This window comes from Aquabacterium sp., from assembly GCF_041909175.1.
GTDB lineage: Bacteria > Pseudomonadota > Gammaproteobacteria > Burkholderiales > Burkholderiaceae_C > Aquabacterium.
In genome coordinates this window covers 1-170,781 of record NZ_JAYRDZ010000009.1, presented here as the reverse complement: position 1 = coordinate 170,781, position 170,781 = coordinate 1, and the positions used below count along the sequence as shown (strand labels likewise).

At 62.7% G+C, this 170,781-nt stretch carries 141 protein-coding genes, 4 tRNA genes, 1 CRISPR repeat array and 2 riboswitches; of the genes, 105 read left to right on the top strand and 40 right to left on the bottom strand.

The features are described 5' to 3' along the window. The first annotated feature begins 321 nt into the window (after nucleotides 1-321). Nucleotides 322-417: riboswitch (cyclic di-GMP riboswitch) on the top strand. A gap of 72 nt (nucleotides 418-489) precedes the next feature. The 6 genes from ACE3PH_RS13825 to ACE3PH_RS13800 all read left to right on the top strand — a co-directional run bounded on the left by ACE3PH_RS13825 (nucleotide 490) and on the right by ACE3PH_RS13800 (nucleotide 8,715). After that, entirely contained in the window at nucleotides 490-2,403 is a 1,914-nt protein-coding gene (locus ACE3PH_RS13825) for a reprolysin-like metallopeptidase (protein WP_374320031.1), read from the top strand. A 175-nt stretch (nucleotides 2,404-2,578) separates the two neighbouring features. Then, nucleotides 2,579-3,154 carry an alkyl hydroperoxide reductase subunit C gene (ahpC, locus tag ACE3PH_RS13820; protein WP_374320028.1) on the top strand — a complete coding sequence of 192 codons (576 nt, stop codon included), beginning with the start codon at nucleotides 2,579-2,581 and terminating at the stop codon, nucleotides 3,152-3,154. A gap of 183 nt (nucleotides 3,155-3,337) precedes the next feature. Next, nucleotides 3,338-4,897: an alkyl hydroperoxide reductase subunit F gene (gene ahpF, locus ACE3PH_RS13815; RefSeq protein WP_374320026.1), complete on the top strand. Its 1,560-nt coding sequence runs from the start codon at nucleotides 3,338-3,340 to the stop codon at nucleotides 4,895-4,897. Nucleotides 4,898-5,029: 132 nt separating this feature from the next. Beyond that, entirely contained in the window at nucleotides 5,030-5,890 is an 861-nt protein-coding gene (locus tag ACE3PH_RS13810; RefSeq protein WP_374320023.1) for a phosphate/phosphite/phosphonate ABC transporter substrate-binding protein, read from the top strand. Further along, a complete protein-coding gene (locus tag ACE3PH_RS13805; RefSeq protein ID WP_374320021.1) occupies nucleotides 5,887-7,752 on the top strand; it encodes a sensor histidine kinase in 1,866 nt (621 codons plus the stop codon). Before ACE3PH_RS13810 ends, ACE3PH_RS13805 begins: the two co-directional genes overlap by 4 nt. 54 nt (nucleotides 7,753-7,806) lie before the next feature. After that, on the top strand, nucleotides 7,807-8,715 hold the full coding sequence (locus ACE3PH_RS13800; RefSeq protein ID WP_374320018.1) for an MBL fold metallo-hydrolase: 909 nt from the start codon (nucleotides 7,807-7,809) through the stop codon (nucleotides 8,713-8,715). A 29-nt stretch (nucleotides 8,716-8,744) separates the two neighbouring features. Here the strand turns inward: ACE3PH_RS13800 and ACE3PH_RS13795 are convergent, their stop codons facing one another. The 5 genes from ACE3PH_RS13795 to ACE3PH_RS13775 are packed head-to-tail and all read right to left on the bottom strand — an operon-like array spanning nucleotide 8,745 to nucleotide 13,198. After that, complete coding sequence (locus ACE3PH_RS13795; RefSeq protein WP_374320016.1) at nucleotides 8,745-9,650, bottom strand: hypothetical protein; 906 nt, start codon at nucleotides 9,648-9,650, stop codon at nucleotides 8,745-8,747. 40 nt (nucleotides 9,651-9,690) lie between these two features. Continuing rightward, entirely contained in the window at nucleotides 9,691-10,131 is a 441-nt protein-coding gene (locus ACE3PH_RS13790; RefSeq protein WP_374320014.1) for a DUF2147 domain-containing protein, read from the bottom strand. Nucleotides 10,132-10,159: 28 nt separating this feature from the next. Beyond that, on the bottom strand, nucleotides 10,160-11,440 hold the full coding sequence (locus ACE3PH_RS13785; RefSeq protein WP_374320012.1) for a DSD1 family PLP-dependent enzyme: 1,281 nt from the start codon (nucleotides 11,438-11,440) through the stop codon (nucleotides 10,160-10,162). 2 nt (nucleotides 11,441-11,442) lie between these two features. Beyond that, complete coding sequence (locus tag ACE3PH_RS13780) at nucleotides 11,443-12,837, bottom strand: D-arabinono-1,4-lactone oxidase (protein WP_374320010.1); 1,395 nt, start codon at nucleotides 12,835-12,837, stop codon at nucleotides 11,443-11,445. Then, nucleotides 12,827-13,198, bottom strand: coding sequence for a cytochrome c5 family protein (locus ACE3PH_RS13775; protein ID WP_374320009.1), 372 nt, complete (start codon nucleotides 13,196-13,198; stop codon nucleotides 12,827-12,829). Before ACE3PH_RS13775 ends, ACE3PH_RS13780 begins: the two co-directional genes overlap by 11 nt. A 135-nt stretch (nucleotides 13,199-13,333) precedes the next feature. Between ACE3PH_RS13775 and ACE3PH_RS13770 the strand changes: the two genes are divergently transcribed. The 8 genes from ACE3PH_RS13770 to ACE3PH_RS13735 all read left to right on the top strand — a co-directional run bounded on the left by ACE3PH_RS13770 (nucleotide 13,334) and on the right by ACE3PH_RS13735 (nucleotide 21,206). Continuing rightward, on the top strand, nucleotides 13,334-13,990 hold the full coding sequence (locus tag ACE3PH_RS13770) for a TetR/AcrR family transcriptional regulator (RefSeq protein WP_374320005.1): 657 nt from the start codon (nucleotides 13,334-13,336) through the stop codon (nucleotides 13,988-13,990). 108 nt (nucleotides 13,991-14,098) lie between these two features. Then, nucleotides 14,099-14,199: riboswitch (guanidine-I (ykkC/yxkD leader) on the top strand. A gap of 52 nt (nucleotides 14,200-14,251) precedes the next feature. Then, on the top strand, nucleotides 14,252-15,349 hold the full coding sequence (locus tag ACE3PH_RS13765; protein ID WP_374320002.1) for an ABC transporter substrate-binding protein: 1,098 nt from the start codon (nucleotides 14,252-14,254) through the stop codon (nucleotides 15,347-15,349). 4 nt (nucleotides 15,350-15,353) lie between these two features. Then, complete coding sequence (locus ACE3PH_RS13760) at nucleotides 15,354-16,373, top strand: fatty acid desaturase (RefSeq protein WP_374320000.1); 1,020 nt, start codon at nucleotides 15,354-15,356, stop codon at nucleotides 16,371-16,373. A gap of 7 nt (nucleotides 16,374-16,380) precedes the next feature. Further along, a complete protein-coding gene (locus ACE3PH_RS13755) occupies nucleotides 16,381-17,043 on the top strand; it encodes a cysteine hydrolase family protein (RefSeq protein ID WP_374319997.1) in 663 nt (220 codons plus the stop codon). Next, on the top strand, nucleotides 17,040-17,843 hold the full coding sequence (locus ACE3PH_RS13750) for an N-acyl homoserine lactonase family protein (protein ID WP_374319995.1): 804 nt from the start codon (nucleotides 17,040-17,042) through the stop codon (nucleotides 17,841-17,843). Before ACE3PH_RS13755 ends, ACE3PH_RS13750 begins: the two co-directional genes overlap by 4 nt. An 11-nt stretch (nucleotides 17,844-17,854) precedes the next feature. Beyond that, nucleotides 17,855-18,625 carry a hypothetical protein gene (locus tag ACE3PH_RS13745; RefSeq protein WP_374319992.1) on the top strand — a complete coding sequence of 257 codons (771 nt, stop codon included), beginning with the start codon at nucleotides 17,855-17,857 and terminating at the stop codon, nucleotides 18,623-18,625. Nucleotides 18,626-18,652: 27 nt separating this feature from the next. Further along, nucleotides 18,653-19,171, top strand: coding sequence for an SET domain-containing protein (locus ACE3PH_RS13740; RefSeq protein ID WP_374319990.1), 519 nt, complete (start codon nucleotides 18,653-18,655; stop codon nucleotides 19,169-19,171). A gap of 145 nt (nucleotides 19,172-19,316) precedes the next feature. Then, nucleotides 19,317-21,206 (top strand): ATP-binding protein, encoded by a 1,890-nt coding sequence (locus tag ACE3PH_RS13735; protein WP_374319987.1) that lies wholly within the window; start codon nucleotides 19,317-19,319, stop codon nucleotides 21,204-21,206. Between the two features lie 81 nt (nucleotides 21,207-21,287). Here the strand turns inward: ACE3PH_RS13735 and ACE3PH_RS13730 are convergent, their stop codons facing one another. Then, the gene (locus ACE3PH_RS13730) at nucleotides 21,288-21,500 is read right to left on the bottom strand and encodes a hypothetical protein (RefSeq protein ID WP_374319984.1); all 213 of its coding nucleotides are present in this window, start codon (nucleotides 21,498-21,500) and stop codon (nucleotides 21,288-21,290) included. A gap of 936 nt (nucleotides 21,501-22,436) precedes the next feature. Here ACE3PH_RS13730 and priA point away from each other — a divergent pair. After that, a complete protein-coding gene (gene priA, locus ACE3PH_RS13725; RefSeq protein WP_374320040.1) occupies nucleotides 22,437-24,578 on the top strand; it encodes a primosomal protein N' in 2,142 nt (713 codons plus the stop codon). 6 nt (nucleotides 24,579-24,584) lie between these two features. Here priA and ACE3PH_RS13720 read toward each other — a convergent pair whose 3' ends face one another. Next, nucleotides 24,585-25,412 (bottom strand): HDOD domain-containing protein, encoded by an 828-nt coding sequence (locus ACE3PH_RS13720; RefSeq protein WP_374319982.1) that lies wholly within the window; start codon nucleotides 25,410-25,412, stop codon nucleotides 24,585-24,587. Nucleotides 25,413-25,604: 192 nt separating this feature from the next. Here ACE3PH_RS13720 and ACE3PH_RS13715 point away from each other — a divergent pair, with 192 nt between their 5' ends. Both ACE3PH_RS13715 and ACE3PH_RS13710 read left to right on the top strand, forming a co-directional pair. Further along, complete coding sequence (locus tag ACE3PH_RS13715; RefSeq protein WP_374319980.1) at nucleotides 25,605-26,207, top strand: hypothetical protein; 603 nt, start codon at nucleotides 25,605-25,607, stop codon at nucleotides 26,205-26,207. Nucleotides 26,208-26,271: 64 nt separating this feature from the next. Further along, nucleotides 26,272-27,216: an alpha/beta hydrolase gene (locus tag ACE3PH_RS13710; protein ID WP_374319977.1), complete on the top strand. Its 945-nt coding sequence runs from the start codon at nucleotides 26,272-26,274 to the stop codon at nucleotides 27,214-27,216. 14 nt (nucleotides 27,217-27,230) lie between these two features. Here the strand turns inward: ACE3PH_RS13710 and ACE3PH_RS13705 are convergent, their stop codons facing one another. The 5 genes from ACE3PH_RS13705 to apaG all read right to left on the bottom strand — a co-directional run bounded on the left by ACE3PH_RS13705 (nucleotide 27,231) and on the right by apaG (nucleotide 35,091). Continuing rightward, nucleotides 27,231-28,256, bottom strand: coding sequence for a two-component system response regulator (locus ACE3PH_RS13705; RefSeq protein ID WP_374319975.1), 1,026 nt, complete (start codon nucleotides 28,254-28,256; stop codon nucleotides 27,231-27,233). Next, nucleotides 28,243-31,302: an MHYT domain-containing protein gene (locus ACE3PH_RS13700; protein ID WP_374319973.1), complete on the bottom strand. Its 3,060-nt coding sequence runs from the start codon at nucleotides 31,300-31,302 to the stop codon at nucleotides 28,243-28,245. Before ACE3PH_RS13700 ends, ACE3PH_RS13705 begins: the two co-directional genes overlap by 14 nt. Before the next feature lie 102 nt (nucleotides 31,303-31,404). Then, nucleotides 31,405-32,670 (bottom strand): murein transglycosylase A, encoded by a 1,266-nt coding sequence (locus ACE3PH_RS13695; RefSeq protein WP_374319970.1) that lies wholly within the window; start codon nucleotides 32,668-32,670, stop codon nucleotides 31,405-31,407. Between the two features lie 30 nt (nucleotides 32,671-32,700). Then, nucleotides 32,701-34,704, bottom strand: a complete 2,004-nt coding sequence (locus ACE3PH_RS13690; protein WP_374319967.1) for a site-specific recombinase — start codon at nucleotides 34,702-34,704, stop codon at nucleotides 32,701-32,703. A 12-nt stretch (nucleotides 34,705-34,716) separates the two neighbouring features. After that, nucleotides 34,717-35,091 carry a Co2+/Mg2+ efflux protein ApaG gene (apaG, locus tag ACE3PH_RS13685; RefSeq protein ID WP_374319965.1) on the bottom strand — a complete coding sequence of 125 codons (375 nt, stop codon included), beginning with the start codon at nucleotides 35,089-35,091 and terminating at the stop codon, nucleotides 34,717-34,719. A gap of 128 nt (nucleotides 35,092-35,219) precedes the next feature. Here apaG and rpe point away from each other — a divergent pair, with 128 nt between their 5' ends. From rpe to cas2, 8 genes are all read left to right on the top strand, one after another. Next, nucleotides 35,220-35,903, top strand: a complete 684-nt coding sequence (rpe, locus tag ACE3PH_RS13680; RefSeq protein WP_374319963.1) for a ribulose-phosphate 3-epimerase — start codon at nucleotides 35,220-35,222, stop codon at nucleotides 35,901-35,903. 132 nt (nucleotides 35,904-36,035) lie between these two features. Continuing rightward, on the top strand, nucleotides 36,036-38,291 hold the full coding sequence (locus ACE3PH_RS13675; protein ID WP_374319961.1) for a CRISPR-associated endonuclease Cas3'': 2,256 nt from the start codon (nucleotides 36,036-36,038) through the stop codon (nucleotides 38,289-38,291). 48 nt (nucleotides 38,292-38,339) lie between these two features. Then, complete coding sequence (gene cas5c / locus ACE3PH_RS13670) at nucleotides 38,340-39,014, top strand: type I-C CRISPR-associated protein Cas5c (protein WP_374319958.1); 675 nt, start codon at nucleotides 38,340-38,342, stop codon at nucleotides 39,012-39,014. Further along, a complete protein-coding gene (gene cas8c, locus ACE3PH_RS13665) occupies nucleotides 39,011-40,843 on the top strand; it encodes a type I-C CRISPR-associated protein Cas8c/Csd1 (RefSeq protein WP_374319955.1) in 1,833 nt (610 codons plus the stop codon). Before cas5c ends, cas8c begins: the two co-directional genes overlap by 4 nt. Then, nucleotides 40,840-41,733, top strand: coding sequence for a type I-C CRISPR-associated protein Cas7/Csd2 (gene cas7c, locus ACE3PH_RS13660; RefSeq protein WP_374319953.1), 894 nt, complete (start codon nucleotides 40,840-40,842; stop codon nucleotides 41,731-41,733). Before cas8c ends, cas7c begins: the two co-directional genes overlap by 4 nt. Before the next feature lie 27 nt (nucleotides 41,734-41,760). Continuing rightward, the gene (gene cas4 / locus ACE3PH_RS13655) at nucleotides 41,761-42,399 is read left to right on the top strand and encodes a CRISPR-associated protein Cas4 (RefSeq protein ID WP_374319950.1); all 639 of its coding nucleotides are present in this window, start codon (nucleotides 41,761-41,763) and stop codon (nucleotides 42,397-42,399) included. Between the two features lie 3 nt (nucleotides 42,400-42,402). Beyond that, nucleotides 42,403-43,443: a type I-C CRISPR-associated endonuclease Cas1c gene (gene cas1c / locus ACE3PH_RS13650; RefSeq protein ID WP_374319947.1), complete on the top strand. Its 1,041-nt coding sequence runs from the start codon at nucleotides 42,403-42,405 to the stop codon at nucleotides 43,441-43,443. A gap of 10 nt (nucleotides 43,444-43,453) precedes the next feature. After that, on the top strand, nucleotides 43,454-43,744 hold the full coding sequence (gene cas2 / locus ACE3PH_RS13645) for a CRISPR-associated endonuclease Cas2 (RefSeq protein WP_374319943.1): 291 nt from the start codon (nucleotides 43,454-43,456) through the stop codon (nucleotides 43,742-43,744). 184 nt (nucleotides 43,745-43,928) lie between these two features. Continuing rightward, a CRISPR array of direct repeats spans nucleotides 43,929-46,877; the repeat unit is 32 nt; unit sequence GTCGCGCCCATCACGGGCGCGTGGGTTGAAAC. A gap of 174 nt (nucleotides 46,878-47,051) precedes the next feature. On the opposite strand, the gene ACE3PH_RS13640 is transcribed toward cas2, so the two are convergent. Next, nucleotides 47,052-48,278 carry a hypothetical protein gene (locus ACE3PH_RS13640; RefSeq protein ID WP_374319940.1) on the bottom strand — a complete coding sequence of 409 codons (1,227 nt, stop codon included), beginning with the start codon at nucleotides 48,276-48,278 and terminating at the stop codon, nucleotides 47,052-47,054. 160 nt (nucleotides 48,279-48,438) lie between these two features. On the opposite strand from ACE3PH_RS13640, the gene ACE3PH_RS13635 reads away from it, so the two are divergent. Continuing rightward, on the top strand, nucleotides 48,439-49,596 hold the full coding sequence (locus ACE3PH_RS13635; RefSeq protein ID WP_374319937.1) for a pyridoxal phosphate-dependent aminotransferase: 1,158 nt from the start codon (nucleotides 48,439-48,441) through the stop codon (nucleotides 49,594-49,596). An 83-nt stretch (nucleotides 49,597-49,679) separates the two neighbouring features. Next, entirely contained in the window at nucleotides 49,680-50,390 is a 711-nt protein-coding gene (locus ACE3PH_RS13630) for a ProQ/FINO family protein (RefSeq protein WP_374319934.1), read from the top strand. 18 nt (nucleotides 50,391-50,408) lie between these two features. On the opposite strand, the gene ACE3PH_RS13625 is transcribed toward ACE3PH_RS13630, so the two are convergent. Beyond that, complete coding sequence (locus ACE3PH_RS13625) at nucleotides 50,409-51,737, bottom strand: Hsp70 family protein (RefSeq protein WP_374319931.1); 1,329 nt, start codon at nucleotides 51,735-51,737, stop codon at nucleotides 50,409-50,411. Nucleotides 51,738-51,867: 130 nt separating this feature from the next. On the opposite strand from ACE3PH_RS13625, the gene ACE3PH_RS13620 reads away from it, so the two are divergent. The 6 genes from ACE3PH_RS13620 to ACE3PH_RS13595 all read left to right on the top strand — a co-directional run bounded on the left by ACE3PH_RS13620 (nucleotide 51,868) and on the right by ACE3PH_RS13595 (nucleotide 58,443). Then, nucleotides 51,868-52,773, top strand: coding sequence for a LysR family transcriptional regulator (locus tag ACE3PH_RS13620; protein ID WP_374319928.1), 906 nt, complete (start codon nucleotides 51,868-51,870; stop codon nucleotides 52,771-52,773). A 271-nt stretch (nucleotides 52,774-53,044) separates the two neighbouring features. Then, nucleotides 53,045-54,202, top strand: coding sequence for an ABC transporter substrate-binding protein (locus ACE3PH_RS13615; protein WP_374319925.1), 1,158 nt, complete (start codon nucleotides 53,045-53,047; stop codon nucleotides 54,200-54,202). Between the two features lie 31 nt (nucleotides 54,203-54,233). After that, complete coding sequence (locus ACE3PH_RS13610; RefSeq protein ID WP_374319922.1) at nucleotides 54,234-55,247, top strand: ABC transporter ATP-binding protein; 1,014 nt, start codon at nucleotides 54,234-54,236, stop codon at nucleotides 55,245-55,247. Between the two features lie 6 nt (nucleotides 55,248-55,253). After that, nucleotides 55,254-56,189: an ABC transporter permease gene (locus ACE3PH_RS13605; RefSeq protein WP_374319919.1), complete on the top strand. Its 936-nt coding sequence runs from the start codon at nucleotides 55,254-55,256 to the stop codon at nucleotides 56,187-56,189. Beyond that, nucleotides 56,179-56,991: an ABC transporter permease gene (locus ACE3PH_RS13600; RefSeq protein WP_374319916.1), complete on the top strand. Its 813-nt coding sequence runs from the start codon at nucleotides 56,179-56,181 to the stop codon at nucleotides 56,989-56,991. The genes ACE3PH_RS13605 and ACE3PH_RS13600 overlap by 11 nt, the downstream gene beginning before the upstream one ends. A gap of 39 nt (nucleotides 56,992-57,030) precedes the next feature. After that, the gene (locus ACE3PH_RS13595; protein ID WP_374320037.1) at nucleotides 57,031-58,443 is read left to right on the top strand and encodes a gamma-aminobutyraldehyde dehydrogenase; all 1,413 of its coding nucleotides are present in this window, start codon (nucleotides 57,031-57,033) and stop codon (nucleotides 58,441-58,443) included. Here ACE3PH_RS13595 and ACE3PH_RS13590 read toward each other — a convergent pair. After that, nucleotides 58,433-59,443, bottom strand: a complete 1,011-nt coding sequence (locus ACE3PH_RS13590) for an AraC family transcriptional regulator (protein WP_374319914.1) — start codon at nucleotides 59,441-59,443, stop codon at nucleotides 58,433-58,435. The genes ACE3PH_RS13595 and ACE3PH_RS13590 overlap by 11 nt on opposite strands. Before the next feature lie 134 nt (nucleotides 59,444-59,577). On the opposite strand from ACE3PH_RS13590, the gene ACE3PH_RS13585 reads away from it, so the two are divergent. The 5 genes from ACE3PH_RS13585 (at nucleotide 59,578) to ACE3PH_RS13565 (ending at nucleotide 65,105) form a co-directional block, all read left to right on the top strand. Next, nucleotides 59,578-61,110, top strand: coding sequence for a flavin-containing monooxygenase (locus tag ACE3PH_RS13585; RefSeq protein WP_374319911.1), 1,533 nt, complete (start codon nucleotides 59,578-59,580; stop codon nucleotides 61,108-61,110). An 84-nt stretch (nucleotides 61,111-61,194) separates the two neighbouring features. Next, nucleotides 61,195-61,971, top strand: coding sequence for a septum site-determining protein MinC (minC, locus tag ACE3PH_RS13580; protein ID WP_374319908.1), 777 nt, complete (start codon nucleotides 61,195-61,197; stop codon nucleotides 61,969-61,971). Nucleotides 61,972-62,002: 31 nt separating this feature from the next. Continuing rightward, nucleotides 62,003-62,818, top strand: coding sequence for a septum site-determining protein MinD (gene minD, locus ACE3PH_RS13575; RefSeq protein WP_374319906.1), 816 nt, complete (start codon nucleotides 62,003-62,005; stop codon nucleotides 62,816-62,818). 3 nt (nucleotides 62,819-62,821) lie between these two features. After that, nucleotides 62,822-63,079 (top strand): cell division topological specificity factor MinE, encoded by a 258-nt coding sequence (minE, locus tag ACE3PH_RS13570; protein ID WP_374319903.1) that lies wholly within the window; start codon nucleotides 62,822-62,824, stop codon nucleotides 63,077-63,079. A gap of 115 nt (nucleotides 63,080-63,194) precedes the next feature. Beyond that, nucleotides 63,195-65,105 carry a GspE/PulE family protein gene (locus ACE3PH_RS13565; protein ID WP_374319901.1) on the top strand — a complete coding sequence of 637 codons (1,911 nt, stop codon included), beginning with the start codon at nucleotides 63,195-63,197 and terminating at the stop codon, nucleotides 65,103-65,105. 6 nt (nucleotides 65,106-65,111) lie between these two features. Here the strand turns inward: ACE3PH_RS13565 and ACE3PH_RS13560 are convergent, their stop codons facing one another. Next, nucleotides 65,112-65,924 carry a DUF1571 domain-containing protein gene (locus ACE3PH_RS13560; RefSeq protein WP_374319899.1) on the bottom strand — a complete coding sequence of 271 codons (813 nt, stop codon included), beginning with the start codon at nucleotides 65,922-65,924 and terminating at the stop codon, nucleotides 65,112-65,114. Nucleotides 65,925-66,170: 246 nt separating this feature from the next. Between ACE3PH_RS13560 and ACE3PH_RS13555 the strand changes: the two genes are divergently transcribed. Further along, a complete protein-coding gene (locus ACE3PH_RS13555) occupies nucleotides 66,171-67,094 on the top strand; it encodes a histone deacetylase family protein (RefSeq protein ID WP_374319896.1) in 924 nt (307 codons plus the stop codon). A 16-nt stretch (nucleotides 67,095-67,110) separates the two neighbouring features. Next, nucleotides 67,111-69,801 (top strand): GNAT family N-acetyltransferase, encoded by a 2,691-nt coding sequence (locus ACE3PH_RS13550; RefSeq protein ID WP_374319894.1) that lies wholly within the window; start codon nucleotides 67,111-67,113, stop codon nucleotides 69,799-69,801. 8 nt (nucleotides 69,802-69,809) lie between these two features. On the opposite strand, the gene ACE3PH_RS13545 is transcribed toward ACE3PH_RS13550, so the two are convergent. Beyond that, on the bottom strand, nucleotides 69,810-70,982 hold the full coding sequence (locus tag ACE3PH_RS13545; RefSeq protein ID WP_374319891.1) for a methyltransferase: 1,173 nt from the start codon (nucleotides 70,980-70,982) through the stop codon (nucleotides 69,810-69,812). Nucleotides 70,983-71,285: 303 nt separating this feature from the next. On the opposite strand from ACE3PH_RS13545, the gene ACE3PH_RS13540 reads away from it, so the two are divergent. The 6 genes from ACE3PH_RS13540 to ACE3PH_RS13515 all read left to right on the top strand — a co-directional run bounded on the left by ACE3PH_RS13540 (nucleotide 71,286) and on the right by ACE3PH_RS13515 (nucleotide 79,797). Further along, complete coding sequence (locus ACE3PH_RS13540; RefSeq protein WP_374319888.1) at nucleotides 71,286-72,278, top strand: isopenicillin N synthase family dioxygenase; 993 nt, start codon at nucleotides 71,286-71,288, stop codon at nucleotides 72,276-72,278. 582 nt (nucleotides 72,279-72,860) lie between these two features. Further along, nucleotides 72,861-73,781 carry a DUF4007 family protein gene (locus ACE3PH_RS13535; protein WP_374319886.1) on the top strand — a complete coding sequence of 307 codons (921 nt, stop codon included), beginning with the start codon at nucleotides 72,861-72,863 and terminating at the stop codon, nucleotides 73,779-73,781. Next, entirely contained in the window at nucleotides 73,774-77,109 is a 3,336-nt protein-coding gene (locus ACE3PH_RS13530) for an ATP-binding protein (protein WP_374319883.1), read from the top strand. Before ACE3PH_RS13535 ends, ACE3PH_RS13530 begins: the two co-directional genes overlap by 8 nt. Next, entirely contained in the window at nucleotides 77,102-77,944 is an 843-nt protein-coding gene (locus ACE3PH_RS13525) for a phosphoadenosine phosphosulfate reductase family protein (protein WP_374319880.1), read from the top strand. The genes ACE3PH_RS13530 and ACE3PH_RS13525 overlap by 8 nt, the downstream gene beginning before the upstream one ends. 102 nt (nucleotides 77,945-78,046) lie before the next feature. Beyond that, nucleotides 78,047-78,541 carry a hypothetical protein gene (locus ACE3PH_RS13520; RefSeq protein ID WP_374319877.1) on the top strand — a complete coding sequence of 165 codons (495 nt, stop codon included), beginning with the start codon at nucleotides 78,047-78,049 and terminating at the stop codon, nucleotides 78,539-78,541. Then, the gene (locus tag ACE3PH_RS13515) at nucleotides 78,538-79,797 is read left to right on the top strand and encodes a DGQHR domain-containing protein (RefSeq protein WP_374319875.1); all 1,260 of its coding nucleotides are present in this window, start codon (nucleotides 78,538-78,540) and stop codon (nucleotides 79,795-79,797) included. Before ACE3PH_RS13520 ends, ACE3PH_RS13515 begins: the two co-directional genes overlap by 4 nt. 17 nt (nucleotides 79,798-79,814) lie before the next feature. On the opposite strand, the gene ACE3PH_RS13510 is transcribed toward ACE3PH_RS13515, so the two are convergent. Genes ACE3PH_RS13510 through ACE3PH_RS13500 form a run of 3 tightly spaced genes read right to left on the bottom strand, consistent with a single transcriptional unit; the run spans nucleotide 79,815 to nucleotide 88,572 of the window. After that, on the bottom strand, nucleotides 79,815-85,220 hold the full coding sequence (locus tag ACE3PH_RS13510) for an FtsK/SpoIIIE domain-containing protein (RefSeq protein ID WP_374319873.1): 5,406 nt from the start codon (nucleotides 85,218-85,220) through the stop codon (nucleotides 79,815-79,817). Further along, nucleotides 85,214-86,773, bottom strand: coding sequence for a hypothetical protein (locus tag ACE3PH_RS13505; RefSeq protein ID WP_374319870.1), 1,560 nt, complete (start codon nucleotides 86,771-86,773; stop codon nucleotides 85,214-85,216). Before ACE3PH_RS13505 ends, ACE3PH_RS13510 begins: the two co-directional genes overlap by 7 nt. Further along, nucleotides 86,770-88,572 (bottom strand): hypothetical protein, encoded by a 1,803-nt coding sequence (locus ACE3PH_RS13500; RefSeq protein ID WP_374319867.1) that lies wholly within the window; start codon nucleotides 88,570-88,572, stop codon nucleotides 86,770-86,772. The genes ACE3PH_RS13505 and ACE3PH_RS13500 overlap by 4 nt, the downstream gene beginning before the upstream one ends. Before the next feature lie 426 nt (nucleotides 88,573-88,998). Here ACE3PH_RS13500 and ACE3PH_RS13495 point away from each other — a divergent pair, with 426 nt between their 5' ends. After that, the gene (locus ACE3PH_RS13495) at nucleotides 88,999-89,727 is read left to right on the top strand and encodes an HAD-IA family hydrolase (RefSeq protein ID WP_374319864.1); all 729 of its coding nucleotides are present in this window, start codon (nucleotides 88,999-89,001) and stop codon (nucleotides 89,725-89,727) included. 9 nt (nucleotides 89,728-89,736) lie between these two features. Here ACE3PH_RS13495 and ACE3PH_RS13490 read toward each other — a convergent pair whose 3' ends face one another. Further along, entirely contained in the window at nucleotides 89,737-90,378 is a 642-nt protein-coding gene (locus tag ACE3PH_RS13490) for a chalcone isomerase family protein (RefSeq protein WP_374319862.1), read from the bottom strand. 356 nt (nucleotides 90,379-90,734) lie between these two features. On the opposite strand from ACE3PH_RS13490, the gene trpE reads away from it, so the two are divergent. The 19 genes from trpE (at nucleotide 90,735) to ACE3PH_RS13395 (ending at nucleotide 110,884) form a co-directional block, all read left to right on the top strand. After that, nucleotides 90,735-92,210: an anthranilate synthase component I gene (gene trpE / locus ACE3PH_RS13485; RefSeq protein ID WP_374319859.1), complete on the top strand. Its 1,476-nt coding sequence runs from the start codon at nucleotides 90,735-90,737 to the stop codon at nucleotides 92,208-92,210. Nucleotides 92,211-92,237: 27 nt separating this feature from the next. Continuing rightward, nucleotides 92,238-92,822 carry an aminodeoxychorismate/anthranilate synthase component II gene (locus ACE3PH_RS13480; RefSeq protein WP_374319856.1) on the top strand — a complete coding sequence of 195 codons (585 nt, stop codon included), beginning with the start codon at nucleotides 92,238-92,240 and terminating at the stop codon, nucleotides 92,820-92,822. 1 nt (nucleotide 92,823) lies between these two features. Then, nucleotides 92,824-93,882, top strand: a complete 1,059-nt coding sequence (gene trpD / locus ACE3PH_RS13475; protein ID WP_374319853.1) for an anthranilate phosphoribosyltransferase — start codon at nucleotides 92,824-92,826, stop codon at nucleotides 93,880-93,882. A 20-nt stretch (nucleotides 93,883-93,902) separates the two neighbouring features. Then, the gene (gene trpC / locus ACE3PH_RS13470; protein WP_374319850.1) at nucleotides 93,903-94,703 is read left to right on the top strand and encodes an indole-3-glycerol phosphate synthase TrpC; all 801 of its coding nucleotides are present in this window, start codon (nucleotides 93,903-93,905) and stop codon (nucleotides 94,701-94,703) included. Nucleotides 94,704-94,707: 4 nt separating this feature from the next. Further along, nucleotides 94,708-95,457 carry a uracil-DNA glycosylase gene (locus tag ACE3PH_RS13465; RefSeq protein ID WP_374319848.1) on the top strand — a complete coding sequence of 250 codons (750 nt, stop codon included), beginning with the start codon at nucleotides 94,708-94,710 and terminating at the stop codon, nucleotides 95,455-95,457. 129 nt (nucleotides 95,458-95,586) lie between these two features. Then, nucleotides 95,587-95,672 (top strand) — tRNA-Tyr (locus ACE3PH_RS13460). Between the two features lie 27 nt (nucleotides 95,673-95,699). Beyond that, nucleotides 95,700-95,773 (top strand) — tRNA-Gly (locus ACE3PH_RS13455). 115 nt (nucleotides 95,774-95,888) lie between these two features. Continuing rightward, nucleotides 95,889-95,963: transfer RNA gene (locus tag ACE3PH_RS13450), tRNA-Thr, on the top strand. A gap of 57 nt (nucleotides 95,964-96,020) precedes the next feature. Continuing rightward, entirely contained in the window at nucleotides 96,021-97,211 is a 1,191-nt protein-coding gene (gene tuf, locus ACE3PH_RS13445; protein WP_374319811.1) for an elongation factor Tu, read from the top strand. Between the two features lie 14 nt (nucleotides 97,212-97,225). Then, nucleotides 97,226-97,301, top strand: a tRNA-Trp gene (locus ACE3PH_RS13440). Between the two features lie 98 nt (nucleotides 97,302-97,399). Then, nucleotides 97,400-97,783, top strand: coding sequence for a preprotein translocase subunit SecE (gene secE / locus ACE3PH_RS13435; protein ID WP_374319846.1), 384 nt, complete (start codon nucleotides 97,400-97,402; stop codon nucleotides 97,781-97,783). Between the two features lie 26 nt (nucleotides 97,784-97,809). Beyond that, a complete protein-coding gene (gene nusG / locus ACE3PH_RS13430) occupies nucleotides 97,810-98,379 on the top strand; it encodes a transcription termination/antitermination protein NusG (protein WP_374319844.1) in 570 nt (189 codons plus the stop codon). Between the two features lie 186 nt (nucleotides 98,380-98,565). Next, a complete protein-coding gene (gene rplK / locus ACE3PH_RS13425; RefSeq protein WP_374319841.1) occupies nucleotides 98,566-98,997 on the top strand; it encodes a 50S ribosomal protein L11 in 432 nt (143 codons plus the stop codon). 1 nt (nucleotide 98,998) lies between these two features. Next, the gene (rplA, locus tag ACE3PH_RS13420) at nucleotides 98,999-99,694 is read left to right on the top strand and encodes a 50S ribosomal protein L1 (RefSeq protein ID WP_374319838.1); all 696 of its coding nucleotides are present in this window, start codon (nucleotides 98,999-99,001) and stop codon (nucleotides 99,692-99,694) included. A 317-nt stretch (nucleotides 99,695-100,011) separates the two neighbouring features. Further along, complete coding sequence (rplJ, locus tag ACE3PH_RS13415; protein WP_374319835.1) at nucleotides 100,012-100,542, top strand: 50S ribosomal protein L10; 531 nt, start codon at nucleotides 100,012-100,014, stop codon at nucleotides 100,540-100,542. 60 nt (nucleotides 100,543-100,602) lie between these two features. Then, nucleotides 100,603-100,983 carry a 50S ribosomal protein L7/L12 gene (gene rplL, locus ACE3PH_RS13410; protein ID WP_374319833.1) on the top strand — a complete coding sequence of 127 codons (381 nt, stop codon included), beginning with the start codon at nucleotides 100,603-100,605 and terminating at the stop codon, nucleotides 100,981-100,983. 364 nt (nucleotides 100,984-101,347) lie between these two features. Further along, nucleotides 101,348-105,475 (top strand): DNA-directed RNA polymerase subunit beta, encoded by a 4,128-nt coding sequence (rpoB, locus tag ACE3PH_RS13405; RefSeq protein WP_374319830.1) that lies wholly within the window; start codon nucleotides 101,348-101,350, stop codon nucleotides 105,473-105,475. Nucleotides 105,476-105,495: 20 nt separating this feature from the next. Further along, nucleotides 105,496-109,743 carry a DNA-directed RNA polymerase subunit beta' gene (rpoC, locus tag ACE3PH_RS13400; protein WP_374319827.1) on the top strand — a complete coding sequence of 1,416 codons (4,248 nt, stop codon included), beginning with the start codon at nucleotides 105,496-105,498 and terminating at the stop codon, nucleotides 109,741-109,743. 115 nt (nucleotides 109,744-109,858) lie between these two features. Further along, the gene (locus tag ACE3PH_RS13395) at nucleotides 109,859-110,884 is read left to right on the top strand and encodes an RNA methyltransferase (protein WP_374320035.1); all 1,026 of its coding nucleotides are present in this window, start codon (nucleotides 109,859-109,861) and stop codon (nucleotides 110,882-110,884) included. Nucleotides 110,885-110,904: 20 nt separating this feature from the next. Here ACE3PH_RS13395 and ACE3PH_RS13390 read toward each other — a convergent pair whose 3' ends face one another. Next, nucleotides 110,905-112,356: an aminoacyl-histidine dipeptidase gene (locus ACE3PH_RS13390; RefSeq protein ID WP_374319825.1), complete on the bottom strand. Its 1,452-nt coding sequence runs from the start codon at nucleotides 112,354-112,356 to the stop codon at nucleotides 110,905-110,907. Further along, nucleotides 112,353-112,742, bottom strand: a complete 390-nt coding sequence (locus ACE3PH_RS13385) for a hypothetical protein (RefSeq protein ID WP_374319823.1) — start codon at nucleotides 112,740-112,742, stop codon at nucleotides 112,353-112,355. Before ACE3PH_RS13385 ends, ACE3PH_RS13390 begins: the two co-directional genes overlap by 4 nt. On the opposite strand from ACE3PH_RS13385, the gene ACE3PH_RS13380 reads away from it, so the two are divergent. Beyond that, entirely contained in the window at nucleotides 112,741-115,254 is a 2,514-nt protein-coding gene (locus ACE3PH_RS13380) for a DEAD/DEAH box helicase (protein ID WP_374319821.1), read from the top strand. The two genes, ACE3PH_RS13385 and ACE3PH_RS13380, sit on opposite strands and share 2 nt — an antisense overlap. 25 nt (nucleotides 115,255-115,279) lie before the next feature. Here the strand turns inward: ACE3PH_RS13380 and ACE3PH_RS13375 are convergent, their stop codons facing one another. After that, complete coding sequence (locus ACE3PH_RS13375) at nucleotides 115,280-115,909, bottom strand: MYXO-CTERM sorting domain-containing protein (protein ID WP_374319818.1); 630 nt, start codon at nucleotides 115,907-115,909, stop codon at nucleotides 115,280-115,282. 370 nt (nucleotides 115,910-116,279) lie between these two features. Here ACE3PH_RS13375 and rpsL point away from each other — a divergent pair, with 370 nt between their 5' ends. The 21 genes from rpsL (at nucleotide 116,280) to ACE3PH_RS13270 (ending at nucleotide 133,760) form a co-directional block, all read left to right on the top strand. Then, a complete protein-coding gene (gene rpsL / locus ACE3PH_RS13370) occupies nucleotides 116,280-116,657 on the top strand; it encodes a 30S ribosomal protein S12 (protein WP_058088974.1) in 378 nt (125 codons plus the stop codon). A 198-nt stretch (nucleotides 116,658-116,855) separates the two neighbouring features. Further along, nucleotides 116,856-117,326 (top strand): 30S ribosomal protein S7, encoded by a 471-nt coding sequence (rpsG, locus tag ACE3PH_RS13365; protein WP_374319816.1) that lies wholly within the window; start codon nucleotides 116,856-116,858, stop codon nucleotides 117,324-117,326. A 96-nt stretch (nucleotides 117,327-117,422) separates the two neighbouring features. Further along, entirely contained in the window at nucleotides 117,423-119,528 is a 2,106-nt protein-coding gene (fusA, locus tag ACE3PH_RS13360; protein WP_374319814.1) for an elongation factor G, read from the top strand. A gap of 153 nt (nucleotides 119,529-119,681) precedes the next feature. Then, on the top strand, nucleotides 119,682-120,872 hold the full coding sequence (gene tuf / locus ACE3PH_RS13355; protein ID WP_374319811.1) for an elongation factor Tu: 1,191 nt from the start codon (nucleotides 119,682-119,684) through the stop codon (nucleotides 120,870-120,872). A gap of 71 nt (nucleotides 120,873-120,943) precedes the next feature. Next, nucleotides 120,944-121,255, top strand: coding sequence for a 30S ribosomal protein S10 (gene rpsJ / locus ACE3PH_RS13350; protein ID WP_374319808.1), 312 nt, complete (start codon nucleotides 120,944-120,946; stop codon nucleotides 121,253-121,255). Nucleotides 121,256-121,554: 299 nt separating this feature from the next. Beyond that, the gene (gene rplC / locus ACE3PH_RS13345; RefSeq protein ID WP_374319806.1) at nucleotides 121,555-122,229 is read left to right on the top strand and encodes a 50S ribosomal protein L3; all 675 of its coding nucleotides are present in this window, start codon (nucleotides 121,555-121,557) and stop codon (nucleotides 122,227-122,229) included. Next, on the top strand, nucleotides 122,229-122,852 hold the full coding sequence (gene rplD / locus ACE3PH_RS13340; protein WP_374319804.1) for a 50S ribosomal protein L4: 624 nt from the start codon (nucleotides 122,229-122,231) through the stop codon (nucleotides 122,850-122,852). The genes rplC and rplD overlap by 1 nt, the downstream gene beginning before the upstream one ends. After that, nucleotides 122,849-123,163 carry a 50S ribosomal protein L23 gene (rplW, locus tag ACE3PH_RS13335; RefSeq protein WP_374319802.1) on the top strand — a complete coding sequence of 105 codons (315 nt, stop codon included), beginning with the start codon at nucleotides 122,849-122,851 and terminating at the stop codon, nucleotides 123,161-123,163. Before rplD ends, rplW begins: the two co-directional genes overlap by 4 nt. A gap of 3 nt (nucleotides 123,164-123,166) precedes the next feature. Next, the gene (gene rplB, locus ACE3PH_RS13330; protein ID WP_374319799.1) at nucleotides 123,167-123,991 is read left to right on the top strand and encodes a 50S ribosomal protein L2; all 825 of its coding nucleotides are present in this window, start codon (nucleotides 123,167-123,169) and stop codon (nucleotides 123,989-123,991) included. Nucleotides 123,992-124,004: 13 nt separating this feature from the next. Beyond that, entirely contained in the window at nucleotides 124,005-124,280 is a 276-nt protein-coding gene (gene rpsS, locus ACE3PH_RS13325) for a 30S ribosomal protein S19 (protein ID WP_290728966.1), read from the top strand. 12 nt (nucleotides 124,281-124,292) lie between these two features. Further along, entirely contained in the window at nucleotides 124,293-124,622 is a 330-nt protein-coding gene (rplV, locus tag ACE3PH_RS13320) for a 50S ribosomal protein L22 (RefSeq protein ID WP_374319797.1), read from the top strand. 11 nt (nucleotides 124,623-124,633) lie between these two features. After that, nucleotides 124,634-125,482, top strand: coding sequence for a 30S ribosomal protein S3 (gene rpsC / locus ACE3PH_RS13315; protein ID WP_374319794.1), 849 nt, complete (start codon nucleotides 124,634-124,636; stop codon nucleotides 125,480-125,482). 2 nt (nucleotides 125,483-125,484) lie between these two features. Then, on the top strand, nucleotides 125,485-125,901 hold the full coding sequence (gene rplP / locus ACE3PH_RS13310; RefSeq protein ID WP_374319791.1) for a 50S ribosomal protein L16: 417 nt from the start codon (nucleotides 125,485-125,487) through the stop codon (nucleotides 125,899-125,901). Nucleotides 125,902-125,923: 22 nt separating this feature from the next. Further along, nucleotides 125,924-126,124, top strand: a complete 201-nt coding sequence (gene rpmC, locus ACE3PH_RS13305) for a 50S ribosomal protein L29 (protein ID WP_374319788.1) — start codon at nucleotides 125,924-125,926, stop codon at nucleotides 126,122-126,124. Next, nucleotides 126,121-126,390 (top strand): 30S ribosomal protein S17, encoded by a 270-nt coding sequence (rpsQ, locus tag ACE3PH_RS13300; protein ID WP_374319784.1) that lies wholly within the window; start codon nucleotides 126,121-126,123, stop codon nucleotides 126,388-126,390. The genes rpmC and rpsQ overlap by 4 nt, the downstream gene beginning before the upstream one ends. A 119-nt stretch (nucleotides 126,391-126,509) precedes the next feature. Beyond that, nucleotides 126,510-127,019 (top strand): peroxiredoxin, encoded by a 510-nt coding sequence (locus ACE3PH_RS13295; RefSeq protein ID WP_374319781.1) that lies wholly within the window; start codon nucleotides 126,510-126,512, stop codon nucleotides 127,017-127,019. Between the two features lie 216 nt (nucleotides 127,020-127,235). Then, on the top strand, nucleotides 127,236-128,591 hold the full coding sequence (locus ACE3PH_RS13290) for an NAD(P)-dependent oxidoreductase (protein WP_374319779.1): 1,356 nt from the start codon (nucleotides 127,236-127,238) through the stop codon (nucleotides 128,589-128,591). A gap of 59 nt (nucleotides 128,592-128,650) precedes the next feature. Further along, nucleotides 128,651-129,955 carry an NAD-dependent dihydropyrimidine dehydrogenase subunit PreA gene (preA, locus tag ACE3PH_RS13285; protein WP_374319777.1) on the top strand — a complete coding sequence of 435 codons (1,305 nt, stop codon included), beginning with the start codon at nucleotides 128,651-128,653 and terminating at the stop codon, nucleotides 129,953-129,955. 41 nt (nucleotides 129,956-129,996) lie between these two features. Then, nucleotides 129,997-131,439 (top strand): dihydropyrimidinase, encoded by a 1,443-nt coding sequence (gene hydA, locus ACE3PH_RS13280; protein ID WP_374319774.1) that lies wholly within the window; start codon nucleotides 129,997-129,999, stop codon nucleotides 131,437-131,439. 35 nt (nucleotides 131,440-131,474) lie between these two features. Further along, the gene (locus ACE3PH_RS13275) at nucleotides 131,475-132,719 is read left to right on the top strand and encodes a Zn-dependent hydrolase (RefSeq protein WP_374319772.1); all 1,245 of its coding nucleotides are present in this window, start codon (nucleotides 131,475-131,477) and stop codon (nucleotides 132,717-132,719) included. A gap of 147 nt (nucleotides 132,720-132,866) precedes the next feature. Next, on the top strand, nucleotides 132,867-133,760 hold the full coding sequence (locus ACE3PH_RS13270) for a GGDEF domain-containing protein (protein WP_374319770.1): 894 nt from the start codon (nucleotides 132,867-132,869) through the stop codon (nucleotides 133,758-133,760). On the opposite strand, the gene ACE3PH_RS13265 is transcribed toward ACE3PH_RS13270, so the two are convergent. Then, complete coding sequence (locus ACE3PH_RS13265; protein ID WP_374319769.1) at nucleotides 133,752-134,027, bottom strand: DUF4148 domain-containing protein; 276 nt, start codon at nucleotides 134,025-134,027, stop codon at nucleotides 133,752-133,754. The two genes, ACE3PH_RS13270 and ACE3PH_RS13265, sit on opposite strands and share 9 nt — an antisense overlap. A gap of 134 nt (nucleotides 134,028-134,161) precedes the next feature. Here ACE3PH_RS13265 and ACE3PH_RS13260 point away from each other — a divergent pair, with 134 nt between their 5' ends. Further along, nucleotides 134,162-135,121 (top strand): LysR family transcriptional regulator, encoded by a 960-nt coding sequence (locus ACE3PH_RS13260; RefSeq protein WP_374319766.1) that lies wholly within the window; start codon nucleotides 134,162-134,164, stop codon nucleotides 135,119-135,121. 4 nt (nucleotides 135,122-135,125) lie between these two features. Here ACE3PH_RS13260 and ACE3PH_RS13255 read toward each other — a convergent pair whose 3' ends face one another. The 6 genes from ACE3PH_RS13255 to ACE3PH_RS13230 form a co-directional block, all read right to left on the bottom strand. Continuing rightward, nucleotides 135,126-135,782 carry a TetR/AcrR family transcriptional regulator gene (locus tag ACE3PH_RS13255; RefSeq protein ID WP_374319762.1) on the bottom strand — a complete coding sequence of 219 codons (657 nt, stop codon included), beginning with the start codon at nucleotides 135,780-135,782 and terminating at the stop codon, nucleotides 135,126-135,128. A gap of 40 nt (nucleotides 135,783-135,822) precedes the next feature. After that, nucleotides 135,823-136,833: an ABC transporter substrate-binding protein gene (locus ACE3PH_RS13250; protein ID WP_374319759.1), complete on the bottom strand. Its 1,011-nt coding sequence runs from the start codon at nucleotides 136,831-136,833 to the stop codon at nucleotides 135,823-135,825. A gap of 46 nt (nucleotides 136,834-136,879) precedes the next feature. Beyond that, the gene (locus ACE3PH_RS13245) at nucleotides 136,880-138,010 is read right to left on the bottom strand and encodes an ABC transporter permease (protein ID WP_374319756.1); all 1,131 of its coding nucleotides are present in this window, start codon (nucleotides 138,008-138,010) and stop codon (nucleotides 136,880-136,882) included. Next, nucleotides 138,007-138,891: an ABC transporter permease gene (locus ACE3PH_RS13240; RefSeq protein ID WP_374319753.1), complete on the bottom strand. Its 885-nt coding sequence runs from the start codon at nucleotides 138,889-138,891 to the stop codon at nucleotides 138,007-138,009. Before ACE3PH_RS13240 ends, ACE3PH_RS13245 begins: the two co-directional genes overlap by 4 nt. Then, complete coding sequence (locus tag ACE3PH_RS13235) at nucleotides 138,875-139,699, bottom strand: ABC transporter ATP-binding protein (RefSeq protein ID WP_374319750.1); 825 nt, start codon at nucleotides 139,697-139,699, stop codon at nucleotides 138,875-138,877. Before ACE3PH_RS13235 ends, ACE3PH_RS13240 begins: the two co-directional genes overlap by 17 nt. A gap of 168 nt (nucleotides 139,700-139,867) precedes the next feature. Beyond that, nucleotides 139,868-141,394, bottom strand: a complete 1,527-nt coding sequence (locus ACE3PH_RS13230) for a PLP-dependent aminotransferase family protein (protein ID WP_374319748.1) — start codon at nucleotides 141,392-141,394, stop codon at nucleotides 139,868-139,870. A 173-nt stretch (nucleotides 141,395-141,567) separates the two neighbouring features. Between ACE3PH_RS13230 and ACE3PH_RS13225 the strand changes: the two genes are divergently transcribed. From ACE3PH_RS13225 to ACE3PH_RS13205, 5 genes are all read left to right on the top strand, one after another. Continuing rightward, a complete protein-coding gene (locus ACE3PH_RS13225) occupies nucleotides 141,568-142,929 on the top strand; it encodes an aspartate aminotransferase family protein (protein WP_374319746.1) in 1,362 nt (453 codons plus the stop codon). A 26-nt stretch (nucleotides 142,930-142,955) separates the two neighbouring features. Then, complete coding sequence (locus ACE3PH_RS13220) at nucleotides 142,956-144,458, top strand: CoA-acylating methylmalonate-semialdehyde dehydrogenase (RefSeq protein WP_374319743.1); 1,503 nt, start codon at nucleotides 142,956-142,958, stop codon at nucleotides 144,456-144,458. Nucleotides 144,459-144,672: 214 nt separating this feature from the next. Beyond that, nucleotides 144,673-145,794, top strand: coding sequence for a 3-deoxy-7-phosphoheptulonate synthase (locus ACE3PH_RS13215; RefSeq protein WP_374319741.1), 1,122 nt, complete (start codon nucleotides 144,673-144,675; stop codon nucleotides 145,792-145,794). A gap of 103 nt (nucleotides 145,795-145,897) precedes the next feature. Further along, nucleotides 145,898-146,560 carry a response regulator gene (locus ACE3PH_RS13210; protein ID WP_374319738.1) on the top strand — a complete coding sequence of 221 codons (663 nt, stop codon included), beginning with the start codon at nucleotides 145,898-145,900 and terminating at the stop codon, nucleotides 146,558-146,560. Further along, entirely contained in the window at nucleotides 146,557-148,410 is a 1,854-nt protein-coding gene (locus tag ACE3PH_RS13205) for a hybrid sensor histidine kinase/response regulator (RefSeq protein ID WP_374319736.1), read from the top strand. The genes ACE3PH_RS13210 and ACE3PH_RS13205 overlap by 4 nt, the downstream gene beginning before the upstream one ends. Here the strand turns inward: ACE3PH_RS13205 and ACE3PH_RS13200 are convergent. After that, on the bottom strand, nucleotides 148,386-149,540 hold the full coding sequence (locus tag ACE3PH_RS13200; protein WP_374319734.1) for an MFS transporter: 1,155 nt from the start codon (nucleotides 149,538-149,540) through the stop codon (nucleotides 148,386-148,388). The two genes, ACE3PH_RS13205 and ACE3PH_RS13200, sit on opposite strands and share 25 nt — an antisense overlap. An 11-nt stretch (nucleotides 149,541-149,551) precedes the next feature. Further along, entirely contained in the window at nucleotides 149,552-150,511 is a 960-nt protein-coding gene (corA, locus tag ACE3PH_RS13195; protein WP_374319731.1) for a magnesium/cobalt transporter CorA, read from the bottom strand. Nucleotides 150,512-150,912: 401 nt separating this feature from the next. Between corA and ACE3PH_RS13190 the strand changes: the two genes are divergently transcribed. Both ACE3PH_RS13190 and ACE3PH_RS13185 read left to right on the top strand, forming a co-directional pair. After that, on the top strand, nucleotides 150,913-152,142 hold the full coding sequence (locus ACE3PH_RS13190) for an acyl-CoA dehydrogenase family protein (RefSeq protein ID WP_374319729.1): 1,230 nt from the start codon (nucleotides 150,913-150,915) through the stop codon (nucleotides 152,140-152,142). A gap of 12 nt (nucleotides 152,143-152,154) precedes the next feature. Then, the gene (locus ACE3PH_RS13185; protein WP_374319726.1) at nucleotides 152,155-152,847 is read left to right on the top strand and encodes a histidine phosphatase family protein; all 693 of its coding nucleotides are present in this window, start codon (nucleotides 152,155-152,157) and stop codon (nucleotides 152,845-152,847) included. A 6-nt stretch (nucleotides 152,848-152,853) separates the two neighbouring features. On the opposite strand, the gene ACE3PH_RS13180 is transcribed toward ACE3PH_RS13185, so the two are convergent. The 4 genes from ACE3PH_RS13180 to ACE3PH_RS13165 all read right to left on the bottom strand — a co-directional run bounded on the left by ACE3PH_RS13180 (nucleotide 152,854) and on the right by ACE3PH_RS13165 (nucleotide 158,567). Further along, nucleotides 152,854-154,104, bottom strand: coding sequence for an NnrS family protein (locus ACE3PH_RS13180; RefSeq protein WP_374319724.1), 1,251 nt, complete (start codon nucleotides 154,102-154,104; stop codon nucleotides 152,854-152,856). Nucleotides 154,105-154,116: 12 nt separating this feature from the next. Further along, nucleotides 154,117-155,343, bottom strand: a complete 1,227-nt coding sequence (locus ACE3PH_RS13175) for a DUF5666 domain-containing protein (RefSeq protein ID WP_374319721.1) — start codon at nucleotides 155,341-155,343, stop codon at nucleotides 154,117-154,119. Between the two features lie 20 nt (nucleotides 155,344-155,363). Then, the gene (locus tag ACE3PH_RS13170) at nucleotides 155,364-156,266 is read right to left on the bottom strand and encodes a DUF6502 family protein (RefSeq protein ID WP_374319718.1); all 903 of its coding nucleotides are present in this window, start codon (nucleotides 156,264-156,266) and stop codon (nucleotides 155,364-155,366) included. 105 nt (nucleotides 156,267-156,371) lie between these two features. Further along, entirely contained in the window at nucleotides 156,372-158,567 is a 2,196-nt protein-coding gene (locus ACE3PH_RS13165; protein WP_374319715.1) for a malate synthase G, read from the bottom strand. Nucleotides 158,568-158,747: 180 nt separating this feature from the next. Between ACE3PH_RS13165 and ACE3PH_RS13160 the strand changes: the two genes are divergently transcribed. Both ACE3PH_RS13160 and ACE3PH_RS13155 read left to right on the top strand, forming a co-directional pair. Continuing rightward, complete coding sequence (locus tag ACE3PH_RS13160; RefSeq protein WP_374319712.1) at nucleotides 158,748-159,656, top strand: LysR family transcriptional regulator; 909 nt, start codon at nucleotides 158,748-158,750, stop codon at nucleotides 159,654-159,656. 32 nt (nucleotides 159,657-159,688) lie between these two features. Continuing rightward, nucleotides 159,689-160,144, top strand: coding sequence for a DUF2214 family protein (locus tag ACE3PH_RS13155; protein ID WP_374319709.1), 456 nt, complete (start codon nucleotides 159,689-159,691; stop codon nucleotides 160,142-160,144). Nucleotides 160,145-160,225: 81 nt separating this feature from the next. Here the strand turns inward: ACE3PH_RS13155 and ACE3PH_RS13150 are convergent, their stop codons facing one another. Continuing rightward, a complete protein-coding gene (locus tag ACE3PH_RS13150) occupies nucleotides 160,226-160,513 on the bottom strand; it encodes a hypothetical protein (protein ID WP_374319707.1) in 288 nt (95 codons plus the stop codon). A 114-nt stretch (nucleotides 160,514-160,627) separates the two neighbouring features. Continuing rightward, nucleotides 160,628-161,965: a serine/threonine-protein kinase gene (locus ACE3PH_RS13145; protein ID WP_374319705.1), complete on the bottom strand. Its 1,338-nt coding sequence runs from the start codon at nucleotides 161,963-161,965 to the stop codon at nucleotides 160,628-160,630. Nucleotides 161,966-162,097: 132 nt separating this feature from the next. On the opposite strand from ACE3PH_RS13145, the gene argS reads away from it, so the two are divergent. The 7 genes from argS to ACE3PH_RS13110 all read left to right on the top strand — a co-directional run bounded on the left by argS (nucleotide 162,098) and on the right by ACE3PH_RS13110 (nucleotide 169,689). Beyond that, nucleotides 162,098-163,789: an arginine--tRNA ligase gene (argS, locus tag ACE3PH_RS13140; RefSeq protein ID WP_374319703.1), complete on the top strand. Its 1,692-nt coding sequence runs from the start codon at nucleotides 162,098-162,100 to the stop codon at nucleotides 163,787-163,789. Between the two features lie 24 nt (nucleotides 163,790-163,813). Further along, a complete protein-coding gene (locus ACE3PH_RS13135) occupies nucleotides 163,814-164,482 on the top strand; it encodes an SPOR domain-containing protein (protein WP_374319701.1) in 669 nt (222 codons plus the stop codon). Between the two features lie 39 nt (nucleotides 164,483-164,521). Continuing rightward, the gene (locus ACE3PH_RS13130) at nucleotides 164,522-165,175 is read left to right on the top strand and encodes a thiol:disulfide interchange protein DsbA/DsbL (protein WP_374319699.1); all 654 of its coding nucleotides are present in this window, start codon (nucleotides 164,522-164,524) and stop codon (nucleotides 165,173-165,175) included. A 204-nt stretch (nucleotides 165,176-165,379) separates the two neighbouring features. Continuing rightward, complete coding sequence (lptA, locus tag ACE3PH_RS13125) at nucleotides 165,380-165,907, top strand: lipopolysaccharide transport periplasmic protein LptA (RefSeq protein ID WP_374319696.1); 528 nt, start codon at nucleotides 165,380-165,382, stop codon at nucleotides 165,905-165,907. Next, nucleotides 165,907-166,707, top strand: a complete 801-nt coding sequence (gene lptB / locus ACE3PH_RS13120) for an LPS export ABC transporter ATP-binding protein (protein ID WP_374319694.1) — start codon at nucleotides 165,907-165,909, stop codon at nucleotides 166,705-166,707. The genes lptA and lptB overlap by 1 nt, the downstream gene beginning before the upstream one ends. An 18-nt stretch (nucleotides 166,708-166,725) precedes the next feature. Next, complete coding sequence (locus ACE3PH_RS13115; RefSeq protein ID WP_374319692.1) at nucleotides 166,726-168,264, top strand: RNA polymerase factor sigma-54; 1,539 nt, start codon at nucleotides 166,726-166,728, stop codon at nucleotides 168,262-168,264. A 168-nt stretch (nucleotides 168,265-168,432) separates the two neighbouring features. Further along, nucleotides 168,433-169,689, top strand: coding sequence for a class I SAM-dependent RNA methyltransferase (locus ACE3PH_RS13110; RefSeq protein WP_374320033.1), 1,257 nt, complete (start codon nucleotides 168,433-168,435; stop codon nucleotides 169,687-169,689). Here ACE3PH_RS13110 and ACE3PH_RS13105 read toward each other — a convergent pair. After that, nucleotides 169,674-170,462, bottom strand: a complete 789-nt coding sequence (locus ACE3PH_RS13105) for a 16S rRNA (uracil(1498)-N(3))-methyltransferase (protein ID WP_374319690.1) — start codon at nucleotides 170,460-170,462, stop codon at nucleotides 169,674-169,676. The two genes, ACE3PH_RS13110 and ACE3PH_RS13105, sit on opposite strands and share 16 nt — an antisense overlap. Between the last annotated feature and the right edge of the window lie 319 nt (nucleotides 170,463-170,781).

The following is a 170,781-nucleotide window of genomic DNA, read 5'->3' as shown; positions in this document are numbered from 1 at the left end:
ATCAGGTAGGACAGGTTGACTTCGCGGATTTCGGAGAGGATCTGGTCGGCGTTCATGGCGGGGCTCCTGAATCAAGTCGTTGTGGCGTTGTCGATGGATTCATTGTGCAAACACCGGCCAGATTTCTTGATAGGCAACCGTCTGTAAGAAAGGTCGGCTGCCGGCTACAAGTTGTGTAGGAAGTTGTCTGACAAAGCATTTTTGGGTGGGCAAAAAGGGGGGCATGGCACAGCCTAAAAACAGGGCGGAGAACGCCGTTCTTTTCATCGCAAGCGTCAGATATGCACGCCCATGGCGACACGCTTTCCGCTAGATTCCACCCATCAACAAGGGCAACCGGTTCGAAAGGGCCGAGACGCAAAGCCACGGAGCTACAGACTGTGTTGCCGCACAGTCCATGCTGGCCGGGCCGCCTCGGCAGCCATGCCGGGTACGAGGGGCTTTCCCCTTTTGGCGTCGTTGCCCGATACAACCTGAATTCGGGAAGCCATGCGCCACACGTCCACCCATGTTCTGCTTGCTTCGCTGCTCGGGGCCAGCTTGCTCGGAATCGCCTCGCCTGGCGCAGCTGCGAGCAGCCCGGCTGTGTCCATGAGCAACGAAGGGGTGCGGTTTGCTGCCCCCATGGCCCTGGACCAGGCCCGTTTGATGGCGATGAAGCCCGGCGACGTGGTCGAGGTGCCTTTCCCGGTGATCGGTACCCGCAAGGTGGTGTTCGAAGGCATCGTGCAAGGCGCCGATGGGGTGCGTTACTGGCAGGGCAGCCTGGCGGGCAGCCCCCTGGACCGTGTCGTGCTCAAGCAGCAGGGCAAGGGGTTTGTCGGCATGATCCGCTACGGCAAGACCCAGTTGGCATTCCGTGCGCAGGACCACAAACTGGTGCCGGCGTCGGTCGCCTCCCTCGCACCCACTTCAGGCCGGGTCTACAGCCTGGTGCCGACCACGGGTGCCAAGTCAGGCTACACCGCCATCCAGATGAACACGGCCGCGCTGGCTCAGACGCCGGTGGGCGGCGAGCTGTCCTTGCCCTTGCCGAACGGGCAGACCGAGGTGGCCATCGTCACGCAGTCAGGGGTGGACGAGGACGGTTTCTACCAGGTTCAGGCGGTGAGCCGCTTGAATGGTCGGGCCTATCCGTCGGTTCTGACCGTGAGTACCGAAGCTGTTTTCGGGACGGTCGTGACCCCTGAGGGCGAGTACCAGATCATCACCCGTGACGGCAAGACACAGGTGTTTGACGCCAGGAGCGCAGGGCTGAGCGAGCCGCGTGGCCAGGACCATGTGCCGGTTTCCGCTGCAGCCCTGCTGAGCAAGACCACGACGGTGGCGGCGGCCACCAGCACCACGGGCACCACCACCAGCTCGCTGACACCATTGGCAGCCGGAACCGTCGACACCACGATCACGCTGCTCATGACCTACAGCAGCAGTTTTGTGACGCTGTGGGGCACCGAAACCACCGCGCGTACCCGCTTGTCGAACCTGGTTCAGGTGGCCAACAGCGCCTACAGCAACAGCGGCACCGGTGTGCAGTTCAAGGTGGTCGGCTGGAAATTGCTGGGGCAGGCGGACACCACCCCACAAAACAACCTCACACAAATGTATGGCGCCAAAGGCGTCTTCAGTGTGATTCCAACGTTGAAGAAGAGCACGGGTGCGGCGATTGCGGTTTTCTATGCGCCGTTCAACACGGCCACGTCCAGCACGTCGACCTGTGGCGTGGCCTACGTGCCGGCCTCTGGCTCCGGGGGGCTGTCGGTGTACGCCAAACAGGTTGCGTCGCTGGGGCTGGCGGCGCTCAATGATGGGCAGATGGCCAACGGCTACTACTGCTCGCCACTGAGCTTCCCGCATGAGCTCGGCCACACGCTGGGGGCCATGCATGACGTGGCCAACTCCAGCACAACGGGCGTCTTCTCCTACAGCTTCGGCAAGGGCATCTCGGGCCAGTTTGGCACGGTGATGTCCTATATCTCGCCTCGTGTGGCCTTGTTCTCGTCGCCGCAGCTCACCTGCACCAGCAGCGGCACGGCCTGCGGGTCTTCGACTGAAAACGTGGTGGCGACGGTCCTGCAGACCAAGAGCTACATGGCGGCCACGGGCAACACGGCGGCCGCGTCGGTGGCGTCCAGCAGTGCGGTGAGCGCGTCTGGGTGGATCCTCAACAGCAATGGCACGGCTTTCACCGGTTCAGCCACCGTCAAGGCGCAGACCTCAGGGGTCACCTGCACCTTCGGCAAGACGGGTTTGTATGTTTGCACGGTGCCCGCCAGCACGGCCTCGGTGTCGGTTCAACCCACGGTGACCAACAAGGTGATCACACCGACCGTGGGCACCTTCAGCATGAGCACCCTGTCGAGCACCCCGGTGATCGGCACCACCTTCTACGTCAAGTCAAAGTAAGTACTCGCTTTCTGTGCTCTGCCCGCCAGTGTGCCTCCGCTGGCGGGCATCTTTTTGTCTGTTTGATGACGGCCGATAGGTAAATCTAATCATAAGTATTTGATCAATCAATTCGCCAAATGGCTTTACCTGGCCTAAGATTCATCCCGTCAACCAACCCAAACAGGAAAAAGTCATGAGCCTGATCAACACCCAAGTGCAACCGTTCAAGACCCAAGCTTTCGTCAACCGCGGCGGCAAGGGCGAGTTCATCGAAGTCACTGAAGAAAGCCTGAAGGGCAAGTGGTCCGTGCTGATCTTCATGCCGGCCGCCTTCACCTTCAACTGCCCGACCGAAATCGAAGACGCTGCCAACAACTACGAAGAATTCCAGAAGGCTGGTGCCGAGGTCTACATCGCGACCACCGACACCCACTTCTCGCACAAGGTGTGGCACGAAACTTCCGACGCTGTCGGCAAGGCCAAGTTCCCCCTGATCGGCGACCCGACCCACGTGCTGACCAACGCTTTCGGCGTGCACATCCCTGAAGAAGGCCTGGCTCTGCGCGGCACCTTCATCATCAACCCCGAAGGCACCATCAAGACGATGGAAGTGCACTCGAACGAAATCGCCCGTGACGTGTCGGAAACCCTGCGCAAGCTGAAGGCTGCCCAGTACACCGCCGCTCACCCCGGTGAAGTCTGCCCCGCCAAGTGGAAGGAAGGCGCCAAGACCCTGACGCCGTCCCTGGACCTGGTCGGCAAGATCTAAGCCCACCCCCACTGTTGTTTGACCTGTGTTGAGGACAGCCCTCACCACACTGTTGACACGCTCTACCGAGCAGGCCCACAAGGCCTGCCGGTGGATGACTCTGGCCGCCTCGGCGCATTGACATACAAGAGGAGGCCGGTTCCCGAAGTCGCTTACTGCAATAACTCATAAAGGATGCCCACCATGCTCGACGACACCCTCAAGGCCCAACTTGGCGCTTACCTGGAGCGCGTGCAACACCCTTTCGAGATCGAGGCATCCCTGAGTGACTCCGAGAACTCGCGCGAGATGCTCGAGTTGCTGCAGACCATCCAGGGTCTGCGCGCCGACAAGATCACCCTGAAGACCGACGGCAACGATGCCCGCAAGCCGTCGTTCACGCTGCGCCGTGCCGGTGCTGCCACCTCCCTGCGCTTCGCAGGCTTGCCGCTGGGCCACGAGTTCACCTCGCTGGTGCTGGCCCTGCTGTGGACCGGCGGCCATCCGCCCAAGGTCGAACCGGAAACGCTCGACAACATCCAGGCGCTCGATGGCGACTTCGATTTCGAGGTCTACATGTCCCTGAGCTGCCACAACTGCCCGGATGTGGTGCAGGCCCTCTCGCTGATGGCCATCTACAACCCGAAGATCAAGACCACGGTCATCGAAGGCGGCGCCTTCCAGGAAGAAGTGGAAAAGCGCGAGATCATGGCTGTGCCGATGGTCTTCCTCAATGGCCAGGTGTTCGCTTCGGGCCGCATGTCGGTTGAAGAGATCGTGGCCAAGCTCGACACCAATTCGGCAGCCCGTGAAGCCGCCAAGCTGGATGCCAAGGACGTCTACGACGTGCTGATCGTCGGCGGTGGCCCGGCCGGCGCTGCAGCGGGTGTGTATGCAGCCCGCAAGGGCATCCGCACGGGCATTGCCGCCGAGCGTTTCGGCGGTCAGGTGAACGACACCCTGGCCATCGAGAACTACATCTCGGTGCCTGAAACCACCGGCCCGAAGCTGGCCGCCGCACTGGAAGAGCACGCCAAGGCCTACGAGGTCGACATCATGAACATGCAGCGTGCAGCTCAGCTGATCCCGGCCGAGCAGCCCGGCGGCCTGATTCAGGTGAAGATGGAAAACGGCGGCACGCTCAAGGCCAAGACCGTGATCCTGTCGACCGGCGCCCGGTGGCGCAACGTGAATGTGCCCGGCGAAGCCGAGTACAAGAACAAGGGCGTGGCCTACTGTCCGCACTGTGATGGCCCCTTGTTCAAGGGCAAGCGCACCGCGGTGATCGGCGGCGGCAACTCGGGTGTCGAGGCTGCGATCGACCTGGCCGGCATCGTCGAGCATGTCTCGCTCATCGAGTTCTCCGACCAGCTCAAGGCGGATGCCGTGCTGGTGACCAAGCTGCGCAGCCTGCCCAACGTCACCATCCACACCAACGCGCAGACCACCGAGATCACGGGTGCCGATGGCAAGGTCAATGGCCTGAAGTACAAGGACCGTGCGACCGGTGAGGAACACCTGGTGCCGCTGGAGGGGGTGTTTGTGCAGATCGGCCTGGTGCCCAATACGGAGTTCTTGCGTGGCACGGTCGAGCTGAGCAAGTTCGGCGAGATCATCATCGATGCCAAGGGCCACACCAATGTACCGGGTGTGTTTGCTGCGGGTGACTGCACCACGGTGCCGTACAAGCAGATCATCATCGCCGCAGGCGCTGGCGCCACGGCTGCATTGAGCGCGTTCGATCACCTGATCCGCCACAACTGATCTGATGGTGGAAACCCGGGAAGGCGCGCATTAGTTCGCGCAGTCTTCCGGGATATCAGGACAAAGCCTCATCCAGTCTTGATCCGGTGCTGCCGACAATGGTGTCACCGGATCGTTTCATAGGAGAGGCGCATGGCTCGCTTCCTGGTAGTGACATTCTGGCGAGATGTCCTGCAGATCTTCCTCGCAGGGCTGGTGGGCTTGACCATGCCGTGGGCGGCCTACAGCCAGACCGCGCGTCCGGCCTACACCGTCGCCGTGGTGCCGCAGTTTCAGGCTGTTGAAATCCAGCGTGTATGGGCCCCCATCCTGGCGAAGGCAGGCGACATCGCCGGGGTCACTCTGACCCTGCAGCCGGCGAAAGACATCCCGACGTTTGAAGATGAGGTGATGGCGGGCCGCCCCGACTTCGCCTATATGAACCCGTACCACGCGGTGATGGCGAAGAAGGCGGCAGGCTACGCGCCCCTGGTGCGCGACAGCAAGTTGCTCACGGGCATCCTGGTGGTGCGCCAGGACGATCCGATCCAGTCGGTCAGGCAGCTCGAAGGCAAGGCAGTGGCTTTTCCGGCGCCCAATGCCTTTGGTGCTTCCCTGTTGATCCGCGCTCAGCTGGCTGAAGTCGACAAGGTGCACATCCAGCCGATGTACGCCAAGACCCACACCAATGCCTACCGACAGACCATCCTGGGGATGACGGCGGCATCAGGGGGCGTGCGCGCCACGCTGGAGAAAGAGTCGGACGAGGTGCGGGCCACATTGCGTGTGCTGATGGAAACGCCCGGTGCCCCACCCCACCCCTTGTGTGTGCACCCGCGTGTGCCTGTGAAGGTGCAGCGCGCGGTCACGGCGGCGCTGTTGCAACTGGCCGGTGACGCCAGCTTGCAGCCGCTGTTCAAGGACATCCCGATGTCGCAGCCGGTGAAAGCAGACTACCGGCGCGATTACCAGCCGCTTGAAAAACTCCAGCTCGAACGCTACGTCGAACAATGACTTGGTCAGACCGGCTCGGCCAGCTCTGGCCACAGCGACTGCATCACCAGCTGGTGCTGATGATGTCGGGCCTGCTGTTGGTCGCCCTGGGTTTGCTGGGCGGCTACACCGCCCATGAGCAGACCGAGGTCACCCGGCGTGCGGCAGAAAGCCAGGCCGCCACGCTGGCGCGCCATGTGGCGATTGGCAGCGTGAACCTCATCCTCACCGGCAGCCTTGATGGGCTGGAGGAACTGGTGCGCCATTCGGCTGACTTCGACGAGCTCGATGACCTGCGGGTCTACACCCGCGACGGCCAGACCCTCAGCCACGTGCGCAAAGGCAGGGGGCGGGCGCCCCAGGTTGTGTATGACACGCCCACCGAGCGTGCGGTGGTGCCGGGTGACACGGGACAGGCCAGCCTGATCAGCACGGCGGACGGCCGGCATCTGATTGCCTGGCATCCGGTCCGTGTCGACAAGCTGATTGCCTGGGTACGGGTGGATTACGACGCCTCTGCCCTGGTGGAGACAAGCCACCGCATCTGGCGCAACACGCTGGTGGTGTCGATTCTGGCTGTGTCCTTTTGCGCCACCTTGTTGGCGCTGTACCTGCGCCGGCCCATGGGGGCACTGGAGCACGCACGCCGCTTTGCCTTTGATCTGATCGAACACCAGGGTCAGCAGATGCCGGCTGAGGCCGGGCCGGCCGAGATCCGTGACCTGCGGGATGCGCTGAACCAGGCCTCCATGATGCTGCGGCAACAGATGCTGCTGCTGGAAGACAGCATGAGCCAGATGCTCCAGCACGAGGCCCAGTTGTCGGAGCAGAACGACCAGCTGGGTGCCATTTTCGCGATGAGCCCGGATGGGCTGGTCACCTTCAACCGGCAGGGCCAGGTGCAGTTTGCCAACCAGGCCTTTTTGTTGCTGAGCGGTCTGATGCCGGAGACGGTCATCGGGGCCACTGAAGCCGAGCTGGAAAGCGCCTTGCGGCAACGGCAGCTGGATGAGGACGAGGCACTGGTGTTGGCCACCTGCTTTGGCGAGCCGGGCGGCGCGGGCCCGCTGGTGCGCACAATCAAGCTCAAGGGTACGCGCTTGCGGGTGCTCACGGTGACAGGGCAGCAAAGCGAGTCGGGTACGGTCAGCAAGGTGCTGTACGTGTGCGATGTGACCCAGCAGTACACGCTGGATCAGATGAAGTCGGAGTTCCTCTCCATGGCCGCACACGAGCTGCGCACCCCCATGGTCAGCATCTTCGGCTTCACCGAACTGATGCTCAAGCGCGAGATGAGCCTCGAGCAGCGTCAGGACCTGCTGGGGCGGGTGTACCGCCACAGCCAGTCCATGGTGTCCATCCTCAATGAGCTGCTGGACCTGGCGCGCATCGAATCGCGCCGAGGGCAGGACTTCAAGATTGAATCGATCGACCTGGGCGAGCTGGTGCGGCAGGTTGTGGGCGACTTCAAGCCGCCAGAAGGGCGCGACGCGCCGGAGCTGGCCGTGCCGGATGAAGTCATGTCGGTGATGGTGGACCGCAGCAAGATGCAACAGGCTTTGCTCAATGTGCTGTCCAACGCCTACAAATACTCGCCGGATGGCGGGCCGGTGCGTGTACGTCTGTGCAGCGAGCCCGGGGTGGGCGATGGCGCCAGGGTGCGCTTCGCCTTGCAGGTGTCGGACGAGGGCATGGGCCTGTCGCCGGAGCACCTGGACCGGCTGCGGGCGGGCGAGCGCTTCTTCCGGGCAGACAAGTCGGGCAACATCCCGGGTACGGGCCTGGGGGTCAGCATCGTCAAGGAATTGCTGGAGCTGATGGGTGGGGGCATGGCGATCGACAGCACCCTGGGCCAGGGAACGACCGTGACCTTGTGGTTGTGAGCCTGGGGAAACCGGGGGTGTCGGGCCGGCTGAAGCTGCCTAAGATCGTTCACCATGAAGTGGACTGATCGCATCCGGGTCATCGAGCGTGGCTGGCTGTCTTCCAACAACGTCATGCTGTTCGACGACGACGGCGTGTCGGTGGTGGATACCGGCTATGTCACACATGGTGAGACGACGCTGCGCCTGATCGACGAGGCGCGTGCAGGCCGCCCCTTGAGGCGGGTCATCAACACGCACATCCACTCCGACCACGCAGGGGGCAATGCCCTGCTCAAAAGCCACCATGATTGCCAGATCTGGATCCCGCCGGGAGACAGCACGCTGGTTGACCGCTGGGATGAGGCGGCCCTGAGCTACCAGCGCACCGGTCAGCAATGCCCCCGGTTTGCTTACGATGCGCTCATCCACCCTGGTGAGACCTTGCTGTTGGGCGGCGAGGACTGGCTGGTGCTGCCGGCGGGCGGGCACGACCATGCCATGGTGATGCTGTGGTGCGAGCGACTCGGTGTGCTGATGTCGGCTGATGCGCTCTGGCAAAAGAGCTTTGGCGTCATCTTTCCCGAGCTGGCCGGCGTGCCCGGCTTCGAAGCGCAGCGCGCTACCCTGGCCTGCATCGCCGAGCTGTCACCTCAGGTGGTCATACCCGGACATGGCGCGCCTTTCACGGAAGTGGAGGCGGCCCTGCAGGCTGCTCGCTCACGCATCGATTGGCTGATGGCCGAGCCGCGTCGCAACAGCGACAACGCGCTCAAGGTCTTGCTGGCCTTCAAGCTGCTGGAGGCGCGCCAGATGGGGCGTGCCGACGTGACGGCTTTGCTGCAAGCCTGTTTTCAGGGCAACCCGACCCTGCGTTCGCATTACCCCGATGACCCGGAGGGGGTGGCCGTGGCCCTGATGGCACAGCTGGTGCGCAGTGGTGCGGCGCAGGCCGATGGCGAGGCCATCCGGGCACCCGCTTGAGCGGTGTGCCCGGCGTGAGCCGAAGCCGATCAGAACTTCTTCGCGACGCTGACGATCAACCCCATCCTGTCGATCTGCTTGATGTCGCCGCTGCTGTTGAGCGTCTTGGCGTAATAGCGGTCGCGCATGATGCCGCCCACCACATCGGCTTCAAACTCGAAGCCCCAGCGGTTGTGGATGACGCCGAACTTGTAGTCCAGCGTGTTCAGGAAAGAGAAGTTCTGCACCGCGGTGTAGCCCAGGTGGGTCAGGATCTTGGTATCGCTGCGGACCGGGATGCGGGCCTCCACCTGCAGCAACTGTGAGCCGCGGCTGTTGTGATAGCCGCGGCCGTAGCATTCGACGGCCTTTGAATAGGTGACGTCGCCTTCGGCCTCGGCCGTCATGGCGGCACTGCCGCAGACCACGGCCGTGTTGTTGCCGCGGAAGTCCTTGCTGGCCACGAGCAGGTAGCGGGCCTCGATGATGCCGTAGCCGAATTCGAAGACCCCGAAGGTGGTGTCAAACCGGGTGTTGACCGTGTCGGTCGGGTCGACAAAGGGGTTGCGGGGGGCATCGTTCACCTTGGCGCCGGGAAACATTTCCTGGGCCAGGCCGACGCCGAAGTGCCAGCCGCTCGGGTTGCCCCAGCGGTAACCCACGGCAGCGACCGCGGTGGCTCCGCCATCCGGAAAGCTTTCCTTGGCCACGTTGCCGAGCTGCAGGTACGCGATCAGGCCGCTTTCATGCGCATAGTTGAAGGTCAGTTCGGCGCCGGGGCCAATGTAGGTGTCCGACAGGCCATTGGTGCGGCGGTCGCTCAGCACCTTGGCTTCGATGTCGAGTGCATAGGAGGCCATCTCGGGTTCCGGGGGTTGTTCGGCTGCATGGGCCGGAGCCCAGACGGTCAGCGAGGCCAGGGTGGCTGCGGCGGCAATCAGGCGGGGACGGTTCATGAAAGGCTCCTGGTGATATGGGTCTTGTCGAACGAAAGCATCAGCGGGCCTTGCAGCCCGCGGGCACACTGGCCACCTTGGTCATCTCTTCGGTTTCTCCGAGGATCTCGACGCCGATGAAGGCCCGCAGCATCAGGCTGTCCTTCTCGGTGCGCAGGCTGGCCTTGTAGTACTTCTTGGTGCGCGGGTCGTAGGCCCAGCCATCGCGCCATGCTTCGCCGTCGAAGCGCTTGAGCTTGGCGATGGTGGTGCCGCAGGCGTCAGCCGGTGTGCCGGCATCCTTGTCCCAGACGATGACGCCGCACAGGCTGCCGGCGGCATCCGGGCAGTCCTTGAACTCGATGACGGCGGCCTTGTCGCCACTGAGCCAGAAGCCCTTGGCCGTGTCGCCCTGGCTGGCGTGGGCATGCAGCCCGAGGGTGGCCAGGATGGTCACGCAGGCCAGGCGCATGAGGGGAAGCGAAGGGGTGTGACGAGACATGGGACAGCTCCTGATCTGGGGCCTGTGTTCAGGCCATGGCGGGGAAGACGGGCCAGCGGGCGACGAGTCGCCCCTGTTCGAACACGGCGATGTCGCCGAACTGCTGCAGGACCGCCTCGCTCTGGGTCGGGCGGAAGAACACGAAGTCATCCGGGTGGAGACCCTGGCGCCCTGATCCCAGCAGGATCTGCTGGTTGGACGAATGGCCGATCAGGCCACTCAGGGCCAGGCCTTCCGGGGCCACCGGTGTGGCCAGCCAGTTGCCGCCATAGGTGAACAGCGAGGTGCGCTGGTTGGGGTCCCAACTGCCGAGCAGCTGACTGGCCCATTCGGCGCCGTAGGGGGCGGTGAAGTGGTCCGATACCTTGAGCGCCGGCGTGGCAATGAACACGGCGGGCTGCATGGCGGAGAGCAGGTCGGTGTCGAAGTCCGAGGGCTTGACCATGGCCGACCCGACAGCCACCTCGTTGGCCGCTCCGCGCCCGTCGTGCAGGCGGAAGGTGGGTGAGCCGGCGGTGTTCAGGGTGAGCGGGGTGACCTGGCGCGGCATGGCGACCGCTTTCATGGTGTCCGCACAGTGCTGGTAGACCGCCAGGGCATGGGCCCGGCTGCGTGCGCGGTTGCCGGCGATGTCGGGGATCTTCTCGGTGTGTGCGTCATAGCCCATCAGCCCGCTCCACTGCAGCAGCGGGTCGCTGGCGAGGGTGCGGGCCATGGCCTGCAGCGTGTCCTGGCTGTGGACGCCACCGCGGTGCAGGCCGACATCGATCTCGATGTTGACCCGCATCGGCACCTGCAGGCTGTGCGCCAGTTGCCGGTATTGCGCCAGCCGCTCGGGCGTGTCGATCAGCCATTGCAACTGCCGGCTGGGGTCGAAACCGGACGGCCGGTGTTCGCGGTAGAAAGTGGCCGCTGCAGCCACCGGCATGGGCTTGCCCATCAGGATGTCCAGCCCGGGGCGCTCGCGTGCAGCGAGTTGCAGGTAGGGCAGGCTGAAGACCATTTGCCGCTGCGTGCCGCAGAGACGACCCAGCTCGTCGAGCAGGCTCAGACAGGGCAGCGACTTGTTGACCAGACGCAGCGCGAGCTTGCCCCGGGTATGGTCCAGCACCTGTTCGGCGTTGGCCCGCACGCGGTCGAGGTCGAGCACCAGGGTTGGGGTGCCGATGCCCTGGGCTTTCAGGGCCCGGTTGAGTTGTGCAAAGTAAGGCTGATAGGGGGCACCGTGGTCCGACGGGCGCAACAGGGTGCCCGCGGCCACGGTGGCCAGGCCGGCGCCAACGAGGAAGGTTCTGCGCTGCATCGCCATGATCAGGCCTTCACGAAGAGTTTGCGCAGGTGCGTGTTGAGCATGCGGCCTTGCGGGTCGAACTGCTGGCGCACCCGCTGGAAGTCCGCCCAGCGTGGGTACATGCTCGACAGCTCGGCTGCGCCCATCAGGTGCAACTTGCCCCAGTGGGGGCGCCCCTGGCGCGCACGGAACAGCGGGTTGATCTCGTCCAGCAGGTACTGGTAGGGCTCATCGGCCGAGGCGTGCACGGCGATCGAGCAGGTTTCGCGCTGGTAGAAAGGGCTGAGCCAGGCGTCATCGGCCTTGATGAAGCGGAACTCCATCGGGAAATAGACCTCGTTGCGCCGCTCGATGGTGCGGATCACCTCGCGCAGGCAGGCGATGCCCTGCTCGCGCGGCAGGTGCCATTCCGACTCGTTGAATTTCATGGGCCGCACGGTCGACAGCAGCTTCCAGGAACGCTGGCGCGCCACCTCGACGGTATTGGGGTCGATGAGCTTTTGGGCCACCCATTGACGCAAGGCCGGGAAGCGCCCCAGCCAGTCGCGCAGGTGTCGCAGATCCGCCAGGGTCGAGTCGTCCAGCGCCGGGGGCACGACGAAGTCGCTGCCATCGTAGAGGTCGTGCGTGATGCCCACGCCATAGCCCGTGAAGGGCAGGTAGTACATCTCGAAGTTGCGATGCTGGCGGGCCAGTTCGGGCGCCTTCTCCAGCAGCGCATCGATGGGCTGTACCCACACCCGCTTGGCCAGGTTGTAGGCGGGCAGCACGCGCATCGTCACCTGCGAGATGACCCCCAGGCTGCCAAGCGACACGCGGGCAGCGGCCAGCAGGTCGCGATCTTTCTCCGTGATGCTGACGACCTCCCCGCCCGGTTTGACGATGCGCAGGCCGACCACATCGGCGTGGATGGGCGGCAGGGTGATGCCGGTGCCATGGGTGGCGGTGGAGATGGCGCCAGCAATGGTCTGCACATCGATATCGGGCAGGTTGCGCAGGCCCAGCCCGAGTTTGTCCAGTTCGCGTGACAGCACACCCAGCCGGGTGCCGCCGTGGACCGTGGCGGTCATCGCGGCCTTGTCGACGGCGATGACACCCGAGAGACGGTCCAGCGAGACGATGGCGCCAGAGGTCGGCACCAGCGCGGTGAACGAGTGGCCTGAGCCGACCGCGCGGATCTCGCCCTGCGTGGTGCGCATCAGTTGCACCAGTTCGGCCTCATTGGCGGGGGTCGGCAAGGCCGCTGGCGTGGCCTGCTGCACCCCCGACCAGTTGTGCCAGCGCAAGCCGCTGGCTGTGGTGGCCGGGTTGCTGCCTTGAGATTGGGCCGCTGGTGCAAACAGGCCCAAGGCCTGGCCGACGGCCAGGGCGGAGCCACTTTGCAGCAGGTGTCGGCGGGTGAGGTCAGTGCGCATGGGTTTGGCTCATGAACTGGATGAGGGCACGCAGGTCGTCATCGGTGCAGTCACTGCACAGACCTTTGGCGGGCATGCCGTTGAAGCCCTCGCGAGCGTGGGTCAGCAAGGTGTCCATGCCCTGGTCTAGGCGCTTGCGCCAGGCGGCCTGGAAGCCGGCCAGCGGCGCGGCACTGCGCACGCCGTGACAGGTCACGCAGGAGCGGTCGTAGATGCTGGCCAGCCGGGTGTCGGCGGGGCGCAGCTGCTCCGCCCGCTGCAGATCTGCAGCAGCGGGCTCGGCCGGCTGATCCTGGCAGGCGGCCAGCAGCAGCACCATGAAACAGGATGCAATCCGCGGCAGGAAGGAGGCACTAGACATCTGGTAACTTGGATACTGAAAAAAACAGTGTTATCATAATATTCTGCGCATCCACGCGGGTTTATTCAGATAAACCCCAGCACATGCAACGCGCATCCTGTGTCAAAAAATGGGGTGCACCGAGGAGATCCGTTCGTGACTTTGACTGCCCGAGAGGCGCGCAAGCAACGCGAAGCTGAACAACGTCGCAAGGCCATCATCAAGATCGTGCGCAAGCTGATCCGCAAAGGCGGCATGGGCGAAATCTCCCTGCGCAAGGTGGCCGAGATGGCCGGCTACTCGACCACGGTGGTCTATTCGCTCTTCGACGACAAGGCCATGCTGATCACGCAGGCCATGGACGAAGACCTGCTGGAACTCACCCGCATCCTGGGTGAGGCGGCGCAAAGCCAGAGCGAGCCGCTGGCCCGCATCCGCACCGTAGCGCGTGCCTATGTCGATTTCGGCCTGAGCCATCCTGACGAATACGAGTTCGTCTTCATGCAGCGCCGGCCACACGCCAGCACCGATCAGGCCCGTGTCGAACACGGCAACCCCGGAGAGGACCCCTACGCTTTTGCGCGGGCGCTGTTTCTGGACCTGGCTCAGACCGGTGCCGTGTCATCGCGGCAAGACGACCTCGAGTTGATGACCCAGATCTTCTGGGAGGGGCTGCATGGTCTGACATCGCGCCACCTTGTGATGGGCCACGACGATGCCTGGTTCCCGGAGACCCCGATGGATCGCCACATCGAGTTGATGCTCGATGTGTTGCTGACCGGCGTGCTGACCCATTTCAAGCCCCGTACGTGAACGCCTGACCTGCCTCTTTTTGGGGCAGATTTCCTGGCACATGTTATGCATACACCAGCATTGCAGGTAGATCGGTGTGCGCGGGGTCACCCCCGCTGTCAGACGTCTACTGAGGGGCACTAGGGTTCCGGCTGGCTTGCCAGTGTCTGGTCCGAGAGTGAACCGGCCTCGTTCGCGAGGCTCCACGGAGGGATAAAAGCCCGGGAGAGCGACGACCATCGTCTCTTCCTGCGCCTATTCACCACCAGCTGGAGTTCGTGTATGAGCCGTTTTCGCCCCGTGTTCCGTCTGAACCCTGCCGCTCGCTCTGCAGCCGGCGCCTCGCCTTCTCTTTCGCCATCAGCCGGTCGCCGCGGTGTCGTGCGGCAGGCGGGGCGCCTGCTTGTTCTCGGTGCAGCCCTGGCCATGGGCAGCTTGTCTGCCAATGTCGCCACGGCAGCCACCACCAGTGTCAAGATCGGCACGGTCGTGTGGATCGGCTATGCGCCCTTCTATGTGGCCGAAGCCCTGGACCTCTTCAAAAAGTACAACCTGAAGGTCAGCCTGCAGGTCTTCAGTGACCCCGCCCTGATTCCGACCGCGATCGAAAGCGGTGCGCTCGATGGCGGCATGCTGACCTATGACCAGGTGATCGGTCGTGATGCCCTGGGCAAGAGCCTCAAGGTGGTGATGCCCATCGACTACTCGAACGGTGGCGATGCGATCCTGGCCACCAAGGCCATCACCAAGGTGAGCGACTTCAAGGGCAAGAAGGTGGGCTACAACCCGCTGTCGCCTTCCGACTTCCTGCTGGCCTACGCCCTGAAAAAGCACGGCCTGAGCGACAAGGACATCTCTTCTGTGAGCCTCACGCCGGAAGCCGTGCCGGCTGCGATGGCATCGGGCCAAATGCCCATTGGCGTGACCTACGAGCCAAGCGTGTCGCAGATCCTCAGCCAAGGCGGCGGCAAGAAATTCCATGTGGTCTTTTCTTCGAAGGATGCCCCGGGCTTGATCGCCGACGTGCTGGTCTATGACGACAAGGTCATCAAGGCCAAGCCGGACCAGATCAAGGGCGTGATCCAGGGCTATCTGGATGGCATGGCCTATATCAAGGCCAAGCCCGATGAGGCCGCTGCCATCGTCGGCAAGGTCATGGGCATCAGTGCCAAGGAAGTCAAGGAGCAGATGAGCGGCGTCTACAACATCCCGCTGGCGGAGATGGGCAAGGCCTTCGAAAAAGGCAAGGACACCACCTCCTACTACGTGAGTGGCGACATCATCAGCACCCTGCTGAAGGCCAAGGGCCAGATCAGCACCGTGCCGCCGACCGAAGCCACCGTTGCGCCGCAATTCGTCAAGGCTCTGAGCGGGAAGTAAGACCATGGCGTCGACCAGAATCTTTCGCTACCCCGATGGGGTCTGGCCCAACATCGCTGCGCTGGGCGTGACGCTGCTGGGCTGGCCGGCCGGCATCGCCATGCTGGTGGCGCCGGCCTGGTGGATCAACGTGGCCGGTGTGCTGCTGGTCACGTTGAGCCTGATCTGGTCGGCGTACTACATCCACGAGTTTGCGCACCAGGCCATCTTCAGCAACCCCCGCGCCAATGAGCGCTGGGGCACCTTGATGAGCTGGCTCAACGGCAGCTGCTATGCCAGCTTCGACGACATGCGGCGCAAGCACATGCGTCACCACGTCGAGCGGGCCGATGTCATCACCTTTGACATGCAGGGCTTCCTGCGCCGCTCGCCGGCGTGGTTTCGCCAGAGCGTGCTGGCGCTCGAGTGGGCCTACATCCCGGCGGTCGAACTCATCATGCACGGCTTCGTGATGGTGCTGCCATTTCGGGACCCCGAACGCCGCGACCAACGCCTGCGCATCGCCCTGATCTTTCTGGTGCGCACCGCCTTCTGGCTGGCGCTGGCCTGGCTGTCGGTCAAGGCCGTGTTGCTGTATGCGCTGTCCTATATGGTGTTCATCACCGTGCTGCGTTTTGCCGACTGTTTCCAGCACACCTATGACGCCTACCCGATCGCCAACAACGCACCCATTCCGGATGACAAGGTGCGCGATCGCGTCTACGAGCAGCAGCACACCTTCAGCAATGTGGTGGGGCTGGACAGCTTCTGGCTCAACCTGATCTGGTTGAACTTCGGCTACCACAATGCCCACCACGAGCGGCCCATCGTGCCCTGGCACCAGCTGCCGGCCTTGCACCGCAAGCTGTTTGCAGAGACCGACCCGCAGGTGATTCCGGTGCGCCAGTTGCTGCGCAGCTTCCATCGCAACCGAGTGAGCCGTGTGCTGGCCAAGGACTACGGCGAGGTGCTGCCCCCCGGCGTGCCGGGGCGGGCCGATGGCTTCCTCGGTGCCGTCGGGGTGTCCTTCCTGACGGCGGTGTGAGGTCAGCATGCGAACCCCACTGGCTGACATTGACCTGAGCCGCACGGCGCTGCTGGTCATCGACATGCAGCGCGATTTTTGCGAACCCGGTGGCTACGCCGATTCGGCTGGGCTGGATGTCGCCCGCTTGGCCGTGCCCATGGGCCATGTGAAGGCCTTGCTGGACGCTGCCCGTCAGGCGCATCTGCTGATCGTGCACACGCGCGAGGGTCACCGACCGGATCTGTCGGACTGTCCACCGGCGAAGTTGATGCGCAGCATGGAGGCCGGCGCCCCCATTGGTTCGCAGGGCCCCCTGGGGCGCCTGCTGATCCGGGGCGAGGCCGGGCACGATTTCGTGCCCATGCTGCAGCCCATGCCGGGCGAGGTGGTGATCGACAAGCCCGGCTACGGCGCATTCCACCAGACCGACCTGGCCCAGGTGCTGGCCAACCGTGACATCCGCCACCTGCTGATCTGTGGCGTGACCACCGAGGTGTGTGTGCACTCGACCTTGCGTGAGGCGGTCGATCTGGGCTTCAACTGCTTCACGGTGGGCGATGCCTGTGCCGCCAGCAACCCCGATCTGCAAGCCCCGGCGCTGGCCATGATCGCGGTCGAAGGCGGCATCTTCGGCTGGCTGGTCGAGACGGCCGAGGTGGTGGCCCGTTTGCTGAGGAGCCCGGCATGACCCAGGTGCGCAAGGTGTGGCCCCTGCTGACGGCCCTGCACCGCTATGACAAGTCCATCTCGACCTACCAGCGCGGCATGGGGCAGATGATCGATGCCCCCATCCTGGCCTATCTGATCGAGACCGCCAACGGCCGCATCCTGTACGACGTGGGCTGCGACCACGCCAAGATCCATGATCCGGTGCTGCGCGCCCGCTATTACCCGGAAGGCGCCGGCTTCGGTGCCCCGGACATGCGCGAAGAGCACCGCATCCCGAACCACCTGGCGAGGCTGGGTTTGACCCCGGCCGATGTCGACGTGATCTTCATCGGGCACCTGCATTTCGACCACGCGGGTGGGCTCAAGGAGCTGCGCCGCTGTGGCTGTGGTGCCGAATTGCACCTGCAGCACGACGAGTGGACGGCTGCCTGCACCGGCGAAGACAGTGCCTTCTTTGAAGACGATGTGCACGACGACGCGGGGGCTCCGTTGCAGTTCCGCATGCAGCGCGGTGAGTACACCGTGGTGCCCGGTGTGCAGGCTGTGGCCACGCCCGGGCACACGGCAGGCCACATGTCGATGTGGATCGAGTTGCCGAAAGGCCCACCTATCCTGTTGGCTGGTGATGCGGCCGACCTGCAGGAAAACCTCGATGACGAAGTCGCGCCCGGTGGCCTGTGGCAGGGCCGTGAAGACCTGGCGCTGGCCAGCATCCGCAAGCTCAAGGCCCTGGCGTCCGAAACTGGCGCCTGGATCTGGCCGAACCACGACCTGAATTTCTACCGTGGGCTGGAACCCTTTCCGACGCCCTATATCTGAACCCTTTGCGCATGGATCTCAGCAGTTCCTTTCCCCCGGTTCCACCTCATTACCGCGGCGTGTGGTGCCGCCGTCAGTTGCGTGTCGGCCCGATGACCCGAGCCGAACCCATCGTGGACGACAGCACCTGGGTGCACTGGCTGCAGACCAGTGTCTGGCATGCCGATCTGCGGGTGCCGGCTGGATCTTCCCTGTCGCGTGACCGCTGTGCCCAGCAGGGTTTCGCGGGGGTCACACAGGTCGAGGCGACCCCGCAAGGCGAGCGCTGTACCTGGCACCGTCGCTTCGATTTCCAGCCTCCGGGTGAGCACGCCGACGTAGGCTGGATGCGATTCGAGACGCCGGATCGTCTGATCGAAGTGGGTGCGCTGCAGGACTACGACGAGATCTGGGAGCGCCTGCCTGACTCGACCGGTGCCTACCGCGTGCTGGCCGAATATGGTGCGGACGGGCGCAGCGTGGCGGGCATGTGGTTGCTCGCCGGGTGCTGGCTCATGCATGTGCAGCCAACGCACAGCCCCTGGCCCGATGACCTGCAGCGCGGTGAAGACCTGGCTGCGCTGGCGCGACGCCACCCGCATCAGGCCGATACCTGGCTGTCGACCGAGATCAGCTTCGGCCGCTGGCAGGATGGCCTGTGGACGATCGAGCGTTCCACGCAAGGCGCCCTTGAGGGCCAGCAGTTCATCTGCGCCATGCGCCGTGATGGCCCCGACGAGGCTGCCATCGCGCTGGCAGGCACCTGGCGCCACGCCCGCGTGCTGGAGTGGACCGAGCCCTGAACGGCTGGCAGCAGGCATACTGCGCGCATGCCGACCTTGCGCACGCTCGCTCCTGCCGTTTCATCTGACCCTGCCCCAGCACCTCAGGCTGAGCCGGAGGTGACGGTGCGGCCGAAGGGCCAGCCCGCCAATCCGCAGAAATATGCCGTCGAGGTGCGGCCCAGTCAGATCGATGGCCTGGGTGCCTTTGCGGCAGAGCCCATCCCGGCCCGCCGCAAGATCGGTGAGATCACGGGTGAAGCGGTCAGCACCGCGGAGGCCTTCCGCCGCACGCGTGAAGCAGCCCGCACGGGCGGGCGCATCTTCATGGTGGCGGTCTCCGAGGGGCGGGCCATCGATGCCTCCTTGTCCAGTGATCCCATGCGTTATGCCAACCACGCCTGTGTGCCCAATATGGTGATGAAGGTGCAGCAAGGGCGGGTGGCGTTTTACGCCTTGCGCGACATCGAGGCGGGTGAGGAGCTGACCGCCTCTTATGGTGCGACCCACCACGCCGGGCGGCTGCGCTGCCGGTGTGGTGCACCCGGCTGCAAAGGGCGTCTCTAAGGGCTCACCCTGCTGTCGGCGACACGGCAGGGCTCGATTTCTTCACGAAACAGCTGTTCGACCCGGGCTGACCCGGGCCTTTCCCTGATGGCGTCGGACTTGAACGGGATTCGATACTGGGTTCAACGAGGATCAGTCAGCACCGATGAACCCGAAGCAGGACCCTGTTTACCAGCAAGCCCACCGTGCACGCATCCGCATGCTGTTCAGCCATGTGCCGGTCGGTGCCACCATCGCCGCCGCATTTGCGGTGCTGGTTGGCGTGTTGTTGCTGCCCAATATGCCGGGCCAGGACAAGTGGGCCTGGTTGTGGCTGAAATGCCTGTGGGAGTTGCCCATCATCGCGCTGGCCTGCTGGCATGCCCGCAGCGACGAGGCGCGGCAGATGCGGCTGTATCGCCTCTATCTGGCGCTGATCGTGCTGGATGGCACCATCTGGGGGAGCATTGGCTGGTGGCTGGTTCCCGGTGACCGGGTCGATCTGGCCGCTGTGGCCGTGGCCTGCATGCTGGGCGTCGCCTCGATGGGCACCTTCATGCTGAACCTGGACGCCAAGGCCGCCCGCCTGTTCATGCTGCCGATGCTGTTGCCCAACGCGCTCATGCTGCTGACCCATTACGGGCCGATGGGGCTGTTCGGTGGCGTATCGCTGTTCGCCTTCATCGCGATCCTGTTCAAGGAGACATCACGAGCCGAAAGCCGCATCGACGAGTTGCTCACATTGCGCTTTCTCACCGAGCGGGTCTCACAGGAGCGCGCCGAGGCGCTGGAGCTGGTGCAGCATCACAGTGAAGCCAAGAGCCGCTTCCTGGCCACCATGAGCCACGAGATGCGCACACCCTTGCACGGCATGCTGGGCCTGGCGCGCCTGTTGCGTGACGACGAGGCCCGACCTGAGGCCCAGCAGCGCCTCCATTTGATCGAGCGCTCCGGCGAGCACCTGCTGTCCGTCATCAACGATGTGCTGGATACCTCCCGCATCGAGTCGGACCGCGTGCACATCGACAACCAGCCCTTTGATCTGATGGCCGTGATCGAGGATGTGGCAGGTGTGACGCGTGTGCCCGCCGAGGCCAAGGGCTTGCAGCTGGACATCGAGACGACGCTGCAGGGGCCCCTCCACGTGATGGGCGATGCGGCCCGTGTGCGGCAAGTGCTGCACAACCTGCTGGGCAATGCTGTGAAGTTCACCGACCGTGGACGCATCTGCCTGCGTGTTGTGCGGCCGGTGGGCAGCGCGTTGCTGGCGGTGTCGGTTGAGGACTCCGGTATCGGCATCCCGCCAGAAGAGCTGCCGCATATCTTTGAGGCCTTCCATCAGGTTGAAAACACGGCGGAGCGGCGTCATGGCGGGACCGGGCTGGGACTGATGATCTCGCAAAAGCTCTGCCGTGCCATGGGGGGCGACCTGGTGTGCGAAAGCGTGCCGGGACAAGGGTCCACGTTCACGGCTTTGCTGGCCTTGTCCGAAGTGCCTGCGGCGGCGCCGTGGCGCGATGCGGCCGCGGACGAGCCGGCCATGAGCGATGGCGCGGCGGTGCCAGAAGGCAGCCTGGCCCGGGTGCTGCTGGTCGATGACAACCCGGTCAATGCCATGGTGGCCGAGGCCTCCTTGCGGCAGTTTGGTGCGGACGTGAGCGTGGTGGGCGATGGCCTGGCTGCGCTGGCCTGGTTGCAGCATCATGAGGCCGATCTGGTGCTGCTGGACTGCCAGATGCCGGGCCTGGATGGCTTCGAGGTGACGCGGCGATTACGGGCCCTGGAGGCCACCACAGGCCGGCCCCGTTTGCCCGTGGTGGCGCTGACGGCGGAAGCGGGGCCCGAGGCCCGAGCCCGTTGTCTGGCTGCCGGCATGGACGACCACCTGGCCAAACCCTTTCACCGCCACGAACTGGCGCAACTGTTGCGCCGTCATCTGGGCCGACACGCCTGGGCGCAGGGCGAGCACGCCCCTGCAGAGCACGGTGACGACGGGGGGCTGCCAGATGAAGGTGCCAGGGACTTTGTCAATGGCCTGTTGCGTCACGCCCTGTAAGGGGGCCTGAAATGACAAAGGCCCGCGCGGGGCGCAGGCCTTCGGCAGGGCGCCGGCATCACACCGGCGCAGTCAGCTGGATCAGCCCAGAGCAGCCAGTTCAGCGTTGACCTTTTCCAGCATCTCTTCGGTGATCAGACCGCCAGAGAACTTGGCCACCATGGCCAGAGCGAAACCCTTGCCCATGCCGATTTGCGGATGGGTAGAGATGCCAGGCATGTGCTTTTCCAGAATGGCCTTGGTGGCTTCGTTGTCCAGCAGGTCGCCGAGTTTGGAGTCGATCGAGAAGCTCATTGGTTGTCTCGCAGTAGTGAGGTGGGTATGAAACCATAAGCATACAGTGTTCAAACGCGTGTTTGCACCCCTTTTACGGGTTTTCGAGGGGCCTGGATGCTGAAACGTGGGCCTGTGGACAGCACGGTGCCATAACACAAAAAACGCGTCAATCAGGCGCGTGACCTGCGCCGAATCTGTGCTATGTCAACTCACTTATCCCCACAAAACGCGCACCGAGAAGGGGCTCGCCCCCTGAAGTGACGCCTCGCCCGCATCGCTCGGGCATGTGTCATAAGTCATTGATTTAATTAGGTATCTTGTCTTTGCTCCATCTTTGGGCAAGCTAGTGGAAAGCCCGGACTGACAAGGGGTTAGGGTGTCTTTGCAAAGGTTACCCCCAAAGTTATCCACAGGTTTGGTGGACAAGCATGAGTCCACGGCAAATCAAGCACTTAGCGATGTCAGTTCGCAGTGAACTTTGAGAATCTGGAGCAAACGGTCAGGTTTGGTCTGTCGAATCGCCATGGTAAGCAGACAAATTCCGTAATGCAAAATTATGGCGAGCGGTGTCGGCAGGCTGCCCGCCATTCGGATGACAAGCTGTGTCAGACTTTTGCCTAGCGGTGGAATCCCTAGTTCTGGGTGTTGGCTACCACACTTATCCCCACTGCAGCGCGAGCGACCGCACTAGGCTGGGGCGGTGGTGTCCCGTGCTCCCCGCTTTGGGGTATCGTTGCTAAGTGCTTGATTCATATAAGTTTGGTTCATTTGCCTCATCTTGAAGCAAACGGTGTCAAATGCTGGTGTGACAAGCAGTTAGCGTCTGTGTGCATAGCTTTCCCACAAAGTTATCCACAGGTGTCGTGGATAAGAAAAGCCCATTGCCAATCAAGCACTTGCGTGTGAAATCTCACGGCGCATAGGAAGTTAGGAGACAAGACCGCCGTGACCTCTTTGCCCTTGGACCTGCCTTCAGCCGAAGGGGTTGACCCCTGCCGTATCGCCGACGGGGTGCGTGTGGCCGTGGTGGTCGAGGCACCCCAGCACAGTGGCCTGTGGGGGCCGCTCGACTACCGACACACCGAAGACCTGCCAGCCGGCGCCCTGGTGCGGGTGCCCCTGGGGCGCCGTACCGTGACGGGGGTGGTCTGGGATGCGAGTGAGCAGCCGCCGATGGCTGGCTATGAGTTGCCGGCGCTCAAGCCCGTGGCCGAGGTGCTGCCGGACCTGCCCGCCTTGCCGTCTGCCTGGCGGCAACTGGTCGGCTTCGCGGCGAACTACTACCAGCGCAGCCTGGGTGAAATGGCCCTGATGGTGTTGCCGCCCGAGTTGCGTCAGCTGGACGCGACCCAGTGGGCCAGACGACGCAAGCGCGCCGACAAGGCCCTGGGCCTGGCGGTGCCGGGGCCTGCAGGCGAGATCGTGCTGCCGGCGCTGACCCCTCAGCAGGAAGCGGCGCTGGACGCGCTGGCCACCCACCAGGCTGGTCAGCCCTATCTGCTGTGGGGCAACACGGGCAGTGGCAAGACCGAGGTGTACCTGCGTCAGGCGCAGCGCACGCTGAACGCGGGTCGTCAGGTGCTGATGATGGTGCCGGAGATCAACCTCACCCCGCAACTGGAAGCCCGTGTGGCGGAACGCTTCGCGGGGCGGCGCATCGTGTCCCTGCACAGTGGGCTCACTCCGGCACAACGTCTGCGCAACTGGCTGCTGGCGCACCTGGGCGAGGCCGACATCGTGCTGGGCACGCGCCTGTCGGTGTTCACCCCCATGCCGCGTCTGGGCTTGTTGGTGGTCGACGAAGAACATGACCCCAGCTACAAGCAGCAAGACGGTGCGCGCTATTCCGCGCGCGACCTCGCGGTCTACCGGGCCCGGCTGGAGGGGGTGCCGGTGATCCTGGGTTCGGCCACGCCCAGCCTGGAGACCTGGCACAACGCCCTGCCGACCGGCGAAGGGGGCACTGGCCGCTACGTGCGCCTGAGCATGCCCGCGCGCGTTGGCGATGGGCGCATGCCGAAGGTGCGGGTGCTGGACCTGTCGCGATCGCCCAAGCCCACCATGGGGCAGGAGCCGCCACCGCTGGCGCTGGAGTTGCTCGACGCCATCACCCAGCGGGTCGAGCGCGGCGAACAGAGCCTCATCTTGCTCAACCGCCGAGGCTATGCCCCTGTGCTGCATTGCAGCGAGTGCGGCTGGAAAAGCGGCTGCCCCCACTGCAGTGCGTGGCGGGTCTTTCACAAGCAGGACCGCACCTTGCGGTGCCACCATTGCGGCTTTTCAGAGCGGGTGCCGCGTGCCTGTCCCGACTGCGGCAATACCGACATCCAGCCGGTGGGGCGTGGCACCGAACGACTGGAAGAGCAACTCGCCGAGGCCTTGCCAGGAGCCCGCATCGGTCGCATTGACGCGGACGTGACCCGCCACAAAGGCGCGCTGGAGGCGCAGTTGGCCAGCGTGCACGCCGGTGACGTCGATGTGCTGGTGGGCACGCAAATGGTGGCCAAGGGCCATGACTTCCGGCGCATGACCCTGGTGGCCGCGGTCAACCCCGACGCGGCGCTGTTTGCCAGCGACTTCCGTGCGGCCGAGCGGCAGTTTGCGCTGCTCCTGCAGGCGGCGGGGCGGGCAGGGCGTGATGCCGATGTGGCTGGCCACAGCGAGATGTGGCTGCAAACCTGGCATCCGCTGCACCCCTTGTACGAGGCGCTGCGCCGCTACGACTACCCGGCCTTTGCTGCGCGTCAGCTTGAAGAGCGGCAGATCGCGGGCATGCCGCCATTCGCCAGCCTGGCCATGCTGCGCGCCGAAGCGAAAACGCAGGAGGCGGCCCAGGCCTTCCTGCAGCAAGCAGCCGACATGGCCCAGCCCTGGGCCGACGCACTGGGCTGTGTGACGCTGTACCCGGCGGTGCCGACACCGGTGCAGCGGGTCGCCAACATCGAGCGGGCGCAGATGATGATCGAGTCATCCAGCCGGCCAGCCCTGCAGCGCTTCCTGACCGATACCCGCGAGATGTGGCTCGATCTGGCACAAAAAAACCGCCGCAGCGGACTGGTCCGCTGGGCGGTAGATGTTGATCCGCTGGCGATCTGAGGGGCGTCAGCCCAGCAGGGCCTCGAGCCCTTCACACAATTCGTTCAGGGGCGGCATCTCGCTCATCAAGGTGTCGGCGTTGAGGCCGAGCTTGGCGCACACGGCTGCCGGGATGGTGGCGGCCATTTCATCGGCGTTGAGGTCGTTGTGCTCGGCGCGGGCCCGCCAGGCCGCAATGTGGATGACGCCGGCCACGCCATCAAACGGCTCGTGGTTGAGCGGTGTGGGGAAATGCTTGATGGCATCGCTGAAGGGTGCCGGGAATTTCCACTGGCGGGCCAGTTCGGCACCGACATCGGCAAAGGTGTAGCCAAAGGACGTGCGTTCCATGTCCAGCCGACGCGAATCCAGCGGTGAAGCCAGCCGATCAAGGTGGAGCATGGGCTCGGGCATGCCGGCATGCATGACCAGTTGACCGATGGCGTGCATCAGACCGACCGTGAAGCACAGGTCGATGTTCTGATGAGAGGCCTTGGCCAGCCAGCGTGCGGTGCCGGCCGTGTGCAGGCTGTAGCGCCAGAACCGGCCCAAGTCCATGCCGGGCATGGACTTGTAGCCACCGGTCAGGCCGGAGCTGATCACCAGGGTGCGCACGGTGACGAAGCCGAGCATCGCCACCGCATCGCTGACGGTGCCGATGCTGCGCGAGACGTGGTAGTAGGCCGAGTTGCCCAATCGCAGCAGCCGCGCGGACAGCACCGGGTCGGCAGCGATCTTGCGTGCCACCTCGTCGATCGACACCTCTTCATTGTTGAAGCTGTCGATCAGCTCGTGCACGATCTTGGGAACGGCCGGCAAGGCCTGCGGGTGTTTGAACAATTCTTCGAGCTGCATAGCCCAGCCTCCATCACGTCTCGGTTGACCACGTTGAACAGCGCCCATGTGCCGAGGGGCGATTCATGTTGCATATCGACCTGGCGGTCGCGTGACTTGAGGATCGCGCAGGCAGAAATTTTCGGAACGTGGAAATAGCAGGGTGAATACCGACAGTTGTCAGCGCCCTGATGACAGGCGATGATCGGCTTCATGAAGCAACACATGGTGAGACGAGCCTGGCGTGTGGCGATCCTGGGTCTGCTGGGGGCGATGGCCGCTACCCTGGCCTGTGCGCAAGCCCTGCCGCAGCGCAATCTCCTGGTCGAATGGCGCTATACCGATGCACCGATCAGCACACCGCGACCAGGCCAGTACGCCAGCCAGGACGCGGCCACCAAGGCGCCCGTGCAGTCTCTGCAGGTGCTCAATGGCCATGAGGCCCGGCTGCGTCTGATGCGCAGCGTGCCGGTGACACAGTGGCAACTGGGTGCCCACGCCGACACGGCCAGCCTGACGACCACCTGGGTCGACCTGGGGCAGGGCGTGGTGGTGCAGCCTCGCTGGCCGGGTGGCCGGCAGCCCGTGACCCTGGAGGTGCGCGCAAGGGACACACAGCCGGGCGCAGACGGTCCGCAGGGCCCCATCGAGCAGACCGAGGTGAGCACCACCCTGCGCCTGCCCCTGGGCCAGTGGACCACGATTGGACGCCAGGCCCCCATGCCGGCCAGCCGGGTGAAAGGCAGCTGGGGCAGCGCCGATGCGGCCGACGAGCGTGAACCCATGCGGCTGGAAGTGCGGATCACCGCCCCCTGAGTCAGCGTACAGGCGGATCAGTGACAATGGAACGCATCTGTACGACATCACAGGAGACGCCCGCATGAATGACCCGACCCGTCTGCTCAGCGACATGACCAAGGCCATGATGGACCGTGTGCTGCGTGCCGGCATGCCGCCGCTGTACCAGCAGACCGTCGATCAGGCTCGTCGCTCCTACAGCGCTGGCGTGGGGGCCATGTGTGGCGAGCTGGTTGATCTGCCACGCATCGACTCATTCGTCATCCCCGGCCCGGCCGGAGACATCCCTGCGCGCCTGTGGGCCCCTACGGATGCACCGTGTCTGCCTGTGCTGCTGTATCTGCATGGCGGCGGCTTCGTTGTCGGTGGCATCGACACCTGCGAAGCCATGTGCCGGCGCATTGCCAGCCAGAGCGGCGCGGCGGTGGTGGCCATTGACTACCGGCTGGCACCGGAGCACCGCTTCCCGGCTGCGCTGGACGACAGCTTTGCGGCCCTGCAATGGCTGGCCCAGCACGGCGCCAGCATGGGGCTGGACCCGACGCGCATGGCAGTCGGCGGCGACAGTGCCGGTGGCACGCTGGCGGCCACGGTGGCGCTGATGGCACGTGACCATGGCATCACCCTGGCCTTGCAGGTGCTCTTCTATCCTTCTGTTCACCCCTCATCGGTCAGCGAGTCCTTCAAGCAGTTCTCGAAGGGGGTGATGCTGGACGCCGAACTGATGCGCTGGTTCGAGTCCCATGCGCGGGGGAAAGGCTTCCAATCCGACTGGCGGCGCGAGCCTTTCAAGGCTGCCAGCCATGAAGGTGTGGCGCCGGCCTGGATCGGCCTGGCCCAGGTCGACCCCCTGGTCGACGAAGGCGGCATGTACGCCGAGCTCTTGCGTCAGGCGGGGGTGCCGGTGACGTTGAAGGTGTGGCCCGGCGTCATCCATGATTTCATCAACATGGGCCGCTTCATCCCTGAAGCCTACGAAGCCCATGCGGCCGTGGCCCAGGCTCTCAAGCAGGCCTTCGAGCACTGAGGTCGCGCCTCAGCTCAGATCAGCACGGCCGGATCGGGCGGCGTGTCTTCCTTCCAGCGCTCCCGGATGGCCAGGATCTCGGGCAGGCAGTCGATGAACAGGGGCACCAGCACCGGGTCGAAGTGCTTGCCGGCGCCGTCCTGGAGGACCTCGATGGCGGCCTCGACGGTCCAGGCTTTCTTGTAGGGGCGTGCGGTCGTCAGCGCATCGAACACATCGGCAATGGCCACGATGCGCGCCTCCAGCGGAATTGCCTCGCCGGCCAGCCCGTGCGGGTAGCCCGTGCCGTCCCACTTCTCGTGGTGCCCCAGGGCAATGTGACGCGCCAGGCGCAGCAGCGAGGAGTGGTGTTCCCCGATGATCTCGGCGCCGATCTGCGGGTGCCGCTTCATCACCACCCATTCTTCCGGAGTCAGGGGGCCGGGCTTGAGCATGATGTGATCGGGCACGCCGATCTTGCCAATGTCGTGCATCGGCGCCGCAGCGAGCAGGTCGTCTGCGGCCGCGTCGCTCCAGCCGGCTGCACGGGCCAGCACGCGTGAGTAGTGGCTCATGCGCAGCACATGCAGGCCGGTTTCGTTGTCCTTGAACTCGGCCGCGCGGCCCAGCCGCTGGATGATCTGCAGGCGCGTTTCGAGCAACTCGTCCATGCGCACCAGCGAGAGGTGGTTGCGCACCCGTGCCTTCACGATCGGGGGGCTCACCGGTTTGGAGATGTAGTCGACCGCACCGAGTTCGAAGCCCAGTGCCTCATCCGCCGGGTCGGACAGCGCGGTCACGAAGATCACCGGAATCGACGCAGTTCCCGGGTCTGACTTGAGAACGCGGCACGTGTCGTGTCCGGTGAGGCCGGGCATCATCACATCCAGCAAGATGAGCTGAGGGTGCTCGCTGCGGGTGAGCTCCAGCGCCTTCTGACCATCGCGGGCGAACATCAGGCGGTAGTCATCCTGCAGGATCTGCCTCAGCACCTGGAGGTTGGTGGGCTCATCGTCGACGATGAGGATGGCGGGGCGCAGTTCGCGATCAGAGCGGGGCATGGCTGTTCTCCGAAGAGGGCAGTTCATGAAGGACGGACGACAGGCAGGTCAGGGCCTGGTCGAAGTCGAATTCATCGACGGCGTTTTCAAGCTGGGTCAGGCTGTCGGCTGCGACGAAGGGGCGAACGTGTTCGCAGAAATCGGTGAACGCGGGCTCAGGGCGCTCGCTGCGCTGGAAGCCCTGGTGCAGCACACGCGACAGGCTTTGAACGGTGTCCGACAGCGCCGCATCCCAGACGGCAGGTGCGGTGTCTGCCGTGTGGTCGCCCTGCTGTGCTTGCAGGATCTGTGCGCAGCGCGCAGCTTCAGAGAGTGTGAGCTGGGCCACCCGTACCAGGGCAGCCCACCCTTCGGCAGCGGCCTCGGGCGAGTGGTTCAGGTTGACCAGACGCTCGGCCTTGTGTGCGGCCTGCTCCAGCCGGTGCAAGCCCAGATTGGCGGCCAGGCCCTTGATGCGGTGTGCCTCAGCCCGCGCAGCCGCCAGGTCCTCACGCCATGACGACCGTGGACCATCGTCCAGACACCAGGCCTCTTCCTGTACAAACCGGGTGAGCGCGCGGGCATAGGCGCGCATGTCGCTCCAGACCGCCCACCCTTTGGCCAGATCGACCAGTTCCTTGTCATGTGGAGGCAGGGGTGAGTCGGGGGCTGGAGCTGGCCCGGCGGGGGGCGGCATCAGCGGCTGCTCGGCGACATCCTGGCCCAGCACGCGTGCCATCTCGGTCAGCAAGGCAGGCATGTCCACCGGCTTCGATGCAAACCCGTTCATGCCGGCGGCCAGAGCCGCCTGCCGGTCTGCCTGCTGCACGCTGGCCGACAAGCCGATCACCGGCAGCTTGGCGATCACGTCATCATCGTCCTTGGCATGGGCCCGGATGGCGCGGGTGGCCGTCAGGCCATCCATTACCGGCATCTGCACGTCCATCAGCACCACGTCGACGGCGGCGTGCGCGAGGTAGTCCAGCACCTGTTGCCCGTTGTGCACCACATGCACGTCGTGGCCGAGGCGCCCCAGCAAGATCGTGAGCAACTCGGTGTTCTGTTCCACATCGTCGGCCACCAGGATGCGCAGGGGCGGCAGCTGCAGGCCCACCACGGGTTTGCTGGCACTGGCCTCGTGGGCCGCACTGACCGGCAGGCGCAACTCGACATGGAAGGTGGACCCTTGCCCCAGCTCGCTTTCCACCCAGATACGGCCCTGCATCAGCTCGACCAGTTGCTTGCTGATGGTCGTGCCCAATCCAGTGCCGCCGTAACGGCGGCTCATCGAGGCGTCGGCCTGGGTGAAGGCATCAAAGATCACGGGCAGGCGCTCCGGGGCAATGCCGATGCCCGTATCGCGGACGGCAAAGTGCACGAGATCACCGTGGCGGGTGGCCATGATCGAGACCTCACCCTGATTCGTGAATTTGATGGCGTTGCCCAGCAGGTTGAGCAGGATCTGGCGCAAGCGATGGGGGTCCCCATCGACGATGGGGCCGATGTCGGGCGCGACATCGCTGCGCAGCATCAGGTGCTTGTGTCCAGCCTGGATGGACTGCTCCGCGCACAGTTGCTGAATCAGGTCGGGCAAGGAGAAGGCCAGCGTCTCCAGTTGCAGGGCACCCCGGTCCAGCTTCGAGGAGTCAAGGATGTCGTTGAGCAGATGCAGCAGCGAGCGTGCCGAGCGCTGCACGGTTTCCAGGTGCTTGCGCTGGTCGGGCTTGAGTTCGCCATGGAGCACCACATCCGTGAAGCCCAGGATGGCATTCATGGGCGTGCGGATTTCGTGGCTCATGTTGGCCAGGAAGGCGCTGCGAGCCTGGGCAGCCTGCTCGGCGCGCAGCTTGGCTTCACGCAGGGCTTCTTCCATCAGGCGGCGCTCGGTGATGTCCAGCAGCACGCCATCTACCCATTCGATGCGCCCTTCGCTGTTGCTCACCGCGCTGCCACTGCCCCAGATCCAGCGTGTGCTGCCATCCTTGTGACGCATCTGGAATTCCATCACGAAGGGCCGGCTTTCCTGGATGGCTGCCTTGATCAGGCCGTTGATGCGCTCGACATCTTCTAGGCGAACCAGATCGGCAAAACGCACGGCCGGGTGCAGGCCCAGAAAGGCCGTGGGCTTGTAGCCGGTGATGAGGGTGACGGCGTCACTGGCGAACACCACCGGCCAGCCCTGAGCAAAGCGACAACGGTAGGAGATGCCGGGGATGTTGCGAATGAGTGTGCGGAACTGGTCTTCACTGGCTTTGACGCGGGACTCCTTGGCGCGCAGCTCCTGCACCAGCTCGCGATAGCGGCTGGCTGCGGTGGTGGCCACCACCAGGATGGAGGCCACCACGGTGATCAAGGTGATCAACAGCGACAGCGAGGTGGCTTCGTGTGCGCTGACCGGGTACTGCAGGTCCGCTGCCCCGACCAGCTTGGCCGCCGCCATGCCCGTGTAGTGCATGCCGGCAATGGCCAGGCCCATCACGGCGCCGCTCATGGCGGTCTGGAACAGCTCGGAGCGTCCGGGGTAGAGCGAGGCCAGCCCGAAGCGCACCCACAGCGCCAGGATGGCCAGACCCACCGCCACCACAATGGACAGCGCAAACATGAACGGGTCATAGCGCAGCGCCGGGGCCATGGACATGGCGGCCATGCCGGTGTAGTGCATGGTGCCAATGCCGGCACCAACCAGGCACCCGCCAATCAGCAGTTCCTTGCGCGTGATCGTGGTCTGGCTGACCAGGCCCAGCGCGACCCACGCTGCAGCAGCGCCGGGCAAGAACGACAAGGCGGTGATGCCTGGGTTGTAATCGACATAGGTGCACAGCTCGAACGAGAGCATGCCGATGAAGTGCATGGCCCATACGCCGCCACCCAGCGCCAGACTGCCAGCCAGCCGTGTGGCCAACCGCAGGCCGGGTTGCCCGATGCGCCGGGCGCTGAAGGCAGCCTGCAGGCCCATGGTGGACGAAAACATCGCCACGAAGATGGACAGCGCTACCAGCCAGGGGTTGTAGCGCCCATAGAGGAGGAGGCCGGGGTCGATCGCCCAGACAAAGAAATTCGACAGCACCGGGGCCGCCCTCACACAGTTTCAGAGGCTTCCACTGTGAAGGAGTTGGCCCGATTGCAGTTGATCAAGCAGCGGCCAAATACGGCCTTATTTAACGGCAGCTCAGCGGGGCTTCCCGCTGACAGGCCAGAGCACCCAGGCGGACAGCGGTTGCTTGGTGCGCCCAGCCTGTGCCAGGGCCTCGTCGCCCCACCCCCAGAAATAATCCGCCCGCACGGCGCCCTGGATGGCGCCACCCGTGTCTTGTGCCATGACCAGGCGCTGCAAGGGCTGGGGCACGCCAGGCGTCAGGCTCCAGGGCTGAGGCTGGGTGCTGTCGATCCACATCGCTGCGCCAAGTGGCACGGCATCCTTGTCCACGGCCACCGAGCGCCCAGGGGTCAGGGGGACACCTTGTGCACCGTTGGGGCCCAGTCCGGCATCGGTCAGGTTGTCTTCGCGGAAGAAGACCACCCGCGGGTTGGCGCGCACCAGTTCAGGTACACGCTGTGGGTTCTGGCTGGCCCAGGTGCGCACCGATTGCCACGAGGCCTGGTCCATCGAGAAGGCACCTTGATCGACCAGCCAGCGCGCGACCGACTGGTAGGGCTGATCGTTGTGGCCGGCAAAGGCCATGCGGATCACACGCGGCTGTCCTTGTGGCGTGAGTTCGTCTTGCAGCCGGATGCGACCGGAGCCCTGCACCTGGATCAGCAGCACGTCCAGCGGGTCGGCCAGGTACACCAGTTCGCGACCGTTCAATGCTGCGCGGGCTTCCGGCAAGGTGTCGATCTCGGCACGGGTGTAATACGGCTTGCGCTGTCCGTAATCAGCCGGTGTGCGGTAGAGCGGGTAGCGGAAACGTGCGTCAGGCTTGCGCTTGCCTTCCAGCAAGGGTTCGAAGTAGCCCGTCAGCAGCCCGCTCGATTGGCCATCGAGACTCTTGATGCGCCAGGGCTGCAGGTGGCTTTCCAGCCACTGCCGCACGAAGTCGTCGGATACGCGCTGCCCCCATTGCGGGCCCAACTCGCGCACTTCATTGCAGGTCAGTGTCCAGCCGGGTGCGGGGCGCTGACAGCTTTGCCACAGGGCTGGCCACCATTCGCTGACACGGTCACGGTCCCAGCCGGGCAGGTCGTTGAAACTGGCAGGCAACCAGTGAGCCTTGGGGCGCAACAGCCCGCCCTCGCCATCGGGCTGGGGCAATACCGTTCCGGGTGGTGCGGTCACCGTCGGCTTCGTGACCGGCGGCTCCTCTGCAGGCCACATGCGCGGGATGACGGTGCAGCCCGAGAGGATGGACGCAGCCATCGTCATGATGACCAGTGGGCGAACGTGGGCGGGGGCCAGGCCAGTGGCGGCCATGTCGGGATTACGGCGAACCTTCATGGGCCCCGATTGTGCGCCGAGCCACGGTCTTCATCCGCGGGGAGGCAGCAAAAAGCTCAAGGGGTGGCGCCACACGCGCCGCCACACGGCCTTGCGCAACCGGGCACGGTCTTGCACATGCACATCGCGAGAGCGCATGGCCACCCGCAAGGCCAGCAGGAAGCTGACGCCCACATTGAGCACCCCGGTGAGGGGCAGGGCCGCCACGCACCACCAGAAACCGGCATCGTGCAGCGCAGGCCAACCCAGCGTGCCGAGCGCCGCCGCAACCTGCCCGGTCGACAGCGTCACGTGGCGCACGTCCAGTGGCAACGCAAAAAAGCTGGCAAACATCGGCACCAGTCCCAGCATCAGGCCCAGCGAGATGTTGGCCCCCAGCCCGGAAATGTTCTGCCGCCACCATTGCGCCCACCAGGCGGCACGCTGTGGCCCCACCAGCCTGCGGATACGCGGGTTCCATTGCAGGGCGCTGTCGAGCCGATGCAGCACGAACCAGTTTTCCAGCCAGCCCGCAATCAGACTGGATGCAAACAGCAGCACACCCGTGAAGGCCGCATACCAGAGCGTGGGCCCCAGCAGGGTCAGGCTGTGCAGGGTGTGCTCGGCCTTGTGTTCATTGATGAGCGGGTGCCCCATCAGCCACCATGACAGCGCCTGCATGCCGAGCACCACCGGCGCCACCAGCAAGAGGTTGCCCAGGATGCCCGCCATCTGGGACCGGATCAGGTGCGCTACCTCGTCAACAAAGCTTTCAATCGCGGCATCGCTGCGTGTATCGGCCAGCCGTGCCGCCATGGCCGGGGCGGTCATGGCGGGCTGTTTGGTGGCCACCGTGAAATGCAGCAACTGCACAACCACGAAACTCACGGCGTAGTTGGCGCCTGCGCCCAGCCCGGTCCAGAACGGCGACAGGCCCAGCGCGAACACCGCGAACTTCAGGAAGGTGGTGAAGGCCAGCACCACGCCGCCGCCGGCTGCACGCCAGAGCATGTCGAGGTATTCCGCCCGGGTGCGGGTGATGTAGTGCTCACCCGTTTCGGCACTGCGCTCGGCCACCTTGCGGGCCAGCATCGAATAGTGCTGCCGGAACAGCGCGCGCACGCTGCGGCGTGCCGTGCTGACCTCGACGAGGTCGACCACCAGGTTGCGCAAGGCGCCGGCCGGTTGGGGCGAGAGCACACACAGGAGCAGCAGCTCGATGCGTTCACAGCGCTGCTTGAGTTGGTCGATCTGAAAGACGATGTCGATCGAGATGCCGTGCTCTTCCAGGTGTTCATGGATGCCGTCGGCATGGCGCTGGCAGCTGTCCAGCAGGGCACGCAGGTACTGTGCTTCCTGCAGCAGGGCCGCATGGGCGGCCTTGTCGTCCGGGTTGGCCTGGGCCAGCTCGGCGCGCTCGGCCAGTTGCTCGGCCGAGCTCGCCAGATGCCGAAAGGCCAGTTGGATGTCGTTCGACCCCATGCGCACCCGCAACTCGCGGGACGAGCCCGCCGCACGCACCTGCCCGGCCAGATGCTGAATCGCATCGACAAAGGGCCGGCGCCAGCCCAGGGGCGATGTGGCTGCCTCGCTGCGCACCAGTCCTTCGGACCACAGGGCGGCCAGGTCATCGAGCATGGCGCTGTCGAGCTGCTCCAGCCAATGCACATCGGCGGGGTCGTCAAACAGCAGGGCAAACAAGGTGCCCAGATCCCGCGTGGCAGGGGTCAGGGGCAGCAAGCGGCCCCGCAGGCGTTCGCCGAGTTCGTGCAGAAAAGACGTGCGAGACGAGAACCCGAAGTCGGTCAGCAGCGAGGTGACGTCAATGTCGCGCCAGAACGCCCCCAGCAGGCCCACGACACCCTCACGGCGCTGAGGGTCCTGGGCGAGTTGACGCAGGATGTACTGCACGCCCGAAACGGGCTCGCCAGCACGGATCCAGGTCATGACCTGGACCAGCCACAGGTGGCGTTCAGCCAGCGGCAAATCGGCGCTGGCTTGGTCGAGTAGAGAAGTGATGTCGGTGTCGGATGGTGTACGGGACAACCTGGTCAAAAGGCCAACCTTTCAATGCAGAGACTGCGTGCGTGCCAGCGTGAAGGGCTCAATCGGCGTCTCGAAGGGGTGGGCATCTTCGGTCATGCAGAAGAAGGTGCCCTGCATCAGCCCATGGGGCGTGTTCAGCCGGGTCCAGCTGGTGTATTCGAAGCGTTCGCCCGGCTTGAGCATGGGCTGCTGGCCAACGACCCCCAGCCCGCGGACCTCCTCCACATGCCCGGTGGCATCGGTCAGCAGCCATTGGCGGCCGATCAGCTGCGCGGGCACATCACCGCTGTTGACGATGGTCACGGTGTAGGAGAAGGCGTATTCCTGCTGGGCCGGGTTGCTGTGTTCATCGAGGAACTGCGGCACCACGGCGCACTTGAATTCAGGTTTGCTCATGCGGCCCATTCTAGAAAAGCCGATCGTGAATATGCCCAGCATAGCCCCTCATGACCCAATGGGTTTGTCACCTACTGCCTCGTAAAATGGCGGTTTTCCATCTGCACGGCCTTCACCGGTTGCCCGCCATGTCGCGTACGTTTCGCATTGCCCCCAGTTTGCTGTCTGCCGATTTCGCCCGCCTGGGCGATGAGGTTCGTGATGTCATCGAAGCCGGGGCCGACTGGATCCACTTCGACGTGATGGACAACCACTATGTGCCGAACCTGACCTTCGGGCCGATGGTGTGCCAGGCCTTGCGCAAGCACGCGGTCAAGGCCGACGGCACCAAGGTGCCCATCGACGTGCACCTGATGGTGCAACCCGTCGACAGCCTGGCCCAGGCCTTTGCCAAGGCTGGTGCCGACATCATCACCTTCCACCCTGATGCCAGCGCCCATGTGGACCGCACCCTGCAACTCATCAAATCGGAAGGTTGCCAGGCCGGTCTGGTCTTCAACCCCGCCATGCCGCTTGACGTGCTCGAATGGGTCATCGACAAGGTCGACGTGGTGCTGCTGATGAGCGTGAACCCCGGCTTCGGTGGCCAGAGCTTCATCGACAGCACCCTGCGCAAGGCCGAGAAGGTGCGCAAGATCATTGACGCCTCGGGCCGCGACATCCGCCTGGAAATTGACGGCGGCATCAAGATCGACAACATCCGCCGTGTGGCCGATGTCGGTGCCGACACCTTTGTGGCCGGCAGCGCCATTTTTGGCCAGCCCAGCTACAAGGCGGTGATCGACGCGATGCGGGCTGAGTTGGCGAAGTAAGCCATGGGGGTGGACGGTGCGCGTCGTCATCCACCTTAATGCTTCCCGCGATTGCTCTCCTCTTCTCGTCAAGCCAGTGATAAGCTGGAAAAAAACGAGAATAGTTACAAGGGAGGTATCGTGGGTAAACCCATGTCTGATGGCGTGGGTGTGTTTTATGCACACTCGGTGGAAGGGGCTGCAGAGCCCGCATGGCAAGCTCTCTCAGAACATCTGCTGTCTGTGGGCGAGATGGCGTCCGGATTTGCAAGAGCTTTTGGCGGAGATAAACTCGCTGCATGCGCAGGGTTCTTGCATGACCTGGGCAAGTACACCGATGAGTTTCAAGCCAGATTAAAGGGTAGCCCTGAACGAGTCGATCATTCGACCTGGGGCGCCCGCATTGCTTTGGAGCGCTACCCGACGTTGGGTTATCTGCTGGCCTATGCCATTGCCGGGCACCATGCTGGCCTGGCCAACGGCAAGGGCGAAGGCCGCCGCGCGAGCTTGCAGGAACGCTTGGTGGCAGATTTACCGAAGCTGCATCCGCAATGGCAAGACGAACTGCCCGTGCCTGCAGCCTTGCCCATGGTGCCCGGCTTCAGTCCTCACCGAGAACGAGGCATGTTCCAGATGGCCTTTCTGGTGCGCATGCTGTTCTCATGTCTGGTGGACGCCGACTTTCTGGACACGGAAGCCTTCTACAACCGCGTGGAAGGCCGAACAGCTCTGCGCCATGAGCCTGGCATGCGGCCCACGCTGGCCGATCTGAAGCCGGCGCTGGACCTGCACCTGGCAGGTTTTCGTGCAGACAGGCCGGTCAACCAGATCCGTGCAGAGATCCTCCAACATGTGCGTGCTCAGGCCGACTTGAAGCCTGGCCTGTTCTCGCTCACCGTGCCCACAGGCGGTGGCAAGACCTTGGCCTCGCTGGCCTTTGCGCTGGACCACGCTATCCGTCACGGCCAACAGCGCGTGATCTTCGTGATCCCTTTCACCAGCATCGTGGAGCAAAACGCTGCGGTGTTTCGCCAAGCGCTGGGCCCTTGGGGCGAAAGCTCCGTGCTGGAGCACCACAGCGCCTTTGCGGATGACCCGCGCGACAGCAAAGAAGCCCGGGACAAGGTGCGCCTGGCCATGGAGAACTGGGATGCGCCGATCATTGTCACCACAGCGGTGCAATTTTTTGAGAGCCTGTTTGCTGACCGCCCATCTAAATGCCGCAAGTTGCACCACATCGCCAACAGTGTGGTGATCTTGGATGAAGCGCAGACCATGCCGTTGAAGGTGCTGCGCCCCTGTGTGGCCGCATTGGATGAGCTGGCGCGCAACTACCGCAGCAGCGTGGTGCTGTGCACGGCCACCCAACCCGCGTTGAAGGCGCCCGATGTCGCGGCTGACCTCGAAGGCTTTGAAGGCGGCCTTGAAAACGTGCGTGAGCTGGCGCCCGAACCGGCCAGACTCTTCGAGCAGCTCAAGCGCGTCACTGTCAGGCACGTCGGTGCGCTGGACGATTCGGACTTGTTGAACCAGTTGCGTGAGCGCGAACAAGTGCTGTGCATCGTCAACAACCGTCGCCATGCGCGGGCCTTGCATCAAGGCATGGCCGACCTGAGCGGTACCTACCACCTGACCACGCTCATGTGCGCGGCGCACCGTAGCCAGGTGCTGGCCACCGTGCGAGAAGCCTTGAAGCAAGGGCAGCCTTGTAGGCTGGTGTCCACGGCGCTCATTGAGGCAGGCGTGGACGTGGCTTTCCCCACCGTCTACCGGGCCGAAGCAGGGCTCGACTCCATCGCCCAGGCGGCAGGGCGATGCAACCGTGAAGGCCGTTGGGCTGCGAAGGACAGCGAAGTGCGCATCTTTGCCAATGCCAACGATGACTGGAAGGCCCCACCTGAACTGCGCCAGTTTGCCGACGTGACCCGCGAGGTGTTGAGGAACCACGAAGGCGACCCGCTGGACCCGGTGGCTATCGAGCGCTACTTCAAGCTGCTCTACTGGCAAAAAGGGGATGAGGCGCTGGACGCTTTGAACCTTCTGGGCCTGCTCAAAAAGGCCAAGATCGACAGCCTGCCCATGGACACGCTGGCCGAGCAATTCAAGATGATCGACAGCGTGCAGATGCCCGTGATCATTCCGTTCGACGATGAGGCAAGGAGCGCTATCCGTGACCTGCAATTCGTGGACGGCCTGCAAGGCATCAGCCGTCGCCTGCAGCGGTATCTGGTGCAGGTGCCCAAGCACGGCTTTGATGCCTTGCGCAAGGCAGGCGCCATCGAAGCCGTCCGTCCGAAAGAGTGGGGGGATCAGTTCATGGTCTTGGCCAATGAGAGCTTGTATGACCCTGACGTAGGTTTGTCTTGGGACAACCCTGTTTTCATCGCCGCATCAGCCTTGGTGATATGAACGTCGTTACCATCAGATTCAAGTGGCAAAAAAATCAAGGGAGGCCATGTGACATTTGGCATTCGTTTGCATGTCTGGGGTGAGCGTGCCTGCTTCACGCGCCCCGAAATGAAAGTCGAGCGCGTTTCCTACGACGCGATGACACCATCCGCTGCGCGAGGCATCCTCGATGCCATCCATTGGAAGCCGGCTATACGCTGGCACATCGACCGCATTCACGTGCTCAAGCCCATCCGCTTCGAGTCCATCCGTCGCAATGAGGTCGGCAGCAAACTGCCACCGGGGGCAGTAACCAAGGCCATGAAGGCGGGCAGCACCGATGGCTTGTGGAACCTGGTTGATGAAGACCGCCAGCAACGCGCCGCCACCGTCTTGCGCGATGTGGCCTATGTGATCGAAGCGCACTTCTCGCTCACGCCCAAGGCCGGCGCAGAGGATTCGGTGGGCAAGCACCTGGACATCTTCAACCGACGCGCACGCAAAGGCCAGTGCTTCCAGATGCCCTGCTTTGGCGTGCGTGAGTTCCCGGCACATTTCAGCCTGGTGGAAGGTGATGAGCCCATGCCAGAAATTGATGTCGCACTGACCGGGCCGCGTGACCTGGGCTGGATGCTGCACGACATCGATTTCGACCAGGGCAACATCCCGCGCTTCTTCCGTGCTCACATGCAAGATGGCGTCATCGACGTGCCGCCCTGGCACAGCGACGAGGTGAAGTCATGATCCTCGAAGCCCTTGCGCACCAATACCAGCGCCTGATCGCGCGCCATGAGCCTGGCCTGTCCCCCTACGGCTACAGCCCCGAGAAGATCAGCTATGCCATCGTGCTGTCGGCCGATGGGGACCCGGTGGATGTGCAGTCGCTGCTGGACACCAGCGGCAAGAAGCCGGTGCCTCGTCGGCTGCCTGTCCCACAACTAGCTAGAACCGTTGACATTACAGCGGGGTTTCTGTGGGACAAAAGTGCCTATGTGCTGGGCGTTAGCGCCACAAGCAAACGCGTAGAGCGGGAGCATCAGGCTTTTAAAGAGTTGCATTTCGCTAAGTTGCGGCAAGCAAAAGATCCTGGGCTAAGAGCACTAGTTTCCTTCTTGGAAAAATGGACGCCTGGGCGGTTTCAGTCTGTACCGTTTACCCCCGAGATGATTGATGCCAATTTTGTTTTCCGATTGGATGGGGTGCGTGGCTATCTTCACGAGTCCGCAGAAGCACATCAAATTCGCATGGGGTTGCTTGCAGACAACGAGGATGAGGGTGTCATTGCTCCTTGCTTGGTGACAGGGGCTTTCCGCCCCGTCTCGCTAACGCACCCGCTCATCAAAGGAGTCCGAGACGCGCAGACCTCTGGTGCCGCTATCGTTTCGTTCAATTTGGATGCTGCTTGTTCATATGGCAAGAAGCAGGGAGCTAACGCACCGATCTCTGCGGAAGCTGCTTTTGCGTATACATCGGTACTGAATTACCTTCTACGAAGCGATCCACACAACCGCCAGCGCCTCTCCGTGGGGGATGCCTCGGTGGTGTTCTGGGCCGAGGCGCAAGATCCGGAGCAGGCCCAAAGCTGCGAAGACCTGCTCGCCGCGCTGTTGAGCCCCGACAGCAAAAGCGACGAGGGGCAGGAGACCGAGAAAATCCGCCATGTCATGGAGGTCGTAGCCAAAGGCCGCCCGCTGGCCGAGCTGGATCCCAAGCTGGACGAAGGCACCCGCATGTTCGTGCTGGGCCTGGCGCCCAATGCATCTCGCTTGTCCATCCGCTACTGGTTGTGCGACACCTTGGGGGATCTGGTTCAACGCCTGCGCCAGCACGTCCAGGATCTGAATCTGGAGCCCTCACCGTGGAAAACCGCACCCAGCGTCTGGCGCTTGGCACTGGCCACCGCACCCTCTCGTGGCGACCCGCCCAAAGCCAAGGCTGATGACGTGTCACCACTGCTGGCTGGTGAGCTGATGCGCGCCATCCTGACCGGTGGCCGCTATCCGCAGAGCCTGCTGACGAATGTCGTCATGCGCATGCGTTCTGATGGCGACATCAGCGGTGTGCGGGCCGCGCTGTGCAAGGCGGTGCTGAACCGCGACCTGCGGCTGTCCCATTCCAATGTTCCAGACAAGGAGGTTCCTGTGAGTCTTGATGTGCATTCCACCAACTCGGGCTACCTGCTCGGGCGATTGTTCGCGGTGCTGGAAGGCGCGCAGCGCCTGGCCCTGGGCAGCCAAGTCAACGCCACCATCCGTGACCGTTACTACGGCTCGGCATCGGCCACACCAGCCCTGGTCTTCCCGGTTCTGCTGCGCAACACGCAGAACCACATGAGCCGCATCCGCAAGGACATGCCTGGCATGGCTATTACCCTTGAGAAAGTTATTCAGGAAGTCATCGACAAGCTGCCCGGCGAGTTCCCCAAACACCTGGGCATGCAAGACCAAGGCCGTTTTGCGATTGGCTACTACCACCAGGCTCAGGCTCGTTTCCAGAAGGCAGACAAGGCTGATGCCACCTCGAACGGCAACAACGACACCACCGATACCAACAAGCAAGGAGGCGCCCAATGAGCGCGATCACACACCGCCACGAATTCGTCTTTCTGTTTGATGTCACCAATGGCAACCCCAATGGCGACCCGGATGCGGGCAACTTGCCGCGCCTGGACCCAGAAACCAACAAGGGCCTGGTGACGGATGTGTGCCTCAAACGCAAGATCCGCAACTACGTGACGCTGGACAAGGGCGACAACGCAGGCTTCGCGATCTACATGCAGGAAAAGGCCGTGTTGAACAACCAGCACGCCATCGGACGCAAGGCTGTGGGCTTGGAAAAGGAGACCGCAGACGAACTCAAGAAGCTGCCCAAGGACGAGGCCAAGGCGCGTGAGCTGACAGCATGGATGTGCAGCAATTTCTTTGACATCCGTGCGTTTGGTGCCGTCATGACCACAGGCGTCAATGCTGGCCAGGTGCGTGGGCCCGTGCAACTGGCTTTCGCCACATCCATTGACCCGGTCGTGCCCATCGAGGTGTCCATCACCCGCATGGCCGTGACCACGCAAAAGGAAGCTGAAGACCAAAGCGGAGACAACCGCACCATGGGCCGCAAACACATCATCCCCTATGGGCTGTACCGCGTGCATGGCTTTGTCTCGGCCAAGCTGGCTGAGCGCACAGGCTTTTCTGACGGTGACCTGAGCCTGCTGTGGCAATCGCTCATCAACATGTTTGAGCACGACCGCTCGGCAGCGCGTGGCGAGATGGCATCTCGCAAGCTCTTCGTGTTCGAGCATGAAAGCGCCATGGGCAATGCCCCGGCTCACAAGCTCTTCGAATTGGTTGAGGTGGACCGCCTCACGACCGAGGCGGATGGCCCGGCGCGGTCTTTCACGGACTACAAGGTGTCGGTCAAGCATGATGCACTGCCATCGGGCGTCACCTTGCACGAACTGCTGTGATCAAGGAGTGAGGCGACAAGGGGGCTCATGGACATGGATGACGAAGCACTGATCCCCCTGTCGGCCTTGCAGCACTACCTGTATTGCCCCAGGCAATGCGCGCTGATCCATGTGGAGCAGCTATGGGCAGAAAGCCAGCACACCGGTGAAGGGCGCCTGCTGCACGACAAGGCCGACAAGCCCAAGATGGAGCGCCGCAAAGGCGTTCGCACCGTCACCGCCATGCCCTTGGCTCAGCCTCTGCTGGGGATCACGGGGGTGGCTGATGTGGTTGAGTTCCACATGGGGGAGGATGGTGTGGAGCGCCCCTACCCCGTGGAATACAAGCGCGGTCGGCCCAAGCCTCATCAAGCCGACGAAGTGCAACTGTGCGCCCAAGCCTTGTGCCTGGAGCACATGTTGAACTGCCAGATCCCCGAAGGAGCGCTGTACTACGGTGAAACACGCAGACGCATCGTGGTGTCCTTCGATGAGGCCTTGCGGTCCTTGACTTGCCAGACCATCGAAGCCACACGGGCCATGGTGGCAAGCGGGCATACGCCTTCGGCCACGTACTCGGCCAAGCTCTGCGACAACTGTTCCCTGCTCGACCTGTGTCAGCCGCGCTTGCTCCATCGGGGTGAATCTGTTCAGCACTGGTTGCGTGCGCAACTGAAAGGCGAATGAGCCATGCGGCGTCAACTCAACACGTTGTACGTGACGACCGAAGGCGCTTGGCTGCGCAAGGACGGCGCCAACATCGTCATGGATGTGGACGGTGAGACCCGTGCGCGCTTGCCTGTTCATATGTTGGAGGGGCTTGTTTGCCTCGGGCGCGTGATGGTGTCGCCGCCCTTGATGGGCTATTGCGCAGAGCAAGGCATCACCGTGTCTTATCTGTCGATGAATGGGCGCTTTCAGGCCAGAGTTGAAGGGCCCGTATCGGGCAATGTGTTGTTGCGGCGAGAGCAGTATCGGCGCACGGATGATCCCACTCGCTGCGTACAGATCGTGCAGAACATCCTGGTGGGCAAGCTGCACAACCAGCGGGTGGTGTTGGGGCGAGGTTTGCGTGACCATGCCGACAAGCTGAACAACGATGATCACGCGGCTCTTACTCATGCACACAAGCGCCTGGATCGCATCATGGACAAGGTGCAGACTGAGCAATCATTGGATGTGTTGCGTGGCCTGGAGGGCGAGGCAGCGCAGAGTTACTTCGGCGTGTTCGATCACCTGATCCGCAGCAACGAGCCCGCCATGCGTTTCAAAGGGCGCAGCCGCAGGCCGCCGATGGATGCTGTCAATGCTTTGCTGTCCTTTCTGTACACCTTGATCACGCATGACTGCAGATCAGCTTTGGAGAGCGTGGGGCTGGACCCAGCGGTGGGCTTCCTGCACCGTGACAGGCCAGGGCGCCCCAGCCTCGCTTTGGATCTGCTGGAGGAGTTCCGACCCCTGCTAGGGGACAGGCTGGCGCTGTCGCTCATCAATTTGAAGCAACTGACATCCAAGGACTTCCAGACGATGGATAACGGGGCCGTGCTGTTGAAGGAAGACTCGCGCAAGGTTGTGCTGACAGCCTATCAGGAGCGTAAGCGCGAAGAGCTTCGACATGTCTTCCTGGATGAGAAAGCACCGATCGGGTTGTTCCCATTTCTTCAGGCGCAGTTGATGGCCCGGCACCTGCGTGGCGACATTGATGGCTATCCGCCATTCTTATGGAAATGAGGTTGTTGCCATGATGGTTCTGGTTAGCTATGACGTGAGCACCCAAGACAAGGCGGGTGCCAGGCGGTTGCGACAGATCGCCAAAGCCTGTCTGAACCTTGGGCAGCGAGTGCAGTTTTCTGTGTTTGAGATTGAATTGGAGCCAGCCCAATGGGTGCAGCTAAAAGCGTTGTTGGTGTCTATCATTGAGCCGACAACCGACAGCTTACGTTTTTACTATTTGGGCAAAAATTGGCAGGCCAAGGTGGAGCATGTCGGTGCGAAGGCAGTGCTGGACCTTAATGCCCCGTTGATCCTTTGATCGTTTTTGCGAACCCGAAGTGGTTTGGATCCCTTGCTGGGGTTCGCAGTTCTTTAACATGTTGATTTGTATAGATTAATGGCTGATTCTGCCTAATTGGATTTTTACTTGTTCATATTCCCAGAGGGGCTCGCTACATGAGCCCCTTTTTTTCATTTGTCTCAGTGGTTTATAACCATGCTGTGTCGCGCCCATCACGGGCGCGTGGGTTGAAACTGCAACACGGTCAGCAACCGTAATCACAGCTTCAGTGTCGCGCCCATCACGGGCGCGTGGGTTGAAACTCCTCCTGAATGCGCCTCTTGCGCGCCTCGGTTAGTGTCGCGCCCATCACGGGCGCGTGGGTTGAAACTTGTTCTCGGACACGCCGGCCCTGGTGCTGAAGGAGTGTCGCGCCCATCACGGGCGCGTGGGTTGAAACTCATGCTTGCTCCTTGCGCTTGAATTCGATTACCCAGTGTCGCGCCCATCACGGGCGCGTGGGTTGAAACTCGCTGTGCTGGCTTCTTCTGGCGTTGCATTGGTCGTGTCGCGCCCATCACGGGCGCGTGGGTTGAAACACCATGTACAAGGCGGCTGGCATTGAGCAAGAGGATGTGTCGCGCCCATCACGGGCGCGTGGGTTGAAACGCTTCCACATGGGCAAAGGATTTATCGTCGGTGGTGTCGCGCCCATCACGGGCGCGTGGGTTGAAACTGGCTCGGTGTGTCGTTCATGGTGTCGGTCTGCGTGTCGCGCCCATCACGGGCGCGTGGGTTGAAACTTCAATAGCTCTGAAATAAGCTGCGGTGGATTCTGTGTCGCGCCCATCACGGGCGCGTGGGTTGAAACTCTTCAACACAAGCCTCCACAGCCTCAACATCAATGGTGTCGCGCCCATCACGGGCGCGTGGGTTGAAACAGCTTCTCGCCCATGGTCTTGTACTTCGAGGTTGGGTGTCGCGCCCATCACGGGCGCGTGGGTTGAAACACTGGATGACTACAGAGCCGGGGCTCCATGGTCGTGTCGCGCCCATCACGGGCGCGTGGGTTGAAACCTTTGAATGCATTGCTCGGAAGGGTTGCGTGGATGGTGTCGCGCCCATCACGGGCGCGTGGGTTGAAACATCTTTACAGATGAAGTCCTGCGCCTGGCCAACGTGTCGCGCCCATCACGGGCGCGTGGGTTGAAACTTTGCTGAGCTTTGAGCCCTGGTCGAGGATCGGGTGTCGCGCCCATCACGGGCGCGTGGGTTGAAACTCCTGAATCGTCAGGCCCGGGTCAAGCTCGTGGGTGTCGCGCCCATCACGGGCGCGTGGGTTGAAACTGATGCTTGTTGAGCATGGCTTTATGTCTATTCAGGTCGCGCCCATCACGGGCGCGTGGGTTGAAACATGGCTTTCATGGGTTGCAACGGTGGTCGAAGCCTCGTCGCGCCCATCACGGGCGCGTGGGTTGAAACACGGCGCTCAGACGCACGACAGCCAAACCACCAAAAGTCGCGCCCATCACGGGCGCGTGGGTTGAAACATATCTTCCGCTGCACTCGCTGAGTGCGTCGGCGAGGTCGCGCCCATCACGGGCGCGTGGGTTGAAACCTCATAGCGCTTGCGCTCCACTCTGAGCTTCTCGTCGCGCCCATCACGGGCGCGTGGGTTGAAACTGCGTACTGGACGCTGGATATGGTGCCGATGCCACGGTCGCGCCCATCACGGGCGCGTGGGTTGAAACACCGACGCCTTGACGCGGGTTGCGCGCCTGACCGCGTCGCGCCCATCACGGGCGCGTGGGTTGAAACCCGGCGATCCGCTCGGCTGGAGAGTCCAGTCTGTACGAGTCGCGCCCATCACGGGCGCGTGGGTTGAAACTGTTGTGGAAGGGGAGGCCAGCAACCCGAAGAAAAGTCGCGCCCATCACGGGCGCGTGGGTTGAAACAACCAGACGCAAACGGCTTTGGCTTCTCGCGTCAAGTCGCGCCCATCACGGGCGCGTGGGTTGAAACTCTGACTTCCTGCCGCCTCACACGATGGCTATTCTCGTCGCGCCCATCACGGGCGCGTGGGTTGAAACAGCCGGCATGTTCGATCCCTGGGTGATGACACCCTGTCGCGCCCATCACGGGCGCGTGGGTTGAAACACCAAGCCGCAAGCGGAAGATCCGTCCATTCTGGTGACGTCGCGCCCATCACGGGCGCGTGGGTTGAAACTTTGATCTGTGAGGCCTGTATGCTTCGATCGTTTCTCCGGTCGCGCCCATCACGGGCGCGTGGGTTGAAACTTCTGCCGCGACGCCAGACGCAGGCATGTTTTCAGGTCGCGCCCATCACGGGCGCGTGGGTTGAAACACTCTGATGCTGACGCCATGCAGTTCTCCGGTGATGTCGCGCCCATCACGGGCGCGTGGGTTGAAACCGCGAGGGTGACAAGATCGTCTGCCGCCGCATCACGTCGCGCCCATCACGGGCGCGTGGGTTGAAACGCGTAAAACCGGCTGCTGTACCCCTGAACCTGCATCGTCGCGCCCATCACGGGCGCGTGGGTTGAAACATCTCAGGTGTTCCCGGATTGGTTTCGGGGGAATGGTCGCGCCCATCACGGGCGCGTGGGTTGAAACGGCACAAAACGCGATGCACTAGCGTTCCATGCCGGTCGCGCCCATCACGGGCGCGTGGGTTGAAACAATATGGTCCCGGTAATGCTCGATTTAGCCATGGGTCGCGCCCATCACGGGCGCGTGGGTTGAAACTCTGACAACACAGTCTGATGAGCCGCCGTCAGGTGGTCGCGCCCATCACGGGCGCGTGGGTTGAAACACCGCAGATCCCCGCGTCCCGGCTGATGCCATGGTGGTCGCGCCCATCACGGGCGCGTGGGTTGAAACAATGCAGGAGGTTTTCTAATGGCTGGCGACTGGATCGTCGCGCCCATCACGGGCGCGTGGGTTGAAACTTCTGCCGCGACGCCAGACGCAGGCATGTTTTCAGGTCGCGCCCATCACGGGCGCGTGGGTTGAAACTGCCAGGAAGATCTGAAAATGGAATAAATGCTCCTGGTCGCGCCCATCACGGGCGCGTGGGTTGAAACAGCATGAATCAAACCCGAGTACTGCAAGCGTTTCAGGTCGCGCCCATCACGGGCGCGTGGGTTGAAACTGCAGGAATACATCTTCAGGAGTCAGCAGAGCGTTAACGAAAACCCCTGTGGCTCAATGGGTTGCCGCATCTCTCTTGGCCTATGGCCTTGAGCTGACTTCAATCCGCTCCGCAGGGGACGGGTCACTCTAGCCCAGCGCCCGCAAGCTTGCAAATCAACATGTGGACGTCATCTCAATAGGCCGGTGCCAGCGGGTGCCCATGCCATGCCACCGTGGCAGTGGCACCCAGGAGCGTCGAGAACGCGTCACTGAAGGTGCTGCCATACGCCATGTTGGTGAGCACGCCGGTGAGGGTACCCAGGCTCTGGCCTGCGCCGCCATCAGCCGTGCTGTCAAACAGCAGGTGGAACAAGGTGGTGTAGGCCGGTCGGTAGGCCATGGCTTCCTGCGTCACCCCGCAACGCTGCAGATCGCGCATGGTGACGATGTCCAGTGGCCCGCATTGGCCGCTGCTGTTGTACTGGGTGGTCCAGCTGCTCTCCTCGGTCACGGAGGCCAGTCGGGTCCCTTGGCTGAGGTAGCTCGCCATGCCTTCTTCGAACCAGCGCGGCAGCGGGTGCCGGTTGGTGCGGTCTTGCAGCAGCACGGCTTGCACCACTTTCACCAGCTCGTGGGCCAGTGCTGCCTGCCAGTTGGCTTGGCTGACCCCCGTTGCAGTCACCACGCTGAGCGGCTTCAGCCGCAGCCCTTGAAACGAGCCCATGGCCAGTTGGCCATCGTTGGTGATGCTCAGGCAGACTGTGACGGCATCGGTCCCGGACAGGCCGGCCAGCCCCGTGAGCCCGAGTTGGGTCTTGATGGCTGTCAGCCATTGCTGCGTGGTGTTCGCAGCCAGAACCAGATCGCTTTGAGGCAGACCGCTGCCAAGCACCAGCACGTCGGCTGTTCGGGCCAGTTGCGATGCCTCGGCGTCCACCCCGCAGGCCGATGGCTTGGGGTGTTGAGCGAGGCTTTGGTTGTGGTGGTCGCCTCGCGCTCTAGGGGGGCTTGTCTGGCTGCTGCTGGCGGTGCTGGTCGTGGTTTCCTGGCTGGTACGCGGGGAGACCGATTCAGGCCACAGCCAGCTCGCAATCCAGCTCACGACCTGGTCGATGGGCCCGTTGCGGCGTTCTGCGTGCAGTGGTTCGGGGCGCAGCAAGTCGGCAGGCAGTGATGCGGGAGCCGATGCGGGCATTGGGGACGATGCTGCGGCGCTGCGCTGGCGCGGCGTGAACTGTGCGGGCCCCGGTGGCGGTGGCTGCACAGGCCCCGGTGCCTGCCCCTGCAGGGCTGGCGCATGGCCCGGCTCATGGTGTGGGCCGCGATGGTGGTGCCGCCCTGCCTCAGGCGGGCGGTCTGACTCGTCAGCCCACCAACTGGCCACGCCCAGCGCGGCAGTCGAGAGGACGACAGCAGACACAAGCAACAACAGGCGTGGTTTCATCCAGACAAAGGGGGGGGGAGAGGCGGGCCAACCATGCGAAACGAGATGCCGTTGCGCGATGCCATCGTAAACCACTGTAAATGCACCTAAAAGGGAATCTGCCCCCTGTTACGTCTTCAGCGGCTATCCTTGGCACATGCCCACGTATCCACGTCCTCTGTCGTCGCGTCTGCCCCACGTTGGCACCACCATTTTCACGGTGATGTCGGCCCTGGCCAACGAGCACGGCGCGATCAACCTCTCGCAAGGTTTTCCTGATTTCGATGCCCCGGCTGACCTGCTGGCCTTGCTCAACGAGCACGCCCGGGCAGGGCACAACCAGTACGCCCCCATGACGGGCGTGCCGGCGCTGCGCGAGGCGATTGCGGCCAAAGTGGCCGCGCTCTATGGTGCGCAATACGATGTGGACGCCGAGATCACGGTGACGGCCGGGGCCACACAGGCCATCTTCACGGCCGTGGCGGCGCTGGTGCATCCCGGCGATGAGGTGATCGTTTTCACCCCGGTGTACGACAGCTACGGGCCGTCCATCGAGCTGCAAGGCGGCAAGGTGGTGTACGCCGACCTCACGGTGCCGGGCTACCGTCCGGACTGGGATGCGGTCGCCCGCCTGATCACGCCGCGTACGCGCATGATCATCATCAACTCGCCGCACAACCCGACCGGCACCATCTGGACCGCAGAGGACATGGTGCGGCTGGAAGCGCTGGTGCGTGACACCGACATCGTCATCGTCAGCGACGAGGTCTACGAACACATGGTCTATGACCAGGCTCGGCATGAAAGCGTGCTGCGCTACCCCGGGCTGGCCGAACGGGCGGTGGTGGTGTCGAGCTTCGGCAAGACTTACCACGTCACGGGCTGGAAGATCGCCTATTGCCTGGCCCCGCGCGAGCTGATGGCCGAGTTCCGCAAGGCCCACCAGTTCATCGTGTTCACGGTGCATGCACCCAGCCAGTACGCGCTGGCGGCGTTCATGAGCAAACCGGGCTGGTACGAGCAGCTCAAGGCGCTGTACCAGGGCAAGCGCGATATCTTCCGCCAGGCGCTGTCGGGCTCGCGCTTCGAGTTGCTGCCCTGCCAGGGCACCTACTTCCAGTGTGTGAAGTACGGCGCCATCAGTGAAGAGGGCGACCGGGCTTTCGTCGAGCGCCTCACCCGCGAGCACGGGGTGGCGGCCATTCCGGTGTCGGCCTTCTACCCGAATGGCGATGACCATGGCGTGATCCGCTTCTGTTTTGCCAAGTCCGCCACCACGCTGGAAAAGGCCCTGGAGCGGCTCATCCGCCTGTGATCCGCTGCGGTGGGTCGCATTCCGCACGTAAACACGCGACAATTGAGGTTTACCGATTCGGCCCTGCGGGGCCCTGTGAACCTGTGACGACCTCTTCTTCTGCCATGTCCGATACGCCCAACGAGTCCACCGTACCTGAGTCCGATGCCGTTGCCGATGGCACTGTCGCTGCCGCTGCGCCGGGCAAGAAGGCCCATGAGATGTCGCTGGTCGAGTGTGCGGATCAGCTGAAGGCCCGCTTTCCGGCTTTGTTCGGTGGTGCCCCGAAGCCATTGAAGCTGCGTATCCAGGTCGATATTCAGGAGCGCGCCCCGGGCGTGTTCCCCAAGTCGACCCTGTCGGCGTTTTTCCGCCGCTATACCGGCAGCACGGGCTACCTCGTGGCCGTGACCCGCGCCAAGAGCCGTTTTGACCTCGATGGCCAGCCGGCCGGCGAGCTGACCGATGAGCACCGCGACGTCGCCCAGCAGGAGCTGACCCGTCGCCGCGCCATCACCGAAAACCGCCGCGCGGAAGAAGAAAAGGGTCGCCGCGAGCGCTCGGCGCTGCTGCGTGATTTCGAACGCACGACGCTGACCCCGGCCAATTTCTGTGCCCTCAAGGGCATCCCTGCCGATCAGCTGGAGGCCGTGCTGGCTCAGGCCCGTCAGGAAGCGGCCGAGCAGCCCGCCCAGCCGCGTCACCCCCACCCCCGTGAAGGCCAACCGCGCGGTGAGCGCCGCGAGGGGCGCCCGGGTCAGGGCCGGGGTGGTCGCCGCGAAGGTGGTGGCGGCAAGCGTCCGCCGCGCGCCTGAGTGAGCGTCACGGCCTGATCAGGCCGTGAACAGCCGACGGGCATGCAGCCCCAGACCGGTGGCCACCGAGGCCAGCCGGTCGCCGCGCACGGCACGTGCTTCGGGGAAGGCGGCTTCCAGCATGTCGGTCAGCAAGGTCAGGCCAGTCGAGCCGCCGGTGAAATAGAGCGCATCGATGTCTTCGGGGCGCAAACCGGCTTGCGCGACCGTGTCCTGCGCACAGGCCACAATTTTTTCCAGATCATGCAGCAGGGCCTGCCCGGCCTGGCGGGCGTTGAGCTCGCTGTGCAGGCCGGCTTCGATCAGGCCCAGGTCGATGTCGGTTTCACCGCCGCCGGAGACGGCGATCTTGGCCGCTTCGGCGCGACCCACCAGGGCGTGGCCCAATCGCTCCAGCACCACCTTCATCAGGCGCTGGTGCTGTTTCGGGTCGCCATAAAAGTCGGTCATGGCACGCAACTCGGCCACGCGCGAAGGCTGGTACACGGTGTTGATGAGGTGCCAGGTCGTCAGGTCGAAATAAACGCGGCTGGGCACCGGGCGCGGCGGCTGACCATGGACGCTGGGGCCAAAGCCGCCGTAGCCGAGCGGCGGCATGATGCTGGCCAGCGAGATATGGCGGTCAAAGTCGGTACCGGCGATGTGCACCCCGTGGTTGGCAAGGATGTCATCGCGTCGGTCCAGGCGCTGCGCGCGCTGAGGGCCCACGCGCACCACCGAGAAGTCGGATGTGCCGCCGCCGATGTCGGCCACCAGTACTTTTTCTTCGTGCTGGGTGTGTTGTTCGTAGTCGAAGGCCGCGGCGATAGGCTCGTACTGGAACACCACTTCGCTGAACCCCACCGCACGGGCGGCGGTCTCGAGCGAGGCCTGTGCGGCCGCGTCCCGCGTGGGGTCGTCGTCCACGAAGAACACCGGGCGGCCCATCACCACCTGCTTGAGTGCGTCGCCGCCGGCGCTTTCGGCCACGGCATGCAGGTGGCGCAGGTAGCCGGTGATGATGTCGATGTAGCGCACGCCCAGGCCGTTGCCCACTTCGGTGGTCTGGTCGACCAGCGCCGTGCCCAGGATGCTTTTCATCGAGCGCATCAGGCGGCCTTCATAGCCGTCGATATAGGCCTGGACGGCGGCGCGGCCAAAGGTGCGCGGCAGGCTGTCGTCGATGTGCTTGCCGCGCCAGGTGCCGGGCGGCAGGTCGTCGGCATCGGTGCAGTAGAACACGGCCGTGGGCATGGTCAGGTTCTGGCCTTCCAGCGGCACCAGGCGCATGCCGCCGCCGTCCGCGTCGGTGCGGGAGATGGCAATGGCGGAATTCGATGTGCCGAAGTCGATGGCGCAGTAAGTCATGGCGTGCACTTAAGCAGAAGGCAGTGGGCGGGCGATTGTAGGGGCCAAGGGCGGCGGCAGGCTCGTGTACAGTGAAAACGATGACCTCGGCGTGTGTTTTGCCGCAGGTGGCTCATGACAGGCAGACAACGTGGCCATTACCCTGAAAAACGTGCGCTACTTCGTGGCGGTGGCAGAGGCGGAATCCATTTCGGGTGCGGTTCAGGACCTCAATATTTCCCAATCGGTGGTCACCGAGGCCATCAAGTCGCTGGAAGAAGACCTGGGCGCGCAACTGTTCCAGCGTCACGCCCGTGGCATGACGCTGACGCACGCAGGCTACCAGTTCCTGCGTCATGCCCACCAGATTCTGGCCTCGGTGCGCAATGCGCGTGAAGCCATGCGGGCCCGCCCGGATACCGTCACAGGGCAGCTCAACATTGGGGTCACCAGCCTGGTGTGCGGCTACTTCCTGCCCTATCTGCTGGACCGCTTTCGCAACACCTTCCCGCTGGTGGATGTGCGGGTGGTGGAAGACCAGCGCGAGTACATCGAGCACCTGCTGGTCAATGGCGAGCTGGATGTCGGGGTGCTGATCGTGTCCAACCTGGAAAACAGGCAGGCGCTGGAATCGGAGGCCCTGCTGGAGTCGGCCTACCGCCTGTGGCTGCCTGTGAACCACCCGCTGCTGGAGCTGGGGGCGGTGGCGGTGGACGAGATGTCCGATCAGGCCCTGGTCACGCTCAAGCTCGACGAGCTGGAGGATGTGGCGACCACCCTGTGGCGTCGCCAGGGGCTCAAGCCCTCGGTGGCCGTGCGGACCAGTTCGGTCGAGGGCTTGCGCAGCCTGGTGGCGACCGGCGCCGGCTTGGCGGTCATGCCGGACCTGCTGTACCGCCCCTGGTCGCTCGACGGGGACCGGCTGGAGGTGCGTCAGCTCATGGAGAAAACGCCTTCCCTGCAGGTCGGCCTGGTGTGGCGCCGCGGAGCCCGGGTGGCTGAAACCGCCCAGAACTTCCTGACCGTGGCGCGTGAATACAGCCGCAGCCACGGCTGATATCAATCTAATTTATAGAACGATACGCCATATCGTTCTATAAAACAGAATAAGTGGCGCCAATCCGGGGCGTTGGCGCACCCATTCCGTGATCCGGGATCTTTTCCCGGGCCGGCTGCGCGCTGGCCTGGTGAAACAGGGTCTAGCAAACGGTTTTTCAGATAGCTTGCATTGGTCAAGCTGACTTGGTGGGCCGAATGGCCGCTTTCAGAATGCGTTTCACCCCAGCGTTTTCTGTTCGTACCTGCCAATCCCACCAAGGAGAACCGAGATGAAGCCCAGTTCCTATGTCCAGGCCGGTGTGGCCGTTGCCAGCAGCCTCCTATCGATTTCCCTGATGGCTGCACCACCGACCACCCTGGGCAAACCCGAAGGCAAGCTCAGCATCATTGCCTGGCCGGGCTATATCGAACGCGGTGAAACGGACAAGGCCTACGACTGGGTGACCCAGTTTGAAAAGAGCACGGGCTGCCAGGTCAGCGTGAAGACCGCCGCCACCTCCGACGAAATGGTCTCGCTGATGAACTCGCCTGACTACGACCTGGTCACGGCTTCCGGTGACGCGTCGCTGCGCCTCATCTATGGCAAGAAGGTGCAGGAAATCAACCCCGCCCTGATTCCGAGCTGGAACACGCTGGACCCGCGTGTGAAGGGGGGCAACTGGTACACCGTGGGGAGCAAGGTCTATGGCACCCCGTACCAGTGGGGTGCCAACTTCCTGATGTACAACACCAAGGTCTTCCCCACCGCGCCGACCAGCTGGTCGGTGCTGTTCGAGCCGGGCAAGTTCCCCAATGGCCAGCCCAACAAGGGCAAGGTGCAAGCCTATGACGGCGCCATCTACATCGCCGATGCGGCCCTGTACCTGATGGCCAAGAACCCGTCTCTGGGTATCAAGGACCCGTACGAGCTCAATGAAACCCAGTATGCTGAAGTGCTCAAGCTGCTGCGCCAGCAAAAACAGCTCACGCACCGCTACTGGCATGACGTGACCGTGCAGATGAACGACTTCAAGAAGGAAGGCGTCGTCGCATCGAGTGCCTGGGGCTACACCATCAACACCCTGCAGGCCGAGAAGTTCCCGGTCGAGGGCACCATCCCGAAGGAAGGCGCCACGGGCTGGGCCGATACCACCATGCTGCATGCCCAGGCCAAGCACCCGGTGTGTGCCTACAAGTGGATGGAGTGGTCGCTCAACAAGAACCTGCAGTCGGCCTTGGCCGAGTGGTTCGGCTCCAACCCTGTCGTGGCGGATGCCTGCAAGACCAAGGCCCCTGGCGGCAGCGATTTCTGCGGCTCGAATGGCTTTGACCGCTTTGCCCAGATTCGCTTCTGGCGTACGCCGGTGGCCAAGTGCGCGACCCAGGGGACCTGCGTGCCTTACAGCCGCTGGACCACGGACTACATCGCCATCATGGGTGGCCGCTGAGCGGTCGTGAATCAAGTTTCTGGAGCGTGTTGTGTCGATCGCCGTGCAGTTTCAGCAAGTCAGCCGCCACTATGACCAGGTCAAGGCGGTGGACGACATCAGCCTGGACATCGCCGAAGGCGAGTTCTTCTCGATGCTGGGCCCCTCAGGGTCTGGCAAGACCACCAGCCTGCGGCTGATCGCCGGCTTCGAACAACCCTCCAGCGGGTCGATTCGCATCTTCGGGCAGGAGGCGGCAGGGTTGCCGCCCAACCTGCGGGCGGTCAACACCGTCTTCCAGGACTACGCCTTGTTTCCGCACATGAGCGTGCTGGACAACGTCGCCTATGGGCTGATGATCAAGGGCGTGGCCAAGGCCGAGCGCCACCGGCAAGCCGAGGCGATGCTCGACATGGTCAAGCTGGGGGCCTATGGCAGCCGTCGCCCGGCGGCCTTGTCAGGTGGGCAGCGTCAGCGTGTGGCCCTGGCACGGGCCCTCATCCTGCAGCCGCGTGTGCTGCTGCTTGACGAACCGCTGGGCGCACTGGACCTGAAGCTGCGCGAAGCGATGCAGACCGAGCTGAAAGCCCTGCAGCGTCGCCTGGGCATCACCTTTGTCTATGTCACCCATGACCAGGGTGAAGCCATGTCGATGTCGGACCGCGTCGCGGTGTTCAACAAGGGGCGCATCGAACAGGTGGATGCGCCACAGGCGCTCTACAACCGCCCGGCCACGGCATTTGTCGCTGATTTCGTGGGTGGCGCGAACGTGTTTGGACAGGCCTTGGCATCCCGTCTGTTCGCGCAGCCGCAGGCCTTTGCGGTGCGCCCCGAGCGCATCCGCCCGGCAGGCCAGCTGGATGGCGACGTGATGACAGTCGAGGGCCGCCTGATCGACATCCAGTACCTGGGCGCGACCAGCCGCTACGAGATCGACATCGCGGGCGAGAAGACCATGGCCATGGTGCTGCCCAATGCAGAAGGGGCGGCGCAGTGGCAGGCTCCGGTAGGCGAGGTGCTGACGGTCGCCTGGCCGCGTGCAGCCATCCACCCGGTCGCGGAGTGAGCAGCCATGGTGCGCGCCTTTGATCCCTCCTTGAGCCTGTGGCAGCGCTGGGGCGCGGCGGTATATCGTCGCCCCGGTTTGCAACTGGCCTTGCTGCTGGGCCTGCCCCTGTTGTGGTTCCTGGTGGTCTACGTCGGTTCGCTGGCCACCTTGCTGGTGCAGAGCTTCTTCACCTTCGATGACTTCACGATGGAAGTCACGCGGGATTGGACCCTCGACAACTACCGGCAACTGCTGCAACCCGCCAATTACGACGTCGTGCTGCGCACGGTGCTGATGTCGATCGCGGTGACGGTGGCCTCTGCCGTGCTGGCGTTTCCGCTGGCCTATTACATGGTGCGCTATGCGCGGGGCTGGCAAAAGGGCTTCTTCTATGTGGCGGTGATGCTGCCCATGTGGGCCAGCTACATCGTCAAGGTCTATGCCTGGACCGTGCTGCTCGCCAAGGACGGCATCATCTACTGGCTGGTGGGGCTGTTGGGCTTGAGCGGGCCATTTGATGGCCTCATGCAGATGGACTGGGTGGGCGGCAACTCGCTGGCCACCTCGCATCTGGGTCGCTTTGCCGTCTTCACCTACATCTGGCTGCCTTTCATGATCCTGCCCGTGCAGGCCGCCCTGGAGCGTGTGCCCGGCAACCTGCTGCAAGCGAGCAGCGACCTTGGGGCCAGCGGTGCCCAGACCTTCCGCCATGTGATCCTGCCTCTGGCCATTCCGGGCGTGGTGGCCGGCTCCATTTTCACTTTCTCGCTGACCCTGGGCGACTACATCATCCCGCAACTCATCGGGCCGTCCGGTCTGTTCATCGGCTCCATGGTCTACACCATGCAGGGCTCGATCGGCAACCTGCCCCTGGCCGCCGCGTTCACCGTGGTGCCTGTGGTCATCATCGCGCTGTACCTGACGGGCGCACGCAAACTGGGAGCCTTCGATGCACTCTGATCTGAACCGCGCCCCCTGGTGGCTCAAGCTGATGGCTTTCGGGGTGGTCGGCCTCCTGTTCCTGCCGCTCGCGGTCATCGCTGTCTACGCCTTCAATGCCGAAAGCGCCGGCTACAGCTTTCCGCCCAAAGGTTTCACGCTGGCCTGGTTCGGCGCGGCGTTTGCCCGAGAGGACGTGATGTCGGCCATCGGTCTGTCGCTGCGCCTGGCCAGCCTGGCGACCTTGCTGGCGATCGTGCTGGGCACCCTGGCATCGCTGGCCCTGTATCGGCGGGACTTCCTCGGCAAGGATGCCATCACCATGATGCTGATCCTGCCGATTTCCCTGCCCGGCATCATCACGGGGCTGGCCCTGTTGTCGGCCTACCGTCTGGCTGAGCTGCCCTCGGGCTTCTGGACCATTGCCATCGGCCATGCCACGTTCTGCGTGGTCGTGATCTACAACAACGTGGTGGCCCGCCTGCGCCGCATGAGCTACAGCCTGGTCGAGGCGTCCATGGACCTGGGTGCGTCGGCTGGTCAAACCTTCTTCCATGTGGTGCTGCCACAGATGGCCACGGCCTTGCTGGCGGGCGGCATGCTGGCCTTTGCGCTGAGCTTTGACGAGATCATCGTCACGACCTTCACCGCAGGCAGCGAAGTGACGCTGCCGATCTGGATGTTGAACCAGTTGACTCGTCCGCGTGACGTGCCCATCACCAATGTGGTGGCGCTGAGCGTGATGGCGATCACCGCGCTGCCGATTCTGGTGGCGTATTACCTGACCCGCGGCACGGAAGACATCGCCGGCAGCGGCAAGTGAACGATCGAGGTGCTTATGGAAAAAACATTGCAGACCCGCATGCTGATTGGTGGTGAATTCGTGGCCGGGCAAGGCGAGGCCGAGCGCATCATCAACCCGGCGACGGGAGAGTTGATCGTCGAGATCGCCGAAGCCAGCCTCGAGCAGGTGCAAGCCGCGGTGGCGGCAGCCCAGCGGGCCTTCGGTGCCTGGGCTCGTACCACGCCAAAAGAACGCTCGGAGCGCCTGCTGGCGCTGGCCGCGGCCATCGAATCGCGGGCGGCCGAGTTCGCCCGGCTGGAGTCGCTGAACTGCGGCAAGCCTTATCACCTGGCCCTCAATGACGAGATCCCTGCGGTGGCCGATGTGTTCCGCTTCTTTGCGGGCGCCGTGCGCGCGCAGACTGGTGCACTCGCTGGTGAATACCTGCCGGGGCACACCAGCATGATCCGTCGGGACCCGCTGGGGGTGGTGGCCTCGATCGCGCCGTGGAACTACCCTTTGATGATGGCCGCCTGGAAGATGGCGCCCGCTCTGGCTGCGGGCAACACCGTGGTGCTCAAGCCCTCCGAGCAGACCCCGCTGTCCACGCTGAAGTTGGCAGAACTGGCGGCGGGCCTCTTCCCGGCCGGTGTGTTCAACCTGGTGCTGGGCCGTGGCGAAACGGTGGGCAGCCCGCTGATCTCGCAGCCTGAAGTCCGCATGATCTCCATCACGGGCGATGTCTCCACCGGTCAGCGTGTGCTCGAAACCGCTTCCCGTTCGCTCAAGCGCACCCACCTGGAATTGGGTGGCAAGGCGCCGGTCATCGTGTTCGATGACGCCGATATCGCCTCGGCGGTGGAGGGCATCCGTACCTTTGGCTACTACAACGCCGGTCAGGACTGCACGGCCGCGTGCCGCCTGTATGTGCAAAAGGGCGTCTATGAACGCTTCGTGGCCGATCTGGCCACAGCGGTGGGCTCCATCAAGTTCGGTCCGCAGCGCATGGAAGGCGTCGAGATGGGGCCGCTGATCTCCGAGCGCCAGCGTAGCCGGGTGGCGAGTTTCGTCGAGCGTGCCGAGCAGCAAGCGCACATCGAGATCGTCACGGGTGGTCGCATGGACTCCGGCCCCGGCTTCTTCTTCCAGCCCACGGTGATCGCCGGCGCCCGCCAGGACGACGAGATCGTGCGTCGCGAAGTCTTTGGTCCGGTGGTGTCGGTCACACCGTTTGACGATGCCGAGCAGGTGATCGGCTGGGCCAATGATTCCGACTACGGTCTGGCCAGCTCGGTGTGGACGCAGGATGTGGGCAAGGCCATGAAGGTTTCAGCCGAACTGCAATACGGCTGTACCTGGGTCAACACCCACTTCATGCTGGTCAACGAGATGCCGCACGGTGGCATGAAGCGCTCCGGCTATGGCAAGGACATGTCGATGTATGCGCTGGAGGACTACAGCTGCGTGCGCCACATCATGATCAAGCAGTGAGCCGGCTTCGGTAGCCCGACGGCGTGCAGCCTTCCCAGCGCTGAAAGGCGTGGATGAAGGCGGCCGCCTCGGCGTAGCCAAGCTGGTGGGCAATGGCCTCGATCGATTGGGTCGTCTGCCCCAGCAGGTGGCGCGCCTTTTGATGGCGTGCCTGCCCGAGCAGGTCGCGAAAGTTCGTGCCTTCTTCACTCAACTGCCGCCGCAGGGTGCGCTCCGACATGTCGAAGGAGCGGGCCACCTCGGCGGCGTTCGGATAGCTCTGCGTGAACAAGGCCAGATGGGCCACCACGCGGTCTGACAGGTCGGTCAGTTCGGCCTGCTGCGCCACCAGTTGCTGATCACACAGCTGTCGGTACATCGCGTGCGACACGGGGTCCGCCGAGGGCAGTCGCCACTGCAGATAGTCGTTGCGGATCCAGAAGCGCGCCTGGCGCTCGCCAAACCGCACCGGGCAGCCAAAGAACGCCTCATAGGCCGAGGCCTCTGCAGGCGTCGCGTAAGGAATGTCGATCTGCTCCGCCTGCAAGCTCAGGCCCATGGTCGACTGGATATCCCGGATCATCTTGTAAGTACCCGCGATCTCGCCATCGATGCGCAGCCGGTAGGCCGGCGCCGCCATGGGCAGCGGGTCGAGCACCAGAGCGCTCAGCCTCTCCCCGGGCGTGAAGCTCATGGTGCTGTAGAGGTAGGTCAGCTGCTGGTAGCGCACGCCGGCCTGGAAGGCCTCGTAGATGGAGGGGCAGGTCATCAGCAGCATGACCAGTGGCCCATACCCGCCCAGACCGAAGAAATTGCCCAGCTTCAGTCCCGCGGTCGGGTCACGCAACTGGCCCGCCAGGTCGCTGTAGATCTGCAGTTCGCGCACCCGTTCGATACGGGTGCCAGGGTCCAGTGTGTCCAGGCTCAGACCGTGGCGCGCCAGCACCGGGCGTGGGTCCTCTCCGAGCTGCTGCAGCCCCTGCACCATGTACATCAGTCCCAGGATGGAGCGCGTGCTCATAGCGTGGCTTGTGGTTTCCCCGAGGTTTGGCCGAAAAGATCAATTTCGTGGCGAATCTAACATGGTCTGTGGCATTCGGGATCGGCACCATCCCGCCCATTGCTCACGCATCAACCGCTTTCCAAAGGTGCCTCATGACTGATTCGAACCCCTCTGCCGTCCGCCAGGTTGAAGTGGCCATCGCCGGTGCCGGCTTTGGTGGCCTGTGCATGGCCGTCCAGCTGAAAAAAGCCGGTATCCACGATTTCGTGGTGCTCGAAAAGGGCAAGGAGGTCGGCGGTACTTGGCGCGACAACCAGTACCCGGGCGCGGCCTGCGATGTGCAGTCGCACATGTATTCCTATTCCTTCGAGACCAAGCCGGACTGGACCAAGCGTTACGCGCCCTGGAACGAAATCCAGCAGTACATCCTGGATGTGACCGCCAAATACCAGTTGCGCCCGCACATCCGCTTTCAGCAGGAAGTGGTCAGTGCCGTCTTCAACGAAGGTACAGGCCGCTGGGTGATCAAGACGGCCGCCGGCGACACCATCATGGCCCGCTACTGGGTGCTGGCTTCCGGCCCGCTGCATGTGCCCGCCATCCCGGACATCAAGGGTTTGAAAGACTTCCAGGGCAAGGTCATGCACTCGGCCCAGTGGGACCACGGCTACGACCTGCGTGACAAGCGGGTGGCGTCCATCGGTACGGGCGGCAGCGCCATCCAGTACGTTCCGGAAATCGCACCGAAGGTCAAGCAGCTCCATGTGTTCCAGCGTACGGCGGCCTGGGTGATCCCGCGTGACGAGCGTTCGTACTCGGCGCTGAGCAAGAAGATCTTTGCCGCCTTGCCCTTCACGCGCACGTTGCACCGCTGGCGCTGCTACTGGACCAATGAATCGCGCGTGTGGCCCATCCTCAACCCCTGGATGGCGGGCATCGGCGAGTTCTTCCTGAAGAAGTTCATAGCCTACCAGGTCAAGGACCCGGCGTTGGTCAAGAAGCTCACGCCCGACTACACCCTGGGCTGCAAGCGCGTGCTCATCTCGAACAAGTGGTTCCCCACCTTCAATCGACCGAACGTCGAGCTGGTGACCGATGGCGTCAAGGAAATCCGCGCCCACAGCATCGTCACACGGGACGGCGTTGAGCGCCCGCTGGACTGCATCATCCTGGGCACGGGTTTCGTCGTGGATCCGCGCATCTACATGAAGGGCTTCGAACTCAAGGGCCGTCGCGGCCACACCCTGGCCGAAGACTGGAAGACCAGCCCGACGTCCTACCTGGGCATCACCACGGCCAACTACCCGAATATGTTCCAGCTGGTCGGGCCGCACACCGGCCTGGGCCACAACTCCATCATCTTCATGATCGAGGCGCAGGTCGACTACATCATCAAGTGCATGCAGCTGGTCAAGCAAAAGGGAGTGGACTACCTGGATGTGAAGCCCGAAGCCCAGAGCCGCTTCCTGCAGGACATCACCGCGGCCCTGCAAGGCACGGTGTGGAGCTCGGGCTGCAAGAGCTGGTACCAGACCGCCGACGGCATCAACTTCGCGATCTGGCCGAAGTCCACCTGGCGTTACTGGCTGGAGACCCGCACGGTTGAACAGGCCGACTATGAATGGGTGCAATGCGGCCGTCAGCGGCCCGAGCAGGATGCTGCGCTGGCCCAGAATGCGGGGTAAGACATCCGCCTGTTGTGTGTCATCGGGTGGGGCAGGCGCCTTACCCGGTAAACTGATGTTCCAACACAGGACATCAACCGCGACATGGCCGCCGCTTCCAAGGGTCAAACCCAGCCCATTTTCGATCTCAAGAGCGCCACGCTGACGCTGGTGGCCGTGGTCCTCAAGACCACGGACCTGAAGGCATTCAAGCAGGAGCTGGCTGCCCGCTTTGATGGCACCCCCGATTTCTTCAATCACGATCCGGTGGTCGTCGACCTCACGGCGGTGGCGGCCGAGCTGACCCCGCTGGACATGGGTGCGCTGGTGGCACTGCTGCGCGGCTACCAGATGTTGCCTGTGGCCGTGAAGGGCGGCAACGAACGCCAGATGGCCGACGCGCTCGCCGTGGGTCTGTCCGAAGCCCCCGAAGTACCCGTTCAGCCGCACCGCGTGGAGACCGTGGTGCAGGAAGTGGTCCGCGAGGTCATCCGTGAAGTGCCGGTCGAAGTCCGTGTCGAGGTGCCGGTGGCCGCTGCGCCCGTGCCCACCCTTGTGATCGACAAGCCCTTGCGCTCTGGCCAGCAGGTCTACGCCAAGGGCGGTGATCTGGTCGTGCTGGCCGCCGTCAACAACGGGGCCGAAATCATCGCCGACGGTCACATCCATGTGTATGCGCCCTTGCGCGGCAAGGCCATCGCCGGGGCCCGTGGCAACACCGATGCCCGCATCTTCACCACCTGCCTGGAGCCTGAGTTGATGTCGATCGCCGGCATCTACCGCACGGTGGAAACCGACCTGCCCGCAGACGTTCGCGGCAAACCTGCCCAGATTCGCCTGGATGGCGAAAAGCTGGTCATGGAACCGATCAAACTCAATTAACTCGCCTATTCAATAAAAGGACACGTGACCAATGGCCAAGATCGTCGTGGTGACCTCCGGCAAGGGGGGGGTGGGCAAGACCACCACCAGTGCCAGTTTTGCTTCCGGCCTCGCCATGCGGGGCTTCAAGACCGCTGTGATCGACTTCGACGTCGGTCTGCGCAACCTCGACCTGATCATGGGTTGCGAGCGCCGTGTGGTCTATGACCTGATCAACGTGATCAATGGTGAGGCCAACCTCAACCAGGCCCTCATCAAGGACAAGCAGTGCGAGAACCTCTTCGTGCTGCCGGCCTCGCAGACCCGCGACAAGGACGCCTTGTCCAAGGAAGGCGTGGAAAAGGTGCTGCAGGACCTGGCCGAGATGGGTTTCGATTACATCGTCTGCGACTCTCCTGCGGGCATTGAGACCGGCGCCCTGCTGGCCATGCACTTCGCCGATGAGGCGCTGGTGGTGACCAACCCGGAAGTCTCTTCCGTGCGTGACTCCGACCGTATCCTGGGCATGCTGTCGTCCAAGACCAAGCGCGCCATCGAAGGTCAGGAGCCCATCAAGGAGCACCTGCTCATCACCCGCTACAACCCCGCCCGTGTGAAGGATGGGCAGATGCTCTCGCTGGAGGACATCCAGGAGATCCTGCGCATCAAGCTCATCGGTGTCATCCCCGAGTCGGAAAGCGTGCTGCACGCGTCCAACCAGGGTCTGCCGGCCATCCATCTGAAGGACACGGATGTGTCGGAAGCCTACAAGGACGTGATCGACCGCTTCCTGGGCGAGGACAAACCCATGCGGTTTGTCGAGGCAGTCAAGCCCAGCCTCATCAAGCGCCTGTTCGGAGGGAAGTAACCCATGTCATTTCTGTCCTTCTTGATGGGGGAGAAGAAAAAGACCGCCAGCGTGGCCAAGGAGCGTCTGCAGATCATCCTGGCCCACGAGCGCAGCGGTCGCTCCGACCCCGACTACCTGCCGGCCTTGCAGCGTGAACTGGTGGCCGTCATTTCGAAATACGTCTCGATCAGCGCCGACGACATCCGGGTGCACCTGGAGCGCCAGGACAACCTGGAAGTGCTGGAAGTGAAGATCGAACTGCCCGAAGTGAACCGCTGAAGCCACAAGCCCGCGCGAAATTCACGACCCCGACCGACTCTGACGGTGCGCACCGCTTCAAAACAGTGAGAATGGTGTCGATATGTTTTACCGTACTGGTACGTTGGGGTCGAGAATGGACGAGGTTTCCGAGCGGTTGACCGCCTCGATGGGCAGCAAGGTCGTGACCCGCAACGGACCGGCCTTGCATGGTCTGGATGACATCTGGCGCGCAGCCAACAGCGAGCACCGGCTGGGCCATGACACCCGCCTGGGTGAGACCCTGGTGCAGCATGGTGTGGTCACCGGCGCAGCGGTTGAGCGTGCGCTGCTGACCCAGCGACGCGGCCCGCATCGCCCTCTCGGGCAGATCCTGCTGGCCCATGGCGATGTGGTCGAGGCCGATCTGCAGATTGCGCTGGCCTCGATGGATGGCATGCCTGTGGTCGACTGCCAGGGTGTCAGCCCTGACGACGACGCGCTGCGGGTGGTCCCCCAGGCCGTTGCCCTGCGCCTGCGCGCCCTGCCCCTGATCCGTCGGGTGGGCAGCCTGGTCATCGCGCTGGAAGACCCCTGGAGCCGCCCGGCTCTGGACGAGTTGTGTTTCCTGACCAACCTGCGCATCCTCCCCGTCATGGCGCTGCCGGGCACGCTTGAGCAGGCGCTGAGTGATGCGTATACGGGCCTGACCGCCCGCGCCCAGCGTGAGCACAGTGCCGATGTGCGTGAGCTGGCCGCCGAGCTGGCCGGCGAGGTGCCCAACAAGACCGATGACAGCGCGGCCGAGGTCATCACCGAGTCCAGCAACACCCTGGTTCGGCTGGTCAACACCATCATCGAAGACGCCATCAAGCGGCGCGCTTCCGACATCCACATCGAGTCGTTCAACCCGCATGGCCAGGTGCTGGTGCGCTTCCGCATCGACGGGGCCCTGGTGGCCTACCTGGACCTGCCGTCCTACTACCGCGCTGCGTTGGTGGCGCGTCTGAAGATCATGTCCGACCTGGACATTTCCGAGCGTCGCAAGCCGCAGGATGGCAAGATCGATTTCTCCCGTTTCGGGGGCTCGGCCATGGAGCTGCGTATCGTCACGGTACCGACGCTGCATGGTGTTGAAAACGTGGTGTTGCGCCTGCTGTCGGGTAACAAGCCGCTGCCCATTGAAGACATCGGCCTGAGCCCGGCCAACCTGGTCACGCTCAAGGAGCGCATCAGCAAGCCTTACGGCCTCATCCTGATCTGCGGGCCCACGGGCTGCGGCAAGACCACCACCCTGCACTCGGTGCTGCGTGAGCTCAACCAGGGCGACCGCAAGATCTGGACGGCCGAGGACCCGGTGGAAATCTCGCAGGAGGGCTTGTGCCAAGTGCAGGTCAATGCGCGCATTGGCTGGACCTTTGCCGCGGCCATGCGCACCTTCCTGCGCGCGGACCCGGACGTGATCATGATCGGCGAAATGCGCGATCAGGAAACGGCCAACATCGCCATCGAAGCCTCGCTGACCGGTCACCTGGTGTTTTCGACCCTGCACACCAACTCGGCGGCCGAGAGCATCGCCCGGTTGCTGGAAATCGGGCTCGACCCTTTCAACTTCTCTGATTCGCTGCTGGCCGTGCTCGCGCAGCGACTGGTGCGGCGTGTCTGCCCCTCATGTGGCATCAGCCGAGAGGCCAGCCAGGACGAGATCGACACCATGCTGCACGAGTACCTGCTCAGTGCCCATGATGCCGGCATGCCCAGCAGCGAAGCGCTGCTGCAGAGCTGGCGCAGCCAATATGGCGATGCCCAGGGCCGCATCACCTTGCGGCACAAGGGGCCCGGGTGTCCGCATTGCAACCAGCGCGGCTACAAGGGGCGCATGGGCATCCACGAGTTGCTGGTGGCAGATGACACCATCCGCCGCCACATTCGCCGGCGCGCCTCCGCGGCGGAGATCCTGGGGTCGGCCTTGCAGGCCCACATGCGCACCCTGCGTCAGGATGGCATCGAGAAGGTGCTGCAAGGTCTCACCGACCTCAAGGAAGTCATGGCAGCCAGCAACGCCTGAGCGGCGTCAGAAGCGGTAATCGGGGTTCGCCGGGTCGAAGTCTATCGCCGTGAAGTGCGCAGGCTGGATCTTCTCGAACCACACCCGCTCCTGCAACCGGCCTTGTTCGTCCCATGATTCGATCTGGCGCACCCAGGGCTGCTGCAGGTCCAGGTACAGGCGTGTCTTGTGGGCATAGCCTTTGGGCAGGCCGGCCGGCGTGACCCAGGTCACGGCCAGTACCCGCTGACCTGCCAGTTCGCTCACCTCGATCAGGTCGGGCTCCAGGCGCACACCAGCCTGTTTGCGGCGCGCCTGCTGTTCGTGGAGGATGTCCACGATCGACTGCAAGCCGATGTCGCGCACCGAGTGCTGCGAGTTCGACCTCGCCAGGCTGCCGTCCAGCGGCGTCCACATCGACATCACATTGAACAGCCCCGCCAGGTGCCCATACATGGCGTCCTTGCGGCGGGTCTCGTCGTAAATCATCTCCTGGCCCGCCTTGGGGCCGCCCTTGAGCCAGGCCATGTAGACCTGCCTGGGGTTGTGCCGGTACTTGATGTAGTGCACAAACGGCTTGTCGTTCCAGCCATCGGCCAACTGCTCCTGCCGCCGCATCCACAGTTCGTATTCCGCCAGGGCGCGGGTGCCAGCTTCCAGCCGGCTCAGGAGCCCTTCCGAACCCAGGCGTGTGGCGGTCTGCACCAGGGTCTGGTCATCCAGAGGGCGCCAGTCGGCCGTCAAGCTCGGCTCTGCAGCGGCGGCGTGCCCTGCCATCAGGCCTGGCAGCAGGGACAAGGTGAGCAGGCAGGCGAACAGGAATCGGGCGCGGATCGACATGGGCTGTGACGCTGGGTTGACGGCAAGGATGTCATCTTCCCGGCGGGGTGCAGCGCTGTCGACCATCGCTGACGACAGCCGCTGTCATGGCCGATGCCCCGGATTTGACGCAGGGCAGAAGGGCTGCTGAATCTCCCCCGATCTACGGGTTAGGCCCTATAGGTGCAGGTGTCCGAATTCCTATACTGAAACTAAACAGACGAGTACGACAGCGCTCACCAAGGGCGCGATGAGGAGACCTGTGCCATGCTGGCTGCATACATCACCCACCCCGACTGTGTCCGACACGACATGGGCCCCCAGCACCCGGAGTGCCCTCAGCGTCTGGGCGCCATCCAGGACCAGTTGCTGATCAAGGGTCTGCTGGACTACATGGTCCCTTATGACGCGCCCTTGGCCACGCCCGAACAGCTCGGGCGCGCGCACTCGTCCCTGTATGTTCAGGAGCTGATGTCACAGTCGCCCTCGGAGGGCCTGATCCAGGTCGACCCCGACACCAGCATGGGGCCCTTTACCTTGCGCGCTGCCCTGCGCGCGGCGGGCGCGGTGGTTGAAGCGACCGATCTGGTGCTGGGCGGGCAGGTGGGCTCGGCCTTCTGTTCCGTGCGTCCGCCCGGTCACCACGCCGAACGGGCTGCCGCCATGGGCTTTTGCTTCTTCAACAACGCGGCCGTCGGCATTCGACACGCGCTCGACGTGCATGGCCTGGAGCGGGTCGCCCTGATCGATTTCGACGTGCACCATGGCAATGGCAGCGAGGACATCTTCCGTGGCGACAGCCGGGTGCTGATGTGCTCCATCTTCGAAAAGGGGCTCTACCCCTTCAACGGCGACAAGGCCACGGGCCCCAACATGGTCAACGTGGGGCTGCCAACCCGATCCGGCAGCGATGCCTTCCGTGAAGCGGTGACCGATCACTGGTTGCCCGCGCTCAATGCATTCCAGCCCCAACTCATCTACATTTCAGCTGGTTTCGATGCGCACCGGGAAGACGACATGGGCAACCTGGGGCTGGTCGAGGCTGATTACGAGTGGGTCACCGAGCGCTTGATGGAGGTGGCCGAGCGGCATGGCCAGGGCCGCATCATTTCCTGCCTGGAAGGGGGCTATGTGCTCAGCCCCCTGGGGCGATCGGTTGCCGCGCATGTGCGCGCACTGATCGGCGCCTGAACCTCAAAGCTATTGCATGGACCAGCATTACCTCACTCCGCTTTTCGCCCCTCGCTCCATCGTTGTGCTGGCCGGAACGGCCCAATCGGAAGAGGACTGCTGTCCGCAGGCTGCGACCTTGCTGCAGGCCCTCAAGGCTCAGCGGTACACGGGCTCGCTGCAGTTCGTGAATACCGAGACCAGTGGGACCCTGGCCGACCTCATGGGCATCAAGGCCGATCTGGCCATCATCGCCTTGCCAGTTCCCGAGGTGTCGGCCGCCATCGATCTGGCTGCCCGCATGGCCTGCCAGGCCATCATGGTGCTGTCCAGCGGGGTGGATGTCGACCAGGCCCAGGTCTGGCACAAGCAGGCCCGCCGTGAAGGCGTCTACCTCATGGGCCCGAACTGCATGGGTTTTCAACGCCCAGCGCTGGGGCTGAACGCCAGCACGCTGGGGCCGCTGGCCAACAAGGGGCCGCTGGCGCTGGTGTCCCAGTCCGGCTCGCTCACCTCGTCCATGCTCGACTGGGCGGCCAAGAATGCAGTCGGCTTTTCCGCCGTCGTGTCGTTCGGCCCGCATTCCAGCGTGGGCATGGCCGAAGCCCTGGACTTCCTGGCCAACGATCCGCAAACCCAGAGCATCCTGGTCTACATGGAGGGCATCTTTGACGCCCGTCGCTTCATGAGTGCCTTGCGCTCGGCGGCCAATGCCAAGCCGGTGATCGTGCTCAAGGCCGGGCGTCGTGCCGTGGTGGTCGAGTCTGCCCGCACCGACAGTGCGCTGATGGTCGGCAATGACGAGGTGTTCGATGCCGCGTTGCGACGTGCCGGCGCCGTCAGGGTGAAGTCTTTTGACGAGATGTTCTCGGCGGCCAAATGTCTGGCCACCCGCTCACGGCCGGTCGGCAAGCGCCTGGCCATCGTCACCAATGGCGGCGGGCCGGGTGTGCTGGCAGCCGACTGGGTCGATGACATCGATCTGAGCCTGGGCCAGCTGTCCGCTGAAACGGCCGCTGCGCTGCAGTCCGTCTTGCCGACCACCGCCTCGGTGGTCGACCTGATCGACCTGTCTTACGACGCTTCCCCCGAGCATTTCAAGCAAGCCATTCAGGCGGCCAACCGGGACAGCAGTGTCGATGGCGTGCTGGTGATCTACTCGCCCAAGCCAGGGGCCGATGCCTGTGCCTATGCACAGGCTGTGGCGTCGAGCAAGGCCAGCTTGTCCAAGCCCATGCTCACCTGCTGGATGGGCGACACCTCGGTGGCAGATGCCCGGCTGGTGCTCAACGAGGCCAATATCCCGACCTTCCGCACGCCCGAATCGGCGGTGGGCTCCTTCGGCAACCTCAGCTCTTTCTATCAAAACCAGAAACTGCTGCAGCAAACGCCACCTCCGTTGTCCACCCTGGCCAAGCCTGACATCGAAGGGGCGCGCCTGCTGATCGAGGGCGTGCTGGCCGAGCGCCGCAAGATCCTCACGGAGATGGAGTCGAAGAGCCTGCTGTCGGCCTTCCATATCCCGGTGACCGAAACCATCCTGGCGCGCAGTGCCCATGAGGCCATGATGATCGCCTCCCAGCTGGGCTACCCCGTGGCGCTCAAGATCGACTCGCCCGACATCGCCCACAAGTCCGATGTGCAGGGGGTCGAGCTCAACATCCTCAACGGCACCGGGGTGCGCGACACCTATCACGACATGATGGAGCGCGTGAAGCGCTTGAGGCCTGATGCCCGCATCAACGGGGTCACCGTGCAGAAGATGGCGCGCACGCGCTCTGGTCGTGAAATCTGCGTGGGCGTGGTCACCGACGATGCCTTTGGTCCGGTCGTGGCCTTCGGCGCGGGCGGCACGATGATCGAGCTCATCAATGACCGGGCAATGGAGCTGCCTCCGCTCAACCAGTATCTGGCCCAAAGCGTCATCGAGCGTTCGCGGGTTGCCGACACCCTGGGCGAATGGCGCGGCATGCCTGCCGCAGACCATGCTGCACTGGAGCAGGTGCTCCTGCGTGTCTCTGAAATGGTATGCGAGCTGCCCCAGTTGCGCGAGATGGACATCAACCCCATCATCATCGATGAGGAGGGCGCCATCGCGGTAGATGCCCGCATCGTGGTCGACAGCGCGCCGCATGCCATCGGAGGTCGCTCCGGGGTCTACAGCCATCTGCCCATCCTGCCGTATCCGGCTCGTTTCGAGCAGGTCTGGCCGATGCGTGGGGGTGGCGAGTACACGGTGCGCCCGATCCACACCGAAGACGCACAGATGCTGCAGGATCTGGTCCACAGCCTGTCGCCGGAAAGCCGCTATTTCCGCTTCGTGTCGAACATGATCGAGCTGCCACCAGCCATGCTGGCCAAGCTCACCCTCATCGACTACGACCGCGAAATGGCGCTGGTCGCGGTGTACCGCGAGCGTCAGGCGCAAGACGATGGCGAGATCATTGAGCGCGAGCGCATCGTCGGGGTGTCACGCTACATCACCAACCCGGATCAGACCAGCTGCGAGTTCTCGCTGGTGGTGGCCGATGACTTCAGTGGCAAGGGCCTGGGCAGCCGCCTGATGGAAAGCATCATGGACGTCGCCCGCGAGCGTGGGCTGACCGAAATCGTCGGGCTGGTGCTGACCAACAACGACGGCATGTTGCGCTTGATGCGCAGCCTGGGCTTCTCGGTCAAGGCCTATCCGGACGACCCGGACTTCCGCGTCGTGACCCACCCGCTATGAGCCAGACCTCACGCCGAGGCGGCCAGGCGCCACAGTGAGGTGACTTCGGCCGCGCGGGCCTGGTGCAGCGGGTCGTCGGCATCTTGCGCCTTGGCGTGACGCGGGCGGGCATCGAGCTTGCCGATCACGGTCAGGCCGGCTTCACGGATCCAGCCTTGCAGCTCATCGGGGCCGCGCAGGCCGAGGTGCTCGGCCAGGTCCGACATGATGAGCCAGCCCTCGCCGCCCGGCGCCAGGTGCGCCTTCAGCCCGCTCAGAAAACCGCGCAGCATGCGGCTGTCGGGGTCGTACACAGCGTACTCGATCGGTGAACTGGGCCGCGCGGGTAGCCAGGGTGGATTGCACACGATCAGGGCCGCCTGTCCGGGTGGAAACAGATCGGCCTCGATCACCTTGACCTGCTGGTCGAGTTGGAGCCGGTGCAGGTTGTCCTGCGCGCAAGTCAGGGCGCGGGCATCCTGATCGGTGGCGGTGATGCGGGGCACGCCGCGCGATGCCAGTACCGCCGCGAGCACACCCGAGCCCGTGCCGACATCAAAGGCCTCCTGCAAGCCCTTGGGCAGCGGCGCCTGCTTGACCAGGTCCACATATTCGCCCCGCAGCGGTGAAAACACGCCGTAATGCGCGTGGATGCGGCCCGACCCATGACCGTGCAGCGCTTCGATGGCCACCCCTTTCTTGCGCCACTCGTGGGCACCGATGAGGCCCAGCAATTCACGCAGCGAGGTCACATAGGGTTGGGTGCCTGGGCCGTAACCTTCCGTGCAGGCCTGTCGCGCATCGGGCGCTCGGCGCAGCGGGATGGTGTGGTCCGCGTTGAAGGGGATCAGCAGCATGCCCAGGATGCGGGCACGGTGTCCTTGACTTTGGCGGTGCTTGTGAAACGCTTGCCCGGCACTGGTGGTGTCCTGTGCCGTCGCTGGAGTGGCCCCTCGTCTGGGTCCCGTGTGTTTGTCGAGACGCCGGGTCAGGGCCTGCAGCAGGTGGCGGGCATTCTGAAAATCACCGTTCCACAACAGGCCCGTGCCTTCGCAAGCGAGCTTGTAGGCCTTGTCGGCAGGCAGCGTGTCGTCCACGAGTTGCACCCGTTTGGGAGCAGGCATGGCCGATTCCGAGCGCCACAAGGCGCTGGCCGGACGACCGTCATGCAATGTCCAGTGGAGGAGGGTGTCTGCGCTCATGAGGGGCCTGGATGGATAGGCTGGCAGTGTACGACCCACCACCAGTGCTGCCATACGGGGTGGCGCACATTTTGCATGCCTCTATCGCAAGAGTAGAAGCGTTCACCAGATTGGGGCATCCGTGCACCCAAACTGGCCGGGAATTGCTCTTGAGGTCCGTGCCCAGCCGAGGCAACAGGTCTTCAGGAGTTGTGCGAGTCAGCCACACCCGGAGCTTCTGTGCTGTTGCCCCTGCTGCGCGGCCCTGAACTTCCCAACGAACTGTCCGTCAGGCCTCATGCCTGGCTTCAGGAGCTTTGCACCATGAACACCACCACCACTTACGAACTGGCCGAACTGCAGAAAGAAGCCCGCATGGGCGCTGAAGGTTCGGAGACCACGGCACGCCGCGTTCCCGTGATCGATCTGAGCAACTTCGAGGCGCGTCGCGCCGAGATCACCGAGCAACTCTGGGATGCCGCCGTCAACGTGGGCTTCTTCCAGTTGGCCAACCATGGCGTGCCGCTGGCCAAGGCGCGTGAAGCGTTCGCCATGAGCGAGAAATTCTTCGCGCTGCCCAAGGAGGTCAAGGCCCAGTACCCGCTGTCGCGCAACTCGGGTTGGGAAAGCCTGGCCCAGGTCCGTCCGTCTACCGGCGTACCTGACCAGAAGGAGAGCTACCAGATCACCCGCCCCCGCATGGCAGGCCTCTATCCCAGCGAGGCAGAGCTGCCTGACTTCAAGCGCACCATGCTCGACTTCGAGCAAACCACCTGGGCGGTGGGCATGCAGGTGCTGTCCTGCTTTGCCGACAAGCTGGGTTTCGATCGCGATTTCTTCACCCGGGCACACGACCCTGCCAGCGACAACTACCAGAGCACGCTGCGCCTGCTGCACTACTACGGCATCCCGGCCGATATCCAGGACAAGCTCGACTACGTGCGTGGTGGCGCCCATACCGACTTCAACTGCCTGACCCTGCTGTTCCAGCGCGAAGGTCAGGGTGGCTTGCAGGTGTGCCCAGGCAAGGAGTTCGAAGCGCAGGAGTGGACCTCGGTGCCGCCTCGCGAAGAGCTCATCACCTGCAACATCGGCGACATGCTGATGCGCTGGAGCGACGACCGCCTGCTGTCCAATTTCCACCGTGTGCGCAACCCGCAACCCGGCGAGTACATGGGCGCGCGCTACAGCATCGCTTTCTTCTGCCAGGCCAATACCGACATCCTGATCGAGTCGCGTGAAGGCAAGTACCCGCCCATCACGGCGGGCGACTACCTGGCTCAGCGCGTGAAAGCCAACTACAACAAGAAGTACTGAGCGCACGAGGGGCGAGCTGACGGTTAGGATCTCGAGCTTGTGGATGCAATGACTTCGAGATGACGCCAACCGTGATGCCGCCCCCTTCCCTGGTTTGACGGACTAGGGGCTGTAACCATTGCGACCGGATACTCGATGAGTTCGTCTGGTGTGAAGTCGCACTACTCAGTGCGAGGATTCCTGAGCTTTGGCTAGGATAGCTAAGTTGCCATTGATCTTGGCCACCTTGATTCGGGTTAAGGTCTTTTGGGTACTCACGTGGTGGTGTATGGAGCGGTGATGGCTCAAGCCAACGACTCTCACGCAGCAAACAAGTGAGTTTGCGACGCATGGCCAATGCCGCCAGGGCCGTATCTGCGATGCACTAACGTCGAGTTGGAATGATCGTGGATTCGTAATCTGGCAAATGCAACCGTTGCGAAGGTATAGAGCTCAGGGGGTTCTCATTCCACATGAGGGGTACCTGAGTCTCCTTGTTACCAGTATGGACGGCTGAGATACTGTTTTTTTTTACAGTGGTATATTGTGGGCTAGACTGGTGACTGTCACCAGTTGGCGGACTCTGCGCTTTAAAATGCCTACATGAAATCCACAGTGAAACTCAATGGAAGGCTGCCTGCCCATTTTTCGGGGCATGAGACCTTCCCCCTGCGTCAGATGTGGCTCAAAAAGGCCTTCAACCAAGCGGTTGATGGTGGTCTGATTCCCAAGCGGACCTTTGCAGATGAGACCGCCATTGCCGAGTTCGGCGTTGGCAAGAACATGGTGGCATCCATCAGGCATTGGGCCTTGGCTTGCGGCGTCATGCGCGAGACCGACGAAGGGTTTCGAGTAGGTAGTCTCGCCAGCGAAATTCTCAGCGATGATGGTCTCGACCCCTACGCTGAAAACCCTTCGACGGCGTGGCTCGCCCATTGGCAGCTTGCCGGGCATTGCTTCCGCTCGACCACGTGGCATTGGCTGTTCAACCATGTGACGGCCCCCACTTTTACTCGCCAAGAGCTAGAAGAGCCCTTGGCTCGCTACGCCCGCGAACTTGACCCCAAGCATCGGCTCTCAGCCTCGACAATTTCGCGTGACTTAGAGACTTGCTTGCGAAGCTATGCCCCCCGTGCCGCGGGTGGTTCGCCTGAGGACTTTGCTGATCCGTTGCTCGGGGAGTTGGGCTTGCTTCAAGAGGTTCACAAGGGGCAATACGCCTTCCGCCGCGGCCCCAAGGCGTCCCTGCACGACGGCATCTTTGCGTACGCACTGATCGACTTTTGGAATCGCGCGGCCGAGGGGCAAAGCTCGTTGGCATTCGAAGCCGTGGCCTACGCCGAAGGATCACCGGGTCGGGTCTTCAAGCTCGATGAAGAGTCGATCGCGCAACGGCTGATGGCACTGTCTGATTTGACGGGCCGCAAGCTTGAGTGGACAGATTCCGCAGGTCTTCGACAGGTCCATCGCAAGGATCTCTCTAAAGAAGCAATCAAGAACATGATCAGGCGCGCTTATGAGTGACAAGACCCAAATCGCGCTGTCGGACATCGTCCAAATCTCGCACCAATATCAGCGATCCATCCGCATCGATGCCGACATTGGCCGGGCTGATGCGCTGTCCGGCTACATCTGCCATGCCACAGCAGCAGCTGTGGTTGATGGCATGGCCAAGCAGCTTTCAAACACTAACCAACGCTGCTTCACTTGGACCGGACCGTTTGGCGGCGGTAAGAGCTCATTGGCCGTTGCATTGGCGAGCGCGCTGCATCCGAACAAGATCTTGCGGGCCAAAGCGCGCGAGGTCTTGCACTTGGATGCCAAGCCCGACTTCGATGCGGCTTTCCCTGTTCGCAAGGGTTGGCTGCTTGTCCCGGCTGTAGGCCGCCGCGGCAGCGTCATTGCGGAGCTCCATGCGGCACTTCGACACGCTAAAGATCGCAATGTCGACGGTCGCAGCAAGCCCAATGCGCAATCGCTGATTGCGGAACTACTCGATGAGGCAAAGAGCCGACCGCACGATGGCGTGTTGGTCATCATCGATGAGATGGGCAAGTTTCTCGAAGCTTCGGCGCTTGGATCCGGGGACGACGTATATTTCTTCCAAGAACTCGCTGAAGCGGCTGCACGCTCCGAGGGCCGCTTGGTGGTGGTCGGCGTGTTGCATCAGTCTTTCGCGCAGTACTCGGCGCGCTTGGGCATTGATACCCGTGATGATTGGACCAAGGTCCAAGGGCGCTATGTCGACATGCCCTTCGTTGCGGCGAGCGACGAGGTGGTCGAACTCATCGGCCGAGCCATTGAAGCCGAAGCTCGGCCTCCATGGATGCGCGAAGCATCAGAGGCCATTGCCGAAGCGATTCGCTCTCGCAGGCCTGCGGTGGGCCAAGGTTTTGCCGATGCGCTGGAGCGCTGTTGGCCCTTGCACCCGGCCATGGCCGCTTTGCTGGGGCCCATCTCCAAGAGGCAGTTTGGCCAGAACGAACGGAGCACCTTCGGCTTTCTGTCGTCGGTGGAGCCCAACGGCTTCCGTGCCTACCTGAACTCGACGCTCAAGAGCGAGGCGACCTGGTATCGCCCAAGCGACTATTGGGATTACTTGCGCTCCAACTTGGAGCCCGCCATCCTGGCCTCGCCCGATGGTCACAGGTGGTCGCAAGCCGTGGAGGCCGTAGAACGGGCCGAGGTCAAGACCGGCGATGCCCTGCTGGTTGCGTTGATCAAGAACATCGCGATCATTGATTTGTTCCGTAACGGCTCGGGCCTGGCTGCCGATGAGGCCGTCATCGGAGCCCTCTTCTATGACCGCACAAGGGAAGAGCTGGCGGCGGCGCTCAACAAGCTCGCTGCACTGAAAGTTGCTCTCTTCAAGAACTACACCGGCGCGTGGTCGGTGTTTGAAGGCAGTGACTTCGACATAGACGGCGCCATTGCGCAATCCCTGGCGGCTTCGCCCGGAATCGATTACGCGCGGTTGGCTCAGCTCATGGGCTCGCATCCGGTGGTGGCCAAGCGGCATTACCACGAGACCGGATCTATGCGCTGGATGGAGCTCCAGCTTTGCAGCATCGATCAAGCTGAGAAGGTCGCGACCGACTTCCAACCCAAGAAGGGTGAGTTCGGGATCTTCATCCTGGCCTTGCCTGGCAAGGGGATGAGCCTGCGAGCGGCGAGCGTCCGTGCGCAAGCTTGCGCCAAGCTCAAGCCCTGGCCCGTGATCGTCGGCATTCCCACCAACCATGTGCGAATTTCAGAGCTCTCCGCTGAGTTGGTGGCTCTGGAGCAGGTCAAAGATCGTCACGAGTTGTCTGGCGATGCCGTTGCTCGGAGAGAGGTCTATGCCCGATTGGCCGCAACGCGCGCAGACCTTGAAGACCAGCTCCAGGCGGCTTTGACTTTGGCCAAATGGCACAAGGGCGATAACCAAATCATTGAGCCAGGCGCAAAGCTCTCGCCAGAGGCCTCGCAACTGGCAGACGATCTGTTCACCGACACGCCCCCAGTTTGGAGTGAGCTGGTCAACCGCGACAGCGTGTCCAGCAACAGCGTGAAGGCACGCCGCGACCTGCTTCACGCGATGGTCAATGCTGAAGGCCAAGAAGCACTAGGCTTCGAGGGCTACCCTGCAGAACGAGGTCTGTATGAGACCTTGCTCAGAAGCACTGGGCTTCATCGCCAAGATTCGTCTGGGGCCTGGCGCTTCATGCCACCAGGCGATGGCCATGCCGTAGGTTTTGTCCCACTCTGGGAGGCGACGCGAGATCTCTTCGCTGATGCGAGCGCTCGAGTTGGCGCCCACGAGATTTACGCGCGGTGGAGTGAGGTGCCGTTTGGCATGAAGCGAGGCATCCAGCCGGTGATCTTCACGGCGTTCCTGTTGGCTCACAAAGCCAACATTGCCGTCTACAAAGACGGGATGTTCGTCCCCAGGCTCACTGACTTTGACATCGACGAATGCCTGCAAGACCCTGACCGCTTCTCCTTGCGCTGGGTCACTATTGACGAAGACAAGAACCAGATCCTCCAAGGCATTGCCAAGCTCCTGGCGGAAATTGGTGAGAACGCCTGTGCATCTGATCCGCTAGAAGCGGCGCGAGGGTTGGTGGCCATGGTCTTCAACCTGCCTGAATGGGCTCGCCGCACAGCGCATCTGAGCCAAGCGGCCCGAGACATGCGCGACATGCTGTTGAAGGCCAGCGATCCGCACAAGGTGCTGTTCGTTGACTTGGCCTCGCTGTTGGGCGCAGCAGATGGCAAGGCTTACGTGAAGGCGCTTCGCGGCCCGCTGCACGAGCTCGCTGGTGCGTACGCCAAGATGTTGGCGGATGTGGAAGCCAAGATGCTGGTCGCCCTTGATGCCAGTCGCGACGACCTGGAGTCCCTGCGCGAGCGGGCGAAGGCTGTTTCCGGCATTTCGGGCGACTACCAGATCGATGGCTTCGCAACGCGCCTGGCCAACTACGACGGCTCGCGCTCTGCCCTCGAAGGCATTCTGAGCATGGCGGCCGAAAGGCCTCCTCGTGATTGGGTGGACCGGCACATCGACGCGGCCGTTTTGGAGCTGGCGAAGTTCGCCCGGCGCTTCCGCGAATCGGAGGCCTTCGCGGGTGTTCAAGGCCGCGCAGCACGCAGCGAAGCGATCGCGGTGGTCATCGGCGCGGGCGCAGACACCAAGACGATCTCGCGATCGTTTGCGATCCCTGATCGCCATCGGGCGACCGTGGAGGCTAAGGCCAACGAGCTCACCTCTATGCTGGAGGGGCAAGGCTTAGGCACGGATGTATTGCTGGCGATCTTGGCCAAGGCCGGGATGAAGCTGGCATCGATCGACAAGGAGACAGCCAATGGCTGAACGCCACGTTTTGGGGATCTCGGGGGGCAAGGACTCTGCCGCGCTGGCCGTCTACATGGCCACCAAGCACCCTGAGCTTGATATCGAATACTTCTATACCGATACCGGCGAAGAGTTGCCCGAGGTCTACGAGTTCCTCGCCAAGCTCGAAGGCAAGCTGCACAAGCCCATCCTGAGGTTGAACCCCAATCGCGACTTCAAGTTCTGGCTGCGCCAATACAACCACTTCTTGCCCAACCCCAATTCGCGCTGGTGCACCCGGAAGTTGAAGCTGGCCCCGTTTGAAGAATGGGTCCGACCTATGCTGGCGGCTGGCGATAAGGTCACGTCCTATGTGGCCATCCGAGCCGATGAGGACTATCGCGAGGGCTACGCGGCCAAGGCCGACAACCTCTTCGTGAAGCTTCCCTTCCGCGAGGCCGGCATCGACAAGGCCGGCGTCATCGACATCTTGGAGAACTCTGGCGTCGGCTACCCCAAGTATTACGAATGGCGCTCACGCAGCGGCTGCACCTTCTGCTTCTTCCAGCAGAAGATTGAATGGGTGCGCCTGCGCGAGAAGCACCCAGACGCTTACGAGGCAGCCAAGGCCTTGGAGAAGGACGCGCTGGAGCACGGCTCGCCCTTCACCTGGTCCAAGGGCGAGTCGCTCTCGGAAATGGAGCAGCCTGAACGAATCGCGGAGATCCAGGCTGAATACGAAATCCGCAAAGCTCGTCAACGCAGAAGCATCCCGATCAACCCTCTCCGTCCTGTCCGAGATAGCCACGAAGACATCGATGACATTTATGGTGAAGACGAAGGCGGCGGAGCCTGCGCGGTCTGCCACAAGTAGCGTCACACAAATATCTGCAATGCACCTGAGATACAAACGTGTTATGGAGCACCTACAGGCGAAAAAGGGGGCACATTGGACTTATCCGACATTACAGACTTCGTGGACCAAGCCAACAACGAAATTGGCAAGTTTCAGATCACGTTCACGCTTTCACCGACCAAGTTAAAATTTGACGCGTTCAATGTTCCCGGCCTAGCTTGGGATAGCGTCAAGTATGGCGAGGCAGAAATAGATAGAGTTCCTGACGACAAACGGGGAATCTATGCATTCTCCATTCACCACCCCAGCCAAGTTCTTCCACCTCACGGCTACATCCTTTATATCGGTATCGCGGGTAGAAAATCGGAGAGGTCACTCAAAGCTCGTTATAAGGACTATTTGAATCCGCGAAAGGTTGTCAAACGAGACAGGATTGCTCGAATGATTGGCACATGGCATGAAGTCTTACGATTCCACTTCGCGCCGATCGATGACGCCATGACATCAGAGCAGCTGGAGAAGCTCGAAAGAGATTTGAATACCGCTCTCCTGCCACCATTTTCAGAGGGCGACCTGGAAGCAGACACCAAAAAGAAGCGTAGGGCATTTCGATGAGCACGACAAACAAACAGAACTTGACGCTTCCAGCCCTAAGAGGCATCCTCGGGAGCTGGGTATACTACTCTTGCCTTGTCAGCTTGGAAGAGATTGCTAGGCGAGTTCAATTCGCCGATGAAATCCATAAAAGCAAGCAGCTATCGGGAATGATCCAAAGAAAACTGCAGTCAACTAGAAGTACTCAAATCGCCAGCTACATCAAGACTCAGCCTGAGCGCTTCTTCAATTCTTTGGTTATTGCAACATACGGCGGAAAACCTAACTGGCACCCCATCACCAGCATCAACTCTAAGGCGTCTGACGGCGAACTATTGAACCTCCCGGAAGAGGTGCTTGAGTCAGTAGGCTTTCTCACTTTCCACGGCGATGAGAAGCTGTTCGCTCTTGATGGGCAGCACCGCTTGGCAGGTATCAAGAAAGCAGTCCAAGATGGGTTGCCTGAAGACCAGGTAGACGAAGTTTCCGTCATCTTCGTTGCGCACAAGACCACGCCCCAAGGCCTCGAAAAGACTCGTCGATTGTTCACAAACTTGAACAAGACGGCCCGGCCTGTTTCAAAGGGTGACATCATCGCGTTGGACGAAGATGATGTCATGGCTATTTGCGTCCGCAAGCTCATCGAGGAGACTGACTATTTTTCAGACAAGCGGATTGCTTTTGTCGCCTCCAACAATATGCCTTCGTCAAACCTCGAAAGCATCACCACCATCGGTAACCTTTACGACATCCTTGCTATCTTGTTCTCCGAGACCGAATCCAACTTGAAGAAGAAGAAAGCGGACCTTCAACGTTCAAGGCCCTCCGACAGTGATTTAAACGCCTACTTTGATTTGGCCAAGAATTACATTTCCCTACTCGCCGACAACTTCACTGAGTTCCGCAGTTTCTTGAACGCAGCCAATTCGTCGGCAGTGGTCGCCAAGCACCGCGGCTCTCACGGCGGAAAGGTGCTATTCAGACCAGTCGGGTTGGATATCCTGACTCGCGTTGTCGCGAAGCTCACGAAGTCGATGTCACTAGAAGACGCCGTCAAGCTCGCCAGCAAGCTACCAAGGGATTTGACTTCTGCTCCCTTTGCAACTCTCATGTGGAATACAACCACGAAGACTATTGGCAATGCAAACAATGTGACTCTGCGCGAAGTGCTAATGTATATGGTTGGGGTCTCAAAGCTTTCCGAGGCCACGCTGCTGGCGCGATATCGCAAAGCAATGGGCGACGAGAGCGCCCATTTACCCGCAAGAGTCAAATGAATTTTAGCGCTGCTGTCTTAGCCGTTGTCTCGCATAATGGCTTGAACAGCCGCTTCAATCTCCTGATCTGACAGGAAGGGAGCTTGAGCGAAGACAAGCCCCTGCTCGCCATTCAGTTTGGCGGCCAAATGACCCCGGCCAAGAAGCAGCTCTGCACCTGGCCGATCTAGCGCAATCTTAGAAGTTGCCTCACTGGAGACCTTCAAGATTAACCTGTTGCCCAGATTCTCGCGAAGCTGCATCGGCATCACGTCCTTATCGGGGCGCTGCGCCGCGAAAATCAGATGGATGCCTGCTGCGCGCGCCTTAACGCCCAACCTCTGTACCGCCGCCCCCACGGCGCCCTTGTAGGCGTCGTCAAGCATCCAATCCGCGAACTCGTCGTGGACCAAGAAGACCATGGGCAGGCGCTCTTCGGCTGAGACTTTGGAGTTGTAGGTCGGCAGATCGCGCGCACGCGCCTTGGCAAAGGCGCGGTAGCGGTCTTCCATCTCCTGCACTAGCGCTTCGAGTACTTCGGCCGCCTTCTCCTTGGTGGTGACGATCTCGTCGCGCATGTGCGGCAAGTCTGCCAATGGGGCGTAGTCGACGCCCATCTTGGGGTCGATCAAGATGAGCTGGGCGAGGTCTTTGGAGTTCGTCGCGGCGATGTCCAAAATCAAAGCCTGGATCAGCACCGACTTGCCGCTGCCGGTCGCACCGGCCACCAGCGAATGTGGTTCGTGGGACGAGAGCCCGCCGAACTCCGCGCCTAGGTTCAGATACAGCAGCGCGCCGTTGATCTCTTGCAGGCCCAAGAGGAAAGACGTGTTGATGCCTGCGACGTTGCGGTTGAGCTCGCGGCGGGACCACAGATCCCAGAGAGAAACAGCTTGGCGCTTGGTACCAGCCACCGTCACCACGATCTCGCCTGGCTTGGGCTGTACCGTGACCAGGTTGATCGCATGCGTGGTGAGCAGCTGGGTCCGCTTGTTCTCGATGTCTTCAACGCGCAGTCGATCTGAGCCTGCAAGGCGAACCAAGCAGCCATTGGGTGTCAACCGCGTGCCCAGGATGGCCGCCTGCAGCCCGTAGCTGTTGAGGGCAGCCTTTAGCTTCTTGGTGACGTCCTGTGCCCATTCTTCACGCTCAGCGTCGGACTGGGCGCCACCGGCAAACTTGGATGCGACCAGCTTTGAGAGCGCTGAATCTTGGTTGGAAGTCGTCTGCTTCGCGGGGCTCGACGCCCCGTCTGTAGGCAGAGCGACAGCGTCCTCTGGGCCTGTTGTGAGAGCCAAAGAGTTGTCTACGGAGCTGACTATTGGAACAACCGCAGCGTGTTCTGCGCCGTCGTTCGAATCTTCAGATGCGATACCCACCTCTCCGCTGGTCAGTTGACCCATCGCGGCTAGCCAGGGCACTCGTGCGGCAGGCCTCTTGAAGTTGTGTCCGTCCCAGGGCTGATGTGGCCCCAATCCCGCTCGGGCATCCAGCCCGCGAGGGCCCTTGGCATACGCCTCGGCAAGCTTTCGCAAGTCGGCCCTGTCAAAGACCTCTTGCCAGGCCTTGAAGCCGTCAGCATCCTCCAAAAGCTCCTGCTCCGAAGCAGATGGTGCCCCGGCATCAGATGTGTGCACATAGACATGCGAATACCCGCGCAGCGAGATTTCCACATCGCCTTCACGGAGCTTCGAGCGCGCGCGTTCCATCAACGCCGTCATGCCTGGCGGAATGTCAGCGTCGATCAGCATGTCGGCCAGGCGTGCAAGCCATACGTCCCGATCGAGGCGACCGGGCGCACCGAAGAGCGCCTCACGGAACATGCCGAGGGTGGCCAGCAGTTGATCCTTGGAGTCTCGGCGTGCTTTGGCCAAGCCATCAGCGGCAACGTATTTCGATTCAACGATCGAAATGACCACGCGCACCGTCTCGTCCTGCTCCTCGACATTGATGGCCAAGATGTCGGCAATGCGGCTCTCCGGCTGTGAAAGCCAGCGCGCATAGTCGTCCAGCAGGAAGTAAGCCGTCAGAACTTGGCCCTTGCCCGCAGCAGCTTTGAACTCGTCGTCTAGCAAATAGCGGCTCAAGACCAATCCGAGCATCTCGCCAGCAGAGACGCCGCGCTTGGCCGCGCGCAGAACGATATCGCCAGAGATGGCGAGCGCGTCATGCTTGGCCTTATCGGCCATGGCTTGAACCTCGGCCGTGCTGAGCTGCAAGTTCAGCTCATCGAGGCGACGGCGCACCAACACGCTCAATAAGCGCAACTCAGACGTTGAGCTCACGATCATGTTGCGGCCGTTAGTGGAGCCACGGCGATACCGAACGACAGTGATCTTGTTGTGCTGCAGCTGCCGCTTGTCGAGCAACTCGTCGTAGGTGGCCACCCACTCGGCGAGGTCGTGTGCGTCCTTGATCATGTCCACCAAAGCTGGGCTTTGCAGCGAGATGCGCCGTGCGGGCAGGTAGCGCTCATCGGGCAAGGCATCGGTCTGCCGACAAACAGCGGCCACCGCAGACACATACGCCCAACCCGAGGCCGTCTGCCACGGGCAGGCCAGGTAGGTGGTGGACTTCAGCTCATGCTCGCCTGACACACTGCGGTACGACCAACGTGATGGCGCGTGTTCAAGGCTAGGGCGGTCGTTCGTCCACGGCACGGGCAACCACTCAGATTGAGCTGCCCGCGCGACGACGTCGTGAAGGAAGGCCACGTCAAATGGCTTGAAGCCTTGTGCGCTTTCTGTAGGCGTGGATGAAATGGGGGTCACGGAAATGCGCAGCTTCGAGATGAAGTTGTCGCTGGTCTCGCTGACCACTGGTAGATCGGGATCATCGCCTGCCTTATTGACCAATTCGCCGTAGACACGGCGAAGCTTCGCTGGATCTGAGTGGCGGACGGAGACGCTGCATTGCAGCTTGCCGTCTTCTTGGATAGACGACAGCTCACGGACCGTCGCCAGCGGCAGCTCTGCGGCATCGGCGTTATAGAGGACAACGCTGAGGTTGGACGCCTCGTGAGGTTGAAGGCCGACGTAGCGCTCCAACAGCTCGCGCGCTTGTTTGGCGGCTGCGGCCGGATCGACGTCGGTCATGGCATCTTCGGCGCCACGTGTGGGTGACTCCAACAGGCTGTAGCCGTTGACGGTGCTGCTCTCCGACACCAGCGTGGGTGCACCTGTGCGGTTGAGTACCGCGATCTCGGGATAGAACGGATGGGCAATCTCGTCTGACAGCTCACGCATGAAGATCTCACGATCTCCATAAAGGATGCTGCCGCTGGACAGCAGGTGGGTGGCAAAGCCAGCCACTCGACGCAGCTTGACCGCCAGCGCTTTCATTCGCTCCGGGTGCCACGGGGGAATGATCAGCGCAGGGTTGTCACCGGCGACGCGGGCCGTGCCCACCGAAAGCACTTCGGTGACCAAACGTGAGCGGCACACATCGCCACGGGCGTGAGCCATGAGGGTGGTCATCAACGCGCCAAAGGATTCGGCTTGGCGCATGACGGCTTCGCCGTGCAGGCCGACATCGACAAAGTCCTCCATGGCTTTGATGTAGTCCGCCTCGAACCTGTCCCAGGACTCCCGGACTTCGTCGCGTTGACTGGGCGTCAAGCGGCCCTCATCAGCGAGCTCTTTGATCCGGCTCTTGATCTCATGGCGCAGGCTGCGAAGCTTATTGGCGGCAGGGACCAGCGAGCCTGCGTCGGTCGAGTAAGTGGCCTCCAAGGTTCCGGTGTCGAGCAGTGAGACGTTTTGCACGCCGCCCTTCTTGCTCACCAGGCGACGTGGCACCTCCGTGCAGCCGATGGCACCTTTGTCCAAGAGACGGCGCATGTCTGCGACCATCGACAGGCCGATCGAGGTGGGCTTGTAGCTCCACAAGAGCTGGGTCTTTGCCAGCACTACCTCTTTGTCCTTGTGGACTTGGATCAAGGCCACGTCGAACTTGATCTGCAAGGCCACGCGAGAGAGGGAGGAATTGGGGCGGACCTTGTTCTTCTTGTCGTTGCGTAGTTCCTTCTCTTTAGCGAAGAAAGCTTCATAGTCGAAGAGTGGATCTGGCAGGCTGGTATTGCCCAAGCGCTCAACCTTCCAATCGGCCTTGGAACCCATGAGTTCTTTCAGCCCGCGATACATCGCCGAAAAGTAGCTTCCTGCGTCGTAGTTGAATCGCTCCCGCCACTCTTTGCGGCCCTTGGTCACCGTGAAGCGCAAGATGCGTTCGCCCTCTGCGTCGCGCAGGCCTGCATGGAGGCTGTTCACCACGCGAGCGAAACCGTCTAAGAAGTCATTGCACTCAATGGGTTTGCCATAGAGGGCCTTCTCCCAGCGAGCGCAAAGCTTTGGGTCTTGCTCGAGCAGACGGCGTTGCTTGACGAAGAACTCTTCATCTTCGTCGGTGAAGTCCGATCGGCGTTCGCGCGACTTCAGGTCTTCTAAGAGCCTGCGGTCTTCAGGCGCGAGTGAGTTTTCTTGGTCGCAGTCATGGTCGAAGAAGCGGATGGTCGCGTCGACCAATCCCAGTTGCTTTTCCTTGGGCTTATCGAAGGCCAAGTAGACGCCATCAGCTTCCCACTCGAATTGGGCAAGGGCGTACGCGGCATCTTGGTCACCTGCCGGTGCCTCAGCAAAGGCCTGAAGAGCCAAGCGTGCAGCCTCGGCAATTTCATTCGAGTTGGATTCGATGCGTTCAACCAGCTCCTCTGGGTCGAGTGGCTGACCGTTTTGGCGGAGTTTTTTTAGCAGGGGAGCACGTTGGGTATAAAGCTTGGCGAAGGCCTTTTGCCAAGGTTTGCGCTGGATGCCAAAGGTCTTGGTGTTGGAGAAAAAAGTACTGTCGCGAGGCAAGCCCGCGCGCGGCATGGCGAAGCCCACAGCGTCCCGAATCGCGAGCCCACGAGTCGACATGGCCTCAATGATCTCGGTACAGAACTCCCCCAACTGCACAAGTGAGAGTTCAGATGAAGCCAGCAGGCCACCTAAAGCCGCATGGAACACGGAACGATCGTCCTGTACGGGTGACAGACCTCCAGCATGTAACGCGGCTTCGACCCATGGCTCTGGGTCTTCGCGCAACTCCTTCGCGCCGATGGTCATCACATGGCCCAGGGTGTCGGCCAGGTTGTGCTCGTTGCCATTGGCCGTGAGGATCGCAGCCTTGGCGGTTGTCGCGTTGTTTCGGACGTAGCCCGCGTTGTGCGAGAGCAGGATCTCAGGTGGCAAACCTTGGCCCTCAACCAAGGCCTCAGGGATCATGAGATCCACCTGTGCGTACAGGTCCGCGTTGGCGATGATGGCCCGTGCGACCGCAGCGATTTGCGTGGATGAAAGCTTGTCGAGTCGGAACAGCGCGGCGGAGTCGCCAGGCTGGCCAGGAATGGAGATGCGCTTGGCGAGGATGTCAGCGCCGACGCGCCCGATGATGCGGTCGGTCAGCATGCAGCCTCTCCCATGAACGCGAAGGGGTTTTCAACGAATGAGCAGGAATCAGAAAGTCTGCGCACAAGGCCTAAGCCGACGAGCCGAGCTTCGAGGTTGCTTCGGTTTTCGCTGAGCTCCTCTTGGTCAACCATTTTGGCGTCGATCATGCGCAAACCCTCGGCATCACCGAGTACCAAGCCATAGCGCCTCTTGGCTTCCGCCAAGAATTCGTCAAGCTGCATGCGGTCATCGACGATGGCGACCACGATCGACTTCAAGAGCCGATCGTTGGGGGCGTAGCGGGTTCGGCGCGAGAGGCGGCGAGAGCTTAGGCCAATTGCCCGTGACCAAGATGCGTGGATCTTGCCAACGTGCTGCGAGTGTCGGGCAAGGGCCAACTCAACCAACTTGTCGACCAAGGTGTCTGGGCTGTCGCCCGAGTAGTCCTCGTCGTCGCCCCCGTCAGTCGAGGGCCACTGGAAACGCTCGCGCATGAGCCTGACCCGATCAGCCTCGGGGAAGGCGCTATTGGCGGCTTTGCCCCAAGCCACATCTTGGCGGATTGACTCGACGTGAGCCCGAACCGCTTTGGCCGGTAAGCCTTGGTTGAGCTGGTAACTGTCGCCAGACAGCGCACGAACCTTGGTGCGCTCCTTAGAGACGATCTCGCAGACGATTTCCACCGGCTCATCGTCACCAGCCACGCGCTTCGCACGCTCCAGAAAGTAGAGCAGCATGTTCAGCCCCGAGATGGCGATCAAGTGCTCCAAGGCATCGTAGATCGGCATGTCCTTGGCGAGGATCGAAAGCCAGTCTTCACAGATCTGATCGAAGCGAGCGTTTGTTGCCTCGGGCAAATAGCCGGATTGACGCGAGTCATCTGCGCGTTGTGGGGTGCCTTGCATTGCTCGTGCAAGCCGGTTCATTGGCGCTTCACGGTCGAACAACCGCGTGGCCAAAATGTCCCCGAGCTCAGCGCCGCGTTTGGCGCGTGTCAGCATCATGTAGAGCAGCTCGCCTGTCCGCGCGAAAAATCGCCGGTCGTTGCTCATCTTGCCCTTCGCGTCAATCTCCAGGTCCTCATAGAGCGCATCGGGGCCGAAGGGAAAGACGAACTTGGAGCTCCAACGCTTGTTGCTGCGCGACTCGAAGGAGGAAGAACGCAGCAGCTCTACGGCTTTGGCGAAATCGTCAAAGCTGGCGAACGAGTGGCGAAGATAGGCCATGTCGTTGGCGCCATCGCCGTTGCCTGTCGCCCCTTGGCAAAACCGATCCAACCACTGACGCCATTTTTCTTCGTCGGAAAGCTTGCTTTCCGAGATGGTTTCGACGTAGGGGTTGTTGAAGAGCAACCCGCGCAGACGGAGCTGCCGCTGCGGTTGAAACCTAAAGGCCCCACCAAGGCCGCTGTGCGGCCGCAGCGGCTTGTCCAAGTTGGAGCCCAGCGCCCCCAGGAACTCAAGAACAGTCAGATGCGGGAGTTGCTCGTCGTACAGGCGGTGACCCCAGATGTTTTCATCGACGCAGAAGTCGACACTCTTGATCTCGGGACGTTTGAAAATTTCGCTCATTGCGAAGCCCTCACGGTCACAGGGCGAGTGAATCCACGGCCACCAGGCTCGATGTCTATGAAGTTCAACGTCAGTGCGGAGGTCTCACCGCTTGCCTCGTCGTCGTCGCCAGCCAAATTGGCCTTTCTAACGACCTCGGCCTTGCGCAAGAGCTTTGCTTTGAAGGCCAACAGGTCTTCAAGGCACTCGTTGGAGAAGCTGGCCGGCAGCGCACCTTCGGCCACACGCGACAGGAATTCATGCCGAATGGGCGTGAGGTCGAATGCGACCGATTTGCCTGGGCCTGGCGATAGCGAGACGTCAAGCTGTGGACGGCCAGTTGCTTCGTCAAGTTTGATGGCCATGCCGACGCCGCCCTGCCGGCGGGAAGGGGTCTCATGATCGCAAAGCACGCTCACGCGGCTTTGAGTGAAGCCGCCCGAGCTGGCGATGAAGATGCGGTCAACGTTTTCCAGAAGAAGACCCGTCATGACCCGGTTGAGACCACGCGTGATGCGCCCGCGTGTTGCATCGCTCACCGGCTTCTTGGCTTTCAGTGAGTCAATGATGTCCAGGTAATCGCCTGCGTAGCGAAAGGCTGTCATTGACCAGTGTGGGTACTCCGGTTCGGATTCGGGCAGAGTGAAGTAAAGCCTGCGTCGCTGAGCCTCAAGCATCTCCAAGAATTCAGAGGAGCCACCGTCCAAGCGAGCACCTTCGTCGCCTTCAAGGTAGGCATCCTGCGCTGCGCGGAATTCTGTCGTTGCGCCGTAGATCAGATCTGTTGCCACCAGGCGCTCGAAGTCGCTTTGCATCCGCGAATCGTCTTTGCCATAAACCAGCAAGCCATCTGCTGCATTAGTGGTCTCATCACCCACGCCAAAGCTGACCATCGCCCTGAAAACGGGGCGATCTGATGCCCTCCGTTTGGGCAAGTTTGCGCCAAAGGCATTGGCATAGATGCTGGCCTTGCCAACTTGTTTGCTCTCTTGGATCTTGGGCACATCCGCGCATGTCATCAAATTTTCTTTGGCCAGCTTTGCATCCGCATAACCAAGGACCATGTTCGCGCACAGTGCCAGCAGATCTCGCACTGGCAAATGCAATCCATTGAGTCTGGCGATCTCTACCAGGTCACCAAGACGACGCGCCAGCAGGCCGCCGTCGGCGTTACCAAGTAAACGAAGGCGGTTTTCATAAATCGGGCAGACTTTCCCTTCGGCTTTCAAGGTACAACGCGAGCAGTTGGCCCATTCGGAATGCCCAGCCACCGCCATTGCAACCTCGTCGAGTGTCTTGCGGCTAGTCGATCGGCTTAGGTCAAAGACGGCAAGACGATTTGGAGCCGACCCGGATTGCAGAAAACTCTCCTGCAAAGGCTTGCGCAGTGGGTGGATTCGGCCTTGCCGTTTGCCGAGATCACGCAAGCGATCAAGAAGCTGGCCGTGGTTGGCGGCCAACACAACGACTTCGGAATCGTTGCCTCCAAGAACAGACCTCTCCAGTCGTTGTAGCGGCAGGTCGCTCTCTTCGCCATTGAACTCAGAGAGATCCTTAATGAACACAGCCAGGCGCCCATCGGCCAGCAGATGCTCCTTCACGTTGCCCTTGCTCGCCCAGACCTTAGGGTCACCGCCAATGCGAGTCCACAGGGAGCGGCAGTGGTAAGTTTTGCCATCACCAGCCGTGCCTGCGATCAAGAGCGATCCTGGCGCCCGAGACTCGATGTGTCGCACCATGTCATCAAGTAGCGGTGTCGATAGCAGAATGGGCTGAACCTTGGCTCTGCCCAACGCGCTCGCTACATATTCGTCGAACATGGTCAAGTTATTCGCGGTCGGGCCGTAGCTTCGTAGAAACCGTACCCAGGCGCTACTAGGCATGTCGGAAACCTGTGGCTCTTCCTGCGTTGTCAATTTTGTGCTCCCATTTGAGACGAATTGTTACCTGATTCTCAAGGTGCCGCCAAAATCGATTTGCCTGCTTGCAACGCCAGGCAGCGAGCGGCTGCCATTGCATTGTTGTAGTTCGGAGGCGGTGGGGGCTTGCCTTGCAGACCCGACGCCATGTATGGCGGCAACTCACCCCTTAGTTAGACATGGAAACCGTGCCTGAGGCCGGCTATTCCCAAACGTATCAGGAGACAAATAGAACTTCGATGCGGCGAGACAGCACTTCGATCATGGTTTCGGACTACATTCCACGGCGATGTCAATTGAGTCGCCAGTAATTACGGACTCTATTCCATGCTTACGGACTCTATTAAGTTGAACCATTCCCCTTTTCGCGCCGCCATCATCGACCTGGATGGCACCATGGTCGACACCCTGGGCGACTTTGTCGTGGCCCTGCACCATACCCTGCTGGACATGGGCTGCCACGCCATCGAGGTCGCCCGTGTCGACCGGGCCTTCGTCGAGATGACGGTGGGCAAGGGCACGGAAGACCTGTTGAGGCGCACGCTCGCCCATGCCTGGGGTCTGCCCGATGATGATGGCGATGTGCTGGCCAGCGTGCCGCAAGCCTGGCAGCACTACCAGCACCACTACACCCGGATCAACGGCCAGCATGCCGACGTGTATCCAGGCGTGGCCGAGGGCCTGATCAGGCTGCGCGCCACGGGCGTGCAACTGGCCTGCCTCACAAACAAGCCGACCGCCTTTGCGGAGCAACTGCTGACGCTCAAAGGCCTCAGAGGTCACTTCGCGCACGTCTTTGGCGGCGACGCGTTTGCGCGCAAGAAGCCGGACCCGCTGCCCCTGCTGAAAACCTGCGAGGCCCTGGGCACGCCGCCCGCATCCACCTTGATGGTGGGTGACTCCAGCAACGACGCCCAGGCCGCCGCGGCGGCGGGGTGTGGCGTGGTGCTGGTGACCTATGGCTACAACCATGGACACCCGATCAACGAGGTGCCGGCCCTCGCCTACATCGACCGCCTGGACGCACCAGACTGGTCGAGCTGGTTTGCCGCCTGAGCGCCGTGTTCAGTCCAATGCGTTGAGCACAGGGGGCGGGGTGTAGCTCAGCAAGGCGTCCTTGAGCACTTCGGAGTTGGGCTTGTCGCCCAGCCACACCCGCAAGATGGCATTGAAGAGCCGGGGGTCTTCAATGGCCGGCCCCATCGGGTTGCCGTTGAGGGCCAGCATCGTGCCTTGTTTCGGGCTGCCGTCAATCGTGATCACGCTGCCTTTGGTCAGCCGCGGCAACAACCCGAACTGGTCACTCATTTTCTGAATGGCCGGCACCAGTGTGAAAAACTCATCGCGCGAGCTGTTGGCCTCGATGCCGGTGTTGATCACCCGGTTCAGCTCGTCGACGCGCATGGCCTGCAGCATCACAATGCGCAGTTGACGCGGCCCGGCTTCGCCCATTATGGCGCTGGCCTTGTTGCTCTTGCGGGGTACATACAGAGCGACGGTGTAGAGCTTGGCCACGGCCCGGTAGCTGATCCCGCTGCCGTTGAGCACCATCTCCTGGCCGTCCAGCTTCTGGGTGGTCGGGTAGTGCACCCCAGCCAGCTCGGCACTTTGCGCGCTGCACACCGTCGGCGCCACGATCAGCACACCGGCAGCCACAGCTGCCAGCCAGTTGGGCCAAGGTTGACGAGAGGAAGAATGTGACCGCATGGGGGACCTGCAGAACAGCGCTTTTTCAGCTAAGTCGGCATTGTTCAGCGTTGTATGCCCCTGTCACCTTGGGTATTGCCCTTGCCTGCTCCTGCGAGCCTGCTAAACTCATTCCATGTTCATCTCACGCAAACTGACAAAAGGTTCGCACGACCGGGGAGCTTGGCCCTGGCGATGCTGGCGCCTGTCCGCTCAGTTCGCCGCGTGAGACCGTCCCCGGACAACCCCATTTTTGGCGTGGGTCCCAGCGGCTCCTGATGCCCCCTTGTTCAAGGGGGTGTTCCCCGATCTGATCAGTTAAGGCATGGCCATGCCCTGTGTGGGCGTGGGTGCCGTCGGGCTTGGAGGGCCCTTGCATGATCACCGAATCCGAATTCAAAGCCCTGGCCGCACAGGGTCACAACCGCATTCCGCTGGTGGCTCAGGCCCTGGCTGACCTTGACACCCCGCTGTCGCTGTACCTGAAGCTCACCCAAGGCCGCCCCCTGAGCTTCCTGCTCGAATCGGTCGTGGGAGGCGAGCGTTTTGGCCGCTACTCCTTTGTCGGCTTGCCAGCCCGCACCCTGGTGCGAGCCACCGAGCGCGAAGTCGAAGTGGTCACCGACGGCGAGGTCGTCGAGCGCCACACCTGCAACCCGCTGGACTTCATTGCCACCTACCAGCAGCGCTTCAAGGTCGCCATTCCCGCCGGTTTGCCGCGTTTCTGCGGTGGTCTGGCCGGCTACTTCGGCTACGACACCGTGCGTCACATCGAGCCCCGCCTGGCCGGTGTGCGCAAGCCCCAGGGCATCGGCACACCTGACATCCTGCTGCTGCAATGCGAGGAGCTGGCGGTCATCGACAACCTGGCTGACCGCATCTACCTGATCGTCTATGCCGACCCGTCGCAGCCCGGTGCCTATGACCGCGCGCGGACCCGCATTGCCGAACTGCAAGCCCAGCTCAATGAAGTGGTGCCCGTGCCGTCGGTGGCGCCCAGCGAGGCCCATCCGGTCGAGCGGCACTTCGCCAAGGCCGATTTCGAGGCCGCTGTGGGGCGTTGCAAGGAATACATCGCCGCGGGCGACTGCATGCAGATCGTGATCGGCCAGCGTCTGGAAAAGCGCTTCACCGCGTCGCCGCTGAACCTGTACCGCGCCCTGCGCACCCTCAATCCCAGCCCCTACATGTATTACTACGACATGGGGGACCACCACGTGGTGGGCTCGTCGCCTGAAATCCTGGTGCGTCAGGAGCATGGCGCCGAAGGCGAGACGGTCACCATCCGCCCCATTGCCGGCACCAAGCCACGTGGTGCAACCCACGAGGAAGACCTCAACAACGAACGCGACCTGCTGTCCGACCCGAAGGAGCGCGCCGAGCACGTCATGCTGATCGACCTGGCCCGCAATGACATCGGCCGCATCGCGCAAACCGGTTCGGTCAAGGTCACGGAAGCCTTTGGCATCGAGCGCTATTCGCACGTCATGCACATCGTCAGCAACGTCGAAGGGCGACTCAAGGACGGCATGTCGGCACTGGACGTGCTGCGTGCCAGCTTCCCGGCGGGCACGCTCAGCGGCGCGCCCAAGATCCGCGCCATGGAAATCATCGATGAACTGGAGCCGGTGCAGCGCGGTGTGTACGGCGGCGCAGTCGGCTATCTCAGCTTCGCTGGCGACATGGACGTGGCCATTGCCATCCGCACCGGGGTTATCAAGGATCAGGTGCTGTACGTGCAGGCCGGGGCAGGGGTGGTGGCCGATTCGGTCCCCGAACTGGAGTGGAAAGAAACCGAGGCCAAGGCCCGTGCGGTGATCCGCGCGGCCGAGATGGTCGAACAAGGTCTCTGAACCCACTTTGAGAAGAAGGACACCACCATGCTGCTCATGATCGATAACTACGACAGCTTCACCTTCAACCTGGTCCAGTATTTCTGCGAGCTGGGTGAAGAGGTCAAGGTCGTACGCAATGACGAAATCACGCTGGACGAGATCGCGGCCATGCAGCCCGACCGTCTGGTGCTCTCTCCCGGCCCCTGCTCACCCGCCGAGGCCGGCATCTGTGTGCCTGCCCTGCAGCGCTTCACCGGCCAGTTGCCCATCCTGGGTGTGTGCCTGGGTCACCAGAGCATCGGCGCGGCCCTGGGTGGCCGCGTGGTGCGCGCGCGCCAGCAGATGCACGGCAAGACCAGTGTCATCACCACGGACCAGAAGGGCGTCTACAAAGGCCTGCCCGAGCATTTCACGGTCATCCGCTACCACTCGCTGGCCATCGAGCGGGCGAGTCTGCCGGACTGCCTGGAAATCACCTCCACCACCGACGACGGCGAGATCATGGGCGTACGTCACAAGGCCCCGCTCACCGATCTGAATTTCGCGCCGCTGGAAGGGGTACAGTTCCACCCGGAATCCATCCTCACCGAGCATGGTCACGCCATGCTCAAGAACTTCCTGGAGATGTGAGATGAGCGACAGTGCCTTTCCGGCTGGGCTCACCGACGCCCAGGCTTTGCAGCGGGTCATCGAGCACCGCGAGATCTACCACGACGAGATGCTCCGCCTGATGCGTCGCATCATGACCGGGCAGATGTCGCCGGTGGTCATGGCGGCCTTCGTGACCGGCTTGCGGGTGAAGAAGGAAACGGTCGGCGAGATCGCTGCAGCGGCCCAGGTCATGCGCGAGTTCGCCTCCCCGGTGGCCATTGCCGACACCCGTCACCTGGTTGACCTGTGTGGTACCGGTGGCGATGGGGCCCACACCTTCAACATCTCGACCACAGCCATGTTCGTCGCGGCGGCAGCCGGTGCGCGCGTCGCCAAACATGGGGGTCGCAGCGTGTCGTCCAGCACGGGCAGCGCCGATGTGCTGGAGGCCCTGGGGGCCTACCTCAACCTCAACGCCGAGCAGGTCGCATCGTGCTTGGCCTCGACCGGGGTGGGCTTCATGTTCGCGCCCAACCACCACGCTGCCATGAAGCACGCGGCGCCCGTGCGCAAGGAGCTGGGCGTGCGCACCATCTTCAACATCCTGGGGCCGCTGACCAACCCGGCCGGGGCGCCCAACCAGCTGATGGGCGTCTTCCATCCCGACCTGGTCGGCTTGCAGGCCCGCGTGCTGCAACGCCTGGGTTCCGAGCATGTCATCGTGGTCCACGGCAGTGACGGTCTCGATGAGATCACGCTGGCTGGCGACACCCATGTCGCGGAGCTACGCCATGGCGAGGTACGTGAGTACCGCATCAACCCGACCGAGTTCGGCATGGCCGAGCATGATGGCTCCGCCCTCAAGGCCACCAGCCGCGAGGCTTCGCTCGCCATCGTGCGTCGGGTGATCGACAACGAACCAGGCCCTGCACGCGACATCGTGCTGCTCAACGCCGGTGCGGCGCTCTACGCGGCCAACGTCGCCGAAACCCTGGCCGATGGCGTTCAGAGAGCACGTGACGCCCTGGCCAGTGGCCGTGCAGGCGAGGTCCTATTCAACTTTGTGCAGGCCACCCAGGCTTTTGCACCACAGGCCTGATGGCCGGCGAGTTTCACACCATGTCAGACATCCTCAAGAAGATCGTCGCCGTCAAGCACGAAGAGATCGCATCGGCGCTGCAGCAACGCTCGCTGGCTGAAGTGCGTGCGGCCGCCGAGCTGCGCAACCGCACGCTGGCCGATGTCCGCGATTTCGAAGGTGCCTTGCGTGCGCGCATCGGTGCCGGGCAAGCCGGTGTCATCGCCGAAGTCAAGAAGGCCAGCCCCAGCAAGGGCGTGCTGCGCGAACACTTCGTGCCTGCCGAGATCGCTGCCAGCTATGCGCAGCATGGCGCTGCCTGCCTGAGCGTCTTGACCGACGAACAGTTTTTCAAAGGCAACGCACGCTACCTGCAAGAGGCACGTGAGGCCTGCGCATTGCCCGTGTTGCGCAAGGACTTCATGGTCGACGAGTACCAGGTCTACGACGCACGCGCCATGGGGGCCGATTGCATCTTGCTGATCGCCGCCTGCCTCGACGATGCCCGCATGGCCGATCTCGAGGCCTGCGCGCACAGCCTGGGCATGGCCGTGCTCGTCGAAGTCCATGACGGGGAAGAGTTGGACCGTGCGCTTCAGCTCAAGACCCCCCTGCTGGGCATCAACAACCGCAATCTGCGTACCTTCGAGGTGACGCTGGACACCACCTTGGGCCTGTTGCCGCGCGTACCGGCGGACCGCCTGCTGGTGACCGAATCCGGCATCCTGGGCGCGGCCGATGTGCAGCGCATGCGTGCCGCCAACGTGCATGCCTTCCTCGTGGGCGAGGCCTTCATGCGTCAGCCCGATCCGGGTGCGGCGCTGGCCCACTTGTTCGGCTGAGCTCATGCCACAGCACGCTGATCTGTTTGGGCAAACAGCCGACGTCGCGCCGCGTCTGACCGAGCCCTTGCCGGCGCAGTTGGATGCGGTCCCCGCAGATTGGCGAGGCATCACGGACGCCTTCCGTGAGAGTCCTGCGGGGCGCAGTCTTGTCGAGCGGGTGGAGGCCCGCAGAGCGGCGGGCGCGACCATCTATCCGCCCCAGGTGTTCGCGGCCTTGCACCACACGCCACGTGAGCGTGTGCGGGTGGTGATCCTGGGGCAGGACCCCTACCATGGCCCGCACCAGGCGCATGGCCTCGCATTCTCGGTGCAAGACGGGGTCAAGGTGCCGCCCAGCCTGCGCAACATGTACAAGGAGCGCGAGCGTGATCTGGGCATGCCGCCATCGCCGTCCGGTTGCCTGACCGCCTGGGCGCGGCAGGGTGTGTTGCTGCTCAACACCGTCCTCACCGTGGAAGACGGGCTCGCTGCCAGTCACGCCGGCTGGGGCTGGGAAGAGCTGACCGATGCCCTGATCAGCGCGGTCGCAGGCGACAAGCACCCCACGGTGTTTCTGCTGTGGGGCGCGCATGCTCAGCGCAAGAAGCCGCTGATCGCCGCCCACGCGGGCGAGCATCTGGTGCTGGAGTCCAACCACCCCTCGCCGCTGTCGGCCACCCGAGGGCCTGTGCCCTTCATCGGTTGCGGTCATTTGGGCCAGTCCATGCGCTGGCTGGCCGAGCGCGGCATGGCGCTCGACTGGCGCAATTGAAACCTTGAGCGGTGCTGGACGCGGTGCGTTTTTGGCGACACACTTCGCCGTGCCCATGGATTTTTTGCAACATCGCGAAGAAAGCTTGTGTTTTTTTTGAGAGCTGTGCTAAAGTCTAGGGCTTGCCTTGGAGGGGTGCCCGAGTGGCTAAAGGGGGCAGACTGTAAATCTGTTGGCTTACGCCTACGCTGGTTCGAATCCAGCCTCCTCCACCAGGCAAACCTATTCGGAATCACTCCCGGGCGGGAGTAGTTCAATGGTAGAACCTTAGCCTTCCAAGCTAATGACGCGGGTTCGATTCCCGTCTCCCGCTCCAGGTAACGGTTCTGTCATGTGTACAGCGTGCTACACTCGCTGTCTTCGCTGAAAGGCGAGTGGTAGGTGTCTGTCGACACCGGTTTGAATTCCTGTGAATTCAAACCAGTGTCGATGCCCATGTGGCTCAGTGGTAGAGCACTCCCTTGGTAAGGGAGAGGTCGGCAGTTCGATCCTGCCCATGGGCACCACCTGCTTTCTTTCTTCATTTCTTTCGGCTCACTTCAGGATCGCTAGGAGCGAGAATCATGTCCAAGGAAAAGTTCGAACGGACCAAGCCGCACGTGAACGTGGGCACCATCGGTCACGTTGACCACGGCAAGACCACTCTGACGGCTGCTATCACGACCGTTCTGTCGAAGAAGTTTGGCGGTCAAGCCAAGGCTTACGACCAGATCGACGCGGCTCCTGAAGAAAAGGCGCGCGGCATCACCATCAACACGGCTCACGTTGAGTACGAAACGGCTAACCGCCACTACGCTCACGTTGACTGCCCGGGCCACGCCGACTATGTGAAGAACATGATCACTGGCGCTGCTCAGATGGACGGCGCTATCCTGGTTTGTTCCGCTGCTGACGGCCCGATGCCTCAGACCCGTGAACACATCCTGCTGTCCCGCCAGGTGGGCGTGCCTTACATCATCGTCTTCCTGAACAAGGCTGACATGGTGGACGACGCCGAGCTGCTGGAACTGGTGGAAATGGAAGTGCGCGAGCTGCTGTCCAAGTACGACTTCCCCGGCGACGACACCCCGATCATCAAGGGTTCGGCTAAGCTGGCGCTGGAAGGCGACACGGGCGAGCTGGGCGAACAAGCCATCATGAAGCTGGCTGACGCACTGGACACCTACATCCCGACGCCTGAGCGCGCTGTGGACGGTGCTTTCCTGATGCCTGTGGAAGACGTGTTCTCGATCTCTGGCCGTGGCACCGTGGTGACCGGTCGTGTGGAGCGCGGCATCATCAAGGTCGGCGAAGAAATCGAAATCGTGGGTATCAAGCCGACCCAGAAGACCACCTGCACGGGCGTGGAAATGTTCCGCAAGCTGCTGGACCAAGGTCAAGCTGGCGACAACGTGGGTATCCTGCTGCGCGGCACGAAGCGTGAAGAAGTCGAGCGTGGTCAAGTGCTGGCCAAGCCCGGTTCGATCACCCCGCACACGAACTTCACCGGCGAAGTGTACGTTCTGAGCAAGGAGGAAGGCGGCCGTCACACTCCGTTCTTCAACAACTACCGTCCTCAGTTCTACTTCCGCACCACCGACGTGACCGGCTCGATCGAGCTGCCGGCCGACAAGGAAATGGTGATGCCTGGTGACAACGTGTCGATCACCGTCAAGCTGATCGCCCCGATCGCCATGGAAGAAGGTCTGCGCTTCGCTATCCGCGAAGGTGGCCGTACCGTTGGCGCCGGCGTGGTTGCCAAGATCATCGCTTAATTGGTTTGTAGCGTAGGGGTATAGCTCAATTGGCAGAGCGTCGGTCTCCAAAACCGAAGGTTGTAGGTTCGATTCCTACTGCCCCTGCCACCTACTGACACAATCCAGTACGCTGTTTCCAAGCAGCCCGCAGGCGAAGGTCGAAAGACCAGGGGCCGGCGGGCTTTGCTGCCTCAAAGTTAGTCTTCATGTCCAATCCGCAAATCGAAACCGTGACGACCGGTGCTGACAAGGCCAAGCTGGCTGTAGCCGGTCTGTTGGTCGTTGGCGGCGTGGCTGCGTTTTATGCACTGGGCCAGCAAAGCCTGTGGCTGCGTGTCGTGGCCCTGCTGGTTCTGCTGGCGGCCGCAGTCGGTGTGTTCTTCACGTCGGGTCAGGGCAGGGAGTTGATTGCTTACGGGCAGGAGTCCATCAAGGAACTCCGCAAGGTCGTGTGGCCCTCGCGCCAGGAAGCCACCCAGATGACGCTGTATGTCTTTGCGTTCGTCGTGGTGATGGCCCTGTTCCTGTGGCTGACCGACAAGACGCTGGAATGGGTGCTTTATGGCCTGATCCTGGGCTGGAAGCACTGATCCCAACACACATACGAGGTTGACCCATGAGCGACGTTCAAACCACTTCGGCCACCGCTGCATCTCCGCTGCGCTGGTACGTTGTGCATGCCTACTCCGGCATGGAAAAAGCCGTCGAGCGCAACCTGCGTGAGCGCATTGACCGTGCCGGCATGCAGGCCAGTTTCGGCCGCATCCTGGTGCCGACCGAAGAAGTGGTCGAAGTCAAGAATGGCAAGAAGTCTGTCACCGAGCGCCGTTTCTTCCCTGGCTATGTGCTGGTTGAAATGGTCATGGACGACGACACCTGGCACTTGGTGAAGAACACCTCCAAGGTCACCGGCTTCGTGGGCGGCGCCAAGAACCGTCCTGTGCCCATCTCGGAAGACGAAGTCATGAAGATCGTCAACCAGATGCAGCAAGGTATCGAAAAGCCCCGCCACAAGGTGGAATGGGAAGTTGGCGAAGTCGTGCGTGTCAAGGAAGGTCCTTTCACCGACTTCAACGGCACCATCGAGGAAGTCAACTACGACAAGTCGAAGCTGCGCGTGTCCGTCACCATCTTCGGTCGTGCAACGCCGGTCGAGTTGGACTTCCATCAGGTCGAAAAGATCTGAGATTGAATTCAGCCCCCGAAGGTTGGGGGCGATCCGGGCTCGACGGGGTCCGTATCCATCACCTTCCGTATCAACCGTGAACGAGAGCGCGGTACGAGGAGCCTGACGGGCAACGCAAGTTGCCTGGTCGGGCGTTTGCACTCAACCACCCTGGCGTGGCCGCCGGAGTGGTATCAGGAGAAACACATGGCCAAGAAAATTGTCGGCTTCATCAAGCTGCAAATTCCGGCTGGCAAGGCAAACCCTTCGCCTCCGGTCGGTCCCGCTCTGGGTCAGCGCGGTCTGAACATCATGGAATTCTGCAAGGCGTTCAACGCCCAGACTCAAGGCGTCGAGCCTGGTCTGAAGCTGCCCGTGGTGATCACCGCCTACGCAGACAAGTCTTTCACCTTCATCATCAAGACCCCGCCTGCGACGGTCCTGCTGAAGAAGGCTGCGAAGATCGAGAAGGGTTCTCCGCGTCCTCAATCTGACAAGGTTGGCAAGCTGACCCGTGCTCAGATCGAAGAAATCGCCAAGACCAAGCAGAAGGACCTGACCGCTGCCGATCTGGACGCCGCTGTGCGTACGATCGCCGGTTCGGCTCGTTCCATGGGCATCATCGTGGAGGGTGTGTGATATGGCTAAGCTGACCAAGCGCCAAAAGGCTCTCGAAGGCAAGGTCGAATCGACCAAGCTGTACGCCATCGAAGAAGCTCTGAGCATCGTCAAGGAATGCGCCAGCGCCAAGTTCGATGAATCCATCGACGTGGCCGTGCAACTGGGCGTGGACGCCAAGAAGTCGGATCAAGTGGTGCGTGGCGCCGTCGTGATGCCTAACGGCACCGGCAAGACCAAGCGCGTCGCTGTGTTCGCCCAAGGTGCCAAGGCTGAAGAAGCCAAGGCTGCCGGTGCCGATCTCGTCGGCATGGAAGACCTGGCCGAGCAGATCAAGGGTGGCAACATCAACTTCGACGTGGTGATCGCCTCCCCTGACACGATGCGTATCGTGGGTACCCTGGGTACCGTGCTGGGCCCCCGTGGCCTGATGCCTAACCCCAAGGTTGGCACCGTGACCCCCGACGTCGCCACCGCTGTCAAGAACGCCAAGGCTGGTCAAGTCCAGTTCCGCGTTGACAAGGCCGGCATCATCCACGGCACCATCGGCCGTCGCTCCTTCGAATCCGCTGCTTTGAAGGGCAACCTGGCTGCTCTGCTGGATGCACTGACCAAGCTGAAGCCTGCTTCCAGCAAGGGCGTGTACCTGAAGAAGGTTGCCGTGTCGTCGACCATGGGTGTGGGCGTCCGTGTGGACGTCAACAGCATCGGCGCCTGATGACTGAACTGAGCTGACATCCACCCCGGTGGTTGTCGGCCGGGTCCCACGCGAGTCTGGCGTGACGATCCGACAAAAATTGGTGGGCTGCCTCGCAAGAGGCAGGTCATCCAAGACCGTAGGCGTGGCCGCTGTCAGCTGTATCGCAGCAGCCGCTTAATAGTTCAGCCTACGCAGATGGCGAACCCGCTGCCAAGGTTTCCGCCGCCCTCGCGGGCGATGGGTTCCGAGACAGATGGTCGCTGCAATCGGGTGTGTCTCGAGGTGCTTGCCCCCTGTGGGGTGGGTGTTGACGGGCACGTTTTAAGGAGTGGACCTTGAGTCTCAATCGCAACGAGAAAGAAGCCGTCATTGCGGAAGTGGCTGCCCAAGCGGGCAAGTCACAAACGCTTGCACTGGCTGAGTACCGCGGTCTCACGGTGGCTCAACTGGATCAGCTGCGCAAGAACGCTCGCGCCCAAGGTGTGTACCTTCACGTTCTGAAGAACACCCTGGCTCGCCGCGCTGTTGCTGGCACCCAGTTTGAAGTCGCTGCAGACAGCTTCACTGGCCCGCTGATCTACGGCTTCTCTGAAGACGCCGTGGCAGCTGCCAAGGTGGTCGCTGACTTTGCCAAGGGCAATGACAAGCTGGTCATCAAGGCTGGTGCATACGCTGGCAAGGCTCTGGACGCCAATGGCGTCAAGGCTTTGGCATCGATCCCCAGCAAGGAAGTTCTGCTGGCCCAAATTTGTGGTCTGTTGCAGTCGCCGATCTCGGGCTTTGCTCGCGTTCTGGCTGCAGTCAGCGAACAAAAGGGTGGTGGCGCTCCTGCAGCCGAAGCTGCCGCAGAAGCTCCTGCCGCTTGATAGGCGCATCTCGCCACAAGCAACCGCATTCAATATCTAACCGATTTTTAGGAACCCAAAATGGCATTCGATAAAGACGCATTCCTGACCGCCCTGGACAGCATGTCCGTGATGGAACTGAACGAGCTGGTCAAGGCTATCGAAGAGAAGTTCGGCGTGTCGGCCGCTGCAATGGCTGCTCCCGCTGCTGGCGGCGCTGCTGCTGGTGGCGCTGCTGCCGCTGAAGAAAAGACCGAGTTCACCGTGGTGCTGGCTGAAGCCGGCGCCAACAAGGTGGGCGTGATCAAGGCCGTGCGTGAAATCACCGGCCTGGGTCTGAAGGAAGCCAAGGACCTGGTCGATGGCGCTCCGAAGCCCATCAAGGAAGGCGCTGCCAAGGCTGACGCCGAAGCCGCCAAGAAGAAGCTGGAAGAAGCCGGCGCCAAGGTCGAACTCAAGTAATTCTGGTTTCTGGCTCTCCTATAGAGAGCCAGTTGCCGGGGTTACCCGACCTGAACAGCTGCCTCCGCAAGGGGGCAGCTTTCGCGCTTTCAGGATGTAAAAATCCTGAGAGCACTCGAAAGACCCACCAAGGTAGTACACTGGTGGGCTTTTCGAGTGTTCTCTGAACCGACTGCGGAGAACCGGTTTGGTCGAGCCGGGGTGCAACGCCCTGGTTGTCTGCCAGCGGTTGGTAGTGGCCAACCACCAAGCCTCAGACGCAAGATCTGATTGGCCAGTCGCCGAACGATAAGAGTCCTGTCTTGGCCGGGCGGGACTTTGTTTCGAACCGGGTAACCCCATGGGTACCCGAAACGGAGAGTTTATGGCGCAAGCAACCCCCTACAGCTACACCGAGCGCAAGCGGATTCGCAAGAGCTTTGGCAAGCGCGGCAGCGTTTTGAACGTGCCCTATCTGCTGACGATGCAGAAGGACTCGTACGTTGCCTTCCTGCAAAAGGACGTGCCCCCGCAGCAACGCAAGCCAGAAGGCCTGCAGGCGGCATTCCTGTCCGCGTTCCCGATTGTGTCCCACAACGGGTTCGTGGAGATGAAGTTCATCGAGTACAACATCGCCAAGCCGACGTTTGACGTCCGCGAGTGTCAGCAACGGGGTTTGACCTTTGCGTCCGCCGTGCGTGCCAAGCTGCAGATGATCATCTACGACCGTGAAACCTCGACCGCACAGTCGAAGGTGGTCAAGGAGATCAAGGAACAGGAAGTCTACATGGGCGAAGTGCCCCTGATGACCGACTACGGTTCCTTCATCATCAACGGTACCGAGCGCGTCATCGTGTCGCAGCTGCACCGTTCGCCTGGCGTGTTCTTCGAGCACGACAAGGGCAAGACCCACTCGTCGGGCAAGCTGCTGTTCAGCGCCCGCATCATCCCTTACCGTGGCTCGTGGCTGGACTTCGAATTCGATCCGAAGGACCTGCTGTACTTCCGCGTGGACCGTCGCCGCAAGATGCCCGTGACGACCCTGCTCAAGGCGATCGGCATGACGCCCGAGCAGATCCTCTCCACCTTCTTCCAGTTCGATCAGTTCAAGCTGATGGATTCGGGCGCTCAGATGGCCTATGTGCCTGAACGTCTGAAGGGTGAAGTGGCTCGCTTCGACATCACCGACAAGTCGGGCAATGTCGTCGTCGAGAAGGACAAGCGCATCACTGCACGCCATACCCGCGCTCTGGAACAATCCGGCACGACTCACGTCACGGTGCCTGAAGACTTCCTGCTGGGTCGCGTGCTGGCCTCCAACCAGATCGATCCCGACACGGGCGAGATCATCGCCAAGGCCAACGAAGAGCTGACCGAAACCCTGCTGAAGAAGCTGCGTTCGGCTGGCATCAAGGACATCGACTGCCTGTTCACCAACGAACTGGATCAAGGCGCCTACATCAGCCAGACCCTGGCCACCGATGAAACCGCCGACGAACTGGCTGCCCGTGTCGCCATCTACCGCATGATGCGTCCTGGCGAGCCGCCGACCGAAGACGCCGTGCAGGCCCTGTTCCAGCGTCTGTTCTACAACGAAGACACGTACGACCTGTCGCGCGTGGGTCGCATGAAGTTCAACGCCCGCGTGAACATCGATGCCCCTACCGGCCCGATGACGCTGTCGAACGACGACATCCTGCGCGTCGTGAAGATCCTCGTCGAGTTGCGCAATGGCCGCGGCGAAGTCGATGACATCGACCACTTGGGTAACCGTCGTGTGCGTTGTGTCGGCGAACTGGCTGAAAACCAATACCGTTCCGGTCTGGCTCGTATCGAGAAGGCTGTGAAGGAACGTCTGGGTCAGGCTGAAACCGAAGCCCTGATGCCGCACGACCTGATCAACTCCAAGCCCATCTCTGCGGCTTTGAAGGAGTTCTTCGGTGCGTCGCAGCTGTCGCAGTTCATGGACCAGACCAACCCCCTGTCGGAAATCACGCACAAGCGTCGTGTCTCCGCACTGGGCCCGGGCGGTCTGACGCGCGAACGCGCTGGCTTCGAAGTCCGCGACGTGCACCCGACCCACTACGGCCGCGTGTGCCCGATCGAAACGCCTGAAGGTCCGAACATCGGTCTGATCAACTCGCTGGCTCTGTACGCCCGCCTGAACGAATACGGCTTCCTGGAAACGCCGTATCGTCGCGTGGTGGACGGCACGACCACGTCCCAGATCGACTACCTGTCGGCCATCGAAGAAGGCAAGTACGTCATTGCGCAGGCCAACGCCAAGCTCGACGCCGAAGGTCGCCTGATCGACGAACTGGTGTCGGCACGTGAAAGCGGCGAATCGGTGCTGACCTCGCCGGAACGCATCCAGTACATGGACGTGGCCCCGACCCAGATCGTGTCGGTGGCGGCCTCCCTGGTGCCTTTCCTTGAGCACGACGATGCGAACCGCGCATTGATGGGCGCCAACATGCAGCGTCAGGCCGTGCCTGTGCTGCGTCCTGAAAAGGCCTTCGTGGGTACGGGCGTCGAGCGCGTGGCCGCCAAGGACTCGGGTACCGTCGTGACCGCCAAGCGCGGTGGCGTGGTGGACTATGTCGACACCAACCGTATCGTGATCCGTGTCAATGACGCGGAAACCGTGGCCGGCGAAGTGGGCGTGGACATCTACAACCTGATCAAGTACCAGCGTTCCAACCAGAACACCAACATCCACCAGCGTCCCATCGTGCAACGTGGCGACAAGGTGGCTGCCGAGGACATCATCGCTGACGGCGGCTCGACCGACATCGGCGAACTGGCCCTGGGTCAGAACATGCTGGTGGCCTTCATGCCCTGGAACGGCTACAACTTCGAAGACTCGATCCTGATCTCCGAACGCGTGGTGGCCGATGACCGCTACACCTCGATCCACATCGAGGAACTGGTGGTGATGGCCCGTGATACCAAGCTGGGTTCCGAAGAAATCACCCGCGACATCCCGAACCTGTCTGAAAACCAGCTGGCTCGTCTGGATGATTCCGGCATCGTCTACATCGGCGCCGAAGTCGGCCCCGGCGACGTGCTGGTCGGCAAGGTGACCCCGAAGGGCGAAACCACGCTGACCCCGGAAGAGAAGCTGCTGCGCGCCATCTTCGGCGAGAAGGCTTCCGATGTGAAGGACACCTCGCTGCGTGTGGACCAGGGCACCTCCGGTACCGTGATCGACGTGCAGGTCTTCACCCGTGAAGGCATCCAGCGTGACAAGCGCGCTCAACAGATCATCGACGATGAACTGAAGCGCTTCCGTCTGGACCTGAACGACCAGCTGCGTATCGTCGAGGCCGATGCCTTCGACCGTATCAAGAAGCTGCTGATCGGCAAGGTTGCCAACGGTGGCCCGAACAAGCTGTCCAAGGGCACGGTGCTGGACGAGGCCTACCTGGCTTCCGTCGAGAAGTTCCACTGGTTCGACATCCGTCCTGCTGACGAAGAGCTGGCCAACCAGCTGGAAAGCATCAAGAACGCGCTGGAGCAAACCCGCCACAGCTTCGACCTGGCCTTCGAAGAGAAGCGCAAGAAGCTGACCCAGGGCGATGAGCTGCCTGCTGGCGTGCTGAAGATGGTCAAGGTTCACCTGGCCGTCAAGCGTCGTCTGCAGCCTGGTGACAAGATGGCCGGCCGTCACGGTAACAAGGGTGTGGTCTCCCGCATTCTGCCTATCGAAGACATGCCGTACATGGCTGACGGTACGCCTTGCGACGTCTGTCTGAACCCGCTGGGTGTGCCTTCGCGGATGAACGTGGGTCAGGTGCTGGAAGTGCACTTGGGCTGGGCTGCCAAGGGTATCGGTCAGCGCATCGGCAACATGCTGCAGCAAGAGGCCGCCGTGGCCGAGCTGCGCAAGTTCATGGACGAGCTCTACAACCAGTCTGGTGGCAAGTCGGAAGACCTGTCGCAGCTGAGCGATGACGAAGTCCTGCAGATGGCTGCGAACCTGTCCAAGGGCGTGCCGTTTGCCACCCCGGTGTTCGACGGTGCCAAGGAAGCGGAAATCCGCGCCATGCTGCAACTGGCCTATCCGGCAGACATTGCCAAGGCCAAGGGCCTGACGCCGACCCGCACGCAGGCTCAGCTGTATGACGGCCGCACGGGCGACGCTTTCGAGCGCGCCACCACCGTGGGCTACATGCACATGCTGAAGCTGCACCACTTGGTTGACGACAAGATGCACGCCCGCTCCACCGGTCCTTACAGCCTGGTCACGCAGCAGCCGCTGGGTGGTAAGGCTCAGTTCGGTGGTCAGCGTTTCGGTGAAATGGAAGTGTGGGCACTGGAAGCCTACGGCGCGTCTTACGTGCTGCAGGAAATGCTCACGGTCAAGTCCGATGACGTCAATGGCCGTACCAAGGTGTACGAGAACATCGTCAAGGGCGAGCATTCCATCGACGCCGGCATGCCCGAGTCGTTCAACGTGCTGGTCAAGGAAATTCGTTCGCTCGGTATCGACATCGAGCTCGAGCGCAACTAATCGAGGAATAGGAGAGCCCCATGAAAGGTTTGCTGGACCTGTTCAAGCAATTCACTCCTGATGAGCATTTCGATGCCATCAAGATTGGTCTGGCCTCTCCCGAAAAGATCCGTTCGTGGTCTTTCGGTGAGGTCAAGAAGCCTGAAACCATCAACTACCGTACGTTCAAGCCTGAGCGTGACGGCCTGTTCTGCGCCAAGATCTTTGGCCCGATCAAGGACTACGAGTGCCTGTGCGGCAAGTACAAGCGCCTGAAGCACCGCGGTGTCATCTGTGAGAAGTGCGGCGTCGAAGTGACCCAGACCAAGGTCCGTCGTGACCGCATGGGCCACATCGAACTGGCTGCGCCTTGTGCCCACATCTGGTTCCTGAAGTCGCTGCCGTCGCGCCTGGGCCTGGTGCTCGACATGACGCTGCGCGACATCGAGCGCGTGCTGTACTTCGAGGCATATGTGGTGATCGACCCCGGCATGACCCCGCTGAAGAAGTTCAGCATCATGTCGGAAGACGACTACGACGCGAAGCGTCTGGAGTACGGTGACGAATTCGAAGCCCTGATGGGTGCTGAAGGCGTCAAGAAGCTGCTGGCCGAAATGGACCTCGACCTCGAAATCGAGAAGATCCGCAACGACGCCACCGGCTCCGAGCTGAAGATCAAGAAGAACTCCAAGCGCCTGAAGGTGCTGGAAGCCTTCAAGAAGTCCGGCATCAAGCCCGAGTGGATGGTGATGGACGTGCTGCCCGTGCTGCCGCCGGACCTGCGTCCGCTGGTGCCGCTGGATGGTGGCCGCTTCGCGACTTCCGACCTGAACGATCTGTATCGTCGCGTCATCAACCGGAACAACCGTCTGGCTCGTCTGCTGGAGTTGAAGGCCCCTGAAATCATCGTGCGCAACGAAAAGCGCATGTTGCAGGAAGCCGTGGACTCGCTGCTGGACAACGGCCGTCGTGGCAAGGCCATGACCGGTGCGAACAAGCGTGCCCTGAAGTCGCTGGCCGACATGATCAAGGGTAAGAGCGGTCGTTTCCGTCAGAACTTGCTGGGTAAGCGCGTCGACTACTCCGGTCGTTCCGTGATCACCGTGGGCCCGACCCTGAAGCTGCACCAGTGCGGTCTGCCCAAGCTGATGGCCCTGGAGTTGTTCAAGCCCTTCATCTTCGCTCGTCTCGAAGCGATGGGCATCGCCACGACCATCAAGGCTGCCAAGAAGGAAGTCGAAGCGGGTACCCCCGTGGTGTGGGACATCCTGGAAGAGGTCATCAAGGAACACCCCGTGATGCTGAACCGTGCGCCTACGCTGCACCGTTTGGGCATCCAGGCGTTCGAGCCCGTGCTGATCGAAGGCAAGGCCATTCAGCTGCACCCGCTGGTTTGCGCGGCCTTCAACGCCGACTTCGACGGTGACCAGATGGCCGTTCACGTGCCGCTGTCCATCGAAGCACAGATGGAAGCCCGCACCCTGATGCTGGCCTCCAACAACGTGCTGTTCCCGGCCAACGGCGAACCCTCCATCGTGCCGTCTCAAGACGTGGTGCTGGGTCTGTACTACGCCACCCGCGAGCGCATCAACGGCAAGGGCGAAGGCATGGTCTTCTCCGACCTGCTGGAGCTGCAACGCGCGCTGGACGCTGGTGTGGTGGAAATCACCGCCCGTATCAATGTTCGGATGACCGAGTGGTCGAAGAACAAGGAAACCGGCGAGTTCGAGCCCGAGACCAAGCTGGTGTCAACCACCGTGGGGCGTGCGCTGCTGTCCGAGATCCTGCCCAAGGGCCTGCCCTTCAGCAACATCAACAAGGCGCTGAAGAAGAAGGAAATCTCGCGTCTGATCAACACCTCGTTCCGCAAGTGCGGTCTGAAGGAAACCGTGGTGCTGGCTGACAAGCTGCTGCAAAACGGCTTCCGTCTGGCCACGCGCGCCGGTATCTCGATCGCCATCGACGACATGCTGGTGCCGGCCGAGAAGGTGAACCTGATCGACCGCGCCGAAAAGGAAGTCAAGGAAATCGAACAGCAGTACGTCTCCGGTCTGGTGACCGCTGGCGAACGCTACAACAAGGTGGTGGACATCTGGGGCAAGACCGGCGACGAAGTCGGCAAGGTCATGATGTCCCAGCTGGCCAAGCAGAAGGTCCTCGACCGCAACGGCAAGGAAGTCGATCAGGAATCGTTCAACTCGATTTACATGATGGCTGACTCGGGCGCCCGGGGTTCTGCCGCGCAGATCCGTCAGCTGGCCGGTATGCGGGGTCTGATGGCCAAGCCTGACGGCTCCATCATCGAGACACCGATTACCGCGAACTTCCGTGAAGGTCTGAACGTTCTGCAGTACTTCATCTCCACCCACGGTGCCCGTAAGGGTCTGGCGGATACGGCGTTGAAGACCGCGAACTCCGGTTACCTGACCCGTCGTCTGGTCGACGTGACGCAGGATCTGGTCGTGACCGAAGACGATTGCGGTACCGATCAAGGTATCCCGACCCGCGCACTGGTCGAAGGCGGTGAAGTGATCGAATCGCTGCGCGACCGCGTGCTGGGCCGCGTGGCCGCCACCGACGTGCTGCACCCCGAGAACCAGCAACTGGTCCTGCCGGCCGGTCGCATGCTCGACGAAGACGCACTGGATCTGCTGGAAGCAGCCGGTGTCGACGAAGTCAAGGTGCGTACGCCGCTGACCTGCGGTACCCGCTACGGTCTGTGCGCCAAGTGCTATGGCCGTGACCTGGGTCGCGGTGGTCTGGTGAACACCGGCGAAGCTGTGGGCGTGATCGCCGCGCAGTCGATCGGTGAACCCGGTACCCAGCTGACCATGCGTACCTTCCACATTGGTGGTGCTGCTTCGCGTGCCGCCATCGCTTCGAGCGTGGAAGCCAAGTCGGACGGCATCATCGGCTTCAATGCCACGATGCGTTACGTGACCAACGGCAAGGGCGAACTGGTGGTGATTTCGCGTTCTGGCGAAATCGTCATCTCCGACCAGCACGGCCGCGAGCGTGAGCGTCACAAGGTGCCGTACGGCGCGATCCTGACCATCAAGGCTGACCAGACCATCAAGGCTGGTACCGTGCTGGCCAACTGGGATCCGCTGACCCGTCCGATCATCACCGAATTCGCCGGTGTGGCCAAGTTCGAGAACGTCGAAGAAGGCGTGACCGTGGCCAAGCAGGTGGACGAAGTGACCGGTCTGTCGACCCTGGTCGTGATCGATCCGAAGCGCCGTGGTGCTGCCAAGGTCGTGCGTCCGCAAGTGAAGCTGCTCGATGCGAATGGCAACGAGGTGAAGATCCCTGGCACCGACCACTCGGTGACCATCGGCTTCCAGGTTGGCGCGCTGATCCAGATTCGCGATGGTCAGGAACTGCACCCCGGTGAAGTGCTGGCTCGTATTCCTATCGAAGGTCAGAAGACCCGCGACATCACCGGCGGTCTGCCTCGTGTGGCCGAACTGTTCGAAGCCCGCTCGCCCAAGGACAAGGGTGCACTGGCCGAGATCACCGGTACCGTGTCCTTCGGTAAGGAAACGAAGGGTAAGGTTCGCCTGCAGATCACCAGCCCTGAAGGTCAGGTCTGGGAAGAGCTGGTGCCCAAGGAAAAGAACATCCTGGTGCACGAAGGCCAGGTGGTCAACAAGGGCGAACTGATCGTCGACGGTCCGGCCGATCCTCAAGACATCCTGCGTCTGCTGGGTATCGAAGAGCTGGCTCGCTACATCGTGGACGAAGTGCAGGACGTGTACCGTCTGCAAGGTGTGAAGATCAACGACAAGCACATCGAGGTGATCGTTCGCCAGATGCTGCGTCGTGTGCAGATCACCAATGCCGGCGACTCGACCTACATCCCTGGCGAACAGGTCGAACGTTCCGAGCTGCTCGACACGAACGACCGCCTGCGTTCCGAAGGCAAGACCGTGGCCACCTACAGCGACGTGCTGCTGGGTATCACGAAGGCCTCGCTGTCGACCGACTCGTTCATCTCGGCTGCGTCCTTCCAGGAAACGACCCGCGTGCTCACCGAGGCTGCCATCATGGGCAAGCGCGACGAGCTGCGTGGCTTGAAGGAAAACGTCATCGTGGGTCGTCTGATCCCCGCTGGTACCGGTCTGGCCTATCACCAGGCTCGCCGTGCCAAGGAGGAAATGGACGACACCGAACGCCGCGCCATCGCCATGCAGGAAGCCCAGGAGCGTGCCGCTCTCGAGCTGGCAGCACTGGACGACAGCGAAGCGGATGCCGCACCGGCTGAACAAGGTGGCCCCGCTGCTGAATAAGGCAGCTGCCATCGGCTGACGACCCGTCGTTCAGCACGAAGCGCCAGAGTCGAAAGGCCCTGGCGCTTTTTTCTTGTAGAAGTGAGAAGCCTTTGCTGCCCCGCGAGTGCCCATGATGCGCATCGAGACCATCCGCCAGCGCCTGCGCGAGCAGGGCGCCAAACCCGTGCACGAACAGCGCGTGCTGCGCCATTGGGTGCAGGCCATTCCCATGGAGGTCGGGCGTCGCCGTGCGGAAGATTTCCTGCCGCTGGCCGTCCGCGATGATCTGCCTGCCCTGATGCAGGAGCTGGCCGGGCTGGCACGCCTGCACTCCGAGCATCCGGGTGAAGACGGCTCTGCCCGCCTCTTGCTGGCTCTGTCCGATGGTCAGATGGTGGAGAGCGTGCTGCTGCCGCGAGATGGCCTGTGTGTGTCGACTCAGGTCGGGTGTGCGGTCGGTTGCGTGTTCTGCATGACCGGCAAGGAAGGGTTGATCCGGCAGGTGGGCAGTGCCGAGATCGTGGCGCAGGTCGCACTGGCTCGCACCCGCCGGCCGGTGAAGAAGGTCGTGTTCATGGGCATGGGTGAGCCCTCCCATAATCTGGACAACGTCCTGGAAGCCATCGATCTGCTCGGTACGGTCGGCAACATCGGCCACAAGAACCTGGTGTTCTCCACAGTGGGAGATCCTCGGGTATTTGAGCGTCTGCCGCAGGGGCGGGTCAAGCCGGCGCTGGCGGTGTCCCTGCACACCACAAAGCCTGACCTGCGCGCCGAGTTGCTGCCGCGCGCGCCCCGCATGGACCCGGTCGAGCTGGTCGATTTGGCGGAGCACTACGCGCGCGCCACCGGCTACCCGATCCAATACCAGTGGACTTTGATCGAAGGGGTCAACGACGGTCCCGATGAGCTGGAGGGCATCGTGCGTTTGCTCAAGGGCAAGTACGCGCTGATGAACATGATTCCCTATAACGCGGTCGAGGCCTTGCCCTACGCCCGCCCGTCCTGGGAGAAGGCCGCCGAGATTGCGCGCATCCTGCACCGGCAGGGCATCCTCACCAAGCTGCGGCACTCCGCGGGCCAGGATGTCGACGGCGGCTGCGGCCAGCTGCGCGCACGTGCCGAGGCCCCTGTGCGCGTGCACCGCCGAGCGCCATAGCAAGCCACCCGGGCGTCGCGTCAGTTCACCTCGGCGAGCCGGCGGGCGATGGCCTGCAGCAAGGTCCAGCAGTCAGCCACCGACGGGACGTGCACGGCTTCGCCTGGTGCATGCGCGCCTCGGATCGTCGGTCCGAAGGACACGATGTCCATGTCCGGGTAGCGTGCCTGGATGAGGCCGCATTCGAGCCCCGCATGGATGACCTGCACCTTGGACGATTTGCCTGTCTGCTGCTGGTAGACCTCCTGGCACACGGCCAGCAGGGGCGAGGCCGGGTTGGGTGCCCACCCAGGGTAATGGCCTTCGATGCGCACCTGGCTGCTGCTCAGTGACCAGAGTGCCTCGATCTCATCGCCCAGGGCTTGGGCGGCGCTGTCGACCAGCGAGCGCACCATGAAGTTGACCTCTCCACCTTCTGGTCGGATGTCCAGCATGCCCAGGTTGTTCGAGGTTTCGACCACGCCGGCCACTTTCTGGCTCATGCGGTGCACACCGTGCGGGGCCGCGAGCAAGCTGCGCGACCAGATGCGCTGTTCGCTGGGCGGCAGCAAGGCGCTCGCCGCATCGGTGGGGACGCAGCGCAGCTGCAACTGGGGCTCGACGTCGCCTAGCTCCGCGCACAACGTGGTCTGCCACTGGTCGATGCCGGCCAGCAGGGCGCATTGCTGTTCGGCCGGCAATGCCACCGTGGCAAAGGCCTCCCGCGGCAGGGCATTGCGGGCGCTGCCGCCCCGCAGGTGGGCCCAGCGCAGACCGGTGTCCCGTTCGAGTTGATACAGCACCCGCACCAGCAATTTGATCGCGTTGCCGCGCTCTTCATGGATGTTGACGCCGGAGTGGCCTCCGCGCAGTCCGGTCAGCCGGATCTGTTGCGTGACCCAGCCTGCCGGCACGGCATCCGCTGCCGCATGCCGGCTGGCGTACACATCCAGCCCACCGGCGCAGCCAAGGTAGAACTCGCCCCACTCCTCGGTGTCGAGGTTGAGCATGATCTTGCCCGTGAGCCAGCCTGGCTGCAGGCCATGGGCGCCGCCCATGCCGGCTTCTTCGTCCACGGTGAGCAGCACTTCCAGGGGGCCGTGCGATGTCTCGGCGTCTTCCAGCAAGGCCAGGCACAAGGCCACGCCGATGCCGTTGTCTGCGCCCAGGGTGGTGCCTGGCGCACGCAGCCAATCGCCTTCCAGCGTGGTTTGAATGGGGTCTTGCAGAAAGTCGTGCTGGACACCTTCATTGCTCTGGCAGACCATGTCCAGGTGGCCTTGCAGCACCAGGGTGGCCGCGTGCTCACCACCGTGCTGGCCGGGTTTGCGAATCAGCAGATTGCCGATGCCATCGACCTCGGTCGACAAGCCGCGAGACATCGCCCATTGCTGCAGGTGTTCGCGCAGCGCGGCTTCATGCCTGGATGGCCGGGGAATCCGGCACAGCGTGTCGAAATGACGCCAGACGATGGCGGGGTTCAGTTCTGTCATGGTTGAAGGCCCTCCTCCGAGGGGGGGCTGAAATCGGGGGCGGGCCAGGCCAGCAACTCGGCAAGCCGGGTGACGATCCAGATGGCTTCTGCATCGGATACCCCGGAGTCTGGTGTCTGCAGGCCGCTGAGGCAGCGGTGCAGCACGTCCTGCTCGTCCACGCCAATGTCGACGTGGATGTGGCGGCAATGGTCCGTGAGGTGGTTGGCCAGGTCCTCGCAGACATCGTAGCGGGCGCGCAGGTGGGCGACGCTGGTGGTCAGCCTGTGGCGGCGATCGGTGTAGAGCGCCATGAAGGAGGGCGGAATCTCGATCTGGTATTCGTCGGACATGGTGTGGTTGTACTGCATTTGGTCGGCCGCCCCAAGCAGCGACAATGTCGGCATGTCTCAAGAGGCTGGCTTCACCCTGCATTTTCGTCCCCGACTGACACTCCAGACGCTCAACCGGGGTGATGGCCTGCTGGGCATGCGGGGCGAAGGGGCCTTCGGCCCGCGTGGTGGCGAGGTATCGGTCGCACGGGTGGACTGGACCTATGTGGGTGACCATGGCCTGTTCTGGTCGGTGGTGGCGCCGCAGTCGATTCTGAGCGCGCGAGCCCCGGCTCCCATCGTCTTGCAGGATGCCCAGGGCGCGAGTCACCCCTTGCCGCGGGATTGGGAGGCCGAGGCAGAGGCCCTGTCCCAACTCAGAGACACAGGATTGCAACCCCTGCCGGCAGATCTGCTGCAATGGCGCAGTCCGATGCTGGCGGCAGACCTGCTGGGCGATCAGCCCGTGCTGTGGAGTCTCACGCAGGAAGACGCCTTTGCAGACCTGTGGGCCGAGCAGGTGCCGGTGTTGCAGCGACTGGGCTGGCATGTGGCCGTGCGCCGCGGCTTTGCGCACCAGAGTGTGCCGGTCACGGCGTGGCACATCGAGGCCCATCCTGCGCAGGTCTCTCCATCTGATGGCGACGACGTCTCACGTGCGATCGCCGACTGGCTGCCTTTGCCTGTGGCAGCAGTGCAGCCATTGGGCGCCCCGCGCCGACAAGGCTCCTGGTTGTTGACCCTGGGTGTCGAGGTGGACGGCCAGCGGCTCGACCTCGCGCCGATGATCGCCGACTTGCTCAAACGAGATCGCCGGTGGCTCGATGCCTGGGCCATCCGCGAGATCGACGACGAGGCCCTGATCCGCCTGCGCGCGCCGGGTGGCAAGCGCATTGATGCGCCAGCGGCCCCATTGAAAGCCATCGTCGGGACGATGATCGACCTGTTGTCCGACCCCAGGCGTGCGCCGGACGAGGCCATCGAACTGCACGGCTGGGATACGCTGCGTATCGAGGCCTTGCGTGATCGCCTTCGATCAACCCAAGCCGAGCGTGCCGGGGTGGCGGGTGCCTGGCAACTTCGGGGTGACACCGGTCTGAGCGACCTGGTCAGCCGACTGCGCGCGTCCCCTGCGCTGGACGCCATGCCTCAGCCAGCAGGTCTGCAGGTCACGCTGCGCCCATATCAGCTCCAGGGCCTGGCCTGGCTGCAGTACCTGCGTGCACACCAGCTCGGCGGGATTCTGGCCGACGACATGGGGCTGGGCAAAACTGCACAGGCCCTGGCGCACCTGCTGGTCGAGCAACAGGCGGGCCGCCTGGACCGGCCCGCGCTGATCGTCATGCCGACCTCGCTGGTCTTCAACTGGGTGGCCGAATGTCGTCGCATGGCACCTTCGTTGCGGTTGCTGGTGCTGCAGGGCCCGGCACGTCACCGCCGCTTTGCCGAGATGCCTCAGGCTGACGTGGTGCTCACCACCTATCCCCTGTTGTGGCGCGACATCGATGCGCTGGCCGCACATCCCTTCCACATGCTGATCCTCGATGAGGCGCAGATGGTCAAGAACGCCACCAGCCGGGGTGCGACCGCCGTGCGGCGTCTGCAAGCCCGCTATCGGCTTTGCCTGACTGGTACGCCGCTTGAAAACCACCTGGGCGAGTTGTGGGCCCAATTCGATTTCCTGATGCCCGGGTTTCTGGGCGACTGGCGCGCTTTTCAGCGCACCTGGCGCGAGCCGATCGAAAAGCGTGGTGAAACGGTGCGCGCCGCCTGCCTGGCGCAGCGTGTACGCCCCTTCATCCTGCGTCGGCGCAAGGCCGATGTGGCAACCGAGCTGCCACCCAAGACCGAAGCCATCCAGCTGCTGGGTCTGGAAGGGCGGCAAAAAGCCTTGTACGAAAGCGTGCGAGTGGCCGCAGACAAGCAGGTGCGCCGTGTGTTGCAGACCACGGGACTGCGAGGCGGCATGATCACCGTGCTCGACGCCTTGCTGCGCCTGCGTCAGGTCTGCTGCGACCCCTGGCTGGTCAAGGATGTGGCGCTGCATCCCCAAATTGAACGCGCCAAGCTCGCATGGTTGCGGGAGAACCTGCCAGCACTGGTGGCCGACGGGCGCCGCATCCTGATCTTTTCACAATTCACCGAAATGCTCAAGCTGGTCGGTGAAGACATGGCGCAATGGCCCTTGCCCTTTTTGCAACTGACGGGCGATACGCCACCGGCAGGACGTGCCGATGTGGTCGAACGGTTTCAATCTGCCGAGCAGGAGGCAGTCTTGTTGATCAGCCTGAAGGCGGGCGGTGTGGGCCTCAACCTCACGGCGGCCGATACCGTCATCCATCTGGACCCATGGTGGAACCCGGCGATCGCCCTGCAGGCTACTGACCGCGCGCACCGGCTGGGCCAAAGCCAGCCCGTGACCGTGTACCAACTGGTGGTCGAGGGCAGCATCGAGCAGCGCATCCTGGCTTTGCAGGAGCGCAAGCAGGGCTTGGCGGAGGGCATCCTGGGCGTGGACGCCGATGGCGCTGCGCTGGCCAAGTTCTCGGAGGAGGACCTGGCTGGCTTGCTCGCGCCCCTGGCATGAGTGCTCGGGGCGCGGGAGACGGGCGTCAGTCTTCGCGGCGACGACGGACCGCCACACCCAGCCCGGCCAGGCCCAGGGCCATCATGGCCATCGCGGGCGATTCCGGCACGGCGGAGACCGTCAGGCCAGCCAGGCGAAAGCTGGAGAAAGAACCCGTAGCCTGGATCTTCAGGACCGTCCCCGAGGGGGATGTCGAGCCACTCCAGGTGAAGGTCGGAGTGGTGCCGCCCGTCGTGGCCGTCGTCAGGTTTTGATACAGGCCATTGGCCCAGGTCAGCTTGGCGGCGTCACCCAACAGGCTGCCATCCCATGCAGAAAAGGACAGGCTGCTGAGCTGAATCGCCTGACTGAAGGTCAGGATGAGCACATCGCCAGGGTTGTTGAAGGCGCTGCTGCCCACATCACTGGCATCCAGCCCGCCGGTGTAGACCCCCAGGCCATCCCAGCGGTTGGCCACTTGTGCGCTGGAGCCGCCCGAAGAGGCGGCCGTCACGGTCAGCGTCAGGCCACCGGATGAGAAGCTCAGTGCGCTGCTGTTGCTGCTGACCAGCGGCCCGCCGTTTTCGTAGAAATCGAAAGTGGCAGCCTGTGCCTGAGGTGCGACGGCAGCAGCGGCCAACACGGCGGGAGCCAGCATTTTTTTGGACAAGGACACAGGGGCCTCCTGAATCTGTGGTGCGCCAGGCCCATCGGCTTGGCGCAATCGATTGATGTGATTGCTTTAACGCCAATCATGGTGGCGAGGGCGGGGGCATGAAATAGTGCCAAACCCTAGAAGCACACGAATTGACCCCCCTTGTCCGCGGGGGCCTTGGCCTTCGTGGACCATTGCGGTGCTGCAAAACCAGGCAGCGCTTGCGTTTTCACCGGCGCCGACCCTACAATGGAAGGCTTTTCGGCTTTCGCTTTCGAGATGGGCTCGGGCGAGGGCCGTTTTGTGCTTGGCTTCAAGACTTCTGTGCTCTCGTTCAAGGGCGCTGCAAGTGCTTGATTTTCAAGTGTTTTTTATCAACGGGAACCAAAAGATGCCTACGATCAACCAGCTCGTGCGCCATGGCCGTCAGGTCGAGGTCACGAAATCCAAGTCGCCTGCGATGCAGAACTGCCCGCAGCGCCGTGGTGTGTGCACCCGCGTGTACACCACGACCCCCAAGAAGCCGAACTCCGCTCTGCGTAAGGTTGCCAAGGTGCGCCTGACCAACGGTTTCGAAGTGATTTCCTACATCGGTGGTGAAGGCCACAACCTGCAAGAACACAGCGTCGTGCTGGTTCGCGGCGGTCGTGTGAAGGACTTGCCAGGTGTGCGTTACCACATCGTGCGTGGCTCCCTTGACCTGCAAGGCGTCAAGGACCGCAAGCAATCTCGTTCGAAGTACGGCGCGAAGCGCCCGAAGAAGGCCTAATCCCCTTCTGGAACAAATCAGTCGGTCCTCTTCATCAGCGCGTCACCAAATGGGTGAAAGCTGTCATAGAGAAGGCCGAGGTGGCGGTAGACATCCGGATGTCCGGCAACTACCGAGTAAGTGGAGTCCGTATTTGACTGATCGGCTCCGCGATGTGGGTGAAAGCCTGCATCAACTGAAGCATTGAAAGGAATCGAAATGCCTCGTCGTCGCGAAGTACCCAAGCGTGAAATCCTGCCCGATCCGAAGTTCGGTTCGGTTGACCTGTCCAAGTTCATGAACGTGATCATGGAATCCGGCAAGAAGGCTGTTGCCGAGCGCATCATCTATGGCGCTCTGGAACAAGTCGAAAAGAAGGCCGGCAAGGACCCGCTGGAAGTCTTCAACTCCGCTCTGAACAACGTCAAGCCCGTGGTGGAAGTGAAATCCCGCCGCGTGGGTGGCGCGAACTACCAGGTTCCCGTTGAAGTTCGCCCCGCTCGTCGTATGGCCCTGGCCATGCGCTGGCTGAAGGAATCGTCGCGCAAGCGTTCCGAGAAGTCGATGGCCCAGCGTCTGGCCAACGAAATCCTGGAAGCCGCTGAAGGTCGCGGCGGTGCGATGAAGAAGCGCGATGAAGTGCACCGTATGGCTGAAGCCAACAAGGCCTTCTCGCACTTCCGCTTCTAAGCATCCGGTTCATCAACCACCAACGGCAGCTTCGGCTGCCATCTGGCGCAGGGGGTGTTGCAGCCCCCGGCGCCCTGTCAAATCTGGAGTGACCTTATGGCACGCAAGACCCCGATCGAGCGCTACCGCAATATCGGTATCTCGGCCCACATTGACGCCGGCAAGACCACCACGACCGAGCGTATCCTGTACTACACCGGTGTGAACCACAAGATCGGTGAAGTGCACGAAGGTGCTGCCACCATGGACTGGATGGAGCAGGAACAAGAGCGCGGCATCACGATCACGTCGGCTGCCACGACCTGCTTCTGGAAGGGCATGGACATGTCCTACCCCGAGCACCGCTTCAACATCATCGACACCCCGGGGCACGTGGACTTCACCATTGAAGTCGAACGTTCCATGCGCGTGCTGGACGGTGCCTGCATGGTGTACTGTGCCGTGGGCGGCGTGCAGCCTCAGTCTGAAACCGTGTGGCGTCAGGCTAACAAGTACAAGGTGCCTCGTCTGGCCTTCGTGAACAAGATGGACCGTACCGGTGCCAACTTCTTCAAGGTCTACGACCAGATGAAGACCCGCCTGAAGGCCAACCCTGTGCCCGTGGTGATCCCCATTGGTGCCGAAGACAACTTCAAGGGCGTCGTTGACCTCCTGAAGATGAAGGCCATCATTTGGGACGAAGCCTCGCAAGGCATGAAGTTCACCTTCGAAGACATCCCCGCCGAGCTGGTGGAAGATGCCAAGAAGTGGCGCGAGAACATGATCGAGGCCGCTGCTGAAGCTTCTGAAGAGCTGATGAACAAGTACCTTGAAGAAGGTGAACTGACTGAGGACGAAATCAAGTTGGCGCTGCGTACCCGCACCATCAACGTTGAAATTCAACCGATGCTGTGCGGCACCGCCTTCAAGAACAAGGGCGTGCAACGCATGCTCGACGCCGTCATCGACTACCTGCCTTCGCCCGTGGACATCCCTCCCGTGTCTGGCACCGATGAAGACGATCAGCCTGCTACCCGCAAGGCTGACGACTCCGAGAAGTTCGCCGCGCTGGCATTCAAGCTGATGACCGACCCGTACGTCGGCCAGCTGACTTTCGTGCGCGTGTACTCCGGCGTGCTGAACTCGGGCGACTCTGTCTACAACCCGATCAAGGGCAAGAAAGAGCGTATCGGCCGTATCCTGCAGATGCACGCTAACGAGCGTGAAGAAATCAAGGAAATTCTGGCCGGCGACATCGCTGCTTGCGTGGGCTTGAAGGACGTGACCACCGGCGAAACGCTGTGTGATCCCGATGCCATCATCACCCTGGAAAAGATGGTCTTCCCTGAGCCCGTGATCGCACAGGCCGTGGAACCCAAGACCAAGGCTGACCAGGAAAAGATGGGTATCGCCCTGAACCGCCTGGCTGCAGAAGATCCGTCCTTCCGCGTGAAGACCGATGAAGAATCCGGTCAGACCATCATTGCCGGTATGGGTGAGCTCCACCTGGAAATCATCGTTGACCGCATGAAGCGTGAATTCGGTGTGGAAGCCAACGTGGGCAAGCCTCAAGTGGCTTACCGCGAAACCATCCGCAAGAAGGTCACCGACGTCGACGGCAAGTTCGTGCGTCAGTCCGGTGGTAAGGGTCAATACGGTCACGTTGTGCTGACCGTGGAGCCCCTGGAACCCGGTGGCAAGGGCTTCGAGTTCTGCGACGAAATCAAGGGTGGTGTGGTTCCTCGCGAATACATCCCCGCGGTGGAAAAGGGCATCATCGACACGCTGCCGAACGGCGTGCTGGCTGGCTACCCTGTGGTGGACGTCCGCGTGCGTCTGACCTTCGGTTCCTACCACGATGTGGACTCGAACGAAAACGCCTTCAAGATGGCCGCTTCGATGGGCTTCAAGGACGCATGCCGCAAGGCTGATCCTGTGATCCTCGAGCCCATGATGGCCGTGGAAGTCGAAACGCCTGAAGACTACGCTGGTACCGTGATGGGCGATCTGTCCTCGCGTCGCGGCATGGTTCAAGGCATGGACGACATGGTCGGCGGTGGCAAGGTCATCAAGGCCGAAGTGCCGTTGTCGGAAATGTTCGGCTACTCGACCAGCCTGCGTTCCGCTACCCAAGGTCGCGCCACCTACACGATGGAATTCAAGCAATACGCTGAAGCACCTCGTAACGTGGCCGAGGCCATCATCACCGCTCGCGGCAAGTAATTGCTGAACCGGTGAAGCCCCGGTGTAAGATCCGGGGCTTTCCTCCTTCTGTCGGTCTTTGGCGCCCCTTTGGGGTTGGCATGCTGCCCGTGGCATGTCTCTGCCGGAAACCTTAAACCTGCACGGGCCACTGTTCTTTGTTTGGAGAAACAAATGTCCAAGGAAAAGTTCGAACGGACCAAGCCGCACGTGAACGTGGGCACCATCGGTCACGTTGACCACGGCAAGACCACTCTGACGGCTGCTATCACGACCGTTCTGTCGAAGAAGTTTGGCGGTCAAGCCAAGGCTTACGACCAGATCGACGCGGCTCCTGAAGAAAAGGCGCGCGGCATCACCATCAACACGGCTCACGTTGAGTACGAAACGGCTAACCGCCACTACGCTCACGTTGACTGCCCGGGCCACGCCGACTATGTGAAGAACATGATCACTGGCGCTGCTCAGATGGACGGCGCTATCCTGGTTTGTTCCGCTGCTGACGGCCCGATGCCTCAGACCCGTGAACACATCCTGCTGTCCCGCCAGGTGGGCGTGCCTTACATCATCGTCTTCCTGAACAAGGCTGACATGGTGGACGACGCCGAGCTGCTGGAACTGGTGGAAATGGAAGTGCGCGAGCTGCTGTCCAAGTACGACTTCCCCGGCGACGACACCCCGATCATCAAGGGTTCGGCTAAGCTGGCGCTGGAAGGCGACACGGGCGAGCTGGGCGAACAAGCCATCATGAAGCTGGCTGACGCACTGGACACCTACATCCCGACGCCTGAGCGCGCTGTGGACGGTGCTTTCCTGATGCCTGTGGAAGACGTGTTCTCGATCTCTGGCCGTGGCACCGTGGTGACCGGTCGTGTGGAGCGCGGCATCATCAAGGTCGGCGAAGAAATCGAAATCGTGGGTATCAAGCCGACCCAGAAGACCACCTGCACGGGCGTGGAAATGTTCCGCAAGCTGCTGGACCAAGGTCAAGCTGGCGACAACGTGGGTATCCTGCTGCGCGGCACGAAGCGTGAAGAAGTCGAGCGTGGTCAAGTGCTGGCCAAGCCCGGTTCGATCACCCCGCACACGAACTTCACCGGCGAAGTGTACGTTCTGAGCAAGGAGGAAGGCGGCCGTCACACTCCGTTCTTCAACAACTACCGTCCTCAGTTCTACTTCCGCACCACCGACGTGACCGGCTCGATCGAGCTGCCGGCCGACAAGGAAATGGTGATGCCTGGTGACAACGTGTCGATCACCGTCAAGCTGATCGCCCCGATCGCCATGGAAGAAGGTCTGCGCTTCGCTATCCGCGAAGGTGGCCGTACCGTTGGCGCCGGCGTGGTTGCCAAGATCATCGCTTAATTGGCATGACACTGCCTGTCGCGGCTTCGGCCCGGCAGGCGTCATCGTTCTTTAGTAAAAGGAAGTGTGTCATGGCACAACAGAAGATCCGCATCCGCCTGAAGGCCTTCGATTACAAGCTGATCGACCAGTCGTCCGCTGAAATCGTTGATACCGCCAAGCGTACCGGCGCCATCGTCAAGGGCCCCGTGCCTCTGCCGACCCGCCTGCAACGTTTCGACATCCTGCGTTCGCCGCACGTCAACAAGACGTCGCGTGACCAGTTCGAAATCCGCACGCACCAACGTCTGATGGACATCGTCGACCCGACCGACAAGACGGTTGACGCCCTGATGAAGCTGGACCTGCCCGCAGGTGTGGACGTCGAAATCAAGCTGCAATGATGGCGCGGCGCCTTGCAAGAGGTGCCTGTCATCACGAAAGCCGCCTTCGGGCGGTTTTTTATTGGCCGCTTGCGTATGCGTCCGCTATTTGATATGATCGCGAGCTTTCCCGTCGTGGGTGGTTTCGTCGTTGCCTAAAATTTAAGCAAATTGCTGGATTGATGGTGGTGGTGAGAGCATCTGGGGTGGAAATTCGTAGGTGAGTTCAGGTCTGTACGACTGAGCAAGCCGCCCAGTCAGCCCGGCCAATCGATGTCGGGTATGTGTAAAAGGCCCCCATGTGGGGCTGGAGAAAAACCATGAGTCTTAGCAATCGCCTCGGATTGCTGGGCCGCAAGGTGGGCATGATGCGCATCTATACGGACGACGGCGACGCCGTGCCCGTTACGGTGCTGGACGTGTCCAACAACCGCGTGTCCCAGGTCAAAACCGTTGAGACTGACGGCTACACCGCCCTCCAAGTGGTGTTCGGTGCGCGCAAAGCATCGCGCGTGACCAAGCCGGAAGCTGGCCATATGGCCAAAGCTGGCGTGGAAGCGGGTGAGTTGACCCGTGAATTCCGCGTGACCCCTGAAGTGGCTGCCGAATACCAAGCTGGTGCGACCATCGCTCCTGCTGCGCTGTTCCAGGCTGGCCAAAAGATCGACGTGCAAGGCACCTCGATCGGTAAGGGCTTCACCGGCACCATCAAGCGCCACAACTTCGGTTCGCAACGTGCTTCGCACGGTAACTCGCGTTCGCACAACGTTCCCGGCTCCATCTCGATGGCCCAGGATCCTGGTCGCGTGTTCCCTGGCAAGCGCATGTCTGGTCACCTGGGTGACGAGACCGTGACGACCCAGAACCTCGACATCGTGCGCGTTGACGAAGCTCGTCAACTGCTGCTGGTCAAGGGCGCCGTGCCCGGTGCGAAGGGTGGCTTTGTCACCGTCCGCCCCGCCGTCAAGGTGAAGATCAAGAAAGGAGCTAACTGATGGCCCAGCTCGAGCTCCTGAACGAACAAGGTCAAGCAACCACCAAGGTGGACGCTCCTGACACCGTGTTCGGTCGCGAATACAACGAAGCCCTGGTGCACCAGCTGGTGGTGGCTTATCAAGCCAACGCCCGTCAAGGCACCCGCGCTCAAAAGGACCGTGAACAGGTCAAGCACTCGACCAAGAAGCCTTTCCGCCAGAAGGGTACGGGTCGTGCGCGCGCCGGTATGACTTCCTCGCCGCTGTGGCGTGGGGGTGGTCGCATTTTCCCGAACAGCCCGGAAGAAAACTTCAGCCAGAAGGTCAACAAGAAGATGTACCGCGCCGGTATGGCCGCCATCTTCTCGCAACTGGCTCGCGAAGGTCGTCTGGCTGTCGTCGACTCGATCAAGGTTGATGCGCCCAAGACCAAGCTGCTGGCTGCCAAGCTGAAGGCCCTGAATCTCGACCACGTGCTGGTGATTGCTGACGAAATCGACGAGAACCTGTTCCTCGCTTCGCGCAACCTGGTCAACGTGCTGGTGGTTGAGCCCCGTTACGCCGATCCCCTGTCGCTCGTGCACTACAAGAAGGTGCTGGTGACCAAGGGTGCGATCGACCAGCTCAAGGAGATGTTCGAATGAGCACTCTGAAGTTTGATGAAACCCGTCTGCTGCAAGTCCTGCGCGCCCCGGTCGTGTCTGAAAAGGCCACCGCTGCTGCCGAGACCCGCAATCAGGTCGTGTTCCAAGTCGCTCGCGATGCGACCAAGCCCGAGATCAAGGCTGCTGTTGAGCTGCTGTTCAAGGTTGAAGTCAAGTCGGTTCAAGTCCTGAACCAAAAGGGCAAGATCAAGCGCTTTGGTGGCCGTCTGGGCCGCCGTGACCATGTCAAGAAGGCCTTCGTGGCACTGAAGGACGGTCAAGAGCTGAACTTCTCCGGGGAGGCTGCTTAAATCATGGCTGTCGTAAAAGTCAAACCGACCTCGCCTGGCCGCCGTGCCGTGGTGAAGGTGGTGCACAAGCACCTGCACAAGGGCGCTCCGGAAGCTTCGCTGCTGGAACCCCAAAAGCAAAATTCCGGCCGTAACAACAACGGTCACATCACCGTGCGCCACAAGGGCGGTGGTCACAAGCACCACTACCGCGTGGTGGACTTCGTGCGCAACAAGGACGGCATCCCCGCGAAGGTTGAGCGCATCGAGTACGACCCCAACCGCACGGCTCACATCGCTCTGGTGTGCTATGCCGACGGTGAACGTCGCTACATCATCGCTCCCCGTGGCCTGGAAGTGGGTTCCACCATCGTGAGCGGCTCGGAAGCGCCGATCAAGGCTGGTAACGCTCTGCCTATCCGCAACATTCCCGTGGGTTCGACCATCCACAACATCGAACTGCTGCCCGGCAAGGGTGGTCAGCTCGCTCGTTCGGCTGGTACCTCCGCTGTGCTGATGGCCCGTGAAGGCACCTACGCTCAGGTTCGTCTGCGCTCCGGTGAAGTTCGCAAGATCCACATCGAATGCCGCGCCACCCTGGGTGAAGTGAGCAACGAAGAACACAGCCTGCGTCAATACGGCAAGGCCGGTGCCATCCGCTGGAAGGGTATCCGCCCGACCGTCCGTGGTACCGCCATGAACCCGGTTGATCACCCGCACGGTGGTGGTGAAGGCCGTACCGGCGAAGGCCAGGTGCCTGTGTCGCCGTGGAACACGCCGACCAAGGGCTACCGTACTCGCTCCAACAAGCGCACGCAGACGTTCATCGTTTCGCGTCGCAAGAAGTAAGAGGTAGGCTGAAATGGCTCGTTCTCTGAAAAAAGGTCCTTTCGTTGACCATCATCTGCTGGCCAAGGTTGAGAAGGCTGTCGAAACAAAAGACAAGAAGCCCGTCAAGACCTGGTCGCGTCGTTCCACCATCCTGCCCGAGTTCATCGGCCTGACGATTGCTGTGCACAACGGCAAGCAGCACGTGCCCGTGTACATCCAGGATCAGATGGTTGGCCACAAGCTCGGCGAGTTCGCCCTGACCCGTACTTTCAAGGGTCACCCAGGCGACAAGAAAGCCAAGAAATAAGGAGCAGCGACGATGGAAACCAAAGCAATCGTTCGCGGTGTTCGCCTGTCCGTTGACAAGGGTCGTCTGGTTGCAGACATGATCCGTGGCAAGAAGGTCGACCAAGCCCTGAATATCCTGACGTTCACCCAGAAGAAGGCTGCCGGCATTGTCAAGAAGGCACTGGAATCTGCGATCGCCAATGCCGAACACAATGACGGCGCTGACATCGATGAACTGAAGGTCAAGACCATTTATGTGGAACAAGGCGCTACGCTGAAGCGTTTCACCGCCCGTGCAAAGGGCCGTGGCAACCGCATCAGCAAGCCGACCTGCCACATCTATGTGACCGTGGGCAACTAAGCGAGGCGAACATGGGACAGAAAATCCACCCAACCGGCTTCCGCCTGGCTGTTACCCGCAACTGGTCTTCGCGCTGGTATGCGAGCAACCGTCAATTCAGCCAAATGCTGGCTGAAGACCTGGAAGTCCGTGAATTCCTGAAGAAGAAGCTCAAGAACGCCGCTGTGTCGCGTATCTTGATCGAGCGTCCCGCCAAGAGCGCACGCATCACCATTTTCTCGGCTCGTCCGGGCGTGGTGATCGGCAAGAAGGGCGAAGACATCGAAAACCTGAAGCTCGAACTGGCCAAGCGTCTGAATTGCCCGGTCGCCGTGAACATCGAAGAAGTGCGCAAGCCTGAAGTCGATGCACAGCTGATCGCCGATTCGATCACGCAACAGCTGGAAAAGCGCATCATGTTCCGCCGCGCCATGAAGCGCGCGATGCAGAACGCGATGCGTCTGGGCGCTCAGGGCATCAAGATCATGTCCGGTGGCCGTCTGAACGGTATCGAAATCGCTCGTACCGAGTGGTACCGCGAAGGCCGCGTGCCCCTGCACACCCTGCGTGCCGACATCGACTATGGCTTCTCTGAAGCCCACACCACCTACGGTGTGATCGGTGTGAAGGTCTGGGTCTACAAGGGTGACCGCCTGCCGAACGGTGAATCGCCGGTGCTGAAGGGCGAGGAGCGTGAAGACGATCGTCGCAATCGCCGTGGTCCCCGCGGTGATCGCCCGAACGACCGTCGTGGCCCCTCGCGTGGTCGTGGCCCGCGTGCTGACGGTGCTCCCACCGACGGCAGCGACAAGCCCGCCGCCGACGCTGCTGCCAAGCGTGTCCGCAAGGCCGCTCCCGCAGCTGAAGCGAAAGGAGAATAAACATGTTGCAACCTAACCGTCGCAAGTTCCGCAAGGAGCACAAGGGCCGCAACACGGGTGTTGCCACCCGTGGCGCCGATGTGTCCTTTGGCGACTTCGGCCTGAAGGCAACCGAACGTGGTCGTATCACGGCTCGCCAGATCGAAGCTGCACGTCGCGCGATTTCGCGTCACGTGAAGCGTGGTGGCCGGATCTTCATCCGCATCTTCCCCGACAAGCCGATCTCGAACAAGCCCGCCGAAGTCCGTATGGGTAACGGTAAGGGTAACGTGGAGTACTACGTGGCTGAGATCCAGCCGGGTAAGGTGCTCTACGAGATCCAGGGTGTGCCTGAGGAACTGGCTCGTGAAGCCTTTGCCCTGGCTGCAGCCAAGCTGCCCCTGAGCACCACGTTCGTCGGCCGTCAGTTCGGCATCTAATCTAGGCGCTAAGGAGAAAGTTATGGCGAAAGCCTCTGAACTGCGCGCCAAGGATGTGGCCGCACTGGAAACCGAAATCAAGGATCTGCTGAAGGCGCATTTCAACATGCGCATGCAAAAGGCAACCCAGCAGCTCAACGACACCTCGGCTCTGAAGAAGACTCGTCGCGACATCGCTCGTGCGAAGACGATTCTGACCGAGAAGAAAGGAGCCGCACAATGACGGAAGCTCAAACCAAGAACACCCGCACCCTCGTGGGTCGCGTGGTGAGCGATGCTCGCGACAAGACCGTCACGGTCCTGGTCGAGCGTCGTTCGAAGCACGAGCTGTACGGCAAGATCGTGGCTCACTCGCGCAAGTACCACGCTCACGATGAGAACAACGAGTTCCACATCGGTGACGTGGTCGAGATCAGCGAGACCCGCCCGGTCTCCAAGACCAAGGCTTGGGCCGTGACCCGCCTGGTTGAGAAGGCTCGCGCAGTCTGATCGACAATCCATGGTGATGGCGGGGTGATCCTCCCCGCTTCCCAGCCCAAACCGGCTGTCCAGTCATACTGGCAGCCGGTTTTTTCTTTTTGACTCGACAAAACGAGGAGTGAGTTCACATGATCAAGGTTGGCGACGCCGTTCCCGCAGTCACGTTGTTTGAATACATGGACGAACCGACGGGCGGCTGCAGCATTGGCCCGAACCCGGTCGACTTGAAGCAAGCCGCTGCAGGCAAGACGATTGCCTTGTTCGCCGTGCCGGGGGCGTTCACGCCGACGTGCTCCGCGCAGCACCTGCCTGGTTTCATCGCTGAGGCGGCTGCGTTCCGTGCCGCTGGCGTCGACGAAATCTGGTGCGTGTCGGTCAACGATGCCTTTGTGATGGGTGCGTGGGGCCGGGAAGCGGGCGCCAAAGGCGTGGTCCGCATGCTCGCCGATGGCTCTGCCGACTTCGCCAAGGCCCTGGGGTTGGAGCTGGACCTGACGGCCAAGGGCTTGGGCCTGCGGTCGCAGCGCTACTCGGCGCTGATCGTGGACGGCGTGTTCAAGCAATTGAACCTGGAAGGTGGTGGTGGTTACACCGTGAGCGACGCACAGACCTTGCTCAAACAGGTGCAAGCAGGCTGAGCCTGACCGTTTGCTTTGGTGCGAGCAGCCCGGTGCATGCCGGAGTTTGGTGCATGTACGGTCCGTTCGCGCCAGCGCAACCCCATTTGAACGCCCCGTCAGGGGCGTTTTTCATTTGGCACGGATCTGGCTTTAGCTGATTCTGAAAAGTTGACCATTTGGTCAGATTCCAGAGTCTGGCGGGGATGGGCCCCGTCATCAGCAGGAGAAGCCAGCGTGTCCCTCCCCACTGTTCCCGATGTCAAGGCAGCCCGACTGTCTGCCTGTCAGTACACCGAGCGGTTCGCCGATGCCGGCAACCCGCTGACACCCGCGCAGGCGCTGGTGGAAGCCGAGCGGTGCCTGTATTGCCACGATGCGCCGTGTACCACGGCCTGCCCGACCAGCATCGATGTGCCGAGCTTCATCCACCGCATCGCCGACGGCAATGTGCGAGGTGCAGCCAAGGCCATTCTCGAGGCCAACCCCCTGGGCGGCATGTGTGCCCGCGTCTGTCCGACGGAGGAGTTGTGCGAGCAGGCCTGCGTGCGCAATACCGAGCTGGGCAAGCCCGTGGAAATTGGCCGATTGCAGCGCTTCGCCGTGGACAAGGTCACGGCGCCGGGCGTGACGCCGTTGTTCACGCGGGCTGCACCGACGGGCAAGCACATTGCCGTGGTGGGTGCCGGCCCGGCCGGCCTGGCCTGTGCGCATGTCCTGGCCCGTCACGGCCACGATGTGACCATTTTCGATGCCCATGACAAGGCGGGCGGCCTCAACGAATACGGCTTGGCTACCTACAAGACCGCAGGTGACTTCGCGCAGCGCGAAGTGGCCTGGCTGCTGTCCATTGGCGGCATCTCCGTGCAGACAGGCTGGAAGCTCGAGACGGTGGCGCAACTGGAGGAACTCAAGGCCAAGTACGCGGCCGTCTTCCTCGGCGTCGGCATGGGCGCCGTGAACGCACTGGGCGTGCCCGGTGAAGAATTTTCAGGTGTGCGCAGTGCGGTGGACTTCATCGCAGAACTGCGGCAGACCAAGGACCTGTCGTGCCTGCCGATTGGCCGCCGCGTGGTGGTGATCGGTGGTGGCATGACGGCCGTTGACGCCGCCGTGCAGGCGAAGCTGTTGGGCGCAGAAGAGGTCACGATGGCTTACCGCCGTGGGCCAGAAGCCATGTCGGCATCCAAGGTCGAGCAGGAATGGGCGCAAACCCATGGCGTGAGCCTGCGTCACTGGCTGGCACCGATCGCGATCGAAGGTACCGATGGCCACGTGACAGGCGTGCGATTTGCTCGCCAGGTCATTGAAGGCGGCAAGGTGGTCGCCACGAAGGATGAGGTGGTGGTGCCCGCGGACATGGTGTTCAAGGCGATTGGTCAGAAGCTGGAAGTGCAGCCGTGGCCGGACGCTGGCATTGAACTGCAGGGCGGCCGCATCGTGGTCAGCGACACGGGCCGCACCACGCTGCCTGGAGTGTGGGCTGGCGGCGACTGCGTGGCAGGTGGCCGCGACCTGACGGTTGAAGCGGTAGAGCACGGCAAGCGCGCAGCCTTGTCGATGCATGCCGAGTTGACGGCCAAGCAGGCCTGAGCCCCCACAACGAATCACCCAGGCCTCGCGCCCTAACCTGATACACGCCGGAGATCACGATGGCAGATCTGAGCAGCAACTTCGTGGGCATCAAGAGCCCGAACCCCTTCTGGCTGGCATCCGCCCCGCCAACCGACAAGGCCTACAACGTCATCCGCGCTTTCGAAGCCGGTTGGGGTGGCGTGGTGTGGAAGACCCTGGGCGAAGACCCACCGGTCGTGAACGTCAGCGGTCCGCGTTACAGCACCTTGCTGTCGCATGACCGCCGTGTCATGGGCTTCAACAACATCGAACTGATCAGCGACCGTCCGCTGGCGATCAACCTGGACGAGATCCGCCAGGTCAAGCGTGACTGGCCGGACCGTGCGATGGTGGTGTCGCTGATGGTGCCTTGTGTGGAAGAGTCCTGGAAGCGCATCTTGCCGATGGTGGAAGACACCGGGGCCGACGGCATCGAACTGAACTTCGGCTGCCCCCACGGCATGAGCGAGCGCGGCATGGGTGCGGCTGTCGGCCAGGTGCCCGAGTACATCGAGATGGTCACGGCGTGGTGCAAGCAGTACAGCAAGATGCCGGTGATCGTGAAGCTGACGCCCAACATCTCCGATATCCGCTACCCGGCTCAGGCCGCCAAGCGTGGGGGTGCCGATGCGGTGTCGCTGATCAACACGATCAACTCGATCATGGGTGTCGACCCGGCCAGTCTGACCATGTCGCCCAGCACCGACGGCAAGGGTTCGCATGGTGGCTACTGTGGCCCGGCCGTGCGCCCGATCGCGCTGAACATGGTGGCCGAAATCGGTCGCTCGCCCGAAACCGCTGGTCTGCCGATTTCCGGCATCGGTGGCATTGGTACCTGGCGCGACGCGCTGGACTACATCGCCCTGGGTTGTGGCACCGTGCAGGTCTGTACCGCAGCCATGGTGCACGGCTTCAAGATCGTGCAGGACATGGCCGATGGTCTGAGCAACTACATGGATGAGATGGGCTTCAAGTCCATCGAGGACTTCCGTGGCCGCGCCTTGCCGACCGTGACCGACTGGCGCTACCTGAACCTCAACCACATCACGAAGGCCGAGATCAACCCGGATCTGTGTATCGAGTGCGGCCGCTGCCACGTGGTGTGCGAAGACACCTCGCACCAAGCCATCAGCTTTGATGTGCGCGATGGCAAGCGTGTCTTCACCGTGAAGGAAGAGGAGTGCGTCGGATGTAATCTGTGCGTGTCGGTCTGCCCGGTCAACGAGTGCATCACCCTGCGTGACCTCAAGCCTGGTGAAATCGACAAGCGCACGGGCCAGCAGGTAAGCAGCGAATACGCCAACTGGACCACGCACCCCAACAACCCGATGCGCACGGCCTGATGGCCGGCGCTGTGTGACCGTGTGATTGAAAGGAAACTGTGATGAGCGCTGTGCTGATTCAAGGCGGAACGGTGGTCAATGCCGATCGTGAGTTCCGTGCGGATGTCCTGTGTGTCGATGGTCAGATCGCCGCAGTGGGCGAAGGCCTGCAGGCTCCGCCCGGCGCGACCATCGTCGATGCCGGTGGTCAGTACGTCATGCCCGGTGGCATCGACCCGCACACGCACATGCAGTTGCCTTTCATGGGCACGGTCACGCAGGATGATTTCTTCACGGGTACCGCTGCCGGCCTGGCTGGTGGCACGACCACCATCATCGACTTCGTGATTCCCAACCCGCAGCAGCCGCTGATGGAGGCCTACAAGACCTGGCGTGGCTGGGCCGAAAAGGCCGCATCCGACTACAGCTTCCATGTGGCCATCACCTGGTGGGATGAGTCGGTGCGACGCGACATGGGCACGCTGGTTCAGGAAGAAGGCGTCAACAGCTTCAAGCACTTCATGGCGTACAAGAATGCCATCATGTGCGACGACGAGACGCTGGTGAACAGCTTCCGCCGGGCGCTGGAGTTGGGGGCCATGCCGACCGTTCACGCTGAAAACGGCGAGCTGGTCTTCCTGTTGCAGCAGGAAATGAAAAGCAAGGGCATCACCGGGCCGGAAGGTCACCCGCTGTCGCGTCCGCCCGCTGTTGAAGGCGAGGCCGCGCAGCGTGCCATTGCCATTGCCGATGTGCTGAATGTGCCGATCTACGTGGTGCACGTGTCCTGCACCGAATCCGCCGAAGCGATTGCGCTGGCGCGTTCACGTGGGCAGCGTGTGTATGGCGAGGTACTGGCAGGCCACCTGGTGGTCGACGACAGCGTGTACCGCGATCCCGATTTCGACATCGCTGCGGCACACGTCATGAGCCCGCCCTTCCGCGCGAAGCGCCATCAGGAGTCGCTGTGGCGCGGGCTGCAAGCCGGCCATCTCCACACGACGGCCACCGACCACTGCACTTTCTGTGCAGCTCAGAAAGCCATGGGCAAGGCCGACTTCACGAAGATCCCGAACGGCACCGGTGGTGTGGAAGAGCGCCTGATGGTGCTGTGGGATTCGGGTGTGAATGCCGGGCGACTGACGCCGAGCGAGTTTGTGTCGGTGACGTCCGCCAATGCGGCCAAGCTGTTCAACATTTACCCGCGCAAGGGCTGTGTGGCCGTGGGTGCCGATGCCGATCTGGTGGTGTGGGACCCGACCGCCACCAAGACGCTGTCGGTGAAGACGCAGCACTCCAAGGGCGACTACAACATCTTCGAGGGCCGCGAGGTGAAGGGCATTCCGACCCACACCATCAGCCAGGGCAAGGTGGTCTTCGCCCATGGCGAGTTGCGCGCTGAGATGGGCGCTGGCCGCTATCTGAAGCGCCCGGCCTTTGGCCCGAACTTCCATGCACTGGGCCGCAAGGCGGCCTTGGCCGAACCGACCCCTGTGGCCCGTTGAGCCCGGACCTGGTCGAACACTGAGAAGGATGGATGATGAGTACCTCTGATTTGCGTGTGAATGGCGACCGTCTGTGGCAGTCGCTGATGGAACTGGCCAAGATTGGCGCCACCCCGAAGGGCGGCGTGTGCCGTCTCGCGTTGACGGAACTCGATGGCCAGGGCCGTGACCTGGTGACCGGCTGGGCCCGCGAGGCCGGCATGACGGTGACCATCGACAAGATCGGCAATGTGTTCATGCGCCGCCCGGGTCGCAACAACAGCCTGCCGCCCGTCATGACGGGCAGCCACATCGATACCCAGCCAACGGGTGGCAAGTTCGATGGCAACTACGGCGTGCTGGCCGGCCTGGAAGTGGTGAGAACACTCAACGACAAAGGCATTGAAACTGAAGCGCCCATCGAGGTTGCTTTCTGGACCAATGAAGAGGGTTCGCGCTTCGTGCCGGTGATGATGGGCTCGGGGGTGTTCCGTGGGGCGTTCACGCTGGAACATGCCTATGCGGCCAAGGACATCGACGGCAAGACGGTCAAGGACGAGCTGGAGCGCATTGGCTACATTGGTACCGAAGAGCCGGGTGACCACCCGATCGGATCCTATTTCGAAACCCACATCGAGCAAGGCCCGGTGCTGGAGGACAACGAGAAGACCATCGGCATCGTGACCGGGGTGCTGGGCATCCGCTGGTACGACTGTGTGGTCACTGGCATGGAGGCCCACGCCGGCCCGACCCCGATGGCTTTGCGCAAGGATGCGCTGCAAGTGGCGACCCGCCTCATGCAAGAGGTGGTGGCCTGCGCCCACCGCCATCCGCCGCATGGCCGCGGCACGGTGGGCATGGTGCAGGTGTTCCCCAATAGCCGCAATGTGATCCCGGGTCAGGTGAAGTTCTCGATCGATCTGCGCAATGCCACCGATACCCTGTGCGAGGCAATGGATGCCGACATCCGAGGCATCGCCGCCGATCTGGTGGAAGAGACCGGCTTGCAGATCAAGATCGACCTGGTGTCGTCCTACCCGGCGCAGCCCTTCAATCCGGACTGTGTGCAGGCGGTCGCCAATGCGGCGGAGACCTTGGGTTACCCCAGCATGAAGGCAGTATCTGGTGCGGGCCACGATGCGGTCTACATGGCGCAACTGGCCCCGGCCGGCATGATCTTTGTGCCCTGCAAGGACGGCATCAGTCACAACGAGATCGAGTCGGCCGAGCCAGAACACCTGGCGGCAGGCTGCAATGTGCTGCTGCACGCGATGCTGGAGCGTGCCGGGCGCGCGGCCTGACGGCGGGTGTTCTTCACGGCTTGTTTTATCCAGTGAAATTGGGGGTGTTCTCCGAGGGGGATCGAGGCAATAATGGCCCTCCCGCCAGACGCGCATGGCTGTATGGACGCAGCCATGCCTGGCGCCAGTTGGCCTGTGCCTGTTGTGATGCTGACGAGACTTCCGCCCGAGCTGGTCCAGACTGTTCTGGATGCCTTGCCGACCCCGGTGTTCTTCAAGGACCGGGCCGGCATCTACCAAGGCTGCAACCGTGCCTACAGTGACCTGATGGCCTTGACGGTCGATGACTTCATCGGCAAGTCCGTCTTCGACCTGTGGCCGGCAGACCTGGCCACGGTTTACCACCGAGCCGACGAGGCAGTGATGGCTGCGGGTGGTGAGCAACGCTACGAGGCCCAGATCCAGTTGCCTGATGGGCAGCGACGGGATGTCGTGTTCTACAAGACGGCCTTGAAAGACGCCAACGGCGAGGTGGCTGGTCTGGTGGGCACCTTGCTGGACATCACTGAGCGCAAGACGATGGAGCGCCAGCTCCACGACCTGGCCCACACCGATGCCCTGACCGGCCTGCTCAACCGGCGCGCCATCATGGCGCATCTGGAGGCCTTGCATGCGGACCGCCGCAAGGGGCAGCAGCCCTTGGCCCTGCTCATGTGCGATGTCGACCATTTCAAGGCCATCAACGATGCGCACGGACACGAAGCCGGTGACGCCGTGCTCGTGGAGGTGGCCCAGTTGATTCAGGCCCAGTTGCGCGAAGATGATCGCGTTGGGCGTGTGGGTGGCGAAGAGTTTCTGGTGGTGCTGGCCAGTACCTGCGACAAAGACGCCACTCGTGTGGCCGAACGCTTGCGCTCAGTGGTCAGCGAGACGCCGTTTGCATGGCAAGGGCAAGCCGTGGCTGTGACCTTGAGCATGGGTCTGGTGCACGAGTATCCGAGTCAGGAAAGCTGCCACGACCTGGTGCGCCGCGCCGACAAGCGGCTCTATGCCGCCAAGCGGGGCGGGCGCAACAAGGTGGTTCATGATGGCTCAGTGTGAGCTGGTAGCGCCATTGGTGGCGGGCGTGTCACCGGACTTGCCGACCGTGGCGGTACGCGTGGCTTTGTCGTCGGTCTTGGCCACAGCCTTCACGGGCTGAGCAATGCCGAGCACTTCGTAGCTGTAATTCAGTTCGCCGGCATCACGGGCGCGATGCAGTTCAGCCAGCACCTTTTCGCGGGTGGTGTCCGTGGTATCGGCGTGGGCGATGGCGCTCAGAGAGGCCAGCACGGCGGTCAGGGTCAGGGCGACGTAGCGGTTCTTCATGGTGTCTTCCTTTCAGTGAGCATGCACATCAGTGGTGTGTCCGTTAAACTGTATGATGCTCAATCAGGAAGAAAAATCGGTTAACGAGCAACGATTCATTGCGCAAATTGCAATAGAAGCCCGGGGGAAGATCTGTGGACCGTTTGCACAGCATGCGCGTGTTCTGCCGCGTCATCGATTGCCAGGGGTTTGCCGCTGCGGCGCGCGATCTGAACCTCTCACCGTCGGTCGTGACGCGCCAGATAGGCGAGTTGGAGACTCATCTTGGCGTGCGGCTGATCAACCGCACCACCCGTCGCCTGGTGCTGACCGAGGCCGGGGAGCGCTACCTGGAGCAGGTCCGGCGCATCCTGCATGAAATCGACGAGGCCGAGAGTTCGGCTCGTTCGGCTGCCGCGGCATTGCAAGGGCACCTGAAGGTGCTTGCACCACCGGCTTTTTCTGCGCACCAACTGGCTGGCACGCTGGTGGGCTTTCGCCAGCGCTATCCGGGTATCACGGTGGCCCTGTCCGCCCCGGGCATCATCGAAACGCTGGATGAAAGCTTCGATGTGAGCGTCATCTCCGCCGGCGAGGCCGGTCTGCAGGGCGACTTCATCGCGCGCAAGCTGGCGACGTCCAAGGTGATCGTGTGCGCCTCTCCCGGCTATGTCGCTGCACGAGGCCATGTCCAGACGCCCCGTGATCTGCAAACGCACGAACTGATGGTGCCCGCGTTTTCGGGCGAGTTGATCCTGCGGCCAGACGATCCGGCCGCAGCGGAAAGCCCCGTTCCGGTGCCCGTGCCGACGACGCCGGGTGTGCTGCCCCTGGTGACCAATCACATGGACACCGCATATGCGGCTTGCCTGGCGGGGTTGGGCTTGGCCTTGTTGCCTTCCTATGTCGCAGCTGAAGCCTTGCACTCGGGACGCTTGCTGCGCATGGCGCCGGGCTGGCATGCGATGGTGGTGACCTTGTATGCCGCGATGCCGTCACGCAAGCACGTGCCTGCCAAGACCAGAGCCTTCCTCGATTACCTCATCGAGACCTTCGGGGGCTGTGACGAAGATCCCTGGCTGTCAGGCCGCTGCCCGTCAAAAGGGCTGGGCTGACTGTTCAAGCCAGGCCGCAACCGCGCAGGATCAGGCTGACGACGTGCTCGGTGGCGCGTTGACGGTCTTCGTCGTCCAGTTCTTCCTTGCCCAGCACCGCTCGGATCTGGACATCGAAATCCGCATAGGTCTGGGTGGCAGCCCAGATGGTGAAGAAGAGGTGAACGCTGTCCACCGAGGCCATCTTGCCGGCAGCGATCCACCCGTCAATGACGGCGGCCTTGTGCCGGACCAGATCATGCAGCTCGTGGCGCAGTGCTTCACCCACAACCGGCGCGCCGTGCAGCAGTTCATTGGCAAACACTCTGGAGGCATCCGGGCGCATGCGCGCCAGATCCATCTTCAGTCGGATGTAGGTGGTCAGTGCCTGAGTGGGATCGGCTTCGGCACGCAATGCATCGGTGGGGTCCAGCCAGTCGCGCAACACCGAGTTGAGCACGGCGGCGTAGAGGTCGCGCTTGTTGCCGAAGTAGTAGTGCAGGTTGGCCTTGGGCAGGCCTGCGGTTTCGGCGATGTCAGCCATGGTGGCACCGCCGAAACCGGCGCGGGCGAAGACCTGCTCCGCCGCGCGCAGGATGGCCGATTCGTTGGCCAGACGGATCTGCCCTTTGGCCGCGTCATCACGTTCGCTGACAAGCAGGGAGCGGGTGGCGTGGGGCATGGCGGGCAGATCGGTTTGCTGTGGTCGAGCAGCTGTCAGCTTACTTCAGTGCTGCAGCGGCATCCCACACCACGTGGCTCATGGCGTCCTTGCCCGGATCCTTCTTGATCACAGGCGAGGAACCACCAGCCAGCAGCACCTTGACCGTGCGCTCGTAAGCGGCCGGGTCCAGGTAGCCGATCTTCGGGGTGTTGGCGTTCGAGATCAGCTTGGCCACGTTTTCCATCTGGCGCTTCTGGACTTCCACGGTGGCGCTGCCGGATGCGTCGTTGGAGACGACGATCTTGGCGGCTTCAGCCGGGTTCTTCACGGCATCGTTCCAGCCCTTGAAGCTGGCCTTCAGGAACTTGGCCATCTTGGCCACGAAAGCCTTGTCCTTCAGGTTCGATTCCAGGACATACAGGCCGTCTTCCAGCGAGGCCACGCCTTCCTTCTCATAGAAGAACGTGGTCAGGTCGGCAGGCTTGACGCCCGCATCGATCACTTGCCAGTACTCGTTGTAGATCATGGTCGAGATACAGGCGGCCTGGTTTTGCAGCAGCGGGTCGACGTTGAAGCCTTGCTTGAGGATCTTGATGTCGGTGTCAGGCTTGAGCTTGAGCTTGGACATCCAGTTCAGGAAGGGGTACTCGTTGCCGCCGTACCAGACACCCAGGGTCTTGCCCTTGAGGTCCTTGGGGCTCGACACACCAGCGGACTTTTTGCAGGTCAGCATCAGGCCCGACTTGTCGAACACCTGGGCGATGTTGACCAGCGGCACGCCGGCTTCGCGTGCGGCCAGCGCATCGGGCATCCAGTTGACGATGACGTCGGCAGACTTGCCGGCGATCACTTGCACGGGCGAGATATCGGGGCCGCCCGGCTTGATGGTGACATCGAGGCCTTCAGCCTTGTAGTAGCCCTTGGCCTGAGCGACGTAGTAACCGGCGAACTGAGCCTGGGGAACCCACTTCAGTTGCACCGTCACCTTTTCAGCCGCCTGAGCACCGACGCTCAGAAGGGCCGCGGCGGCGACCATGCAGTACTTGCGGAAAGCGCTCGAACGTTTCATCAACAACTCCTAGGGGTGAGTGAGAGTGAGGTTGGAAGGGACTTGCTTACAGAGACCGCACCGAGGGGTGCCAGAACGTCACGCGGCGCTCGATCTGCACGAGCAGCGCGTAGAACAGGGAGCCGACCACGGCAGAGACCACGATCGCACTCCAGACCAGCGGCATGTTCATGCGCGCTGCCTCGGTCGAGATGCGAAAGCCCAGGCCGGACGTCGGGGAGCCGAAGAACTCGGCCACGATGGCGCCGATCAGGGCCATGGTGGAGTTGACCTTCAGGGCATTGAAGATGAAGGGCAGTGCCGCGGGCAGGCGCAGGTCCAGCAGGGTGCGCTTGTAGCCCGCTGCATAGGAGTACATCAGCTCGCGTTCCAGCTTGCCTGCAGACTCGAGCCCGGCAAGCGTGTTGACCAGGGCGGGGAAGAACGTCATCAGCACGATGACCGCCGCCTTGGAGGGCCAGTCAAAGCCGAACCACATCACGGCGATCGGGGCCACACCCACCAGCGGGATGGTGCTCGACAGCGAGGCGACAGGCAGCAAGCCGCGTTGCAGGAAGGGCAGCCGGTCAATGGCAATCGCCACCCCGACACCCAGGCCGCAGCCGAGCAGGTAACCGATCACCACCGACTTCAGCACGGTCTGTACCAGGTCGCCGGCCAGCGTGCCCGCCTGTTCGACCAGTGCGGTGACGATGTGCGATGGCGCGGGCAAGAGCACGCGCGGCACATCGAAGGCCGTGACCAGCAGTTCCCAGAAAAACAGCAGCCAGGCACCAAACACCAATGAGGTGGCGCTGCGCGCCCAGCCAGGCTCATCCAGCGCTGCCAGCCGTTGCACCCCGGCGCGGGCGAGCAGGGCGACGGCGATGGTGGCCATCCAGAACGCGGCGCCTGGTGCCACGCTGCTGTTGGCAGGGCGCAGGCCCAGCAACAGCGCGCCGCCGATGCCTGACAGCGCGACCAGCACAGCTGTGCGGACGATGCCCGGTGTCGGGCGCAAGCCATAGAGGGCCGCAGCCAGCAAGGTCAGGCCGGCCAGCATGGGCAGACCACCTTGCCACCAGCGCAGGGTAGAAGCTTCAGACACCTGCAGGGGAAAGGCCAGCGACAGCACCAGCAGGGCCAGGGCGATGACGGTGCCGATGGCACCCAGTGCACGAGGGGTGTGGGCACTCATGGGCGCCTCCGGGAAGACAGAACCAGTCGCTCAAGGACCGCCACAGCAGCCGTGAGCACGAGACCCAGCATCGAGGCCATGACCAGGGCAGCCCAGATCTGGACCGTGTTGCCATAGTAAGAGCCGGTTAGCAGGCGGGCGCCCAGGCCGGCTTGGGCACCGGTGGGCAACTCGGCCACGATGGCCCCGACCAGACCGGCTGCGATGGCGACGCGCAGCGCCGGAAACAGAAAAGGCAGCGATGCAGGCAAGCGCAACAGCCAGAAGGCTTGAATTCGCGTGGCAGCGTAGGTGTACATCAGCTCCGATTCAATCGCTTGTGGGGACCGCAGGCCTTGCACCATGGCCACCGTGACCGGGAAGAAGCACAGGTACATGGCAATGACGGCCTTGGGCAGCAGCCCTTCCATCCCGAGGCTGCCCAGCACCACCAGCACGATGGGTGCCAGTGCCAGCACCGGCACAGTCTGAGAGGCCACGATCCAGGGAAGCAAGGCGCGGTCCAGGGTGCGCGAGTGCACGATGGCCGTGGCCAGCACGATGCCCAGCACCGAGCCCATGGCGAAGCCGACCAGCGTGGTGCTGGCGGTGACCTTGGCGTGGAACAGCAGGTTGCGCGGGGTATCGATGGGCCAGTCCATGATGGACGACCAGAGCTCGGTCAGCACCTGTCCAGGCGTGGGCACGACGGGGCGCTGCATGGACAGCGTCGCGGCGATCAGGTCACGCCAGGTCCAGGGGCCTTGCGGGTCGAGTACCCGCTCAATGGCGCCCTGGGCGTTGAGCGCCACCGCGCCCACGTACCAGAGCACGATGAAGGCCGCCAGCACCACGGCCACCGGAATGGCCTGCAGGCGGATGCGTTCAGTGAGCGTGGCCATCGGCGAGGGCCTCCCGCACTTCGTGAGCGAGTGCATTGAACTCGGGCGTGTCGCGCATGGACAGCGTGCGTTCGTCCGGCAGCGTCGAGTCGATGATCTTCAGGATGCGACCCGGGCGAGGCGACATCACGACGATGCGCGTTGACAGGTAGACCGCCTCGTCAATGGAGTGGGTCACGAACACGACGGTGCGGCGTTCGCGTTGCCACAGTTGTTGCAACTGCTCGTTGAGGTTGTCTCGGGTGATTTCGTCGAGCGCGCCGAATGGCTCGTCCATCATCAGGATGCGCGGCTCGAAACCCATGGCGCGGGCGATTGACACGCGTTGCTGCATGCCGCCAGACAGTTGCCACGGGTACTTCTTCTCGAAACCCTTGAGGCCGACGCGCTCGAGCTGTTCGAGGGCGATTTCCTTACAGGCTTCGGGCTGGCGGTTTTGCAGTTGCAGTGGCAGCATCACATTGCCGAGCACGGTGCGCCAGGGGAACAGGGCGGGTGCCTGGAACACATAGCCGTAGGCACGGGCCATGCGGGCTTCCTGTGGCGTCAGGCCGTTGACCAGCACCTCACCGGAGGTGATGGGCTCGAGGTCGGCGATGACGCGCAGCAGCGTGGTCTTGCCGCAGCCCGAAGGGCCGATCAGAGAGATGAACTCGCCCGACTGGATGGTCAGGTCGACGTTGCTGAGGGCGTGCACCGGCTTGTCGGCGGCCGGGTAGATCACGCTGGCTTGGCGCACTTCCACGGCCTTCTTCGGCGTCGGCACCTCGGGGGAGGAATGGCTGGCCATCAATTCGGGAGCATTCATGGGCTTGGGAATCTGGCGACCGGGGGGTCGGGAGGCTTGCGGAAGTTGACCGGGTGGTCAGGTTCTGGTGCTCGCCTTCCTGCGAGTTCCGTGCCAGGCCGGACAGGGTGTCCAGGCCCATGCATGCACCGAGGTGGTGTGATGCTGTGCGGCTTTGGTGCGCGTACGTCAGCCGCGGCCCAGGCCGAACTGATCGACGGCCCGCTTGAGAAAGGCCATCAGCCGAGGGTCTTCTGCGTGCGCCACATTGAAGCGGAACCAGGTGGTGTGAGGCTGCTCGAGCAGAAAGAAATCACCCGGTGCCAGGGCAATGCCTTCCTGGAACGCAGCCTGCGCCACCAGTCGCGCATTGGCCGTGTCGGTGGCGGGGCCTTGCCAGCCCGCGCTCAGGTACATGCCGCTGTCCGGCAAGGCCAGCGGCGCCAAGCCGATGTCATCGAGGGCTTCGACCACGCGCTCGCGGGCGCTGGTCAGACGGTGGCGGATGCGCTCCTGATAACGCCGGTGTGCCGGGTCGGCCAGCACGCGGGCGGCCGCTCGTTCGTTGATCTCCGACGTGGTCAGGCCGCAGGCCATCTTCACGCGGGTCAAGGCTTCAACCACCTGCGGGGGCGACACGATGTAGCCCACCCGGATGGCCGGTGCAATCGTCTTGGAGAACCCGCCGGTCGGGATCACGCGGTGCAGGCCATCGAGCCCGGCGAGCGAGGGCGAATGCGGTTCGTCCAGATCCCGGAAGATGTCGTCTTCGATCACCCACAGATCGTGGCGCTCGGCAGCGGCCAGGAGCTTGTGTGCCTGGTTCAGGCTGAGGGTGGTCGACAGCGGGTTGTGCCCGACGGTGGTCACGAACATGGCGCGGGGCTGGTGAGCCAGGGCCAGGCGCTCCAGTTCGGCCAGATCCAGCCCCTGCGCCGTGCGGGGTACGCCGATGGGGCGCAGGCCATGGCAGCGCAGCTGGGCGTGCAGGTTCCAGTAACCGGGCTCCTCCACCAGCACGGCATCCCCCGGGCGCAACAGGCCCATGATGATCAGTTCCAGCGCGTGGGTGACGCCGTGGGTCAGCACGATCTGATCGGCCGAAATAGGGCCCATGCGGTGAGCCAGGTCCTTGGCCAGTTGCTGGCGCAGCCCGGCATAGCCCAACGGGTGGCCGTAGCTGGCCAGGTGCTCGCCTGCAATGCGGGTGGCCTGGCGCAGGGCTGCATGGAAGTCGTTCTCGGCGTACCAGCTCAGGGGCAGCCAGCCGCAACCTGCGGCGAGCAATTCCCGCCCTTGCGCAAACATGTTGAGGGTGAGCCAGTCATCGCTGATGCGCGCCGGCAGCTTCAGCTCCTGCTGGGTGCTGCGCCGCGCCAGTCGCTGCGACTGGACGTAATAGCCGGCGCCGCGCCGCGCTGCGACGACCTGCCGCCCTACCAGTTCGGTGTAGGCCTCGGCCACCGTGAAGGTGCTGATACCGAGATGCTGGGCCAATGCCCGCACCGAAGGCAGGCGCGTGCCCGAGCGCAACTCGCCGCTGTCGATATGCTGCTGCACCGCTTCCACAATCTGTGTGACCAGCCGGGTGCCGGCCGCCCGCTCTGCCTGCAAACCCTGACGCAAGGTGTGCACCCAGGCATGCGGGCTCGAGGCCAGCGGCGAGGCATCTGGCGAATCGGATGACGGTGGCAAGGCGGGGGCAACAGAATCCATGTTGTCAACTGTACAGGTTTATTGGTCTGTACGGTTGTTGGCTGTGTCCATGTCACTTGGTGTTTAGCTTGTGTACCGTGTAGGTGGCAGGTGGGGTGCTGGCCCTAGCATGGGTTCCATGGCGTCCGATGAACGGCACCACTCTTTTTCCTGATGTCCAAGGACACAAGCACATGAGCACCCCGAATCCATTGAGCCCAGCTGACCAGGCCGCCCTGGAAAACTACTGGTTGCCTTTCACTCCGAACCGCTACTTCAAGAAGAACCCGAAGGTGGTGGTGGGCGCCAAGGGCGCGTACTACCAGACCGCCGACGGCAAGCAGTTGTTCGACGCCCTGTCGGGCCTGTGGTGTACCCCGCTGGGGCATGGCAACCCCCGCATTGTCGAAGCCATCACCAAGCAGGCTCAGACGCTGGACTATGCAACGGCCTTCCAGATCGCGCACCCCGGTGCGATCCGCCTGGCAGGTCGCATTGCCGACCTGGCACCCGAAGGCCTGAACAAGGTGTTCTTCGCCAACTCCGGTTCTGAAGCCGCGGATACCGCCATCAAGATGGCCATCGCTTACCACCGCATTCGCGGCGAAGGTGGTCGCTTCCGCATCATCGGCCGCGAGCGCGGCTACCACGGTGTTGGTTTCGGTGGCGTCTCTGCTGGTGGCCTGGTGGCCAACCGCAAGATGTTCGGCACCGCCATGCTGCCGGGTGTCGACCACCTGCCGCACACCTGGAACCCGAAAGAAATGGCTTTCACCCGCGGGCAGCCCCAATGGGGCACGCACCTGGCTGACGAGCTGGAGCGTCTGGTCGGCCTGCACGACGCCTCGACCATCGCTGCGGTGATCGTCGAACCCATGCAGGGCTCGACCGGTGTGGTGGTGCCGCCTGTGGGCTACCTGCAGCGCCTGCGCGATATTTGTACCAAGCACGGCATCTTGCTGATCTTTGACGAAGTGATCACCGGTTTCGGCCGCATGGGCACCACCTTTGGTGCCGATTACTTCGGCGTCACGCCTGACCTGATCACCTTCGCCAAGGCCATCACCAACGGCACCGTGCCGATGGGCGGGGTCATCGCCAAGGACAGCATCTATGACACCTTCATGGGTATCCAGGCACCTGATTACGCCATCGAATTCCTGCACGGGTACACCTATTCGGGCCATCCCATGGCCACCGGAGTGGCGCATGCCGTGCTCGACGTGATGCACAGCGATGGCCTGATCCAGCGTGCCGGCGAGCTTGCCCCGGTGCTGGAAGAAGCCATCCACAGCCTCAAGGGCGAGCCGGGTGTCACCGACATCCGCAATATCGGCCTGGCTGCCGCGGTGGATCTGGAACCCTGTCCGGGTCAACCCGGCTGGCGCGCCATGCAGGTGTTCGAGCACGCTATGCAAAACGGGGTGCTGCTGCGCTTCAGTGCCGACACCATCGCCATGGGCCCTCCGTTCATTTCAACCCCTGACGAAATTGCCAAGATGGTGGATGTCCTGCGTGCCGCCATCCGCGCCGTGCCGGCTTCGCCCAAGTCCTGATCTGATCTTTTGCGTTGGACCCCAACATGACCGCTACCTACCAAGTTCACCATTACATCAACGGCCAGGTGGTGCCTTCGACCTCGGGTCGTCAGGCGCCCATCTTCAACCCGGCCAAGGGCGCCGTCCAGGGTCAGGTCGACCTTGGCTCCGTCGCCGAGCTGGACCAGGCCGTGGCTGCCGCCGCAGCCGCTTTTCCAGCCTGGGCCGCACAGCCGGCTTTGGCCCGTGCCCGTGTCATGCAGCGCTTCCTCGTGCTGGCGCAGCAACGCAGCAAGGACATCGCTGCGCTGATCGTCAAGGAACACGGCAAGACCTTCCCCGATGCGCTGGGTGAAGTGGCCCGTGCCATCGAGGTGATCGAGTTCGCTACCGGTATCCCTCAACTGCTCAAGGGCGAGTACACCGACCAGGTGGCTCGCGGTATCGACGCCTGGTCGATGCGCCAGCCGCTGGGTGTGGTGGCCGGCATCACGCCGTTCAACTTCCCGGCCATGGTGCCCATGTGGATGTTCCCCATCGCACTGGCCTGCGGCAACACCTTCGTGCTCAAGCCCTCCGAGCGTGACCCCTCTCCGGCCTTGCTGATTGCCGAGTTGCTCAAGGAAGCCGGTCTGCCCGATGGCGCCTTCAACGTCGTGCAAGGCGACAAGAGCGTGGTGGATGCCATCCTGGCGCACCCGGCCATCCAGGCTGTCAGCTTTGTCGGCTCGACGCCCGTGGCCGAATACATCTACGGCGAAGGCTGCCGCCATGGCAAGCGCGTGCAGGCCCTGGGTGGCGCAAAGAACCACATGGTGGTCATGCCCGATGCCGATCTGAACCAGGCGGTTGATGCCCTGATGGGCGCGGCCTACGGCTCGGCCGGTGAGCGCTGCATGGCCATCTCGGTGGCCGTGGCTGTGGGCGATGTGGGCGACAAGCTGGTCGCGCAACTGGCCGAGCGTGTCAAATCGCTGAAGGTCGGCGAAGGCAACGCCGACGGTGCCGAAATGGGCCCCGTCATCACCCGCGAGGCACAACAGCGCATCGAGCGCCTGATCGGTGCCGGCATCGAAGAAGGTGCCGTGTCGATCGTGGATGGTCGTGGCTGCAAGATCCCGGGTTATGAAGACGGCTTCTTTGTTGGCGGCACCCTGCTGGACAAGGTCACCCCCGAGATGACCGTGTACCGCGAAGAAATCTTTGGCCCGGTGCTGTGCGTGCTGCGCGTGCCCGACATCGCTGCCGCCGTGAAGCTCATCAATGACCACGAATACGGCAACGGCGTGGCCGTCTACACCCGCGACGGCGGCATCGCCCGCGAGTTCGTGCGTCACATCCAGGTCGGCATGGTCGGCGTGAACGTGCCCCTGCCCGTGCCGATGGCCTTCAACAGCTTCGGTGGCTGGAAGCGCAGCCTGTTTGGCGACCACCATGCCTACGGCCCTGAAGGCGTGCGTTTCTACACGCGCCACAAGGCCGTGATGCAGCGCTGGCCTGACAGCATCGCACGGGGCCCGGAATTCTCCTTCCCCCAACTGACGTGACGGCTTCGCCTGACCGTGCTACATTAGGGTCCATGATCGTGTCTCGCACCTATTTCTTCTACCACTTTGAACTCCCGCCTCAATCCGGCGCAGGAGTGGCAGACGCATAGGCCGGCCACACACAGATCCTGAAAACCGCCGGACACCCCGGCGGTTTTTTTTTCGACCTCACACGTTTCGAACACACGCGGCATTTGCACCAGGAAAGGACGCCATGAACGCCAAATCCAGCGCACCCACCGGCTGGGAACCCCCGGTCGACCGAACCTCCGAGACCGATAACGCCCGCATCCGTGGCGTGACCCCGCTGCCGCCGCCGGAACACCTGATTCGTTTCTTCCCCATCCGTGGCACGGCTGTGGAACACCTGGTGGCCGATACCCGCAGGGCAATCCGTCAGATCATGCAGGGCAAGGATGACCGCCTGCTGGTGATCATCGGCCCCTGCTCGATCCACGACCCCGCTGCGGCCGTGGAATACGCCCGCCGCTTGCTGGCCGAGCGCGAGCGCTATAAGGACACGCTGGAAATCGTGATGCGCGTGTACTTCGAAAAGCCGCGCACCACTGTGGGCTGGAAGGGCCTGATCAACGACCCGTATCTGGACGAGAGCTTCAAGATCGACGAAGGCCTGCGCATGGCCCGCCAGTTGCTGCTCGAAATCAACCGCATGGGCATGCCTGCGGCCAGCGAGTTCCTGGATGTGGTGTCGCCTCAGTACATCGCCGACCTGATCAGCTGGGGAGCCATTGGCGCCCGCACGACAGAAAGCCAGGTGCACCGCGAGCTGGCCTCCGGCATCAGCGCACCGATCGGCTTCAAGAATGGCACCGACGGCAACATCAAGATCGCCACCGATGCGATTCAGGCTGCAGCCCGCCCTCACCATTTCCTGTCGGTGCACAAGAATGGCCAGGTCGCCATCGTGCACACGGCTGGCAATCCGGACTGCCACGTCATCCTGCGTGGTGGCAAGGCCCCGAACTACGAAGCCTCGTTCGTCGACGCTGCCTGCAAGGACCTGGAAGCTGCCAAGCTGACGCCGTCCCTGATGGTCGATTGCTCACATGCCAACAGCTCCAAGCAGCATGAGCGCCAGATCAATGTGGCTGAGAACATCGCGGCCCAGATCAGCGGTGGCTCGAAGCGTGTCTTCGGCGTGATGGTCGAAAGCAATCTGTGCGCGGGTGCGCAGAAGTTCACCCCCGGCAAGGATGATCCGCACAAGCTGGCCTACGGTCAGTCCATCACCGATGCCTGCATCGGCTGGGACGATTCGTCCTCGGTGATGAAGATCTTGTCCGATGCCGTGAAGGCGCGACGCAAGAAGGGCTGAGCCCACACCCTTATGGGTGAATTGGGGTGATTCCGGAGCTTTCCGGCCCCCCTCCAAGGCGAGGAGCAGACATACTGGCGACCTGTTAAACCAAGGTTGATCCATGTCTCCCTCGCCTTGTTCATGTGTGCTGCTGATTGACGATCACGCCTTGTTCCGCGCAGGGCTGGTGGTGGTGTTGCGGCGCGCCTGGCCTGATGTGGCCGTCATGGAGGCAGCCTCCATCACCGAGGCCCTCGGCCGCATCGGCGAGCGGCGTCCTGATCTCATCGTGCTGGACGTGAACCTGCCCGATGCCAATGGCTTGTCCATGCTGAGCGCCCTGCTGGAACGTTGTGCTCAACCTGTTCCGGTTGTGGTGGTGTCATCGGGCGAAGACACCGAACACTGGGTGCAGGCCCGCGAGGCGGGTGCCGCGGCCTATCTGTGCAAGTCGGCCGAAGGTGCTCAGATCGTGTCGACCTTCGAGGCCTGTCTGGCGGGGGGGCGCTGTTTCCCCATGCAGACATACGGCACCGCACCCCCACCCCAGGTGTACCTCGCTGGTGAGCCTGATGCCTCGGCGCAGGCCATCCCGACCGCGCGTCAGCGTGACATCCTCCAGTTGCTGGGCAAGGGCGTGCCCAACAAGGCGATTGCCCGCCAGGTCGGGCTGAGCGAAAACGATGTGCGCGCCGAAGTGTCCTGGCTGACGGACACACTCGAGGCCCGCAGCCGACAACAAGCGTATGAGGCCGCACTGGCTCGGGGTTGGTTGTCGCCATGACGGCCGGGCTGGCGCGTGTGTGGGCCCGGGCCTGGCAGTTTGACCCGCCCAGAACACTGTCGGCCCAGATGGAGTTGCTCAGCCGCAATCTGGTGCTGGCCTTTGGTGGGTCCAGTCTGGCTGCCTTGTTGATGGGGGCGGTGTACTGGCAGTTGTTTGCGGACGACTCCATCTTGCTGTGGGCCTTGGGCACAGTGCTGGTCGGGCTGGGCGGCATGGGGGCTCGCTACTGGCTGCCCTCGCATACGGATCTGTGCACAGTGCAGGCCTATGCCCGTCAGGTGCGTTGGCTCGTGCTGCTGCTGGGGGCGTGCTGGGGCGGTTTGTGCTGGCATTACATGCGGCCGGACACACCCGAAACCATCCTGCTCATCATGGCCATCACGGCCGGCGTCAACTCGGGCGGGCTGGCGCTGTTCTCGGCGTCGTGGCCCGTGTCGGTGGCGTTCTGGCTGACCTTCGTTCTGCCATCCATCTTTGTCTTGCTGCCGGCAGGCGGGGTCCTCAACATGGGCTTTGGGCTGGCCACGCTCACCTACTTGGTGGTGATGCTCAGCGCCTCGTATCACGCAGCCCGCACCACTTTGCGATCCATCGCGTTGCGCTTTGAAAACGCCGAACTGGTCCAGCGGCTGCAAGACCAGACCGCAAGAGCCCAGGACGCCCGCTCTGCAGCAGAAGCCGCGCGCGGCGAGGCCGAGCAGGCCAACCGCGCCAAGTCGAAGTTCCTTGCTGCGGCCAGCCATGATCTGCGCCAGCCCTTGCATGCGCTGGGGCTGTTCCTGCAGGCCCTGGCTGAAACGCCACTGGCCTCGCGTCAGCAGCAACTGCTGGCCCATGTGCAGGCCTCATCCGATGCGGCCAGCGACATGCTCAACACCATGCTCGATTTTTCGAAAGTGGATGCGGGCGTCGTGACATCGAGGGCGCGGCCGGTGGCCATCCAGTCCCTGTTGCTGCGCATGGAGCGCGAGTTCGCACCCCAGGCCAATCAGCGCGGCTTGGCCTTCCGGTTGCGTGACAGCGACCTCACGCTCCACGCCGACCCGCAGTTGCTGGAGCTGGTCTTGCGCAACCTCGTCACCAATGCGATTCGCTACACCGAGCGGGGTGGGGTGCTGCTGGCCTGCCGGCGCCGTGGCACGGGGGCCGAGTTGCAAGTGTGGGACACCGGGGTGGGCATTGCCCCGGATCAGCACGAGGTGATCTTCCAGGAGTTTCACCAGTTGGCCAACCCGGAGCGCGATCGCCGCAAAGGGCTCGGCCTGGGGCTGGCCATTGTGGCGGGGCTGGTGCGTGCCATGGGCGCGCGCATTCGCCTGTCGTCCGTGCCTGGGCGAGGTTCGGTCTTCAGGCTGGCTTTGCACCTGTGGGACGGCCGTGTACTGGAACCCACCACCTCGCCCAAGCTGGCGGCCGAGCTCGTGCCGCAGCTATCCCCATGTCGTGTCTTGCTGATCGATGACGATGAGAGCGTGCGCACGGCCATGGCCGATCTGCTGGCCGCCTGGGGCTGCCCCTGCGTGACCGTGCCTTGTGAAGACACTGCTCTGGCGGCCGTGGACCGCTTCGCACCGGATGTGATCGTGGCCGACTACCGCTTGCGCCAGCACCGCACCGGGCGAGAAGCCATCGAGACCCTGAGGGCGCGGCTTGGTCGCCAGGTACCTGCCCTGATCATCACAGGGGACACTGCGGTGGAGCGCTTGCGTGAAGCCATGGATGGCGGGGTGTTGCTGCTGCACAAGCCTGTCGGGGCGCTGCGCCTGCAGCAGGCCATCGCCACCCTGCTGCACGACGAGCAGGTCAGCCGGGTTGGGCCGCCTCAGCCCTGGGTCTGGGAGATCTGACCCTGACGCATATGGAACAGGGCCAGCAGCAGGGAGGCTGCCAGGACGCCCAGCCAGCCTGCCTGGCCTGACAGCCCCCAGTGGTCCAGCACGACCCCGCTGATGAGGGGCCCGACCGATCCGCCCAGGGTGTAGCAGGCAATCATGGCCGCGGTGCCCGCCACGGCCGAGCTGTTCGAGAAGTCGTGGGCAACGCGGATCATGCTGAGGGTGTAGAGTGCGCCGCCGACCGCGCCCCAGCAGGTGGCGCTGGCCCACATCAGTGAAGGCCAGTGCGGTGACAGGGCAAAACCGACAGCTGACAGCAGCAAGATGACCCCGGCGCCGGCAAACAGTTTCGTGGTGCTCATGTGGTCAGCCAGCCAGCCCGCTGGGTACTGCAGCAGAAAGCTGCCCATGCCCAGTGCCCCGGCAATCGAGGTGGCTTGGGCCAGGCTCAGGCCGGTTTCCGAGCCATAAGCCGTGGTCACCGATGTCAGGCCCACTTCAAACACGCCCCCAGTCAGCGCCGCCCAGGCCAGGACCGGGTGGGCACGCCATGCTGACCACAGGCTCATGTGCGGTGCGTCCTCTCGTGAGGCTCTCAGCTTGGTGATGTCCGTGCCGACCGACAGCATCAGGCCCACGACCAGACCCATGGCCGCGAGAACGTTCGCCCCCTGTGGCCCGAGCCCGACCAGGCCTGGCAGCAGCGGCCCCACCGCCATGGCGGCACCGAGTGCGGTCTGATACAGGCCTGTCAGTCGACCGCGGTGTGTGGCGGGCACGTTGTGGGCAATCAGGGCCTCGGTGGCATTCCATGCAGCAGCAGACCCGATGCCGGCAGACAGGGCCAGGACACACCACAGCTCATAGGACGCGGTGAAGAGGTAGCCCAGGCAGGCCACCAGCTCCATGGCCAGGCCAATGCGGTAGGCGTGACCTACGCCGACCCGCTTGAAGAGTCGGGGGGCAAAGGGCACCAGCAGCGCCACGCTCAGATACGGCAGCATGGCAAAGAAGCCGATGGCCGTGGCGCTGGTTCCCATGTGCTCGAGCCGCACGGCCATGACCGGGTTGAGCAGACTGAAGGACAGCACCACCAGTGTGGTGCCGGCAATCACGCGCCACAGTGCGGCTGACAACTGCATGGGGATTCAGCTCAGTTGAGCCAGCCCTTGCGACGGAAGTACCAGAAGGGCGTGACGATGGACAGCACCATCAGGCCCAGTGCCAGCGGGTAACCACCGCGCCACTGCAACTCGGGCATGAACTGGAAGTTCATGCCGTAGATGCTGGCGATCAGCGTGGGCGGCAGCAGGGCCACCGAGGCCACCGAGAAGATCTTGATGATCTTGTTCTGGTTGATGTTGATGAAACCGACCGTGGCATCCATCAGGAAGTTGATCTTGTCGAACAGAAAAGCCGTGTGGCTGTCCAGTGAGTCGATGTCACGCAAGATCTGGCGCGCTTCCTCGAACTGCTCCGTGTTGAGCATGCGTGCACGCATCATGAAGCTGACCGCGCGACGGGTGTCCATCACGTTGCGCCGGATGCGGCCGTTCAAGTCTTCCTGGCGGGCAATGGCAGCCAGGGCTTCAGCCGCATCGCTGTCGTTCACCTCGGACTTCAGCACACGGTTGCTGACCCGTTCGAGGTCATCGTAGATCCCCTCGAGCGTGTCGGCTGAATACTCGGCATCCGCGTCATACAGCTTGAGCAGCACGTCCTTGGCGTCTTCAATCAGTGCAGGAATGCGGCGGGCCCGCATGCGCAGCAGGCGGAACACCGGCAGATCTTCCTTGTGGATCGAAAACAGCACGTTGTTGTGCAGGATGAAGGCGACGCGCACGTTGCGCGGGGTCTCGTCGTCATCGATCAGGAAGTCGGAGCGGATGTGGACAGCTCCGTCTTCCTCATAGAAGCGCGCGGACTCTTCCAGGTCATCGTCGATGACGTCCTGGGGAATGATCAGGCCGTAGTGCTGGGCGATCCAGCCCTTCTCTTCGGGTGTGGGGTCTTCCATGTCGACCCAGATCGGGCTGACAGGGGTGAGGTCTTCCAGGCGATCGATTTCTTCCTGGAAGAGCCGGCCGTTGGCCAGCGTGAAGACGTTGAGCATGCAAATGACTCCAGCGCAATGACTCGATAACGTCGGGCGACAGGCCACAGTTGGCAGGTCGCCGCAGACGCGGAACAAGGGTGATGAAGGTTTGGTTACCGCCCTGCTCCACGCGCTGTCTGACCCGGACGGGACCTGTTGGTTCAGGCCCTTTGCCTAGGGTGGCTGGAGAGGGCGGTCACCGCGGGTGACTGTCCAAGGTGATCGCTCCAATGACTCCGAAAAACGGAATGCAGCATTATGGCGTGTGCCACGTGTCCTGTGTGTGACCGGCCCGGAAAATGTGCCTGTTCTGGCAGTGCAACACATGCATGAAATGAATGGAGTTTGATGAAAAACCATCATTTGATGCAGGATCCAGGCTTGCGTAGGATGCACTCATCTACCGAGGAGACTCATACATGGACTTCCAGCCCAGCCCGAAAGCGAAAGAAACCGCCGACCGCGTGCGTGCATTCATCAAGACCCACATCGAACCGGTCGAGACAGAGCACTGGGAAGGCATCCTGGCCGAGAACCACGGCGGAGACTGGACAAAGTGGGTCATCCCTCCGCGCGTCGAAGAACTGAAAGCCAAGGCCAAGGCAGAAGGCCTGTGGAACCTGTTCCTGCCCGATCCCAAGCTGGGCGCTGGCCTGAGCGTGCTGGACTACGCCTTCAGTGCAGAAGAAACCGGTCGCAGCATGATGGCCCCGGAGATCTTCAACTGCAACGCGCCTGACTCCGGCAACATGGAAGTGCTGTGGAAGTACGGCAATGATGCCCAGAAAGAGCAATGGCTCAAGCCCTTGCTGGCAGGTGAAATCCGTTCCGTGTTTTTCATGACAGAGCCTGAAGTGGCGTCGTCGGACGCCACCAACATGTCGGCCACCGCCGTCATCGATGGCGACGAGATCGTGCTCAATGGCAAGAAGTGGTGGTCGTCCGGTGTGGGTGATCCGCGCTGCAAGATCGGCATCTTCATGGCCCTGACACCCGATGCCAGCAAGGACCGCCACCACCAGCACTCGATGGTGCTGGTGCCGATGGACACCCCGGGGGTCGAGATCAAGCGCATGGTGCCCGTGTTCGGCGAATGGGATGAGCCCCATGGCCATGGCGAGGTGCACTTCAACAATGTGCGCGTGCCCATCGGCAACTTCATCAGCGGCCCCGGTCGCGGCTTCGAGATCGCTCAGGGCCGCCTGGGCCCAGGGCGCATTCACCATTGCATGCGCTGCATCGGCGCAGCAGAAAAGGCGCTGGAACTCGCCATCAAGCGCGGCCTGGCCCGCACGGCTTTCCGCAAGCCATTGGTCGACCTCGGTGGCAACCGCGAACGCATCGCCGAAGCCCGCGTGGCCATCGATCAGGCACGTCTGCTGACGCTGCAAGCTGCGTGGAAGATCGACACCCTGGGCGTGCACTCGGCACTGACCGATGTGTCGGCCATCAAGGTGGTGGCACCCAGCATGCTGCAAAACGTCGTCGACTTCGCCATCCAGATCCACGGTGGCATGGGGGTGTCGCGTGACACCATGCTGACGGCCTTCTTCAACCAGGGCCGCAGCCTGCGTCTGGCCGATGGGCCCGATGAAGTCCACAAGGGCATGATCGCCCGCCTGGAGCTCGCCAAGTACGGCGCACGCTGAGCAGGTTGACGCATGGGAGCCATCTACCTGCTTCGCCATGGCCAGGCCTCGTTTGGCAGTCAGAACTACGACCAGCTGTCACCCGTGGGGCACCAGCAGGCGCTGGTGCTGGGCGAGGCCCTCAAGCGCCGCGGCGTGAAGCCGGTTCAGGTGGTCAGCGGCACCATGCGTCGCCACCAGGAAACCGCTGCGGGTGCCCTGCAGGCACTGGGGCTGGCCATGCCGCCAGTGATACACCCGGGCGTCAACGAGTTCGACCACGAGAACGTGATCGAGGTGGCCGAGCCGCGCTACGCTGACAAGGCGACGATGATGTCGGACATGGCCGCCTCCGGCGACCCTCGGCGAGGCTTCCAGAAGTTCTTTCAGGATGCGGTTTCGCGCTGGGTGGGTGGCAACCACGACGATGAGTACGCGGAACCCTGGTCCGTCTTCAAGTTGCGTTGCGTCACGGCCTTGCAGGATCTGGTCGTTCAGACGCCCCCCAAGGGCGACACCCTGGTGTTCACCTCAGGGGGCACGATCAGCGTCATCTGCGCCCACATGCTGGGCCTCAATGACAGCCAGGCCTTCACAATCAATTGGACCCTCGCCAACGCAGGGGTCACCAAGATCGTGACAGGCCGGGATGGTCTGCATCTGGTGTCGATCAACGAGCATGCCCACCTCGAATCGGTCGAGCCGTCTTTGCTGACCTATCGCTGAGCGGGGTCAGCCGTCCCGTCCATCCGGGCGCGGACGCAGCAGGATAGGCACGTATTTCCACAAGTACAGGCCGAAGGCCAGGCTCCATGCTGCAGCGGCTACCACCAGCGCAGGGGCAGTGAGGGCATCGGCCCAGGTCCACGGCGGGATGCCGGCCGGAATGAGTGCGGCCACAGCGCGGGCCAGCACTGCCAGCACCAGCAGGCGGTACGCCCAGGTCTCGAACGGGCCGGCAAGCAGCAGGCGCCCGGTGTGTCCCAGTGCGGTACGGGTGATCATGCCCAGGATCAGGCCTGCCATCGCCCCCACGGTGAGCACATGCAGGGCCGCCGCCTGCAGGCGGCAGGCCATCAGCACCATGGCAATGATGATCCAGCCATGCGATACATGCAGGATCCACAGCAGCGGGGTGCGGAGTGTGGCCTGTGGTTGCCACCCGGCACAGCGGGCAGTTTGCAGCACGGCTGCGGTGCCGGCCAGCACCGTGAGCACCAGGGGGCCGTGCTCTCCGATGCGCCAGGTCAGGTCAGCCGCCCACGCCAGCAAGGCCAGGGCGGTGGTGCCAATGGCGGCCCAGTTCAGCCACGGATGCTGCCAGGGCTTGACGGTTTTCAATGCATTGGCGGTGAAGCCCGGCACGATGCGGCCGGCAATCACCGTCTCTAGCATGGTGATCAGGGCGATGGCCAGGTGCAGCGGGATCAGCGGCACGGCGTCGGGTGAGAAGGGCCATCCCAGCAGCCGTCCGTGGAAGGCGATGTTGCAGCCTGACAGTGCAAGCAGCAGCACCACGACAAAGTAGTTGCGCTGGCTGCGGGCCAACCAGAGGATGCGCCCCAGGATCAGGGCAACACAAGGCAGAAAGGCCACATCGATCAGCGCGGCCCAGGTGGCCACGCCGCTCGGTGTCGACTCATTGAGCGCAACCCAGGTGGCGATGCGCCCGAGCACCCACAGCAGGGCGAGGGCGGCGAGTGGCTTGCCAGTGGGCGTTGGGCGCCCGGTCCAGTTCTTCACGGCGGTAAAGAGAAAGCCGGTGATGACCGCGGCCGCAAAGCCAAAGACCATCTCGTGGGCATGCCACAGCACCGTGGGTTTGGCTGCGCCAGTCAGCAAGGCTGCCACCCAGGTCGGTACGGCGAGCACGGCCAGCAGGGCAGCGAGCAGGTAAAAAGGGCGAAAACCCAGTGCCCATGGGGTGAGCCCACGGGGCGGTTCACGCTTGACGCGTGGCTCTTCCAGATAGATGACGGCCATGCATTCCTATTCTCAGTCGCTACCCAGTTCCAACTCGGTCGCCGTGATGGTCGTGCCGTCGCTGGCCAGCTTGCCCTCGACCTCGACCATGGCGCCGTCTGTGAGTGTTGGCGCATCGGACACCCCAGTGTAATCAACCGAGAAACTGCGGCCGCCGCTGGTGGTCAGGGTGAAGGTCTGTGCACTCGTATTGAGGTTGCTGATTGTCCCGATGGCTTCCTGGCTTTCATCTTCCAGGTCGCTGTCCGAGATTTCTTCCACGGATTGCGCCAGCAGTTGACCATTGCTCAGCTTGCCTTCCACCTTGACACGTGAGCCGTTGCCCAAGGCTTCGGTTTCAAACTCGGTGCTGGATGTGGCCACGACAGGCACGCCATTGACGGTGAAACTGAACTTGCTCGTGTAATGGGTGATCAGTCCTTCGACGGTGGCACTCTGGGTCGATTGCACAGTCTTGGTTCTGACAGCCAGTCGGGTGGCGGCTGCCGTGCCGGATGTCCATGTATTGGCCAGGCGAATGCGCACGGTCGCCCCGTTGGCCAGGCCGGATGGCGCGGTCAACCCGGCGTAGCTCACCGTCAGGCCATTGACCGAGAAGGTGCTGGCGCTGGTGTCGAGGCTACTGACGGGGCCAAAGAGGCGGTAGGTCCGCGGCTGGCCGCTCAGACATGCGATGCGGCTGGCGGCGTAGCGGAGCGTCGCGCTGTTGAAGTAGGCATAGACCTCAGCGTAGGCGCAGTTGCTGCTGTTGGCCTCTGCCAGAGATGAGACACCTTCGAGCACCGTGGCTGCATTGACATCGATGTGCTGGCCCAGCATGCCCAGGCTGGATGAACTGAAATCGTCAACCGGGCCCAGCAACTGGTTGGTGATGCGGATGACCTCGGCTGTGCTGGTGGCCAGTCCGCCCGATACCGTGGCGGCTGTGACTGTCCCGCCTTCCACTTCGACGATCATGCCCATCTGCAGGCTGGATGTGCTCAGGGCGCCCTTGTCCGCATCGACGGTCTCACCGTCCTCGTTCTCGACGGTGGCGGCGCTGTCGGCAAACCGGGTGTTGTTGAGGATCACCGAGCCAAAGCCGCTGACCGCGCCGCTGGAATATGAACCGGTCCCACCACTGCCCGGATCACCGGCCACCGAGGTGCCGCCGCCACAGGCAGCCAGTGTGGCCATCAGCCCGGCAATCACCAGCCAGGCGATGCGGGCTTTGAACAGATGGATGAATGTGGGCTTCATGCGCGGGGGCTCCTGCAGGATCAGTTGTCCTGCTTGGTCGATGTGGGGGCGGTGGGGACCGTCTCGCTGTAGCTGAACAAACCGATGCGGACGCGCTGGTCCTGCAGGCGGCCTGCGATGCGGTCTTCCTCGATCAGCTTTTCCATCAGCGGAATGGAGGTGTTCAACAGCTCATGCCAATGGCGGCGAACCAAGTCCTTGATCGATTCCATGGCCTGCACCGACAGATCGTCAGAGAACACGGCCTGCTCGAAATGGGGCGGATCATCTTTGGCCAGCACGTTGGCGACGGCGGCATGGAGGTGATCACCCACGTTGGCGCCCAGAAAGGCCAGCATGCCTTGCATGTCGCCTCTGGGCACAAAGGCCTGCCGCTCCAGGTGGACGCGATCGAGTTGTTCATCCCAGCGCACCAACCCCAGTCGGCACAGCTCATCCAGCAGGCTGCGAGGGTGCACATCCTGGGTGACAGACCTTGCCAGGCTCTCGAAGCTGGGCGAGGGGCCCTGCCGGGGCAGAAAGGCCAGCACGTCGTCGCCGACGCGGAACAGCGGGCTCGTCAGCCAACGGGTGAAGATCTCGGTGGTCAGCGACGGTTTGGGCGGCGCGACAGCCTCTTGCGGTTTGGTCAGCCGGGTGACTTCACGGCGGTTGATGCCGGTGATGGTGCTGATGCGGCTGACCAGGCGGTGGGGCAACAACTCTGGGTGGTCCTTCAACAGGGCTTCGGTTGCTGCCTGGATGAAGGCCTCCTTGAGCAGGTCCTCGGCCGAGGCGAACCGCAGGCCTTGCGCCACCGCCAGTCTTGCCAGCGGCAGCAGCACCGCCTGCAAAGCACGCACCAAAGCCTCGCCTTCGGCACTGGCGGCATCGGGTCGGGGCGGCAGGGGTGGTGTGGTGGCTGGCACGGGGTCGAACTTCAAAGACGAGATGATAAATGTGCTGGCTGCACAGATCAATTGGGGTGCTGCATCAACCCCATGAAAAAGGGCCCCCGAAGGAGCCCTTTCATGAATGGGAGAAGGTGATCAGGCCAGGGCCTTTTCCTTCTGACGCCATGCGTGCAGCAGGGGTTCGGTGTAGCCGGAAGGCTGTTCCTTGCCCTTGAACACCAGATCCAGCGCGGCCTGGAAGGCGCAACCGTTCGGGTTGGCCACCAGCGACTTGTACAGCTTGTCGCCCGCATTTTGCTGGTCCACCACCGCAGCCATGCGGGCGAAGGTTTCACGCACTTGCGCTTCGGTCACCACGCCATGGTGCAGCCAGTTGGCCACGTGCTGGCTGGAGATGCGCAGCGTGGCGCGGTCTTCCATCAGGCCGATGTTGTGGATGTCGGGCACCTTCGAGCAGCCTACGCCCTGGTCGATCCAGCGCACCACATAACCCAGGATGCCCTGGATGTTGTTGTCCAGCTCTTGCTGCTTGTCGGCCTCAGACCAGTTGGCGGCTTCCACCACAGGGATGGTCAGCAGCTTGTCCAGCAGCGATTGCGGATCTTCACCGTTCTTCTCGATGTCAGCCTGGATGGCGGCCACATTCACCTGATGGTAGTGCGTGGCGTGCAGCGTGGCAGCGGTCGGGGACGGCGTCCAGGCGGTGTTGGCGCCAGCCTTCGGGTGGGCAATCTTTTGTTCCAGCATGCCGGCCATCAGGTCGGGCATGGCCCACATGCCCTTGCCGATCTGGGCGCGACCACGCAGGCCACATTGCAGACCGATCAGCACGTTGCGGCGCTCGTAAGCGGCAATCCAGGCGCTGTTCTTGATGTCGCCCTTGCGCATCATCGGGCCGGCCAGCATGGCGGTGTGCATTTCATCGCCAGTGCGGTCCAGGAAGCCGGTGTTGATGAAGGCCACGCGGCTCGAAGCAGCGGCGATACAGGCCTTCAGGTTCACCGAGGTGCGGCGCTCTTCGTCCATGATGCCCAGCTTGACGGTGCTGTCAGGCAGGCCCAGGACCTGTTCGACGCGACCGAACAGTTCGGCGGCGAACGCCACTTCGGTGGGGCCGTGCATCTTGGGCTTCACGATGTAGACCGAACCGGTGCGCGAGTTGCGGATGGGCTGGCCGTTGATCTGACCGTGGCCTTGCAGGTCGTGCAGGGCGATGGTCGTCGTGATCATGGCATCCATGATGCCTTCGGGGATTTCCTTGCCCTCGGCGCCCCACAGGATGGCGGGGTTGGTCATCAGGTGACCCACGTTACGCACGAACATCAGCGAACGGCCGTGCAGCTTCACGTCTTCGCCGTTGGGGCCCTTGTATTGGCGGTCGCCATTGAGCGTGCGGGTGAAGGTCTTGCCGCCCTTGGCCACTTCTTCAGCCAGGGTGCCCTTCTGGATGCCCAGCCAGTTGCTGTAGCCCAGCACCTTGTCTTCGGCATCCACGGCGGCCACGGAGTCTTCCAGGTCCAGGATGGTGGACACGGCAGCTTCGAGGATCAGGTCGGACACGCCAGCCGCATCGGTCTTGCCGATGTTGGTGCTGCGGTCGATCTGGATGTCGATGTGCATGCCATGGTTGACCAGCAGCACGCTCTTGGGCGCAGCGGCATCACCTTGGTAGCCCACCAGCTGAGCGGGGTTCTGCAGGCCGGTGGTCTGGCCGTTCGTCAGGGCGACAACCAGCTTGCCGCCAATGATGCTGTAGCCGGCGGAATCCTTGTGCGAAGCACCTTCCAGCGGCGCAGCCTGATCCAGGAAGTTGCGGGCCCAGGCGATCACCTTGGCGCCGCGCACCGGGTTGTAGCCGGTGCCCTTGTCGGCGCCGTCGGCTTCAGAGATGGCGTCCGTGCCGTACAGCGCGTCGTACAGGCTGCCCCAACGGGCGTTGGCGGCGTTCAGGGCGTAGCGGGCGTTCAGAATGGGCACCACCAGCTGCGGGCCGGCTTGCAGGGCCAGTTCGGCATCCACATTGGCCGTGGTGGCCTTCACGTCAGCGGGAACGGGCGCCATGTAGCCAATCTTTTCCAGCTGGGCCTTGTACGCGGCCATGTCCTTGATCGGGCCAGGGTTGGCGGTGTGCCAGGCGTCCATGGCGGTCTGGATGCGGTCACGCTCAGCCAGCAGGGCGGCGTTCTTGGGAGCCAGGTCGTTGACGATCTGGTCGAAGCCAGCCCAGAACTTGGCGCTGTCGACACCGGTGCCGGGCAGCACCTTGTCTTCGATGAAACGGTACAGCTCGGTGGCCACTTGCAGGCTGTGAACGGTGGTACGTGCGGTCATGAAAACCTCGTCAGAAATAAGGGGGAATCAGGGTGGTCAGGGCAACCCGCGAGCCACGCCAGGAGGCGCATGGCGGATGTCCGACTTCTATGGAGCGAGAGTTTATTCGATACTTATCTGTGTATTACCAATGCAAAAAGTCATGGATTTGTGACTTCTACGCAAAAGTGAGGGCAGCAGGTGGACCGACTCAAGCAACTGGAAACCTTTGTCGCGGTGGCGCAGCGAGGCAGCCTCACGGCCGCAGCCAATGCAGAAGGGGTCGCCCCGGCCGTGATCGGTCGGCGCATCGACGCATTGGAGGAGCGGCTGGGTGTCAAGTTGCTGGTGCGCACCACCCGGCGCATCAGCCTCACCCATGAGGGTAGCGCGTTTCTGGAGGATGCGCAGCGTTTGCTGGCCGATCTGGCCAATGCCGAGGCGAGTGTCAGCGCAGGGGGCGTCAAGGCGAGCGGACACCTGCGTATCACCGCACCGGCCGGCTTTGGCCGGCGGCACGTGGCCCCCTTGGTCCCGAAGTTCCTGAGCCGGCACCCGGAGGTGTCCATGAGCCTCAATTTGTCAGACCGCCTGGTCGATCTGGTGAACGAGGGTTTCGATTGCGCCATCCGGGTCGGCAACCTGCCGGACTCCAGCCTGGTCAGTGTTCGACTGGCCGATAACCGCCGCTTGTGCGTCGCCAGCCCGGTTTACCTGGCCCGATGTGGCACGCCCCTTCACCCGTCCGATATTGCCCGCCACGAATGCCTGACGCTGAGCTCGGAAGCCAGTCAGACCCGCGGTTGGGCTTTTTTGCTTGATGGTGAGCCTGCCTATGTGCGGCCCTCGGCCAAGCTCGATTGTTCGGATGGGCAGGTTCTGCACGCCTGGTGCCTGGAGGGGCTGGGGCTGGCGTGGCGGTCATGGTGGGAGGTCGCCGGCGATATCCGGGCGGGGCGTCTGGTCAGCGTGCTCGACGAGTTCATCGCCCCGCCCAATGGCATCTATGCCGTGTTTGCCCAGCGCAAGCACCAGCCCTTGCGCCTGCGACTCTGGCTGGACTTTATCAAGGAAGTCTACGGAGACCCGGCATACTGGCGGGCAGACTGACCTGGCGCTGATGCCAACCGGAGTGCCCGCACATGCTGACCGAAGCCCTGCTTGCCTACCTGCACATCGCGGCCATCCTGGCCCTGGTGGTGTTTCTGACCAGCGAAGCGGCGCTGTGCCGCGCCGAGTGGCTCAACGCGGCGGTGGTCCGGCGACTGGCCAAGCTCGATCTCATCTACATGCCGGCCGCGATCGCTGTGCTGCTGTCCGGGCTGGCCCGCACCTGGTGGGGCTTCAAGGGCACAGCCTGGTACTGGCATCAGCCCCTGCTGCACATCAAGGTGACACTGTTCGTGCTCGTCGGTTTGATGTCCATCCAGCCGACCCGGGCGTTTCTGCGCTGGCGGCGGCAGCTGGATGCCGATGGCAGCCTGCCCGATCCTGCCGAGGTCAAGTCGGTCCGGCGCTGGGTGATGATCGAGGCGCACTTGCTGGCGCTGATTCCCTTGGCGGCCGTCATGCTGGCGCGCGGAGTCTGGGTGCGCTGAAGTGCCCTGATCCGCGCATGAAAAAGCCGGGCAGGTGCCCGGCTGACTGATCTGGCCTCTGTACCAAGGCCTGAGCGCTGTTTACTTCGACGCTGCCGCAGCAGGGGCCGCCGCATCCTTTTCGCACTTCTTGACGAAGCTGGCCTTGGCTGCACCAGCCAGGGGCTTGCCATTCTTGTCCACAGCCTTGGCTGCACATGCCGCACCCGCAGTGCTCTTGGCGGCATCCTTTTCACACTTCTTGAGGAAGCTGGTCTTGGCGGCACCAGCCAGCTTCTTCTCGGCGGCTTTGGCGTCGCAGGAGGCGTCGGCGGCGTGGGCCACGGTGGCCAGCAAGGCCAGAGAAACAGAGGCAATCAGGGTACGCATGGAATCTCCAACAGAATGGGTGGGGTGAGGCCTGAACGGCGCCTCACAGCCACCTTAACGCAGATTCCGCCACGCAGGATGACAGCCCGTCGCGCAGGTGGGGTTCTGCCGCGCTCAAAGAATGCGGCGGGGGTGAGCCAGGGCTTCGTGGGCGGCATGCAGGCGCCGTACCAGCACCCGGATGAACGCTTCGTCAAACAGGTGGCGACAGTCCGGGCTGAGGTGCTGCATCGATTCGGGCTGGAACGAAATCGTCGTCACGGGCTCGGTCACGACCACGTCGGTGCTGTGTCGCCGCATTTCAGGATTGGGTGCGAGGTAGGCCATCTCGCCCACCGAGGTGCCGGCACCCAGCAGGGCCACGCGCTTGCCTTCGCGGTAAACCTCCACACTGCCCTGGGCAATGATGTGGAAGTCCTTGCCCTCTTCGCCCCGTCGGTACAGGGCATGTCCGAACGGGAAACGTTGCCAGCGCGCCCGGTGCACGACTTCCCACAGTTCCACGTCGCCAAAGCTGCTGAAAAAATCGAGGCTGCGCAGCAGGTTGAAGCGCTCTGAATCCAGCACGCCCTGCAGATGGCCGCGTGGCACCTTGTGTTCGGCAATCAGGCCGGACAAGGCCTGAGCAAACGCGTCCCAGGTTGCATAGCGATCTTCCGGCTTCTTGGCCAGCGCCCGCCCGATGACCTCGTCCACGGCACTGTCCACGCCCGCGCGCATGCCGGCCAGCGCGGTCGGCAGTTGGTTGTAGATCTGGTTCATCAAAGCGGCTTGAGAACCTGCCTCGAAAGGAGGTCGTCCCGCAATGAGGTGATACAGCACCGCCCCCAGGGCGTACATGTCCGCGCGGCAGTCCAGCAACTGGCCGTCCAGCTGTTCGGGAGCCATGTAGGCCAGCGAGCCCACCTGGTGCACTTGTGTCGAATCCGCGCCCAGGTTGAGCGCACTGCCGAAATCGGTCAGCTTCACATCGGCCACGCCCCCCGAGGGGTCCAGCACGGTCAGGATGTTGGCGGGCTTGACGTCCCGATGGATGATGCCCTGACGGTAGACATAACCCAGCGCCATCGCGCACTTGAAGCCAATTTCAATGATGACTTCCAGCGGCAGCAGGTGGTCCGGTCGGCAGAAATGGCGCAGCGTGGGCCCCGGGACATACTCCATCACCAGGTAGGGCGCGACGGGGTCAGGCACCGCGTCCAGGATCTGGACGACGTTGGGGTGAACCAGCCGCCCGACCAGCGCCGCTTCTGCAGCAAAGAAGCGGGCATAGACCGGACCATCGACGGCATCGATCAAGGCAGACGAACGCACTCGCTTGATCGCCACATCACGGAGGTTGAAGTCGTCGCGGCAATAGAAAACCTCGCTGGTGGCACCTTCGCCCAGCTTTTGGAGGATGCGGTACTTGCCAATCAGGCCGGTATCCAGATCAATGTCGATTGCCGCCATGAAATGCCGTGAATATCCTTCATGCCCATCTTTTCACCATCCGGCATGGTGGGTGGTGCGAAAAGACGGGTTCAAACTTGTGCAATTCTGCGCACACTGCGCACAGCATGCCAGCCCCGTAGAATCCCGTTCATGATTCAAGCCAAGCGTGAACTCCTTTCTGCCCTGGGTGAAGCCCTGAGTCAGGTGGCGCCCGAAGCCGCCGCATCGCTCACCCCGGTCTTTGAAGCCCCCAAGCAGGCTGCCCATGGTGACCTGGCGGTGACGGCCGCCATGCAACTGGCGCGCCCTCTCAAGAAGAACCCTCGCGAACTCGCCACGGCTCTTGTGGCAGCCCTGGAGGCCCAGCCTGCCGTGCAGAAATGGGTGCAACTGCCCATCGAGGTCGCCGGCCCCGGCTTCATCAATCTGCGACTCAAGCCCGAGGCCAAGCAGGCCATCGTGGTCGATGTCCTGGAGGGCGGCAAACAGTTCGGCTGGCAACCCGCCAATGGCCGCAAGGTGCTGGTCGAATTCGTCTCGGCCAACCCCACCGGTCCGTTGCATGTGGGCCACGGTCGGCAGGGCGCGCTGGGTGATGCCCTGTGCAATCTGTTCGAAACCCAGGGGCAATCGGTCACCCGCGAGTTCTATTACAACGACGCCGGTGTACAGATCAGCACCCTGGCCTGGTCGACCCATGCCCGCATCAAGGGCCTCAAGCCCGGCGATGCCGACTGGCCCGAGTCGGCCTACAACGGCGACTACATTGCCGACATCGCGGCCGATTTCCTGGCGAAAAAGACGGTCAAGGCTGATGACCGCGAGTTCACGGCCTCCGGCGACCCTGAAGACCTCGACGGTATCCGTCAGTTTGCTGTCGCCTATCTGCGCCACGAGCAGGATCTGGATCTCAAGGCCTTCGAGGTCCGCTTCGACAACTACTACCTCGAGTCCAGTCTGTACACCTCCGGGCGTGTCGAGCAGACGGTCCAGAAACTGGTCGACGCTGGCAAGACCTTCGAGCAGGACGGCGCGCTGTGGCTGCGTTCCACCGACTACGGTGACGACAAGGACCGCGTGATGCGCAAGTCCGAGGGCGGCTATACCTACTTCGTGCCCGATGTGGCCTATCACATCGCCAAGTGGGAGCGCGGCTTCGTTCAGTGCGTCAACATCCAGGGTTCGGACCACCACGGCACCATCGCCCGTGTGCGTGCCGGTCTGCAAGCTGCTGGTGTCGGTATTCCCCAAGGCTGGCCTGACTACGTCCTGCACAAGATGGTCACGGTCATGCGCAATGGTGAAGAGGTCAAGATCTCCAAGCGCGCGGGCTCCTATGTCACGTTGCGCGATCTGATCGAATGGACCAGCAAGGATGCGGTCCGTTTCTTCCTCATCAGCCGCAAGGCCGACACGGAATTCGTCTTCGACGTCGATCTGGCCCTCAAGCAAAACGACGAGAACCCCGTGTTCTACGTGCAGTACGCGCATGCCCGTATCCATTCGGTGCGGGCGCAATATGCAGACAAGGGCGGGGACCTCAGCGCGCTGCCGCAAGCCCGACTCTCGTTGCTCACAGCCGACACCGAACTGGCCCTGATGACCAAGCTGGCCGAGTTCCCTGGCATGCTCACTGCGGCTGCACAGGGTCTGGCGCCGCATGATGTGGCGTTCTACCTGCGTGACCTGGCGAGTGCGTTCCACAGTTACTACGCCGCGGAACGTTTCCTCGTCGACGATGTCGAACTCAGTCGTGCCCGTGTGGCCCTGCTGACCGCCACCGCACAAGTGCTGCGCAACGGTCTGGGGATCCTGGGCGTGAGTGCACCGGAAAAGATGTAATTCCTTCTCAAGGACTGCTGCAACATGAAATCCCAACGCGGGGGCTTTTTCCTCGGCATGATCGTGGGCCTGCTGATTGGTCTGGCGCTGGCGCTGGGCGTGGCCGTCTACATCACCAAGGTGCCATTGCCCTTCATCGACAAGGTGCCGCAGCGCACGGCTGAGGACGATGCAGCCGAAGCCGAGCACAACAAGAACTGGGACCCCAACAGTCCCCTGTATGGCAAGAACCCGGCCAAGCCCAAGCCGGTGACGCAAGCCGTGTCCGATGAGGCGTCGGCGGCCTCGGCTCCGGCAGGCAAGGCCTCGTCGGGTGTGTCCGATGCGCCGGTCGTTCCCCCTGCGCCGGCCAAGGCGGCATCGGCGCCCAAGGCGGCCAGTGCCGCAGCCAGCAGCGCGCGCAATCCGGCCGCCATCCTGAATGGCGAATCGGTGTCCACCGCTTCCGGGTCTGACCCGTTTAATTACTTCGTGCAGGCGGGCGCTTACGGAACCCAGGCTGAAGCCGAGCAGCAAAAGGCCAAGCTGGCCATGTTGAGCGTCGAGTCCCGCATCGTTGAGCGCGAGGTCAATGGCCGCAACATGTTCCGTGTGCGCATAGGCCCCTTCGCCCAGCGTGATCAGGCCGAAGAGATGCGGACCAAACTGGCTTCCAGCAATGTCGATGCCGCTTTGGTCCGTGTTCAGAAGTAATCCCTTGCCCCAGATGTGGCGCAGTTCGAAAGGACGTTCATGAACCGCCGAGAGTTTTCCATTCAAACCTTGGGTGCTGCGTTGGCAGCGACAGCCTTCACAGGCGTGTCCCGTGCCCAGGGCTCCGCACCGGTTGAGGGCGTCAATTACATCAAGCTGGCGCAACCCGCCCCCGTGTCGGCTCCCGCTGGCAAGATCGAAGTCATCGAATTCTTCTGGTATGGCTGCCCGCACTGCAACCACTTCGAGCCGACGCTGGAGCCGTGGGTGGCGAAGTTGCCCGCTGATGTGGCCTTCAAGCGTGTGCCCGTGGCCTTCCGCCCCAATCCTTATGGCATCCACCAGAAGCTGTACTTTGCACTGGACGCCATGGGGCTGATTCCGTCCATGCACGCCAAGGTATTCCGCGCCATCCATGAGGAAGGCCAGCGACTCGATACGCCGGAAAGCATTGGCGCCTTCCTGTCCAAAAATGGCGTGGACCAGGCGCGTTTCATGGCCATCTTCAATTCCTTTGCCCTGCAGACCAAGGCTGCTCAGGCCCGCACGCTGGCCGATGCCTACAAGATCGACGGGGTGCCATCCCTGGGCATCGCAGGGCAGTATTTCACCGGGGTCTCCCTCAACCCCACGCCTGAAAAGACCTTGGCCACGGTTGATTTCCTGATCGCCAAGGCGCGCAAGGCCAAATAAATCCGCTTGGCAGATGCCCGGCCTGCCATGCGCAGCGTCGGGCGTCAAATAGTCGATGGTGCGGTGCGGAAATCACGCCATTCGCTTCCACGGGGCCGGTCCTTCGCGGCTAAAATGAATGCAATTTCCATGCCGAACATGACCCATACCTCTTCAGCCGCCGTCCGTCTAGCCGTGTCTCTGCGTTGCATGAGCCTCTGTGCCATGCTGGCGCTGACTGTATGTGGCGCCGCACACGCGGAAAAGGCAGACAGGGACAAGCCGCTCAACTTTGCGGCTGACAGTGCCCGAGTGGACGATGCCCGCCATTTGAATATCCTCAGTGGCAACGTCGAAATGACCAAGGGCACCATGGTGTTTCGCGCGGCCCGTGTGGAGGTGCATCAAAACCCTGATGGCACGCAGACGGCACATGCCGTAGGTGGGTCTGGTGGGCGTGCCTTCTTCCGTCAAAAGCGCGAGGGGCTGGACGAGTATGTTGAAGGTGAAGGCGAAGTGGTTGACTACGACGGGCGGGCCGATACGGTCACGTTTTCTGGTCGTGCCGTGATGCGGCGTCTGCGCGGCGCCACGCTGGCTGATGAGGTCGTCGGGCAAACCGTCGTGTATGACAACAAGACCGAGGTCTTCCAGGTCATGGGTGGCGCGCGGTCGGCCAACTCGACAGGGCGGGTTCGCGGCGTCATCTCTCCGAAGCCCGCAACGTCCGACAGCAAAGAGGGCGGTCGCTGATGAGTCAGACCATTGAGGCCGACGCAGGTGTGGTCCCCGATGCGCCCAAGAAGACCCGTCCGCGTGGCTTGCGCGCCGAAGGACTGAAAAAGCGCTATGGCGCCCGTACCGTGGTGCACGACGTCCATGTGGCCGTTGACCCGGGCGAGGTGGTGGGGCTGCTGGGCCCCAATGGCGCAGGCAAGACCACCAGCTTCTACATGATCGTGGGGCTCGTCCGTGCAGATGTCGGCTTCATTGAAATCGATGGCCGCCGTGTTGAAAAGCTGCCTATTCACGAACGTTCGCGTCGCGGTTTGAGCTATCTCCCGCAAGAGGCATCGATCTTCCGCAAGCTCAACGTCGAAGAAAATATCCGTGCCGTGCTGGAGCTCCAGCTCGACAAGAAAGGGCGCCCGCTCAGCGCCACGGAAATCGAGCGCAGGCTCAATTCGCTGTTGCAAGACCTCAGCATCGAGCGGCTGCGCGCCAGCCCGGCGCTGGCGCTGTCGGGCGGCGAGCGTCGCCGTGTCGAAATCGCCCGCGCACTGGCCACGCAGCCGCGTTTCATCTTGCTCGACGAGCCCTTCGCTGGCGTGGACCCGATCGCCGTGATCGAGATCCAGCGCATCATCAGTTTCCTGAAGGCCCGCGGCATTGGTGTGCTCATCACCGACCATAACGTGCGCGAAACGCTGGGTATCTGTGATCGGGCCTACATCATCAGTGAAGGCAGCGTGCTGGCCGAAGGGCGCCCCTCGGACATCATCAACAATGCGGAAGTGCGCAAGGTCTACCTTGGCGAGCACTTCCGCATGTGATCGGAGGGTGCCGCTGCCATGAAACCCTCCCTGCAGTTTCGGCTGTCCCAGCACCTGGCGCTCACGCCTCAGCTGCAGCAATCCATTCGGCTGCTGCAACTCTCGACGCTCGAACTCCATCAGGAGATCGAGCAGATGCTGGAACAGAACCCGTTTCTTGAACCCGACGACGATGGCGGCGGACTCGATCTCGCTGCTGCCACCGAGTACGAGCGGCAGCGCAACGACAGCTCCGCAGGAGAAAGCGAAGCCGCGTTCAAGGAGTCCCCGGAGTCCTCGGAGGCCGAATCTGGCGGGCTGGACTCTGCCGAGTTGGGCACCACCGAGCGGGATGACTGGGAAAACGGTACCGAACGCGACGACTTCGATGGCATTCGTGAGACTCCCAGTCGCCAGAATGACGACGATGACTTCGATCCGCTCGAGCGCAACAGCGTCGCAGTGTCCTTGCAGGACCATCTTCGCGAGCAACTGCGCGGCACCCGCCTGAGCGAAGCCGACATGGCCGTGGTCGAGATGCTGATCGAGTCGCTCAATGAAGACGGCTACCTGGCTGATTCGCTGGAAGACATCGCCGCCTCCTTGCTCCCCGAAGATGCTGACGAGGAGAGCCGTGAAGAGGTGCTCTCCCGCCTGCGTTGCGGCCTGAGTTGGTTGCAGAACCTGGAGCCTGTCGGTGTGGGGGCGGCCAATCTGTCTGAATGCCTCGTCCTGCAGCTCAAGACCATGACCCCCTGCCCCGAGCGTGAGGTCGCCATCCAGATCTGCCAGCATCACCTTGAGTTGCTGGCGCGCCGTGATGTGAAGAAGCTGATGGCCGTCACGGGCGCCGACGAAGAGTTGCTCAAGTACGCCCAGGGGCTCATCGTGACCCTGGAGCCCAAGCCAGGTCGGCAGTTTTCGCCTGCAGAGTCCAACATCATCGTTCCTGATGTGATCGTTCAGAAGTCCGGTCGCAGCTGGAAGGTGGTGCTCAACCAGGATGTGATGCCCAAATTGCGCATCAACGACCTGTATGCGCAGGCGCTGCGCCAGAGCCGCGCCCCGCGTGGGGCCTCGGCGTCCGAAGGGCATGCCGCCATGAGCTCGCGGCTGCAGGAAGCGCGCTGGTTCGTCAAGAACATCCAGCAGCGTTTCGACACCATCCTGCGCGTTTCCCAGGCCATCGTTGATCGGCAGAAGAACTTCTTCACGCACGGCGAGATCGCCATGAAGCCCCTCGTGTTGCGTGAGATTGCCGACGAGCTGGGCCTGCACGAGTCCACCATCTCGCGGGTGACCACGGCCAAGTACATGTCCACCCCGTTTGGCACGTTCGAGCTCAAGTATTTCTTCGGCTCGTCGCTCAACACCGAGACGGGGGGCAATGCCTCCAGCACAGCTGTGCGTGCCCTGATCAAGCAACTGGTCAGCGCAGAAGACCCCAAAAAGCCCTTGTCCGACAGCCAACTCAGCCAGATGCTCGAAGAGCAAGGTATCCAGGTTGCGCGTCGCACGGTTGCGAAGTACCGTGAAGCCCTCAAGATCGCGCCTGCCAATCTGCGCAAGGCGCTCTGACCTGTCGCGGCGCCGTCTGGCCGCGCGGTTTTTTTCTCTGCCCAATCCGTCATGTCCCTGAACGACAAACCCGCACCTCGCCGTGTCATCGGCAGCCGCCCGCATGCTCAACCTGTTGAAGGTGCGCTGCGCGCAGACCAGGTCGCTGTGCTCTTCTTGCCGTGCGCCATGGGCGTCGAGCCCTTGCTGGAAAGTGAAGCCGCACGCATCCTCGGCGAGCGCGCGCGTGTTCAGGCTGGGCGCGGTGGCGTCGAGGTCTTGCCACGACAGAGCCAGGGCATGGCCGAATGCGTGTTCCTGCTGAATCTGGAAAGCCGTCTGGCGCAGCGTGTGCTCTGGCGTGTCGCTCAGCGCATCTATCGCCACGAAGACGACATCTACGCCATGGCCCGCCAGGTTGACTGGTCTGCCTGGATCACGCCTCGCCAGACGCTGCGGGTCGATGTCACCGCCCGCCGCAGCCCGCTGCGCAGCCTCAATTTCGCCTCCTTGCGCGTGAAGGATGCCGTGTGCGATGTGCTGCGTGACAAAGCTGGCGAGCGCCCGAGCGTCGACACCCAGCGCCCCGACCTCTCGCTGGTGCTCCATCTGGATGAATTGCAGGCGCTGCTGTACGTCGACACCTCAGGTGAGGCCCTGTTCAAGCGTGGCTGGCGAGAAGACACCGGTGAAGCCCCGTTGAAGGAAACCCTGGCGGCGGCCATGCTGGCGGCAGCAGACTGGCAAGGGCGACCGGAAGATGGCCCGTTGCTCGACCCCTGCTGCGGCGCCGGCACGATTCCCATCGAGGCCGCGCAGATCGCGTGTGACATCGCGCCAGGCCTGCAGCGCCGCTTTGCCTTCGAGCGCTTGCTGCCATTTCGCGCCCATCTGGCCAGTTGGCAATCCATCCGTGAAGCTGCTCGCCAGCGCCGCCACCCTCCACGTGTCCAGATCTTTGCGGGCGACGTCTCCTTCCGGATGACCGATTTCGCGACGCGGAACGCCGAGCGTGCCGGGGTGCGCGACGTCATCGAGTTCAAGACAGCAGATGCCTTGCAGCGGCCTGCCCCGGTGGAGCGTGGCGTCCTCATGTTCAACCCACCTTACGGTGAGCGGATCGACCCCAAGGGCTCTGGCTCCAGTCATGCCCGCGCCGAACAGCGTGCCGGCCGTGAAGACTTTGAAGACCGCGAAGAGGCGGGGGCCTTCTTCCTGCGTCTGTCCGCGCACTGGAAGCGGCAGTACTCAGGCTGGACAGCCTGGGTGCTGAGTCCGGACATGAAGTTGCCCGGAGCGATGCGTCTCAAGGAGACGCGTCGCGTGGTGTTGTTCAACGGCCCAATCGAGTGTCGACTGTTCCGTTTTGACATGGTCGCTGGCGCCATGAAGCCTGTCCGCTCCGACGCACCGGCGGAGCCTGCCCCTGATCAGTCTGTTGATTGAGCGCCGGGGGGGCGCAAGGTCGACACGATGGACATGATGGCAATGGGGGCCGTATCCGCCCTCAAGGTGCGGCTGCCCAGGCTGATGGCTTGAAATCCAGCTTGAATCGCCAGCTGCTCTTCCTGGGGGTTCAGCCCACCTTCCGGCCCACTCAGAAATACCCACTCCTGGGGTGATCCTGCCCCTGGCGCAGCGTCAACCAACCAGTCCCCAATCCACTTCGTTTCCCGCAGACTCAGGACAGCACGTCTGCGGCCGACTGTCTCCCTGCTCGGCCCACCCATGCTGGCCACCCAGTTTTCCAGCGAACGCACGGGCTCGATCACCGGCACAACAGCCCGGCCGCATTGCTCGCAAGCTGAAATGGCCACGGCTTGCCAGTGCGCCACTTTCTTGGCGGCGCGCTCGCCGGACAGCCTCAGTACGGCGCGCTCACACATCAGTGGCTGGATGGCGTACACGCCCAACTCGGCCGCCTTTTCCACGATGGTGTCCATGCGGTCATTCGCAGGTACGCCGACAGCCAGCGTCACGCGTGTGGCCAGTTCCTTGTCCACGGCAACCGCCTGAACCACCTCCACCGCCACATCCCGCTTGCCCATGCGGGTGACGCGGGTGAGCCATTCATGCCCGGCGCCATCAAACACATTCAGCTCGTCGCCGGGTTGCAGTCGCATCACCTGTACGTGGCGCGCGGCGCCCTCCGGCAATTCCAGTGTGCGGTGCTCGCCCAGGCCGATCAGCGCCTCCCCGATATGCACTCTCAGTCCCAAGTGTGTGTCCTCTCTCAGTCGATTGAAGCTCGCGCCGCTTCTGCCGCACGCGAGGCAAAAACGTAGTGTGCCCCTGGCAAACAAAGATTTTTAAAAAATTTATGCAAAGGGCTTGCGCGGCCTGTAGAAATGGTGCCATAATTGCGTTCTTCGCTGATCGCGACAGCAAAAAAAGCAAAGCGATCAACCGATAAGTTCTTTAAAAATTAACAGCCGATAAGCGTGGGTGTTTGGGTGAAGTAGGCCGCAAGGTCGAAAGACCAGACACTCAGGTAAAAGAAGAGAAATTCACTTGTAGTGAAGTTCACTTCAATTCCAA

Excerpts from the sequence above, each read along its gene's own strand:
- rplD (WP_374319804.1), top strand. The coding sequence starts at position 122,229 with ATGGCCCAGCTCGAGCTCCTGAACGAACAAGGTCAAGCAACCACCAAG.
- ACE3PH_RS13510 (WP_374319873.1), bottom strand. The coding sequence starts at position 85,220 with ATGCTGACCGACCGCATCATCGGGCGCGTCGGCGCTGACATCCTCGCC.
- ACE3PH_RS13210 (WP_374319738.1), top strand. The coding sequence starts at position 145,898 with ATGTCTCCCTCGCCTTGTTCATGTGTGCTGCTGATTGACGATCACGCC.
- rpsG (WP_374319816.1), top strand. The coding sequence starts at position 116,856 with ATGCCTCGTCGTCGCGAAGTACCCAAGCGTGAAATCCTGCCCGATCCG.
- rplK (WP_374319841.1), top strand. The coding sequence starts at position 98,566 with ATGGCCAAGAAAATTGTCGGCTTCATCAAGCTGCAAATTCCGGCTGGC.
- rplW (WP_374319802.1), top strand. The coding sequence starts at position 122,849 with ATGAGCACTCTGAAGTTTGATGAAACCCGTCTGCTGCAAGTCCTGCGC.
- ACE3PH_RS13785 (WP_374320012.1), bottom strand. The coding sequence starts at position 11,440 with ATGGCGATGCAGCGCAGAACCTTCCTCGTTGGCGCCGGCCTGGCCACC.
- ACE3PH_RS13755 (WP_374319997.1), top strand. The coding sequence starts at position 16,381 with ATGCGAACCCCACTGGCTGACATTGACCTGAGCCGCACGGCGCTGCTG.
- ACE3PH_RS13390 (WP_374319825.1), bottom strand. The coding sequence starts at position 112,356 with ATGACAGAACTGAACCCCGCCATCGTCTGGCGTCATTTCGACACGCTG.
- ACE3PH_RS13710 (WP_374319977.1), top strand. The coding sequence starts at position 26,272 with ATGAATGACCCGACCCGTCTGCTCAGCGACATGACCAAGGCCATGATG.
- tuf (WP_374319811.1), top strand. The coding sequence starts at position 96,021 with ATGTCCAAGGAAAAGTTCGAACGGACCAAGCCGCACGTGAACGTGGGC.
- rpsS (WP_290728966.1), top strand. The coding sequence starts at position 124,005 with ATGGCTCGTTCTCTGAAAAAAGGTCCTTTCGTTGACCATCATCTGCTG.
- ACE3PH_RS13750 (WP_374319995.1), top strand. The coding sequence starts at position 17,040 with ATGACCCAGGTGCGCAAGGTGTGGCCCCTGCTGACGGCCCTGCACCGC.
- ACE3PH_RS13180 (WP_374319724.1), bottom strand. The coding sequence starts at position 154,104 with ATGGCCGTCATCTATCTGGAAGAGCCACGCGTCAAGCGTGAACCGCCC.
- ACE3PH_RS13585 (WP_374319911.1), top strand. The coding sequence starts at position 59,578 with ATGACTGATTCGAACCCCTCTGCCGTCCGCCAGGTTGAAGTGGCCATC.
- corA (WP_374319731.1), bottom strand. The coding sequence starts at position 150,511 with ATGCTCAACGTCTTCACGCTGGCCAACGGCCGGCTCTTCCAGGAAGAA.
- ACE3PH_RS13730 (WP_374319984.1), bottom strand. The coding sequence starts at position 21,500 with ATGAGCTTCTCGATCGACTCCAAACTCGGCGACCTGCTGGACAACGAA.
- rpsL (WP_058088974.1), top strand. The coding sequence starts at position 116,280 with ATGCCTACGATCAACCAGCTCGTGCGCCATGGCCGTCAGGTCGAGGTC.
- ACE3PH_RS13490 (WP_374319862.1), bottom strand. The coding sequence starts at position 90,378 with ATGCGGTCACATTCTTCCTCTCGTCAACCTTGGCCCAACTGGCTGGCA.
- cas4 (WP_374319950.1), top strand. The coding sequence starts at position 41,761 with ATGGACATGGATGACGAAGCACTGATCCCCCTGTCGGCCTTGCAGCAC.
- ACE3PH_RS13705 (WP_374319975.1), bottom strand. The coding sequence starts at position 28,256 with ATGCCCCGCTCTGATCGCGAACTGCGCCCCGCCATCCTCATCGTCGAC.
- ACE3PH_RS13135 (WP_374319701.1), top strand. The coding sequence starts at position 163,814 with ATGAAATCCCAACGCGGGGGCTTTTTCCTCGGCATGATCGTGGGCCTG.
- ACE3PH_RS13775 (WP_374320009.1), bottom strand. The coding sequence starts at position 13,198 with ATGTCTAGTGCCTCCTTCCTGCCGCGGATTGCATCCTGTTTCATGGTG.
- ACE3PH_RS13130 (WP_374319699.1), top strand. The coding sequence starts at position 164,522 with ATGAACCGCCGAGAGTTTTCCATTCAAACCTTGGGTGCTGCGTTGGCA.
- ACE3PH_RS13220 (WP_374319743.1), top strand. The coding sequence starts at position 142,956 with ATGACCGCTACCTACCAAGTTCACCATTACATCAACGGCCAGGTGGTG.
- ACE3PH_RS13625 (WP_374319931.1), bottom strand. The coding sequence starts at position 51,737 with ATGACTTACTGCGCCATCGACTTCGGCACATCGAATTCCGCCATTGCC.
- ACE3PH_RS13760 (WP_374320000.1), top strand. The coding sequence starts at position 15,354 with ATGGCGTCGACCAGAATCTTTCGCTACCCCGATGGGGTCTGGCCCAAC.
- rplC (WP_374319806.1), top strand. The coding sequence starts at position 121,555 with ATGAGTCTTAGCAATCGCCTCGGATTGCTGGGCCGCAAGGTGGGCATG.
- ACE3PH_RS13115 (WP_374319692.1), top strand. The coding sequence starts at position 166,726 with ATGAAACCCTCCCTGCAGTTTCGGCTGTCCCAGCACCTGGCGCTCACG.
- rplP (WP_374319791.1), top strand. The coding sequence starts at position 125,485 with ATGTTGCAACCTAACCGTCGCAAGTTCCGCAAGGAGCACAAGGGCCGC.
- ACE3PH_RS13230 (WP_374319748.1), bottom strand. The coding sequence starts at position 141,394 with ATGGATTCTGTTGCCCCCGCCTTGCCACCGTCATCCGATTCGCCAGAT.
- tuf (WP_374319811.1), top strand. The coding sequence starts at position 119,682 with ATGTCCAAGGAAAAGTTCGAACGGACCAAGCCGCACGTGAACGTGGGC.
- ACE3PH_RS13190 (WP_374319729.1), top strand. The coding sequence starts at position 150,913 with ATGGACTTCCAGCCCAGCCCGAAAGCGAAAGAAACCGCCGACCGCGTG.
- ACE3PH_RS13155 (WP_374319709.1), top strand. The coding sequence starts at position 159,689 with ATGCTGACCGAAGCCCTGCTTGCCTACCTGCACATCGCGGCCATCCTG.
- rpsC (WP_374319794.1), top strand. The coding sequence starts at position 124,634 with ATGGGACAGAAAATCCACCCAACCGGCTTCCGCCTGGCTGTTACCCGC.
- trpC (WP_374319850.1), top strand. The coding sequence starts at position 93,903 with ATGTCAGACATCCTCAAGAAGATCGTCGCCGTCAAGCACGAAGAGATC.
- ACE3PH_RS13385 (WP_374319823.1), bottom strand. The coding sequence starts at position 112,742 with ATGCCGACATTGTCGCTGCTTGGGGCGGCCGACCAAATGCAGTACAAC.
- ACE3PH_RS13595 (WP_374320037.1), top strand. The coding sequence starts at position 57,031 with ATGCTGATTGGTGGTGAATTCGTGGCCGGGCAAGGCGAGGCCGAGCGC.
- ACE3PH_RS13605 (WP_374319919.1), top strand. The coding sequence starts at position 55,254 with ATGGTGCGCGCCTTTGATCCCTCCTTGAGCCTGTGGCAGCGCTGGGGC.
- ACE3PH_RS13205 (WP_374319736.1), top strand. The coding sequence starts at position 146,557 with ATGACGGCCGGGCTGGCGCGTGTGTGGGCCCGGGCCTGGCAGTTTGAC.
- ACE3PH_RS13530 (WP_374319883.1), top strand. The coding sequence starts at position 73,774 with ATGAGTGACAAGACCCAAATCGCGCTGTCGGACATCGTCCAAATCTCG.
- lptA (WP_374319696.1), top strand. The coding sequence starts at position 165,380 with ATGCTGGCGCTGACTGTATGTGGCGCCGCACACGCGGAAAAGGCAGAC.
- rpsQ (WP_374319784.1), top strand. The coding sequence starts at position 126,121 with ATGACGGAAGCTCAAACCAAGAACACCCGCACCCTCGTGGGTCGCGTG.
- ACE3PH_RS13735 (WP_374319987.1), top strand. The coding sequence starts at position 19,317 with ATGAACCCGAAGCAGGACCCTGTTTACCAGCAAGCCCACCGTGCACGC.
- ACE3PH_RS13560 (WP_374319899.1), bottom strand. The coding sequence starts at position 65,924 with ATGTCGATCCGCGCCCGATTCCTGTTCGCCTGCCTGCTCACCTTGTCC.
- ACE3PH_RS13565 (WP_374319901.1), top strand. The coding sequence starts at position 63,195 with ATGGACGAGGTTTCCGAGCGGTTGACCGCCTCGATGGGCAGCAAGGTC.
- ACE3PH_RS13675 (WP_374319961.1), top strand. The coding sequence starts at position 36,036 with ATGTCTGATGGCGTGGGTGTGTTTTATGCACACTCGGTGGAAGGGGCT.
- ACE3PH_RS13515 (WP_374319875.1), top strand. The coding sequence starts at position 78,538 with ATGAGCACGACAAACAAACAGAACTTGACGCTTCCAGCCCTAAGAGGC.
- rplA (WP_374319838.1), top strand. The coding sequence starts at position 98,999 with ATGGCTAAGCTGACCAAGCGCCAAAAGGCTCTCGAAGGCAAGGTCGAA.
- cas1c (WP_374319947.1), top strand. The coding sequence starts at position 42,403 with ATGCGGCGTCAACTCAACACGTTGTACGTGACGACCGAAGGCGCTTGG.
- ACE3PH_RS13200 (WP_374319734.1), bottom strand. The coding sequence starts at position 149,540 with ATGCAGTTGTCAGCCGCACTGTGGCGCGTGATTGCCGGCACCACACTG.
- ACE3PH_RS13480 (WP_374319856.1), top strand. The coding sequence starts at position 92,238 with ATGCTGCTCATGATCGATAACTACGACAGCTTCACCTTCAACCTGGTC.
- nusG (WP_374319844.1), top strand. The coding sequence starts at position 97,810 with ATGAGCGACGTTCAAACCACTTCGGCCACCGCTGCATCTCCGCTGCGC.
- rpe (WP_374319963.1), top strand. The coding sequence starts at position 35,220 with ATGTCGCGTACGTTTCGCATTGCCCCCAGTTTGCTGTCTGCCGATTTC.
- ACE3PH_RS13295 (WP_374319781.1), top strand. The coding sequence starts at position 126,510 with ATGATCAAGGTTGGCGACGCCGTTCCCGCAGTCACGTTGTTTGAATAC.
- ACE3PH_RS13110 (WP_374320033.1), top strand. The coding sequence starts at position 168,433 with ATGGGCGTCGAGCCCTTGCTGGAAAGTGAAGCCGCACGCATCCTCGGC.
- ACE3PH_RS13780 (WP_374320010.1), bottom strand. The coding sequence starts at position 12,837 with ATGCGCACTGACCTCACCCGCCGACACCTGCTGCAAAGTGGCTCCGCC.
- ACE3PH_RS13720 (WP_374319982.1), bottom strand. The coding sequence starts at position 25,412 with ATGCAGCTCGAAGAATTGTTCAAACACCCGCAGGCCTTGCCGGCCGTT.
- ACE3PH_RS13265 (WP_374319769.1), bottom strand. The coding sequence starts at position 134,027 with ATGAAGAACCGCTACGTCGCCCTGACCCTGACCGCCGTGCTGGCCTCT.
- ACE3PH_RS13215 (WP_374319741.1), top strand. The coding sequence starts at position 144,673 with ATGAACGCCAAATCCAGCGCACCCACCGGCTGGGAACCCCCGGTCGAC.
- ACE3PH_RS13795 (WP_374320016.1), bottom strand. The coding sequence starts at position 9,650 with ATGAACCGTCCCCGCCTGATTGCCGCCGCAGCCACCCTGGCCTCGCTG.
- preA (WP_374319777.1), top strand. The coding sequence starts at position 128,651 with ATGGCAGATCTGAGCAGCAACTTCGTGGGCATCAAGAGCCCGAACCCC.
- rplB (WP_374319799.1), top strand. The coding sequence starts at position 123,167 with ATGGCTGTCGTAAAAGTCAAACCGACCTCGCCTGGCCGCCGTGCCGTG.
- rpoC (WP_374319827.1), top strand. The coding sequence starts at position 105,496 with ATGAAAGGTTTGCTGGACCTGTTCAAGCAATTCACTCCTGATGAGCAT.
- ACE3PH_RS13275 (WP_374319772.1), top strand. The coding sequence starts at position 131,475 with ATGAGTACCTCTGATTTGCGTGTGAATGGCGACCGTCTGTGGCAGTCG.
- argS (WP_374319703.1), top strand. The coding sequence starts at position 162,098 with ATGATTCAAGCCAAGCGTGAACTCCTTTCTGCCCTGGGTGAAGCCCTG.
- ACE3PH_RS13615 (WP_374319925.1), top strand. The coding sequence starts at position 53,045 with ATGAAGCCCAGTTCCTATGTCCAGGCCGGTGTGGCCGTTGCCAGCAGC.
- ACE3PH_RS13240 (WP_374319753.1), bottom strand. The coding sequence starts at position 138,891 with ATGGCCACGCTCACTGAACGCATCCGCCTGCAGGCCATTCCGGTGGCC.
- ACE3PH_RS13695 (WP_374319970.1), bottom strand. The coding sequence starts at position 32,670 with ATGAAGGTTCGCCGTAATCCCGACATGGCCGCCACTGGCCTGGCCCCC.
- rplV (WP_374319797.1), top strand. The coding sequence starts at position 124,293 with ATGGAAACCAAAGCAATCGTTCGCGGTGTTCGCCTGTCCGTTGACAAG.
- ACE3PH_RS13395 (WP_374320035.1), top strand. The coding sequence starts at position 109,859 with ATGCGCATCGAGACCATCCGCCAGCGCCTGCGCGAGCAGGGCGCCAAA.
- minD (WP_374319906.1), top strand. The coding sequence starts at position 62,003 with ATGGCCAAGATCGTCGTGGTGACCTCCGGCAAGGGGGGGGTGGGCAAG.
- ACE3PH_RS13590 (WP_374319914.1), bottom strand. The coding sequence starts at position 59,443 with ATGAGCACGCGCTCCATCCTGGGACTGATGTACATGGTGCAGGGGCTG.
- ACE3PH_RS13805 (WP_374320021.1), top strand. The coding sequence starts at position 5,887 with ATGACTTGGTCAGACCGGCTCGGCCAGCTCTGGCCACAGCGACTGCAT.
- ACE3PH_RS13715 (WP_374319980.1), top strand. The coding sequence starts at position 25,605 with ATGAAGCAACACATGGTGAGACGAGCCTGGCGTGTGGCGATCCTGGGT.
- hydA (WP_374319774.1), top strand. The coding sequence starts at position 129,997 with ATGAGCGCTGTGCTGATTCAAGGCGGAACGGTGGTCAATGCCGATCGT.
- ACE3PH_RS13225 (WP_374319746.1), top strand. The coding sequence starts at position 141,568 with ATGAGCACCCCGAATCCATTGAGCCCAGCTGACCAGGCCGCCCTGGAA.
- ACE3PH_RS13185 (WP_374319726.1), top strand. The coding sequence starts at position 152,155 with ATGGGAGCCATCTACCTGCTTCGCCATGGCCAGGCCTCGTTTGGCAGT.
- cas7c (WP_374319953.1), top strand. The coding sequence starts at position 40,840 with ATGAGCGCGATCACACACCGCCACGAATTCGTCTTTCTGTTTGATGTC.
- ACE3PH_RS13535 (WP_374319886.1), top strand. The coding sequence starts at position 72,861 with ATGAAATCCACAGTGAAACTCAATGGAAGGCTGCCTGCCCATTTTTCG.
- ACE3PH_RS13600 (WP_374319916.1), top strand. The coding sequence starts at position 56,179 with ATGCACTCTGATCTGAACCGCGCCCCCTGGTGGCTCAAGCTGATGGCT.
- ACE3PH_RS13500 (WP_374319867.1), bottom strand. The coding sequence starts at position 88,572 with ATGTTCGACGAATATGTAGCGAGCGCGTTGGGCAGAGCCAAGGTTCAG.
- minE (WP_374319903.1), top strand. The coding sequence starts at position 62,822 with ATGTCATTTCTGTCCTTCTTGATGGGGGAGAAGAAAAAGACCGCCAGC.
- ACE3PH_RS13165 (WP_374319715.1), bottom strand. The coding sequence starts at position 158,567 with ATGACCGCACGTACCACCGTTCACAGCCTGCAAGTGGCCACCGAGCTG.
- ACE3PH_RS13540 (WP_374319888.1), top strand. The coding sequence starts at position 71,286 with ATGAACACCACCACCACTTACGAACTGGCCGAACTGCAGAAAGAAGCC.
- ACE3PH_RS13255 (WP_374319762.1), bottom strand. The coding sequence starts at position 135,782 with ATGCCCCACGCCACCCGCTCCCTGCTTGTCAGCGAACGTGATGACGCG.
- ACE3PH_RS13380 (WP_374319821.1), top strand. The coding sequence starts at position 112,741 with ATGTCTCAAGAGGCTGGCTTCACCCTGCATTTTCGTCCCCGACTGACA.
- rpmC (WP_374319788.1), top strand. The coding sequence starts at position 125,924 with ATGGCGAAAGCCTCTGAACTGCGCGCCAAGGATGTGGCCGCACTGGAA.
- ACE3PH_RS13150 (WP_374319707.1), bottom strand. The coding sequence starts at position 160,513 with ATGCGTACCCTGATTGCCTCTGTTTCTCTGGCCTTGCTGGCCACCGTG.
- trpD (WP_374319853.1), top strand. The coding sequence starts at position 92,824 with ATGAGCGACAGTGCCTTTCCGGCTGGGCTCACCGACGCCCAGGCTTTG.
- ACE3PH_RS13145 (WP_374319705.1), bottom strand. The coding sequence starts at position 161,965 with ATGGCGGCAATCGACATTGATCTGGATACCGGCCTGATTGGCAAGTAC.
- rplL (WP_374319833.1), top strand. The coding sequence starts at position 100,603 with ATGGCATTCGATAAAGACGCATTCCTGACCGCCCTGGACAGCATGTCC.
- secE (WP_374319846.1), top strand. The coding sequence starts at position 97,400 with ATGTCCAATCCGCAAATCGAAACCGTGACGACCGGTGCTGACAAGGCC.
- ACE3PH_RS13175 (WP_374319721.1), bottom strand. The coding sequence starts at position 155,343 with ATGAAGCCCACATTCATCCATCTGTTCAAAGCCCGCATCGCCTGGCTG.
- rpoB (WP_374319830.1), top strand. The coding sequence starts at position 101,348 with ATGGCGCAAGCAACCCCCTACAGCTACACCGAGCGCAAGCGGATTCGC.
- ACE3PH_RS13790 (WP_374320014.1), bottom strand. The coding sequence starts at position 10,131 with ATGTCTCGTCACACCCCTTCGCTTCCCCTCATGCGCCTGGCCTGCGTG.
- ACE3PH_RS13765 (WP_374320002.1), top strand. The coding sequence starts at position 14,252 with ATGAGCCGTTTTCGCCCCGTGTTCCGTCTGAACCCTGCCGCTCGCTCT.
- ACE3PH_RS13740 (WP_374319990.1), top strand. The coding sequence starts at position 18,653 with ATGCCGACCTTGCGCACGCTCGCTCCTGCCGTTTCATCTGACCCTGCC.
- lptB (WP_374319694.1), top strand. The coding sequence starts at position 165,907 with ATGAGTCAGACCATTGAGGCCGACGCAGGTGTGGTCCCCGATGCGCCC.
- ACE3PH_RS13550 (WP_374319894.1), top strand. The coding sequence starts at position 67,111 with ATGGACCAGCATTACCTCACTCCGCTTTTCGCCCCTCGCTCCATCGTT.
- ACE3PH_RS13525 (WP_374319880.1), top strand. The coding sequence starts at position 77,102 with ATGGCTGAACGCCACGTTTTGGGGATCTCGGGGGGCAAGGACTCTGCC.
- ACE3PH_RS13800 (WP_374320018.1), top strand. The coding sequence starts at position 7,807 with ATGAAGTGGACTGATCGCATCCGGGTCATCGAGCGTGGCTGGCTGTCT.
- ACE3PH_RS13545 (WP_374319891.1), bottom strand. The coding sequence starts at position 70,982 with ATGAGCGCAGACACCCTCCTCCACTGGACATTGCATGACGGTCGTCCG.
- ACE3PH_RS13250 (WP_374319759.1), bottom strand. The coding sequence starts at position 136,833 with ATGAAACGTTCGAGCGCTTTCCGCAAGTACTGCATGGTCGCCGCCGCG.
- ACE3PH_RS13810 (WP_374320023.1), top strand. The coding sequence starts at position 5,030 with ATGGCTCGCTTCCTGGTAGTGACATTCTGGCGAGATGTCCTGCAGATC.
- fusA (WP_374319814.1), top strand. The coding sequence starts at position 117,423 with ATGGCACGCAAGACCCCGATCGAGCGCTACCGCAATATCGGTATCTCG.
- ACE3PH_RS13235 (WP_374319750.1), bottom strand. The coding sequence starts at position 139,699 with ATGAATGCTCCCGAATTGATGGCCAGCCATTCCTCCCCCGAGGTGCCG.
- ACE3PH_RS13245 (WP_374319756.1), bottom strand. The coding sequence starts at position 138,010 with ATGAGTGCCCACACCCCTCGTGCACTGGGTGCCATCGGCACCGTCATC.
- ACE3PH_RS13495 (WP_374319864.1), top strand. The coding sequence starts at position 88,999 with ATGCTTACGGACTCTATTAAGTTGAACCATTCCCCTTTTCGCGCCGCC.
- rpsJ (WP_374319808.1), top strand. The coding sequence starts at position 120,944 with ATGGCACAACAGAAGATCCGCATCCGCCTGAAGGCCTTCGATTACAAG.
- ACE3PH_RS13505 (WP_374319870.1), bottom strand. The coding sequence starts at position 86,773 with ATGAGCGAAATTTTCAAACGTCCCGAGATCAAGAGTGTCGACTTCTGC.
- ahpC (WP_374320028.1), top strand. The coding sequence starts at position 2,579 with ATGAGCCTGATCAACACCCAAGTGCAACCGTTCAAGACCCAAGCTTTC.
- ACE3PH_RS13825 (WP_374320031.1), top strand. The coding sequence starts at position 490 with ATGCGCCACACGTCCACCCATGTTCTGCTTGCTTCGCTGCTCGGGGCC.
- ACE3PH_RS13555 (WP_374319896.1), top strand. The coding sequence starts at position 66,171 with ATGCTGGCTGCATACATCACCCACCCCGACTGTGTCCGACACGACATG.
- ACE3PH_RS13270 (WP_374319770.1), top strand. The coding sequence starts at position 132,867 with ATGCTGACGAGACTTCCGCCCGAGCTGGTCCAGACTGTTCTGGATGCC.
- cas8c (WP_374319955.1), top strand. The coding sequence starts at position 39,011 with ATGATCCTCGAAGCCCTTGCGCACCAATACCAGCGCCTGATCGCGCGC.
- ACE3PH_RS13465 (WP_374319848.1), top strand. The coding sequence starts at position 94,708 with ATGCCACAGCACGCTGATCTGTTTGGGCAAACAGCCGACGTCGCGCCG.
- trpE (WP_374319859.1), top strand. The coding sequence starts at position 90,735 with ATGATCACCGAATCCGAATTCAAAGCCCTGGCCGCACAGGGTCACAAC.
- ahpF (WP_374320026.1), top strand. The coding sequence starts at position 3,338 with ATGCTCGACGACACCCTCAAGGCCCAACTTGGCGCTTACCTGGAGCGC.
- cas2 (WP_374319943.1), top strand. The coding sequence starts at position 43,454 with ATGATGGTTCTGGTTAGCTATGACGTGAGCACCCAAGACAAGGCGGGT.
- ACE3PH_RS13635 (WP_374319937.1), top strand. The coding sequence starts at position 48,439 with ATGCCCACGTATCCACGTCCTCTGTCGTCGCGTCTGCCCCACGTTGGC.
- apaG (WP_374319965.1), bottom strand. The coding sequence starts at position 35,091 with ATGAGCAAACCTGAATTCAAGTGCGCCGTGGTGCCGCAGTTCCTCGAT.
- minC (WP_374319908.1), top strand. The coding sequence starts at position 61,195 with ATGGCCGCCGCTTCCAAGGGTCAAACCCAGCCCATTTTCGATCTCAAG.
- ACE3PH_RS13745 (WP_374319992.1), top strand. The coding sequence starts at position 17,855 with ATGGATCTCAGCAGTTCCTTTCCCCCGGTTCCACCTCATTACCGCGGC.